This is a genomic window from Nonomuraea guangzhouensis (genome assembly GCF_019396345.1).
GTDB lineage: Bacteria > Actinomycetota > Actinomycetes > Streptosporangiales > Streptosporangiaceae > Nonomuraea > Nonomuraea guangzhouensis.
In genome coordinates this window covers 1-230,686 of record NZ_JAHKRM010000002.1, presented here as the reverse complement: position 1 = coordinate 230,686, position 230,686 = coordinate 1, and the positions used below count along the sequence as shown (strand labels likewise).

The 230,686-nt window shown below is 70.6% G+C and carries 179 protein-coding genes and 1 riboswitch (1 of these 180 cut by a window edge); of the genes, 91 read left to right on the top strand and 88 right to left on the bottom strand.

Annotated elements, in window-relative coordinates:
- The 8 genes from KME78_RS04005 to KME78_RS03970 all read right to left on the bottom strand — a co-directional run.
- On the bottom strand, positions 1–941 hold the 5' portion of the coding sequence (locus tag KME78_RS04005) for a family 2 encapsulin nanocompartment cargo protein terpene cyclase (RefSeq protein WP_219527370.1). 241 nt of this gene lie to the left of the window's left edge; only the first 941 of its 1,182 coding nucleotides appear in the window; the start codon lies at positions 939–941; its stop codon lies off the left edge, out of view.
- Between the two features lie 29 nt (positions 942–970).
- Positions 971–2,365 (bottom strand): family 2B encapsulin nanocompartment shell protein, encoded by a 1,395-nt coding sequence (locus tag KME78_RS04000; RefSeq protein ID WP_219527369.1) that lies wholly within the window; start codon positions 2,363–2,365, stop codon positions 971–973.
- 271 nt (positions 2,366–2,636) lie between these two features.
- Positions 2,637–3,683, bottom strand: a complete 1,047-nt coding sequence (locus KME78_RS03995) for an aldose 1-epimerase family protein (protein WP_219527368.1) — start codon at positions 3,681–3,683, stop codon at positions 2,637–2,639.
- Complete coding sequence (locus KME78_RS03990; protein WP_219527367.1) at positions 3,680–4,384, bottom strand: SDR family NAD(P)-dependent oxidoreductase; 705 nt, start codon at positions 4,382–4,384, stop codon at positions 3,680–3,682. The genes KME78_RS03995 and KME78_RS03990 overlap by 4 nt, the downstream gene beginning before the upstream one ends.
- The gene (locus KME78_RS03985) at positions 4,381–5,418 is read right to left on the bottom strand and encodes a type 2 periplasmic-binding domain-containing protein (protein WP_219527366.1); all 1,038 of its coding nucleotides are present in this window, start codon (positions 5,416–5,418) and stop codon (positions 4,381–4,383) included. The genes KME78_RS03990 and KME78_RS03985 overlap by 4 nt, the downstream gene beginning before the upstream one ends.
- The gene (locus tag KME78_RS03980; protein WP_219527365.1) at positions 5,406–6,584 is read right to left on the bottom strand and encodes a CaiB/BaiF CoA transferase family protein; all 1,179 of its coding nucleotides are present in this window, start codon (positions 6,582–6,584) and stop codon (positions 5,406–5,408) included. The genes KME78_RS03985 and KME78_RS03980 overlap by 13 nt, the downstream gene beginning before the upstream one ends.
- Complete coding sequence (locus tag KME78_RS03975) at positions 6,584–7,348, bottom strand: enoyl-CoA hydratase/isomerase family protein (protein ID WP_219527364.1); 765 nt, start codon at positions 7,346–7,348, stop codon at positions 6,584–6,586. Before KME78_RS03975 ends, KME78_RS03980 begins: the two co-directional genes overlap by 1 nt.
- 8 nt (positions 7,349–7,356) lie before the next feature.
- A complete protein-coding gene (locus tag KME78_RS03970) occupies positions 7,357–8,058 on the bottom strand; it encodes a FadR/GntR family transcriptional regulator (RefSeq protein ID WP_219527363.1) in 702 nt (233 codons plus the stop codon).
- A gap of 106 nt (positions 8,059–8,164) precedes the next feature.
- On the opposite strand from KME78_RS03970, the gene KME78_RS03965 reads away from it, so the two are divergent.
- The 4 genes from KME78_RS03965 (at position 8,165) to pdxR (ending at position 17,386) form a co-directional block, all read left to right on the top strand.
- The gene (locus KME78_RS03965) at positions 8,165–9,034 is read left to right on the top strand and encodes a fumarylacetoacetate hydrolase family protein (protein WP_219527362.1); all 870 of its coding nucleotides are present in this window, start codon (positions 8,165–8,167) and stop codon (positions 9,032–9,034) included.
- 206 nt (positions 9,035–9,240) lie between these two features.
- Positions 9,241–10,194: a hypothetical protein gene (locus tag KME78_RS03960; RefSeq protein WP_219527361.1), complete on the top strand. Its 954-nt coding sequence runs from the start codon at positions 9,241–9,243 to the stop codon at positions 10,192–10,194.
- Positions 10,195–10,317: 123 nt separating this feature from the next.
- A complete protein-coding gene (locus KME78_RS03955) occupies positions 10,318–15,627 on the top strand; it encodes a DNRLRE domain-containing protein (RefSeq protein WP_219527360.1) in 5,310 nt (1,769 codons plus the stop codon).
- Positions 15,628–15,916: 289 nt separating this feature from the next.
- Positions 15,917–17,386 carry a MocR-like pyridoxine biosynthesis transcription factor PdxR gene (gene pdxR, locus KME78_RS03950; RefSeq protein ID WP_219527359.1) on the top strand — a complete coding sequence of 490 codons (1,470 nt, stop codon included), beginning with the start codon at positions 15,917–15,919 and terminating at the stop codon, positions 17,384–17,386.
- On the opposite strand, the gene KME78_RS03945 is transcribed toward pdxR, so the two are convergent.
- Complete coding sequence (locus KME78_RS03945) at positions 17,376–18,398, bottom strand: zinc-dependent alcohol dehydrogenase family protein (protein ID WP_219527358.1); 1,023 nt, start codon at positions 18,396–18,398, stop codon at positions 17,376–17,378. The two genes, pdxR and KME78_RS03945, sit on opposite strands and share 11 nt — an antisense overlap.
- 188 nt (positions 18,399–18,586) lie before the next feature.
- Between KME78_RS03945 and KME78_RS03940 the strand changes: the two genes are divergently transcribed.
- Positions 18,587–19,477, top strand: coding sequence for a helix-turn-helix transcriptional regulator (locus KME78_RS03940; RefSeq protein ID WP_219527357.1), 891 nt, complete (start codon positions 18,587–18,589; stop codon positions 19,475–19,477).
- Positions 19,478–19,554: 77 nt separating this feature from the next.
- Entirely contained in the window at positions 19,555–19,677 is a 123-nt protein-coding gene (locus tag KME78_RS65905) for a hypothetical protein (RefSeq protein WP_281428599.1), read from the top strand.
- A gap of 7 nt (positions 19,678–19,684) precedes the next feature.
- Here KME78_RS65905 and KME78_RS03935 read toward each other — a convergent pair whose 3' ends face one another.
- Positions 19,685–20,926, bottom strand: coding sequence for a multidrug effflux MFS transporter (locus tag KME78_RS03935; RefSeq protein WP_308126800.1), 1,242 nt, complete (start codon positions 20,924–20,926; stop codon positions 19,685–19,687).
- 64 nt (positions 20,927–20,990) lie between these two features.
- Positions 20,991–21,506, bottom strand: a complete 516-nt coding sequence (locus KME78_RS03930) for a cyclophilin-like fold protein (RefSeq protein ID WP_219527355.1) — start codon at positions 21,504–21,506, stop codon at positions 20,991–20,993.
- Positions 21,507–21,609: 103 nt separating this feature from the next.
- Here KME78_RS03930 and KME78_RS03925 point away from each other — a divergent pair, with 103 nt between their 5' ends.
- Positions 21,610–22,476 carry a helix-turn-helix transcriptional regulator gene (locus KME78_RS03925; RefSeq protein ID WP_219527354.1) on the top strand — a complete coding sequence of 289 codons (867 nt, stop codon included), beginning with the start codon at positions 21,610–21,612 and terminating at the stop codon, positions 22,474–22,476.
- A gap of 105 nt (positions 22,477–22,581) precedes the next feature.
- On the opposite strand, the gene KME78_RS03920 is transcribed toward KME78_RS03925, so the two are convergent.
- Positions 22,582–24,156 carry an MDR family MFS transporter gene (locus tag KME78_RS03920; protein ID WP_219527353.1) on the bottom strand — a complete coding sequence of 525 codons (1,575 nt, stop codon included), beginning with the start codon at positions 24,154–24,156 and terminating at the stop codon, positions 22,582–22,584.
- Positions 24,157–24,271: 115 nt separating this feature from the next.
- Between KME78_RS03920 and KME78_RS03915 the strand changes: the two genes are divergently transcribed.
- Positions 24,272–24,889: a TetR/AcrR family transcriptional regulator gene (locus KME78_RS03915; RefSeq protein WP_219527352.1), complete on the top strand. Its 618-nt coding sequence runs from the start codon at positions 24,272–24,274 to the stop codon at positions 24,887–24,889.
- 73 nt (positions 24,890–24,962) lie between these two features.
- Here the strand turns inward: KME78_RS03915 and KME78_RS03910 are convergent, their stop codons facing one another.
- Both KME78_RS03910 and KME78_RS03905 read right to left on the bottom strand, forming a co-directional pair.
- Positions 24,963–28,229, bottom strand: coding sequence for a glucodextranase DOMON-like domain-containing protein (locus KME78_RS03910; protein WP_219527351.1), 3,267 nt, complete (start codon positions 28,227–28,229; stop codon positions 24,963–24,965).
- Between the two features lie 66 nt (positions 28,230–28,295).
- On the bottom strand, positions 28,296–29,441 hold the full coding sequence (locus KME78_RS03905; RefSeq protein ID WP_219527350.1) for a DUF418 domain-containing protein: 1,146 nt from the start codon (positions 29,439–29,441) through the stop codon (positions 28,296–28,298).
- Between the two features lie 130 nt (positions 29,442–29,571).
- On the opposite strand from KME78_RS03905, the gene KME78_RS03900 reads away from it, so the two are divergent.
- Positions 29,572–31,110: a protein kinase domain-containing protein gene (locus KME78_RS03900; RefSeq protein WP_219527349.1), complete on the top strand. Its 1,539-nt coding sequence runs from the start codon at positions 29,572–29,574 to the stop codon at positions 31,108–31,110.
- A 38-nt stretch (positions 31,111–31,148) separates the two neighbouring features.
- Here the strand turns inward: KME78_RS03900 and KME78_RS03895 are convergent, their stop codons facing one another.
- The 10 genes from KME78_RS03895 to KME78_RS03850 form a co-directional block, all read right to left on the bottom strand.
- Complete coding sequence (locus KME78_RS03895; RefSeq protein WP_219527348.1) at positions 31,149–32,162, bottom strand: NAD-dependent epimerase/dehydratase family protein; 1,014 nt, start codon at positions 32,160–32,162, stop codon at positions 31,149–31,151.
- On the bottom strand, positions 32,159–33,394 hold the full coding sequence (locus KME78_RS03890; RefSeq protein ID WP_219527347.1) for a hypothetical protein: 1,236 nt from the start codon (positions 33,392–33,394) through the stop codon (positions 32,159–32,161). The genes KME78_RS03895 and KME78_RS03890 overlap by 4 nt, the downstream gene beginning before the upstream one ends.
- On the bottom strand, positions 33,391–34,668 hold the full coding sequence (locus KME78_RS03885; RefSeq protein ID WP_219527346.1) for a phenylacetate--CoA ligase family protein: 1,278 nt from the start codon (positions 34,666–34,668) through the stop codon (positions 33,391–33,393). Before KME78_RS03885 ends, KME78_RS03890 begins: the two co-directional genes overlap by 4 nt.
- A 2-nt stretch (positions 34,669–34,670) precedes the next feature.
- The gene (locus tag KME78_RS03880; RefSeq protein WP_219527345.1) at positions 34,671–35,363 is read right to left on the bottom strand and encodes a hypothetical protein; all 693 of its coding nucleotides are present in this window, start codon (positions 35,361–35,363) and stop codon (positions 34,671–34,673) included.
- Positions 35,360–36,568, bottom strand: coding sequence for an ATP-grasp domain-containing protein (locus KME78_RS03875; RefSeq protein WP_219527344.1), 1,209 nt, complete (start codon positions 36,566–36,568; stop codon positions 35,360–35,362). Before KME78_RS03875 ends, KME78_RS03880 begins: the two co-directional genes overlap by 4 nt.
- Positions 36,565–37,596 (bottom strand): glycosyltransferase family 2 protein, encoded by a 1,032-nt coding sequence (locus tag KME78_RS03870; RefSeq protein WP_246650382.1) that lies wholly within the window; start codon positions 37,594–37,596, stop codon positions 36,565–36,567. The genes KME78_RS03875 and KME78_RS03870 overlap by 4 nt, the downstream gene beginning before the upstream one ends.
- Positions 37,589–38,743: a phenylacetate--CoA ligase family protein gene (locus KME78_RS03865; RefSeq protein WP_219527343.1), complete on the bottom strand. Its 1,155-nt coding sequence runs from the start codon at positions 38,741–38,743 to the stop codon at positions 37,589–37,591. Before KME78_RS03865 ends, KME78_RS03870 begins: the two co-directional genes overlap by 8 nt.
- A 193-nt stretch (positions 38,744–38,936) precedes the next feature.
- Positions 38,937–39,299: a YybH family protein gene (locus KME78_RS03860; protein ID WP_219527342.1), complete on the bottom strand. Its 363-nt coding sequence runs from the start codon at positions 39,297–39,299 to the stop codon at positions 38,937–38,939.
- Entirely contained in the window at positions 39,300–40,295 is a 996-nt protein-coding gene (locus tag KME78_RS03855) for a UDP-glucuronic acid decarboxylase family protein (RefSeq protein WP_219527341.1), read from the bottom strand.
- A gap of 391 nt (positions 40,296–40,686) precedes the next feature.
- Positions 40,687–41,058 (bottom strand): hypothetical protein, encoded by a 372-nt coding sequence (locus KME78_RS03850; RefSeq protein ID WP_219527340.1) that lies wholly within the window; start codon positions 41,056–41,058, stop codon positions 40,687–40,689.
- A gap of 168 nt (positions 41,059–41,226) precedes the next feature.
- Here KME78_RS03850 and KME78_RS03845 point away from each other — a divergent pair, with 168 nt between their 5' ends.
- From KME78_RS03845 to KME78_RS03835, 3 genes are read left to right on the top strand one after another with little or no spacing between them, the layout of a single operon-like run.
- Complete coding sequence (locus KME78_RS03845) at positions 41,227–41,718, top strand: SigE family RNA polymerase sigma factor (RefSeq protein WP_219527339.1); 492 nt, start codon at positions 41,227–41,229, stop codon at positions 41,716–41,718.
- On the top strand, positions 41,711–42,880 hold the full coding sequence (locus KME78_RS03840; RefSeq protein WP_219527338.1) for a hypothetical protein: 1,170 nt from the start codon (positions 41,711–41,713) through the stop codon (positions 42,878–42,880). Before KME78_RS03845 ends, KME78_RS03840 begins: the two co-directional genes overlap by 8 nt.
- Positions 42,877–43,335, top strand: coding sequence for a hypothetical protein (locus KME78_RS03835; RefSeq protein ID WP_219527337.1), 459 nt, complete (start codon positions 42,877–42,879; stop codon positions 43,333–43,335). Before KME78_RS03840 ends, KME78_RS03835 begins: the two co-directional genes overlap by 4 nt.
- Positions 43,336–43,437: 102 nt before the next feature.
- Here the strand turns inward: KME78_RS03835 and kstD are convergent, their stop codons facing one another.
- The 4 genes from kstD to KME78_RS03815 form a co-directional block, all read right to left on the bottom strand.
- On the bottom strand, positions 43,438–45,222 hold the full coding sequence (kstD, locus tag KME78_RS03830; RefSeq protein ID WP_219527336.1) for a 3-oxosteroid 1-dehydrogenase: 1,785 nt from the start codon (positions 45,220–45,222) through the stop codon (positions 43,438–43,440).
- Between the two features lie 191 nt (positions 45,223–45,413).
- Positions 45,414–46,235, bottom strand: a complete 822-nt coding sequence (locus KME78_RS03825) for a class I SAM-dependent methyltransferase (RefSeq protein ID WP_219527335.1) — start codon at positions 46,233–46,235, stop codon at positions 45,414–45,416.
- A 5-nt stretch (positions 46,236–46,240) separates the two neighbouring features.
- Entirely contained in the window at positions 46,241–47,851 is a 1,611-nt protein-coding gene (locus KME78_RS03820) for an ABC transporter permease (protein ID WP_219527334.1), read from the bottom strand.
- Entirely contained in the window at positions 47,848–48,786 is a 939-nt protein-coding gene (locus KME78_RS03815; RefSeq protein WP_219527333.1) for an ABC transporter ATP-binding protein, read from the bottom strand. Before KME78_RS03815 ends, KME78_RS03820 begins: the two co-directional genes overlap by 4 nt.
- Positions 48,787–48,924: 138 nt before the next feature.
- Here KME78_RS03815 and KME78_RS03810 point away from each other — a divergent pair, with 138 nt between their 5' ends.
- A complete protein-coding gene (locus tag KME78_RS03810) occupies positions 48,925–50,118 on the top strand; it encodes a L,D-transpeptidase (protein ID WP_246650381.1) in 1,194 nt (397 codons plus the stop codon).
- 123 nt (positions 50,119–50,241) lie between these two features.
- On the opposite strand, the gene KME78_RS03805 is transcribed toward KME78_RS03810, so the two are convergent.
- The 3 genes from KME78_RS03805 to KME78_RS03795 are packed head-to-tail and all read right to left on the bottom strand — an operon-like array spanning position 50,242 to position 52,783.
- Positions 50,242–51,387: a thiolase family protein gene (locus KME78_RS03805; protein ID WP_219527332.1), complete on the bottom strand. Its 1,146-nt coding sequence runs from the start codon at positions 51,385–51,387 to the stop codon at positions 50,242–50,244.
- Entirely contained in the window at positions 51,384–52,013 is a 630-nt protein-coding gene (locus tag KME78_RS03800; protein ID WP_219527331.1) for a CoA transferase subunit B, read from the bottom strand. Before KME78_RS03800 ends, KME78_RS03805 begins: the two co-directional genes overlap by 4 nt.
- Entirely contained in the window at positions 52,010–52,783 is a 774-nt protein-coding gene (locus KME78_RS03795; protein ID WP_219527330.1) for a CoA transferase subunit A, read from the bottom strand. Before KME78_RS03795 ends, KME78_RS03800 begins: the two co-directional genes overlap by 4 nt.
- A gap of 108 nt (positions 52,784–52,891) precedes the next feature.
- On the opposite strand from KME78_RS03795, the gene KME78_RS66990 reads away from it, so the two are divergent.
- Positions 52,892–54,364: an IclR family transcriptional regulator domain-containing protein gene (locus KME78_RS66990; RefSeq protein WP_219527329.1), complete on the top strand. Its 1,473-nt coding sequence runs from the start codon at positions 52,892–52,894 to the stop codon at positions 54,362–54,364.
- Between the two features lie 128 nt (positions 54,365–54,492).
- Positions 54,493–56,034: a serine/threonine protein kinase gene (locus KME78_RS03785; protein WP_219527328.1), complete on the top strand. Its 1,542-nt coding sequence runs from the start codon at positions 54,493–54,495 to the stop codon at positions 56,032–56,034.
- Positions 56,035–56,090: 56 nt separating this feature from the next.
- On the opposite strand, the gene KME78_RS03780 is transcribed toward KME78_RS03785, so the two are convergent.
- Positions 56,091–57,488 (bottom strand): glycoside hydrolase family 6 protein, encoded by a 1,398-nt coding sequence (locus KME78_RS03780; protein ID WP_308126799.1) that lies wholly within the window; start codon positions 57,486–57,488, stop codon positions 56,091–56,093.
- Positions 57,489–57,831: 343 nt separating this feature from the next.
- Here KME78_RS03780 and KME78_RS03775 point away from each other — a divergent pair, with 343 nt between their 5' ends.
- Positions 57,832–60,849 (top strand): GH92 family glycosyl hydrolase, encoded by a 3,018-nt coding sequence (locus KME78_RS03775; RefSeq protein ID WP_308126798.1) that lies wholly within the window; start codon positions 57,832–57,834, stop codon positions 60,847–60,849.
- 97 nt (positions 60,850–60,946) lie between these two features.
- Here the strand turns inward: KME78_RS03775 and KME78_RS03770 are convergent, their stop codons facing one another.
- A complete protein-coding gene (locus KME78_RS03770; RefSeq protein ID WP_219527327.1) occupies positions 60,947–61,612 on the bottom strand; it encodes an MOSC domain-containing protein in 666 nt (221 codons plus the stop codon).
- A gap of 117 nt (positions 61,613–61,729) precedes the next feature.
- Between KME78_RS03770 and KME78_RS03765 the strand changes: the two genes are divergently transcribed.
- The 5 genes from KME78_RS03765 (at position 61,730) to KME78_RS03745 (ending at position 66,748) form a co-directional block, all read left to right on the top strand.
- On the top strand, positions 61,730–62,350 hold the full coding sequence (locus KME78_RS03765; RefSeq protein ID WP_246650380.1) for an RNA polymerase sigma factor: 621 nt from the start codon (positions 61,730–61,732) through the stop codon (positions 62,348–62,350).
- 2 nt (positions 62,351–62,352) lie between these two features.
- The gene (locus tag KME78_RS03760) at positions 62,353–63,393 is read left to right on the top strand and encodes a CU044_5270 family protein (protein WP_219527326.1); all 1,041 of its coding nucleotides are present in this window, start codon (positions 62,353–62,355) and stop codon (positions 63,391–63,393) included.
- 32 nt (positions 63,394–63,425) lie between these two features.
- Positions 63,426–63,776 (top strand): hypothetical protein, encoded by a 351-nt coding sequence (locus KME78_RS03755; protein ID WP_219527325.1) that lies wholly within the window; start codon positions 63,426–63,428, stop codon positions 63,774–63,776.
- Positions 63,777–63,922: 146 nt separating this feature from the next.
- Entirely contained in the window at positions 63,923–64,885 is a 963-nt protein-coding gene (locus KME78_RS03750; protein ID WP_219527324.1) for an arabinan endo-1,5-alpha-L-arabinosidase, read from the top strand.
- Positions 64,886–64,948: 63 nt separating this feature from the next.
- A complete protein-coding gene (locus KME78_RS03745; RefSeq protein ID WP_246650437.1) occupies positions 64,949–66,748 on the top strand; it encodes a rhamnogalacturonan lyase in 1,800 nt (599 codons plus the stop codon).
- A 12-nt stretch (positions 66,749–66,760) separates the two neighbouring features.
- Here KME78_RS03745 and KME78_RS03740 read toward each other — a convergent pair whose 3' ends face one another.
- Both KME78_RS03740 and KME78_RS03735 read right to left on the bottom strand, forming a co-directional pair.
- The gene (locus tag KME78_RS03740) at positions 66,761–67,531 is read right to left on the bottom strand and encodes a hypothetical protein (RefSeq protein ID WP_219527322.1); all 771 of its coding nucleotides are present in this window, start codon (positions 67,529–67,531) and stop codon (positions 66,761–66,763) included.
- A 124-nt stretch (positions 67,532–67,655) separates the two neighbouring features.
- Positions 67,656–68,609: an MASE1 domain-containing protein gene (locus KME78_RS03735; protein WP_219527321.1), complete on the bottom strand. Its 954-nt coding sequence runs from the start codon at positions 68,607–68,609 to the stop codon at positions 67,656–67,658.
- A gap of 172 nt (positions 68,610–68,781) precedes the next feature.
- On the opposite strand from KME78_RS03735, the gene KME78_RS66985 reads away from it, so the two are divergent.
- From KME78_RS66985 to KME78_RS03685, 10 genes are all read left to right on the top strand, one after another.
- On the top strand, positions 68,782–70,008 hold the full coding sequence (locus tag KME78_RS66985) for a sensor histidine kinase (RefSeq protein WP_219527320.1): 1,227 nt from the start codon (positions 68,782–68,784) through the stop codon (positions 70,006–70,008).
- On the top strand, positions 70,005–70,670 hold the full coding sequence (locus tag KME78_RS03725) for a response regulator (protein WP_219527319.1): 666 nt from the start codon (positions 70,005–70,007) through the stop codon (positions 70,668–70,670). Before KME78_RS66985 ends, KME78_RS03725 begins: the two co-directional genes overlap by 4 nt.
- 68 nt (positions 70,671–70,738) lie before the next feature.
- On the top strand, positions 70,739–71,761 hold the full coding sequence (locus KME78_RS03720; protein ID WP_219527318.1) for a LacI family DNA-binding transcriptional regulator: 1,023 nt from the start codon (positions 70,739–70,741) through the stop codon (positions 71,759–71,761).
- A 66-nt stretch (positions 71,762–71,827) separates the two neighbouring features.
- Entirely contained in the window at positions 71,828–73,123 is a 1,296-nt protein-coding gene (locus tag KME78_RS03715) for an ABC transporter substrate-binding protein (RefSeq protein ID WP_219527317.1), read from the top strand.
- Positions 73,123–74,046 carry a carbohydrate ABC transporter permease gene (locus KME78_RS03710; RefSeq protein WP_219527316.1) on the top strand — a complete coding sequence of 308 codons (924 nt, stop codon included), beginning with the start codon at positions 73,123–73,125 and terminating at the stop codon, positions 74,044–74,046. The genes KME78_RS03715 and KME78_RS03710 overlap by 1 nt, the downstream gene beginning before the upstream one ends.
- Positions 74,043–74,879, top strand: coding sequence for a carbohydrate ABC transporter permease (locus tag KME78_RS03705; RefSeq protein WP_219527315.1), 837 nt, complete (start codon positions 74,043–74,045; stop codon positions 74,877–74,879). Before KME78_RS03710 ends, KME78_RS03705 begins: the two co-directional genes overlap by 4 nt.
- Before the next feature lie 22 nt (positions 74,880–74,901).
- On the top strand, positions 74,902–76,548 hold the full coding sequence (locus tag KME78_RS03700) for an FAD-dependent oxidoreductase (protein WP_219527314.1): 1,647 nt from the start codon (positions 74,902–74,904) through the stop codon (positions 76,546–76,548).
- Positions 76,538–78,013, top strand: coding sequence for a right-handed parallel beta-helix repeat-containing protein (locus KME78_RS03695; RefSeq protein WP_219527313.1), 1,476 nt, complete (start codon positions 76,538–76,540; stop codon positions 78,011–78,013). The genes KME78_RS03700 and KME78_RS03695 overlap by 11 nt, the downstream gene beginning before the upstream one ends.
- 51 nt (positions 78,014–78,064) lie before the next feature.
- Positions 78,065–78,520, top strand: a complete 456-nt coding sequence (locus KME78_RS03690) for a GNAT family N-acetyltransferase (protein ID WP_246650379.1) — start codon at positions 78,065–78,067, stop codon at positions 78,518–78,520.
- A gap of 90 nt (positions 78,521–78,610) precedes the next feature.
- Positions 78,611–79,861, top strand: coding sequence for a cytochrome P450 family protein (locus tag KME78_RS03685; RefSeq protein WP_219527311.1), 1,251 nt, complete (start codon positions 78,611–78,613; stop codon positions 79,859–79,861).
- A gap of 1 nt (position 79,862) precedes the next feature.
- Here KME78_RS03685 and KME78_RS03680 read toward each other — a convergent pair whose 3' ends face one another.
- The 7 genes from KME78_RS03680 to KME78_RS03650 form a co-directional block, all read right to left on the bottom strand.
- Complete coding sequence (locus KME78_RS03680; RefSeq protein ID WP_246650378.1) at positions 79,863–81,410, bottom strand: S1 family peptidase; 1,548 nt, start codon at positions 81,408–81,410, stop codon at positions 79,863–79,865.
- A 127-nt stretch (positions 81,411–81,537) separates the two neighbouring features.
- Positions 81,538–83,349 (bottom strand): right-handed parallel beta-helix repeat-containing protein, encoded by a 1,812-nt coding sequence (locus KME78_RS66980; RefSeq protein WP_219527310.1) that lies wholly within the window; start codon positions 83,347–83,349, stop codon positions 81,538–81,540.
- On the bottom strand, positions 83,349–84,113 hold the full coding sequence (locus KME78_RS03670; RefSeq protein WP_219527309.1) for an RraA family protein: 765 nt from the start codon (positions 84,111–84,113) through the stop codon (positions 83,349–83,351). The genes KME78_RS66980 and KME78_RS03670 overlap by 1 nt, the downstream gene beginning before the upstream one ends.
- A 67-nt stretch (positions 84,114–84,180) precedes the next feature.
- Positions 84,181–86,085 carry a DUF8034 domain-containing protein gene (locus tag KME78_RS03665; protein WP_219527308.1) on the bottom strand — a complete coding sequence of 635 codons (1,905 nt, stop codon included), beginning with the start codon at positions 86,083–86,085 and terminating at the stop codon, positions 84,181–84,183.
- A 16-nt stretch (positions 86,086–86,101) separates the two neighbouring features.
- Positions 86,102–86,908: a carbohydrate ABC transporter permease gene (locus KME78_RS63880; protein WP_219527307.1), complete on the bottom strand. Its 807-nt coding sequence runs from the start codon at positions 86,906–86,908 to the stop codon at positions 86,102–86,104.
- The gene (locus KME78_RS03655; RefSeq protein ID WP_219527306.1) at positions 86,905–87,834 is read right to left on the bottom strand and encodes a carbohydrate ABC transporter permease; all 930 of its coding nucleotides are present in this window, start codon (positions 87,832–87,834) and stop codon (positions 86,905–86,907) included. Before KME78_RS03655 ends, KME78_RS63880 begins: the two co-directional genes overlap by 4 nt.
- Positions 87,831–89,102 carry an ABC transporter substrate-binding protein gene (locus tag KME78_RS03650; protein WP_219527305.1) on the bottom strand — a complete coding sequence of 424 codons (1,272 nt, stop codon included), beginning with the start codon at positions 89,100–89,102 and terminating at the stop codon, positions 87,831–87,833. Before KME78_RS03650 ends, KME78_RS03655 begins: the two co-directional genes overlap by 4 nt.
- A 142-nt stretch (positions 89,103–89,244) precedes the next feature.
- Here KME78_RS03650 and KME78_RS03645 point away from each other — a divergent pair, with 142 nt between their 5' ends.
- Positions 89,245–90,330 (top strand): FCD domain-containing protein, encoded by a 1,086-nt coding sequence (locus KME78_RS03645; RefSeq protein ID WP_219527304.1) that lies wholly within the window; start codon positions 89,245–89,247, stop codon positions 90,328–90,330.
- On the opposite strand, the gene KME78_RS03640 is transcribed toward KME78_RS03645, so the two are convergent.
- Positions 90,306–92,726, bottom strand: a complete 2,421-nt coding sequence (locus KME78_RS03640) for a glycoside hydrolase family 95 protein (RefSeq protein WP_219527303.1) — start codon at positions 92,724–92,726, stop codon at positions 90,306–90,308. The two genes, KME78_RS03645 and KME78_RS03640, sit on opposite strands and share 25 nt — an antisense overlap.
- A gap of 163 nt (positions 92,727–92,889) precedes the next feature.
- Between KME78_RS03640 and KME78_RS03635 the strand changes: the two genes are divergently transcribed.
- From KME78_RS03635 to KME78_RS03625, 3 genes are all read left to right on the top strand, one after another.
- Positions 92,890–93,579, top strand: coding sequence for a FadR/GntR family transcriptional regulator (locus KME78_RS03635; RefSeq protein ID WP_219527302.1), 690 nt, complete (start codon positions 92,890–92,892; stop codon positions 93,577–93,579).
- On the top strand, positions 93,576–94,412 hold the full coding sequence (locus KME78_RS03630) for an amidohydrolase family protein (protein WP_219527301.1): 837 nt from the start codon (positions 93,576–93,578) through the stop codon (positions 94,410–94,412). Before KME78_RS03635 ends, KME78_RS03630 begins: the two co-directional genes overlap by 4 nt.
- Before the next feature lie 122 nt (positions 94,413–94,534).
- Complete coding sequence (locus tag KME78_RS03625) at positions 94,535–97,432, top strand: M36 family metallopeptidase (RefSeq protein WP_219527300.1); 2,898 nt, start codon at positions 94,535–94,537, stop codon at positions 97,430–97,432.
- Between the two features lie 63 nt (positions 97,433–97,495).
- Here the strand turns inward: KME78_RS03625 and KME78_RS03620 are convergent, their stop codons facing one another.
- Positions 97,496–98,485, bottom strand: a complete 990-nt coding sequence (locus KME78_RS03620) for a YVTN family beta-propeller repeat protein (protein ID WP_219527299.1) — start codon at positions 98,483–98,485, stop codon at positions 97,496–97,498.
- 116 nt (positions 98,486–98,601) lie between these two features.
- Here KME78_RS03620 and KME78_RS03615 point away from each other — a divergent pair, with 116 nt between their 5' ends.
- Positions 98,602–99,414 (top strand): alpha/beta fold hydrolase, encoded by an 813-nt coding sequence (locus KME78_RS03615; RefSeq protein WP_219527298.1) that lies wholly within the window; start codon positions 98,602–98,604, stop codon positions 99,412–99,414.
- 90 nt (positions 99,415–99,504) lie between these two features.
- Here KME78_RS03615 and KME78_RS03610 read toward each other — a convergent pair whose 3' ends face one another.
- Positions 99,505–100,857, bottom strand: a complete 1,353-nt coding sequence (locus tag KME78_RS03610; protein WP_219527297.1) for an aminotransferase class I/II-fold pyridoxal phosphate-dependent enzyme — start codon at positions 100,855–100,857, stop codon at positions 99,505–99,507.
- Between the two features lie 106 nt (positions 100,858–100,963).
- Between KME78_RS03610 and KME78_RS03605 the strand changes: the two genes are divergently transcribed.
- Genes KME78_RS03605 through KME78_RS03585 form a run of 5 tightly spaced genes read left to right on the top strand, consistent with a single transcriptional unit; the run spans position 100,964 to position 105,397 of the window.
- A complete protein-coding gene (locus tag KME78_RS03605; protein ID WP_219527296.1) occupies positions 100,964–101,905 on the top strand; it encodes a substrate-binding domain-containing protein in 942 nt (313 codons plus the stop codon).
- Positions 101,902–102,747 (top strand): nitrilase-related carbon-nitrogen hydrolase, encoded by an 846-nt coding sequence (locus tag KME78_RS03600; protein WP_219527295.1) that lies wholly within the window; start codon positions 101,902–101,904, stop codon positions 102,745–102,747. The genes KME78_RS03605 and KME78_RS03600 overlap by 4 nt, the downstream gene beginning before the upstream one ends.
- Before the next feature lie 15 nt (positions 102,748–102,762).
- Positions 102,763–103,692 (top strand): ABC transporter substrate-binding protein, encoded by a 930-nt coding sequence (locus KME78_RS03595; RefSeq protein ID WP_219527294.1) that lies wholly within the window; start codon positions 102,763–102,765, stop codon positions 103,690–103,692.
- A complete protein-coding gene (locus KME78_RS03590; protein WP_308126797.1) occupies positions 103,689–104,636 on the top strand; it encodes an amino acid ABC transporter permease in 948 nt (315 codons plus the stop codon). Before KME78_RS03595 ends, KME78_RS03590 begins: the two co-directional genes overlap by 4 nt.
- Entirely contained in the window at positions 104,633–105,397 is a 765-nt protein-coding gene (locus KME78_RS03585) for an amino acid ABC transporter ATP-binding protein (RefSeq protein WP_281428598.1), read from the top strand. Before KME78_RS03590 ends, KME78_RS03585 begins: the two co-directional genes overlap by 4 nt.
- Positions 105,398–105,400: 3 nt before the next feature.
- On the opposite strand, the gene KME78_RS03580 is transcribed toward KME78_RS03585, so the two are convergent.
- Positions 105,401–106,435, bottom strand: a complete 1,035-nt coding sequence (locus tag KME78_RS03580; protein WP_219527293.1) for a LacI family DNA-binding transcriptional regulator — start codon at positions 106,433–106,435, stop codon at positions 105,401–105,403.
- Positions 106,436–106,584: 149 nt separating this feature from the next.
- Between KME78_RS03580 and KME78_RS03575 the strand changes: the two genes are divergently transcribed.
- The 6 genes from KME78_RS03575 to KME78_RS03550 all read left to right on the top strand — a co-directional run bounded on the left by KME78_RS03575 (position 106,585) and on the right by KME78_RS03550 (position 112,223).
- Positions 106,585–107,595, top strand: a complete 1,011-nt coding sequence (locus KME78_RS03575; RefSeq protein WP_219527292.1) for an asparaginase — start codon at positions 106,585–106,587, stop codon at positions 107,593–107,595.
- A 2-nt stretch (positions 107,596–107,597) separates the two neighbouring features.
- Positions 107,598–108,473: a polysaccharide deacetylase family protein gene (locus tag KME78_RS03570; protein ID WP_219527291.1), complete on the top strand. Its 876-nt coding sequence runs from the start codon at positions 107,598–107,600 to the stop codon at positions 108,471–108,473.
- An 81-nt stretch (positions 108,474–108,554) separates the two neighbouring features.
- Complete coding sequence (locus KME78_RS03565) at positions 108,555–109,880, top strand: MFS transporter (RefSeq protein WP_219527290.1); 1,326 nt, start codon at positions 108,555–108,557, stop codon at positions 109,878–109,880.
- Positions 109,877–110,647 carry an SDR family NAD(P)-dependent oxidoreductase gene (locus KME78_RS03560; RefSeq protein ID WP_219527289.1) on the top strand — a complete coding sequence of 257 codons (771 nt, stop codon included), beginning with the start codon at positions 109,877–109,879 and terminating at the stop codon, positions 110,645–110,647. The genes KME78_RS03565 and KME78_RS03560 overlap by 4 nt, the downstream gene beginning before the upstream one ends.
- Before the next feature lie 11 nt (positions 110,648–110,658).
- A complete protein-coding gene (locus KME78_RS03555) occupies positions 110,659–111,387 on the top strand; it encodes an SDR family NAD(P)-dependent oxidoreductase (protein ID WP_219527288.1) in 729 nt (242 codons plus the stop codon).
- A 128-nt stretch (positions 111,388–111,515) separates the two neighbouring features.
- The gene (locus KME78_RS03550) at positions 111,516–112,223 is read left to right on the top strand and encodes a hypothetical protein (protein ID WP_219527287.1); all 708 of its coding nucleotides are present in this window, start codon (positions 111,516–111,518) and stop codon (positions 112,221–112,223) included.
- Positions 112,224–112,227: 4 nt separating this feature from the next.
- Here the strand turns inward: KME78_RS03550 and KME78_RS03545 are convergent, their stop codons facing one another.
- Positions 112,228–113,388: an ROK family transcriptional regulator gene (locus KME78_RS03545; protein ID WP_219527286.1), complete on the bottom strand. Its 1,161-nt coding sequence runs from the start codon at positions 113,386–113,388 to the stop codon at positions 112,228–112,230.
- 162 nt (positions 113,389–113,550) lie between these two features.
- Here KME78_RS03545 and KME78_RS03540 point away from each other — a divergent pair, with 162 nt between their 5' ends.
- Genes KME78_RS03540 through KME78_RS03530 form a run of 3 tightly spaced genes read left to right on the top strand, consistent with a single transcriptional unit; the run spans position 113,551 to position 116,662 of the window.
- Complete coding sequence (locus KME78_RS03540) at positions 113,551–114,915, top strand: extracellular solute-binding protein (protein ID WP_219527285.1); 1,365 nt, start codon at positions 113,551–113,553, stop codon at positions 114,913–114,915.
- On the top strand, positions 114,912–115,841 hold the full coding sequence (locus KME78_RS03535) for a carbohydrate ABC transporter permease (RefSeq protein WP_219527284.1): 930 nt from the start codon (positions 114,912–114,914) through the stop codon (positions 115,839–115,841). Before KME78_RS03540 ends, KME78_RS03535 begins: the two co-directional genes overlap by 4 nt.
- Complete coding sequence (locus KME78_RS03530; RefSeq protein ID WP_219527283.1) at positions 115,841–116,662, top strand: carbohydrate ABC transporter permease; 822 nt, start codon at positions 115,841–115,843, stop codon at positions 116,660–116,662. Before KME78_RS03535 ends, KME78_RS03530 begins: the two co-directional genes overlap by 1 nt.
- Here the strand turns inward: KME78_RS03530 and KME78_RS03525 are convergent.
- Both KME78_RS03525 and KME78_RS03520 read right to left on the bottom strand, forming a co-directional pair.
- Entirely contained in the window at positions 116,648–117,148 is a 501-nt protein-coding gene (locus KME78_RS03525) for an NUDIX domain-containing protein (protein ID WP_219527282.1), read from the bottom strand. The two genes, KME78_RS03530 and KME78_RS03525, sit on opposite strands and share 15 nt — an antisense overlap.
- A gap of 366 nt (positions 117,149–117,514) precedes the next feature.
- Positions 117,515–119,011 (bottom strand): serine/threonine-protein kinase, encoded by a 1,497-nt coding sequence (locus tag KME78_RS03520; RefSeq protein ID WP_308126796.1) that lies wholly within the window; start codon positions 119,009–119,011, stop codon positions 117,515–117,517.
- Positions 119,012–119,625: 614 nt separating this feature from the next.
- On the opposite strand from KME78_RS03520, the gene KME78_RS03515 reads away from it, so the two are divergent.
- Positions 119,626–120,567 (top strand): ankyrin repeat domain-containing protein, encoded by a 942-nt coding sequence (locus tag KME78_RS03515; RefSeq protein ID WP_219527281.1) that lies wholly within the window; start codon positions 119,626–119,628, stop codon positions 120,565–120,567.
- 146 nt (positions 120,568–120,713) lie between these two features.
- On the opposite strand, the gene KME78_RS03510 is transcribed toward KME78_RS03515, so the two are convergent.
- Both KME78_RS03510 and KME78_RS03505 read right to left on the bottom strand, forming a co-directional pair.
- Positions 120,714–121,148 carry a DUF5980 family protein gene (locus KME78_RS03510; RefSeq protein WP_219527280.1) on the bottom strand — a complete coding sequence of 145 codons (435 nt, stop codon included), beginning with the start codon at positions 121,146–121,148 and terminating at the stop codon, positions 120,714–120,716.
- Between the two features lie 658 nt (positions 121,149–121,806).
- Entirely contained in the window at positions 121,807–123,015 is a 1,209-nt protein-coding gene (locus KME78_RS03505) for a Vgb family protein (RefSeq protein WP_246650375.1), read from the bottom strand.
- Between KME78_RS03505 and KME78_RS03500 the strand changes: the two genes are divergently transcribed.
- Complete coding sequence (locus tag KME78_RS03500; protein ID WP_246650427.1) at positions 123,014–123,751, top strand: MerR family transcriptional regulator; 738 nt, start codon at positions 123,014–123,016, stop codon at positions 123,749–123,751. The two genes, KME78_RS03505 and KME78_RS03500, sit on opposite strands and share 2 nt — an antisense overlap.
- Positions 123,752–123,987: 236 nt before the next feature.
- On the top strand, positions 123,988–124,452 hold the full coding sequence (locus tag KME78_RS03495; RefSeq protein ID WP_219527278.1) for a recombinase family protein: 465 nt from the start codon (positions 123,988–123,990) through the stop codon (positions 124,450–124,452).
- A 357-nt stretch (positions 124,453–124,809) separates the two neighbouring features.
- Here the strand turns inward: KME78_RS03495 and KME78_RS03490 are convergent, their stop codons facing one another.
- The 3 genes from KME78_RS03490 to KME78_RS03480 form a co-directional block, all read right to left on the bottom strand.
- On the bottom strand, positions 124,810–125,682 hold the full coding sequence (locus KME78_RS03490; protein WP_219527277.1) for an NmrA/HSCARG family protein: 873 nt from the start codon (positions 125,680–125,682) through the stop codon (positions 124,810–124,812).
- A gap of 235 nt (positions 125,683–125,917) precedes the next feature.
- A complete protein-coding gene (locus KME78_RS03485; protein ID WP_219527276.1) occupies positions 125,918–126,079 on the bottom strand; it encodes a hypothetical protein in 162 nt (53 codons plus the stop codon).
- Positions 126,080–126,129: 50 nt separating this feature from the next.
- Positions 126,130–127,341 (bottom strand): cytochrome P450, encoded by a 1,212-nt coding sequence (locus KME78_RS03480; protein WP_246650374.1) that lies wholly within the window; start codon positions 127,339–127,341, stop codon positions 126,130–126,132.
- Between the two features lie 315 nt (positions 127,342–127,656).
- Between KME78_RS03480 and KME78_RS03475 the strand changes: the two genes are divergently transcribed.
- The gene (locus KME78_RS03475; RefSeq protein ID WP_219527275.1) at positions 127,657–129,675 is read left to right on the top strand and encodes a hypothetical protein; all 2,019 of its coding nucleotides are present in this window, start codon (positions 127,657–127,659) and stop codon (positions 129,673–129,675) included.
- Between the two features lie 20 nt (positions 129,676–129,695).
- Positions 129,696–130,229, top strand: a complete 534-nt coding sequence (locus tag KME78_RS03470; RefSeq protein WP_308126795.1) for an HAD domain-containing protein — start codon at positions 129,696–129,698, stop codon at positions 130,227–130,229.
- 40 nt (positions 130,230–130,269) lie between these two features.
- Here the strand turns inward: KME78_RS03470 and KME78_RS03465 are convergent, their stop codons facing one another.
- The 4 genes from KME78_RS03465 to KME78_RS03450 all read right to left on the bottom strand — a co-directional run bounded on the left by KME78_RS03465 (position 130,270) and on the right by KME78_RS03450 (position 135,649).
- Positions 130,270–131,826, bottom strand: coding sequence for an ABC transporter permease subunit (locus KME78_RS03465; RefSeq protein ID WP_219527274.1), 1,557 nt, complete (start codon positions 131,824–131,826; stop codon positions 130,270–130,272).
- On the bottom strand, positions 131,823–132,752 hold the full coding sequence (locus KME78_RS03460; protein WP_219527273.1) for an ATP-binding cassette domain-containing protein: 930 nt from the start codon (positions 132,750–132,752) through the stop codon (positions 131,823–131,825). Before KME78_RS03460 ends, KME78_RS03465 begins: the two co-directional genes overlap by 4 nt.
- Before the next feature lie 105 nt (positions 132,753–132,857).
- Positions 132,858–133,511: a response regulator transcription factor gene (locus KME78_RS03455; protein ID WP_219527272.1), complete on the bottom strand. Its 654-nt coding sequence runs from the start codon at positions 133,509–133,511 to the stop codon at positions 132,858–132,860.
- On the bottom strand, positions 133,508–135,649 hold the full coding sequence (locus KME78_RS03450; RefSeq protein ID WP_308126794.1) for a sensor histidine kinase: 2,142 nt from the start codon (positions 135,647–135,649) through the stop codon (positions 133,508–133,510). Before KME78_RS03450 ends, KME78_RS03455 begins: the two co-directional genes overlap by 4 nt.
- A 182-nt stretch (positions 135,650–135,831) precedes the next feature.
- Here KME78_RS03450 and KME78_RS03445 point away from each other — a divergent pair, with 182 nt between their 5' ends.
- On the top strand, positions 135,832–136,455 hold the full coding sequence (locus KME78_RS03445; protein WP_219527270.1) for a hypothetical protein: 624 nt from the start codon (positions 135,832–135,834) through the stop codon (positions 136,453–136,455).
- Between the two features lie 103 nt (positions 136,456–136,558).
- On the top strand, positions 136,559–138,898 hold the full coding sequence (locus KME78_RS03440) for a M28 family peptidase (protein WP_219527269.1): 2,340 nt from the start codon (positions 136,559–136,561) through the stop codon (positions 138,896–138,898).
- A gap of 88 nt (positions 138,899–138,986) precedes the next feature.
- On the opposite strand, the gene KME78_RS03435 is transcribed toward KME78_RS03440, so the two are convergent.
- Complete coding sequence (locus KME78_RS03435; RefSeq protein WP_219527268.1) at positions 138,987–139,262, bottom strand: DUF397 domain-containing protein; 276 nt, start codon at positions 139,260–139,262, stop codon at positions 138,987–138,989.
- 29 nt (positions 139,263–139,291) lie between these two features.
- Positions 139,292–140,152 (bottom strand): helix-turn-helix domain-containing protein, encoded by an 861-nt coding sequence (locus KME78_RS03430; RefSeq protein ID WP_219527267.1) that lies wholly within the window; start codon positions 140,150–140,152, stop codon positions 139,292–139,294.
- Positions 140,153–140,655: 503 nt separating this feature from the next.
- Between KME78_RS03430 and KME78_RS03425 the strand changes: the two genes are divergently transcribed.
- The 7 genes from KME78_RS03425 (at position 140,656) to KME78_RS03395 (ending at position 147,882) form a co-directional block, all read left to right on the top strand.
- Complete coding sequence (locus tag KME78_RS03425) at positions 140,656–141,105, top strand: ATP-binding protein (RefSeq protein ID WP_219527266.1); 450 nt, start codon at positions 140,656–140,658, stop codon at positions 141,103–141,105.
- 642 nt (positions 141,106–141,747) lie between these two features.
- Positions 141,748–142,929, top strand: a complete 1,182-nt coding sequence (locus KME78_RS03420; RefSeq protein ID WP_219527265.1) for an ROK family transcriptional regulator — start codon at positions 141,748–141,750, stop codon at positions 142,927–142,929.
- A complete protein-coding gene (locus KME78_RS63875) occupies positions 142,920–143,714 on the top strand; it encodes an ABC transporter permease (protein WP_219527264.1) in 795 nt (264 codons plus the stop codon). The genes KME78_RS03420 and KME78_RS63875 overlap by 10 nt, the downstream gene beginning before the upstream one ends.
- Entirely contained in the window at positions 143,711–144,496 is a 786-nt protein-coding gene (locus KME78_RS03410; RefSeq protein ID WP_219527263.1) for an ABC transporter ATP-binding protein, read from the top strand. Before KME78_RS63875 ends, KME78_RS03410 begins: the two co-directional genes overlap by 4 nt.
- Positions 144,493–145,464, top strand: coding sequence for an aliphatic sulfonate ABC transporter substrate-binding protein (locus KME78_RS03405; RefSeq protein ID WP_219527262.1), 972 nt, complete (start codon positions 144,493–144,495; stop codon positions 145,462–145,464). The genes KME78_RS03410 and KME78_RS03405 overlap by 4 nt, the downstream gene beginning before the upstream one ends.
- Positions 145,461–146,930 carry a sulfatase family protein gene (locus KME78_RS03400; RefSeq protein ID WP_308126793.1) on the top strand — a complete coding sequence of 490 codons (1,470 nt, stop codon included), beginning with the start codon at positions 145,461–145,463 and terminating at the stop codon, positions 146,928–146,930. The genes KME78_RS03405 and KME78_RS03400 overlap by 4 nt, the downstream gene beginning before the upstream one ends.
- 34 nt (positions 146,931–146,964) lie before the next feature.
- On the top strand, positions 146,965–147,882 hold the full coding sequence (locus tag KME78_RS03395) for a formylglycine-generating enzyme family protein (protein ID WP_308126792.1): 918 nt from the start codon (positions 146,965–146,967) through the stop codon (positions 147,880–147,882).
- A gap of 37 nt (positions 147,883–147,919) precedes the next feature.
- Here the strand turns inward: KME78_RS03395 and KME78_RS03390 are convergent, their stop codons facing one another.
- The 6 genes from KME78_RS03390 to KME78_RS03365 all read right to left on the bottom strand — a co-directional run bounded on the left by KME78_RS03390 (position 147,920) and on the right by KME78_RS03365 (position 154,735).
- Positions 147,920–149,290, bottom strand: coding sequence for a sulfatase family protein (locus KME78_RS03390; protein ID WP_219527260.1), 1,371 nt, complete (start codon positions 149,288–149,290; stop codon positions 147,920–147,922).
- 10 nt (positions 149,291–149,300) lie between these two features.
- Positions 149,301–150,107 (bottom strand): carbohydrate ABC transporter permease, encoded by an 807-nt coding sequence (locus tag KME78_RS03385; RefSeq protein WP_219527259.1) that lies wholly within the window; start codon positions 150,105–150,107, stop codon positions 149,301–149,303.
- Positions 150,107–151,006 carry a carbohydrate ABC transporter permease gene (locus KME78_RS03380; RefSeq protein WP_219527258.1) on the bottom strand — a complete coding sequence of 300 codons (900 nt, stop codon included), beginning with the start codon at positions 151,004–151,006 and terminating at the stop codon, positions 150,107–150,109. Before KME78_RS03380 ends, KME78_RS03385 begins: the two co-directional genes overlap by 1 nt.
- Positions 151,003–152,268 (bottom strand): ABC transporter substrate-binding protein, encoded by a 1,266-nt coding sequence (locus KME78_RS03375; protein WP_219527257.1) that lies wholly within the window; start codon positions 152,266–152,268, stop codon positions 151,003–151,005. Before KME78_RS03375 ends, KME78_RS03380 begins: the two co-directional genes overlap by 4 nt.
- 27 nt (positions 152,269–152,295) lie before the next feature.
- A complete protein-coding gene (locus tag KME78_RS03370; RefSeq protein ID WP_219527255.1) occupies positions 152,296–153,300 on the bottom strand; it encodes a LacI family DNA-binding transcriptional regulator in 1,005 nt (334 codons plus the stop codon).
- Between the two features lie 166 nt (positions 153,301–153,466).
- Positions 153,467–154,735, bottom strand: coding sequence for an alpha/beta hydrolase (locus KME78_RS03365; protein ID WP_219527253.1), 1,269 nt, complete (start codon positions 154,733–154,735; stop codon positions 153,467–153,469).
- A gap of 225 nt (positions 154,736–154,960) precedes the next feature.
- Here KME78_RS03365 and KME78_RS03360 point away from each other — a divergent pair, with 225 nt between their 5' ends.
- Positions 154,961–156,994: a M14 family zinc carboxypeptidase gene (locus tag KME78_RS03360; protein WP_219527252.1), complete on the top strand. Its 2,034-nt coding sequence runs from the start codon at positions 154,961–154,963 to the stop codon at positions 156,992–156,994.
- A 6-nt stretch (positions 156,995–157,000) separates the two neighbouring features.
- Here the strand turns inward: KME78_RS03360 and KME78_RS03355 are convergent, their stop codons facing one another.
- The 3 genes from KME78_RS03355 to KME78_RS03345 all read right to left on the bottom strand — a co-directional run bounded on the left by KME78_RS03355 (position 157,001) and on the right by KME78_RS03345 (position 159,891).
- Positions 157,001–158,434: a PepSY-associated TM helix domain-containing protein gene (locus KME78_RS03355; protein ID WP_219527251.1), complete on the bottom strand. Its 1,434-nt coding sequence runs from the start codon at positions 158,432–158,434 to the stop codon at positions 157,001–157,003.
- A 209-nt stretch (positions 158,435–158,643) separates the two neighbouring features.
- Positions 158,644–159,192 carry a hypothetical protein gene (locus KME78_RS03350; RefSeq protein ID WP_219527250.1) on the bottom strand — a complete coding sequence of 183 codons (549 nt, stop codon included), beginning with the start codon at positions 159,190–159,192 and terminating at the stop codon, positions 158,644–158,646.
- Between the two features lie 51 nt (positions 159,193–159,243).
- Complete coding sequence (locus KME78_RS03345) at positions 159,244–159,891, bottom strand: helix-turn-helix domain-containing protein (protein WP_219527249.1); 648 nt, start codon at positions 159,889–159,891, stop codon at positions 159,244–159,246.
- 164 nt (positions 159,892–160,055) lie between these two features.
- On the opposite strand from KME78_RS03345, the gene KME78_RS03340 reads away from it, so the two are divergent.
- Positions 160,056–160,712, top strand: a complete 657-nt coding sequence (locus KME78_RS03340; RefSeq protein WP_219527248.1) for a CBS domain-containing protein — start codon at positions 160,056–160,058, stop codon at positions 160,710–160,712.
- A 133-nt stretch (positions 160,713–160,845) separates the two neighbouring features.
- Here KME78_RS03340 and KME78_RS03335 read toward each other — a convergent pair whose 3' ends face one another.
- Positions 160,846–160,995: a hypothetical protein gene (locus KME78_RS03335; RefSeq protein WP_219527247.1), complete on the bottom strand. Its 150-nt coding sequence runs from the start codon at positions 160,993–160,995 to the stop codon at positions 160,846–160,848.
- A gap of 217 nt (positions 160,996–161,212) precedes the next feature.
- Between KME78_RS03335 and KME78_RS03330 the strand changes: the two genes are divergently transcribed.
- A complete protein-coding gene (locus tag KME78_RS03330) occupies positions 161,213–161,737 on the top strand; it encodes a hypothetical protein (protein WP_219527246.1) in 525 nt (174 codons plus the stop codon).
- Positions 161,738–161,894: 157 nt separating this feature from the next.
- Positions 161,895–162,743 (top strand): universal stress protein, encoded by an 849-nt coding sequence (locus tag KME78_RS66975; RefSeq protein WP_219527245.1) that lies wholly within the window; start codon positions 161,895–161,897, stop codon positions 162,741–162,743.
- Between the two features lie 24 nt (positions 162,744–162,767).
- Here the strand turns inward: KME78_RS66975 and ldt-CoaP are convergent, their stop codons facing one another.
- The gene (gene ldt-CoaP, locus KME78_RS68505) at positions 162,768–163,658 is read right to left on the bottom strand and encodes a L,D-transpeptidase, choice-of-anchor protein P-associated (protein WP_504740158.1); all 891 of its coding nucleotides are present in this window, start codon (positions 163,656–163,658) and stop codon (positions 162,768–162,770) included.
- A gap of 391 nt (positions 163,659–164,049) precedes the next feature.
- Here ldt-CoaP and KME78_RS03315 point away from each other — a divergent pair, with 391 nt between their 5' ends.
- Both KME78_RS03315 and KME78_RS67825 read left to right on the top strand, forming a co-directional pair.
- Positions 164,050–164,427, top strand: a complete 378-nt coding sequence (locus KME78_RS03315; protein WP_219527244.1) for a VOC family protein — start codon at positions 164,050–164,052, stop codon at positions 164,425–164,427.
- A 354-nt stretch (positions 164,428–164,781) separates the two neighbouring features.
- Entirely contained in the window at positions 164,782–166,368 is a 1,587-nt protein-coding gene (locus tag KME78_RS67825; protein WP_219527243.1) for an ice-binding family protein, read from the top strand.
- Positions 166,369–166,594: 226 nt separating this feature from the next.
- Here KME78_RS67825 and KME78_RS03305 read toward each other — a convergent pair whose 3' ends face one another.
- From KME78_RS03305 to KME78_RS03295, 3 genes are all read right to left on the bottom strand, one after another.
- On the bottom strand, positions 166,595–167,548 hold the full coding sequence (locus KME78_RS03305; RefSeq protein ID WP_219527242.1) for a 2-hydroxyacid dehydrogenase: 954 nt from the start codon (positions 167,546–167,548) through the stop codon (positions 166,595–166,597).
- 99 nt (positions 167,549–167,647) lie between these two features.
- On the bottom strand, positions 167,648–168,451 hold the full coding sequence (locus KME78_RS03300; protein ID WP_219527241.1) for a metallophosphoesterase family protein: 804 nt from the start codon (positions 168,449–168,451) through the stop codon (positions 167,648–167,650).
- Between the two features lie 8 nt (positions 168,452–168,459).
- Positions 168,460–169,236: a phytanoyl-CoA dioxygenase family protein gene (locus KME78_RS03295; protein WP_308126790.1), complete on the bottom strand. Its 777-nt coding sequence runs from the start codon at positions 169,234–169,236 to the stop codon at positions 168,460–168,462.
- 102 nt (positions 169,237–169,338) lie between these two features.
- Between KME78_RS03295 and KME78_RS03290 the strand changes: the two genes are divergently transcribed.
- From KME78_RS03290 to KME78_RS03280, 3 genes are all read left to right on the top strand, one after another.
- Positions 169,339–170,214: an AraC family transcriptional regulator gene (locus KME78_RS03290; RefSeq protein WP_219527239.1), complete on the top strand. Its 876-nt coding sequence runs from the start codon at positions 169,339–169,341 to the stop codon at positions 170,212–170,214.
- Between the two features lie 126 nt (positions 170,215–170,340).
- Positions 170,341–171,615: an ABC transporter substrate-binding protein gene (locus KME78_RS03285; RefSeq protein WP_219527238.1), complete on the top strand. Its 1,275-nt coding sequence runs from the start codon at positions 170,341–170,343 to the stop codon at positions 171,613–171,615.
- A 114-nt stretch (positions 171,616–171,729) separates the two neighbouring features.
- Positions 171,730–173,172 (top strand): N-acetylmuramoyl-L-alanine amidase, encoded by a 1,443-nt coding sequence (locus tag KME78_RS03280; protein ID WP_246650371.1) that lies wholly within the window; start codon positions 171,730–171,732, stop codon positions 173,170–173,172.
- Between the two features lie 59 nt (positions 173,173–173,231).
- On the opposite strand, the gene KME78_RS03275 is transcribed toward KME78_RS03280, so the two are convergent.
- The gene (locus KME78_RS03275; RefSeq protein WP_219527237.1) at positions 173,232–174,002 is read right to left on the bottom strand and encodes a FadR/GntR family transcriptional regulator; all 771 of its coding nucleotides are present in this window, start codon (positions 174,000–174,002) and stop codon (positions 173,232–173,234) included.
- A 98-nt stretch (positions 174,003–174,100) separates the two neighbouring features.
- On the opposite strand from KME78_RS03275, the gene KME78_RS03270 reads away from it, so the two are divergent.
- The 5 genes from KME78_RS03270 to KME78_RS03250 are packed head-to-tail and all read left to right on the top strand — an operon-like array spanning position 174,101 to position 179,175.
- Positions 174,101–175,060: an ABC transporter substrate-binding protein gene (locus KME78_RS03270; RefSeq protein WP_219527236.1), complete on the top strand. Its 960-nt coding sequence runs from the start codon at positions 174,101–174,103 to the stop codon at positions 175,058–175,060.
- Positions 175,057–175,452 carry a type 2 periplasmic-binding domain-containing protein gene (locus tag KME78_RS03265; RefSeq protein ID WP_219527235.1) on the top strand — a complete coding sequence of 132 codons (396 nt, stop codon included), beginning with the start codon at positions 175,057–175,059 and terminating at the stop codon, positions 175,450–175,452. The genes KME78_RS03270 and KME78_RS03265 overlap by 4 nt, the downstream gene beginning before the upstream one ends.
- Positions 175,449–176,348: a carbohydrate ABC transporter permease gene (locus KME78_RS03260; RefSeq protein ID WP_219527234.1), complete on the top strand. Its 900-nt coding sequence runs from the start codon at positions 175,449–175,451 to the stop codon at positions 176,346–176,348. The genes KME78_RS03265 and KME78_RS03260 overlap by 4 nt, the downstream gene beginning before the upstream one ends.
- Positions 176,338–177,228 (top strand): carbohydrate ABC transporter permease, encoded by an 891-nt coding sequence (locus KME78_RS03255; protein ID WP_219527233.1) that lies wholly within the window; start codon positions 176,338–176,340, stop codon positions 177,226–177,228. Before KME78_RS03260 ends, KME78_RS03255 begins: the two co-directional genes overlap by 11 nt.
- 30 nt (positions 177,229–177,258) lie before the next feature.
- Positions 177,259–179,175 carry a DUF8034 domain-containing protein gene (locus tag KME78_RS03250; protein WP_219527232.1) on the top strand — a complete coding sequence of 639 codons (1,917 nt, stop codon included), beginning with the start codon at positions 177,259–177,261 and terminating at the stop codon, positions 179,173–179,175.
- Between the two features lie 10 nt (positions 179,176–179,185).
- Here the strand turns inward: KME78_RS03250 and cobF are convergent, their stop codons facing one another.
- Positions 179,186–179,929: a precorrin-6A synthase (deacetylating) gene (gene cobF / locus KME78_RS03245; protein ID WP_219527231.1), complete on the bottom strand. Its 744-nt coding sequence runs from the start codon at positions 179,927–179,929 to the stop codon at positions 179,186–179,188.
- Between the two features lie 62 nt (positions 179,930–179,991).
- Between cobF and KME78_RS03240 the strand changes: the two genes are divergently transcribed.
- The 4 genes from KME78_RS03240 to KME78_RS03225 are packed head-to-tail and all read left to right on the top strand — an operon-like array spanning position 179,992 to position 183,107.
- The gene (locus KME78_RS03240; protein WP_219527230.1) at positions 179,992–180,387 is read left to right on the top strand and encodes a pyridoxamine 5'-phosphate oxidase family protein; all 396 of its coding nucleotides are present in this window, start codon (positions 179,992–179,994) and stop codon (positions 180,385–180,387) included.
- Positions 180,384–181,607, top strand: a complete 1,224-nt coding sequence (gene cbiE, locus KME78_RS03235) for a precorrin-6y C5,15-methyltransferase (decarboxylating) subunit CbiE (protein WP_219527229.1) — start codon at positions 180,384–180,386, stop codon at positions 181,605–181,607. Before KME78_RS03240 ends, cbiE begins: the two co-directional genes overlap by 4 nt.
- The gene (gene cobM, locus KME78_RS03230) at positions 181,604–182,347 is read left to right on the top strand and encodes a precorrin-4 C(11)-methyltransferase (RefSeq protein WP_219527228.1); all 744 of its coding nucleotides are present in this window, start codon (positions 181,604–181,606) and stop codon (positions 182,345–182,347) included. Before cbiE ends, cobM begins: the two co-directional genes overlap by 4 nt.
- Before the next feature lie 28 nt (positions 182,348–182,375).
- The gene (locus KME78_RS03225) at positions 182,376–183,107 is read left to right on the top strand and encodes a cobalt-precorrin-6A reductase (RefSeq protein WP_219527227.1); all 732 of its coding nucleotides are present in this window, start codon (positions 182,376–182,378) and stop codon (positions 183,105–183,107) included.
- Here KME78_RS03225 and KME78_RS03220 read toward each other — a convergent pair.
- From KME78_RS03220 to cobG, 3 genes are read right to left on the bottom strand one after another with little or no spacing between them, the layout of a single operon-like run.
- Entirely contained in the window at positions 183,098–184,582 is a 1,485-nt protein-coding gene (locus KME78_RS03220; RefSeq protein WP_219527226.1) for a precorrin-2 C(20)-methyltransferase, read from the bottom strand. The genes KME78_RS03225 and KME78_RS03220 overlap by 10 nt on opposite strands.
- 5 nt (positions 184,583–184,587) lie before the next feature.
- The gene (locus KME78_RS03215) at positions 184,588–185,208 is read right to left on the bottom strand and encodes a precorrin-8X methylmutase (protein ID WP_219527225.1); all 621 of its coding nucleotides are present in this window, start codon (positions 185,206–185,208) and stop codon (positions 184,588–184,590) included.
- Entirely contained in the window at positions 185,205–186,497 is a 1,293-nt protein-coding gene (cobG, locus tag KME78_RS03210) for a precorrin-3B synthase (RefSeq protein WP_219527224.1), read from the bottom strand. The genes KME78_RS03215 and cobG overlap by 4 nt, the downstream gene beginning before the upstream one ends.
- 13 nt (positions 186,498–186,510) lie before the next feature.
- Positions 186,511–186,717, top strand: a riboswitch (cobalamin riboswitch).
- 31 nt (positions 186,718–186,748) lie between these two features.
- On the opposite strand from cobG, the gene cobN reads away from it, so the two are divergent.
- A complete protein-coding gene (gene cobN, locus KME78_RS03205) occupies positions 186,749–190,480 on the top strand; it encodes a cobaltochelatase subunit CobN (RefSeq protein ID WP_219527223.1) in 3,732 nt (1,243 codons plus the stop codon).
- Here the strand turns inward: cobN and KME78_RS03200 are convergent.
- The 9 genes from KME78_RS03200 to KME78_RS03160 form a co-directional block, all read right to left on the bottom strand.
- Complete coding sequence (locus KME78_RS03200; protein ID WP_219527687.1) at positions 190,435–191,823, bottom strand: cobyrinic acid a,c-diamide synthase CobB; 1,389 nt, start codon at positions 191,821–191,823, stop codon at positions 190,435–190,437. The two genes, cobN and KME78_RS03200, sit on opposite strands and share 46 nt — an antisense overlap.
- Before the next feature lie 8 nt (positions 191,824–191,831).
- Positions 191,832–192,434 (bottom strand): cob(I)yrinic acid a,c-diamide adenosyltransferase, encoded by a 603-nt coding sequence (gene cobO / locus KME78_RS03195; protein WP_219527222.1) that lies wholly within the window; start codon positions 192,432–192,434, stop codon positions 191,832–191,834.
- A gap of 53 nt (positions 192,435–192,487) precedes the next feature.
- Positions 192,488–194,671: a magnesium chelatase subunit D family protein gene (locus tag KME78_RS03190; RefSeq protein WP_246650370.1), complete on the bottom strand. Its 2,184-nt coding sequence runs from the start codon at positions 194,669–194,671 to the stop codon at positions 192,488–192,490.
- Positions 194,668–195,246 carry a histidine phosphatase family protein gene (locus KME78_RS03185; protein WP_219527221.1) on the bottom strand — a complete coding sequence of 193 codons (579 nt, stop codon included), beginning with the start codon at positions 195,244–195,246 and terminating at the stop codon, positions 194,668–194,670. The genes KME78_RS03190 and KME78_RS03185 overlap by 4 nt, the downstream gene beginning before the upstream one ends.
- Positions 195,247–195,251: 5 nt before the next feature.
- A complete protein-coding gene (locus tag KME78_RS03180; RefSeq protein WP_219527220.1) occupies positions 195,252–196,004 on the bottom strand; it encodes a CbtA family protein in 753 nt (250 codons plus the stop codon).
- 8 nt (positions 196,005–196,012) lie between these two features.
- On the bottom strand, positions 196,013–196,204 hold the full coding sequence (locus KME78_RS03175) for a CbtB domain-containing protein (protein ID WP_219527219.1): 192 nt from the start codon (positions 196,202–196,204) through the stop codon (positions 196,013–196,015).
- A gap of 208 nt (positions 196,205–196,412) precedes the next feature.
- Entirely contained in the window at positions 196,413–198,287 is a 1,875-nt protein-coding gene (locus KME78_RS03170) for a bifunctional copper resistance protein CopD/cytochrome c oxidase assembly protein (RefSeq protein WP_219527218.1), read from the bottom strand.
- 85 nt (positions 198,288–198,372) lie between these two features.
- Positions 198,373–199,902, bottom strand: a complete 1,530-nt coding sequence (locus KME78_RS03165) for a M28 family metallopeptidase (protein WP_219527217.1) — start codon at positions 199,900–199,902, stop codon at positions 198,373–198,375.
- A gap of 142 nt (positions 199,903–200,044) precedes the next feature.
- Positions 200,045–200,986, bottom strand: a complete 942-nt coding sequence (locus tag KME78_RS03160; protein WP_219527216.1) for a methionyl-tRNA formyltransferase — start codon at positions 200,984–200,986, stop codon at positions 200,045–200,047.
- A gap of 82 nt (positions 200,987–201,068) precedes the next feature.
- Here KME78_RS03160 and KME78_RS03155 point away from each other — a divergent pair, with 82 nt between their 5' ends.
- The 8 genes from KME78_RS03155 to KME78_RS03120 all read left to right on the top strand — a co-directional run.
- Entirely contained in the window at positions 201,069–202,394 is a 1,326-nt protein-coding gene (locus tag KME78_RS03155; RefSeq protein WP_219527215.1) for a lysine N(6)-hydroxylase/L-ornithine N(5)-oxygenase family protein, read from the top strand.
- A gap of 41 nt (positions 202,395–202,435) precedes the next feature.
- Positions 202,436–203,452: a FecCD family ABC transporter permease gene (locus tag KME78_RS03150; protein ID WP_308126789.1), complete on the top strand. Its 1,017-nt coding sequence runs from the start codon at positions 202,436–202,438 to the stop codon at positions 203,450–203,452.
- On the top strand, positions 203,449–204,495 hold the full coding sequence (locus tag KME78_RS03145; RefSeq protein WP_219527214.1) for a FecCD family ABC transporter permease: 1,047 nt from the start codon (positions 203,449–203,451) through the stop codon (positions 204,493–204,495). The genes KME78_RS03150 and KME78_RS03145 overlap by 4 nt, the downstream gene beginning before the upstream one ends.
- 11 nt (positions 204,496–204,506) lie before the next feature.
- Entirely contained in the window at positions 204,507–205,361 is an 855-nt protein-coding gene (locus tag KME78_RS03140) for an ABC transporter ATP-binding protein (RefSeq protein ID WP_219527213.1), read from the top strand.
- Positions 205,310–205,555, top strand: a complete 246-nt coding sequence (locus KME78_RS03135) for an MbtH family protein (protein WP_219527212.1) — start codon at positions 205,310–205,312, stop codon at positions 205,553–205,555. The genes KME78_RS03140 and KME78_RS03135 overlap by 52 nt, the downstream gene beginning before the upstream one ends.
- A gap of 53 nt (positions 205,556–205,608) precedes the next feature.
- Entirely contained in the window at positions 205,609–207,288 is a 1,680-nt protein-coding gene (locus KME78_RS03130; RefSeq protein ID WP_308126788.1) for an ABC transporter ATP-binding protein, read from the top strand.
- Positions 207,285–209,192, top strand: coding sequence for an ABC transporter ATP-binding protein (locus KME78_RS03125; protein ID WP_219527211.1), 1,908 nt, complete (start codon positions 207,285–207,287; stop codon positions 209,190–209,192). The genes KME78_RS03130 and KME78_RS03125 overlap by 4 nt, the downstream gene beginning before the upstream one ends.
- A 5-nt stretch (positions 209,193–209,197) precedes the next feature.
- The coding region (locus KME78_RS03120) for a non-ribosomal peptide synthetase (protein ID WP_219527210.1) at positions 209,198–230,686 on the top strand (21,489 nt) is incomplete at its 3' end.

Here is a 230,686-nt window from a genome sequence, read left to right as displayed (position 1 = left end):
GCGGCCTCCTTCTCGACCGAGTACAGGTCGTTGACGAGGACGCTGGCGGTGCCCGCCTGCATGAGCGCGGTGTGGAAGCGCCGCTCGAAGAAGAGGTCGGCGGGCAGCTGGTAACCGCCCACGATGTCGATCAGCGTCATGGAGGTGTAGAAGCTGTCGTGCTGACGTGCCGCGAGGTACCGCCAGACCGGCGGCGGCGCCTCCAGATAGCGCCAGGCCGCGTAGGCGGCCCAGCTCACGTACATCTGAGAGGTGATGTTGCAGACGCGCCCGACCTGTGACGGGGTGGCGTGCCGGGAGACGTGGCTGATGCTCGACCTCAGCGAGACCAGGACGGGGTCGGCCTGGATCGTCTCCTCGAGCTGGCGGGTGTAGTCGCCCGCGTACGGGGGCGGGTCCATGGCGGAGGTCACCAGAGCCAGCCTCGGCGGCAGCTCGGTCGGCGTCGCGCCCAGCTCGGTCTCGTCGGCGTAGTAGTCGTCGGCCGCCCACCAGGCGGCGTTCATCTGCGCCGCGACCAGCAGCATGTCGGCGTCGTCGGTGTCGGGGTGGGTGAGCATGGCCAGCCGGCCGTAGCCCGTGTCGCCGAACTCCTTCATCCGGCCCTCGTGGATCCCGACCCGCTCCGCCCACGCCACCAGCCGCCGGTTGACCTCGTCGGCGAGGTCCTCGTCGATGCGTACGGTCGCGGGGCAGTACAGCGGCGGATACGACCCGTCGCCCCACTCCCGCTCCTGGTAGGTGAGGGGGGCGAGGCTGTGTTTGCGTACGGCGCCCGGAAGGGTGAGATGCGGCAGCGGGGGTTCGTGCCCGTCGTGCTCGCAGGGCCTGGGTGCGGGCCGCCGGTCCGGGAGCAGGACGCGCAGCGCCGAGGTGCCCAGGCCGGTGGGACCGGGCAGCGTGATGGCGGCGGGAGGCTCGGTGGTGTCGTCTGCGGACATGACGCCCTCTTCCAACGATGATGAGTCGGTCAGGATCGAGGGGCGGCGATGTCGGCGTTCTCCAGGATCCCGATCGCGTCGGGGACCAGGATCGCCGTCGAGTAGTAGGCGCTGACCAGGTAGGACATCACCGCCTGGTCGTTGGTCTCCATGAACCGGACGTTCAGGGAGGGCTCGTACTCCTCGGGGATGCCGACCTGGTGGAGGCCGACCACCCCCTGGTCCTCCTCGCCCGTGCGCATGGCCACGATCGAGGTGGTGTGCCCGTCGGTGATCGGGATCTTGCCGCAGGGGAAGATCGGGATGCCGCGCCAGGCCGGGATCTCGTGGCCGTTGACGTTGGCGCTGCCCACGGCCAGGCCGCGCTTGTTGCATTCGCGAAAGAACGCCGCGATCGCCTTGGGATGCGCGAGCAGCAGGCGGGTCTTGCGGCGCATGCTGATCAGGTCGTCCAGGTCGTCCGGGGTCGGGGGGCCTGACCAGGTGTTGATCCGCTGTCCGTAGTCCGCGTTGTGCAGCAGCCCGAATTCGCGGTTGTTGAGCATCTCCCATTCCTGGCGCTCGCGGATCTCGTGGATGGTCAGGCGGAGCTGCTCCTCGAACTGGTTCATCGGGTCGTTGTAGAGGTCGGCCACGCGGGTGTGGACCCGCAGGATGGTCTGCGAGACGCTCAGTTCGTACTCGCGCGGATTGAGTTCGTAGTCCACGAAGGTGCCGTCGAGATGCGGCTCGCCGACGTGCCCGGCGGCCACCTCGACCGCCGCCTCGCCGCGCTTGTTGACCGGTCTGCGGGTGCCCTCCAGGTAACGCTGGACGTGCGCCCGCAGGGCGGGCGATCCGTCGATCAGCCGCTGGAACTCCTGGCGCGGCGACACCATGACCGTCCCGGCGGTGGCGGCCCTGACCGAGTAGGGCCACCGGGGAGCGTCCTGCTCTAGGGCCTCGTCGCCGAACTGGTCGCCGTCCGCGATGACCCCGAGGGTCACCGTGCCGCCGTATTGGCCGGTGGACAGCCGGTTGAGCCGGCCGTGGGCGATGACGAAGGTCTCGGTGACCGGCGCCCCGGCCTCGACGATGACCTGCCCGGCCTGGAAGTGCCGCGCCGTGAACGTCGAGGCGATCGCGCCCAGCACGTCCAGGTCGCCGAACCCGCGCAGGACGGGCAGCTCCGCGAGCGTCTCCGGGATGATCCACACATCGTCGGCCCCGTCCTGCACCACGCCGACCCGGCCGCGGCCCACCGCGTGGGTGAGCCTGCGGTTGACCCGGTAGGTGCCTCCGGCCACGTCCACCCACGGGAGCATGCGCAGCAGCCAGCGGGAGGTGATGGCCTGCATCTGCGGGCGGGTCTTGGTGGTGGTGGCCAGGTTGCGCGCGGCCCGGGTGCCCAGGCTCAGCGGCTTTTCCCCTTGCTCGGTGGACATGTTTCCTCGCACTCTCTGAATCGTGAAATAAAACCCGAAAGCACGGGTTCCGGAGAGCATCAGATCGACGAGGATAATTCCTCAATCCTGGTGGCGCGGGATATGAGCGGCGTCGTCAGCAAATTATCGGTCGCCTCCACGCTGGTGGTCGATCGCGGCGTCTTTGATGCTAAGGGCCGTTCCGCGACCAGGCAATGGCCCTTTGGCCGCCGGTATTTCCCTATATTCAACAATCCGAGTACGTGCCGAAATATCCCAATCTAATGAGTAATCAGAGCGTCTCGACCCTGAAAGTGGTCTGGTAGGTGCGCGATTCCTGGGGGCCGAGCCAGATCATGCTGCCGTCCTCCCGGGCCGCCGCGTCACCGCCCACGTGGTGGGTGGACGGCTCCAGGCCGACCGCGTAGTTGCCGGAGCGCAGGTTCAGCCACTCGAAGAAGCACGGGAACTGCGCGGCCCGCCACTCCACGCTGACCTTCATGCCCAGCCGGTCGTTGACCACCGCGACCCGGTGCAGGCCCTGGGCGTCGGGGTTGAGCGCGTGTTCGTACACCTGCTCCACGAAGCCCGGCACCGGACCCGGGAGCGTCAGGTGGTCGGCGCCCTGCTCGGCGACGCTGTCGGTCTGCCAGAGGGTCTCGCGGATGTCCGCCTCGAACCGGGCGCCCTCATCGAGCAGGGGCCAGCCGAGGTTGATGTGGTACAGGAACATGTGCGGCGTCGGCTCGAACCCCGCGTTGGTCACGGTGTCGGTCAGCCGGATCTCGTCGCCGCCCAGGTCGGCCTCGATGCGCCGGGTCAGGCGCAGGTTCTCGGCGAAGATCGCCGCCTGCCGTACCTCTCCCTCGGCCCACAGGACGCAGCGGTCGCCGTCCCAGCGCTCGCCGTAGCCGGTCAGCCGGGCGGGCAGGCTGCCGGCCCGGCCGTGCAGGCCGTGCCGTACGGACGTGCGGGGCGGGTAGCGGTAGGTGTCGGCGGGCACCTCGCCGCCGAACAGGGTGTGGTCGAGCCCGGCCGTGACCATGAGCCCGGAGAAGGAACGCAGCCAGGACAGGCCGTCCTCGTCGGCGTTCTCGTGCAGCCCCGGATGACGGAAGCCGGTGGGGGAGCGCCAGCCGAAGGACCGCCCGGCGTGCTCGGCCGCGCCGATGTCCATGCACCGGTCGACCAGCACGTCGAAGGCCAGTCCTGAACCGGTGCGGAACTCCAGCGTCCGGATGCCGCGCTCGGCGCCGTCGCCGAGCGTCACCAGGCGGACCCCGCCGGCCGCGGCCGGGTCGCCGGTGAGTTCCGCCAGTTGCCTGCGGGTCGGCGTCATGCCATCACCCACCCTCCGTTGACTTCGATGGTCTGGCCGGTGACGAACGAGGCGTCGGGTCCGGCGAGAAAGGACACCACTGCGGCCAGCTCCTCCGGGCTGCCGCGCCGCTGGAGCGCCTGCCGTTCCAGGACGAACCGGTTGTACGCCTCGGGATCGGGATGGATCTCCTCGGCGGCCGTGGGGAAGGCGCCGGGCGAGACGCAGTTGACGCGGATCTCGCGCGGTCCGAGCTCGCGGGCCAGGGCCCTGGTCAGCGCGGTGGCGGCGCCCTTGGTGGCGACGTAGGCGGCCAGGTCGGGCCAGCCGCCGTGCATGGTGATCGACGCGATGTTGATGATCGCGCCCGCGCCCAGCGAGGTCATCTGCCTGGCCGCGTGCTGGGCCGCCAGCCAGTAGGCGCGCTGGTTGACCGCGTGCACGTCGTCGTACTCGGCCAGCGGCACCTCCAGGAACGGCCTGCTGGGATAGATGGCCGCGTTGTTGACCAGGATCCCGACCGGGCCGAGCCGGTCGGCCGTACGGGCGAAGGCGTCCTCGATGGCGGCCGGGTCGCGCAGGTCGGCCGCCAGGTTGAGCGTGCCGTCGAGCGAGCCGGCGTCGAGGTCGAGCGCCGCCACCTGGTGGCCGTCGGCGGCCAGGCGGCGGACGATGGCCCGGCCGAGCGCTCCGGCCGCGCCGGTTACCAGCGCCGTGGTCATGTCCACTCCTTGTGCAGGTCGTCGAGGATGGCGCGGGCCGGCCTGCCGGTGGTGAGGCCGTCGCGGATCAGCGCGGAGGTCCGCCGCTGCTTGGCGATGTAGCCGGGGAAGCGCGGCCGGATCCAGGCCGCCTCCACGGTGTCGCGGGTGTCGCGGTAGAAGCCCGCCTCGTCCCAGACGGAACGGGCGGCGGGCTGGCCTCCGGTGGCGGGGAACAGCCCGGTCTGCACCGGCTCCGATAGCAGCCGCCGCAGGTGGGCTTGTACAGCGTTCTCGATTCCACCGATCCGCTTCTTGGAGACCGCCAGGCCGGTGCCGCCGAGCACGCTGCCCGGTGCCCGGCCGGGCCAGGCGGGGGCGTCGGAGAAGGCCAGCGGGTAGGTCGCGTAGCCGTACACCAGTGGGCACAGGTCCGGCCCGCCCGCCGCCATCGCGTCGAGGACGCCGATCGGGTTGCGTAGCGAGACCTCGGGCTCGGCCAGCGCGAGCAGCTCGGCTATGAGCTCCAGCGCCCGCAGTCCCTCTTCGCGGTCGAGGAAGTCGCCCGAGCACAGCGCGCAGAACATCAGGAACGCGTGCGGCCCGCCCAGGCACAGCGCCAGCCGCCCGCCCTCCCGCGCGAACTCCACCGTCTCGGCCCAGGTCTCCGGGATCCGCACCCCGGGCCAGGCGGCGGCCACCTGGGTGGCCGCGTCGAGCGGCAGCGCCCACTGGCGCCCGTCCAGGTGGTAGCTGTCATACGAGCGGCCGACCGCCCCTGCACGGAAGCGCGCCAGCTCGGCCGCCGGGAACAGCTCGTCCATCGGCACCAGCGAGTCCAGCGCCGCGCCCAGCCCGGGATGGTCGATCACCAGCACGTCGTACGACTCGCAGAGCGCAGCGATCGGCTCGGACTCGAACCCTTCGAGCGGCTGACGGTCCCACTCGATCGGCTCGGGCACGTCCCCGTACGGGTTCGGCCCGGCCAGGTCGAGGCGGGTGAGCTCGTCGAGCGGGGCGTGGCCGCGGGGGTGGTCCCAGGTCAGTCCTCGCACGCCAGCACACCCTTCTCCACCAGCTCGGCCGTACGTTCCGCCGGGTAGCCGAGCTCGCCGAGTATCTCCGCGGTGTGCTCGCCCACCAGCGGGGCGCCCCTGCGTACCTGGGGCGGGGTGGCGCTGAAGCCGTACGGGAAGCCGGGCGTGGTGACCGTGCCCTCGGTGCGGTGGTCATAGGTGACGAACGAGCCGTTGTGCCGCACCTGCGGGTCGGCCACCAGCTCCGCGTAGCCGTACACCTGGCCCGCCCACAGGTCGTGGCGGGCGCAGATCTCCAGCCACTCGGCGGTGGTGCGGTCGGGCAGCCGCCGGGCGACCGTCGAGGTGATCTCGTCGCGCTGGGTGTGGCCGTCCATGCCGGCCAGTTCCGGCAGGTCGAGGGCGACGGCCAGCCCGTCGAGCCGGGGCATGCCGAGCGCGAGATAGCCGTCCTTGGTGGCGAACACCCCGTACGGCGCGCGGATGTAGGTGTGGCCGTGCGGCTCGCGCCCGCGCCGCTGCGGGACCCCGCCGACGGTGAAGACCGACAGCTCCTGCATCTGTACGGCGATGGCCGCGTCGAGCATGTTGACGCTCACCCGCTGGGCCTCGCCGGTGCGCTCGCGGTGCAGCAGCGCGGCCAGCGCGCCCTCGAAGGCGCTGTAGGCGGTGATCGCGTCGATCGCGTAGGTGCCGGCGGGCGCCGGGGGATCGCCGTCCCGGCCGGTGCTGAGCATGGCGCCGCTCATGGCCTGGAGCAGCAGGTCCTGTCCCGGCCGCGACACGTACGGGCCGGTCTCGCCGTACCCGGACATGGAGACGTAGATGACGCGCGGATTGAGCCCGCTGATGGTGGCGTGGTCCATGCCGAGCCGCTCGGCCACGCCGGGCCGGTAGTTCTGCAGGAACACGTCCGCCGTCGCGGCCAGCCGGTGGACGATGTCGCGGCCCTCGTCCGACTTGAGGTTCACGGCCAGGCTGCGCTTGTTGCGGTTGAGCGACAGGAACGAGGCGTTGACCCGATGGCCCGTGGCGCCTCCGGCGGGAGCGTGGCGCTGCCACTCGCCGGTCACCGGCTCCACCTTGATCACGTCCGCGCCCAGGTCGCCCAGGCGCATGGCGGCCAGTGGCCCCGCCATGGCGATGGACAGGTCGACCACGCGGTAACCGTCGAGGACGCCCATCAGCGCCCCTCGAAGACGGGCTCGCGGCGCGCGGCGAACGCGGCCCGGCCCTCGGCCGCGTCGGCGGTGGCGAAGCAGACGGTCTGCAGGTCGCGTTCGTACTGGATGGCCTGGTCGAGGGGCATCGCGTACGCCGCCCTGAGGTTGGCCTTGGCCGTCTGGGCCGCGATCGGCGGCCGGGCGGCGATCTTGTCGGCCAGTTCCCGTACGGCCGGCAGCAGCTCCTCCGGAGGCAGCACCTCGGTGACGAGCCCCCAGTCCCTGGCCCGCGCGGCGTCGATCGGGTCGCCGGTGAGCAGCATGACGGCCGCGTTCCCGGGGCCGACGGCGTGGGCGAGCAGGGCCGACTGGCCGCTGCCGCCGATCCAGCCGAGCTTGATCTCGGGAGCGGCGAACGTGGCGGTGCTCGCGGCCAGCCGGATGTCGCAGGCCATGGCCAGCTCCAGCCCGCCGCCGTAGGCGTAGCCGTTGACGGCGGCGATGATCGGCTTGCGCAGCGCGCGGACCGCGTCGCCGTAGTCGCCGCGGTTGCGGAACTCCCACGGCGTGGCGTACGCGTCGAGCTCGCGAATGTCGCTGCCCACGCAGAACGAGCGCTCCCCGGCGCCGGTGAGCACGGCCACCCGGATGCCGGGGTCGGCGTCCACGCGGTCGAGGCAGGCACGCAGCGCGCCGGCCATCTCGGGGGTGATGGCGTTGAGCTTGGCGGGTCTGTTCAGGGTGATGACGGCCACCGGGCCGTCCACGTCGAGAAGGACGTCCATGGATCCCCTCAGCAGTGGAGCGCGTCGGCGCGGGCGACCTCGACCACCTCGCGCATGGCCTCCTCGGCCTTGCGGTGATGGCGGCGCCTGATGGCCACGGCCACGCGCTCGTGATTGGGCAGCGTTTCCTTGTTGTGCGCGACCGATCGGGTGTGCACCTGCCGTACCGAGCGCAGGGCGATGCTGATCATGTCGTAGATGTAGAGCAGCAGGTCGTTGTCGGCGGCGCCGAATATCGCCCGGTGAAAGGCCAGGTCGGCGCCGATGAAGGGGTCGGGGTCGTCGGCCGTGGCGTGCAGCGCGGCCAGGGCCTCGTCGATGCGCTGGATGGCCGCCGCGTCCGCCCGCTCGGCCGCCACCCGGGCCGCCCCGGGCTCCAGCGCGACCCGCAGGTCGGCCAGCACCCGGATGTCCCCGGCCGTCGCGTCGGGCACGAAGCGCCAGCTCAGCACGTCGGCGTCGAGCAGGTTCCAGGACTCGCGCGGACGGACGCGGGTGCCCGCGCTCCTCCTGGTCTCCAGCAGGCCCTTGCCGGCCAGCACCTTCACGCCTTCCCGTACGGCCGAACGGCCCACGCCGAGCTCGTTGACCAGCTGCTCCTCGATCGGGATGGGCGTGCCGGGGACCAGCGAGCCGTCGACGATCCGGGCACCCAGGGCGTGCACGACGTGGGCATGCCGGGCCGTGTCCGGGTAAGGATCGGTTGCCACGGTTTCCTCCGTATTCGGATGTTTGGCACAGTATCGGGACAGTCGGGTTTTTCATAGACTTTCATCTGATGAAGTTCGGACTTCATCAGATGAAGCTGGGAGTCTCATGCACATCGTACGTTTTGTCAGCCCACTGACCAGCGCGGACGCCGTCGGCGTCGACGACGGCGACCAGGTGGCGCAGCTGGAGGGGGTCACCACCGTCGGCGAGCTGCTCCGCCTGCCCGTCGCGGAGCTGCGCGAGCGGTGCGCGGCCGCGGCCGGTCCGCGGCACCCGTCCGCGTCCGTCCGCCGGCTCGCACCCGTGGACGGGCTGATGGAGGTGTGGGCCGCGGGCGTCACCTACCGGCGTTCGCGCGAGGCGCGGGTGACCGAGAGCGAGCGGGCGGCCGACGTGTACGAGCTCGTCTACGACGCCGAGCGGCCCGAGCTGTTCTTCAAGTCCGTGGCCTGGAAGGTGTCGGGGGACGGCGGCCGGATCGCCGTACGCGCCGACTCGGAGATCGACGTGCCGGAGCCGGAGCTGGGCCTGGTGCTGAACGCCGCGGGGGAGATCGCGGGCTACACGGTGGTCGACGACGTCAGCTCGCGCACCATCGAGGGGGTCAACCCGCTGTACCTGCCGCAGGCCAAGATCTATCTGGGGGCGTGCGCGGTCGGCCCGGCGATCAGGCCCGTCTGGGAGGTGGCCGACCCGTACGCGCTGGACATCACGCTGACCATCGCCAGGGCGGGGGAGACGGTCTGGAACGGCAAGGCGTCCACCTCGGAGCTGCACCGGCGCCTGGACGACCTGGCCGGGTATCTGTTCCGGGCGGATGTCTTCCCCGACGGGGCGGTGCTCTCCACCGGCACCAGCCTGGTCCCCGATCTGCCGTTCACGCTGCACGACGGCGACACCGTGACCATCGGCATCGCCGAGATCGGCACCCTGACCAGCGCCGTGGTGAAGGGCCTGGCCGCCATGCGCCGCTGACCTGGCGCGCACAAAGGGCCGGGCATGTCTGTGGCGCCCGGCCCTTTCGCATGCCGCCTGGGGGCGTGCGATCGCGTTCCGTGACGGAACGCCGGAAGACAGCAAACGTTTACCGCTCGTCCATCCAAGATCACCTAACCGGCCAATAATGATCTTTACGTTTGCGGCGTTTGTGCGTTGCCCCCACCGATAGTGGAAGGACATTCGTGCGCATCTCCACCCGGGCCGTCGTCGCCGCCATGGCGGCGCTATTGGCTCTGAGCACCGTGAACGCCGCCGGAACCCCGGCCATCGCGGACACGGATCCCGCTCTGGCGGCACTCACCCAGGTCGTCCCCGAGATCGTCGAAGAGGCCAGGACCACGCCTCCCACCGAGATCCCCGAAGGCGATGTCCAGCGGCCGTTCGCCATCGCGACGGACCCCGACCGCACCCTGGTCGCGACCGTCAGTGAGAGCGACATCGGCATCGGCATGCCGGACGCCGCCGGCAACGGCAGCCAGCCGCTCCCCGGCCTGGTCACCTACGCCGCCAAGCAGCCCAGCGTCGCCTACGCCCACCAGCGCACCGGCCAGATCGCCCGGGCGCTGACCATCATCAAGGACTCCTCGGCGCCGACCGAGTACCGATTCCCGATCTCCGCCCCTGAGGGCAGCATGCTGGAGGTCGAGGACGACGACGGCACCGTCCTGATCTACAACAACGACATCTATCTCGGCGAGATCGACCTGCCCTGGGCCAAGGACGCCAACGGCAACGCGGTGCCGACCTCGTACCGGGTGGAGGGCATGACGCTCATCCAGACGGTCAACCACGCGGGTGCCGCTTACCCCGTGGTCGCCGACCCCGCGCTCAAGCTGCAGTGCGAGTGGTGGAAGGCCATGTGCCGGCTCATCTTCTCGAAGAAGCTCACCAAGAAGATCTACAACGCCTGGTTCGTGGCCGGCGTCGCCGGTGCCATCGAGGCGATGAAGTACGCCTGCGACAAGCTCAAGGGCAAGGCCAAGCTGATCTGCAAGATCGCCTACACGGCGGGTGGCGCGTCGGCCGTCTACAAGGTCCGGGAAGCCGCCAACAAGGGCCAGTGCTTCGCGGTCCGGTTCCAGGCGCCGGGCATCGTCTGGTACGAGGTCCGGAAGAAGAGCTGTCAGAAGAAGTAAACCCCCGCACCATTCCGACGCCCCCGCCGGTCCGGCGGGGGCGTCGCCCTACGCGCACAGCTTCCGCGTCGCCCACGCGCACGCCTTTCACGTTGCCCTACGCGCACATCTCCCGGAGCACCCATGCCTGCCATCACGCCACGGGCCCTCGCCGGTGGTCTCGCTCTGCTGCTTCTTCCGCTGGCCGCGCTCCCATCGCCCGCCGCCGCCGAATCACCCACCGCCGGGTCGCCGTCCCCGGCCGCCGCCCCCACCGCCGCTGGATCGCCGTCTCTGGTCGCCGCGTCGAAGCCGGGGGACGACCCGAGTGCGCCCGCTCGGCTCGCGGCCGAGCCGAGTGCGCCCGACGAGGCCTCGGCCCGGCTGTCCGCCCGGTTGAGCGGGCGGCGGGTGGAGGTCGCGGACGCCCGTACCGAGACCACCACCACCTACGCCAACCCGGACGGCACGCTGACGGTCGACTCGTTCGCCGGCCCGGTCAGGTTCCGCCGCGACGGCGCGTGGGCGCCGGTGGACATCTCCCTCACCGAGGCGCCGTCGGGCGAGATCGTGACCCGAGGCCACGGCCGGGCGCTCAGGCTCGGCGGCGGACGGCCAGGCGTGGCCCGGCAGACGTCCGAGGCAGCCGAGGCGTCTAAGGCGTCCGGGGCGACCGGAACGTCCGGGACCGGGGCGACCGAGACGTCCGGGGCGACCGGGGTGACCGACCTGATCACGATCGGCGAGGGCGCCACCAAGGTGACCTTGCAGTGGAAGGGCGCCCTGCCCACGCCACGCCTGTCCGGTGAGACGGCCACGTACCCCGACGTCATGCCGGGCGCCGACCTGGTCGTCACCGCCACCAGGACAGGAGCCGAGCAGTTCCTGCTGCTCAAGGCCCGCCCCGCCACCCCGCTCTCGTACACCCTGCGGCTCAGCGCGCCCGGCGTGCGGCCCCGCCAGGCTCCGGACGGCGGCGTCGAGCTGGTGGACGGCAAGGGCAGGACGGCCGCCACCATCCCGGCCCCCGTCATGTGGGACGCCACGGTGGATCCGGGCTCGGGCGACCACCTGCGCCGCTCGCCCGTCGCCATGAAGGTGTCCGGTCAGGACCTCGTTCTCACCCCCGACCCCGCCTTCCTCGGCGACCCGGCCACGAAGTACCCCGTCACGGTCGATCCTTCGCTCAACCTCGGCCAGGTCTTCGATACGTTCGTTCAGGAGGGCTACGGCACCGACCAGTCGGGCGCGACCGAGCTCAAGATCGGCAACAACGGCAGCGGCCAGGTCGCCCGGTCGTTCATCACATGGAAGACCCCCGGCATCGCGGGCAAGAAGATCACCGCGGCGTCGCTGAAGCTCTGGAACTTCCACTCGTGGTCGTGCAACACCAGGTCATGGGAGGTGTGGTCGGCCAACCGGGCCTCGACGTCCTCGCGCTGGCCCGGCCCGGCGCTGGCCGACAAGTACGCCGCCTCCAGTGAGACCAAGGGCTGGGGCAGCGGCTGCGCCGACGGCTGGGTGAGCGCCAATGTCACCTCGCTGGTGCAGTACTGGGCCAACGAGGGGTGGAAGGAGTCCGGCATGGGCCTGCGGGCCGCCAGCGAGACCGACGAGTACGCCTGGAAGCGCTTCAACTCGGGCAACGCCTCGGCCCACCTGCCGTACATCTCGGTGACGTACAACTCCTACCCGAGCACCCCGGTCTCCACCTGGCTCTCCCCGTACGTCGACTACAACGGCACGAGCTGGACCAACACGCTCACCCCGCAACTACGCAACCACGTGCGCGATCCCGACGGCGGAAACGTGCGCGGCCTGTTCGACGTGTACGCCGGCTCGACGCTGGTCATCGACAACCTCTACGGCGCGTACGTGGCCAGCAACGGCTTCTCCGGCGCGAACGTGCCCGCCGGAAAGCTCGCCAACGGCAAGACCTACACGATCCGGTCGTGGGCCAACGACGGGTCGCTCAGCTCGAAGGCGTACCAGACGGCGACGTTCTCCGTGGACACCGTCAAACCGCCCGCGCCCTCGGTCGCCTCGGCCGACTACCCGGCCGACGGCGGCCTGCACGGCGACGCCGGCAAACCGGGCACCTTCACCTTCACGCCCGCGAACACCGACACCGGCTGGATCGCCTACCGGCTCGACGACGCGGCGGTCACGAAGGTGCTCACCACCGGCGCGGCGGTCTCCGCCAAGCTGACCCCGCCGACCGTGGGCGCCCACACTGTCAGCGTGTACACCCTGGACAAGGCCGGGAACGCCTCGCCGACCACCGTGTACGCCTTCAACGTCGGCTCGGGCACGGCCGTGGCCACGCTCGACGGGCCGCAGGACGGCCTGCGGAGCACCGGCAAGGTCCCGCTCGCGGTGACCGGCATCGGGTTCACCCAGGCGAGGTTCCAGTACCGGCGGGCCGAGACCGACGAGTGGGCCGACCTCCCCGTGGCGAACGTGGTCACCGCCGACGGCAAGCCCCTGACCGCCTGGCCCGTGGCCGCGCCCAACAAGGTGTCCGGCCTGGTCTGGGATGCCGGAACCCAGCTCGGCGACGCCGCGGTGCGGGTGCGCGCGCTGGTCACCGGCACGGGGGGCACACCGGTGGAGTCGCCGTCCGCCGAAATCGTCGTCGACCGCCGCGCCACCAAGGCGGCGACCAGCGAGGTCGGCCCCGGCACGCTGAACCTGCTGACCGGCGACTACCGCCTCCAGACCACCGCGGGCGGCCCGTTCGGCCTGACACTCACCCGGACGGCCACCTCCAGGACCCCCGGCTGGTCACAGGGGGTCCCCTCACTCGTGGAGACCTCGCCGAGCTCGGTCCAGGTGACCAGGGCCGACGGCACGCCGGTCCAGTTCACCAGGACCAAGGACGGATGGAAGCCGGAGCGCGGCGCCGAGGACCTGACGCTCACCGGCACGTACACGCTCACCGACTCGCTGGGCCAGGCGACCACGTTCGCCAAGCAAGGGGACCGGTACCTGCCCACCGAGTACGCCTACGACCAGGACCGGCCGAAGTCGCTCACCCGATCCGGCCACACGCTCGACTTCGGCTACGGCGCCGACGGCCGCCTCAGCACCGTGTCCCTGCAAGGAGCCGTGATCACCCAGTACGGCTACGACAGCGCCGGACGCCTCGCCGAGACCTGGGACCCGAGGATCACCCCGGTGCTGAAGACCGTCTACGGCTACGACGGCGCGGGCCGCGTCTCGACGCTCACCCCGCCGGGAGAGCTGCCGTGGACCTTCGGCTACGACACCGACGGCCGCCTGAAGACCGTCGCCCGCCCCACGCTCAAGCCGGGCACCGCCGACCAGCTCGCGGGCGAGGCCAAGAGCACCATCGTGTACGGGGTGCCGCTCGGCAAGGCGGCCGGCGGCGCGGCCGATCTGACGGCCACGGCCATCGCGGCCTGGGGACAGGCGGACGTTCCCGTGACGGCCACGGCGGTGCACCCACCGGGGTCGATGACCCGACCAACCGTGACCTACCTGGACGAATCTGGCCGGGCGGTCAACGTGCTGACCCCCGGCGGGCACCTGTCCGCCACCGGCTACGACCGGTTCGGCCACGCGACGCGCGTGCTCACCGCCGCGAACAGGGAGTTGTCGCAGCGGCCCACGACCGACTACCGGCTCGCCGAGCTGGCCATCACCGGCTACAGCGCGGACGAGCGGGCGGAACTGCTGTCCACCCGCTCGGTCTATGACGCCTCGGGCCGTCGCGAGGTCGAGGAGCTGAGCCCGGTCCACATCGTGAACCTGGAGTCCGACGTGGACGACCTGCCCGCCGGGTACGGCATCGGCGCCAGGACCCGCACCGTGAGCACGTACGACGAGGGCCGGCCCACTGGCGCGGCGGCCCGCGACCTGCCGACCACCGTCAAGACCGGCGCCGTGATCGTCGGGCGCGAGTCCAAGCCGGACGCGGACGTCAGGACCACCGCCATCACCTACGACTGGGCCACCGGCCGGCAGCTCAAGACGGTCCGCGACCCCGGCGGCCGGGCCGTCACCGCCGACACTGCCCCGCCCATCCTCTACGCGGCGACCGGCAGCGCCCCGTGCGGCGGTCGGCCGGAGTGGGCGGGCCTGGTGTGCCAGGACGGCGGGCGGACGTACACCTACACCGCCGCCGGCCTGCCGAACACGGTGACCGAGGCAGGCACGGTCACCACGATCAAGCGTGACCCGGCCGGGCGGCCCATCACGACCCAGACCGGCGGGGAGGCCGAGATCGGCCTCGGCTACAGCCCGGCCACCGGCCGGCCCACCGAGCGGTGGCGCGGCACGGAGAAGATCGTGACGGCCTATGACCGGCTGGGCCGGGTCATCTCCCACACCGACGCGGACGGCGGCCAGACCCGCACCGAGTACGACGACCTCGACCGCCCGGCCAAGGTCGTGGACTCGGCCTCGTCCACCAGGGTCTACGCCTACGACCACACGGCCGAGCCGCGCGGCCTGCCCACCTCGGTCACCGACTCGGTCGCGGGCACCTTCACCGCCCGCTACGACGAGGAGGGCCGCCAGATCGAGGGCGACCTGCCGGGCGGGCTGCACCTGGTCTCCGCGTACGACGAGCGCGGGCAGAACTACGCCCGGATCTACACCAAGGACGGGCTGGAAGGCCCGGTGATGATCGACCAGATCGGCCGGAACGTCCACGGCCAGGAGCTGCTGCGCATGCGCAGCGACACCATGTCCGAGCGGCAGGCCGGCTACGACAAGGCGGGGCAGCTCGCCTCGGTGCTGGAAATGGCCTTCCCGCTGTGCACGCTGCGCCGCTACGGCTACGACGGCGCGGGCAACCGGGTCCGGCTGGCCGTGCAGGCGTCGGAGGAGGACTGCCCGGTGGCCGACGACTCGGCCGCGAGCATCACGACGTACGCCTACACCTCCGACGGCAGACTGACCGGAGACGGCTACGGCTACGACCCGGCGGGCCGCACCACCTCGCTGCCCGGCGGGCGGACCATCGGCTACTTCGCCGACGGCGGGCCGGCCAAACAGACCTCCGGCCGGCGGAGCCTGACCTGGACGCGCGATCCGGCGGGCCGGGTCAGGTCGGAGACCACCGAGACGGGCGCGGTCACCGTCCACCACTACGCCTCTGACGGAGACCAGCCCTCCTGGGTCACCGAGAACGGCGCGGTCGTCCGTCACGTGGCCGGTGTGGGTGGCGAGCTTGCCGCGCTCACGGGCGCGACCGGGTCGGTACGCCTCCAACTGCTCACCGTCGGCGGAGACGTGGGCACTGAGCTGGACCTCGACGGCGGCCTGGCCACCGTGGTCGGGTACGACGAGTTCGGCGTGGCCTCCGAGCCGCGCCGCTACGGGTGGCTGGGCGGCGCGTTCCACCCGACCACGCTGGACGGGACGGTCCTGGTGTCGGGGCGCCTGTACGACCCGTCGCTGGGCCGCTTCCTCCAACGGCCCTACTGAGCCGTCCTCGTGCGGTTCCGGTCACTGGGTGGCCGGAACCGCACTGGGCGGGTTACTAGTGGCGGCCTCGGGTGATCGCTCTCGCCAGAGCTCTCACCCACCCCTCCGACGATCGCCGAGGCCTGCCGGCCAGCATCCCCGTGGGCGTCCCCGGCCGTCCCGACAGGCCGGCCGCGAGCAGCCAGGGGGGAACGCCATTACCGTCTTCGCGGGTACCCATGCCTGATCTCCTCCATATCGGGTGATGTCCACGGTAGGTCGAAGCGGATTGGCTACCCTGGCCAATTAGATGCCGAAGAACCAGACCAATGCCGCATGGGACACGCTGCTGGATCTCGACGCGCAGCCGGCGGGGCCCCTGCATGACCGCCTGCGCAGGGCGCTGCGGTCCGCGATCGTCGGCGGCCGGATCGCCGCCGGCAGCGCGCTGCCGCCCAGCCGTACGCTGGCGGCCGACCTGGGCTGCTCGCGCTGGGTGGTCACCGAGGCGTACGCGCAACTGGCCGCCGAGGGCTACCTCGAAGCACGCACCGGCTCGGCCACCCGAGTCCGCCCCGGGGTGACCGGCCCGGCCACGGGGACGCGGCCCGGTTTCGGTGACCCGCCCGCTCGCCCGGTCCCGCAGCCCGCCCGTCTGGGTCCGCCGTTCGCCCATCCGCGTTTCGACTTCACGCCCGGCCTGCCCGATCTGCGGGCGTTCCCGCGCAAACGGTGGGCGGACGCCGTACGGGAGGCGGGGCGGCAGTCCCCGTTCACCGACCTCGGCTATCTGGAACACGCCGGGCACCCGCACCTGCGGGAGACCCTCGCCGGATACCTGACGCGCTCGCGCGGTGCCGCCATCGCGGCCGAGGATCTGACGATCTGCGCGGGGACCACCGACGGCCTGGCCCGGATCGCCCGCGGCCTGCGCGAACACGGCCACACCCACCTGGCCGTGGAGGACCCCGGCTGGACCTGGACCCGCGAGGCGGTCGTGGACGCCGGGCTGGTCGCCGTTCCCATCGGCGTCGACGGGGACGGGCTCCGCGTCGATCTCCTGCGCGACCAGCCGTGGATCAGGGCCGCCATCGTCGCACCGGCACACCAGTTCCCCACCGGTACGGTCCTGGCGCCCGCGCGGCGGGCCGAGCTCATCCGGTGGGCTCATGACGTCGACGGCATCCTCCTGGAAGAGGACAAGGACGCCGACTACCGCTACGACCGCCGCCCGGTCGCCGCGATCCAGGGCATGGCGCCCTCGCGGACGGCCCTGCTCGGCTCGGTCAGCAAGACGCTGTCACCGGCTCTGCGCATCGGCTGGTTCGCCACCCCGCCACGCTGGACATCGGACGTCGCCGTGGCCAACCCGCTGGGCCTGCCGCCGTCCGTACTCGATCAGCTGGCCTTCGCCTGGTTCCTGGACGACGGCGGCTACGACCGTCACCTGCGGGCCTGCCGGCGGCGCTACCGGGCCCGCCGTGACGTCCTGGTCGGCGAGCTGGCCTGCCGGCTGCCGGGAGCCCGGGTCTCCGGGGCGGCGGCCGGCCTTCACCTGCTGCTCCACCTCGACGGTGTCCGGGCCACCGAGGTCGTCGCCGCCGCGGCCCGCGACGGGGTCAGCGTCGACGCCGTCGGCAACTACGCCTCGGAGGCGGGGGCCGGAGATTCGACGCTGATCCTGGGGTACGGCAACCTCGCCGACAGCGCTGTGGCGGAGGGCGTCTCCCGCCTGGCCGACGCGATCGACAGAACCAAGATGTGGAACGTCAGGGGGTGAGCAGGGTCTTGATGGCCCGGCGCTCGTCCATGGCCCGGTAGCCCTCGGCGGCCTGCTCCAGCGGCAGGGTGAGGTCGAAGACCTTGCCGGGGTTGATCTTCCGTTCCCAGATCAGGTCGATGAGCTCGGGCAGGTACTGGCGCACCGGGGCCGGGCCGCCGAGCAGATTGACCTGGGCGAAGAAGAGTTCCTCCCCGCTGAGGGCGACGTCGTGGTTGACGCCCACGAAGCCGACGTTGCCACCGGGGCGGGTGGAGCGGATGGCCTGCTGCATCGACTCCTGGGTGCCGACCGCCTCGACGACCGAGTGGGCGCCCAGCCCGCCGGTCAGCTCCTTGACCTTGGCCACGCCCTCGTCGCCGCGCTCGGTGACGATGTCGGTGGCGCCGAACTCCCGGGCCAGCTTCTGGCGCGACTCGTGGCGGCTCATGGCGATGATCTGCTCGGCGCCCAGCTGCTTGGCGGCCAGTACGGCCAGCAGGCCGACCGCGCCGTCGCCGACGACCGCGACCCTCTTGCCGGGGCCGGCCTGCGCGGCCACCGCCCCGAACCAGCCGGTGCCCAGGACGTCGGAGGCGGCCAGGAGGCTGGGGATCAGGTCCGCGTCGGGCATGCCAGGAGTGGCGACGAGCGTGCCGTCGGCGTTCGGGATCAGGGCGCGTTCCGCCTGGGTGCCGACCTCGTTCATGAACACGCGGTGGACGCAGGAGGAGGGATAGCCCGCGCGGCAGATCTCGCAGGTGCCGTCGGAGGAGACGAACGAGCCGACGACGAACTGGCCGGGCTTGACGTTCCTGACCTCGCTGCCGACCTCCTCGACGATCCCGACGTACTCGTGTCCCATCGGTGTGGGCTGGTCGACGGCGTCCACGCCGCGGTAGGGCCACAGGTCCGAGCCGCAGACGCAGGTCGCCGACAGCCGGATGATCGCATCCGTCGGGGCGGTGATCTTGGGTCCGTCGATCTCCTCCACCCGGACATCGCCGGGGGCGTGCATGACTACACCACGCATATCGTTCACTCCTTGAGCCTGTTGTCCAGAATCTGTGGGTCTCAGCAGCGCTGGCCTGGATGGGGGGAGACCGCGGCATGCTGGCCACTACCTATGAAAAGCGCTGGTCAGGCAACTAGGAAGGTAATGGTGAAAGGTGTACTGACAGGGCACCCCTCCCAGGTGGAAGGCCGCATAACCTGAGGAGAGTGGACAACCGCAGCGAGATCCGTGAGTTCCTGACCTCTCGCCGGGCCAAGATCAGCCCGCATCAGGCCGGGCTACCCTCCTACGGAACCCGCCGGGTCCCCGGCCTGCGCCGCACCGAGGTCGCCCAGCTGGCCGGCGTGAGCGTGGAGTACTACTCCCGCCTGGAACGCGGCGACCTGTCGGGGGTCTCCGACCAGGTCCTGGACGCTCTGGCCCGCGCGCTGCGGCTGAACGACGCCGAACGTACTCACCTGGAGGACCTGGCCCGCGCCGCCGGCCCCGGCCCGCGCCGCCGACGCCGCCCCACCCCCGACCAGGTCCGGCCCTCGGTGCAGCGGCTGCTGGACTCCATGACCGGCGCACCGGCGTTCGTCATGAACGGCCGTGGCGACGTCCTGGCCGCCAACGCCCTCGGTCGCGCCTTGTACGCGCCCATGTTCGACGCCGCCCGCGGCGCCACTCCCAACCACGCCCGCTTCATCTTCCTCGACGCCCGCTCGCACCTGTTCTGGGGCGACTGGGAACGTGCCGCCGACGACACCGTCGCCCTTCTGCACGGCCAAGCCGGCCGCGACCCGTACGACAAGGACCTCACCGACCTGGTCGGCGAGCTGTCCACCCAGAGCGAGGACTTCCGTACCCGCTGGGCCCGCCACGACGTCCGCCAGCACCACCTCGGAGCCAAGCCCTTCCACCACCCCGTCGTCGGCGACCTCCACCTCACCTACGAATCCATGGACCTGCCCGCCGACGGCCTCACCCTCGTGGCCTACGGGACCGAGCCCGCGAGCGACTCCGAGGACAAACTCCGGCTCCTGGCCAGCTGGGCCGCCACCCTCGACACGGCCGGCCCTCAACAGGAACAAACCCCGCCCAGCCGGCGCGGCTGACCGTACGTACCGGCTCGATCAACCTGCACAAGGAACTGGCCGGCACCGGTGTCCAGGCCGCCCACGTCGGCATCGACGTGTCGATCGGCGTCTCCGTCATCCCCGGCCTGCCCACAGCCCAGCCCGAGCAGATCAGCCCCGTCTACTGGGAGCTGCACACCACCCACCGCGACGAAGCCGAGCGCGTCTTCACCCTCTGACACCGCGTCACCGACGGCTCAAGATGGCGTGGGAGGTCACCGCGAGGCCGGCGGACACGATCGTGACGAGCCCGAGGGGGACGGCGTTGTCGGCGCCCCCCAGGCCGACCAGGGGTGCGGACAGGCCGCCGAACGCGAAGCGGGCGACGCCCAGCACAGAGGAGGCGGTGCCGGCGATGTCGGGGTAGCCGGCCAGGGCGAGCGAGGTCGCGGGCGGGGCGGTGACGGCGACGCCGCTGACCATCGTGAACAGCGACAGGACGACGGCGATCAGGGGCAGGTGCAGTACGGCGGTGGCCAGCAGTCCGGCCGCGCCGAGCGTGCACATGGCCAGCCCCATCACCAGGGTTCGCCGCTCCGACCAGCGTTCGGCCAGCCGGCCGCCGAGATAGCCGAACACCATGAAGCCGAGGGAGTTCAGGCCGAACGCGAAGGAGTACTCCTGCGGGGAGAGCCGGTAGATGCCCTGCAGGACGTAGGTGGCGCCGCCGAGGTAGGCGAAGATCGCGGCGTTGGTGAAGCCGCTGACCAGCACCGCGCCCAGGAACACCCGGTCGGCGAGCAGGCGCCGGAAGTCGCCGGCCATGTGCGTCAGCCCGCCGACGACGCGCTGCTCGGACGGCAGCGTCTCGCGTACGACGAAGATCGAGGCGAGCAGGATGACGACGCCGACCGCGGCGAGGAACAGGAACAGTCCACGCCAGTCGGTGACGGAGGCGAGCTGCCCGCCGATGACCGGGCCGACGATGGCCGCCAGCCCGGCCAGCACGGTCAGCCGGCCGTAGTACCGCACCAGCCTGCGACCGGAGTAGAGGTCGCGGCCGGCGGCCTGGGCGATCACGATCCCGACGGCGCCGGCGAGACCCTGGACGAACCGGGCGGCGATGAGCGTCTCGACGGTGGGACTCATCGCGCACAACGCCGAGGTGAGCACGTACGCGGCGACGCCGGCCAGCAGGGGACGGCGCCGGCCGAACCGGTCGGACAGGGGCCCGGCGACGAGCTGTCCGAGGGCCAGCCCGAGCAGGCAGGCGGTGATGGTGAGCTGCGCCGTCGAGGTGGCCGCTGCCAGCTCGGCGGTGAGCGCGGGCAGGACAGGCAGGTAGAGGTCCATGGAGATCGGACCGAAGATGGTGAGCAGGCCCAGCACGACCGCGAGGGCGCGGCCGACGGCCTGTTCGCGGGTGCCGGCCGCGTGGTGGTCCGTCTGGAGTGTCGGCGGGTCGGCGTTCGTGGGCGTGCTGGTCACGCTGTTCCTCTGCGGATCTGTCCGGGGGCGGTCATGAAGGGAGCTCTTTCCTGGTAGGTGTGGGTCAGGAGTCGGTCGCGGCGGCCGACTCGATCCGGACCGTGACTCCATTGCCCGCGTCGGCGAGCCGGTCCAGGCCGGCCTCGATGAAGCCGAGGCGGACCAGGCCCGGGCCGGGCACCGCCTGGCCGAGGTCGTCGTAGTAGATGGCGATCACTCCGCTCGGGGGCCAGACGTAGATGCCGCCCGGGGTGGGATCATGGACCGGCGTGCCGCCCTCGGCCGTGAGCAGGTGGGGCAGCCGCCCCGACTTCGCCTGCCCCCACGCGTCCTTCAACCGCACGTTCACCGGCAGCATCGCGGCGAACTGCCGCGCCGGCGGCGTGTCGGTCAACGTCGCGGCGACGGCATGGTCACCGAATCGCAGCACCACCGGCATCCCCGATGCGGCCCTCGCCGTGCCCGGCCATGAGCCCGGGACATGCGGGTCCGCGCGGACCGAGCACCCGGCCGAAGCGGCGACCACCGAGGCGGCCAGCAGGGCGACGGCCAGGCGGCGGGTCCAAGCGGCTGCGGTCATGACATCCAGCAAATCGGGCGCCACCCGCGGGGAGGAAGTCACCCATGATGGGTGTACTCCCAGTACATCCCACCTGCTGGAGGGCTCGTCGTAGGGTCGTGTCATGGACAACCGGCTCCAGGTGCGCGAATTCCTCACCTCGCGGCGTGCCAAGATCACTCCCGAGCAGGCAGGCCTGCCCGTCGCCGGTCAGCGCCGCGTCCCAGGACTGCGGCGCAGCGAGGTCGCCGCCCTGGCCGGGATGAGCGTGGAGTACTACGCCAAGCTCGAACGTGGTGCCCTCGCCGGAGCCTCGTCCGGTGTTCTCGACGCGATCGCCCGTGCCCTGCGACTGGATGACGCCGAACGCGCCCATCTGCTCCGCCTCGCGCACGAGGCCGACGGCAGCAACGCGATCCTGCGGCCGCGCCGCCCCAAGCAGCCGATGGCGCGGCCCAGCCTGCGGTGGATGCTCGACGCCATCACCACCGCCCCGGCGATCATCGGCAACAACCGGATGGACCTGCTCGCCGCCAACCACCTGGGGCGGGCCATGTACTGCGACGTCTTCGGGGATCCGACCGGGGCGCCGAACTTCGCCCGGTTCACCTTCCTCGACGCCTCAGCCCGCCGTTTCTACCCCGACTGGGACCTGGCCGCCGACATGTGCGTGGCTAACCTGCGTACCTCGGCCGGCAAGGACCCGCATGACAAGGGCCTGCACGACCTGGTCGGGGAGCTGTCCACCCGCAGCGACGACTTCCGGCGCCGGTGGGGAGCCCACAACGTCCGTATTCACGGCACCGGCATCAAGCACTTCCGCCATCACGTCGTCGGCGACCTCACCCTCGCCTACGAAAGCATGGACCTGCGCGCCGAGCCCGACCTCACCATGACGCTGTACGCCGCCGAACCCGGCTCCCCGTCCGAAGACGCGCTCCGCCTGCTCGCCTCCTGGGCCGTCACGCACGAGCACACCGAGCACCCCTGACACAGAGCCGATACGTGAGACGCCCATCGGCCCCAGAGGGCGCGATGGGCGGTGACGGGTGGTGGTCGGTCGAAGGTGACCGCCTTGGGGGCGGTCACCTCCGGGTCAGCTGCTTACCGCGACCGGTTCGGCGTCGGTGCTGGCCGCCTGTGGCTTGACGGCGCTGCGCAGCGGGACCTGGCGGATGAACAGCGCGACCACGATGCCGACGGCGGCCACCGCCGCGCCCCAGGTGAACAGTGCGGTGACGCCGTTGGTGACGGCCTGCTCGAACAGCTTCTGCACCGATTCGGGCAGGCTGCGGAGCAACTGCGGGGTCATCCTGGTGGCGGAGGCCGCGACGGCGGGGGTGCCGGTGAGGGTGTCGGCCAGGTGGGTGGTGTAGACGGCGCCGAGCAGCGAGACGCCGAGCGAGCTGCCCATGTTGCGGAGGAAGGTCGACACGCCGGTGCCCGCGCCCATGTCGCGCAGATCGAGGCTGTTCTGCGCGATGAGGGTGCTGGTCTGCATCATCGCGCCCATGCCGGCGCCGAGGAGCACCATGTAGATGCCGGACACGAAGGTGGAGGTGCCGACGTCCATGGTGGCGAAGAGCGCCAGGCCGACGGTGACCAGGACGGAGCCGATGATCGGCAGCGACTTGTAGTGCCCGGTCTTGCTGATCAGCTGACCGGCGCTCAGGCTGACGACCATCGCGGCGATCATCATCGGCATCAGCAGCAGGCCGCTGTTGGTGGCGGAGGAGCCCTGGACGAACTGCTGGAACTGCGGCAGGAAGCCCATGGCGCCGAACATCGCGAACCCCGAGATGAAGGAGACCGCCCCGGACAGCGAGAAGTTGGCGCTCTTGAAGACCCGCAGCGGCATGATCGGCTCGGCCACGCGCCGCTCGACCATGATGAAGGCGACGAACCCGACCACCGCCACCGCGATCAGCCCGAGGATCTGCGCCGAACCCCACTCGTACTGGGTGCCGCCCCAGCTGGTGACGAGCACCAGCGCGGTGATCCAGATCGTCAGCAGACCGGTGCCCCACCAGTCGATCACGGCCTTGCCGGTGCCCTTGGGCAGCTTGGCCAGGGTGATCCAGCACAGGATCAGGGTGACCGCGCCGAGCGGCAGGTTGACGTAGAAGGCCCAGCGCCAGCTGAGGTTGTCGGTGATGAAGCCGCCGATGAGCGGGCCGCCGATCATGGCGACCGGCATGACGGCCATCATCACGCCCTGGTACTTGCTGCGGTCGCGCGGCGGGATCATCTCACCGATGATCGACAGCACGCCGACCATCAGCCCGCCCGCGCCCAGGCCCTGGATGGCGCGGAAGGCGACCAGTTGCGCCATGTCCTGGGACACACCGCACAGCGCCGAGCCGATCAGGAAGATCGCCACGGCGGCGGTGAAGATGATGCGACGGCCGTACAGGTCGCCGAGCTTGCCCCAGATCGGCGTGGCCACGGTGGAGGCCAGGACGTAGCCGGTGGTCACCCAGGCCAGGTGATTGAGGCCGCCCAGCTCGCCTACGATCGTGGGCAGGGCCGGGGCGACGATCATGTTGTCCAGCATCGCCAGCAGCATGGCGACGACCAGGCCGCTCATCGTCACCAGGATCTGGCGGTGGCTGAACCCCAGTCCGACCTGCTCCTCCGCCCTCGGGGGGTTATCTGCGCTGTCCTTGGCCATTACGGGCACTCCTGCCGATCCATACGAACTTACCTGTCGGTCGGCAAGCGTACTTGCTAGCCGACCGGTAAGCAACTTGGTGTAGGCTCTGAAGAGATTGAGCAGAGGAAACGCGATGACGAAGACCGATCAGGTGCCAGGCACGCGGCGTAAGGGCAGCCAGACGCGGGCCGACATCCAGGAGGCCGCGCTGTCCTTGTTCACCGAGCGCGGCTATGACGCCACCTCGATGCGCGAAATCGCCGAACAGCTGGGGATCACCAAGGCCGCGCTCTACTACCACTTCGACAGCAAAGAGGCCGTCATCCGCAGCCTCTTCACCGACCACCTGCGCGCGCTCGACGAGCTTCTCGACTGGGCCGCCGAACAGCCGCACTCCCCGCAACTCGCCTCCGAGCTCCTGGGCCGGTGGCTCACCCAGAGCGGGCAGCGGGGGTTGAAGACGATGCGGTTCGTGGCCGCCAACCACACCGCGCTGAAGTCGGCCGTGCCGCCGGGCAAGGGCGGGGCGATGGAGCGGATCGACCAGGCCACCCGGATCATCCTGGGTCCCGACGCTCCGCTGCAGGATCAGCTGCGCGTCCGGATGGCCCTGCTCAGCATGCACAGCACCGTGCTGGCCGCCCAGGGCACCAAGGCCGGCAACGCCGACATCCTCACCGCCGCGATACGAGCCGCGACGCTCCTGGTCAGCGACCTGGTCCCGGTTCCGGAAACCCCCATCGTCGATTGAAGCGAGGCGACCGGGGGTGACCTGGGCGTGAGATCGGGGGTCGCGGCCGCTCGTGGGATGACCAGACGCGAGGTCAGGGGGTCGTGACCGCTCGTAGGGTGGCCGGGCCGAGGAGGGGGTTCAGTTCGTCCGCCTGGGACTGGCCGGCCGGGGTGATCACGTCCATCGCCTTGGGGACGCCGCCCGGGTCGAAGGCGCACAGGGCGCCGGTCCCGCCGGGGGCGCACACGCCGAACTGGTACGGCTGGGGAGCGGCGGCGAAGCCCCTGGCCTGGTCGGAGCTGAACCCGTCCTGGCCGGTGAGCACCACCGCGAAGCGCCAGCCGGGCCCCGGCGTGCCGAAGACCGCCTTGGGCACGGCGATCGTGATCGTCCGCGTGGTGCCGGAGCCACGGACGGCCGCGCCGGTCAAGGCGGTGCCGGCGGCCGTCACCCAGACCGGGGCGCCGAAGCCCTGCGCCTCGATCCGCTGCGACCACGCGTCCTGCCCGGCGATGCGGTAGTTGCGCTGCGGGAACGCCGGATCGGTCGAGCGCGTGGCCACGGCGGGATCCTGTACGTACACGTCGAGGAGCTGGGCGCCGATCTGGTTGCCGAAGGTGGGGGTGAGGTCGCGGAGCTCGGCCCGCAGGTAGACGGTGCTCGCGTCCATGATGACCTGGAACCTGCGCAGGTCGAAGGCGCCCGCGTGGAAGTCGGCGGCCGTCGGATAGGCGTAGGTCCCCGGCCCGTTGTCGTCGCCGTCGGGGTCGGTGACGTCGAGCACGGTCGTGGCCCCGGTGATGTCGCCGACGACCGAGCGCCGGGCGTACCCGGTGCGGCCGTCGGAGGTGGTGGCGGTCACGGTGAGCGCGACCTCGCCGAACGAGACCGGCGCCCGGGCGGTGAAGCCGCCGTCGGCCCCGGCCCGCACCGAGACGACCTCGGTGGCGGTGCCGATGTCGATGGGCGTGGCCGCGACGTCGACACGCGCGCCGGGCGCGGTCGTCCCCTCGACCGTGACCGACGTCCCGGCGACAGTGCTGCCCTCTGCGGGGGCGGTGACGGTGAGTGGGGCCGCTGCGGGCATCCCGTGGGCGGCGTAGCGGCGGCGTACCAGCTCGGGCTGTTCGGCCGGGTGGCCGGTGGCGAGGGAGAGGATCAGCCGGACCTCCTGGGCCTGCGCCCAGGTCAGCGGGGACGCCGAGCCGGCGGGCCCGCCGTAGCGGAAGCCGATCGAGGCGGTGGCCGGGTCGGTGCCGTACGGCGCGGCGGCCAGGTCCGGGTTCTCCCACGCCTGCTCGGGGACCAGGCCGGTGCCCGAGGACATGGCCCGCATCGCCGCCAGCAGGGCGGCCGCCGTACGGGTGTCGCCGGTCTGCAACGCCTGCTCGGCGCGTTCGCCGGACAGGACCGGCCACAGGTGGCCCGAGCCGGTGTTCGCGGTGGGCCAGGGGCGGCCCGACGGCAGGCAGGAGGTGGGGTCGGGTTCGTAGCAGTCGCCGTAGCCGTCCTCGGTCCCCTCGGTGTCGGAGCCGTAGCGGTACCAGCCCTGGCCGTTCGGCGTCGTCCGCCGGATCACCCGGTCCACCACGGGCAGGCTGGCCAGGACGTCGGGGTCGGTGGCGGGCAGGATGCCCAGCCGGGTCAGCTCCAGGAACCCCGCGTCCACCACCCGGCGCTGGTCCTCCGTCGGGCCGCCGTTGCCGAGGTTGTAGGGGGATGCGGCGTCCGGGTCGCCGGTGCGTGACAGGCGCAGGAAGTAGCGGGGGGCGTACGGGCCGGTGGTGGTGACCGTCCAGCTCTTGATCGAGCGGGCGAAGTGGTCGGCGGTGGCGCGGTAGAGCCGGGCCCGGCTCTGGTCGTCCTTCCCGGCGGCGATCTCCCCGGCCGCGACCAGGCCGGCGATCTCGGCCGCGATCGTGGACGGCGAGTAGCCCTGCTGCTCCTCCCAGCGTTCGACGCCGAACGCGGGCCCGTGCGCCACCAGGAAGTCCGCGGCCTGGCGCACGTGTTCCCACAGCTCGGCGCCGACTCCGGACTGGTGGGCCATGAGGATCGGATAGGCGGTCTCGTCGAGCTGGTCGCCGCCCGAGTCGGGGGCGAGCCGGCCGTTCAGCAGGGAGTTGCGCGGCAGGCGGCCGTCGGGCAGTTGCTGGCGTTCCAGCAGGAAGCGGGCCGTGGCGCGGGCGGTCGCCAGGTCGCCGTCGGTGAGGAAGCCGGTGAACGCCTCGTACAGGTCCCGGGCGAACACCTCGCGGTAGGACCCGAAGTAGACCGTCTTGCCGCCGACCTTCTCGCCCGCGCCGACCGCCTGGCCCCACGGGCTGGCGAGCGAGGCGACGACGGCCCCGGGGAAGGTCTTGTCCTCGCTGGCCTTCAGTACGTTGGCCGAGAGCCGGTAGGCGTCGGCCAGCGCGGCGGGCGGCTTGCGCAGTCCGGCGTCGTAGGCGGCCCAGCCCGCCTCGTAGCGGGTCCTGGTGGTCTCGAACGGCCGGGCGGCGGCCTCGCCCGCGGTGCGCGACGCGGCGCCCGCCGTACGCCCGAAGCCGAGCGCGAAGGTCACTTCGCCCGAGCCGTCGAGGGGCAGCCGGGCGGTGGCCACCACGTTGCCGTCCGGGGCGCTCGCGTTGGGGGTCAGTGTGTGGTCGGTGTCCAGTTGCGCGGCGCCGTCGCCGGGTGTGCCCGCGTAGCCGACATTGGCCTGCGGCAGCCGCCGCTCCGCGCGCAGCGCCAGATGGGTGGGCACGGCGTAGTCGCGGGCGGGCGCGGAGGTCTCGGTGTTCGCGTCGGAGATGATCGGGGCGCCGGTCGGCCCGTCCACCACGCCGCTGTCGGCGCCGCCGTTCGGCGCGCCGCCGCCTCCGTTGCCGTTGACGCTCGCGTCCAGCCGTACGTACAGCCGCAGCCCGGGCGGCTGGAGCCGGGTCCTGACCACCACGGCGTCGCTGCCCGGATCGGTGAGGTACGTCGTGGTCAGGCGGTAGCGGCCGCTCTTGCTGGAGGAGGTGATCGTGCAGGTCATGCCGGAGCGGTCGGTAGTCACCTTGTAGGTGGTGTCCCGGGACTGCAGCTCGGTGAACGTCCGGCCGTCGGTGACGGCGAACTGCATCGTCTCCACGTTGGTGTTGTCGATGGTCGGCTCATAGACGTCGGACAGGACGCCGCCCGCGACCGTGTACCAGACCTTGGATGCCCGGCCCGCGGCCGTCCCGACGCAGTCCTTGCGCGCGAGCCCGAAATGGGACGGCGCGCCGGGCCCGGCGGGGCCCGGCTCCCTGGCCTGCGCGGGCATCCCAGGGAGCCCGGCCAGCGCGGCGGAGACGGCCAGAGCGAGCGCGAACCGTCGAACCGTGGCCATGCCGTGCCCCCTCGGGTCCGCCCATTTCCTCGCAGAGTTGCAGAGAAGACCAGGCCCGGTTCGCTGTCAACCCCGACCCACGGTGAGGCGGCGAAGGCCATACTCGATCGGGCCGTAACGGTGACCGCGGAGCCACCACCGGCTCAGCCCGAGCAGGATCGCGTAGATCACCGCGGCCACGCCCATGACGGCCAGAGGCGACAGCTCGCCCGCCAGGGCCAGCCCGTAGCCGGTGAAGACCAGGCAGCAGAGCGCCGACTGCCCGAGGTAGTTGGACGCCGCCATCCGCCCGGCCGGGGCCAGTGCGCGGCCGGCCGCGGGGAAGCGCTTGATGACCTGGAGCAGGGTGACCAAGTAGGCGGCGGTCAGCAGCACGGAGGTCACGTTGTTCAGGGCCAGCGCGGCCAGCTCCAGCGCGTCTTCCCCGGAGGTGGTCGCCCAGGTGAAGAACGCCGCGGCTGGCAGGCCGACGCCGAAGCCCACCCACTGGACGCGCGGCACGAAGCGGGCCCAGCGCTCCGGCTCCTCGAACAGCCGTGACTTACCCGCCGCCAGCCCGAACAGGAACAGCGCCAGCGCCATCGGCCCCTGCCCGATCCACACCATCCCGGCTATCGCCGGATACGTCCGCGCCTGGAAGGTCAGGAAGTCCAGCGGTCCTCCGGTGACCAGCGCCTCCGCCTGTGCCGCCGCGGCCGGATCCGTCGCCGCCGCCGCGCCGCCCGCCGGGCCGAGCAGGGTCAGCCCGGCCAGCAGCAGCCAGATCACCGACATGACGCCGATGATGGCGCAGCCGGTGATCACCGCCTTCCTGGGCGAGATGTTACGCATGGCCAGCAGGATCAGCCCGAGCGTGGCGTACAGCGTGAGGATGTCGCCGATCCACAGCAGGAACCCGTGCAGGACCCCGATCACGAACAGGCCGAGGCAGCGCCGCAGCATCCTGGCCTTGACGTTCACCCCGTCGCGCGTCTGGAGCGTGAAGGAGTAGCCGAACAGGAAGGAGAACAGGATGTAGAACTTCGTCAGCACCAGCGTGCTGACGAGGTACGCGACCGGCCCCTCCGTGATGGGCATCGTGCCGGTCCCGACCGCGTAGCCGGGATCGGCGAAGAACCCGATGTTCGCCACCAGGATGCCCGCCAGCGCGAACCCCCGTACGGCGTCGATCTCGTGCACGCGCCGTGTGCTCGGCGCCTCAGCCAGTGTCATGATCCTGACGCTAGGGACGCCGAACTCCCCGGCACATCGACCCTTGGCAGCCCCTGAGCCGACCAAAGTATTTCGAAATCCAGACGTACGGCGACATCGAATAGGAGGTGACCTTTCTGGGGAGGAATTGATGCGCGCTGTAGAGCCCTTGCGCTCGGGTGACCCACGCCGGCTCGGCGTCTATCAGGTGATCGGCCGGATCGGCAGGGGCGGGCAGGGGGAGGTGTATCTCGCCGAAGGGCCGGCCGGGGAACGCGTCGCCGCCAAAGTGCTGAACGCCGGCTCGTGGAACGACGAGCGCGCGCAGCGCATGTTCATGCGTGAGGTGGCGCTGGCCAAACAGGTGGCCCGATTCTGTACGGCCCAGGTGGTGGACGCCGGAATGCTGGGCGGCCAGCCGTACTTGATCAGCGAGTTCATCGACGGCCCCTCCTTGGCCGAAAGAGTGGCGAAGGACGGACCCGTCAGCGGGAGCACGCTGGAACGCCTCGCGATCGGGATGGCCACCGCGCTGACCGCCATCCATCAGGCCGGCATCGTGCACCGCGACCTCAAGCCGGGCAACGTGCTGATCGGCCCCGACGGGCCGCGCGTCATCGACTTCGGCATCGCCCGTGAGGCGGACACCACGGCCACGGCGACCAGCCAGATCATGGGCACCCCCGCGTACATCTCGCCGGAGCAGCTCGCGGGCTCGCCCGCGGGCGCCCCGTCGGACGTCTTCGCGTGGGGGGTGACGATCGCGTTCGCGGCCCTGGGCAAGGCGCCGTTCGGGCAGGACTCGATCCCTGCGGTGATCAACCGCGTGCTGAACGAGACCCCCGACCTGTCCCCGATCCAGTCGCCGCTGCGCGATCTGGTGGACAGATGCCTGGCCAAGGACCCGGCGTCGCGGCCCACGGCACAGGAACTCCTGCTGATGCTGCTCGGCGGCCGGTCGGTCGATCTCCAGGCCGCCGCCGACCTTGCCCCGCCCGCCGCCCGGCCCACCGAGCCGTCCACCGCCCTGTCCACCGAGCCGTCCGGCGGTGCCCGGCCCAGGCGCCGCCTGGCACTCACCGTGGCGGCGGCCCTGCTGGTCGGCGCCGCCGCGGGCGCGGCGGCCGTCCGGCCGTGGGCCCCGAAGACGGTGAGCGCGGACACCCGGACCAGCACGGTCGTCTCCCCCCGCCCCTCGGCGAGCGCATCCCCGACCACGACCGGCCCAGCCACCACGACCAGCACGGCGGTGACCAACCCGGCCACCACCAGCACGGCGGCGACCAACCTGACGGCGACCAGCCCGACCGCCGGTCCGACGGTGCCGGTCGTGACCGGGCTGCGGGAGAAGGACGCGACGGCCAAGCTCCAGCAGGCCGGTCTGACGATCGGAAAGCTCACCCCGGACTGCTCCACCGGCGGCACCCCCGGCCGCGTCCTGCGCACAGCCGTCCAGCCCGGCACGAGCACGGTCGACCTGGTGATGAGCGCGGCCCGCACCCGCGTGCCCGACGCCCGCGGCTGGCCGCTCGACCAGGGCAAGGCGGCCGTGGAGAAGGCGGGCTTCACGGTGAAGGTCGGCTACCGGAAGGGCCGCGACTGGATCGGCAAGGTGGCGGCCCTGAACCCGCCCGCCGGAGCGTCCGCGTGCACCGGCACAGAGGTGGAGATGTCGATCGGCGTCAAATGACCGGCATCACCCGGGCCCTGTCCCGCCAGTAGAACCGGTCAGGGGACGATGAGTGCCTGCCAGGACGGTGGCATGTTGCGGGCCACCTCGATCCCCGAGAACACCGACGGCTCCTGCGGACCGTGCTTCTTCGCCCAGGCGGCCATCTGCGCCAGCCCGTCGGCCAGCGACACCGAGCCGGTGCCGACGCCGAGCAGTTCGCGGGCCTTGTCATGGGAGGAGTAGGCGTGCACCACCTCGTGACGGGCGGGCAGATGCCGGACGCGAAGCGGCGCGTCCATGGCCGCGGCCACCGCGCCGGCCAGTTCGTTGACCGTGTACGGCCGGTCGCCGCCGATGTTGAACGTCTCCCCGTAGGCGCGCGGGTTGCCGATGGACCGGGCGATCGGCAGCGCGACGTCGTCGATGTGGCTGAAGGCCCTGGTCTGCTCGCCGTCCCCGAAGATCGTGCACTCCTCGCCGCGCAGGATCTGGTTCATGAAGATGCCGATGACGTTGCGGTAGCGGTCGCCGATATTCTGCCGCTCGCCGTACACGTTGTGCGGGCGGAAGATGACGTACGGCAGGCCGAACATCTCGTGCGTGACCTTCAACTCCTGCTCGACCGCGTACTTGGCGATGCCGTACGGGTCCACGGGCGCGGGCACCAGGTCTTCCGTCATCGGCGGCTCGGCGTGGCCGTACACGGCGATGGAGGAGGTGAAGACGAAGCACCGGACGGTCCCGGTGTTGACCGCCGCGTTGATGAGGTTGACGCTGCCGATCACGTTGTTGGTGTAGTTGTAACGCTTGATGAAATGGCTCAGTCCCTCGGCGGCGTACGCGGCCAGATGGAAGACGTAGTCGAACTTCCACTCCGCGAACAACGCGTCCACCACCTCGGGGTCGCAGACGCTGCCCTGGTGGAACAGGGCGCCGTCCGGCACGTTGGCCGGGTCGCCGCCGGACAGGTCGTCGAGCACCACCACGCGATGGCCGGCCCGGAGCAGGTCGGCCGCCACGTGCGAGCCGATGAAGCCCGCGCCGCCGGTGACCAGCGAGGTATGGGTCATGACAGAGACTCCTTCGGAACAGGGTGAGGGGAGAGCGTGCGCCGCGGCCGGAGCCAGCGCAGGAGGACCGCCGCGTGGACGAGCGCGCCGGCGGCCAGCACGCCCACCGCGCCGAGCGCCCCGGCCCAGGGCACGACGACGGCGGCCAGCGCCACCACCGCCAGCAGCGACACCACCGCACCCACCGCGGTGACGCGCAGCGCCAGGGGAGTGGCGTTCTCCATCACGTAGCTGACGCTGCCCACCGCGAAGATGACCGGCACGCAGGCCACGTACAGGATGACGACGCCCAGACCGCCGAGCGGGCGCAGCAGGAGCGGCGCCGCACAGGAGACGGCCGCCACGTAAGGGGTGCCGGCGAGCAGCAGCAGGCGCAGCCAGCGGGACAGCCGGTCGTAGGCCGCGCTCAGGTCACGCTGGTTCAGCGCCTGGGAGACGCCGGGCTGCAGGACGCGCAGCAGGTAGCCGAACGCGTTGAGCAGCGTCCCCGAGGCGATGGAGGCCATGTAGAGCCCGGTGCTCTCCGCCTGCGCGCCGGCCACCGAGAGGGTCACGAACAGCAGGCTCATCGACACCCCCGCGACCACGTCGGGGATCGCCATCAGCAGGGACGTCCCGACCGCGACGCGTACGAGGACCCGGCGCCGCAGCCCGGCGAAGCCCGGCCGCAGCCCGGCCAGCAGCACCACGTTGAGCACGGTCACGTTCGTCAGGCACAGGGCCAGGAACACCACGGGGGAGGCGTGGCCGGTCGCCGCCGCGCCGGTCCAGCAGGCCAGTCCCGTGGCCAGGGTGAGATGGTTGGCCACGTCCCGGCCCGGCTTGCCGATGGCCCGGCTCAGGCCGACCAGCACCTGGTTGCCGCCGATGCTGATCGCGTACAGGCCGGCCAGCCCGGCCAGCACCCACGGGCCGTTGTGCCCGAAGAGCAGCACGCCCGCCAGGACCACGACCGCGACCGCCAGCAGCAGCCCGGCCAGCGCCACGAAGACGCCGACCAGCAGGCCGACGGTGTGCCGTGCCCGTGGGATCAGCTTCAGCGCGCACTTCTCGATCCCGATCGAGGCCAGCGGCGTGAGGAACGCGGCGCCGCCCATCGCCTGGGCGTAGCCGGCGTAGTCTCCGGAGCTCCAGAACGCCAGCAGCACGACATTGGCCAGCAGCAGCGTCCCCCGGAAGGCGGCCCGCCCGCCGAGCAGCACCATGAGCTGCCTCGGTGCCGCGAGTCTCATGCGGGCGGCGTGCCGTAGTCGGAGGTGACGAATCTCCCCTTGCCGCCGGCGGTGATCTGAACGGACTCGGCGGGCACCACCTCCAGCGGGAACTCGCCGCCGGCCAGGCCGAAGAGCTTGTCCCGCACGGTCGCCAGCACCTGGCCCGCCTCGCCGGCGTCGGGCACGACGTGCACCCGCACCAGGCCCGCCGTGTCCTGGTGCACGAAGCATTCGCTGATGCCCGGATGGGTGGCGGCCAGGTGGAGGAAGGCGTCGGGGTAGAGCCGCTCGCCCGACGGGAGCGTGACGTAGTCGTTGCTGCGCCCCGTGGTGAGCCGCAGGGTGCGGAAGCGGCGGCCGCAACGGCAGCGGCCGGGCTCGATGAGGCCGATGTCGCCCAGGCTGTAGCGCAGCAGCGGCATGGCCCGTTCCATGAACGCGGTGACGACCACCTGCCCGGCCTCGCCGTCCGGGACCGGGTCGCCCGCCGCGTCGACGATCTCGCAGTAGACGCGGTCCTCGCCCAGGTGCGCGCGGCCGTACCGGCAGTCGTAGGAGACGTTGAGCACCTCGAAGGCCGAGTACTCGTCGAAGACCGGAGCGCCGAACCGCTCGGCGAACATCGCCCGGTGCTCCGGCAGCAGCAGCTCCGACTCGGTCAGCACGATGCGCAGCGTCCGCCGCAGCCGCGCGAGCTCGTCCGGAGTGAGCTCGCGCAGCAGGGCCCGCAGGTGTACGGGGTAGCCGATCAGCACCTTGGGCCGGTTGGCCAGCAGGTCCGCCTTGATCTCGCGCATCGGCCGGTGGGAGAGGATCACGTGCCGCCGGAACAGCCCGAACCGCTCGAACATCCTGGCCGGCGGCGCGAACGGCCGGATGTGGCTGAGCCGGTCGGTCGGCAGGTAGCGGCCCGTCGCCAGGAACCGGCGCACGCAGGCGGCCATGTGGTAGTCGTGGCTGTCGCGGTCGTGCAGGATCCGCACCCGGCGGCCGGTGCTGCCGCTCGTCCGGAAGGAATGGCACCGCTCCTGGTCGACGCCGTCGGCGAGCAGCCGCTCCAGCGGCTGCTCACGCAGCACCTGCTTGTCCAGCACCGGCAGCTCGGCCAGCTCCGCGAGGTCGCGGAGGGGGCCGCGGGCGTAGCGCGGGTCGTCGCGGTAGTACGGCACCCGCGTACGGGCCAGCTCCAGCATCCGGTTGACCCCGCGAAGCTGGCGACGGCGCAGCCCCGCGGCGCTGCCGTACTGCCGCGCGATGCTGAGCGGGACGTAGCCCGCCTCGCGGATGATCATCGCTACACGCTCTCCGAGCGCGCCTGGAGCGCCTTCGGCGTGAACTTGCGGCCCAGCGACTCCCACCAGCGCTGCGGGCTGAGGAAGATGACGAGCGCCAGCACCACGTGCACGGCGATGAAGGCGTACGCCTCGTACTTGCTCGGCGCGTGACCGATGAACACGCTCATGTGCGTGGCCCAGTCCCAGACCTCGGGGATGGTGACGAAGGCGGGGTCGACGTGGTTGTTGACCGTGAGGAACGCCAGGTCCTCCAGGCCCGACAGCATCAGCAGCAGCATGCCGTAGCCGAGCCTGCGTACCGTCCCCGCCGAGCCGCCGCCCAGCCGGAACGCCATGGCCAGGGAGACGATGATCAACGGGGTCAGGGTGAGGACGTGGTAGTAGAGGTCGTAGTACGCCTCACGGGTCCCGGCCACCTCGGAGCCGAAGAAGAAGATCTTGGGCACGAAGTAGAGGAAGTACAGCAGGAACGCCGCCGGGATCACCAGCACCGGCAGCCGGAGCCGCCTGGCCCACTCCACGTCCAGCCGGGATATCGCCTCGGTGGCGAAGACGAAGGGCAGCAGCTTCACCAGGAAGATCCACAGCGACTTCACCTGGCGGTCGTGCGGCAGCCCGAACCAGACGAACGCCGCGGCGATCACCGCCAGCGCCAGGAAGATCAGGAAGCCGACGTGCTTGCGGGGGATCATTCTGAACCTCTCGTATCAGGCTCGATCACGAACCGGAGGGTGCGCAGCGCTTCATCCAGCGCGGATTCCAGCTGCTCGCGCGTGTCGGCCACCATGACCAGGTAGCCGAGCTTGTTGCCTGCCTGCGTGTAGGCGCGTACGTGTTCGCCCACGGTCTTGAACACCTGGACGTCGACGACCTCGGGCATCCGCCGGAGCTCGTCGAGGCCCTCGATCGCGGTGAGCACGCCGTCGACGTCGGCGGCCAGGATCCGCAGCACGGCCGTCCTGCGGCGGGAGACGCTGATGCGCAGCGGCTCGCCCAGGGCCAGCCGGATGGCCGCCTCGACGGTGTTCAGCCCGAACGCGTGCTGGACCATCAGTGGCATGCCGTTGCCGCCCAGCCTGGCGCCCATCTCGATGAAGCAGATGTCGCCGCCGGGCGTGAGCACGAAGTCGAAGTTCACCGGCCCCTGCCGGTGGCCGACCGCCGCGCAGATCGCGCTGACCGCGTCGCTCAGCCGCGCGTGGACGTCGTCGTCGAGGTCGGCCGGGACGATGTGGGACAGGCTGATCATCGCCGGCGGCCCGGTGATGACGCGGTCGGTGACCGCCATGAAGGCCAGTTCGCCGTCGGCGAAGAAGGACTCCACGGCGCAGTGCCGCCCGGCCACCAGCTCTTCGACGATCACCTGCCGGGAGAAGGAGTACTTCCAGGCGTGCTCGATGGCGCCCACCAGCCCGGCGGGGCCGTCGAGCACGGTGATGCCCTTGCTGCCCGAGGAGTCGGCCGGCTTGACGATCAGCGGATAGCCCAGCCGGGCCGCCGCCTCGGTGAGCTCGTCGATGCTGTCGTGCTGGGCGTGGCGGTAGGTGGGCAGGCCGAGCCGGCCGACCACGTCACGGAAGAACCCCTTGTCCACCGAGCAGCGCAGCGCGTCCGGGGCGGGCTGGTGGGCGGTGCGGTAGAAGCGGCTCAGCTCGGCGACCGCCTCCTGGGCCGCGTCGCTGGCCGGCGAGATGACGGCCGCCACGTCGATCGGGCCGAGAGCCTGGGCGATCCCCTCCGGATCCCGGCTGGTCATGCAGAGGAAGTGATCCGCCTCCGCGGCACCGAGGGCGTCCGGTCGCTGGTCCACGCCGATCACCCGGTAGCCGAGCCGGCGGCCCTCGCGGTAGGCGGGAATCTGGTCCTCGCCGCCGCCGAGCACGATGAGGTTCCTCATGAGGCGTTCTCCCATACCTCGGTGCCGACATAGGGGGTCTCGTAGCCGTACAGGGCCTCGTCCGCCCGGATCGGGATGTTGGCCTCCCTGATCTGGTAGCGGGGCACGCCGATCGCCTGTACGCGCATCATCCGTACGAGATAGCGGGCGACCACCGCGAGCGTGACGAGCGTGATCAGGCCGGTGACCAGGCTGGCCTCCGCCAGCTCGGTCGGGCCGAACCGGCCGGCCAGGGCCAGCGCCAGGACCGTCACCCCGGCCACCACCACGACGGCGGCCAGCGCGCTCAGCCACACCAGCGGCCGGAAGGAGAACCCGACGAAGAGCTCGACGGCATGGGAGACCAGCTTGCGCAGGTTCCACTTGCCCTGGCCGTCGACGCGCGGGCGGTGCGAGGTGGGCAGCGTGGTGTAGCGGGCGCCGAGGAGAGGCGCGGTGGCGATGAAGTACGGCGTGGTCAGCCGGCTGTCCACCACCTTGCGCGCCACGCTGGTCTTGACGATACGGAACACCGACGCGCCGGGCGGCAGCTCGATGCCCAGCCAGCGGCGGGCGATCAGCTGGTGGCCGCTCGTGCCCAGCCGCCGGTACCAGGGGTCCTGCCGGTTCTCCCGGACCGCGAACACCACGTCGTAGCCTTCGAGCGCCTTGTCCACCAGGCGGTGCATCTCTTCCGGCGGGGACTGGAGATCGGCGTCGAACTGCACGGTCCACGGCTTCGAGGCGTACTTGAAGCCGGCGGAGAACGCCGCCTCCAGCCCGAAGTTGCGGGCGAAGGAGAGGTACTTCACCCGGGGATCCGCGGCGGCGAAGCCCTTGATCGCCTCAAGGGTGCCGTCCGTGCTCCCGTCGTCGACGAAGAGCAGCTCGACGTCGTCGTAGGCGGCCAGCTCGGACCGGATCTCCTGGTACGCCCGCTCGACGCAGGCGATCTCGTTGTAGCACGGGATCATGGCGGTGATACCCAGCCGTGGCCGCTCCGCCGGTTTCGTGATCGGTGGCTTCTCCCGCAGAGAGGAATCAGACATCCGCCGCGGCCCCTTTCTCCATCGGCTTGTCCGGCGGACCCCCGGCGAGATCGAGCACCTTGACGAGCTTGATCTTGCCGTTGGCCTCCGGGACGATCTCCTGGACCGGCAGGACGGTGACCTCGAGGTCGGGCACCGCCCGCAGGACCGCGTCCCGGATGTCGGCCGTCACCGCGGGACGGGCGTCGTGGGCCAGCACCACCCGCACCTCCAGGGAGCCCGGCCGGTCCTGGACCAGCTGCATCCGGCTCACCTCGGGGAAGCTCTGCACGGGGAAGGTGATGAAGTCGCCGTAGTAGCGCCTGCCGTCGGTGCCGGCGATCCGGTCCTGGCTGCGGCCGATCACCTCCCGCACGATCGGCGTCCGCGCCACCCCGCAGGGGCAGTCGTTCGGACCGATCCGGACCCGGTCGCCGAGCCGGTAGCGGATCAACGGCATCGCCTCGCTGTGCAGGCGGGTGATGAGGATGTCACCCTCGCCGTCCTCCACCGAGACGGTCCCGTCCTCGTGCTCGACCTCCACCACCAGGTCGGCCGTCCGCAGGTGCATCGCCCCTCGCGGGCAGGTACGGGCGATGGTGAAGACCTCGACGGAGGCGTACACCTCCCGGTGGGCCGCGCCGAAGTAGTCGAGGATGTGCGCCCGCGCGGTCGGCGACAGCCGTTCGCCGCCGAACAGCACGGTCCGGACGCCTCGGTGCTCGATGCCGCGCCGCCGTAGCTCGTCGACGACGCTCCGGATGACGTTGGGGAATCCGATCAGGAAGGTCGGCCGGGCCGCCAGGAACGCCGCCACCTGCTCGTCCAGCGAGCGGCCCGTCGGTATGTGGAAGTTCCGCAGGACGCCGAACCGCTCCAGCGGATGGCGCAGGAACGGGTTGACCCGGAAATAGGCGATCCGGTCGGTGGGGCGCAGCCGGTTGGACAGCATGTCCTGGAGGTAGGTCGCGCGCAGGTAGCCGAGATCCCGTTCCGAGTTGCGGATCGTGATCGGGATGCCGGAGGAGCCGCTGGTGGTGGCCGCGCGGGTGTTCTCGGCGGTGAAGCCGGTCGCGAGCAGTTCGTCGCCGGCCTCGCCGTGCAGGTCCATGCGGTCCAGTGCGGGGAAGCCGGCCAGGTCACGGGCGCTCCGTAATCGCTCGACCATGGCCGGGTCGAGGAGCCGCCGGTAGTGGGGGACGTTCTCGTAGGCGTGGCGTACCAGGGTGCGTAACAGCCCCGCCTGGAGGTCCAGTTGCTCGGCGTGGCCGAGGCGCTCCCGCCGCCGGATCCGGGCCAGATGGTAGGCGACCGGCGCGAGATTGATCGTGGATCGAAGCCTGCTCAGGGGGCCACCTCGCTCAGCTGAAGGTGTTCTGGTCGTGCACGAGCAGCCACCGTCCGTCGATTCGGGCGAAGTACAGCGTGAGGTAATAGGACTTCTCGTACGGCCGGCCTTCGGGATCCAGATCGGCGTACGCGACGGACAGCACCACGAATGCTGATTCGCCGAAGGTCTCCGTCCGGATGACCTCCGTCTTGAGCGACCAATCCGGGTCGCCGAACCAGGCGGTGTGGAACTCGCCGATCGCGTCTATTCCGGTCAGCAGTTTTCCGTTGGGCAGAATGACCGTGGCGTCCGGGTGGACGGTGGCCAGAAATCCGTCCAGGTCACGCGTTTCTATCGCGCGCAAATGCGCGGCGAGCGCTGGTGAGAATTCCATCTAGGTCCCCGCGGTGGTGAGGTCGACGTGGGCCGTGGCTTCTTCGGCGCGCCACGATGGCTGGTGCCGGCGGAACCAGGCGATGGTGCGCAGCAGCCCCTCCTCGATCGGCGTCCGCGGCTCCCAGCCCAGCCGGGTTCTGGCCAGCGTGATGTCGGGGCGGCGCACGGTCGGGTCGTCCTGGGGGCGCGGCGTGAACTCGATCTCCGACGTGGAGCCGGTGAGCTCTCTGATCCACTCGGCCAGCGCGAGCACGGACAGCTCGTGCGGGTTGCCGATGTTGACCGGGCCGTCCAGGTCCGAGTTGCACAGCCGGACGATCCCCTCGATCAGGTCGTCCACGTAGCAGATGGACCTGGTCTGGCTGCCGTCACCGGCGACCGTGATCGGCTCGCCGAGCAGTGCCTGGCGGACGAACGTGGGGATCGCCCGCCCGTCGAACGGCCGCATCCGGGGCCCGAACGTGTTGAAGATCCGCAGGATCGCCGTGTCGACGCCGTGGGCACGGCGGTAGGCCATGGTCGTGGCCTCGGCGAACCGCTTGGCCTCGTCATAGACGCCACGTGGTCCCACCGGGTTGACGTTGCCCCAGTAGGTCTCCGGCTGCGGGTGGACCAGCGGGTCGCCGTACGTCTCCGAGGTCGAGGCGAGCACGAACCGCGCGCCCTTCTCCTTGGCCAGCTCGAGCGCGTTGAACGTGCCGTTGGAGCCGACGCGCAGCGTGTCGATCGGTAATCGCAGGTAGTCCGTCGGCGAGGCGGGGGAGGCGAAGTGCAGGACGGCGTCCAGGTCGCCGGGGATGACGAGGTGGAGCGAGACGTCGGCGCGGACCAGCCGGAAGCGTTCCTCGGCCATGAGGTGCTCGACGTTGGCCAGCGATCCGGTGAGAAAGTTGTCCACGCAGACGACCTGATGACCTTCGGCCAGAAACCGTTCACAGAGATGCGACCCGAGAAATCCGGCGCCACCGGTAATGGCCACGGTCGGCCGGCTCATAAGTGCGGCTCAGGAATGTGCCCGGTCAGGGCGCCCGAACAAGACAAGGTGGATCCTCCTGCTTTACTTACGCAACGGAACGCCGATCGCCTTTGCTTTTGGCAATGCGTCGGCCGAGCCGCATAAGATGTTTAAGTCCCCCGCCTTTTCGATTTCGGGGCGATGCTATGTCCGGCTGCTCGCCAGCGTCAAGGCACCCTTTCGTATGCCTCCATTCGGTGACCGCTCGCCTGCGTTGCGAATAATCGGGCGTCCCGATCGGCCGTGGCGGGCCCATGAGGCGCCCGCCACCGCCACCAGAGCAGCCTGCCGTTGAGCAACCTGGGTTCCAGTGGATCTTCACTGGGAACGATCTACGTTGGCACCCGAGGCTGTCAACCGGCGCGGCGGGTCACCGGCTGATGCTGGGCGTCTCCCAGGTCGCTCCGGTCCGCATGTCGATCAGCTTCAGGAAGCAGCTGCCCTGGGAGCCCACCGCGAAGGTGTAGGTCCGGGTCTCGCCGGCCGAGATGTAGAACGAGCCCTCGTCGCCGAACCAGCGCCCGTTGGCGCAGACGAGATTGAAGTCGACATGCGCCGTGCTGCCGGAGGTCTTCTGGTAGGAGGCGTCATATCCGCGCGGATCCACATTGACGCACAAATAACCCGCGCCCGTCGACGTGCACTGGGACCTGGCCTCGGCGGGGGTGCCGAAGGCCAGCATGCCGCCGGCCACGACCAGCGAGGAAAGGGCGGCCGTAAAGGCTTGACGAGTGAGTGTCATTGTTCTCTCCTGTCTCTTGTTTCGATGGTCAGGAATTTATCAGCTCCAGGAAAACCAGCCGGGCGAAAGGACGTCTTTTTAATATTGAGCCGCATTTGAGCTTCATGGTGAATTGCGGCACTCGTGGGCGGACGCAACCTTCTGCCCTCCTCATGTGTCCTTGTAGGGGTGGAGGATCCGTTCGCATCATTCGTGGCCGCGCGGCTGGCGGCGCTCTACCGCTACGCCATGGTCCTGACCGGCGACCGGCATGACGCCGAGGACCTGGTGCAGGAGGCGCTGACCAGGACGGGGGTGCACTGGCGCAGGGTCGTCCGCAAGGACGATCCGGAGGGTTACGTCCGCACCGCGATGCTGCGCATCATGGCCAACCGCTGGCGGCGTCCCCGGCGGGAGGTCACGGTGGCCGACCCACCCGAGCCCGCCGTGGAGGACAGCGGGCTGGAAGGTCTGCTCGCCGACGCGAGCCTCAGGGCGCGGCTCGCCGAGTTGCCCCCGCGGATGCGCGCGGTCCTCGTGCTGCGCTACGTCGAGGAGCGCAGTGAGAAGGAGATCGCCCGGCTGCTGGGCTGCAGCACGGGCACCGTCAAGAGCCAGGCGTCACGGGCGCTCGCCAGGCTGCGTACCACTCTCGACAACCAGGAGGTCGATCATGGATGACGTGGAGTCGCGGCTCGGCGCCGTGCTGGGCGACCCCGGCCGGACGGTTCCGCCCGCGGGCCTGGCCGACCGCGTCCACCGAGGCGTCGCGGTCAGGCGGAGGCGGCGGCGGGCGCTGGCGTTCGCGGCGGCGGCCTGCGCGGTGGCGCTGGCGGTGGCCGTACCGGTGGCGTGGCGGCAGGTCGGTGGAGAGGGCCAGACGGTCGCCAACTCCGTCAACGGGCTCGGCGACCTGGTCGACCTCCCTGGTTCGGCTGCCCTGCCGGCGAAGACCACGGAGGGCACCGACTTCTTTCCCGAGTCGCTCGGCGAGGACGGGACCGTCCTGGGCAGGTCGCGGAAGAAGCTGTGGGAGTGGGGGCCGGAAGGCGGCCCACTGCGCCCGCTGGGTGCGGCCTCGGGCGCGGAACCGGCCACCGGACCGGGTTTCCGCGCATGGCCGGGGACCAACATGATCGCCCCCCTCTACTGCCGGGACCGGAACGGCACCACACCGGTCATGCAGGAGAACATGGTCGGGACTCCGCTGTGGGTCAGTGGAGAGACGATCGTCGGCAGCGACACCACGCTGCGGCCGTGGGCGGCGAAGGGCTGCACCAAGGCGGCCCCGGTGCCCGGCGCTTCCGGAGAAGCCGTCGCGTTCTCCTATCCCGACCTGTTCGTGGTCGACCCCTACAAGGCCAACGGCCTGCACCAGGTGGACGTCGAGTCGGGGGCCCCGGTCGCCGAGCGCCCGCTGCCCGAGGGGGTGAACGTCCGGACCGATGCGGACCGGTACCAGCTCTGGCTGGGCGCGGCCAACCGCGACACGTTCGCCTGGGTCGTGGACGGCGTCCTCAGGACGGCGGACCGCGCCGACTGGCGGGTCACCGAGGGCCCGCACGTACCCCCGGCAGGGGAGATCAACGTGGGCGGAGGCATGCAATTGGCGGACGGAAGAACTTTCAACGCCAGCTATCCCCGTCTGTACGCGCGTCTCACGGCGGGTGACCGGCTCATCGCGTACAGCGGGCTCGTACTCGGTGAGGGGGCCGGCTGGCGGTCCCTGGTCTACGATCCGCGCAGCGGCCAGTCGTTCGCGTTCAAGGGCCTGGCGTACGCGGCGGGCGACTGGCTCCTGTGGAACGACGGCACCTCCTACCGCCTGGCCCGGGTCCGTTGATCAGCCGCGCCTGGGTGGTGAGCGTGCTGGTGGCGCTCCCCACGGCCGTCAACCTGATGGACGACGGGCTCACCTGGATCTGGACCGGATCCGTGCCGGGACCGCTGCTGCACGCGATCGCGCGGGCCGGGCTGCTGGACGCGTGGCTGTTGCTCGACCTCCTCGCCGCCGTGGGCGTGCTGGGCGGCGCCGCGGTCATGGCGGTGGCCGCCCGGCGCCCGGCGGTCGCCGCCGCACTGCTCGGCCTGGTCGCGGCGCTCAGCCTCGCCGCCGTGCCGGCCGGGCCGGTCTCGACGCTCTGGTACGGCCTCGCGTACGCGGCGGCCCTGCCGCTGTCGGTCAGGACGTTGAAGAGTAATTCCAGCGGCAACGTAGCGGTTAAGGGGCCGAGCCATTTCAGTGGGCGGCCGATGGTGGCCAGGATGAGTGCGGGGCTCGATATCAGACGAAAATAGCTGGCATATCGCGCATTGTGCCGGTATCCCGCGCATCACATGGTCTTTCTGAGGGCTGTGAGCGTGATTACCGGCACAATGAGGTGGAGTCAATAAGCGATGTTATGAGGCGGCGATGTCGTTCGCGGCCACGTAGCCGAAGGTCATGGCCGGGCCGATGGTCGAGCCGGCGCCGGCGTAGCTGTGCCCCATGACGGCGCCGCTGGCGTTGCCGGCCGCGTACAGGCCGGGGATGACCGAGCCGTCCACCCGGAGCACCCGCGCCCGCGCGTCCGTACGCATCCCGCCCTTGGTGCCCAGATCGCCGGGGACGATCTTGAACGCGTAGAAGGGCGGCAGCCACAGCGGCGCCAGGCAGGGGTTGGGCTTGACGAAGGGGTCGGCGTAGTAGCGGTCGTAGACGCTGTCGCCACGATGGAAGTCGGTGTCCTTGCCGGTTGTCGCGAACCCGTTGAACCGGGTGACGGTGGCGCGCAGCGCCGCCGCCGGGACACCGATCTTCTGCGCCAGCGCTTCCACCGTCGCGGCCTTGAAGGCGGCGCCGCTGGTGAACCAGGAGTCGGGCAGCGGCAGCAGCGGCGCGACGTCCTTGAACAGGTAGCGGTTGCGGTAGTTCTGGTCGACGATCAGCCAGGCGGGGATGTGCGGATTCGCCGCCGTGTTGCGGTCGTACATGACGTGGACCACGTCGCTGTAGGGCGCGCCCTCGTTGACGAAGCGCACGCCGTTGCCGTTGACCAGGATGCAGCCGGGCAGCGTACGTTCGGCCAGGCAGAAGTACGGCTGGTCGGGCAGCGGGATCGCGGGCCCCCACCAGGCGTCGTCCATCAGGTCCAGCGCGGCCCCGGCCCGTTCGCCCGCCTCGATGCCGTCGCCGGTGTTCTCCTTGGCGCCGACCGTCCAGCCGGTCCCGATGGGCTGCCGCTGGAACTCCGCGCGCATCGCCGCGCTGTGCTCGAACCCGCCCGAACCCACGATGACCCCGCGGCGGGCCTTGACCAGCGTCTCCACGCCGTTGCGTGTCACGACCACGCCGGTGACGCGGCCGCCTTCGACGCGCAGGTCGAGCAGCGGCGTGTTCAGCCAGACCGGCACGCCGGCCGCGAGCAGCCCGGCACGGAGCCCGGCCGCCAGGGACTGGCCCATGGTGAGCGGCTTCTCGCCGCGGAGCGCGGCCGCGGTGCCTCTGGCCAGGCACTCGGCGCTCACCGCCAGGCCCTTCGGGTTGACCGCGCTGAGGGTCAGCCACTTGTAGTCGGCGCTGAAGACGACCAGGCCGGCCGGGGTGGGGATGTACGAGGGGTTGAGATGGGCGAGTTCGGCGCCGAGGAGGTGCCCGTCCAACTGGTCGGGCTCGATGGAGCGGCCGTTCGGCATCCCGCCGGGGAAGTCGGGATAGTAGTCGGAGTAGCCCTCCATCCACCGGAACCGCAGCGGGCTGTTCCGTATCACGAACGAGATCATGGCCGGGCCGTTCGCCAGGAACGCCTGCTGCCGCGCGAGCGGCACCGTGTCGCCGACGACGCGGGCGAGGTAGGAGGCGGCCTTGGCCGGGGTGTCCGGGACTCCGGCGGCCAGGATCACCTCGTTGTTCGGTATCCAGATCCCGGCGCCGGACCGGGCCGCCGACCCGCCGAACGTCGGCGCCTTCTCGATCACCACCGTCTGGAGGCCGCGCTTGGCCGCGGTGAGCGCGGCGGTCATCCCGGCCGCGCCCGAACCGACGATCACCACGTCATATTCGACGTCGGCGTACGCGGGTGCGCGGCCCAGTGCCGCTTCGGTCATGAGGACTCCGCCGGCGATGGCGGCGCCGCGCAGCAGGGTGCGGCGGCTGGGTCCGTCTGTGGTTGTCGCGGGGGCCGAGGCGGGCGTCGAATCTGCCATGGTGGATCGATCCCTTCAACATGCGTGCGCTGCGGGCAGCGCAGTGGTCGGAGGAACAACCGCGGTGGCACCTCGCGCCGGGTGCGACGGCTACGGACGAGCTGGGGGTGTGGCGCCCGTCACAGCATGAAGCATGCGCTTGGTTGGTAACGCCTGTCAACAGCGATCATCCATCCCGCCGGGGCCGCTGGTCAGAAGCGGTAGCGGAGCAGGAAGCCGGAGTTTCGCCAGGCCGGCACCATGCTGACCAGAGCGCACAGCATCCGGTAGTACAGAGAGGCGTGTCTGATCAGGGCCGCTTCCACCACGCTCCGCTGGTCCACGTAGTGCAGGCGGTCGTCCAGGCGCTCGGCTTCCCGGGCGCTCTCGACGGTCCACCCGAAGGTGACGCCGTGCTGTGCGAAGATCGAATTCGGCTGGCTCTCGTAGCGCTTCTTGACCGACGCCGCGCCGATGTTGAAGACGAACTGGCCGGTCGGGAAGTGGTCCATGATGTTCCGGAAGACCTGCCGTACCTCGTCCTCGTCGAGGAACTGGTAGAGCCCGTCGGCCACCACGATCACCGGCCGGTCGCCGGGGATACGGGCGAGCCAGTCCCGGTCGACGACGGAGGCACCGATGGTGGTGTGCCCGGGACGTTCGGGATAGAGCTGGTCCATGATCTCGATGACGTCCGGGAAGTCCACGTCGTACCAGTGCTGACCTGGAGCGGGATCGACCCGGAAGACGCGGCTGTCGAAGCCGCAGCCGAGGTCCAGGACGATCGCGTCCGGGTTCTTGGCCAGGAACTCCCTGGTCCACTCGTCCATCACCCGCGATCTGACGCCGACGGCGTACTGGCCGAGGGCCATGGGCTTGAACGAGGAGAAGTCGAAGTCGAGGCGCCGGACGACGCGGTCCGCCCACGGGTCGCCGAGGATCGGGTGCGGGTCCTGGCTGTCCAGCCACCGCAGGTACAGCTCGACGAGGGCGGTGACACGTACGCCGGTGAAGTCGATGGGGATTGTTTTCATCTTGGTCAGCCCACAGGTAGGTCGCGGTGGCGCAGGCCGAACAGACCTGCCAGGGTGAGCGCCGCCGCCATCGCGGTCAGCACGATCAGCGGCAGCACGGTCAGTTCGCCGCCGGGAAGCGTCGGTATATGGGCGAACACCGACAGGTCGATCACCCACTGGCTCAGCTTCAGCTCGCCGCCGACCCAGCCGAACAGCAGGCTCACCAGCAGTACGGCGAACGCGCCGGCGGCCAGCCGGGGCAGCAGACCGAACAGCGCCAAGGCGAGTCCGGCGAACACCCACACCGCGGGCACCTGTACGAGGGCGGCGCCCAGGGCACGGGGTAGCTCGCGGCCGACGTCGCCGGTGTTCAGCCCGTGGGCGAGGCCGAGAGCCGTCCCGAAGACGGCCAGCCCGGCGGCCGGGCCGAGCAGCGCGAAGGCGAAGTGCCCGCCCGCCCAGCGCAGCCGGTCGACCGGCGCGGCAAGGAGAGACTCGGCGCGCCCGCCGCTCTCCTCGGCGCGCAGGTGGAGGACGGCCTGGATCGCGTACGCGGCGGCGATCACGCCGAACATGCTCATCATGCCCTGGAGGTACTGGTCGACGACGGTGCCGTGACCGCCCAGCCAGGCCAGGACCGCCTGCGCCTCCGGAGTGCGGTTGCGCATCAGCTCGCCGATGCTCTTGGCGATGCCGCCGAGCGCGAACCCGACCACGGCGAACCCGGCGATCCGGTTCGCCAGCGATCCGCGGTGCAGCCGCCAGGCCAGAGCCAAGGGGGAGCGCAGCCCGGGGGCGGCGCCCGCTGGGCCGGGGCGGGCCTGGAAGAGGCCGTTGCCGAGGTCCCGCCGCGCCGACAGCGCGACGGCCAGCGCGATGAGCGCGGCCACCCCGCAGCCGGCGAGGGCGAGAACCCACCAGCGTTCACCGCTGAACGGCCGGAACTGGTGCGCCCAGCCGATCGGCGACAGCCAGGACAGCCAGCCCAGCCCGCCGTCGGACTTCTCGCTGACCGCGCCGATGCCGCGCAGCAGGAACGCGGTCCCGATGACGGTGACCCCGATGCCGCGTGCGCTTCCGGCGCCGGTGGTGAGCTGAGCGACCACCGCGCCTGTCGCGGCGAAGACGCAGCCCGTGGTGGCGAGCCCCGACCCGTAGGCCAGCGAACCGGCGGCGCCCAGGCCCGCGTTGACCAGCGCCAGAGCCGACACCAGGCCGAGGATCAGGCTCGCCCCGCAGGTCATGATCAGGGCGGCGGCCATTCCCGCGTGGCGCGCGACCGCGGTGGCGCCGATCAGCTCCCGGCGGCCGGCCTCCTCCTCGGTACGGGTGTGCCGGATGACGGTGAGCAGGCTGAACACCGCGATCACCACCGGGATGAATCCCGCGCGCCAGGTGACCAGCTGGCCGAGGCTCGATCCGTGCAGCGGGCCGTAGGCCACGGTGAAGGCGACGTTGTGCAGGCTGGTCTCGGCGTACTCCTGGCGGGCCGCCGCGGTGGGGAAGCCGGCGTTGAACGCGGCGATGAACGTCAGCGGGAACAGGCAGGGGATGAGGACCCACAGCGGCAGGAGCACGCGATCACGCCGCAGCGCGAGGCGGATCAGCCTGCCGGTGCCCGTGAGCCCGGTCATCGGGCCACCCGCCGGTCCGTGTCGGCCCGTTCGTAGTGGCGCAGGAACAGCTCCTCCAGCGTGGGCGGCTGGCTGACCAGGCTGCGGACGCCCGCCTGGGTGAGGTGACGCAGCGCCGCGTCGAGTGCGGCGCCGTCGACGTCGAAGCGGACGCCGCCGTCATCGGTCCGCAGGTTGTGCACGCCGGGCAGCCCGGCCAGGCCGTCCGGAGCGTGGGTGAGCTCGGCGCGGATGGTCGTGCGGGTGAGATGGCGCAGGTCGGCGAGGGTGCCGGTCTCGACCGTACGGCCGTCGCGGATGATGGTGAGCCGGTCGCACAGGGCTTCGACCTCGGCCAGGATGTGGCTCGACAGCAGCACGGTGCGGTCGCCCCGCCGCTGTTCGTCGCGGATCGCCTGGCGGAACACCTCCTCCATCAGCGGGTCCAGGCCGGAGGTCGGCTCGTCCAGGATGAGCAGCTCGACGTCGGAGGCGAGGGCCGCGACCAGGGCGACCTTCTGCCGGTTGCCCTTGGAGTAGGCGCGGCCCTTCTTGCGGGGGTCGAGGTCGAAGCGGTCCAGCAGGTCGGCACGGCGGCGCTGGTCGAGCCCGCCGCGTAGCCGGCCGAGCAGATCGATCACCTCGCCGCCGGTCAGGTTGGGCCACAGGGTGACGTCGCCGGGCACGTAGGCCAGGCGGCGGTGCAGGGCGGTGGCGTCGGACCACGGGTCGCCGCCGAGCAGCCGGGCGGTGCCCGCGTCGGCGCGCATCAGGCCGAGCAGGATGCGGATCGTCGTGCTCTTGCCGGCGCCGTTCGGGCCGAGGAAGCCGTGCACCTCGCCGGTGCGCACCACCAGGTCGAGGCCGTCCAGGGCCCGGGTCGAGCCGAACGCCTTGACCAGGCCGGCCACCGAGATGGCGCCGTCCTGCCCACGCGTATAGCTGGTTACTGTCATGTAAAGGAGACTACACCCATGTGTAGTCGCGATGGCAGTCGCATGTTCCCCCCGAATTAGGGCAAGAGCCGTACGGCTCATTGATAAAGCTGGCTAAAGTGAAATTTGACTACTTGTCAGGCACGGGAGGCATCAAGGATGCGGAACGGCCGGACCGGCCCCACGATGTTCGCCAGTACCCTCGCCCTGGCGGTGGTCCTGACCGCCGGATGCACCTCCAGCGGCGGCACGCGAACCCCGGGCGCCGCCCCCCAGTCGCAGGGCCCGGTGGCGAAGCTGGCGATCACCCCCGCTGACGGGACGAAGAAGGTCGCTCCGGACACGGGGATCAGCGTCAAGGTCACCGACGGCAAGGTCACCAAGCTGACCGTCGCCGACGCCAAGGGAAAAGCGGTGCAGGGTGCCATGGGCACCGACGGGACCTGGCGCCCCCAGTGGCCGTTGCGCCCGTCGACGGCGTACACGGTCAGCGCCGAGGCCACCGGCACGGACGGCAAGCAGGTCACCGGGCAGGCGAAGTTCACCACGCTGAAGCCGAAACGCGCGTTGGAGAGCGGCATGGCGCCGTTGGACGGCGACAAGGTCGGTGTCGGGATGCCCGTCCAGCTCCTGCTGTCGCAGTCGGTGACCGACAAGGAGGACCGGGCCGCGATCGAGCGGGCCCTGGTGGTGACGATGTCCGAGCCGGTCGAGGGCGCGTGGAGTTGGGTGAGCGACCGCGAGGTCCAGTTCCGGCCGCGCGAGTACTGGCCGACCGGGGAGAAGGTCGAGGTCGTCGCGCATCTGGCCGGGGTCAAGGCCGGTGAGGGGCTGTGGGGCACCAAGGACCGCAGCCTGCGCTTCACCGTCGGCCCCCGGCACATCACCAAGGTGAACGCCCGCACCCACGAGGCGGTGGTGACCGACGGCGACAAGGTCGTCAAGACCATCCCGGTCAGCCTCGGCAGGCCGGGCGACGACAGCTATTCGGGCACCATGATCGCCCAGGAGAAGGCCGCGGACATCATCATGGACTCCGCGACCACCGGCCACCCGGGGGAGTACCGCATCCCCACCAAGTGGAACGTCCGGATGACCTACAGCGGCACCTTCTTCCACGCCGCCCCCTGGTCGACCGGCGCGCAGGGCAACTCCAACGTCAGCCACGGATGCGTCAACGCCAGCCCGGCCAACGCCCGCTGGTTCTACGAGTTCACCCAGCGGGGTGACATCATCCAGGTCAGCGGCACGTCGAGGAAGCTGCGGTTCGGCAACGGTCCCACGCCGTGGGCCAAGTCCTGGGACGACTGGCTGGCCGGCAGCGCGCTGGGCAAGCCCGTCAACGGCGACTAGCCACTCTTCGCGAAACCGAAGACGGCCGTGGGGTTGTCGACCAGGATGCGCCGGCGCAGGGGGCCACGTCGTCGTACGGCGGCCCTGCGGCGGAGAGCCGGTCGGCGCCGCTGAGCTTTTCCGCTACCTCTCCAGTACGACGGCCAGCCCTTGGCCGACCCCGATGCAGAGGGCGGCCAGGCCGGTGCCGGAGCCGGTCGCCGCCAGTTGATGGGCGACCGTCCCGGTGATGCGGGCCCCGGAGGCGCCCAGCGGATGGCCCAGGGCGATCGCCCCGCCGTACGGGTTGACGATCCCCGGATCGAGCTCGGGCAACTCGGCGAGACAGCCGAGCGCCTGCGCGGCGAACGCCTCGTTCAGCTCGACGGTCGTCAGGTCGCCGAACCCCTTGCCCGCCCTGGCCAGCGCCTTCTTGACGGCCTCGACCGGGCCGAGGCCGAAGTAGCGGGGTTCGAGCGCGCTGACGCCGCTCGCGGTGATCCTGGCCAGCGGTTCGCGCCCGCGCAGCCCGGCCTCGTCGGTGAGCAGCAGCGCCGCGGCGCCGTCGTTGAGCGGGGAGGAGTTGCCCGCGGTGACCGTGCCGTCCGCGCGGAACGCGGGCTTCAGCCGGGCGAGCGCCTCCAGCGAGGTGTCCTCGCGGATGCCCTCGTCCCGGGTGAGGTCGCCGACGGGGACGATCTCGCGGTCGAAGGACGCCTTGGCCGCCTTCTGATGGCTGGCCAGCGCGAACACATCCTGTTCGGCCCGGGATATGCGATGTTTGTCGGCGATCAGCTCGGCGCCCTCGCCGAGGGCGACCGTGTGCTCGGCGGGCATCCTCGGGTTGACCAGCCGCCAGCCGAGCGTGGTGGAGACCAGCTCCTGACCCTTGGCGGGGAAGGCCCGATCCGGCTTGGGCAACACCCACGGCGCGCGGGTCATCGACTCCACGCCGCCCGCGATCACCGTGCCGGCGTCCCCGACGGCGATCGCCCGGTACGCCTGGATGACGGCCTCCATGCCGGAGCCGCACAGCCGGTTCACGGTCGCGCCCGGCGTGGTCAGCGGCAGGCCGGCCAGCAGCGCGGCCATGCGGGCCACGTTGCGGTTCTCCTCGCCGGCGCCGTTGGCGTTGCCGAGGATCACCTCGTCGGCGGCGACCTCACCGTTACGGTCCACCAGCGCCTTGATGACGTGCGCGGCCAGATCGTCGGGGCGGACGCCGGCCAGCGCCCCGCCGTAGCGCCCGAAGGGGGTGCGCACGGCGTCCAGGACGTAGACGGTTTTCACGCGATGACCTCCGCATCCGTACGGTCGCGCAGGTGCGCGACGCTCACGCCGGGCGCGGTCTCCACCAGCGCCAGGCCCTGGTCGGTGACGTCGAGGACACCGAGGTCGGTGATGATCCGATGCACGCACGCCTTGCCGGTGAGCGGCAGCGAGCACTCCTCGACGATCTTGGGAGAGCCGTCCTTGGCGCTGTGATCCATGATCACGAGCACCTTGCGGGCGCCGTGGACCAGGTCCATGGCCCCGCCCATACCCTTGACGAGCTTCCCGGGAACCATCCAGTTGGCCAGATCGCCGCGCGCCGAGACCTGCATAGCGCCCAGCACCGCGACGTCGATGTGCCCGCCCCGGATCATGCCGAACGACAGCGACGAGTCGAAGAACGACGCCCCCGGCCGTACCGTCACCGTCTCCTTGCCCGCGTTGATCAGGTCCGGATCGATCTCCGCCGGCGTCGGGTAGGGGCCGACGCCGAGGATGCCGTTCTCCGAGTGCAGGGTCACGTCCACGTCGGGCGGCAGGAAGGACGGGATCCGGGTGGGCAGCCCGATGCCGAGGTTGACGTAGTCGCCGTCACGCAGCTCGGCCGCCGCGCGCGCGACCATCTCGTCGCGGGTCCAGCTCATGACGCGCTCCCTTCCGGGGGAGTGGAGACGGTACGCCGTTCGACGGGCTTGACGGCGGCCTGTTCGGGGGTGAGCGCCACGACGCGGTCGACGAAGACACCGGGCAGGTGCACCTCGTCGGGATCGAGCTCGGTCAGCTCCTCGACCTCGGCGATCGCGATGCGCGCGGCCATCGCGGCCAGCGGGTTGAAGTTCCTGGCGGCCTTGTTGAAGACCAGGTTGCCGTGCCGGTCGCCTTTCGCCGCCCGGATCAGCGCGTAGTCGGTGGTGATGGCGTGCTCCAGTACGTACTGCCTACCCGCGAACTCGCGGACCTCCTTGGGCGGTGAGGCGAGCGCGACCGACCCGTCAGGAGCGTGCCGCAGCGGCAGCCCGCCGTCGGCGACCGGCGTGCCGACCCCGGCCGGGGTGTAGAAGGCGGGGATGCCGCTGCCGCCGGCGCGCAGCCGCTCGGCCAGGCTGCCCTGCGGGGTCAGCTCCACCTCCAGCTCGCCGCCCAGGTATTGCCGGGCGAACTCCTTGTTGTCACCGATGTAGGAGGCGGTCACGCGGGCGATCCGCCGATCGGCCAGCAGGGTGCCCAGGCCGCCGCCGTCGACTCCGCAGTTGTTCGACACGACGCTGATGCCGCGTACGCCGGATTCGTGCAACGCCTGGATCAGCACGTCCGGAATGCCGCAGAGACCGAAGCCGCCGACCGCGAACGACGCGCCGTCCCGAACATCGGCCAGCGCCTCAAGGGCGGTGGCCACCACTTTGTCTTTCCGCACGGCACTCCGCTTCACATGTGTTCGCTAGGTGAACTTTAATTCATTATTATCGTCGAGTATGGAGAGCCGAATCGTGCTCTGTCAAAGGGACCTGGAGAGGGAGAGCGGATGGAACCGGCGGGCACTCTGGAACGCGGGCTGGCCGTCCTGCGCGTGCTGGCCGCCGGTCCCAGGTGGCCGATGCGCGCGACCGACCTGGTGCGGGCCACCGGCCTGGCCAGATCGACGGTCGACCGGATCGTGGCCACGCTCGTCCGGCTCGGCTACGTACGGGCCGAGGAACGCGACGTGCTGCTCGCGCCGCGCCTGATGGAGCTGGGCGAGGCGTACCTGGCGTGCGGCGGTCTGGGCTCGACCCTCGACGGGTACGCTCAGCGGCTCGCCGACGAGCTGGACGAGTCGGTGTCGCTGGCCGTGCGGGACGGGGACGGGGTCCGCTTCGTCGGCCGCTTCGCCCGGCGACGCACCATGTCGGTGGCCTTCCGGGTAGGCGACCTGCTGCCCGCCGACCGCTGCGCGGCCGGCCTGATCCTGCTCGATCCCGCCGCACGATGGGCCGAGGACGACCAGCTCGTCGAGCCCGGCCTGGTGGCGGTCGCGGTGCCGGTACGGGACGCGAGCGGGACGACGATCTGCGCGCTGACCGTGGCCAGCCACACCAGCAGACACACGGCCGCCGGTCTGCGTGATCACGCACTGCCCAGCCTGCTGAAGACGGCGGGGCAGATGGAGACGGCCCTGGCCGACCCGGTCGCGTCGGTTGGGCCGGGCTCTCCTCTTCCGATCGTCGTGGGAGTGGACGCGTCGCGGGCGACGAAGGAGGAGTTGGGGGCGGGTTACCTTCAGTCGCTGGCTCGCGGTCTTGCCGTGCTGGTGTCGCTCGGTTCGGCGCGTGGCGGGCTGACGCCGGCCGCCGCGGCCAAGGTCACCGGCCTGCCTCGGGCGACCGTAGGGCGCGCGGTGCAGACTCTGGAACGGCTGGGGTACGTCGCGGCCGACGGCAGCCGGTTCGTCCTGCTGCCCAAGGTGCTGGAGCTCGGGTACGCCCATCTGTCGGGCCGGACGTTCGGCGAGATCGTCCAGCCGCACCTCGTGGACCTGGTGGCGCGGGTCCACGAGTCGGCCTCGGTCGCGATGCTGTCCGGCGACGACGTCGTCTACGTGGCGCGCGTGCCGACCGTCGCCATCATGACCGTCGACATCACCGTCGGCACCCGCTTCCCCGCGTACGCCACCTCGATGGGCCGGGTCCTCCTGGCCGACCTGCCCGGGGAACGACTGGCCGGGATGCCCTCACCTCCGCTGACCCCCCACACGCTCACCTCGCCCGCCGACCTGGCGGCAGCCGTACGGCAGGCGGCCGTGGACGGCTACGCCCTCGTCGACCAGGAGCTGGAGGAAGGCGTACGGTCCATCGCGGTGCCGATCCGCGACCGGAGCGGCCGGGTCGCCGCGGCCGTCAACGTCGCCACCCACGCCAGCCGCGCCACCCCCGCCGAACTGCTCCGCGACGTCCTGCCCGCACTCACTGAGGCGGCGGCACGCATGGAAGCGGACCTGGCCCACACCCACCCGACCTGACCACCCCTGGCCCGCCCGACCCGTCCGACCCGCCGTGAACGGGTGATCTGGTTAAGGGGGCACAAGTCCGGGCTTATCCCGCTAGGGTCCTTGGGGTTGATCTCCAAGCCGTCAGGAGTCGCTTCCTCATGCCGTACATCGAGCCACTGCGTGAAGGCGATCCCGCGGTGGTCGGGGCCTACCGGATCACGGGGCGGCTCGGGGCGGGCGGTCAAGGTGTGGTGTATCTGGGCCAGGCGGCCGATGGGAAACCCGTGGCCGTCAAGGTGCTGCGGGAGGTCGCCGCCGGGGATGATCGGCTCGCCAGGGAGATCGCGGCGGCGCGCCGGGTGGAGCCGTTCTGCATCGCTCAGGTGCTGGACGCGTCGATGGGCGGTCGGCCGTACATCGTCAGCGAGTACGTCGACGGGCCCTCCCTGCAGCAGGCGGGGCGCCATACGGGCGGCGACCTACAGCGATTGGCCGTGAGCACTGCCACGGCGCTGGCCGCCATCCACGCGGCCGGGATCGTGCACCGGGACTTCAAGCCCGCCAACGTGCTGCTCGGACGGGACGGGCCGCGGGTCATCGACTTCGGCGTCGCCCGCGCCACCGACTCCGTGGCCACCGGCACCGCCACCATCGTCGGCACGCCCGCCTACATGGCTCCGGAACAGCTGGCGGGGACGCAGGTCGGGCCCGCTGCGGATGTGTTCGCGTGGGCGTCCGTCATCGTGTTCGCCGGTACCGGTACGCCGCCGTTCGGTGAGGACACGCTGCCGGCCATCGTCAACCGGATCCTGCACCAGGAACCGCAGCTTGGGGATCTGCCGGCGCCGCTGCGGCCGGTCGTCCACGCCTGCCTGGCCAAGGACCCGCGTGACCGCCCGGCCATGCGGGACGTACTTCTGCGACTCCTCGGCGGGCAGCAGCAACACCCATCGCCGGTAGCCCAAGCGCCGATCTCCCAAGGGCCGATGCCCCATGCGCCGAAGCGCGTCGCGGGTCGGTTCCCGCTGGTCGCCGCTGTGGCAGGGGCGGTCGCCGTCTCCCTGGCCGGCGTGTCCGTGGGAGCCGTCGTCATCCGGAACGCCGCCTCGACCCAATATGGAGGCGGGCCGCTGCTCGCCGCCGAGTCCAGCGGGCCGGTGACCTCCTCGACACCCTCGGCCAAGCGCGGAGCGCACAAGCCGAAGAAGTCGAAGACACCCTCGGCGGATCGCACGACCACCCGGCCACTGCCCACCCGTACGAAGGAGCGGACGACTCCCACGCCGACCCGTACGAAGGCGTCCGTAACCCCCACACCCACCCGGACGCGACCGAGCTCCACCCCAACCACGAGCAGACCCACCACGAGCAAACCCGCGTCGAGCGCCTCGTTCACCCTCGCCAACGTGCGCGTTCAGGGGTCATCAAAGATCAACGACGAGGGCGTCACCTGCTTCAGAGGCTCCATGAACTTCGCCGCCGGAGTGGACGCCACCAAACCGGCCGCACCGTACTCCTACCAATGGATCTACGACGGCAAGGTCATCGAGAGCGGCTCAGCGCGGCTGCCCGCCGGCAGCCGCAGCGACTACGTGCATTCGAAGGACCTCGTCGAGCCGCAGGACGGCACGCATACGATCACCTATCGGATCACCTCGCCGGTCTCCCGCGCCAAGTCCCTCACCTTCACCATGTGCTGACAAGCCGTGAACCCCGGCCCGCCGGGGCAGGCCGGCCGGGGTTCACGTCCTCCGGGCTAGGAGGAGCCGTTGATCAGGGCCATGGCCAGGTCGGGGCTGAACGTCCCGGCCGGGATGCCCTCGCCCAGGTTGCAGCTGCCGTCGGAGTCGCCCGGGACCTTGACCCACAAGAGGTACTCGGCGCCGGTCGTCTGCTTGACCGGCGCGCTGCCCAGTTTGCGGCCGGGCGGGTTGCACCAGCTGTCCTGGCCGGTCCAGGGGCCGTTGCCGTTACGGCTGGTGTCGATCACGTACTTCTTGGCGCCGACGGTCCCGGACAGGTAGCCGTTGACCGCGACGGAGTAGCTCTCGGAGTTGGCCGTGGTGATGTAGTTGGACACGTTCACGGAGAAGCCGCGGGCGTTGGCGATGCCCGACTTGACCAGTCGCGTGGCCATGTCGTCGGCCGCGACCCAGGTGGCGTTGCCCGCGTCGAGGTAGACCCAGGCGTTCGGTGCCTGGGCACGCAGCACCTGGGTGGCGTCCAGCAGCATCCCGTACTGGCCTTCCGGATCGTCGGCGCAGCTGGCGGCGGCGACGCCGTCGGGCTCCAGCACGACGATCGCGTGCCTGGTGCCGATCGCCTTGGCGAACTCGGTGATCCAGGTGTGATACCCGGCCGCGTCGCCCGCGCCGCCGCCCGACTGGTCCGCGCACGCGTCGCGGTTCGGGATGTTGTACGCCACCAGCATCGGCAGCTTGTCCTGCGCCTGGGCGGCGCCGACGTAGGTGTCCACGGCCAGCGTGAGGTCGTTGAACCAGCCGCCGAACCACTCGAAGATCGGCTTGTTGCCGATGTTCGAGCCGATGGCGGTGGCGTCGCTGTCCTGGTGGGTGGCGGCCCACAGGGCGGGGTGCGACTGGTCCGAGACGTACAGCGCCGTCGGCCGGGTCGTCTGCGTCTCCATCAGCGAGACGTTGTCGAAGCGGACCGTCGGGGTGCCGCCGGACCCGCCGAGCTGGAAGGTCACCTCGGCGGCCGTGCTGGTGGCGGACGCGGCCACGAACGGGATGCTGTAGCGCTTGCTGCCCGTGGTGAGCTGGACGGGCGCGGCCAGCGACTGGTTGGAGCTGGGCGTCGCCACATACTGCACGGTAGCGGTGGCCTTGAAGGCCGTCGTGGAGTACGCGTCGAACGAGAGCGTGTAGTTCTTGCCCGCGGTCAGGGCGGCCGTGGTGGGACTGGTCACCATGGCGTCCCACGGGTTGGCGACGACGGATGTCACGTTCACCCGCATACGGCCGGACTCGGCCGTGACCGTCGTCTGGCCGATCGCCTGCCAGGGGGCGGTCGAGCTGGTGAAGACGCCGTTGCCGATCAGCTGGGCGGCGGCGGAGGCAGGTGGGGGTACGACCAGGACGGCAGCCACGACCGCGGATAAGGCTGCGGCGGCTTTTGCTGCGATAAATCGCACTAAATCACCTTTCAGTGGGGTTCGCTCGAAGAGCGTCGTCGGCGCAGGCGCTGAGCGCGCACGCCGGCCGCACTCGAAAAGACATGCCGGACCTCTCTCGGCGCGGTGCCGCAGCGTCGGCGCTGATCATTACCGACCACCCTAGATACGGTCAAGGCATTGCGTCTGAGGAAATGTCCGAAACGCTGGCCGTCATCTGTGGTGTGAGGTTCGGCTGCGTCTCACCGTTGGCCGCGTCCTCGGCGTCCACTGAACAAGGTCCCGCTCCGAGATTGTTTGTCCATACTCTTGGTCTTACGTGAGTGTTCATGGCTCAGTTAGCGGGAGAAGGTGTGATCGCGAGGTGTTCTCTCCCCCTTCGTGGCTGGCCGCCGCGGTCATCGGCGCGATGCTCAGCACGGCCGTCGCCGTCCCGGCGGCCGCGGCCCAATCCCCTGCCAAGGTCACCGGTCCCGCCAAGGTCACCGATCCCGTACGCCACGTCGATCCGCTGATCGGCTCGGCCAACGGCGGCAACACCTATCCCGGCGCCGTCATGCCGTTCGGGATGATCTCGTGGAGCCCGACCAACACCGCGGGCGACCAGACCAACGCCGCCGGAGCCAACGGCTACTCCTACAACACGCCCCGCGTGCGGGGCTTCGCGCTCACCCACGTCAACGGCGCGGGCTGCCATCCGGGGGCCGCCGGCGACATCCCGATCATGCCGTTCGCCGGCGAGGTCACGTCGTCGCCGACCGCGGACACGAAGGACGCCGTCTACGCGAGCACGTTCAGCCACGACAACGAGAGCGCGCGGCCCGGCCGGTACATGGTCACGCTGGACTCCGGCGTCAAGGCCGACCTCGCGGTCACGACCCGCGCGGGTGTGGGCGAGTTCACCTTCCCCAAGAGCTCGCCGGCCAGCCTGCTGTTCCGGGTGTCCAACTCGCTCAACGGCAGCGAGGACGCCGAGATCACGATCGACTCCGCCGCGCGTAAGGTCACCGGCTCGGTGCTGACCGGCGCGTTCTGCGGCCGCCGGGCCAACGGCGGCGTCAACAACCGCAAGAGCTACTACCGGCTGCACTTCGCCGCCTCGTTCGACCGCGCCTTCTCCGGCACCGGCACCTGGGTGAACGGCGACCTGCGCCCGGGCACGACGGCGGCGAGCGGCGGCGAGGGCTACGCCACGGGCGCCGACCGCGCGGGCCGCGGCTCCGGCGGGTACGTCACCTTCGCCGACACCGACGTCCGCATGAAGGTCGGCATCTCCTACACCAGCCTGGCGGCGGCCGAGCAGAACCTGGCCAAGGAGGTCTCCGAGCGGGACGACGTCGCGTCCGTCGCCGGCCGGTCCACCCGCGCCTGGAACGAGCGGCTGCGCTCGGTGGAGGTGGCCGGCGGCTCGGCGGACCAGCTGACCACGTTCTACACCGCGATGTACCACTCCTACCTGCAGCCCAACGTGACCAGCGACGTCGCGGGCACCTACCTCGGCAGCGATCAGAAGGTCCACCGGCTGGCCCGTGGGCAGGGCGTCCAGTACGGCAACTTCTCCGGCTGGGACCAGTACCGCGCGCACACCCAGCTCCTGGCGCTGCTCGAACCGCGGGTGGCCGGCGACTACGCCCAGTCCCTGTACAACCTGGCGCGGCAGAATGGCGGCGTCTGGGACCGCTGGGTACACGTCAACGGCCCCACCCATGTCATGACCGGCGACCCGTCGGCCCCCGTGCTCGCCGGCTTCCACGCGCTCGGCGTGCGCGACTTCGACGTACGCGGGGCCTTCGACTCCCTGGTGAAGCAGGCGACCGTGCCGCACCCGTCCGGCCTGTCCGACAAGGGGTGCCCGGGGCAGTGCGAGGGCCAGCGCCCGAACCTGGCCGAGTACCTGCGGCTCGGGTACGCGCCGCAGGACACCTGCCACTGCTGGGGCGGCGCCGCGGAGACGCTGGAGGACGCGACCGCCGACTTCGCGCTCGCGGACTGGGCAGGACGGCTCGGCCGCGACGCGGAGCGCGACCTGCTGATGCCGCGGGCGAGCTGGTGGCGCAACACGTTCAACCCGTCGGCCGGTCAGGAGGGCGGCTACCAGCAGGCGCGCAAGGCCGACGGCAGCTGGCTGTGGCCGTTCTCGGCGACCTCCGACGCCGGTTTCGCCCAGGGCACCAGCGCCACCTACACCTGGATGGTCCAGCACGACGTCTCCGGGCTGGCCGCAGCCATGGGCGGCAAGGAGCAGGCGGCCAAGCGGCTCGACACGTTCTTCCACCGGGCCGACGGCTCGTGGGCGACCGGCGGCGACGGCTTCCGCTATGACCCGACGAACGAGCCCGGCATCCACATCCCATGGCTCTACAACGCGCTCGGCCGGCCCTGGAAGACCCAGGAGACGGTACGCGCGATGGCGTCCCTCGTGTACCGGACCGGGCCCGGCGGCCTGCCCGGCAACGACGACCTCGGCACCATGTCCGCCTGGTACGTCTTCGCCGCGCTCGGCATGTACCCCCAGACGCCGAGCAGGGCCGAGATGCTGCTGTCCAGCCCCATGTTCCCGAAGGCGTGGATCAAGCGCGGCAACGATCGCACGATCACCGTGAGCGCCCCGCAGGCCGCCCCCGAAGCCGTCTACGTCCAGGACGTGACGGTCAACGGCAAGGCGTACACCCGCTCCTGGCTTCCGGAGTCCCTGCTCAACCAGGGCGGCGACGTCGTGGTGAACGTCGGCGCCACCCCCGGCACCTCGTGGGCGACCGGATCAGGCGACCTCCCCGTCGACCGTGTCCCTTCGGCCGGCGCCCCGATCCCCAACCTGCCCGCCGCATGCGAGCCGTCCGGCTCCTCGTGCGCCCAGAGACTCCAGTACGACGTGGACGGCGTGGCCACCACGGATGCCAGAGCTCAGGGCAACCTGGACGGCAAGGGCTGGAGCTTCCCCGCCGAGCAGCTGCCCGAGCCGGGCCTGCGTACCGTGTCGGGCGGCACCTACCTGATCCCGGAGACCAAGGGGACGGCGGGCAACTTCCACAGCCTGCGCGGCCAGCGCACCTACCTCACGCCGGGCCGCTACCAGGCGCTCGACCTGCTGGTCACGGCCGTGAACGGCGACCAGCAGACCGAGCTCACGATCGCCTACGCGGACGGTACGACCGCCACGGCGCCGCTGAAGGTGACCGACTGGGCGAGCGCGGCGCCTCGCTTCGGCGAGGAGGCGGCGATCACGGCCGACACCCGCTACAACATCAACAACACCGCGGACGGTCGCAAGGTGAATATCTGGCGGGTGTCCGTGCCGGTGGACGCGGTCCGCGAGACGGTCTCGTTCACCAGCCCCGCCGTGCCCAACGTCAAGATCTTCGCACTCACGACCCGCACCTGACCGACCGCCGTGCCCGGCCGACCCGGCCGGGCACGGCGTCCAGCGGCGAGGTTGCCGCGCCGCCCGGGTATGGAAGGTCCGTAACCGAGGCCCTCTCTCATCCGTACTTTTCCGTATATGTACGGGCGGTGTGCAGGAGCTCGGACTCCATCCACTCGGCGGCGGCCAGCGTGCGCGGGAGCAGGTGGCGCTCCGTGGTGGCGGCGCGGAGCAGCAGAGCCGCGGTGATGTCGTGGTCGGGGCGGTGGACGACGGTGATCGGGTCGTCCGCGCGGATCTCTCCCGGCGCGATCACCCGCAGCAGCGCGCCGGTGCGGCCCACCTCGATGAACCGCTTCACCCAGCCCCGCTCGCCGACCCACCCCGCGAAGGTGCGGCAGGGAATCCGGCCGGCGGTCACCTCGACCACCAGGTCGGAGCCCACCTGCCAGCGTTCGCCGATCAGCGCCTCGGTCACGTCCAGCCCGGACGTGGTGAGGTTCTCGCCGAAGGCGCCGTTGGCGAGCGTACGGCCGAGGGCCTGCTCCCAGGCGTCCAGGTCCTCGCGCGCGAACGCGTACACCGCCCGGTCACTGCCGCCGTGGTGGCGGCGGTCGCAGACGGCGTCCCCGGCCACGCCACCGCCCACCGTGCCCTTGGGGCCGACGGGCGACACCTGGACCGGCCCAGCCACCGGGCGCTTGTCGATGCCCGTCATCCCTCCCGGGGCATCGGTGTAGTCCACGGGCATGGGGCGGCCGACGTTCACCGACAGAAGTCTCATGGTTCCCCAGCATTACTGACGCCGGGCATGCGGAGCGAACACTTTTGGGGTGATCGGTGAAGGAGAGGGGACCGATCCCCGCTACGGAAGACAGGCGATGACGCGAAGAGCTAAGACATGGCCCCGATGACGGAACGGGCGGAGGACACCGCGATCAACGAGCGGGTGGAGGACGCCGCGATCATCGAGCGGGTGGAGGACGCCGCGATCATCGAGCGGTCCTTACGGGAGCCGGAGTGCTTCGCCGAGCTGTTCGACCGCTACCACGCGCCGATCCACGGCTATGCCGAGCGGCGGCTCACCCGGCCCCTGGCCGACGACATCGCCGCCGAGACGTTCCTGATCGCGTTCGGCCGGCGTGACACCTACGACCTGTCCCGGCCGGACGCCCGGCCCTGGCTGTACGGGATCGCCTCGAACCTGATCTCCCGCCATCACCGGGCCGAGGTCCGGCAGTACCGCGCGCTGGCCAGGGCCGGTGTCGAGGAGAGCAGCGCGGACCACGCCGACCGGATCGCCGGTGAGCTGGCGGACCGCCCTCGGCTGGCGACGGCGCTGGCCAAGCTGCCCGCCGCCGAACGCGACGTGCTGCTGCTGGTCGCCTGGGCCGACCTGACCTCCGAAGAGGCGGGCAAGGCGCTCGGCGTCGCGGCGGGCACGGTCCGGTCCCGGCTCCACCGGGCCCGTACGAAGATCCGCGCCGCGCTGGACCCGGCACTCACCAGGAAGGGCAGTTGATCATGAACGAACACCCGGACGCCGATCTGGACGCCCTGCGCCGGACCTGGCCCGAGCCCGCCCCGCCGTCCCGTGACACCTATTCCGCCGCCAGGGGCGCGCTCCTCCAGGAGGTCGCCGCGGCGGTTCCCCGGCGTGCGCGCCGCTTCCGCCTGCCTCGCGCGGGCGGGCGCGTTCTCGGGGTGGGAGCGCTGGCCGTCGCGATCACGGCGGTCGCCGTGGTCGTCGGGAACCCCGGGGGAGTCGGCGCGCAGCGCCCGATCGTCCCCGGCCTGGAGATGCCGGCCGCCAACGCGCAGGTACTGCTCCGCAAGGCGGCCGCCGTCGCCCGGGACCGGCCCTTCACCGCGCCCCGCCCGGACCAATGGATCTACATGGAGACGCGCATCCAGGGGGTCGGCAATGCCGCCCTAGGCGAGGTGCAGACTCCGGAGACGCCACTGGAGACCAGCGTGGATCGAGCCTGGACGCGGGCCGACGGCAAGGTATTGGTCACCTTAGAAGGTGGCAAGATGGTCCGCTCGCCCACCGGAGGTGGCATGCCCCCCACCAGCTTCGCCAAGGTGGCGGCGCTGCCGACGGATCCCGACGCGCTCCTGGCCTGGCTGTACGGAAACCTCGGCGATCAGGGCGAAAAGCGGGATGTCATCGCCTACAGGACGCTCGGCTCCCTGCTCAACAACAACCTCGTCCCCCCGGCCCAGGAGGCGGCCGTCTACCAGGCGATGGCCAAGATCCCCGGGGTGACGGTGAACCCGGACGCCGTAGACGTCGCCGGACGTCCGGCGCTGGCCGTCGGCGCCATCGAAGACGGCTGGGTGGGTCACGAGCTCCTGCTCGACCGGACCACCTACACGTACCTGGGCGAGCGCGCCGTCGCCATCGCCGACTACACGTCCCCTGCGGGAGGCGTCACCATGAACGGGGATCAGAAGATCGTTACGTTGGGAGGAGGCTCCCACACGATCAAGAAGGGGACGATCCTGACCCTCTCCGTCCGCCTCGCCATCGGCATCACCGACAAGCCCGGAGTACGGCCCTGAACGGCGGTCCGGCCCGTCTGCTCCGGTGGGCGGTGCCGCTGCTGCTGGTGCTCCCGTCGGTGGTCAACCTGGCCGGCGGGCTCACCTGGATCTGGACACCGTCGCTGCCGCTCCCGCTGCTCCACCTGCTGACGCGGGCCGGCCTGCTGGACGCGTGGTTGGTGCTGGATCTCCTGGCCGCCTCGGGCGTCCTGGGCGGAGCCGCCTTGGCGGCACTGGCGGCACGGGAGCGGACCGCCGCCGTCCTGCTGCTCGCCACGGTCTCGGCGATCAGCCTCGCCGCCGCCGTGGTCGGGGGTGCCTGGCTGCCCGCCTGGTACGGCGTGGCGTACGGGGGAGCGCTGGTCATATTACGGAGCTCCGGAGGACGCCGTCCCCACTGATCCACGGTGTGAACGTTTCACCGGCCGCACCCGAGATGACCCGGGAAGACCCGGAGCCCCCGGGTCCGCGCCTTGACGCTCCCCGTACGGCCGAGCAGACTCACCGGCGATCCCCTCAAGTGTTAGCGATAACAGCGAGGTGGCACATGGCGCGATCCATCATCTCCCTGGTGACCGTGCTGGTGGTGGTGGCGGTGATCTCCGTCCGTCCGGCCGATGCCGCGGCCTATCCCAATCCCGGGTACGTGACCGGCAGCATCGGCGTGCACGATCCGGCGGTCGTGAAGACGTCGAGCGGTTACCTCCTGGCGAACACCGGTAACAACATCGCCCTCAAGACGTCCACCGACCGCACGGCCTGGCGGGACGCGGGTGTGGCCTTCCCCGGTGGCGCGTCATGGACACTGCCGTACACCGGGGGCGGCGCCAGCCTGTGGGCGCCGGACATCTCCCGCCACAACGGCAAGTACTACATGTACTACGCCGCCTCCACGTTCGGCTCCCGCAACTCGGCGATCTTCCTGGCCACCAGTGCCACCGGCGCCTCGGGTACGTGGGCCAACCAGGGGCTGGTCATCTCCACCACCTCGTCGAGCAGCTACAACGCGATCGACCCCAACCTGATCACGGACGCCGCCGGCAACTGGTGGCTGTCGTTCGGATCGTTCTGGACCGGTATCAAGCTGATCCCGCTCAACTCCTCGACCGGGCTGCGTTCCGGGACCGCGCTCTACTCGATCGCGCAGCGCACCGGCGGCAGTACGGCCGTGGAGGCGCCGTTCATCTTCCGGCACGGGTCGTACTACTACCTGTGGGTCTCGTTCGACCTGTGCTGCCAGGGCGCGTCCAGCACGTACCGGATCATGGTCGGCCGGTCGGCCGGCGTCACCGGCCCGTACGTCGACCGCAACGGCACCGCCATGACCTCCGGCGGCGGCACGCAGGTCCTCGCCGGGCACGGCAGCGTCCATGGGCCGGGCCATCAGGCGGTGATCACCGACAGCGACGCCGACGTGCTCTTCTACCACTACTACGCCGACAACGGCGCCCCGCTGCTCGGCATCAACCTCATCGCCTACGACAGCGCCGGCTGGCCCTACGTCTACTAACCCTCACCCCTGGAGCCAGGCATGCTTCCCGCACGAAGGTGCTCCCTCTCTCTCGTGCTCGTCATGGTCCTCGCCCTGACCTGGACCATGGACGTCAACGTCGCCTCCGCCGCCGTGGCCAAACAGGTGGAGAACCTGGATCGCGGCCTGATCAGCGTCCATTCCAGCGGCGGCAACCTGGTGTCCTGGCGGCTGCTCGGCACCGAGAGCATGAGCACCGGGTTCAACCTCTACCGAGGTGGCACCCTCCTGAACTCCTCGCCCATCACGAACTCGACGAACTACCTCGACTCCGGCGCCGCGGCGACGTCCGCGTACACCGTCCGCGCGGTCGTCGGCGGCGTCGAGCAGGCGCCCTCCGCGGCGGCGACGCAGTTCGCCAACGGTTACCTGGACGTCCCGATCCAGCGGCCCGCCGGCGGCACCACCCCTGACGGGGTCGCCTACACCTACAGCGCGAACGACGCGAGCGTGGGTGACCTGGACGGCGACGGCCGCTACGAGTTCGTGCTCAAGTGGGATCCGTCCAACGCCAAGGACAACTCCCAGTCCGGCTACACCGGGAACGTGTTCGTGGACGCGTACCGGCTGAACGGGACCCGCCTGTGGCGGATCGACCTGGGCCGCAACATCCGGGCCGGGGCGCACTACACCCAGTTCCAGGTGTACGACTACGACGGCGACGGCAGGTCCGAGGTCGCGATGAAGACCACCGACGGGAGCGTGGACGGCACCGGCAGGGTCATCGGCTCCGCGTCCGCTGACTACCGCAACTCCTCCGGCTACATCCTGTCCGGGCCCGAATATCTGACCATGTTCAACGGCCAGACCGGGGCGGCCATGTCCACGGTCTCCTACAACCCGCCTCGCGGGACCGTGTCCAGCTGGGGCGACTCCTACGGCAACCGGGTCGACCGGTTCCTGGCCGGTACGGCGTACCTGGACGGGCAGCGGCCCAGCCTGATCATGGCGCGGGGCTACTACACGCGTACGGTGCTCGCCGCCTGGGACTTCCGCAGCGGGGCGCTGACCCAGCGGTGGACGTTCGACTCCAACGTGTCCGGCTCCCAGTACGAAGGGCAGGGCAACCACCAGCTGTCGATCGCGGACGTCGACGCCGACGGCCGGCACGAGATCGTCTACGGCTCGGAGGCGATCGACGACAACGGGAGCCCGCGGTGGAACACCCGGCTGTTCCACGGTGACGCCCTGCACGTCGGCGACCTGATCCCGGCCCGCTCCGGCCTTGAGGTGTTCAAGCCGCACGAGAACACCAACCAGCCCGCCACCTCGATGGTCGACGCCCGGACCGGCGCCGTCATCTGGACGAACCCCTCCTGCGGCTGCGACAACGGGCGCGGCGTGTCCGCCGACGTGTACGCGGGCAGCGCGGGCGCCGAGTCGTGGTCGGCGGCCGTCTCCGGGATGTACAACACCTCCGGCGCGAACATCGGCCGCAAGCCCGGCTCGACCAACTTCGTGGTGTGGTGGGACGCCGACCCGGTCCGCGAACTGCTCGACGGCACGCACATCGACAAGTACGGCACCGGCGCCGACACCCGCCTGCTCACCGGTTCGGGCGTGCACTCCAACAACGGCACCAAATCGACCCCGTCGCTGTCCGCGGACCTGTTCGGTGACTGGCGCGAGGAGGTCGTCTGGCCGACGACGTCGGAGACGGCGCTGCGGATCTACAGCACCACCACCGCCACGACGCAGCGGCTGTGGACCCTCATGCACGACCCGCAGTATCGGGTGGCGATCGCCTGGCAGAACAGCGCCTACAACCAGCCGCCGCACCCGAGCTACTTCCTCGGGAACGGCATGTCCACCCCGGCCCAGCCGAACATCTACGTGCGCTAGGCCGATCAGCCGTCAGGAGGCGGCCACGGTCCAGTCGCCGTTGGTGACGGTCGCGGCGACGCGTTCGGCCAGGCCGGAGGCCCGCCGGGTGAAGCCGGTCGGCGGCGGCCCGCCCGCGAGCCTGTTCAGGGCGCGTAGCCAGGGGCGGGCCTGGTCCAACGCCCGCTGCTGAGCCTGCTCGGCATCGACGCTGGCGAGGTGGTCGTCGGCCCAGCCCGCCACGGCCCGGGCCAGCAGCTCATGCTCGGCACAGGCCTGGCGTACCTTGGCCTCCAGCCCGGTCACCTGCGCCAGCAGCAGCTGCAGCCGGCGCGACCGGGAGGTGCGCTCCAGGCCGTCCAGCTCGGCGAGGCGCTGCGGCCAGAGCAGCAGCTCGTTCAGCTCCGCGCACGTCGCGGCGACGATCGCCGTCCGGCCGGCCTGGCCGTCCTCCTGCTCGGCGTGCAGCCGGACCGCGGTGGCGACGGCCTGTTCGGCGCTCTTCCGGAAGTCGGCCAGCCGCCCGGTGAGGGCGCCGTGCAACAGCCGTACGCGATGCTTCAGACAGGCCGCGCTCCAACCCTGCACCAGCACCCGCTCGGCGGTGGCCTCGGCGTGCCAGCCGACCCGGGCCACCTGCCGAGCCATGCGCTGGTGCACCACCCAGGACGGCCCTTTCCCGTCGGCTTCGGCGAGGTCCGCCCATACGCGCACCCCGCCCAGCGGCAGGGGTACGGCCCGCAGGCGGGCCTGATCGGGCGACAGTGGCGCACAGATCCGCTCGATCACCTCATACTGCGGCACTGATAACACGGAGCGCCGGCCCCTCGGGGCTGGCTCTTGGTGGGCCATCGCGCGGCTCCCTCCAGCAGGGCTTTACATACCCATGTGGCAAAAATCAGCTTATGTCGACTTTGGTGGCGATGGGCTATCGCGTCGTTCTTTGTTGGAGCGGCACCTGTTGGCCCGCGGCCCGGTGCCGTTCGACCCGGTCGGCGACCTCAGTAAGGCGTGCGCATATCTGCTCGAGCTTGTCATGAGCTTGATTGCGCTCCGCGATGATCGCCGCCAGCAGCAGGGCGGTCAGCGACGCGGTCCCGTTGAACGCTTGCAGGGTGACCATGTTGAGGAAGAGGTCGTGCGTGGCGAACGGGCCGGAACCCTGGGCGGCCGCGACGATCGCGACCGTCGACACGATCAGCGCGCATGCCGCGGCGCCCGCCAACTGGAAGCGCAGGGCGGCCCAGATCAGGAACGGGAAGACAAGGAAGAGCAGATTGATGGAGCTCACCGTCGCCACCAGCGTGATGAGGAACGTGCCCACGGCCAGGCTCACCGCCTCGACCCAACGGGACAGGGGAGCGTCCCACGGTGGCCGGAGCGTGCGCAGCACCAGCAGAACGGGGGTGATCACGAGAACACCCATCGCGTCGCCCGCCCACCACACCGACCACGCCGACCAGAAGCCACTGCTCCGCAGCGCACCGGCGAGCAGGAGCGCGCCACTGCCCACCGTCGCGCTGATCACCATCCCGATCAAGGCACCGAGGAACACCAGCGCCAGCGCGTCCCGCAACCGGTCCAGCTCAATGCTGAACCGCGCCCGGACGAGCATGAGGTAGGCGCACACCGGAGCGAGGGTGTTGCCCACGGAGATCGCCACGACCGCGGGCAAGGTCGGCCCGAGCGACAGGTTGACCAGGAACGCGCCGAGAGTGATCCCCGGCCAGAATCGGACGCCCATGATGAGGAGACAGGCCAGCGCGATGCCCGTCGGCGGCCAGAGCGGCGTGACCTGCCCGCCGACCAACTCCTGCTGCAATCCCACCTTGGCGGCCGCGAAATAGGCGCCCGCGACGGCGAGGACCCGCAAGCCGTTCATGACATGTGACCGGGGCCCATTGATGTTCAACACAGCCGTCTCACTCCCCGTCACCTGCGAAAACGTCCCCCCATGACATTCTGCTACGGGATGGGCCGGTCGGACGACCGCTGGACCTGCTGCAACTTCTGCGGCAGTCGGGGTATACCTCCGGTTTGATGCGCTACGGGCGGTGACGGAGTTAGCGTGGCGGATGCACATCAGCGCCGCATCGCTCGTCCGGCGGGTGTCCGCGGTCCACCCCCTGCTCCTCGACGGCGCGCTGGCCCTGACGCTGGTCGTCGGGACGTGGCTGTGGGAGATCTACGAGCCGGGCAAGGGCCGGCCCGCCGACGCCTTGTCCCTGACGCTGAGCCTGCTGGTGAACGGGCCGCTGGCCCTGCGCAGGCGGGCGCCGGCCGCCGTCCTGGTGGTCTCCACCGGGGCGGCGCTGGTCTACCACCTGCTGGGCTACCACTACGTCCTCAACAACATGGGCCCGCTGGTGGCCCTCTACACCGTCGCCGCCCACCGGTCCCCGGCGGTCTGTCTGGCCGGGGCGGCGCTGCTCGTGACGGAGTGGGTGCACGCCGGGCTCCACCAGCCCGGCGTCGCGCTGTGGTCGGCCCTCGGGCAGTCGCTCCTTGTGGCGGCCGGCGCCGTGGGCGCGGGCACGAGCATGCGGCTGCTGGGGGAGCGTACCGGGCAACTCGCGGAGCTGGCCGACCAGCTCCGCAGGGAGCACGACGCCGCCGCCCGCCGTGCCGTCACCCACGAACGGGTCCGGATCGCCCGCGAACTGCACGACGTCGTCGCCCACCACATGTCGGTGATCTCCGTACAGGCGGGCCTCGGCCGTTACGTCGCCCTGTCCGACCCGGCCACCGCGCACGCCACCCTGGGGGTCATCGCCGACACCACCCACGAGGCGCTGGCCGAGATGCGGCGGCTGCTGTCGATCCTGCGGATCGAGGCCGACGACCAGGACGAAGGGCTGTACACGACCACTCCCGGGCTCCAGAGCCTCGAACCCCTGGCGGAGCGGGTCCGCGCGGCCGGGCTGCCGCTCGAGGTGGTCGTCGAGGGAAGGTCCAGGCCGCTGCCGCCCGGCCTGGACCTGTGCGCCTACCGCATCGTCCAGGAGGCCCTGACCAACGTGCTGAAGCACGCCGGGCCGGCCAGGGTGGAGATCCGGGTGACGTACAGTCCCGCCACGCTGACGTTACGCGTCACCGACGACGGAACGGCGTCCACCGGGAGCTCCCGTTCTGGTGGTCACGGATTGATCGGCATGACCGAACGTGTCAGGCTCTATCAGGGGACGATCACCGCAGGGCCGCTGCCGCTGGGCGGATTCGAGGTGCTGGCGATCTTCCCGCTGTCCCCGCCCGACGATCAGCCCCAAGAAGCGAGCTCATGATCAGAGTGCTCGTGGTCGACGATCAGGTGCTCATCCGTGCCGGTCTGGCCGCGCTGCTGCGCGCGGCGGGCCTGGAGGTGGTGGGCGAGGCCGCCGACGGGGAGGAGGCCGTCCGGCTGGCCGCCGCCGTCAGGCCCGAGGTGATCCTGATGGACATCCGGATGCCGGGCATCAGCGGCATCACCGCCACCGAGCGGATCCTGGCCGCCGCCGAGAGCACGCCGCCCAAGGTGCTCATCCTCACCACGTTCGACCTGGACGAGTACGTCTTCAACGCGCTGCGCCTGGGCGCCAGCGGCTTCCTGCTCAAGGACACGCCGCCCGAGCGACTGATCGCCGCCATCCACACGGTCGCCTCCGGTGACATCCTGCTGGCCCCGATCGCCACCAAGCGGCTGATCGAGGCGTTCGCCGCCCCGCCGCAGGAGGCCCCCGTGTCCCCGCCGCCGGCTCTGGACCGTCTCACCAGCCGCGAGACCGAGGTGCTCGGCCTGGTCGGCCACGCCCTGTCCAACAGGGAGATCGCCGAGCGGCTGTCGGTGAGCGAGGGCACCGTCAAGACCCACCTCAACCGCCTGATGGCCAAGCTGGGCCTGACCAGCCGCGCCCAGGTGGTCGTCCTGTCCTACGACTGCGGCCTGGTCAAACCGGCCGCTCGATAACGTCCTGCCTCTTGACACTGTGCGGCGCGGGTGGTTTCGTGCCTGATACGTATTAGAAGGGTCCATCAATGAAGGGCAAGCCCAGTCAGCGGGACATCGCGCGAGCCGCCGGGATCTCCCAGGCGACGGTGTCCATCGTGCTCAACGGCAGAGCCGACGAGTACGGCATAGCCACGGCCACGCGGGAGAAGGTCCGTGAGGCCATGCGGCAGCTGGGCTATGTGCCGGACGTGGCGGGCCGATCGCTGCGTGGCGGGCGCAACGGCCTGATCGGCGTGCACACCTACGAGCGGGTCTTCCCGGTACGAGCGGACGACTACTACCACGAGTTCCTGGCGGGGATCGAGGAGAAGGCCGTCGAGATGGGCCAGGACCTCGTCCTGTTCGCCTCGACCCAGCGCGAGGACGGCACCCGCAGCATCTACGGCTCGGGCACCAACCGGCTGCGGCTCGCCGACGGGGCGATCATCCTCGGGCTGGAGCGCAGGGACGAGGAGCTGAGCCGGCTCGCGGCCGAGGGGTTCCCGTTCGTGTTCATCGGGCGGCGCGACGTGCCCGGCGCGCAGGTGCCGTACGTGGCGGCCGACTACGCCACGGCGATCGCGGGCGTGGTGGACGAGCTGTCGTCGTACGGGCATGCGCGGGTGGGCTATCTGGGGGGTGTGCTGCGTCGCGGCCCGCAGGAGGAGCGGCGCGAGGCGTTCGGCCAGTTCGCCGGGCGGGCCCGGCTGCGGGGGCCGGAGGCGCTGCTGGCGCCCGAGGCGGTGACCGGCGGGTGGCTGCGTGAGCTGCTGGACGCGGGGACGACGGCGCTGGTCGTCGAGAGCTTTGAGCTGGCGGGCGCCGTCGCCGTGGCGGCGGCGGAAGAAGGTGTCCGGATTCCCGGGGATCTGTCGGTGGCCTGCCTCGATCTGCCACCGGTGACGGGTCCGACCGCCGGGTGGAGTCACGTCGCCGTGCCCCGGCGGGAGATGGGCGCGCGGGCGGTGGAGCTGCTGCTCGGCCTGCTCGACGGCCGGATACCGGCGGACCGGCACGAGGTCGTGACCTGCGCGCCGCTCACACCGGGAACCGTCGGCCCGCCCAGCTGAGAGAAACCGAAACAGAGCCGTGAAAGTGCCGCTGAGGCGAATCTAATACGAATCAGGAGAAAGATCATGAAAAGTAGGAACGCCTGGTGGGCCGGGCTCGCGCTGCTCGCCGGCTGCGGGCTCGGCGGAGCCCCCGCGCAGGACGCCGCCGAGCCCGCCGACAACGCCATCGCCGTCTGGTTCCCCGGTACGAACCAGACCGAGATCGACCTGGTCACCAAGACCATCGTGCCCAGGTTCGAGAAGGAGACCGGCGCCAAGGTCAAGGTCACCTTCCTCGACTGGCCGGACCTGTCGACCAAGCTCAACGCCGCCTTCGCCGCCGGGACGGCCCCCGACGTGTTCGGCCACGGCCCGGCCGCGGTCGCCGACTTCGTGACCAACGACCGGCTCGAACCGCTGACGGCCGACGTGGCCACGCTGAGCCAGAAGGACCGCGACGACCTGGCGAACGCCCTGCCCGGCGGCCAGGTGGGCGGCACCCAGTACCTGATGCCGCTGTCCATGCAGGGCAACCTCATCGCCTACCGGGCCGGCGACTTCACCAAGGCGGGACTCGACCCCGGCAAGCCGCCTGCCACCTGGGAGGCCGTCAAGGAGGCCGCGAAGAAGCTGACCGAGCGCGACGGTGACAAGATCACGCATGCCGGGCTGCTGCTGCCCAGCCATCCGATCGGGCGCCAGCAGACGTTCGCCGGTCTGCTCGGCTCCGCCGGCGGCGCGCAGGTCAGCGCCGACGGCAAGAACGTCACGTTCGACTCGCCGGCCGGGATCAAGGCACTCGACTACTTCGTCTCCGTCTACCAGGGACCCGACGCCGTGGCGAACCAGCTTGGCGTCAACTACCAGGACCTGCCGATCGCGCAGCAGCCGCTCGTCACCGGAGACGCCTCGATGACCGTGCTGGCGCCGCAGATCGTCCAGCAGGTGGTCAAGGCCAAGCCCGAGCTCGACGTGCGGGTGATGCCGGTGCCCGCGTTCGAGGGCGCGTCCCAGGGTGTCGCCGTCGGCGGGGCGGGCCCCGGGTTGATGATCAACAAGGACAGCCGGCAGAAGGACCTGGCCTGGAAGTTCATCTCGTACATGATCTCCCCGGCCACGAGCCTGGAGTACACCCAGGGCATCGGGGCCATCCCGGCGCGCGTCTCGGCGGCCGGCAGCGCGTACGTCAAGGCCAGCCCGGTCATCCAGGCCTTCGTCCAGCAGGCCGGCCACTTCCGCCCCAACCCCAACGTGCCGGGCTGGACGCAGATCCGCGACACCATGGCCAAGCACCTGGAGCAGGCGCTCAACAAGAAGGTCGGCTCCGCTCAGGCGCTCCGGGAGGCCGCGGCGGACGTCAAGAAGATCCTCAACGGCTGATGGCCACGCTCACCGAGGCCCGGCCACGCGGCGCGAGCGTCCATCGCGCACCCACCCGGCGGTGGCGGTCCCGCCGCTGGGCCGGGCTGCTGTTCGTCCTGCCCGCCGCGCTGTATCTGATCGTCTTCCAGCTGGTGCCGGTCCTGTACGGGCTCGTCCTCAGCTTCACCCGCTACAGCCCGCTCAGCCGGTCCGGCCCGCGGCCCGTGGGTGTGGCCAACTACGCCAGGCTGCTGGACGACCCGGAATTCGGTCAGGCCCTGCTGGTCACCGGCAGGTACGTGCTGATCGTCCTGCCCTTCACCGTGGTGATCGCGCTCGGGCTGGCCCTGCTCGCCAAGCGGTCCTTCCGCGGTGTCGGGCTGTTCCGCTCCGCCCTTTACGTGCCGCACATCGTCTCGCTGACCGCGGTCAGCATGGTGTGGCTGTGGATGTACTCCCAGCACGGCCTGGTCAACGAGATCCTCGCCCGCTTCGGCCACCCCGGGCAGAGCTGGCTGCTGGAGGAGGGGTCGGCGCTGAACGCCGCCTCCGCCATGCGGATCTGGAAGGCGCTCGGCGCCAACATGGTCCTCCTGCTCGCCGGGCTGCAGTCGATCCCGAGCGTCCTGTACGAGGCCGCGCGGGTGGACGGAGCCGGGCGCTGGGCCGCCTTCCGCCACGTCACGGTGCCGGGGCTGCGGCCGATGCTCACGTACGTGATCGCCATGGACATCGTCTTCCTGGCCCAGGGCTTCGCCGAGATCTACGTCCTGACCAGGGGCGGGCCGCTCGGCAGCAGCACGACGGTCAACTACCTGATCTACACCGAGGCGTTCCAGTACAACCGGTTCGGCAGCGCGTCGGCGATGGCGTTCGTGCTGTTCGCCTGCATCATCGCCTTCGCGTTCCTGGCCATCCGCGGCGTCGGGCGGCGCTCATGAACAGAGCCGCCCTGGCCACCGCCTCCGTCCTGGTGCTCATGCCGTTCCTGTGGATGATCAGCCTGGCGTTCACCCCCGAGCAGGACGCGTTCGGCTCGATCGGGCTGATCCCCGCGCACCCCACCCTGGCGAACTTCGCCACCGCCGTCACCGACGCCCGGCTCGGCTCGGCGATGTTCAACTCCGCCCTGGTCACGGCGGTGGCCATGGTGACCAACTGCCTGGGCGCGGTCGCCGCGGGCTACGCCTTCGCGCTGCTGCCGTTCCGGGGCGCGACCGCCCTGTTCTACACGCTGATCTCCACCGCGGCGATCCCGGTCTCCGTGACGCTGATCCCGCTGTTCCTGATGGCCAAGAGCATGCCGCTGATCGGCGGGAACGACCTGACCGGCACCGGCGGCACCGGGCTGCTCGACACCCTGGGCGGCGTCGTGCTGCCCTACCTCGTCCTGCCGATGAACATCTTCCTGGCCAGGCAGTACTTCAGCACCGCCGACCCGCACCTGGCCGAGGCCGCCAGGATGGACGGCGCGGGGGAGTGGCGCGTCTTCTGGCGCATCTATTTCCCGCTGGCCCGCCCGCTGGTCGCGGTCATCGCGATCTTCTCCTTCACCGCGGTCTGGGACGACTTCCTCTGGCCGCTCGTGGTCACCTCCTCGCAGGAGACCCAGACCGTCCAGCTCGCCCTGGCCCGGTTCCTGTCCACCGGCAACGTCCAGTACGGCCCGCTGATGGCCGGGGCCGTGCTCGTCACGCTGCCGGTCATCGCCGTCTTCCTGGTCAACCAGCGTGCCTTCATCTCCGGACTCACCGACGGCAGCGTCAAGGGCTGACTCGTACCCGAAAGGTTGATACATGCCGGAACTCTCCACCGACCTCGTCGTCATCGGGGGCGGTCTCGGCGGCACCGCCGCCGCGCTGACCGCCGCGCGACTGGGACAGCGGGTGATCCTGGTCGAGCGGTCCGACTGGCTCGGCGGGCAGCTCACCGCCCAGGCGGTGCCGCCGGACGAGCACCAGTGGATCGAGACGCCGCTCAGCTCGCCCAGCTACCGCGAGCTGCGCGGCCGCGTCCGCGACCACTACCGGCGCGACTATCCGCTGACCGACCAGGCGCGCGCGTGGGAGACCCTCAACCCGGGGTTCGGCAACGTCTCGCGGCTGTGCCACGAGCCGCGCGTGGCGGCGCTGGTCATCCAGGAGATGCTCTCCCCGCTGATCGCCTCGGGCGCGCTGACCGTGCTGTCGCCGTTCGAGGCGGTCGCCGCCGACCGCGACGGCGACCGGATCGGCGCGGTCCGGGTGCGCAGCCTGCGCACCGGCCACGAGAGCACGCTGCGCGCGCCGCTGGTCGTGGACGCCACCGAGCTGGGCGAGCTGCTGGAGCTCGCGGGCATCCCGTACGTCATCGGCGCCGAGAGCGCCGCGGACCACGGCGAGCTGCACGCCCCGGCCGTCGCCGACCCGTTCGACCAGCAGGCCGTCAGCTGGTGCTGCGCCCTGGAATACCGGGCCGGGGAGGAGCACACCATCGACCGGCCCGCGGGATACGCGCACTGGCGCGACACCGTCGACCCGCGCTGGCCCGGCCCGCAGCTCTCGTGGGACGACGTGGTGCCCGACCTGCTGACCACCCGCACCCGCCCGCTGTTCGCCGGGGCCGCGGCGGACCTGGAGGCGGCCGGCACCGACGATCTGTGGCACTACCGGCGGATCCTCGCCCGCCGCAATCTGGCGCCCGGCTTCCCCGGCGGTGAGATCACCCTGGTCAACTGGCCGCAGATCGACTACTGGGAGCTCCCGCTGCTCGGCGTGGACGACGCGACCCGCCAGAGCGCCCTCCAGGGGGCGCGCGAGCTGACCCTGTCCCTGGTCCACTGGATGCAGACCGAGGCGCCGCGCCCGGACGGCGGCCACGGCTATCCGGGGCTGAGGCTGCGCGGCGACGTCACCGGCACGGAGGACGGCCTGGCCAAGGAGGTCTACATCCGCGAGTCGCGCCGGATCAAGGCGCTGTTCACGGTCACCGAAGGGCACATCGGCCGGGAGATGCGCGGCGCGGAGGCGGGGGCCGCGCACTTCGACGACAGCGTCGGCATCGGCTACTACCGCATCGACCTGCACCCGAGCACCTCGGGCCGGACGTACGTCGACATCGACTGCTTCCCCTTCCAGATCCCGCTCGGTGCCCTGCTGCCGCTGGGCACCGGCAACCTGCTGGCCGCCGGCAAGAACATCGGCACGACGCACATCACCAACGGCGCCTACCGCCTGCACCCGGTCGAATGGTCGATCGGTGAGGCCGCCGGGGCCCTGTCCGCCTACTGCGCGCTGTCGCGGACCACGCCGGAGGCGGTCCACGGCACCGGGCACCTGCTGACCGGCTACCAGCGGCTCCTGACCGACCGGCTCGGCATCAGCCTGGCCTGGCCCGACGACATCCGGGCCCCGCGGGCCCGGCATGACTCCATCCCCAAGGAGGTAACCGCCCATGCGGGCTGACCATCACGCCCTGGCCGCCTTAACCGTTCTCTCCCTGCTCTTCGCCCCTGCCACCTCGGCTGCCGCCGACTCCGGCGACATCCCGGCCGACCGGCTCCCACCGGCCGGCTGGACCGACACCCAGTGGCGCGATCCGGGCGGCTTCACCACCATCGACGTCACCACCAAGGGCCTGCCCGCCGACAACGCGGGCATCGACGCCTCGGCCAAGGTCAGCGAGATCATCGCCACCACGTCGGGCCGGCGGGTGCTCTACTTCCCGCCGGGCGCCTACCACTTCAGGACCAGCCTGACCATCACCACCGGCGACATCATCCTGCGCGGCGCCGGCCGTACCCGGACCCGGCTGCTCATCGACGCGCCCGGGGCGGTGAACGCCGAGCTCAAGTTCAGCGGCGCCTACGCGGGCGACGCCGCGGCCGTGTCCGGATCGCCCGCCTCGGGCAGCGCGACCATCACCGTCCCCGGCGCCTCCGGCCTGCAGGCGGGCGACTTCGTGCAGCTCTACAAGGACGCCGGGCGGTACGCGTACGGCTACCCGATCGAGACGCAGATCTTCAAGGTCCTCGCCAAGCAGGGCGACACCCTCACCCTGAACATGAAGATCGGCCTGGACTACCCGGCCTCGTCGGCCCCGAAGGTCCGCGAGATCGACATGGTGGAGAACACCGGCGTCGAGCAGCTGACCATCGAACGGGTGAACCAGCCGACCTTGGAGAACGTCAACAACCTGACCTTCTCCATGGTGAACAACGGCTTCGTCCGGGACATCGAGTCGGTGCGGTCCGGCCGCTCCCACATCAACATCTACTGGAGCAAGGACATCTCGATCGACCGCAACCGGGTGCACGGCGCCTTCGTCAATCAGAACGGCTACGCCTACGGCATAGCCGTGAACTGGGGATCCACCCGGGTCCGCGTCAGCGACAACAAGCTGTGGGACCTACGGCACCACATCATGCTGCAGCTCGGCGCCAACCACAACGTGATCAGCTACAACTCCCTGGAGAACCCCTTCAACGGCTACAACGACCTGGCCCTGCACGGGACGTTCGCCTACATGAACCTCATGGAGGGCAACCGCTTCTACGAGGGGTACGCCGACAACTCCAAGCTCGGCCAGGGCCAGCTGGAGGCGACCGGACCGGGCAACACCTGGTTCCGCAACTACGCCAACAACCAGCTCGGCAGCATCAACGGGCAGACGGCCCGGCAGAACGTCATCGGCAACAAGCTGGCGCTCATCCGGCTGTCCGGCACCGACCACTACCACGGCGCCAACCTGGAAGGCAGCACGCTGAAGTGGGGATCGCTCAGCGCGAGCTCCCGCATCCCGCCCTCCCTCTACACCGACACGAAGCCGGCCTTCCTCGGCGGCACCCCGTGGCCGGTGTACGGTCCGGGGGTCGCCGACTGGGGGGCCGCCAACCAGCTCCCGGCGGCGACCCGCGATCGCGTGAACTAGGCGGGCCGGGTATCGCCCGGCAACCCGGGCGATACCCTGACGCATATGGGCATGAAGATCATTGTCGATGACCTGTCGGGCGCGGAGATCGCCGCCTTCCTGGACGAGCACCTCCAGGAGATGCGGTCCATCACGCCGCTGGAGAGCAAGCACGCCCTCGACCTCGACGCGCTCCGCAAGCCCGAGGTCACGTTCTGGACGGTCATCGACGGGGACACCCTGGTGGGCTGTGGCGCCCTCAAGAGGCTGGACGCGGAGCACGCCGAGGTGAAGTCGATGCGCACCCGGCCGGTGCGCAAGCGGAGCGGGGTCGCGTCCCTGCTCCTGGCGCACATCATCACCGAGGCCAGGCGCATGGGCCTCACCCGGCTGAGCCTCGAGACCGGCTCGGACGAGTTCTTCCTGCCCGCCAGGAAGCTGTACGAGAAATTCGGCTTCGAATACTGCGAGCCGTTCGCGGATTATCGGCCTGACCCATATAGCGCATTCATGACAAGGACTCTGTAAACATCGGCGACTGTGGCGCGGCCGGTAGATGTTTGGGAGCTCTCCGATAGCGGAAAGTTGGGGGACATTCCGACATTTGGAGATCTCTGAATGACTACCCCTCCGCTGCAAATACCGGTCCCCGGTGAGCTGACGTCCAGCACGATTCACCGCTATCGGGACGAGAACGGGCCGGTGTTCCGCATCGAGCTTCCGGGCAAGGTCAATGCGTGGGCCGTGACCTCGTTCGACACGGTGAACTCGGTCCTCTCCAACGACGACATCCGCTTCAGCAAGAACCCCAAGAACTTCACCGCGCTGCACGACGGCACCATCCCTCCTGACTGGCCGCTGCGGCAGCTCATCGAGGGCGAACACCTGCTGGTCAAGGATGGAGCGGACCACCGCAGGCTGCGCGGCCTGGTCAACCGGGCCTTCACCCCGGGACGCGTGCAGGGCCTCGAGGCGCGCATCCAGGAGATGACGGACGAACTACTCGACCGGCTGGCGGACGAGGGCGAGGTGGTGGACCTCGTCCGGCACTTCACCGAGCCGCTGCCCGTCAATGTGATCTGCGAGCTGTTCGGTGTGCCCGAGGAGGATCGGAACCAGATCCGCCTCTGGAGCGGTGTGCTCCTGTCGCACACCGCCACCCCGGACGAGGCCGGCGCGACCGGGGCCGCCCTGCTCGGCTACCTGGCCCGGTTCATCGACAGCAAGCGCGGCGATCCGGGTGACGACCTCACCACCGGGCTCATCCGGGCGCAGGAGGACGACGGGGACCGGCTGTCCGACAGCGAGATGGTGTGGATCCTGTGGCTGGTGCTGATCGCCGGTCACGAGACCACCGTGCACCTGCTCGCCAACACGATCATCGCCTTGTGCGCGGATCGTGAGCAGCTCGACCTGGCACGTACGAAGGACGCCTGGGGGCAGGTGGTCGAGGAGTCGTTACGCAGCCGGAACTCAGTGATGAACGTCCTGTTCCGCTACCCGCTGGAGGACGTGCGTCTCGGCGAGGTGACGATCCCGGCCGGGGAGCCGATCATGATCGCGGTCGCCGGCAGCGGGACGGATCCGGCCAGGTTCGGCGAGGACGCGGCGCGCTTCGACATCGCGCGCGGCCAGGAGACGCATCTGGGGTTCGGCCGCGGGCCGCACTTCTGCCTGGGGGCGCCGCTGGCCAGGCTCGAGGCCCGCATCGCGCTGTCCTCGCTGTTCGGCAGGTTCCCCGAGCTGCGTCTGGCGGTCGACAAGGGGCAGATCGTCTACACCCCGTCGTTCATCACCGAGGGGCCGGTCGAACTACCCGTGGTGCTGGGGCCCGCCGGCCAGGCTCCCGGCGGGCCCGCGACCGCCTGACCTAGGCGGGACTGGTGGTGCCCAGGAAGTAGTACTCGCCGATCGGGGTGGTCGGCACGACGTAGGTGTCGCTCACGCTGACCACCCATCGGTAGGTGCCCGCCGCCTGGCTGGTGGTCAGGGTCTTGGCGGTGGTGCCGGTCCTGGTGGTCGCCACCTCGGCCCAGATCGGGATCCCGAAGGGCCCGCAACAGGTGTACTTCTCCAGGCTGAGCCGCATCCGCGCGGTGCCGGGCCCGTCCATGCAGGCGGTGTGGGTCCCGGCGCCGGCGGAGGTGAAGCCGTTCGGCGGGTAGAGGCCGGGGTCGGGGATGAGCATGCCGAAGCTGCCCTGGTGGGCGGTCAGGTCGTTGAAGTGGTGGTTCGGGTGGCCCGCGCACTGGGTGGTCACGGTGGACAGGGTGAGCCCGTACGCGTTGAGGATCTCGTTGACCGGCTGGAAGAAGGTGGTGCCGCCGGCGCTGCAGTTGCCGGAGCCGCCGGAGGTGACGCCCTGCGCCTGGTAGCCGGAGATGAACGGGCCGCCGGAGTCGCCGGGTTCGGCGCACACGTTCGTCCGGACGACCTCGTAGACCGTCCCCTGGGAGTAGGTCACGCTGGCGTTGCGCTCCTGGATGACGCCGCAGTGCCAGTGCGTGGTGGAGCCCGACCGGCACACGGCCGACCCGGCCGGCGCCTCGGCGGAGCCGAAGACCGGTACCTGCTCGGTGCCGTAGGCGTTGACCGCCGGACGCGCGACCCACGTCGAGTTGACCGCGACCCAGGAGTAGTCGTTGCCGGGGAACGACGAACCCTGGAACGTGCCCTGACCCTGCCCGCCCGGCCCGGTCGTGGTGAGCCCGGGAGTGCCGCAGTGGCCGGCCGTGACGAAGCCCTGCGTGCTCCCCTGGGTCACCGGGAAGCCGATCGAGCAGCGTGAGCCGCCGGCGATGTAGTAGGCGTCGCCGCCACGCAGGTTCTGGAAGGTGACCGGCCGCTCGGCGATGGTCTCGATCCGTACGGCGGCGCGGTCCACACCGCTCGCGGCCACGAACGCCGCGCCCGCGGCGGCGTCCAGCGCCTGCACCACGACGGCGTTGGCCTGCTCGTCCACGAACCAGACCGGGACCTTCTGCCCGGCGGCCTTCTGCGCGGTGGTGTCCAGCGCGTTCTTGACCGAGGTGAGCGCGGCCAGCGACCGGCCGACGACCTTCGCCTGGGCGCCCGCGGCGGTGACGGCGGTGGCCGAGGCGGCGTCGGTGGTGGCCACCACCAGCCTGCCTTCCTGGTTCACCCAGGATCCGGCGTACCGGTCCTTGAGCTGGGCGCGCAGTCTGGGCTGGAGCCGGCGGGCCTGCTCCTCGTTGCCCAGGCGGGTGATGGCCTGTTCGCGGGTGAGGCCCAGGTCGCGCCGCATCGCGTCGAGCACGTCCTGCGGCGGTGCCACCGTGGCGGCGGGGGCTGCCTCGACGGGGACCGCGAAGGGAGCGGCGGTGGCGGGAGCGGCGGTGAGCACGAGAGCGATGATCGCGAGCGCCGCGCCCGCCGCCGACGGGCGGTAAAGGACCATGGAAGCTCCTCGGATCGGGGGGTGCCGTCACGGTATGACGGGGCCGATCATCGAGGGGCATACCATCCGCGCATATCGCGGCCTTATGGCGCCGGGCCTCGCGGGGCCCGGCGCCACCGGCCGCTGCCTAGCTCGGGATCGGGTACGGGAACGCGCCCGTCACGCCGATCTTGTCGTACTCCATCTTCGAGGTGTCGAAGCCGTCCACCCAGTTGGCGTTGGTGACCTCGTTGCACTTGTACGCCTGGTACTTGTCGTCGCTGACCTTGCCGACCTCGACGTTGGAGATGGCGAAGCCGCAGCCGCCCGCGTCCATGTGCACCCCACGCGTGCCGGAGTCCGGCATCTGCCCGGCGGGGTCGTTGATGACGTCGCCGATCACCATCTGCGTGACGTAGTTGTCGATCGGATGCGGTTCGACGTTGTGCACGCCGTAGGTGTAGAAGGCGCCCATGTCGCCGCTGTCGAGGCCGGTCTCCTCCAGCCGGATGTAGGAGAACCGGTTGTTCCGGGCGTAGTTGTCCTCGTTCTTGATCTCGGGGCGGACCTCCAGGCTGATGCCGTAGCGGGCGCTGTGCTTGACGACGATGTTGCTGACGGTGTTGTTGCCCGTGCTCATCAGCTCGAGGCCGGCCGCGTCGCCGGGGACCAGCTCGCCGACGTGGTAGATGTAGTTATTAGTGATCGTGTGATGTCCTGAAATGTCGCCCTCACCGGGGTAGCCGCCCTCGACCTTGATGCCGTCGCCGCCGAGGTTGTCCAGCAAGCTGTCCGACACCTTGACCCGCTCGTTGGCGAAGAGCAGGAAGACACCCGTGAACCCGCTGTCGGACAGGTGCAGCCTGGTCAGGTCGATGTCGCGGGAGTTCGTCACGGTGATCATGCCGAACCTGTTGCGCGGCATCTCGATCTGCCGGTCGTAGATCGGGTACTTGTGCTCGTAACCGGAGTCGCCCGGGGCGTTCCAGGCGTAGCGGTACCAGTCGACGAAGTCGGAGTACTGCAGCTGCAGCCCGTCGAAGGCGAGGTTCTGCACCCGTCGATCGGGCGAGGACCCGGCCAGCGAGATGATCGTCTTGACGGTGGGCGCCATGACCTTGTCGATCGAGCTCTTCGGCCAGTAATAGACCTCGCTGTTGGCGAAGTCGAAGTAGTACTCGCCCGGCTGGTCCAGGAAGCGCAGGGTGTTCTGCAGGAAGTAGCGCGAGCCGCTGCGGCTGTTGACGAGGGTGAAGCGGGCGTCATGGTTGAGCGTGAAGAAGTTCTTGCGGAAGTCGGCTCCGCCGAGCGGCACGGTGTCGCTGAACCAGCTCCATGACCCGCCGGACCAGACGACCATCTGGGCGTTCTTGTCGAAGTCGGCGTCCCACTCCTTCGGGATGTCCTTGGCGTCGAAGAAGAGCCAGTTGTGCACGGCCTGGTATTCCGCCTCGGGCGTCACCGAGAACAGATACGGCGACCACAGGTCGTCGCTGGTCCGGTTCGGATAGCGGGCGGTGGTGGCGCGCTTGCCGTCCTCGAAGAGGGTGTAGAAGTTGCGGTCGACCTTGGTCTTGTAGATGGTGTCGTTGTACTTCTGCCAGCCGGTCAGCGGCTTGGCCCCGAGCAGCCTGGCCTTGCCCGGGCCGTCGGCGCTGCGGTAGGTGATCTTGTGGCCGTTCTCGCCGGAGTCGGCCTCGGTGAAAGTGATCGTCTTGTCGACGACGTAGTCACCGGTCTTGACGTTGACCACGATGTCGCACTTCTGGTGCTTCTTCTTAGCCCGCAGCTGGTCACGGGCCTGCTCGATGGACTTCCACGGACGCTGGGCACTGCCGTCGGCCCGGTCGCCGCCCGTGGGGGAGACGTAGTAGTCGCACGTGGCCTTCTCCGTCGCCGCCGCCGGTGCGGTCAAACTGCCCAGCAGTAACACGACCGCGCCCAATGATCTGAAGATCACTAGCTCTCCTTTGCTTCCCGCCACTGCTCGTACTCGGCACGGGTTTGGGGGGTTAGGGGGTAGTAGTCCGACAGGGCGCCGCCGTCCTCGATGCGGGCGCGGCTGTAGCGCTCCCACTGCTCGTGTTCGGCGGCGGCTTCGATCACCGACTCGGCCCGGCGGCGCGGTACCACCACGGCGCCGTCGTCGTCGGCGACGAGCAGGTCACCGGGGAGCGCGAGCGCCCCGCCGACGGCGACTGGCACGTCATAGGCCCACGGGAACAGCTCCGCCTGCGAGGCGTAGTGCGGGGTGGCGCCCGTGGACCAGATGGGCACGTCCAGCTCGGCGACCCGGGGCAGGTCCCTGATCCGGCCGTCCACGACGATGCCCGCGCCGCCCTTGCCCTTGAAGTAGCGGACCAACATGTCGCCGAAGCAGCCGGTGTAGGCGCTGCCGTACGCCTGGACGACGAGCACGTCGCCGGGCCGCACCTCCTCCAGGACCGCCCACAGCGCGGTGTGCCGCTCGACGTACTCCTGGCCGAGGCCCGAAGCGATGTCCTCGCGCTGCGGCATGAACTGCAGCGTCCGGACCCGGCCCGCGATCTTCTGCCCCCGCGCCAGCGGAAGCGGTCCCTCGACGAAGGTCCGCCGGATGCCCTGGGCGTGCAGTTTCGCGCAGGCGGTGGCCGAGCTGATCCGGGACAGCCCGGCCACGAGGGCGGGATCGGGTTCGGCGGGCAGCGGCCCGCGAACGGGAAGGTCCCAGATGGGGTCGTCCATGAAACTCCTCGGTAGAAGGGCTCGGGGTAGGGCTCATGACCCGGTAGGGCTCGATACGGGCGAGAGGTCAGTAGTGCTGGTGCGACGGGGTGCGGACGCGGGCGGTCGTGTGCAGGTCGAGCCGGATGCGGCGGCCGGGCGGTAGCTCCACGAGCAGCCGGGGCCCGCCCACCGCCACCTCCCGCTCGGCCTCGGTGATCGGGGGAGCGGTGTAGGAGCGCGGGTCGCCGGGGTAGCCGGGCTCGGCCCCGGTCACCACCGCCCGGTCGATGTCGTGCTCGCCGAACGCGCCCGCCTGCACCACGACCCTGCGGGTGCGGCTCAGCCCGAGGTTCACCAGCTCGACGCGGACGCCGTCCGGCCGTACCGAGTCGACCAGCGCGGCCACGTCGGCGGGCAGGCCGGGGCGGTGGCGGTCGGCGTCGAAGTAGGCCAGCCGGGTGGGCAGCAGCCCGCCGTTGTAGAGGACCTGCGGCGTGCCCGTGACTAGTTGCAGGAGCGCTTCGGTGAGCACCGGGTTGAGCCGCTGCCAGTGGTGCACGTGGATGGTGGACAGGTCCGCGTGGTCGGCCTCGATCAGTGCCATCCGCCGCTGCACCTGGCCGAGCGCGGTGGCCAGCATGGCCTCCGGGAAGCCGGGGTTGGCGCCGCGCAGGAACTCCAGCCAGGGCGCCTCGTGCCCGGCCTCCTCCTTGTTGCGGAACGCCCGTACCGTGGTCCAGTCGTAGCCCGAGGCGGCCTGCAGCCGGTCGATCCGGTCGGCGTCCTGCCCGGCCAGACCCGTGTGCCACAGCCAGACCGGCAGCCCGAGCTGCGGCGGCTGGAAGTCGAACCAGCCCCGGTCGTCGTGCCGGTTGGGCACCAGCATGGTGGGCCGCCCGGCCTCCTCGCCCAGTTCGGCCAGCCACCGGTCGCTGGTGCTCATCTCCGTGCCGGTCACGGGGGCCTGCCTGGCGTGGCCGTACACGGTGTCCAGGGGGTCGCGGCCGATGGCGAGCGCGGCCTGGTCGCCGGTCAGCAGGTGGGCGTTGACCGCGGCGATCGCGGCGGCGGCGCCGACGCTGTAGAGGCCGTGCGGCCACTGCCAGCCGTAGGTGCCGCCGTACCACCGGCCGCCGTGCAGCTCGCCGACCTTGCCCGACGGGCCGACGTTGTCGGGGAGCACGCCATGGTTGGCGGCGGCCCGCTCCTGCCAGGCGCCGATGTAACGCAGCGCCCAGTCCCGGTAGCGGTCGTCGCCGTCGTACAGCCAGGCGTTGACGGCCAGGCTGGTGGCGGCCAGGTTGATCGCCACGTCGCCGCGGCCGAGCCGCTCGCTCATCGCGGCGCCCATGCGGGCGGCGTTGCCGGGGTCGGCCAGGTCCGCCCAGGCCGTGATGCCCGGCAGGTCACGCAGCGGCAGCCCGTACGGCCGCATGCTGTCCAGGTCCGCGTGGTAGGAGGCCCACTCGCGCTGGAGGCCGTACCGGGGGCCGCCGGCGCCGTTGTGCGGGGCGCGGATGAGGTCGTGCTCGGCGTCGTAGTTGGCCGAGCCGGGCAGGTAGAACCCGGCGAAGCGGCGGGCCAGGTCGCGGAAGCGCTCGTCGCGCGGGTCGGCCGCGCAGATGCCGTAGAACAGCAGCAGCGACTCGCCCTGATGGAACCAGTCGTAGCCGCGCTCGAACTCCTCCACCAGGTAGCCGAGCTCCGTGAGCTGCGCGGTCACGCCCTCCCAGTGGTGCTTGGCCGCCTCGAGCAGGTCGTCGGCGCCGCCGAGCTGGTAGAGCACGGGCCAGTTGAAGAACGCCTCGTAGAAGTCGTCGGCGCCGTCCCGCTCCTCGCCCTGACCATGGAAGATGAGCCGGCCGTCCGGCCCGCAGTAGCGGGCGGCGAAGGCCCGCCACGCCTCGTCCAGCGCGTCGAAGAGCCGGCGTTCGAGCACCGCCCAGACCGGCGGCGCGCCGAGGTGGACGGTCGCCGTGATTTTCCGCAATGTCATCTCCTTAACGTCATCCCTTCGTGGCCCCGGCGGTGAGGCCGCTGATGATGTGCCGTTGCATGAAGACGAAGAAGACCAGCAGCGGGGCGATGGCCAGCAGCAGCGTCGGGAAGACCACCGTGTAGTCGGTGGCGTACTGGCTGACCGCCGCGTAGACGCCGGTGGTCACCGTGTACAGGCCGCTGCCGGGGCCCAGGATGATCTGCGGGTTCACGAAGTCGTTCCACACCGAGAAGGTGTTGAGGATGACCATCGTGGCGACCGCGGGCCGCATCAACGGGAAGACGATCTGCCAGAACGTCCGCAGCCGCCCGGCCCCGTCCACGGCCGCCGCCTGGTCGAGCACCGCCGGGACGGTCGCGATGTAGCCCGCGTACAGGAAGATCGAGAACGGCAGCGTGAGCACGGTCTCGAACAGCACGAACCCGCGGATCGTGCCCATCAACCCGAGCGTCTTGAGCACGTAGACCACCGGGATGACCAGCACCTGACCCGGGATGAACGTCCCGGCCAGGAAGAACAGCATCAGCACCCGGAAGCGGCGCTTCGGGCTGCGCGCGATCACGTAGGCCGCGGGTGCGGCCAGCGCCACGGACAGCACGTTGACCGCCACCACGAACAGCAGCGTGACCGCGTAGCCCTTGACGACGTTGAACTGCGGGTTCGTCAGCGCCCTGCCCAGGGGCTCCAGCGTGAGACTTCCCAGGCCGAACGGGTTGGCCAGGATGTCCTGCTGGCCCTTGAACGCGTTGACGGTCAGCACGTACAGGGGGATGAGCATGAAGGCGACGGTCGCCCAGAGGAAGGTCCTTCTCACTGGTGCACCGCCAGCTCGCCCCGCCTGCGCAGCCTGGTCACCACGAACGCCAGCGCGCCCGTCACCAGCATGAGCAGCACCGACTGCGCCGAGCCGAAGCCGAGGCGGGCGTCGTGGAAGGAGTTCCACAGGATGAGGTAGGCGACGGTCTGCGTCTGCCCGGCCGGGCCGCCCGCGGTCAGCGACACCACCAGGTCGTACGTCTTGAGCAGCGTCACCAGCGACAGCACGATGTTGACCGTCACGGACGGGCCCAGGGCGGGCAGCGTCACGTTCCTGAACACCTGCCATCGGGTGGCGCCGTCGATGCGCGCCGCCTCGATCAGGGAGTGCGGCACGGCCTGCAGCCCGGCCAGGTAGAGCACCACGTTGACGCCGAACCCCGCCCACACCAGCACCGCGATCATGGTGACCGTGGCCCACGTCGGATCGGACAGGAACGGCAGCACCTCGCCGCCCCAGGAGGTGACCAGGTTGTTGACCGCGCCGGTGGTGCCGAGGATCGCCGACCAGAGGAAGCCGACCACGAGGGCGCTGAGCACGTGCGGGTAGAACAGCACGATCCGGAAGAACGTGTTCGCCCGGGAGACGCCGTTGACCAGGAGGGCGAAGCCGAGGCCGAGGAGGTTGAGCCCGGCCGTGCCCGCCGCCGCGACCAGCAGGGTGACGAAGGCGGCGCGGCGCAGGTCGGGGTCGTCCAGGAGGTCGAGGTAGTTGGCGGCGCCGACGAAGGCGGGGTTGGCGCTGAAGCCGTCCCAGTCGGTCAGGCTCAGGTAGAGGGCCAGGCCGACGGGGACGATCAGCATCACGGTGTAGAGGACGGTGGCCGGGCCGACCATGATCGCGGTGGCCCATCCGTCGCGCCTCCTGGGCTTGCGCCGCACGACCGCGGGGGTGACGAGGGGTGCTGTCCGGGTGAGCGTCATGACCGGCCGGCCAGCCAGCGGTCCACGCCCTCGGCCACTTCCTTGGGCGACTTGCCCACGTACAGGCCCTGGACCTCGGTGTTCCAGGCGGCGTTGAAGCCCTTGGGCAGGGTCGCGTCGCCGTACCCCTCACCCTGCGGGACCCCGGAGGGGGCGCCGTCGAGGATCTGCTGCACCTGCTTCTCCAGCGGGGTGAACTCGCGCTCCACCCCCGCGCGGAAGTTGCCGTCCTGCTTGAGCTGGCTCTTGACCGCCGCCGGGTCGGTGACCAGCCACTGGACCAGCTTGAGCGCCGCGTCCTTCTGCGGGGTGGACTTGAGGATCATGTACGGGGCCGCCATCGTGGCACCCTGCGGGCCCGGGTACTGCTGGCCCTTGTCGACCGGCGCGGGGAAGACGCCTACCTCGAAGTCCTTCTTGGACTTGGCCTCGGAGGCGGTGAACCAGCTCCCCATGACGTACATCGCCGACTTGCCGGACAGGAAGGCGGTCTCGGCGTCGGCGTACTTCATGCCGAGCGCGTTCTTGTCGACGTACCCCTTGTCGATCCAGGTGCGGTAGCGCTCCAGGTACGGCAGCAGCGACTCGCCCGCCTTGACCTTGCCCGCCTTGACGTCCTGCTGCCAGGTGGGCAGCGTCTGGGCGCGCGACGGGCTGGACAACTGCAGCAGTTGCAGCCCGGTCACGAACTCGCCGCCGGTCTGCAGCGGCAGCCACCCGGCCGTCTTGAGCTTGCCCATGACCGTGTCGAGGTCGTCGAGCGTGGTCGGCGGCCGGTCGATCCCGGCCTTCTCGAAGGCCTTCTTGTTGTAGAAGACCAGCGACTGCGCCTGCACGCCGACGCCGACCGTGTAGATCTTGCCGCCCAGCCTGGCCTGCTCGGCCAGCGGCGTGTCCTTGGCCCACGGCTGATCGGTCAGGTCGAGCATCTGCTTGGAGAGCGTCTCGTCGGCCGTCAGCGTCTCGACCACGTCGGGGGCGTTGCCCGCGGCGAGTTGCTGCGGCAGCGTGTCGGCCACGCCCTTGCCGGTCGGCGCCTCGATCTTGACGTCGATGCCGGGGTTGGCCTGCTCGAACGGCTTGACCAGCCCGTCCCAGTACGCCTGGGTGAGGTTCGGGGTGATGTTGACCAGCATCCGGACCGTGGCCTGGCCGCCCCCGCTCGGCCGCTCCTGGCCTTCCCCGGCGAAACCGCCCCCGCCGCAGCCGGCGAGCAGGGACAGGCATCCGATGGCGGCCAGGGCGAGGAATGGACGTGGGGAGCGCATCGCACCTCCAGGGGAGACGCCTTTTAATGGGTCGTCACTCGATTAACGATTATTTAATACGTAGGTCACATAGGCTCGTCAAGTGCCACGTAAATAGGTTTCCAGCGGGTTGCCTGAGTCATAAATACGTTAGGATGAGCGGATGGCGGGACGCGAGGACGGCAAGCGGCTGGTGCTGGGCGCGGAGGAGCTCGCCGCCCTGCGGGCATGGGCGGAGGGCGGCGCCGAAAGCCTGCGCCTGCGCAGCCGCATCGTGCTCGCCTGCGCCGACGGCCTGCCCCGCAACGAGATCGCGACACGGCTGGCGGTGAGCCCCGCGACCGTGACCAAGTGGCGTGACCGGTTCGTCGAACGCGGCCTCGACGGCCTGGCCGACGCGCCGCGCCCCGGCCGCCCGCGCACCGCGGGGCGGCAGGAGGCCGAGCGGGTGATCGCGGCCGCGGTCTCCGGGTCCGCCGTGCCCTCCACCCGCACGATGGCCAAGCAGCTCGGCCTCTCGCAGTCCACGGTCGCGCGCATCTGGCAGGAGCAGCAGGTCGCGCCGCCCGCCGCCCGGCTGATGCCCAGGGAGCTGCTGTCCGACCGGGTCTACGCGCTGCTGCGCGGCTGGATCGTCGCTGGCGAGCTGATGGCCGGGCAGCGGCTGGTGGAGTCGGAGATCGCCCGCCGCGTCGGCACCAGCCAGGCCCCGGCCAGGGAGGCGATCAAGCGGCTGGCGCACGAGGGCCTGGTCATCTCCTATCCCAACCGGGGCAGCTACGTCGCGGAGATCTCCGACGAGCAGGCCCGCGAGGTCCGCGACATCCGGGTGCTGCTGGAGGAATACGCCGCGCGCGGCGCCGCCACCCGCGTCCGGCCCGAGACATTGCGGGAGCTGTCGGGCGACGTCCAGGCGATGCGGCAGGCGGCGGCCGACGGCGACATCGGCGCGTTCAGGGACGCCGACCTGGCCTTCCACCGGCGCGTCTGCGCCGCCTGCGGCAACTCCTTCCTGCTGCGGCTGTGGCGGACCATCGAGTCCAACCTGTGGAGCCTGCACGTGGTCGGCAACCCGCTCTACGGCGGCGACTGGGGCGCGATGGCGGACTACCACGACGACCTGGCGGCGACGCTGGCCGCCGGCGACCCGGACGAGGCGGCCCGCCTGTTCGCCGCCCACGCCCGGGGCGAGTCCTCCCGCACCCCGCCCCGCAACCGCCCGCCTCAGGCGGACACAGCTACGTCGTAAACCCCGCCGCGCCGGGTGTTGAAGACGATCACCCCCGGCTCCGGCCGCTCGCCCTTGACCGGCCTGCCGTGCTCGGTGACCGTGACGTCCTTCGCGGTGCGGAGCGTGAGTTTCCGCCCCAGGTCCGAGCAGATCTTCCCGCGCAGGACGGCCCCGCCGCTCCACTCCAGGTCGATCTCGAAGCCGCCCCGAGCCCGCAGCCCGCTGAACGACCCCGCCGGCCAGGCCGCGGGCAGCGCCGGCAGCAGGTGCACCTGGTCGCCGTGGCTCTGCAGCAGCATCTCGGTGATCCCCGAGGTCCCGCCGAAGTTGCCGTCGATCTGGAACGGCGGGTGCAGGTCGAACATGTTGGGCGCCGTACGGGCGGGCAGCAGCAGGTTGCTCAGCCGCTTGTACGCCTCCGGCGCGTCCAGCAGCCGGGCCCAGAAGTTGATCTTCCAGGCGAGCGACCAGCCCGCCCCCGCCTCGCCCCGCAGCTCCAGCGTCCGGCGGGCGGCCGTGGCCAGGTCGGGGGTCAGGCGCGGGTCGATCTGGTGGCTCGGGAACAGACCCCACAGGTGCGAGATGTGCCGGCTGCGCGACAACGCGGCGTCACCTCGGTAGTCCTCCTGCCACTCCTGGATCTGGCCGAGGTGACCCACCTGGGTGGGCACCAGCCGGGCCCGGGCCTGCCTGGCCCGCTCCCGCATGTCCTCCGCCAGCCGCAGGATCGTCGAAGCCTCCTCGAACGCGCCGAACAGGTCCCGCAGGATCTGCATGTCCATGGTCGGGCCCGCGCAGATGCTGACGTTCTCGCCGCCGTCCTCGTGGTGGCCCACCTCGGGGGAGTGCGAGGGGTTGGTCACCAGGTAGCCGGTCCTGGGGTCGGTCTGCAGCGTGTCCAGGAAGAACTCCACCGAGCCCTTGATCAGCGGGAAGTGCTCGCGCAGCCGCCGCTCGTCACCCGTGTAGAGGTAGTGCTCCCACAGCGTCAGGCAGAGCCACGCGCCGCCGGTCGGCCACACGCCGTAGAAGGCGAAGTCGACGGGCGCGGTCCCGCGCCAGCCGTCGGTGTTGTGGTGGGCCACCCAGCCGCCCGCGCCGTACTGCGTCCTGGCGGTCCTGGCCCCCGACTCGGCCAGGTCCTTGATCAGGTCGAACAGCGGCTCCATGCACTCGGTGAGGTTGGCCGGCGCGGCCGGCCAGTAGTTCATCTCGCAGTTGATGTTGATGGTGTACTTCGACTCCCACGCGGGGGTGAGCGAGTCGTTCCAGACGCCCTGCAGGTTGGCGGCGTAGCCGGGCGAGCGGGAACTGGAGATCAGCAGGTAGCGGCCGTACTGGAAGTACAGGGCGGCGAGCTGCGGGTCGGTGTCGAGCTGCTTGCGGGCGATGCGCTCGTCGGTCGGCAGCGCGACCGCCGCCGAAGTGCCCAGGTCGATCGCCACCCGCCCGAAAAGCCGCTGGTAGTCCCGTACGTGCTTGCGCAGCAGCACCTCGTACGGCCGCCTGCTCGCCCGCCCCAGATGCCGCTCCGCCACCTGGGCGGGGTCGCCGCCGACGTCCTTGAAGCTCCGGTAGCTCGAACCCATCGAGATCAGCAGCGTGACCTCGTCGGCACCCTCCACGATCAGCGTGCCGCCGTCGGCGCGGACCGTGCCGCCCTTCGCCTCGGCCCTGGCCAGGGCCTGGAAACGTACCTCGCCCTGCATGCCCTGGGTGTCGCCGCTGACCCCGTCGAGCGCGATCGTGGCCTTGCCGGCCGCGGCCGTGGTCGAGCTCTGCGCGCTGGAGAAGGCCGCCTGGAACGTCACCGCGCCCGGTTTGTCGGCTGTGTGGCGGACCACGATGACCTGGTCGGGGTTGCTGGCGAAGACCTCGCGCGTGTGGCGGACGCCGTCGCGGACGTAGGTCACCGTGGTGACGGCGCGGGTCAGGTCGAGCTCACGGCGGTACTCGGTGAACTCGGCGGAACCGGGGAAGGTCAGCGCCAGGTCGCCGAGCACCTGGTAGGGGGCCTGTTCGCTGGGTCGGCCGAGGAACTTCTGGTCGGCCAGGTTCTGCGCGGCCTGCCACTTGTCCTCCCAGACCAGCTGCCTGATCTGCGGGAGCGCGGCCAGTGCCTCGGGGCTGTCGTAGTTGTGCGGGCCGCCGGCCCAGATGCTGTCCTCGTTGAGCTGCAGGCGTTCTGTGGCCACGCCGCCGAAGACCATGGCGCCGAGCCGCCCGCAGCCGACGGGTAACGCCTCCAGCCAGGCCGCGGCCGGCTTGCCGTACCAGAGAGTGAGGGGGTTGTCCGTCGCGGACCGGGCGGCCCGCGCCGGGTCCGCGGCGAGGCCGCTCGTGAGCAGGGAACCGGCCGCGGCTCCCAGCCCGGTCGTGAGCACGCCCCTGCGTGTGTAGCCGTGGGTCACCATTACTCCTTTTGTTGCGCGGAGGTTAAGGCGGACGTGGGATGTATTAGTACGCTCGATGGGGATCTTCTGTCCAGTCCCCCATGTTTGGCGCAGGGGTCTGGCCAGAACATGGGATGTTTGTTAGATTCCAGCCTGCGAACGATCTCCCGCCGGAGAGGATCAGATGTCTCTGACAGACGAGGCCATCGCCCGGATCCGGCAGCTCATCCAGTCCGGAGAGCTTCCGCCGGGCTCCCGGCTGCCGCCGGAACCGCAGCTCGCCGCCCAGCTCGGCGTCTCGCGCAACCCGCTGCGTGAGGCGGTCAAGGCGCTGGTCGTGGCGCGTGTCCTCGACGTGCGCAGGGGCGACGGCACGTACGTCACCAGCCTGGAGCCGGGGCTGCTGCTCGAAGGCCTCGGGATCGCCATCGAGCTGCTGCGCGACGACACGCTCATGGAGGTCATCGAGACCCGGCGGCTGTTCGAACCGGTCGCGACGGCGCTGGCCGCCACCCGGGTGTCCGACGCCCAGCTCGCGGTCATCGGCGAGAAACTGGCGGCCATGCGGGAGGTCAGCGACGACGTGGAGAAGCTCAACCACTTCGACGCCGCCTTCCACCGCGCGGTGGTGGCCGGGACCGGCAACGAGACGCTGTGCACGCTGCTCGACGGCATCTCCGGGCGGACGATGCGGATGCGCGTGTGGCGCGGGACCGTGGTGGCGGGCAGCGCCGGCCGTACGCTGGCCGAGCACGAGGCGATCTACGACGCGCTCGCCGCGCGGGACGCCCCGCTGGCCCAGGCCGCGGCGCTGATGCACATCAGCACGACCGAGAGCTGGTTCCGTCTCGTACTGGCCGCCGAGTCGACATGACCCGCTTGGACGCGCACCATCACGTCTGGGATCTTGCCGCTCGGCCCCACGCCTGGCTGGATGCCGAGAAGCTGGCGCCCATCCGCCGCACCTTCACCCTCGACCGGCTCACCGAGCACGCGGCCGCGGCCGGGGTCAGCGGGACCGTGCTGGTGCAGGTGGTGCCCGACCTGGCGGAGACCACGGAGTTCCTGGCGCTGGCCGCGGAGTCCGACCTGGTGGCGGGGGTCGTCGGCTGGATCGACCTCACCTCGCCCGCCGCCGCCGAGACGCTGGCCGGACTGCCAGGCGGCCTGGTGGGAGTCCGCCACGGCGTGCAGGCCGAACCCGACCCCGGCTGGCTCACCCGCCCGGACATCCGCCGCGGGCTGGCCGCCGTCGCCGCCGCGGGCCTGGCCTACGACCTGCTCACGCTGCCGCGTCAGCTGCCCGCCGCCATCGCCACGGTGGCCGCCATGCCCGAGCTGACGTTCGTCCTCGATCACCTGTCCAAGCCGCCGATCGCCTCGGGGGAGCTCGAACCGTGGGCGAGCAGGATCCGGGAGCTGGCCGGACACCCCAACGTGTACTGCAAGCTGTCCGGGATGGTCACCGAGGCCGACTGGGGGTCCTGGCGGGTGGCCGACCTGCGGCCGTACGCCGAGACCGTGCTGGCGGCGTTCGGGCCTGAGCGGGTGATGTTCGGGTCGGACTGGCCGGTCTGCCTGCTCGCGGCCGATTACCAGCGGGTCGTGTCGGCGGCGGACGAGCTGTGTGCGGGCCTGTCGGCGGGGGAGCGGGCGGACGTCTTCGGCGGTACGGCCCGCCGGGCGTACCGGCTGGGGGAACACTGACGCATTTCCCCATACGCCGATATGGCGAGCTTTACAAGATCTTGTCTGCGCATAAAACCAGTGTTAACTCTTGCGGAGGCGCGGGACCTGATCGCGCAAGTCCCTGGCGTGCAGGAGGAAAGGTGTCGACCAGACCCTGGTTACGCAGCACTGTCGTCGTCCTCGCCCTCGCGGCGACCTCTCTACCCCTCACCGGAGCCGCCCGGAGTGAACCGGGCGGCACGGCTCCCCAGGTCCAAGGCGTTCAGGAGGGCGAGCCCGGCAAGCCCGACCTGGACAACCGGCAAGGCAGAGTCCCGCCGCCGGTCGGGATCAACGCACGGAGCGCGGGCGCGGCGGCCGAGATCCGCTGGAACGCGCTGGGCACCCCGGCCGCCATCACCAGCGCCGCGCCCCTGGCCGAAGGGCTGGGCGCCGACCCGGAGCAGGCCGCACGTGCTTATCTCAAGAACAACGAGCGGGTCTTCGGCCTGTCCGGCGCGTCGGTCGACGCCCTGGAGAAGGTCGCGGTCAACCCGATCGGCGCGGGCCACGCCGTACTGCTGCGTCAGCGCTTCGGTGACCTGCCGGCCGGCGTGGACGGCCTCGTCGCGATCGGCGTGGCCGACGGCAAGGTCAGGCACGTCACCTCCTCGCTGTCGCGCGACACGGGGGCGCCGCCGGCCGCCACGATCACCGCGCAGCGGGCCCTGGAGATCGCGGCCAGGGACGGCGGCATCGACCTGGCCACGGCCGTCACCAAGCAGGTCAGCGCGGTGGCCGTACCGGCACCCGACGGGGTGCACAACGCCTACCAGGTCGTCCTGATCGGCGGCCAGGGCGAGGCGGCCGGCTACACCACACACGTGGACGCGGTCAGCGGCGCGATCCTGGTCCGGGAGAACCTGGTCGAGCACTTCGACCCGGACAACCCGCACTGGTCGGCGTTCCCGTCGAACCCGCCGGACGACTACTCCACCACCGACACCCGCCAGACCTGGTGCTTCGCGGCGGCCCCCGGCTGTGACTACGTGACCGGCGGCGACCCGCCGACCGGCAAGGCCTGGGACGTCGACCACGCCACGAACACCCCGTCCAACACCAGCATCGGCAACGCGGCGAAGACCGTCGAGAACCGGGCGAGCGCCGACCCGTTCACGGTCGGCACCCGCAGCAACGTGCTCACGCCGAGCCGGAACTACACCTACCCGTGGCAGAACACCTGGTACACGGCGAAGTGCAACCCCGCGGTCTTCGACCAGAGCGGTGAGAACGACCTCGAAGCCGCGATCGCCAACCTGAACGCCATGCACAACCGCATGCACGACTGGTCCTACCGGCTCGGCTTCACCGAGACCGCGTGGAACATGCAGGTGAACAACGGCGACCGCGGCGGCCTCGGCAACGACCCCGAGCAGGGCAACGCCCAGGCGGGCGCCCGCGACCTGACCGTCCGCGACAACGCCAACCAGATCACCGGCCCCGACGGGGTCGCGCCGATCACGAACATGTACCTGTGGCAGCCGATCGCGGGCTCGTTCTACTCCCCGTGCGTGGACGGCGACTACGACATGTCGGTGATCGGCCACGAGAACACCCATGCCATCTCCGGCCGCATGATCGGCGGCCCGAATGCCGGCTGGAGCGGCGCCCAGGCCGGCGCGATGAACGAGAGCACCTCCGACCTGATGGCGATGGAGTACCTGTTCGAGTACGGCTTCCGCCCTTCGGGCCTGACCCCGTACGTCACGGGCGGCTACGTCACCGGAGACCGCGAGCGGGGCATCCGCAACTACGACATGTCGAAGTCGCCGCTCAACTACAGCGACATCGCCTACGACCTGGTGGGCCAGCAGGTCCACGCGGACGGCGAGATCTGGTCGGCCACCCAGTTCGACGTGCGTGACGCCTTCGTCAAGCGGTACGGCAAGGGCACCGCCAAGCAGCAGCGGGCCTGCGCGGACGGCAAGACGCCGATCGGCAAGTGCCCGGGCAACCGGCGCTGGGCCCAGCTCTCGCTCGACGCCCTGCTGCTGATGGCCTCGGGCGCGGTCAGCTACGTCGACTACCGCGACGCGCTGCTCGCGGCCGACGCGCTCCGCTTCGACGGCGCGGACCAGGACATCATGTGGCGCGTGTTCGCCGAGCACGGCCTGGGCGCGAACGCGGCCAGCGTCGGTCCGAACGACCCCGACCCCACGCCCAGCTTCGTCAACCCGGCAGGTAAGAACGGCTCGCTGCAGCTCAAGCCGCTGGGCGAGGCGAAGGGCGCGGCGCTGCGCCTGTACGTGGGCGACTACGAGGGACGGGTGGTCCCGGTCGCCGACACCGACCCGGCGACGCCGCTCGGCGACACCGTCGAGATGACGCCCGGCCTCTACGACTTCGTGGTGGCGGGCAACGGGTTCGGGCACACGCGCCTGAAGTTCCCGGTGGTGGGCGGCGCGAAGCTGCCGCTTCCCCTGCCGCTGTCCCGCAACCTCGCCTCGACCGCGGCCGGCGCGACAGCGTCGGGCGACGGCGTCAACCAGGCCAAGCTGATCGACGAGACCGAGGCGACGAACTGGGCCTCACTCACCGGAGCACCGGCCGGCAAGTCGGTCACGGTGGACCTGGCGGGCGACACCCCCGTCAAGATCCGCAGAGTCCAGGTCAGCGCCATGCTCAGACCCAACATCAACGACCCGGCCGACCCCGGCGCGCAGAACCGGTTCACCGCCCTGCGCTCCTTCGAGGTGCTCGCCTGCGCCAAGGACTGCGCCGACCCGGCGAACTTCAGGAAGATCTACACCAGCCGCGCGGACGCGTTCCAGACCGCGCGCCCTCGTCCCCGCGGCGTGAACCTGCTGATCAAGTCGTTCAACGTCCCTGCGACCACCGCCACCCACCTGATGCTCCGCACGCTCACCACCCAGTGCACCGGCAACCCGCTGTACGCCGGTGAGCAGGACGCCGACCCCAACTCCTCGACGGACTGCGCCACGGCCAGCCCGGTCCGCGACCAGGCCCGAGCCGCCGAGTTCCAGGCGTTCTCGTTCTGATCCCCGTAGTACGGCTCGCGCTCACACCGGGCGCGAGCCGTACCGCCGCCCGCTCCGGGCCCTTCAGAGATGCCCGATCGCCACGCTGATGGGCCTGTCGCCGACGGGGATGGTGCGGGTGACGGTGTTGGTCGCGGTGTCGATCACTGTCACGGTGTCCGACCCGAAGTCGGCGACGTAGATGTGGCCTCCGTCCGGGGTGATCGCCACGTCCTGGGAGCTGTCGCCGGCCGGGATGGTGCCGATGACGGTTTTCGTGGCGATGTCGATCACCGACACGACGCCCGGCGTCGACTCCCCCTCCTGCACGACACTGACGACGTAGGCGCGGCTGCCGTCCGGAGAGATCGCTATGCCGTCGAGGCTGTTGCCGATCGGGATGTCATCGGTGATGGTGTTGGTCGCGAGATCGATCACCAACATGGTGTCCGCGGTGTTGCTGCCGACGTAGGCCTGGCCGCCGTCTGGGGTGATTGCCACCTGCTGCGGAAAGAACGAGAAATCGATGGGGATGGTGTCGGTGACGGTCTCGGTCGCGGTGTCGATCACCGTCAGGGTGCTCGAGCCGAGATTGAGGACATAGGCCCGTGTCCCGTCCGGGGTGATCGCCACATCGCCGGGAGAGTCGCCGACGGGGATGGTGCCGGTGACGGTGTTGGTGGCGATATCGATCACCGATACGGTGTCCGAGCCCGCGTTGGTGACGTAGGCGTGGTGGCCGTCCGGGGTGATCGCCACGTCGTTGGGGAAGTCGCCGACGGGGATGGTGGCTCTGATGCTGTTGATCACCGATACGGTGTCCGAGCCCGCGTTGGTGACGTAACCGTGGTGGCCGTCCGGCGTGACCGCCGCTGCGGTCGGAGTGTCGCCGACGGGGATGGCGGCGATCACGGTGTCGGTCTCCGTGTTGATCACCGACACGGTGTTCGAGCCGACGTTGACGACGTAGGCGAACTCTCGCAACAGAGCGGCGGCCACGGCTGCCGAGGTCGGCGCCGATCCAGCCGCAATGAGCACCGCGACGACCGCGTGTCTGATCAACCGTGTAAGCATGGACACTCCATCGACTGGACAGAGTCTCCTTCTACGGCCACCCGGCATCGCGCCGGGGGAGCGGCACGCCGCTTTGACCCACTCATCGATCGTGACGGCGCTGTTAATTTTGACCGGTGTACCCTCCCATCGAGCCCTACGACCATGGGCATCTCGACGTCGGCGACGGCCATCTCATCTACTGGGAAGTCTGCGGAAACCCCCAGGGCAAGCCCGCGCTCGTCGTCCACGGCGGCCCCGGTTCGGGCTGCACGCCGCGCCAGCGTCGCGGCTTCGATCCCGAGCGTTACCGCATCATCCTGTTCGACCAGCGCAACTGCGGCCGGAGCCGGCCGCACGCCAGTGACCCGGCCACCGACCTGACCACCAACACCACCCACCACCTGATCGCCGACATGGAACGGCTGCGGGAGCATCTCGGTGTCGACCAATGGCTGCTCTACGGCGGCTCGTGGGGGTCCACCCTCATGCTCGCCTACGCCGAGACGCATCCCACGCGGGTGTCGGAGATGGTGATCTGCGGCGTCACCATGACCCGCCGCTCCGAGATCGACTGGCTCTACTTCGGCGTCGGCCGCTACTTCCCCGAGCAGCGGCAGCGCTTCCGGGAGGGCGTCCCCGAGGCCAAGAGCGACGCCGAGGTCCTGGCCGCCTACGGGCGCCGCATGGCCGACCCCGACCCCGCCGTCCGCGCCAAGGCCGCCCACGACTGGACGGCCTGGGAGGACACGGTGATCTCCATGGAGGTCAACGGCTCGCCGAACGCCTACAGCGACCGGCCGCCGCTCGCAGCGACACCATGCGCAAGGAGATCGAGGCAGCTCTGGACGGCTTCACGACCTGACCCCGGCGGACCGTCTCCTTCTGCACCCCCGAAGGGACCTAAGCCACGGCGGACCATCTCCTTCCGCGCCCCCGAAGGGACCTAAGCCACCACGGACCGTCCTCTTCCGCACCCCCGAAGGGGGTATCCCTCCAAAGGACCCAAGCCACGACGGACCGTCACAGGGAAAACCCCGCTAGTGCCGGTCGGCGCCCGGTCGTTTGGCGGCCAGGGCGATCACATCGGCCAGCTCGTCGAGTTCGGCCGGTTCCTCGGTGAGCCCGGCGATGGCCAGCCGGAGGTGCGGCCGTCCCTGGCGTACCCAATAACGGCTGCCGGGCGCGGCCGAGATGCCGTGCGCGGCCAGCGTGACCAGCGCCTCCGACTCGTCGTGGACGGGCACCCACAGCACGAGGCTGTCCCGGCCGCCGGTGTGCACGCCGCGGGTGGACAGCAGAGCGGCCAGGCTCGCGCGGCGCCGCGCGTACGCCGTGCGGGCCCCCGCCACGATCGCCTGCGAGGCGGGATCGGTGAGCAGGTGGGCCAGGGTGTCCTGGAGGATCCGGCTGGTCCAGCCGGTGCCGAAGCTCCGCAGCACGCGTACCCGTTCCACGGCGTCCGCGGCCCCGCCGATGATCGCGAGCCGGAGGTCGGGTCCGTGCGACTTGGAGTAGGAGCGCACGAGCACCGTCCGCTCGGGCAGCTTCGTCCCGAGGCTGCTCAGGGGCGCGGCGGACAGGTCGCCGATCCCGTCGTCCTCGACGATGAGGGTGGTCGTGGGCGCGAGCAGCCGGGCCAGCTCGGCGGAGCGGGCCTCGGGCACGGCGTAGCCGCACGGTGAATGGCCGCGCGGCTGGTACACGAACGCCACCGGGCTGGAGCGCAGGCTTTCGGCGAGCGCGGCCGGGATGGGCCCGTCCTCGTCACAGGCGACCGGGACCACCTCGACGCCGATCATCTCCAGGATGTCCAGCAGCCTGGCCGCCGTGGGCTCCTCGATGGCGATGCGGTCGCCGGGCAGGGCGGTCGTCTGGCAGAGGAGCTGGACCCCTTCGTACCCGCCGCCGAGCGCCAGCCAGCTTTCCGCGGGAAAGGGCCAGGTAGGCTCGACTGCGGCCCGCAGCCGTGGGGTGATCGTCTCGCGGGTGTAGTCGTTGAGCCCTTCGGCCGTGGCGGCGGCGGCGAGCGCGGCGCCGAGGGGCGGGAGCAGCGCCCGGTCCGGGGCCGCGATGGCGAGGTCGATCGCCAGCCTGCTGCCGAAGTGGCCGATCCGCTCGTAGCGCGCGGGATGCGGCACCCCCGGAGGCCCGAGCACGACCGTTCCGCGCCGGCCCTCCGTACCGATCATCCGGTGTTTCCGCAGCTCCGACCAGGCCTCGGCGATGGTGCTCGGGCTGACGCCCAGCTCGCGGGCCAGACGCCGCACGGTGGGCAGCCGCGCGCCGGGCCGCAGCGTGCCCTGCCTGATCAGGTCGATCAGACCGGTGGCGACGCCGCGCGCGCTGGGTTCGCGAACCTGCTGCCCGAGCCAGGCGGGATCCACCTCCACGGGACCTCCCATCGGACAAAGCTTTGTTCAGCAACAAAGCACAGCTTGTGTAGCGGTTTTCGCTGAACATAAGGTACAGCCCAATAAATGATGAAAGGGAGTTTTTGTGACGAAACCTCGCATTCGGCTAGGTCTCCGCGACTGGGATCACCTCGTTCCCGTGGCGACGGGGACGCTGACGTCCGAGGCGTTCGACCTGGATCTCGATTCCCGGGCGATGACGCCGGACGTGCTGAGCGAGCCTGAGCTGGACGGTGGGGAGACCTCCTTCAGCAGGTACGTCCTCGGCCGGGCCCAGGGTGACGACCGGCTGGTGGGGCTGCCCGTCTTCGTGATGCGCGGCTTCCGGCACCGGTGCGTGCTGGTGCGCCGCGACAGCGAGCTGCGCGAGTTCGCCGAGCTGAAGGGGGCCCGCGTGGGCCTCACCGGCTGGCCGGACTCGGGCAACACCTGGACGCGGGCACTCCTGCGGGCGGCCGGAGTCGACCTGACCGGCATCGAGTGGACGGTCGGCGCCGTGGACGCGCCCGAGCCGGGCAAGGACCGCGTCGGCGGGGCGAAGCTGCCGGACAACGTCAGCGTGACCGACGTCTCGCTGGCGGAGGAGCTCGCCGCCGGACGGCTCGACGCGATCATGACGCCGTTCATGCCCGCGGGCTTCTTCACGCCGGAGAGCCGGTTCCGTCACCTCCTGGCCGACCACCCGGCGGCCGAGCTCGACTACTTCCACCGCAACGGCTTCATCCCCGGCATCCACCTGGTGACGCTCAAGCGCGAGGTCGTCGAGCGCCACCCCGAGCTGCCGGGGGCCGTACAGGAGCTCTTCGAGCGGTCCAAGCGGCACTGGCTGGCGCGGCGGCGCCTGCTGACCGACACCACCCCGTGGCTGCTCGCCGACCTGAGCAGGACCCGGGAGGCGTTCGGCGAGGACTGGATGCCGTACGGCACGGCCGCCAACGCCGCGATGACCGCGGCCTTCTGCGCGGAACTGCACGCCCAGGGGATCGCCCCCGCTTCCATCGACCCACAGGAGGTCTTCCCCTCATGACCGAGCTGAGCAACCTGCGCGTCGCGATCGGCCAGTTCGCCTCGGCCGAGGACTGGGCGGCCAACCTGAAGACCTGTACGGACCTCTTCGACGAGGCCGTAGCCGGGAACGCGGACCTGCTGGTGCTCCCGGAAGGGGCGATGGCCCTGTTCGTCGACGATCCGGTGCGGATCCGGCAGGCGGCCCAGCCGCTCGACGGGCCGTTCGTCACCGGGCTGGCCGAGCGCACCCGCGGCACGACCACCACGGTGATCGTCGGCATGCACCAGCCCGCCGAGGACGGCCGGGTGATCAACACGCTGGTCGCGCTCCGCGACGGACAGATCATCGACATCTACCGCAAGCTCCACCTGTACGACGCCTTCGGCCGGCGCGAGTCGGACAACGTGCTGGCGAGCTCGGACAACCCCGTCGTCATCGACTGCGCCGGCTGGAAGGTCGGCATGATGACCTGCTACGACGTCCGCTTCCCCGAGATCGCCAGGATCCTCGCCGACCAGGGCGCGCAGGTGGTCGCCCTGCCCGCGGCCTGGGTACGCGGACCCGCCAAGGAGTGGCACTGGGAGGTCATGGTCACCGCCCGCGCCCTGGAGAACACCTATTACGTCGCCGCCTCCGGCGAGTGCGGCCGCCGCAACATCGGCGCCAGCATGTTCGTCGACCCGCTCGGCATCACCCGCGCCCGGCTCGGCGGCGACACCCCGGGTCTGCTCTGGTCCGAAGCCTCGGCCGAGGACCTCGACCGGGCCCGTCAGAGCCTGCCCGTCCTCGCCAACCGGCGTTTCAAGGTCGATCCCCGCCCCATCACCCCCTTGACCGGTCCCACGACCGTCTCTCGATAGCCCAAGGAGCGCGTAATGCGTAAGACCCATGCCGTAGGAGCCGCCATGGCCGGGGCCCTGCTGCTGGCCGGATGCGGCGCCAACCCGACGGAGAGCCAAGGCGCCGTCGGGGACAGCAGCTCGTCCGCCCCCGCCGCCGCCACCCACGCCAAGGACCAGGCCCTGTTCGACCGCCTGCCCGACAAGGTGAAGACCGCGGGCAAGCTGGTCTCGGTGAACAACGGCTCGTTCCCCCCGTACGAGATCGCCGGCACCGACGGCAAGACCATGACCGGTGCCGCGGCCGAACTGGCCGAGGAGCTGGGCGGCCTGCTCGGCGTCAAGATCGAGCACGTGACCGTGGACGGGCTGCCCAGCCAGCTCACCGGCATCGCGGCCGGCCGCTACGACCTGGCCCTCGGGCCGGTGGGCGACTTCCCCGACCGCCAGGTCTCCAACGACTTCGTCGACTGGGTGCAGGAGTTCGTCGTCTTCGCCGTGCCGAAGGGCAACCCGAAGAAGATCCAGTCGATCGCCGACACCTGCGGGCTGCGGATCTCCGTGATGGCCGGCGGGTCGGCCGAGAAGGTGGTCAAGGCGCAGTCCGACACCTGCGTCAAGGACGGCAAGAAGAAGGTCGAGGTCCAGTCCTACAAGGACCAGCCCACCTCGATCCTCGCGGTCCGCTCCAACCGGGCAGACGGCTTCTTCTCCTCGCAGGCGCCCCTGACTTACTTCGTAAAGCAGTCGGGCGGTGAGCTTGAGCTCGCGGGCACCGGCCAGGCGAACGGGTTCGACACCCTCTACCAGGGGGCCGTCGTGGCCAAGGACTCGCCGCTGCGTGACGTGCTCAAGGACGGCCTCCAGAAGCTGATCGACGACGGGACGTACGAGAAGGTCATGACGAAGTGGGGAACCAACGGAAACATGCTCAAGCAGGCCGGCGTGAACCTGGCGAAGCAGTGACGACCGCCACCGAGCGGCACTCGCCCCCCGAGGTGGACGTCGCGGGGGCGGCGCGGACGCGGCACCCGCTGCGCTGGGTGGCCTCGATCATCCTGCTGATCCTGGCCGCCCAGCTGGTGAGCCTGCTGATCACCAACCCCAACTTCAAGTGGGACGTGGTCGGGCGCTATTTCGGCGCCCAGGTCATCGGGGCGGGCATCATCACCACGCTCTACCTGACCGTGATCGCCATGGCCGTCGGCGTGGTCGGCGGGGTGCTGGTCGCGATGGGGCGGCTCTCCCAGAACCCGATCGCGCGGATCGTCTCCGGGCTCTACGTCTGGTTCTTCCGTGGTACGCCGGTGCTGGTGCAGCTCGTGCTCTGGTACAACCTGTCCGCCCTGATGCCGCGGATCTCGTTCGGTATCCCGTTCGGCCCGGAGTTCCTGACAGCCGACACCAACCAGCTCATCACGCCGCTGCTCGCCGCCATCCTCGGTCTCGGGCTCAACGAGGCCGCGTACATGGCGGAGATCATCCGCGGCGGCCTGATGTCCGTCGACCCCGGCCAGACCGAGGCCGCGTCGGCGCTCGGGATGAGCCGCGGGCGCACGTTCCGGCGGATCATCCTGCCGCAGGCGATGCGGTTCATCGTGCCGCCGACCGGCAGCCAGGTCATCAGCATGCTGAAGGCCACCTCGCTGGTCAGCGTCATCGCCCTCGCCGACCTGCTGTACACCGTGCAGGCGATCTACAACCGCACCTTCCAGACCATCCCGCTGCTGATCGTGGCCTGCGTCTGGTACCTGGTGATCACGTCGGTCCTGTACGTGGGCCAGTCCTTCATCGAGCGCCATTATGCGCGCGGCGCCACGCGGAACGCGCCCCAGAGCTTCTGGAGCTTCCTGTTGTTCCGGCGGCGGCAGGCCGCGCCGGCCCCGACCCGCGAGGAGACGCCATCATGAGCATGCCCATGGTGCACGCCCGGGCCGTCCGCAAGAGCTTCGGCCAGCTGGAGGTGCTCAAAGGCATCGACCTGACCGTGGAGCGGGGCGAGGTCGTCGTCATCCTCGGCCCGTCGGGGTCGGGCAAGTCGACGTTCCTGCGGTGCGTCAACCACCTGGAGACCATCGAGGGCGGCGCCATCCACGTCGACGGCGAGCTGATCGGCTTCCGTGACTCCGGCGGCCGGGTGCACCACCTGGGCGATCGGGACATCACCCGCCAGCGCCGGGAGATCGGCATGGTCTTCCAGCAGTTCAACCTGTTCCCGCACTTCACCGTGGTGCAGAACATCATGGAGGCGCCCGTCGGCGTGCGCCGCGAATCACGCGCGAAGGCCCGCGCCCGCGCGCTCGCCCTGCTGGAGCGGGTGGGCCTGGCGGACAAGACGAACAGCTACCCCCGCCAGCTCTCCGGCGGCCAGCAGCAGCGCGTCGCCATCGCCCGCGCGCTGGCCATGGAGCCCAAGCTGATGCTGTTCGACGAGCCGACCAGCGCGCTGGATCCCGAGCTCGTGGGGGAGGTGCTCGCCACCATGAAGGGCCTGGCCAACGACGGACTCACCATGATCGTCGTCACCCATGAGGTGGGATTCGCCCGCGAGGTGGCCGACCGGGTGGTGTTCATGGACGGCGGCGTCATCGTGGAGTCCGGGCCGCCCGCCGAGGTGCTCGACAACCCGCAGAACCCCCGGACCCGAGCCTTCCTCAGCAAGGTCCTCTGAATATCAGGTCGTGGCCATCTTCCGCATGAGCCCGGCGTACAGCTCCGGGTCGCTCGACGCGCGGACGATGAGCCGCGGACGCAGGAGCTCGGTCTCGCCGGGCTCGCCTTCGAGGACGCGTACGAGCTGGTGAAGCCCGCGGCGGCCCATCTCGTGCATGGGCGAGCGGACCGAGGTGAGCGGGACCGGCAGCTCGGCGGCGAGCGGCGTGTCGTTGAAGCCCACGACCGCGATGTCCGCGCCGACCCGCAGCCCGTGGTCGCGCAGCGCGCCGATCGTGCCGATGGCGCCGAAGTCGTTGACCACGAAGAGCGCTGACGGAAGCGGGCCCGTCGCGAGGAGACGTTCGGTCCCCTCGCGACCGCCTCGCGCGTCGAAGCGTGAATGTACGATCCGGTGCTCGGGGATCCGCAGCCCGGCCTCACGGAATCTCTCGACGAAGCCGGCGGTGCGGTCGATGCCGGTGCTCGCGTACGGCTCGCCGGCGACGATCGCCACCTCCTCGTGCCCGAGCTCCAGCAGGTGCTCCGCCGCCATCCGGCCGCCGAGATAGTCGTCGCAGACGACCGCCGGATGCTGCCCGGCCCGCCGGTTGACCAGGGTGAACGGGACGCCGCGCGCGGCCACCTCGTCCAGGAAGCCCGAGTCCGCGTGCGCGTCGCCGAAGATCATGCCGTCGACCCGCCGGCCGAGGACCATCTCCGTCCGGGCGCGCTGGACGTCGGGCTGATCGCGCGTGTTGATGACGAACGTCGACAGGCCCAGCTCGGCGGCCGCCTCCTCGATGCCCTCGTAGATGGTCGCCAGCACCACGTCGGACAGCCGGGGGACCAGCACGCCGATCAGGTTGCTCCGCTGGGTGCGCAGGCTCATCGCATGGGGATTGCGCTGGTAGCCGAGCTCGTCGGCGAGCTTGCGCACCCGCTCGACGGTGGGGCTCGACGCGGCTCTCAGCCCTTCGCCGGGCTTCGCGTGCAGCACTCGCGACACCGTGGAGACGTGCAGGCCGAGCTGGTCGGCGATCATCTGCAGCGTCACCGGTCGCGCCCTCTTCGCAGCCAATGTCCCTCGGCTTCCGCTGGCTGGGTTTTCTTGATTTTAACGTGAAGTTCTTGACATCTCGTAGGCGCAGGTCAGATGCTACCAAACGTTTGGCGCAAACGTTTGGGTAATGAGGAGGCCAGCGAGTGTCCAAGGTCATCGTCCTGTCCACGGGAGGGACCATCGCCACCCGTCGCGACGGGAAAGGAGTGGGTCTCGCCCAGGACCGGGTGCGCGAACTTCTCGGGCGCCTACCGGTCGATCCCGGGGTGGAACTGGACGGGATGGACGTGCTGTGCGCGGGCAGTTACCTGTTCACGCTCGCGGACATGCGCGAGGTCGCGGTGCGGGTCCGCGAGGCGCTCACCGATCCTGACGTGCTCGGCGTGGTCGTCACCCACGGGACCGACGGCATGGAGGAGACCGCCTACCTGGCCGATCTGTTCCATGACGACCCCCGGCCGGTCGTGTTCACGGGCGCGCAGCTGCCGGCCGACGCGGCGGACGGCGACGGCCCGCGTAACCTCGCCGACGCGATCGCGGTGGCCGCGGGCGGCCGGGCCTGCGGTCTGGGGGTGCTGATCGGCTTCGACGGCCAGATCTTCGCCGCCTCCGGCACCCGCAAGACCCACACGCTGGCCTCGTCGGCGTTCTCCGCGCCGGACAGCGGGCCGCTGGGTCGCGTACGTGACGGCCAGGCGAACATCCTCATGACGCCCGCCCGGGCCAAGCCGCTCGACCTGGACGCGTTCGACCTCGACGGAGTCCGTACCGACATCGTGGCCCTGTACCCGGGCTGCGACGACGCCGCGCTGCGCGCGGTGGTCGACGCGGGCGCCACCGGGGTCGTCCTCCAGGCGCTGGGGGCGGGCAACGCCAACCCCCGGATCAGGGACGAGGTGGCCCGGATCACCGAGGCCGACGTCGTGGTCGCCCTGTCCACCCGGGTCGACGCCGGGCCCGTCGCCGCCCTGTACGGCAACGGCGGCGGCGCCGATCTCGTCGAGGCCGGTGCCATCCCCACCGGAACCCTGCGCTCACCGCAGGCCCGCGTCCTGCTCAGCGCGCTGCTCGGCTGCCACCGGGATCCGATCCGGGTACGCGAGGAGCTGCGCTCGCGGACCTGGAACCCCTCTCCGATCGAAAGGACGAAGTGACCATGCCCAAGGAGATTCTCGTCGCGTACGGCGTGGACGTCGACGCCGTCGCGGGCTGGCTGGGCTCGTACGGCGGGGAGGACTCACCGTGCGACATCTCGCGCGGGCTGTTCGCCGGCGAGGTCGGCGTCCCGCGGCTGCTCCGCCTGTTCGAGAAGTACGACCTGCGGACCACCTGGTTCATCCCCGGCCACTCCATCGAGACCTTCCCCGACCAGACCCGCATGGTCGTGGCCGGCGGTCACGAGGTCGGCGTGCACGGCTACTCGCACGAGAACCCGATCGCGATGAGCCGCGACCAGGAGAGCGCGATCCTCGACCACTGCATCGACCTGGTCGAGAAGTACTCCGGCAGCAGGCCGACCGGATATGTCGCCCCGTGGTGGGAGTTCTCGCCCGTCACCAACGAACTCCTGCTGGAGCGGGGCATCAAGTACGACCACTCGCTCATGCACAACGACTTCACCCCGTACTACGTCCGGGTCGGTGACTCCTGGACGAAGATCGACTACTCCCGCCCGGCGGCCGAGTGGATGAAGCCGCTGGAGCGTGGTCAGGAGACCGACCTGGTGGAGATCCCCGCGAACTGGTACCTCGACGACCTCCCGCCGATGATGTTCGTCAAGGCCAGCCCGAACAGCCACGGCTTCGTCAACCCGCGCCACCTCGAAGAGATGTGGCGGGACCAGTTCGACTGGGTGTACCGCGAATCGGACTACGCGGTCTTCACCATGACCATCCACCCCGACGTCTCGGGCCGGCCGCAGAGCCTGCTCATGCACGAGCGGCTCATCGAGTACATCAACGGCCACGAGGGTGTGCGCTGGGCCACCTTCGACGAGATCGCCGACGACTTCAAGGCCCGCTCACCCCGATAACGGCCCCGCGCCGTTCATGCCGGTCCGGCGATGACGCACGCGCGAACACCCCCCGATCTCTTTCTCCGAAAGGCCATCTCCATGACAACGACCTCTTCGGGCGTCCCGGAAACCGGCACCCGGCCCTTCCCTCGCGTCGGGGTACGGCAGACGCGCAAGGCCACCGTGATCGCGCTGTTCGCCTGGATCTTCGCGGTATACGACTACATCATGTTCGGCACGCTGCTGCCGGAGATCTCCGGCCAGTTCAAGTGGACCCAGGCGGAGGCGTCCCTGATCTCCACGCTGATCTCGGTGGGGACCGCGGTCGTCGTCCTCGGGGTGGGGCCGCTGGTCGACCGGCTGGGCCGCCGCAAAGGCATGATCCTCACCGTGTCGGGCACCGCACTGGCCTCCGCGGTGTCGGCCGCCACGATGAACGCCGCCTACCTGGTCGGCGTCCGGTCCATCGGCGGGCTCGGGCTCGCCGAGCAGTCGGTCAACGCGACGTACCTCAACGAGATCTACGCCGTCACCGAGGACGAGAAGATCAAGAAGCGCCGCGGGCTGATCTACAGCCTGGTCCAGGGCGGCTGGCCGCTCGGCGTGCTGCTGGCCGCGGCGTTCATCGCCGTCTTCCTCCCGCTGGTCGGCTGGCGGGGCTGCTTCCTGCTGGCGACGTTCCCCGCCATCGTGATCGCGCTCCTGCGGCGCGGCCTGCGCGAGACGCCCCAGTTCGAGCTGCAGCAGAAGATCGACCGGCTGCGCAAGGAGTTCCGTGTGGAGGAGGCGGCCGCTCTCGCCCGCGAGTACGGCGTGTCCGAGAGCCAGGCGGCTCCGTTCAAGGAGATCTTCCGCGGGTCCGCGCTGCGCAACACGCTCGTCCTCGGGTTCGCCTGGTTCGTCAACTGGTTCGGCATCCAGGTGTTCAGCGTGCTCGGCACGACGGTGCTCACCCAGGGCAAGAACGTCGGCTTCACCAACTCGCTGCTGATGTTCATCGTGATCAACGCGGTCGGCTACCTCGGGTACGTCTTCCACGGCTGGGCCGGGGACCGGTTCGGCCGGCGCAACGTGATCGCGTTCGGCTGGATGGCGTCCGGTGTCATCTTCGCGCTCATGCTCCTCGTCGCCAGCGGCACGGTCGCCGTGGTCGCGCTCTACTCGCTGGGCATGTTCTTCCTGGTGGGGCCGTACTCGGCGATGCTGTTCTACATGGGCGAGTGCTACGACACCCGCTGCCGCGCCACGGGCACCTCGTTCATCAACGCGATCAGCCAGCCGGGCGCCATCGCGGCCGGCGCGATCATCACGGCGATGCTCGTCGCGGGCTCGGACTGGAACCAGGGCGCGCTGCTGGTCGGCGCGCTGGGCACGTTCCTGTCGGGCTTCGTGATGTTCGGTGCGCGGAAGGTGCCCGCGCTGTGACCTCCCTCGACTCCAGGGTCGCCGTCATCACCGGCGCCGCCAGCGGCATCGGCCGCGCGCTGGCCGTGTCGTACGCCTCCTGCGGCGTCCGTACGGTCATCGGCACCTACCCCGGCGACCCGCACGACCCCGCCGAGACCCTCAAGCAGGTCGAGCGAGCCGGCGGCACGGGCGTGGTGCACGAGGTCGACGTACGGGACGCGGCGCAGGTCGAGGCGTTCGCCCAGCGCGCGGTCGACGAGTGGGGCCGCCTCGACATCGCGGTGGCCAACGCGGGCGTGCTGCGCCGCGCCCCGCTGGCGGAGCTCACCGACGCGGCCTGGGACGACATGCTGCAGGTCGACCTGACCGGCGTGCTGCGCACCCTGCGCTCCGCCGCCGTCCGGATGAGCGGCGCCGGCGCGATGGTCGCGGTGTCCTCCATCGCGGGCGGCGTGTACGGCTGGGGCGAACACGCCCACTACGCCGCCGCCAAGGCCGGGGTGCTCGGGCTGTGCCGGAGCCTCGCGGTGGAACTCGCCCCCCGGCAGATCCGCGTCAACGCCGTCATCCCCGGCCTCATCGTCACCCCGCAGTCGTCCGACCCGGTGAACTCGCTCGGCCCCGACGGCCTGGCCCGCGCCGGGCGGGACATCCCGTGGGGCCGGGTCGGACGGCCGGAGGAGGTCGCCTCCGTCATCCGGTTCCTCACCTCGGCCGAGGCCGGCTACATCACCGGCCAGAACATCGTCGTCGACGGCGGGCTCACCGTCCGCATGCCCGCCTGAGGAGGAACCCCATGCCTGCCCTGGAACACCGGACCGCCCTGGTCACCGGTGGCGCGAGCGGCATCGGCCGCGCGATCGCCGAGGCGTACCTCCGTGAGGGCGCCGAGGTCGTCCTCGCGGACCTGGACGCCTCGGCTGCGGCCGCCTCTATCGGGGCGGCCGGGCATGTGGCGGTGGACGTCAGCGATCCCGGCTCCGTCGCTTCGGCCGTGTCAACTGTGATGGACCGGTTCGGCCGGATCGACGTCCTGGTCAACTCCGCCGGCATCCTCACCGAGGCGCCGCTGGTGGAGATGGACCCGCGGGTGTGGGCGGAGACGATCGCGGTCGATCTCACGGGGGTCTTCCTCTGCTGCCGGTACGTCGTGCCGCACATGGTCTCGCGGCGCTGGGGGCGGGTGGTCAACATCGCCTCCCAGCTCGGCATCAAGGGCGGCCGCTCGCTCAGCCACTACTCGGCGGCCAAGGCCGGGGTGATCGGGCTCACCAAGTCGCTCGCGCTCGAGGTCGCCGAGCACAACGTACTGGTGAACGCGATCGCGCCCGGCCCGGTCGAGACCCCGATGGTCGCCGGGATCACCGACGAGTGGAAGGCCGCCAAGCGCGCGGAACTGCCTTTGGGCCGCTTCGGCCGCCCGGAGGAGATCGCGCCCACGGCGGTCCTGCTCGCCAGCGACCCCGGCGGCAACCTCTACGTCGGCCAGACCCTCGGGCCCAACTCGGGCGACGTCATGCCGTAATTGATGGCGGGGGTTTGCGGGCGTGGGGGAGCGCGGGCCCGGGAGAGTGCGGGCCCGTGGGATTGCGGGCTGGACGAGGAGAAGGGACAGCTGATGTGCGGTGTGAGCGGGCCGGGGAGTGACGGCTGATGTGCGGCGGATGCGGTGAGCGCGGCGACGCCGACTGGGCACGTCCCTGGGTCGCCGGGCCGGCCGCCCGTGCGGCGGTGGCTCGCGCGGTGACCCGCGTGCGACCGTCCCCCGGGCTACGGGTCTCACCCACCGCCGGCGGCTGGCTCGTCGTCCGTCCCACCGGGGGCACCGTGGTCTGCGCCACGCTCGGCGAGTTGGTCGGGGCGGTACGCTCCGCGACTTCGGACGCGACCCCCGACGCGGGCAGTCCCTCGGGCGTGTCGTCCGGCGCGATCACCCCGCTCGACCCGGCGCGTCCTTCAGGACGGCTACTGGTCCCGGCGCCCGACGGCCGCACGGGGACGGTCCTGCGCGTCGACCCGTCTGCGCAGGCCGCCCTTGGTGAGAGGGCTGACGTGGTGGTGCCGGACGACGCGGCGGCGCTTGCCGTGCTCGCCGAACTCGCCACGCCGGTGTGGCTGCGACGCCTCTACCTGGCGCGGATCGAGGGCGTGAGCGCGCCGTGGGGCCGCCCCGTGGACCCGTACCCCGTACCGTCGCCCGAGTCCGCCGCCGACGCCGTGGTCCGGCTCGAATGGGAGCGACAAACGGGACGGTTCGACGACACGGCCTTCGCCCTGCGCTGCCCGCTCGACGACGCGGCGCTGCTCGACGTGGAGATCCGCGCCGGCCACGTCGTCCGCGCACGCACCGTACACCCGTAGCAGATCACCGATTCAGCAACGTGCTGAGCCGAGGGGCGTAGGTGGCGTGGAAGACCAGGGAGGCGGCCCCGATCGCGGCGGCGTCGACGGCGATGGGGGAGAGCTCGACCTGGACCGTGTGCAGGCGGCGGGCCAGCGGCCGGGTGGCCACGGCCGCGGAAACCACCTGGTGGTAGACGTGCGCGACCTCGCGCATGGCGGGCCCGCCCAGCACCACCAGATCGATGTCGAGCATGTTGACGATGCTCACGGCGGCGTCGGCGAGCCGGGCCGCGACCTGGCCGATGACCGCGCCGGCCAGGGGATCGCCGACCGCGGCCGCCGCGCAGATCGCCGCGTGGTCGAGCCCTTCGGCGTTCAGCGTGCTCTCGGCGCCCTCGGACAGGCACGCCCGTACGGTCTCCTCGATCGCGCTCGGGCAGCAGACCGCCTCGACGCAGCCACGATTGCCGCAGTAGCAGTCGGGACCCTCCGGCGCCACCGTGATGTGGCCGAACTCGCCGGCGTTGAGAGAACGCCCGCGATAGATCTGGTCGTCCAGGAACAGCCCGCCACCGATGCCGGTCCCCAGATACAGGTAGGCGAAGCTCGGCGTGGCACGGGCCACACCGGCCCAGCGTTCGCCGATCGCCGCCGCCGTGGCGTCGTTGTCGGCGGTTACCGGGAAGCCGGCGTACTCCTCCAGCAGGCCTTTGATGGGCACGTGATCCCATCCGGTCAGGCGGGGCGGGACGTTGATGATGCCGTCGGCGTCGAGCGGGCCGGGGCAGGCCAGGCCGATGCCCAGCACCTTGTGGTCGGGCACGTCCGCCTCGCGCAGCATCCTGCGGGCCGTGCGGGCCATCTGGCGGATGACCGCGTCGGGCGCCGGACCGGGGCGTACGGCGGCGTGCAGCTTGGCGACCGGCTGTCCCGCGAGGTCGGCCAGCACGTACGAGATCTCGCCCGGATCGAAGTGGATGCCGACGGCGTATCCGGCGGTGGGATCCACCCGCAGGATCGTGCGCGGCTTGCCGCCCCGGGACGGGAGCGAGCCGTCCTCGATGACGAGACCTTCCTCCAGGAGCCGGCGCACGATGACGGAGACGGTCTGCGCGGTGAGCCCGGCCCGCCCGGCGATCTGGACGCGGCTGATGCCGTCCGAAACCTGGATCGCCTCCAGCACGACCGCACGATTAAAGTGACCCACTTTAGGGAGATTTGTCCCCATTTGCATGTATGGCTCCCGGTGTCTTCGGGGCTTCCATCGTTGACTTAATAAATCAAAAAGATTTACCGTCTCGTCAACCCAGTTAACGCGTTCGGGGATCGGCGAGATAGGAGTCCGATGAGACGAGCGATGGTGGCCTCGATCCTGACAGTCGCGGTAGCAGCTACAGCGTGTGGTGCGGACACGCAAGACAAGAGCAGCAGTGGGGCCAAGGAGATCGAGGTCCTCTACAAGGTGGAACCCTCCTGGCCGCACCTGGAGAAGATGCTCAAACAAGCCAAGACGCAGTACGAGACCGCGCACAAGGGCGTGACGATCAAGCTCACCGCGGTCCAGGGCAACAACGAGGTCTACTACACCAAGCTCGCCCTGCTGAACCGCTCGGCCGAATCGGCTCCGGACGTGTACCTCCACGACACGTTCCAGGTCAACGCCGACGTCGCCGCCGGCAAGCTGGCCCCGCTCGACGACTACCTGAAGACCTGGCCCGACTGGGCCACCCAGTACCCCGACTCGGTCAAGCAGGCCGCCAAGGGCCCCGACGGCAAGATCTACGGCGTCCCGATCAGCACCGACACCCGAGGGCTCTGGTACAACAAGGACATCTTCGCCAAGGCCGGCATCCAGACCCCGTGGCAGCCCAAGACCTGGGCGGACGTGCTGACCGCGGCCCGCGCCATCAAGCAGAAAGTCCCCGGCGTCGTCCCCTTCAGCATGTACTCCACCAAGCCGCACGGCGAGGCCGCCACCATGCAGGGCTTCGAGATGCTGCTCTACGGCACCCCCGGCGGCACCCTCTATGACGACACTCAGAAGAAGTGGGTCGCCTCCGGCAAGGGTTTCACCGACTCGCTCGGCTTCATCAACACGATCTACCGCGAGAACCTCGGCCCCAAGCAGGCCGACGCGTTCAACCCCAAGCTGGGGGAGAAGATCGGGCAGGACTGGTTCCCCAACGGCAAGCTCGGCATCGACCTCGACGGAGCCTGGATGGCGGCCGCCTGGAAGCCGACCAGCACCAAACCGTGGCCGCAGTGGACCGAGAAGATGGGCTGGACCCCCATGCCGACCCAGAACGGCGAGGCACCCGGCGCGGTCAGCATGTCAGGCGGCTGGGTCATGGCGATGAGCTCGTACGCCAAGGACAAGAAGGACGCCTGGGACTTCATCTCCATAGCGACCAACAAGGAGAACACGCTGGTGTACTCCGTCGGCACGGGTGACCTCGCCCCCCGCAAGGACGTGGCCGCCGACCCGAAGTACTCCGCTGACAACCCGAGCGTGAAGTTCTGGACCGACCTCGCCTCGGTCACCCACTACCGCCCGGCGTACGAGGTCTATCCGAAGGTCTCGGCCGAGGTGCAGAAGGTCATGGAGGCGATGACGACCGGCTCCAAGGCGCCGGACGCGGCGGCCAAGGACTACGCCGCCGCGCTGCCCGGCGTCGTCGGCGGCCCCGACAAGGTGATCTCCGGCCCATGACCGTCACCTCCGTGACGCCGCCACGGCTGGCCGGCTCCCCCGGGAAGGGGGAGCCGGGCCGGCGGGCCCGCCGTACGCTGCGCTGGCTGCTGCCGCTCGGGCCGGCCCTGATCCTGTTCGTGATCTTCATGGTCGGGCCCATCCTGTGGAGCGTCTACATCGCCTTCACCAACGAGACGCTGACCGGCGCCGCGTCGGTGAACTCGCAGTTCATCGGCATGGGCAACTTCGTCAAGATGTTCGGCGACGAGGACTTCCGCAACTCGCTCCTGCTGACCTTCGTCTTCGTGATCGGCTCGGCCGTCATCGGGCAGAACACCCTCGGCCTGATCATCGCGCTGCTCCAGCGGGGACGGGGGAGGGTGGTCAGGAGCGTGGTCAACGGTGTCGTCATCGCGGCCTGGGTGGTGCCCGAGGTGGTCGCGGCGGCGTGCTGGTACTCGTTCCTGGCCGAGGAGGGCACGCTCAACGAGGCGCTCGACGCCCTCGGCCTCTCTCAGGACTGGCTGTTCACCGCGCCGATGATCGCGATCATCCTGGCCAACGTGTGGCGCGGCACCGCGTTCTCCATGCTCGTCTACTCGGCCGCGCTCTCGGACGTACCGGGGGAGCTGCTGGAGGCGGCGGCGGTGGACGGGGCGAGCACCTGGCGGCGGCTGGTGCACATCACCCTGCCGCTGATCCGCCGCTCGATCCTGTCGAACCTCATGCTGATCACGCTGCAGACCCTGGCCAGCTTCGGCCTGATCTACGCCCTCACCGGCGGTGGTCCGGGCACGGCCAGCCAGACCACCCCGCTCTACATGTACGAGCAGGCGTTCCGCTACTTCGAGATCGGCTACGGCAGTGCGATGGCCCTGGTGATGCTGGCCATCGGCGCGGCGTTCTCCCTCGTGTACCTGCGATTGATCAAGGTGGACACCTGATGACGCGCCTGGCCGCCCGTGGCGCGGCACTCGTCTCGCTCGCGGTGATCGCGCTGGCCTTCCTCGGCCCGTTCCTGTGGGTGATCCTCGCCTCGCTGCAACCCGACGCCAACCTCGCCGCGCAGCCGACCTTCAAGTTCTCGCTCAAGAACTTCAGCGCGGTGCTCACCTGGGAGACCATCTACCACCCGATCATCAACTCGATCCTCATCTCCGGCAGCACCGCGATCCTCACCGTGATCGTCGCCGGGCTCGCCGCCTACCCGCTCTCCCGTTACACCCTGCGTTTCAAACGGCATTTCATGCTGACGCTGTTGTTCACCACGGGCCTGCCGGTGACGGCGATCATGGTGCCGGTCTACTCGATGTTCTTCCGGTTCAACCTGTACGGGTCGGTGCCGGCCATGGTGTTGTTCCTGGCCGCCAGTTCGCTGCCGTTCTCCATCTGGATGATGAAGAACTTCATGGACGGCGTGCCGGTGAGCCTGGAGGAGTCGGCCTGGGTCGACGGGGCCGGTTGGGTGCAGTCGCTGCTGAGGATCGTCGGGCCGTTGATGGCACCCGGGGTGGCCGTCGTCGCCATCTTCGTCTTCGTCGGCCAGTGGGGGAACTTCTTCGCCCCGTTCGTCCTGCTCGACACGCCGGAGAAGCAGCCGGCGGCGGTGACCGTCTACACCTTCTTCTCGCAGTACGGGCAGGTCGCCTACGGTGAGCTGGCCGCCTTCTCGATCATCTACACGGCCCCGGCCGTGGTCCTCTACGTCGCCGTGAACAAGTACCTCGCCGGTTCCTTCAGTTTCGCCGGCTCAGTGAAAGGCTGAGCGCTGTTCCCAGTACGCGGAGACGACCCCGGTGTGCAGCGAGAATGCCAGCTCCCGCGGGCCGTCTATGACCAGCCACTCCATGGTCTCGGCCGTCGGCACGACCGGCGGCAGGGCGGCCGAGATGGTCCGTGGCGCCAGGCCGAAGACCAGCAGCGTGCCGTCAGGAGCGCTGTGCGCGTCGAACAGCCGGACCCGATCCGCGTCGACGACGACGGCCGTCTCCTCGTACAGCTCCCTGGCGGCGGCCTGCTGCCAGCTCTCGCCCACGTCGATGAACCCGCCGGGCAGGGCGAGCTCGCCCCGGTGCGGCTCGATGCCGCGGCGGACCACCAGCAGGCCGTCGTCCACCGGCAACAGCAGCACCGCGACCGGCAGCGGGTTGAGGTAGGCGGTGTTGCCGCAGCCGGCGCAGGCCCGCGGCCACGCCTGGCCGGGTGCGAACGCCTGGCCGCAGAAGGAGCAGTGCGAGTTCTTCGTCACCATGGGGTGAGACTAGTGCGGTTCGTCACGCGACGGTCCGTGGTGGCCGGGGTGCCGCCCTCAAAGGGCCTCCGCTTCGCTCCGGGCGTTCTTTCTCCCACCCGGTACCCGATTCGGTGGTTGGCCGTTTGACGCCCACCCGCCCACAACGGCCCTCCGCTTCGCTCCGGACGCTCTCCCAGGCGGGCTGACGCCCGCCCTCTGAAGGACCTCGCTCCGCTCGGACCGCCTTCCAAGAACGCTTCGCCCGGTCGGCTGGTTGGAGCGCGGTCGGACCTCGGCGGCAACTGATCGAACATAAGTTCGTCGACCAAGGCGGAAACGGTCTCTCCCCGGCACCGAGGCTGTAAGTCGTCGTGAGGAAGAAGGCTAGCGATGCCGATCGAGGGACTTGGCCACGAGTTTCGCCGTGCGGTCGGCGGTCGTGAAGCCCGGCTGCCGGCCCGTGTGGTAGATGATCACCCAGACGTTCGACACGCGGAACGAGATCTGGGTCCGGTAGATCGTTCCCACGATGGATTCGCCCCGGGTGTAACTGAACGCCTCGTCCCCGACGGCCGGGCCCTTGCGGACCTTGGTCCCCGGGTTGCGCTTCGGTTCCTCCTTCATGGTCTTGACCGTGTACTGCTGGGAGATGCGCGCGGTCGAGACATCCGCCAGGCGGTTCGCCGTGACGCTCACGAACGCGCCGTTGTCGGGTCTGGTCCACATGCAGGCGGCAGCGGTCTGGAATGAGCGCTTCACCGTACCGCCGAGCAACGAGCGCGCCTGGGCGTTGGTCAGCAGGCCGCACGCCTCGAAGTCGCGCGCGAACAGCGCCCGGGTGCCTCCCGTCGAGCGGGACGTCGGGGCCGGGGTGGGGGTGTCGCCGATCGTTTCGCTGAACGTGAACGTGGTGTTGAGGTTCGGCAGGACCCGCACCAAGACCACCACCCCTGCGGCCAGGGCCAGCACGACCGCCAGCCCGGCGCCCAGGAGGATGAGGGGCAGGCGGCTGCGCTTGCGCACAGGGCCGGTCTGGGTCCGCTCCCGGTGCAGGGCCGGGTCGGTGCTGGGGGCGCCCTGGGCGATGCCGTTCAGCCAGTCGGCCGCTTGGCCGGGGGCGCAGCGCCGTACCGGATCCTTCTCCAGGATCGCGGCGAGCACGGGGCCGAGCGGCCCGGCCAGCCGGGCGGGGGCGGGCTCCTGCATCAGGACGGCCGCCATCACGGCGGCCGCGTTGGCGCGGGCGAACGGCGGGCCGCCCTCCACCGCCGTGAACAGCGTGGCGCCGAGCGACCACAGGTCGGAGAGGGGGCCGTCCGGTTCGCCGCGCAGGCGTTCGGGGGCGATGTAGCCGGGCGAGCCGGTGAGCAGGCCGGTCTGGGTGAGCGCGGCGTCCCCGGCGACGGTCGCGATCCCGAAGTCGGTCAGCAGCACCCGCCCGTCATCGGTGAGCATGACGTTGGCGGGTTTGACGTCCCGGTGCAGTACGCCCATCGCGTGCGCGGCCCCGAGCGCGTCGAGCATCCGCAGGCCGATCCAGGCGACCTGCTGCGTCGGCAGCGGGCCGTCGTCGCGGACGACCCGGTCGAGGGAACGGCCGTGGACCAGCTCCATGACGATCCACGGCCGGCCGCCGTCGAGGACCACGTCGTGCACGGTGACGATCGACGGGTGGGAACGCAGCCGCGCGGCGGCTCGGGCCTCGCGCAGTGTGCGTTCGGCCAAGGCGGTCCGGGACGCGTCGTCGAGATCCGGTGGCAGCCGGACCTCCTTGATGGCCACCTCTTGCCGGAGCAGCTCGTCCATCGCCCGCCAGACGATGCCCATGCCGCCCTGGCCGAGTGGGGACAGTAACCGGTAACGGTCCGCGAGCAGCGTCACCGGACCGCCACGTCCAGACGTGTTCTCGGTCCCGGGGTCGCCCACTGCTTCCTCCGATATCGGGGCCTATACGGACAGGAGTGATATTAGGGGCCGGGGGTGCCGCGTGGGCTGCTTACTGAGGTGCCACCCTCAAAGGCCCTCCGCTTCGCTCCGGACGATCTCCCAGGCGGGCTGACGCCCGCCCCCTGAAGGACCTCGCTCCGCTCGGACCGCCTTCCAAGAACGCTTCGCCTGGTCGGCTGGTTGGAGCGCACTGATCTCGGCGGCAACTCATCGAAACCGGCTTCAACTCGGCTTGTATCCCGAGAGTTCGCCTTGTTGCCTGCAACACCGCGCACGGGGAAGCCCGAGCCCGGACGTGGCTACGCACCCGCTACCGGCGTCTATGCCTTTCCCTTGCATTTCGGGCGCGGCTGACTGGTCAACCCCGTGCCGGAGATCCGAAAGCGCATCTGAGCCGTCACGATCCATCCGGCGCACGGACCGCTCGCACTGCGCCTGCGCCGTTGGCAGACCCACCGGCCAGGACTAATGCGTTCCCTGAGGAGATTTGTCTGTCGCGCACGCCATTATGGCGGACATCCGTCTCGTACGAACCCTAAGGAGTGATCATGATGGCCACCGGCGGCGCAGACTGGTTCGGCACCGGCTGGGACGACTGGGCGGATGCCCACCTGATACGCGCGCGCCTCGACGCCGGCGCGGATCCGAACGCGGGTGTGCACTACCACGGACGGCCGTTACATGCCGCAGCCGAGCTCGGCTCACCCGAGGTGATACCGGAGTTGGCCGCTCGCGTTGACGACGTCGACGCCGAGCACCAGGGCCACACCGCACTCTGGAGAGCCGTCTTCGCCAACCGCCCCGACAACGCCCTCGCCCTGCTCGCCGCCGGTGCCGACCCGTGGCGTCCAATGATGTCCGGCTGGACGCCCGGAAGGCTCAGCCTGGCCAGTCCCACCCCCGACCTGTTCCCCCTCCCGCCAGACCGGCCCACCTTGTCCGCCACCGAGACCGCGGCTGTTGCGGAGGCCAGACGCCTGATCGACGCGCTGGGCGAACTCGAGTACGAGGGGCTGGGCCTGGTCTGCGTCGCCGGGATCGGCATGGCCGAAGCCGTACGACGGCTGGAGGCCGAACAGGCCTACGAGGATGGCGACGAGGATCTGAGCATGGACTCCCGCACCACCGTCGGCATCACCGAAGTGCCCGGCGGATGCGTCGTCAGCCAGCAATGGGGCGCCCTCCCGTGCAGCAACCGAGTCCTTGAGCGCCTGTCGGCCGGCACCGTCTGCTACGCGCTTTACGCCAACCCCAGGAGCGGCAACCAGGGGAGCATTGCCCGCGACGGCGTTGTCGAGAAACGGGACACCCACCCTGGTGGCGGCACTGTCTCCCCCGACGCCTCCGCCGAGGAGATCCTCACCACCTACCTCTACCACCGCCAGGCCGTGGCCTACTGCTGCGCCGCCGCAGGCCTGCGCATGACCAGCGGCCGGGCGATCACCGGTCTGCCCGACGACTGGATGCGAATCCCCGCACACCTGAGCTGAGGAACAGGGCTGGGGCCTCCCACGTGTTCTTGTGGCTCGCGGCCGCCGCGCGATCTTGGTTGCCTGTACAAGCTCCAAATGATCACGCGGTGGCCGTCGCCAGGTGACCCCGATCCCTCAAGACCGCGAAGCGTCACTGGAGCTAGCTAGTAGCAGTTCTGCTTCACGTTGATCGTGACGGGGGTGGTTTGGGTTTCTGTCCCGTCCGAGGCCGTCAGCAGCGGGGTGTACACGCCGGCGGGGAGCGGCGCGATCGATATCTGGACGAAGCCGTTTATCGTCGTCGCCCCGTTGTCGGGGTTGGGGTAATTGGAGCCGGGTGCGATCGCCGTGCCGCCCGCGCTGGTCGAACCGGGGGGCAGGTTCCGCAGCCCGATCTGGACGGTCGTCGACCAGCTTCCGACGACTGCGGCCACGAAGTACGTGCTGGGGTGGCCGCTGCTCGGCGTGACGCACATTCGCTGCTTTAAGTCGCGTAACTCCCAGGTCGCCGCTGTGGCCGCTGTGGTGCTGGACAGTGCGAGTGCCAGTCCAGCTGTCGCGCCGAGTGCCAGCCTGGCGGCACGGTGGATGGTTTTCACGGTTGCCTCCTTGGTGCTTGCGCTTCGGACATTTGCTAACTTCAATTATTGATCGTTTAAGGATCTACGGGAAGTCTTTCTGGGATCTACGATGGCGTTTCGCAGGTCAACGATCTACGAGTCAAGATTTCCGCAATCTCAAATTGCAGAATGAGCCAGTCCGAGCTGGACCAAATAGCCGATCCAAGGTCGCGTGACGTACAGCCGGCCGAGGTTGCGTTACTGTGCCTTCTCGCGTGTGCGGCGATGTTCAGGCCGGAAGAGGCCGGCACCGCATGGTGGCGATCATGACCGCGAGAAATAAACTCGCCCAGCTTGACGACCTCGGGGCCACGGTTCCCCCATCCACCTGGGGGTGTCGCACTTCTCCCACGCCGTCAGTTGCACCATCGCCGAGGAGAGTCCGTGATCACGACGTTCCAAGATCGAATACAGTGTGGCTGACCCTGTGAGCGCTGGATGTGCGGCTGACGTCGACTGAACCCGCCAGTGGCGCGCGATCGCCTGCCGTCGCAGCCAGGCCGTCGGCAACCTGGTGCTCTACCGCCGGGTGCACCTGCTGGGCGACACCGAACGTGTGCGACTGCTGCGCTGGCGGGGTCAGGCTCGTGCGAGCGCCTGACCGGCACGGCCGTCCACGGTAGCCGGCGTTCCGGCCTCATGGGCATCCGGTGTGGCCGTGGCGGGCGTGGTGCGGGGCGCGAAGGCGGCCGATCTTGTCACTGGCGCCTTCGGCGAACCAGACGGTCGTGCCGCCGGCCGCGGTGATGCCGAGGGGATCGCTGCCGGGGGTGGGCACTGCGAACTCGGCGATCTTCCCAGTTGGCGTGATCCGTCCGATGCAGTTGGCGGCGCGCTCGGTGAACCACAGGTCTCCGCCCGTGCCCGGGGCGATGTCGAGAGGGAGGCGGCCCTCGGTGAGCTGGAACTCGGTGATCCGGCCGCCCGGCGTGATGCGGCCGATCCGGTCGACGGCGCGCTCGGTGAACCACAGGTTTCCGTCCGGGCCGGTGACGATGCGGTGCGGGCTGCTCTTCGGTGCCGGAAGCGTGAACTCGGTGATCCGCCCGGTCAGGGTGATGCGGCCGATCCGGTTGCCGCCCGGATCGGTGAACCACATCGCGCCGTCCGGGCCTGCCGTAATGGCGTGCGGCGAGCTGCCAGAGGTGAGCATCGGAAACTCGGTGACCTCGCCGGAAGCGGTGATACGCCCGATCTTGCCGCCGGCCCCTTCGGTGAACCACAGGTTTCCGTCCGGGCCGGTGGCGATGCCCTCTGGGCGGCTGTCGGGGGCGGGGATCGGGAATTCGGTGATGTCGCCGGTGCCGGTGATCCGGCCGATCTTGTTGCCGAGGAATTCGGTGAACCACATGGCGCCGTCCGGGCCGGCGGTCACGTCGAGTGGAGCTCCGTCCGGCGTCGGGATCGGGAACTCGGTGACCTTGCCGTCGTTGCGGATGCGGCCGATCCGGTTGCCGGTCAGTTCGGTGAACCATACGGTGCAGCCCGGGCCGGCAGTGATGAATGTCGGGCCGGAGCTGGGCGTGACGGGAAACTCGGTGACGTTCGGGGTGTGCTGCGTCCCGGCGTGTGCCGGACCAGTGAAGGCGGTGGACATCGCGACGCCGACGCCGACCATGGCCCTGCGGGTTCGCCCACCGGAAGTTCTGAAACGCATGATCGCTTTCTCCGTTTCGAAGGTGATCGGGGAGGCCGTTGCGGATTGGCCGCGCACCGGCCCGCCCAGAGGATCCGCGAGGGATGCTGCTGCTTGACGTCGCGTCAGGTGCAAGCAGGAGAAATCGGCGACGTTCGGGCTTGCGTCTGACGTCGCGTCAGGTAATACCGTCGATCCGGTGATCCCCATGGATGAGCGATGCTGGAAGATCGGCGACCTTGCCGCGGCGACGGGTCTCACTGTCCGTGCCCTGCACCATTTCGACCGGATCGGGCTGTTGGTGCCGACGTTGCGTACGCCGGCCGGGCACCGGGTGTACACCGACGACGACGTCCGCCGGCTTTACCGGATCCTCGCGTTGCGCCAGCTCGGCATGCCGCTGGCCCAGATCGCCGAGTCGCTCGACGGCGACCTCGATGGCCTCGGCTCGGCGGTACGTGCCCAGCTCGCCTGGATCGAGCGAACCATCGAGGCGCAGCGCCACCTGCGTATCCGGCTCACGGCTCTGCTTCAGGCCATCCTGCGGGCCACCGAGCCGTCGATCGACCAACTCATCGAAGCCATGGAGGCAATGGTGCAGGCGAACGACTTCACGCCCGAGCAACTGGCGCAGGCGAAACAGCGACACCTGGAGCTCGGATTCCCCGACAGGTTCGCCGAATGGCAACGGCAGGGCACGGAGATCGTCGCCGAGCTCCAGACGCACATCGAGGGCGGAACGGATCCGGCCGATCCCGCAGTACAGCAGTTGGCCCGGCGATGGACCGCAGTGATGCGGGACCTGGCGGGCGGAGAACCGGCCATGATGTCGTCGATCTACGCCCGGATCGAACGGAAAGGGCCCGAGGCCGCGACCCGCGGCGTACTGACCGTGCAGGTCTGGAATTACCTCGGGCGAGCATTCGCGATCGGTTTCGGCGCCTGACGGCCCCTTCGAGGGATTGAGAACAACGGGAGTGAGAACGATGTGCCGTCAGACGTCCTCCGGGTCGGCCGCGTCTTGATGGCCACCTCGGGCTGTTGCCGGAGGGAGTTGTGCAGGGTGCAGTGCGCGGTCACCGCCTGCAGGGTGGCTCGCCGCCCCTCGGGCAGACCGGGTGGCTCGGGGCGGCGAGTTCGACCAGATGTAAGTGCATCCGTCTCTCTTCGCTGTAGGCAGCCATGAACGCCTGGTTCCCGTCTGGTGATCGGGCGTTCTACGACACGCTGAAGGTCACCCGGCTGGACCGGCTGTCGCGCTCAGTCCTGCACTTGGTCACCCTCGGGGCGGACCTGCGCGAACGCAAGGTGGGACTGCATGTGATCGAGCAGGGCATCGACACCGACACGATGGAGGGCCGCGCGATGTTCGGCATGCTGTCGGTCCTGGCCGAGCTGCAGCGCGAGCTGATCGTGGCCAACACGATGGACGGCCTGGCCTCCGCCCGCGCCCGCGGCCGGGTCGGCGGACGCCAGCCCAAGCTCACCGCCGACCAGGCCGCCCTCGCCCAGCAGCTGTATGACACGCGGGACAAGACCGTCCAGCAGATCGCGGACTTGTTCGGGGTGCCGCGCTCGACGGTGTACGGGCATCTGAAGGGCGACACCGTACCCCGCCAGCCGAAGAAGACCCTGGACAGGACGTAGTCGAGCGGGGGTGGTGTTTTGTTTGTCGTGGCCGGCCTACCGACCCGGGCTGTGGACGCCTCGTAAGCCTTGGCCTTGGCGGCCAGTTCCTCCAGCACCTTTCAGCCGGGTACAGGTGATGGACCGCATCGGCCTGGCCACCGCCCTACTCGACGAGAGCGAACTTGAACGGGCCGCCGCCGGTTGAAGCTCCTGTGTGAACCCGCCTTGATCCTTAAAAGGCTGGGTGTCGGTGTTCAGGATGAGTTGACGGATTCCGCGTTGTGGCCAGCGGAACCCGTCCTTCCCGACCTGTCAGTCCGGGGCCATGCCCCGCCCCGCCCCGTCCCGTCCCGTCCCGTCCCGGTGCAGGCTGATCTAGCCCGCTAGGATTTTGTCCCAGTCCACCGTCTTGGCCCACTCGGCGTAGCTGTGCCAGCGCACGGCGGGGTACCGGGCGTGCAGAGTCTTGATGTCAAGGAAATCGGTGTTGTTCTCGAAGTTCTCGAACATCGTGGCCACCTCCTCGCCGGCCCACTGCCGCACCATGTCCAGCGGCATCTGCTGGTAGGGGATCTCCCGGCCGAGCACCTCGCTCAGAATCCGGGCTGCCTCCTGTCCAGTAACGCGATCGGAGGCGATGTCGATCCGCTCGCCGACGAGCTCGTCGGGGTTCTCGATGGCATGTACGGCCATGCCGGCAATGTCCAGAACGCTCACCTGGTCGAGCGGCTTGCCGGGCGTCAGCGGATTGGCGAGCATGCCATCACCGAGTCGGCTGAAGCCGAGGTTGAGCACGTTCTCCATGAAGTACACCGGGCCGAGCACCGTCGCGCGCACCGCCCGCTCGCGCAGGTAGGTCTCGATGAGCTGCTTGCTGTCGGCGTGGTCGACGTTGGTGGCCACCAGCCGGTCACCGCCCCGCACAGAGGAGTACACCAGGTGGACGTCAAGGCGAGCGGCGGTATCGACGAGCAGGCGTCCCTGCGCGACCTCCTCATCCTTGCCGCCCTCGCCGAACGGCACCGACAGGCCGAAAACCGCGTCAGCGCCCGTGCAGGCCTGCTGGAGCGCGTCGGGATCGGCGAGGTCGCCAATGGCGAGTCGCGCTCCCTGGGTTAACAGCGCCTTCGCGGCTGGCGACTCCCCCGAGCGTACGTACGCCACCACCTCGTGACCGCGTTCCAGAAGCAGGTCGGCGACCGCGCCGCCCTGATTGCCGGTGGCGCCTATGACGACGGCTTTGGTCATGACAACATCTCCATGGTTGGGAGGAAATTGAATCCAGGACATGCGGGCGCGTTCCGACCGGCCCATCCGGCCGCGCCGCCCGCCGTCAGCGATTCTGGGTCCTCAACCACAGTTGAGGTCAAGCGCCGGGCAGCCTGAACGTTGTCTTGAACCCCAAGAGCGTTCGTCGCTCATAGCGGATCACCTGACTGTTGACCCTCAGCGCCCGGCCCTGGCCCGAGGTCGAACTGTTTGCTCATGTCGAGCGTACGTCCCGGTTGTCCTCGAAATCGGACGCGTATATCTTCATCGCCCGGGCCCGCCAGCCCGCCACGACCTTCTCCGATACCCCCTCGAACAACGCGGCCGGCAGACCGACCGCCTTGACCCGCTCCAGCTTGACGATGTCGGCCAGCAAGCCTGACCCCTGAGGACCGCGCGCTGGAAAGGCGTCCTGCCGCAGCGATCTCAGCCGGCTTTGACCAGCAGTCGCAGTGGCCGGTAGACGAACCCGTCGCTCCACACAACGGTCGACAGGTCCTCCTGCGCGCGCAGGCCTGGCAGGCGCGTCACCAGGGCGTGAAACGCCTCCTGCAGTTCCATCCTGGCCAGGTTCGCGCCCAGGCAGTAATGAGGGCCGTGACCGAACGCCAAGTGCGGGGTGGACTGGGCGCCGGTGAGCCTGTGCACGTCGAACCGCAGCGGGTCCTGGAACGCCGACGGGTCGTGGTCGGCGGCCCAGAGGTTGGGCAGCACGACCGTGTCGGCCGGGATGGTCCCGCCGGACAGCTCGACGTCCTCGGTGATCCGCCGGAGCATGCCGTTGCTGCCGGGTGCCTCGTGGCGCAGGATCTCCTCGACCGCCGGTTCCACAAGCTCCGGATGCTCGGCGAGCTCGGCGTACTGGTCGCGGTGGCACAGCAGGCGGAACGTGCCCCGGACGATCATCGCGGCAGTGGTCTCGTGTCCGGCCAGGATGAGCGTGAACACCATGTTGGTCAGCTCGTCCTCGGTGAGCCTGTCTCCTTCGTCGCGTGCCGCGATGAGGAGGTCGATGAGATCGTCGCCAGGCTCGGTCCGGTGGTGCTCGATCAGCTCCTGTGCGTAGGCCATGAACGCGGCGAGTCCCTCGGCCCTCGCCTCGGCGCTCGCCTGCGAGGTGGACAGGAACATCTCGGTCCAGCCGCGGACCTGGTCGAAGCGGTCCATCGGCACGCCGAGCATCTCGCAGATCACCCGCGCGGGCAGGGGCAGAGCGAAGTCCGTGACCATGTCGAACGTGTCGCCGGCCGCGTCGATCAGCTCGCCGGCGATGGTCGCGGCGCGGGGCCGCCAGCGTTCGATGTGCCTGGGTGTGAACGTGCCGTGCATGATGCGGCGGTAGCGGGTGTGCTCCGGTGGATCCTGGTTCATCAACGCCGCCGGGTCGTCGTCCAGGAACGGGCCGCGGACCATCCTGGGCAGGCCGGGCTCCCGAAGGTTGCGGCTGCAGGCCGATGAGGTGAGGATGCTGCGGACATCCGCGTACCGGACGATCATGGGGACCCGGTCGCCGCTCGGCAGCGTGGCCGACTCCATGGGCGCCTCGGCGTACCGGCGTGCCAGGTCGGGTGAGGGGGTGCCGTGTGGTCCGGGAGGAAGGTCTGGGTAGGTCGATGTGGTGCTGGACTGTTCTGTCAAAGCCGCCTCCGGGCGTTGCCGTCGTCCAACATGCTCGCCGGGAACGTACGCAATAGGCCGCCGACGGTCAAGACCGCATGCACATGTCGAGATCGACGGTGACAGGCCGGGCTGTCAGGAGCAGCGCGAGCGTCTGGAAGTGACGCCGGACAGCGGCGCAGGCGCAGTCTCGGTGCGCAAGTCGCGCAGCAGAGCGTGGAGCCGGTGTCGCTCGGCCGGGGTCTCGTCGAGGTGTTCGCTGTTCGCCCCGGACGCTCTGCCCGAGGGGATCGAGGCTGAATGATCATCTACACCCACGGCGTCCGCGTACTGAAGTTGGACGAGCGGCGCGTGCGCCTGCGCGTGTTCCTGGCCGACTACGATCCGGGGAACCTCCTTCCTGAGGGGCCGAGCTTCTTCTTCGGGGTACTGTGGCAGGCCGCCGACGGCGAGGCGGGACGGCGGCGCGGCCCGCTCAACGGTCTCGTCCCGCTTGAAGACACCCTCGACCCGGACTGGGTCGAAGCGAACGCGGGCCGTTTCATTGAGAGCGTGGAAAGGATCGCTGCCCGGAACCTCCCCGCCGGCGATGAGCTCGCAGGCTTCTACGAAACCCACTACACGGAACTCGATCGGCGTCTCCACCGATGGCATGAACGATGGGAGCACGAGGACCAACTCGTCCAAGCCGACTACGACGTCGTCGTCACCGACGCGCGCTGGCTGGAGCCGCTCCCCGAGGGCCAGGGAATGGGCACCGGCTTCGCCTCATGGGGCTGGACGGTAGCGGGCGGTCAGTTGGTGCGTCGCGGCCTGATCCTCAAGGACCGGGGCGACCGGGAAGGGGCGGCTCACGCGTTCCGGCGCGCGAGCGCCGTTGACGACCCCGAGGCCACGGTGCGGGCGCTCCTGGCCCTCGACGATCTCGACATCGATCTCGACGCCCTGAACTTCGACGACCAGGTCGCCCACGAGGCGAGGGCGGCCTTGGAGCTCTGCGTCCGGCTCTCCAGGGAGGGCCGGGCCGCGGACGCACGGGCCGCGTTCCTGATCGTGCACGCGTTCGGGATGCCCGAGTTCATGGGCGAGGCTCGCGAGCGCGCGGGCATGGTCTCTCCCGCCGAGCGCGCGCATCGGCTCATGAGCGAAGGTGACCGCTTCGGGGCGCTGAACGAGCTCAGGCGCGCGTACGACGGCGGGGACGAGGTGATCGATTTCGCTGTGGCCCTTCTCGACGGCGACTTCGAGACCGCGGACGCGACAGGCCCCGGCGGCGCCCTCGATCACACCCGGATGGCTCTGATCGCCGCCGACCTGGCGTTCGTCCATGGCCGCGAGGGCGACGACGACACTGTGGCCGCCCTGCTGAAGTTGCGTGTGACGGCCGAGCTCGGGCCGACGATGTGGCGGTACGCGCTCGAAAGCGGGAACGCCTACCCGGAGGAGGTCGCCGCCGCCATCGGTGAGCGCCTGATGCGGACGATGGTGGCGATGCACTTGCCCGAGGATGTGCGGCACATCGCGGAAACGGCCGGTGCCCGCTTCCCAGGGCTGGCGGCGGCTGCCTACGCCGAGCTCGGTGATCACTACGCGGTATTCGGCGAACCCGAGGACGAGGCCGTGGCCTGGGCCCTCGCCTCCTTCTGGACGAGCGTCGACGAGCTCGGCGGGACAGAACCGGCCGCACAGGCGCTCGTCACCCTGGCCCGGATTCTGGACGAGACCGGCGATCCGGTGGTCGCGGAGGCGGCACGGAAGGCGGCGACCGAGAAGGCCGGTCCGGAGCTTGCCGTCGGGGACTCGTACGCGGCCTTCGCCCACGCGCGTCTCCTCCACCGAGCCGGACATGGACATAGGGCACGATCCCTGCTCCTAGAGATCGCCGAAGAGGACGACCGGGGCGCGGCCGAGGCAATGATGTTTCTCGGGAATCATGCGCAGAGCGTCGACGATACGGAAACGGCCCGGGAATGGTGGCTGCGCGCGGCGGCGAGCGGCCAGCCGGCAATCGTCCATCGGGCAGCGATGCAGCTCGGTTATCTGGCCAAGATCACCCGCGATCTCTCCGATGCGCTGCGCTGGTACGGGCCGGTCATCGAATCTGATGACGAGAATGCCGCGCTTGCAGCGGCACACCTGGGCGAGCTCTGTTATTGGCTCGGAGATGAAGAAGAGTCCCTTCGGTGGTATGACCTCACCTTGAGTGAAACGGACGACCCTGAGTTGGTCGCCGAGGCCGCCTTCCGGGTGGGGGAGATGCGAGGCGACCGCGCCGCGCTTCGACGCGCGGCCGACTCCGGTCACGCCGGTTTCGCCGAGCAGGCCGGGGCGCTTCTCGGCGAGCTGGAGCAATAGAAGTCCGTTATCGTGCAGCCGTGACCGGTCCCACTCAGCGCCCCTTGCTTTTCCTCGATGTCGACGGGCCACTCATTCCCTTCGGCGCTGCTCCGGGGCGATATCCGGACGGAAACCCAGGGGTCGGCTCGAATCCACTGCTGGCCAGGATCAATCCGATGCATGGGCCCCGCCTGATGGCGTTGTCGTGCGATCTGGTCTGGGCCACGACTTGGATGGAGGATGCCAACGAGTGCATCGCACCGCTGCTCGGCCTGCCGCAGTTGCCGGTGGTGACCTGGCCGGAGCCGTCCGACATCGATGAACAGGACGAGCGGAAAGGGATGCACTGGAAAACCCGCGCTCTCGTCGGCTGGGCAGCGGGGCGCTCATTCGCCTGGGTCGACGATGAAATCACCGACATCGATCGCAAGTGGGTATGTGCGCACCACTCGGCACCTTCCCTGCTCCATTGCGTCGACCCCAGGCAGGGCCTCGGCGACCCCGACTACGCCGCTCTGCACGAGTGGTTACACAGGATCGGGGGAACTCCGTCGTCGCTTGACGCTCGGTGAAACTGCCCAGTCGCGAGGGCGCACGCGACACGCCGAAGGGTCAAGCGTCTTTCTGACGTACCCGGACGATGGCCAGGCCGAGGGCGAGTGCCGCGTACCCGCCCAGTACGGCGAGCCCGGCCCACGGCGCCAGCGGAAAATACCCCATCTGCGGCGCGTAGTAGGCGAGCACCTGCGGATACTCCTGCACACTCTGCTGAATGGCGAACCCGGCAGCCGGAGTCACCCGCAGCAGCCACTGCGACACCCCCAGCGGCAGAGAGGAGACCGTGGCCAGGAGGTACGGCAGCAGGACGGACGCGACGGCGACGGTGATCGCCGCGGCGCTGCGGCGGAACAACGCGCCCAGCCCCATGGCGAACACGGCGGCGGCGGCGAGCAGCGCCGCGGTGCCGACGATCACCCGCAGTTCGGTGAGCGGACTCACCGGCAGGGGGTAGGTGCCGTTGGCGCGCAGGATCCGCGTGCAGATCGGCACCGTCACGGCGGCGCTGACCAGCCCGGCGGTGAAGGTGACCAGGCCGATCACGGTGGCCTTGGCGGCCAGCACCCGGCCGCGCCGCGGGCTGGCGAGCAGGCTGGTGCCGATCAGGCCCCGCCGGTATTCGGCGGTGATGAACAGTACCGCCACCACCATCACCGCGATCAGCCCGGCCAGCGCGCCGATGAGGGTGCGCTCGATGGACCGGCCGTCGCTGATGGGCGCGATGTCGCCGGTCCCGCTCACGGTGAGCGTGCCGCCGGACTCGACGAGCCCGTTCGCGCGATGGTAGCGCTCCCAGTCGGTCTTTCCGTCGGCTCCCACGTCGTCTCGGCTCCACGCGCCACGGGGTACGTCGCCCTGCACGCTGACCTGGTCGAAGACGGCGGTGGTCTGGGTGAAGCGCAGTTGGGTGCTGCTCCCGCCGAGCGACCCCTGCTCCACCGTCAGGTCGCCCGGCGAGTTGGCGAACAGCCCGATGCGTACGGTGTCCGGCAGCCCGGTCAGGTCAGCCGTGCCGACCTTGGTCCACTGCTTGCCGTCGGCCGATTCGTAGCCGGTGAGGAGGTCGCCGGAGCGGGTCAATCGCAGCCAGCGCGGGAACGTCGACGAGCCCCCACCTGTGTCGTGGGTGAAGTTGTGCTGCATCCGCACCCCGTGGCTGCCAGTGACCATGACGGCCGCGTACGCCGATCCCTGCTTGGTGCTCTGCTTGATGATCAGTCCGGCCTTCGCCCACGGCACGAGTCCGGGGACGATCTGATCGTGGTTGGGCGGAGGGTAGGTGATGATGCCGGACATGGAGGTCAGGCGGGCGGTGATGCTGCCGTCGCCGGTCAGTGGCCGGTTGACGAAATAGAGCCGGTCCCGCACCGCTTCGCCGTCAGGTCCCAGCGGCGGGATGGGGCAGGCGACCTCGATCGGACCCTCGCTGCACGAGGAATGGCTGGCCGCCGAGAAGCCCAGCCCGAGCAGTACCGTGGCCAGTGCCGCGGCCGTCATCGTGAGCACCCACCCGCGGACCGTCCGGAACTTGGTCCATTCGGCGCGCAGAAGTTGCGCGAACCCGTCGCGACCGGCCCGCAGGCCGGACCGGTATATGGTGCCGGTGGTCATCGCGTGACCTCCTGCTCGGTGGCGCGGAAGTCGACCGTGTCGCGGGTCAGATCCATGTACGCCTCCTCCAGCGTGGCGCGGTGCGCGCTGACCTCGGAGAAGGGCACCGCGTCCCGGGTGAGCAGGGCCACGATGTGTTCGGCCGCCAGACCGGTCACGGTCAGGGTGTCGCGGTCGGTGGCGGCCACGGTGGCGCCGGCGTGGGCCAGCGCGCTCATCGCCTCCGAGCGGGCGGTGGTACGCAGGCTGACCCGGCCGGTGGAGGCGGTGGCGATCAGCTCGGCCACGCTGGTGTCGGCGATCACCCGGCCGCGGCCCACCACCACGAGATGGCCGGCGGTGTCCTCGAGCTCGCTCATCAGATGGCTGGAGACCAGCACGGCGCGCCCCTCGGCGGCCAGCGACCGGAGCAGCCCGCGCATCCACACGATGCCCTCGGGATCCAGGCCGTTGACCGGCTCGTCCAACATCAGCACCGGCGGGTCACCGAGCAGCGCCGCGGCGATGCCGAGCCGCTGCCGCATCCCCAAGGAGAAGCCACCCGCCCGGCGCCGGGCCGCCGAGCCGAGCCCGACCTGCTCGATCACCTCGTCGACGCGTCCGGCGCCCAGCCCCTGGGAGTGGGCCAGCCACAGCAGGTGGTTGCGGGCGGTACGGCTGGGCTGCAGGGCCGAGGCGTCCAGCAGCGCGCCGACGTGATGCAGCGGGTTGCGCAGGCCGGTGTACGGCCGCCCGCCCACCAGCGCGGTGCCCTCGTCGGCCTTGTCCAGGCCGAGGATCACGCGCATCGTGGTGGACTTGCCCGCCCCGTTGGGGCCGACGAAACCGGTGACCTGTCCCGGCTCCACGGTGAAGGACATCCCGTCCAGCGCCATGGTCTGACCGAACCGCTTACGCAGCCCGGCGACCTCAATGGTTGCTTCCATGCAAGGCACAGTAGGCAGCGGCGCGCCACCGGTCGTCACGCCGACGAGCCATCTTCACCGTCGCTGACCTGAGGGACCCACCGTCCCTCACGCGAGGGATGCCGGTCACTGGCCCAGGCCGGCCTCGCGGGCCTGGATGATGGCCTGGGAACGGTCGGCGACCTGCAACTTGGTGAAGACGTTGGACACGTTGTTGCGTACCGTCTTCGGCGACAGCGACAGGCGCTCGGCGATCGCCCGGTTGGACAGGCCGGCCGCGATGAGCTCGAGTATCTCCCGCTCCCGCGCCGTGAGCTGGGGGAACGGCTCCTCGCGGACCGGCCGGGCCGCGGCCAGCCTGGCGAAGTAGCGCGTCACCCGGCCCGCGAGCGCCGGCCCGAAGATCACTTCGCCGCTGGCCACGGCCGTGATCGCCCGCAGGATCTCGGCCTGGTCGGCGCCCTTGAGCAGGTAGCCCCGGGCGCCCGCGAGCATGGCGGCGAACACGCTCTCGTCATCCTCGTGCATCGTCAGCACCAGCACGTGCGTCTGCGGGCAGGCCGCGACGATCCGCTCGGTGGCCCGTACGCCGTCCAGCCGGGGCATCCGCAGGTCCATCACGACGACCTGCGGACTGAGCTCGATGGCCTTCGCGACCGCCTCCTCCCCGTCTGCGGCGGTATCCACCACTTCGGCCTGGCCGGTGGAGTCGAGCATCATGCGCAGGCCGTTCCGGTACACCGGATGGTCGTCGGCGAGCAGCACGTGCGGCGGCGTCATGAAGCGGTCACCGCCTCGGCGGGCAGAACGGCATGAACCCGGGTCCCGCCGCCGTGCCGGGCGCCAACCGCGCACCGGCCGCCCAGCTCCTCCGCGCGCTCGCGCATGCCGACCAGGCCCACCCCGACGAGCGCGCCCTGGCGGACGCCGCGCCCGTCGTCCGTCACCTCGACCTCCAGCGTGCTCCCGGCCACGGCGACGCGCACATGGCAGTTGGCCGCGCCGGAGTGCCGGGCGACGTTCGTCAGAGCCTCGCAGACGATCCGGTACGCCGCCACCTCGGTCGCGGCCGGCAGCCCCGCGAGGTTCCCCTCCGCGTCCACCCGCACGGCGAGCCCGCCGTCCCGGAACCGGTCGGCCGCCTGCCGCAGCGCGCCGGCCAGGCCGAACTGGTCCAGGGCCGGCGGATGCAGGTCGTGCACCAGCCGGCGTACGTCGCCGAGCATTGTGGCCAGGTCCGTCCTGACCTGGTCCAGCGCCTCCCGGGCGGCGGCGGTGTCGCGGGCCGCCAGATTGTGCGCCGCCTCCACCTTCAGCGCGGCGGCGGCCAGCGTGGGTCCCAGCCCGTCGTGCAGGTCCCTGCGCAACCTGCGGCGTTCTTCGGCCACGCCGGTGACCAGGCGTTCGCGGCTGTGCTGGAGCTCCTCGGTCAGAGCGGTCGCCCGTACGGCGGCGGCTGCCTGGCGTACCACGTCCGCCAGCAACCGCTGGTCCGACGCGGTCGGCCGCGCGCCCGCGCGCGGCACCAGAGCGAACCGGCCGATCAGCGCCTCGCGGTAGGAGAACGGCAGCACGACCACGTCCTCCCTGGGTGTACCGTGCTCCACCACGACGGTCCGGCCGTCCGCGCGGTCCAGCTCGACTCGTACGTACGGTGAACGGAACGCCGCCGCCACGGCGGTGGCGGCCTCGAGCAGCAGTTCTTCGGGCCGTACGGATTCCTCGAGCCGCCGGGCCAGGACCGAGACCACGTCGTACGGCTCGGCCCGTCCCGCCAACACCCGGTTCACCCACTGCCGGACCCGTTCCCGCAGCGGCGCGTAGACCATCCCCACCACGACCGCCGCCAGGACCGCCGCGATCGGCTCGTCGATGAGCGCCCCCATGCCCACGAAGACGGGTACGTCGATCGCGACGACGGCCACCGCCAGCCCGCCGTACAGCATGGTCCAGCCGAGCACCGGATCGATGTCGTAGAGCCGGTACCGGCTCACCGCGATCAGGACGGCCGCGGCGAGCGACAGCAGCGAGACGACGAAGGACAGGTCCTGCGGTATTCCGTCCACGACGGCGGGGACCAGGATGAGGATCATGTTCAGCGCCGCCGCCAGCAGCATCCAGCGGAGCTGCGCCCGCCGCGCGCCGGTGGAACCCCTGAACCGCCAGGCGAAGGCCGCCACCGGCACCAGAAGGCTCACCACCAGCAGAACCGGCGCCAAGGCCAGCGCGGAGCGCCAGAACTCATCCGGAACCGGCGGCAGCGGCAGATCGAGCCCCGGCCACTCGTCGTTCCCCAACTCGATCCGCCACGGGACGGTCAAGAACGTCAGGACGGCCAGCCCCGTGGCCCCGAGCGAGAGCCACGCGGCCCACCGCCAGCGCGGCGACGGCAGCCGCCCGTCGGGGAAGAACAGCAGGATGAGCAGGGGGAGCAGGTTCAGCAGCGGGCCCAGCCGCGCCCCGGCGTAGAACGCGGCCGCGGTGAGGGGCAGCGTGCCGTCGTGGCGGGTCAGCGACAGCACCGCGTACGCGCCGGCCAGGCCGTTGAGGGCGGCCACGGCGCCGCCGCCGATCAACAGCCAGGTCATGAGGTGGCGTGGCAGCCGTACCGCCAGCGCGGCTCCCGCGATCGCGAGGGCGGCGCCGGGCACGGTCGAGGACCACACGGCCCAGTCCAGCGGCCCCGGCCGGGTCACCGTCCCCGTCACCACATCGAGCCAGGTGGCGGCACCGCACGCCACAACACACAGCGCGGCCAGCGCCGTCGCCGCCGCCGCGATCCGCCGGTCCGCGGCGTTACGCGCGGCATCGTTCGCGGTGCCGTTCGCGGTGTTGGGCGCGCCACCGTTCGCGGCGGAAGCGCGCTCCTGCGTGGGTGGGGCGGGGTCGGTGGGGCCGGCGGGGGAGGGATCGGGCACGCCGCCAGCGTGCCACACGACGCGTCCCACCTTCACGGGGGCGGTGTCCCTTCCCGCCAGGGACATTTGGCCCGGTCACAAAGGGCGAAACCGGGACTGTCCCGCGTGGCCCTGCTCCCTGGACGCCCGGGACAGGCGGCCGCGATCGTGGCTCCACCGACACCCCAACGGAGGAACGAACGATGTCCAGTCACGTAGTGCCCAGCAACGTCAACCCCAACGAGCCCGTGACCGACCGGCGCACCGTGAACCCGGCTCGCATCCAGCTCTCCGGGCTGTTCCTGGCCGTCGGGGCCACGGCCTGGGCGGCCGGCACCGTCATCGTGGGAGACAAGATCCAGGAGGGCGTACAGACACTCGACACCATCACCGGGATGCTGTTCGTCACGGGAGTCTTCGCCTATGTCTGGACAGTGCTGTCCACGCGCGGTGCCGGTGACGGGTGGACCCGGGTGATCCCGGCGGGGCTGCTCGTGCTGCTGCCCGGCGCGTTCCTGTTCAACGCGCTGTCCTTCGGCTACGTCGGCAGCTACGACGACTTCCCGCTGCCGCTGATGATCCTGGACGCCTGCTGGCCGCTCAGCCAGCTCGTCCTGCTGGCCCTGGGCATCACCATCGCGGTCAAGGGCCGCTACCAGGGCGCGTTCCGCTGGCTGCCGCTGCTCGCGGGGATGTGGTTCCCGGTGGCCATGGTGGCTCAGGTCTTCGGCGGCTCCACCGCGTCGGTGTACGTCAGCGCCGCGTGGCTCCTCGGCACACACGCCCATCTGGGCGTACGGCTCGCCGCCCGCCCCACCAAGCTGTGACGAAGGCACTGAGCGGCTGAGCTTGAGCTGTGGGAAACCGCAGCCAGATCCGGGTACGCGCTTCATTCCGGCGCCCGAACCCCCGGACCTAGCGTTTCTCGTCATGAAGGGAAAGTTGATCGACGTCCCGCGCCGCACGCTGGCGGGACTGCTGGCGCTGCTCGCCCTGGCCGGAGTGATCATGCTGACGGCGATGGGGCAAAGCACGATGCAGCCCCTCCCCGCGTCGGCGCCGGGCCGGGAGTTCAGCGCCGAACGCGCCCTGCGCCACCTCGAACGGTTCGCCGCTGAGCCGCGGCCGCTCGGCAGCCCGGCGGGCGACCGGGCCAGGACTTATCTGGTCGGACAGTTGCGGGCGGCGGGGCTCGACGTGGCGGTCCAGCGGGCGATCGGTGCCAACTCCTCGTCGGGGCTGGCGTCATTCGGGCGGGTGGACAACGTGGTGGCCACCAGACGAGGCAGCGACCCGTCGGGCACGTTACTGATCGCCGCCCACTACGACTCCGCGGCGGTCGGGCCCGGCGCCTCCGATGACGGAGCGGCGGTGGCCGCCATGCTGGAGACCGTACGAGCGCTGGGCGCCGCCCCACTCCGCAACGACCTGGTGCTGCTGATGACGGACGGCGAGGAGGACGGCGTGCTCGGCGCGGAGGCGTTCGTCCGCGAACACCCTCTGGGACGCAAGGGCGGGGTGCTGCTCAACTGGGAGGCGCGGGGAGTCAGCGGGCCGTCCCTGATGTTCGAGACCTCGAGGAACAACGCGGGGCTGGTGAGTACGTTCGCCGCCGCCGCGCCGCATCCGCGAGGCGACTCCGTGATGACCGAGCTGTACCGGCTGCTACCGAACAACACCGACTTCACCCCGCTGGCCAAAGCGGGGTTCACCGGTATGAACTTCGCCTATATCGAGCGCTCCTCGCGCTATCACACCGCCGACGACTCCATCGCCAACCTCGACCGCGGCAGCCTGCAACACCACGGCTCCACCATGCTGGCGCTGGCCCGCACCCTGGGGGACGCGGACCTGCCCGCGCTGGCGGCCGACCATGACGTCACGTATTTCCGGATCCTTGGTGTCATGGTGACGTACCCCGGCTGGCTGGTCCGGCCGCTGGCGGTGCTCGCGCTGCTCGCGGTCGCGGGCCTGGCGCTGTTGGCGCGCTGGGCGCGGCTGGCGAGCATCCCCCGGATCATCGTCGCGGCGGCGTCTGCCGCGGTGCCCCTGGTCCTGGCGGTGTTCCTCGCGCAAGGGCTGTGGGAGGTGCTGGTCGCGCTGCGGCCCGCGTATGACGGGATGGGCGGGCTGCTGCATCGCCCGATGGCCTACCAGGCGGCGGTCGTGCTGCTGGCCGCGCTGGCGCTGCTGGCCTGGTACCTGCCCTTGCGAGGCCGCCTCGGGCTGGCCGCGCTGGCCATCGGCGCGCTGGTTTGGCCTGCCGGGCTGGGCGTGCTGGCCGCGTGGTTCGCGCCCGGGGCGGCCTTCGTCCTCACCCTTCCCGCCCTGCTGTGCGCGCTCGGCGGCCTGGCCGCGCTGCTGCTGCCAGGAGCGGTGTGGCGGGTCGTCGCGCTCACGCTCGGCGCATCCATGGCCGCGATGCTGCTGCCCGCGCTGGCGGGGACCGCGTTCGACGGGATGGGGCTCGCGCTCGGCGGTGTGAGCGCCCTGGTCCTCGCCTTGTTCGGACTGACGCTGCTGCCACTCGCGGAACTGACCCTCCCCGCGCTGAGCCTCAGTGCGGGCCTTGGCGGTGGAAGTGGCACACACCGTGGCAGTGGTCTTGGCATCGTGGTCGCCGCTGTGCTCGCGGTGGCGATGACCGGCGTCGGGTTGGCGACGGACACCTTCGATGCGACAAACCCGCAACGCTCGCACCTCGCGTACGTCCTCAACGCCGACACCCGGGTGGCCCACTGGGTCAGCGGGGACGCCGATCCCACCGCCTGGACCAGGCGATACGTCTCCAGCCGGGACACCGGATCGCTGCCCGCGGGCTACGCGCGGCGCACGCTGTGGACCGGCGACGCACCGGCGATCGAGACCGAAGGGCCCCGCGTGGCCATACTCTCCCGCGCCGGAGACGCGATCAGGTTGCGGGTCCGGGCGGGGAAGGGCGCACGCTCGGTGACCCTGCGCGTCGAGCGGCCGATCACCCAGGTCACGGCGGGCGCCACCGGACTCACCCCGGTGACCGTATCCGTCAGCGGCATTCGGGCCAACACCTGGCCCGGCGAGATCCGCTTCCGCGGCATCCCCGCCGGCGGCGTCGACATCACCCTGCGCGTGCCGAGCGCCGACCCCGTACGCCTCACGGCGATCGCCGAAACGGACGGCCTGTCCGCGGTGCCCGGCTTCACGCCCAGGCCGCCGGGCCTGGTGGCGTCCACACGCGAGGACGGCGACCTGATCGCGGTCACGCGCACCTACGATCTACGGCCCGCCTGACCCCCGCCACAGGCAGAGCCCCGCTAACGCACGAAGGTGCCTGGCTGCCTAGCTGGCAACCGGGCACCTTGCATGCCTCGCGCATCGATCAGGTGGCTGGAACTGGCCCAAGTTCCTTGATCATGGCTGAGGGGTCAAACTGCCCCTCTCGCACACCTTCGCAGAAGGCGTCCCATTCTGGGATCGTGAAAACCTGAGGTTCACGGTCATGGTTCTTGCTGTCCCGAACGAGTACGACGAACTCTTCCTCTGCCTTGTTGGCCACTCCTGTCTCGCGGCCACGCAGCACTGCGACCTCAACACATTGGCCACCGTTGTTGCCGCTCCGGGCGCTTTTGCGCCAAACTGCGGCGGTCAGATCCACGATCACCTCTCCCTTGCTGCCGGGCGTTGTCACGTTAACTCTGCGACGATTGAGCGAAACATGCCGATCGTTTCCCCAGGTCCTAGCGCTCGGGCACGCACGTCGTCATACAGCAGCTTATACCGCTCTACCTCATTTGTCTTCTGTGTATATATGCCGCCGATTTGCTGCTCTAGATATACTTTGTCTGGATCGTGCGCAGGCGGGAACTGCAAGATCGTGAACGAGCCATGCATGGCACTGTGCTCGCCGACTTCGTACGGCAGGACTTGGAGCGTGACATTACGAAGCTGTGCAATCTCGATGAGATGTTCGATCTGTTCGCGCATGACATCTGGCCCGCCTACCTTTCGGCGAACGACGCCCTCGTTCAGAACTATCCAGAGGTTGAGAGGGTTGGTTCCGGTAAGTCGCGCCTGGCGATTTATCCTCACTTTGACCTGGTTCTCTATCTCCTCATCCGGGCCGCGATCGGGGGCGGTCATCATGATCGTCCGCGCGTAACTCTCGGTCTGCATGATGCCGGGCACGAGCTCAGAGTCGTATCCGAACACATGCGACGCTGATGTCTCCAGCGCGACATAGACCTGGAACCACTCGGGAATGGCGCCAGAGTATTGATGCCACCAGTCGGGTTCGCCGGCCACTCGGGCCAACTCGACAATCGCGTGTGCCTGCGCCTCTTCAGGCTCATACAGAGATACCAGCCGCTTAACGTCCCGCACCAAAACTCGACTTTTGTCGTTTTCGATCCGGTATAGCTTGCTTTCGGCCCAACCCATCTGTTCGGCCACGGCTTCCTGGCTCAAGCCCGACTTCTCCCGATGGCTCCGAAGCTCGGCAGCCAGTCGTGTGCTCGCCACTGTCGGTATGTGCTTGCCACGAGCCACGATCTCTCCTTTCGCTTCAGCCATAAATGACTGGCCGTTAAATGAATGGCTTGCATTTATGGGCTGGCTGGGTGAACACTAGCACTCATACACCCCGTGGCCTACGGCGAGGGCGAAAACGGCGATCCCCCTGCGCGGAAGGAGGTTTGACATGTCCAACGGCGCTCGCGAAATGCTACGAATGGCATTTATTGTGCAGTTGGCGGATGGCCTTTCCATTTTGGTGGCAAAAGTGGTCATTGCCGACGGGTCGATCGAGAAGTGTCCTGATCTAATGCTGCTGTCCCCGTCGGAGCGACGGCGGGCACTTCGGGGCAGGGCCGAGAGACGTCGGGGCACTTACCCCTTCACATGGGTGCCATGGCGCTGGGCGCGTATCCCGGTGGCGCGGAGCGATGCAGCGCTCAACATCCTTGACCGGGTGGAGCAGTAATGGGCGTGGGTTCGGGCGGGGGACAGGACGGCACGGATGCCGGTTTCCGGCGGAACTGGGAGGCAACGCGATGAGCGAGCGTTTTCTCGCTGAGGTGGTGGTGCCAGGAGCGAGCTCTTCGGTGTCGCTGCTTCGGCAATACGCCACGCTGGTACTGACTGCAGTGGGACACCGGAATCTGGACGCTGTGCTCCTAGTCCTTAGCGAGTTGCTCAACAATGCCGTGATGCATACCCGTTCGGGCGACCCTGACGGGCTGGTCACGGTGGAGATCTCGGACATCGGTGGTCGGCTGGCGCGAATTGAAGTCACCGACGAAGGGGCGAGAACCGTTCTGCGTCCTCGCCAAGTGGGCGACGACGGGGATTTCGGGCGCGGCCTACAACTGGTGGAGGCACTGTCCGCCCGGTGGGGCGTGAGGCGAAGCTTCCCCGGCTACATGGTGTGGGCCGAAGTGCTCACCGTCGAGGACTCGCCGCCCCCCGCTGAGCCGTTGTCGATGGAAGTCGTGGCGGCGTAATGGCCTCGGGTGGGTGGGTCGGTGAACTGTGGCGGATGCCGCCTCCGTGTTTCGACGATCACGTCATGCCGCCCACGTCGCACTGTGAGCGCCTGGTTTGGATCGTTCCGGAGCGGTTGGAGCCTGGTGGGCGTGTTCTGCGGCGGACGTGTGGCTGCACAGGGACCTTCTTCGAGCTGTGGCAGGTGGGCGGTTTGGTGTTCATGCGCCGGACTTGCCATGAGAACAGCAGTGACGTCATCGAGGAGACCGAGCGATGGCATGCCGGTGTAGCGGCGGCGCTGTGGAGTGCCTTGCTGATGGGCCATCTTCGATGAGGTCGGTGGGCGCGGGCCGCTGGCGTGATCAAGGGATGCCACCGAGGCGTTTGGGTGATTGTTTCGGGAGGCTGAGTACGCCGGGAGGCTGAGTACGCCCAGCGTCCGCTCGTTCGGCACGGATCCGAAGTACTGCGCCTGCGGGTCCGGTGACGGTTGACGCCGCCCTCCAGCCTCTGCTGCGAGTGGAGGTCTCGAAGAACTCCCGCTCCAGAGACCGGCCTGTTGACGCTGGTCAGAGGTTTTCGTCGGCCCGGTGGCAGATTTCCGGATTCATTTTGCCGGAAGGTTGACGGAAAAAATGGACAAACCATAGGTTTCCAGCGTGTCAACGCCCAATGGAGCGCATGCGCTCGTCCGACGGTCCCACGAGGAGCGAGTGCTGCGCCTGCTACGCCGGCACGGCGCGCAGAGCCGCAACGAGATCGCGACGCGGGTCGGCCTGTCGCGTACCACGGTCTCCGAGATCACCAGCGACCTGCTCGGCCGGGGTGCGATCCGGGTCGTCGACACCGACGCCGTCGAGCGCATCGGCAGCGGGCGGCCGGCTGAGCGGCTCGCGCTGGATCCGGGGTCCGGGCAGTACATGGGGGTCGACTTCGGCCATCGCCGGGTGAACGTCCTGGTGGCTGACGCGTCGCACGACATCATCGCGTCCGGTACATCCCGCTACGACGAGTCGGCCGGATGGCCCGAGCGTGTGCAGGCCGGGATGGCGCTGATCGACAGGTTGAGTGCCGACACCGGTGTTCATTACGGCGCGCTCCAGGCGATCGGGATCGGTGTGCCGGGCTGGGGCGATCGGTCGCGGGCCGACGGGGTGGCGGAGGTGTTCGCCGAGCGTTTCCACGCCGCCGTGATCGTCGACAACCACGTGCGGTTCGCGGGGCTGGCCGAGGCGTTACACGCCCAGTCCGACTCCGTACGCGACCTCATCTACCTGCGCCTGTCCGACGGCGTCGGTGGTGGTCTCGTGGTGGGCGGGCAGCTCGTACGAGGCTTCAAGGGGTACGCCGGAGAGCTCGGTCACGTGACCGTCGTCCCAGGCGGCGCGCAGTGCCGGTGCGGCAAGCGCGGCTGTGTGGAGACCGTCGCGTCCGTTCCGGCGATCCTCGGGCGGTGCCGGGAGCTCGGCCTGCCGACGGAGACGCTCGACGATCTGGGGGCGGCCGTGGAGATCGCGCACCCGGTCGCCGATCAGGTGCTGCGTGCGGCCGGCGCGGCCATCGGCCGGGTGCTCGGCGCCGCCGCGATGACGCTCAACCCCAGCGAGATCGTGCTCGCCGGCGACATCGTCAAGATCGCACCCGCGCTGGTGCAGCAGGTCACGGCCACGGTCACGTACGAACTGTCGTGGCTGACCGACGCGGCGCCGGTGATCCGCCCGGCCCTGCTGTCGGACGACGGCGGAGCGCTCGGGGCCATCGCGGCCCTGTTCCATGAGTCTCCGCTGCTGGCCGGATACGAAGCGGACATCACTGCGGACGGAGGCCGAAGGTGGCCATAATCAGCACAGAAGCAGCGGGAGCCACGAGAGTCCGGCCCCGCAAGAGCCGGACCCTGTTGATCCTCAACGTCGTCTCGGTCGTGGCCGGGCTGGCGATCTGGTGGGGGTTGTCGCTGGCCGGGCTCCAGTTCCCGACCCCGGTCGAGGTGGTGTCGGCCGCCTGGCGGATGATCCTGGACGGCACGCTCGTCACCGACATCGGCGCCTCGCTCGGGCGGGTGCTGGCCGGGTTCGCGCTCGGCTCGGTCGCGGCGGTCCTGGCCGGCTTCCTCATGGGGTGGTACACGGTCGCGCGGGGTCTGTTCGAGCCGTGGATCCAGTTCTTCAGGACCATCCCGCCGCTGGCGATGCTGCCGCTGGTGCTGGTCCTGATGGGTATCGGCGAGAGTCCGAAGATCTTCGTCATCTTTCTGGCGGCGTTCCTGGCCTGCGTCATCTCGACGTACCAGGGCGTGGTGAACGTGGACAGGACCCTCATCAACGCCGCGCGGGTCCTCGGCGCGGATGATGGGACGATCTTCGCACGGGTCGTGGTCCCCGCCTCGACACCGTTCATCCTCGTCGGGATGCGGGTCGGGCTCGGCTCGGCCTGGGGGACACTCGTGGCCGCCGAGCTGCTGGCCGCGCAGGCCGGGCTCGGGCACCGGATGCAGAGCGCGCAGCTCTACTACGACCTGCCGACGATCTTCGTGGGCATCGTCACGATCGGCATCCTCGGCCTGATCATGGACCGGCTGCTCATGCTGGCCGGCAACAAGCTGACGGCCTGGCAGGAGAGCCGATGACCACCCCCAAGATCTCCGTACGCGACATCGAGAAGGTCTTCCCCGTCGGGAAGGAGGACTTCGTCGCTCTCGGCGGCGTCTCGCTCGACATCGCCGACAACGAGTTCGTGACCGTCGTCGGGCCCTCCGGCTGCGGGAAGAGCACGCTGCTCAACATCCTCGCCGGGCTGGAAGAGCCGACCGGAGGCACCGCGCTCGTCGACGGCAAGCCGGTCTCCGGCCCCGGCCCGGAACGCGGGGTGATCTTCCAGCAGTACGCGCTGTTCCCGTGGCTGACCGTCCGCGAGAACGTCGAGTTCGGCCTGCGTACCGCCAAGGTCCCCAAGGACGAGCGGCGGGCGCGGGCCGAGCACTTCATCCGGCTGGTGGGCCTGGAGCGGTTCGCGGACGCGCTGCCCAAGACCCTCTCGGGCGGCATGAAGCAGCGCTGCGCCATCGCCCGCGCGTACGCGGTCAATCCGTGGATCCTGCTCATGGACGAGCCCTTCGGCGCGCTGGACGCGCTGACCCGGGTGCGGCTCCAGGAGCAGCTCCTGGAGACGTGGAGTCAGGAGCGGCGGACGGTCATGTTCATCACCCACGACGTCGACGAGGCGGTGTTCCTCGCCAACCGGGTCATCGTCATGGCCGCGCGGCCCGGCCGCATCGCCGACGTCATCGACGTCGGCCTGCCCTATCCACGTGACGAGGACATGCGGCTGAGTCCCGAGTTCGGGGACCTGCGCAACCGCGTCTGGCATTCGGTCTACCACCAGCGGCAAGTCAAGGAGCCCGCACAATGAGGAAGACACCCCTAGCCGCTGCCGCCATCCTCCTGGCGCTCGGCACCGCCGCCTGCTCGTCGGGCGACGCCGGCACTCACGTCAACTTCGGTTACATTGGCGACTTCAACGGCGCCAGCCTGCTCGCCGTCGCCAACGACCAGGGCCTGTGGAAGAAGCACGGCATCGACGTGAAGACCAGCGTCTTCACCAATGGCCCGCTGCAGATCCAGGCGCTGGGCACCGGTGACCTCGACTTCGGCTACATCGGCCCGGGCGCCATGTGGCTGCCCGCCACCGGCAAGGCCAAGGTCGTCGCGATGAACACGCTCGGCAACGCCGACCGCGTCATCGCGCAGGCCGGCACGGCCACGATGGCCGACCTGAAGGGCAAGACGATCGGCGTGCCCGAGGGCACCTCCGGCGACATGATCCTCACGCTCGCCCTGAAGAAGGCCGGTCTGACGAAGAACGACGTCAAGATCGTGCCGATGGACGCGGCGACGATCGTGTCGGCGTTCACGTCCAAGCAGATCGACGCGGCCGGCTTCTGGTATCCGGCGATCGCCACGATCAAGAAGGCCGTTCCGGACCTGGTCGAGCTGGCCAAGAACGAGGAGTTCGCCGACACGGTGTCGTTCCCGACCGCGTTCGTGGCCGGCAACGACGTCGTCGCCAAGGACCAGGGCAAGGCCCAGAAGGTCATCGCCGTGCTCCGCGACGCGATCCAGTACCGCAGCGAGCACCTCGACGAGACCGTCGCCTCGACCGCCAAGATGCTCAACCAGCCGGCCGAGCAGGTGAAGGCCGACGCGGCCAACTCCAAGGTGCTGTCGCTGTCCGACCTGGACGGCTACACCAAGGACGGCACGATCGACAAGTGGCTGACCGGCATGAACGACTACTTCGTCGGCGCGGGCAAGCTCACCGGCCCCGTCGCCCCCAAGACCTATTACACGGGCGACCTGTTCATGGGCGCCGCCAAGTGAACATCCTGTTCCTGATGACCGACCAGCACCGGGTCGACACCCTCGGCGCGTACGGGAACCAGCTGGCCGCCACCCCGGTCCTCGACGAACTGGCCAGGACCGGGACCCGGTTCGACCGCTGGTACACCCCGTCCGCCATCTGCACGCCGGCGCGGGCCAGCCTGCTCACCGGGCAGGCCCCGTTCCGGCACAAACTGCTGGCCAACCACGAGCGGAACGTCGGCTACATCGAGGACCTGCCCGACGGGCAGTTCGCCTTCTCCCAGGCGCTGCGGGAGGCCGGCTACAACTGCGGGCTCATCGGCAAGTGGCACGTCGGGCACCACCGGCGGGCGGCCGACTTCGGGTTCGACGGGCCGGACCTGCCGGGGTGGCACAACCCCGTGGATCATCCCGACTATCTGGACTACCTTGCCGCCAACGACCTGCCGCCGTACGAGATTCACGACCACATCCGCGGGACGCTGCCCAACGGCGGGCCGGGCAACCTGCTGGCCGCGCGGCTGCGCCAGCCGGTCGAGGCGACGTTCGAGCACTACCTGGCGACCCGGACGATCGAGCTGCTGGAACGGTACGCGGCCGAGCAGCGGCCGTTCTTCCTGCAGCTCAACTTCTTCGGGCCGCATCTGCCGTACATCGTGCCGGACGAGTTCTTCGACATGTTCGACCCGGAGCTGGTCGAGCTGCCCAAGTCGATCGCCGAGACCTTCGCCGGCAAGCCGCAGGTGCAGGCCAACTACAGCGCGCACTGGACGTTCGACACCATGCCGCTGGAGGTGACGCGCAAGCTCATCGCCGTCTACTGGGGGTACGTCGCGCTCATCGACGCCCAGATCGGCCGGGTCATGGACGCCATGCGGCGGCTCGGGCTGGTCGACGACACGGCCGTGTTCTTCACCTGCGACCACGGCGAGTTCACCGGCGCGCACCGGCTGCACGACAAGGGCCCGGCGATGTACGAGGACATCTACCGCACGCCCGGCCTGCTCCGCGTCCCGGGGCAGCGGCCCGGGGTCGTCCGGTCGGAGTTCGTCAGCCTGCTGGACTGCACGGCGACCATCCTCGACCTGGCCGGGATCGACCCCGCTCCCGCCGTCGACTCCCGCAGCCTCGTGCCACTCGCCTCCACGGAAGAGGTGGCGTGGGAGCAGGACATCGTCTGCGAGTTCCACGGCCACCACTTCCCGTACCCGCAGCGGATGATCCGGACCGACCGCTACAAACTGGTCGTCAACCCGGACTCGACGAACGAGCTGTACGACCTGTTCACCGACCCGGACGAACTGCTCAACGTCTACCCGCATCCCGAGATGGAGGCGGTGCGCGGACGGCTGATGCGGCGGCTGTACCAGGTGCTGCGGGATCGGGGCGACAACTTCTACCACTGGATGACGTCCATGTACGACGTCGGCGACGTCTCCTACGACCCGACGATGAGCGGGCTCGACGAGGCGACCTACCGATGAGGCTGGTCAGACTCTCCCCGGTATCGTGACGAACGTGTCGGACAGCTGCTGCACGCCCGCGACGCCGGCGTCCCCGATGGAGCCCGTACGGTTCGCCGCGCGGGGGACGCACCCGATCGAGCAGGTGGACCTGCCCGGCGGCGAGTTCCAGATGGGAGACGCCACCGGCGACGGCAACTGGGGCGACGGCGAAGGGCCCGTCCATCCGGTCGTCCTGTCGCCGTTCTCCATCGACGCGACCAGCGTGACGACGGCCGACTTCGCCGTCTTCGCCGACGCGACCGGCTACCGGACCGAGGCCGAGGAGTACGGCTTCTCCGCCGTCTTCCACCTGGCCCTGGCGGCCGATCCGGAGGACGTGATGGGCCCCGCCGCGGGCACCCCCTGGTGGTTCGGTGTCCGCGGCGCCGACTGGCGGCGCCCGGGCGGCGCCCTGTCCGAGGCGGAGGCCGACCACCCGGTGGTCCACGTGAGCTGGAACGACGCGGTCGCCTACTGCTCGTGGGCCGGGCGGCGCCTGCCGACCGAGGCCGAATGGGAGTACGCCTCCCGGGGCGGCCTCGACGGCGCGCGCTACCCGTGGGGTGACGACCTGCCCGAGGACGCGTGGCCGGTGAACATCTGGCAGGGCGTGTTCCCCGGCGAGAACACGCTGGCCGACGGCTACCTGACCACCGCCCCGGTCCGCACGTTCGCGCCCAACGCGTACGGGCTCTGGCAGACGGTCGGCAACGTGTGGGAGTGGTGTTCGGACTGGTACGCCCCTGACTACTACGCCTACTCCCCGTCCGCCGATCCGCGCGGTCCGCTCAACGGCGCGGCACGGGTGCTGCGCGGCGGCTCGTTCCTGTGCCACGACTCCTACTGCAACCGCTACCGCAACTCGGCACGATCCTCGAACACCCCCGACTCGTCGATGGCCAACGCCGGGTTCCGCACCGTGTCGCTATGAGGCGCCGGCTGCCGGCTGGTGGCCGTGACCTGGCCGGTCACGGCCCGCCGACCGGTGGCTGGTGGCCGAACCTGGCCGGTTTCGGGCCGCGCAGCCGTACGGCGGGGTCGGGCAGTGCCTGGTCGCGCCCGTCGACCTCGGTGGCCGGCTCGATGACCGGCTCGGCCTCGCCCGCCGCCACGATCCTGCGTAGCAGCCGTGCCCGCAGCTCGGCCGCGACCTCCAGGTGGGACCGGTGCCCGGCCAGGTTGACCAGCTCGTGCGGGTCGTTGTCCAGGTCGTACAGGGCCTGCTCGCGGTAGCGGGCGGCGGCGGGCGCGGTCAACGGGTCGGCGTCCTCGGCGACGGCGTAGTACTTCCATCGCGAGGTACGGATGCCCCGGCCCACCTCCGACTCGCTCACCTGGAAGAACACCTCGTCCGGCCAGGGCGCGCGGGCGTCGCCCAGCAGCGGCAGGAACGAGCGGCCCTGCATGTTCTCCGGTACGGGCAGCCCGGCGGCCTCCAGCAGCGTGGGCGGCAGGTCGATGACGCTGACCGGCCGGGCGATCGCGCCGCCCCCGTCGAACCCGGGCCCGCGCACGGCCAGCGGCACCCGCAGCGACGCGTCGTGGCAGGACCGTTTGTACTCGCCGTTGCGGGTCTTGAAGTGGTTGCCGTGGTCGGAGGTGTAGGCGACGATCGTGTCGTCGAGCAGCTCCATGCTCTTGAGCGCGTCGAGCAGCCGGCCCAGCCCTTCGTCCAGCCGCTTGACCTGGCCCAGGTATCCGCCCAGGTGCCGGGCGGCCGTGCCGCCGAGCGCGGCCAGGTCCGGCGGCGTCCAGCGGCCCTGGTAGCGCTCCTCGTAGCCGTCGGGGGCCGGGTAGTTGTCCACCTCGTTCTGGTGGTGCGGTTCGATGAAGGACAGGAAGAGGAAGAACGGCTCCTCGTGGTGGTCGGCGACGAACCGGACGGCCGCGTCGACCAGCGCGTCGGAGCGGTAACCGGGCAGGAAGACGGGGTCGTTCGCCTCGTCGTACACGATCGTGCGGTAGGCGTCGGAGGTGTGCTCGAGCGCGTTGGCCCCCAGCCACGAGCGGTAGCCGCCGCGCAGCTCCTCGGGCACCGGTTCGGTGGCGGCCAGGTGCCACTTGCCGATGTAGCCGGTGGCGTATCCGGCCGCGTTGAAGTGGTGCGCCAGCGTGCGCTCCTCGGCGGGCAGGACGCGGCCGTTGCGGTACACCCCCGTGGTGGTCGGATAGCGGCCCGTCTGCAGGGCCGCGCGGGCGGGCGCGCACACCGGCTGCGGGGTCAGCGCGACCGTGGCCTGCGTGCCGTGCCTGGCCATCCGGTCGAGGTTCGGGGTGAAGGGGCCCACGGTGTCCCACCGCTGCTGGTCGGTGAAGACGACGATCACGTTCGGACGCAAGAAAGGGCTCCTATCGAAGGCCGGTGAGGGCGATGCCGCGCACGAAGTAGCGCTGGGTGAGGAGGAACAGGACAGCGGTGGGGACGAACAGGATCACCGAGCCGGCGGCCGTGAGGTGCCACAGCGTGAAGTACTCCTGGTTGAACAGGGTGAGCCCGACCGGGATGGTCCGCATCTCGGGCGTCGTGGTGGCGACCAGCGGCCACAGGAACTCGTTCCACTGGAAGACGAAGGTGAACAGCCCGAGCACGGCCAGCGCCGGCCTGGTCTGCGGCAGGATGATGCGCCGGTAGATGCCCAGTTCGGACGCGCCGTCGATGCGGGCCGCGCTGATCAGATCGTCCGGGATGGGCTGGATGAACTGCCGCATGAGGAAGATGCCGAACGCGTCCATGAGGAACGGCGTGACCAGCCCCTGATAGGTGTTGAGCCAGCCGAGGTTGGCCATCAGCACGTACAGCGGGATCATGCGCACGAAGAACGGCACCATCAGCGTGGCCAGCAGCGCCACGAACAGCGTGTTGCGCAGCGGGAAGCGGAACTTGGCGAACACGTAGCCGACGAGCGGGTCGAACAGCAGGTGCGCCAGCGTGATGACGCCCGCCACGACGAGGCTGTTGACGATGAAGTCGCCGAAGGGCGCGCGGGCGAACAGTTCGGGGTAGTTGCCCCATTGGGGTGCGTCCGGCCAGAGCACCGCGTGCGCCGACAGCGTCTCCGCCTCGGTCTGCAGCGACAGCGACAGCATGTAGAGCAGCGGCAGGACCGTCACCAGCGAGGCGAGCCCGAGCAGGGTGTAAAGGAGAGCGCGCCGCATCAGTACTGGACCTCCCCGCGCCGCCCGGCCCGGAGCTGGACCAGCGTGAACGCCACGATCACGGCCAGGAGCAGCACCGACTGCGCCGAGGAGTAGCCGAAGTCCCTGGTCCGGAAGGCGACGTTGAAGATGTGGAAGACCGACAGGTCGGTGGCGTCGCCCGGCCCGCCGTTGGTGATGATGTACGCCTGGCCGAACGCCTGCAGGCCGGAGATGACCGCCATCACCGAGACGAACAGCGTGGTGGGGGCGAGCAGCGGCAGCGTGATCCGCCAGAACCGGCGCCAGGCGTCGGCACCGTCGATCTTCGCCGCCTCGTGGAAGGTCTCGGGTATGCCCTGCAACCCGGCCAGGAACAGCACCATCGTGTAGCCGACGCTCTGCCAGAGCGTGACCGCGGCGATCGTGAGCAGCGGAGCGGTGTTGAGCCACTGCTGCTCGGGCAGGCCCGTGGCGGCCAGCAGCCGGTTCAGCACGCCGAGTTCGGGGTCCAGGATGTTGCGCCAGAGCAGGCCGACGATCGCCACCGAGGTGAGGTACGGCACGAGCAGCAGCACGCGGAAGGCCACCCGTCCCTTCAGCGGCTGGTCGAGCGCCATGGCCAGGATCAGCCCGAGGACGATCGAGCCGATCACCACGGCCACCGCGAAGACGATCGTGACCAGGAACGAGTGGCGCACGGCCGGGTCGGCCAGGGCCTGGCCGTAGTTGGCGAGCCCGGCGAACTGGTCGGCCTGCGGGCCGGTACGCAGGCTGGTGGCGACCACGTTGCCGATCGGCAGGTAGAAGAAGGCCGCGAAGAACAGGAGCGCCGGGGTCAGGAACAGGTAAGCGGTCCTGGCGTACCGGCCCGTGAGCGTCCTGCGGCGGGCCTTGCGGCGGGTCGTCGATCGGGTCATCGCAGGAAGCCCTCGGCCGCCTCGCTGAACGTCCGCAGCGCCGACTCGGCGGGTTGGTTCTGGATGAGCACCTGCTGGTACATGACCTTGAGCTGCTCCTCGAACTTGCCGGACTGGCCGGTGAGGCGTACCTGCTGCCCGGGATCGGCGGCGTAGCCGAGCGCGTCGGCGAAGACCTTGATGACCGGGTCCGACCGCACCTCGGGCAGGTCGGCCCAGGAGGTGCGGGGCATCAGCATGCCGACCTCCTTGGTGGCGGCCTGTTCGGTCTGGAGGGTGGTGACGCGCTTGATGAAGTCCCACGACAGGTCGGGCCTGGCCGCTTTGGCCGGGACGAACATGCTGACGCCCGCCGCCTGGGTGACCTGCCGCTTGCCCTTCAGCGGCGGAGCCACGCCCAGCTCCAGGTCGGGGTTGGTCTTCCCGATCGGGCCGAGGTCCCACGGGCCGGTGAGGATCATCGCGGCGCGCTTGGCGGAGAACAGCTTCTGCGGGCCCGAGTAGTCGGTGCTCGACACCGGTATGGGGGCCACCCTGTGCTTGTGGATCAGGTCCGCCTGGAACTGCAGGGCGGCGACCGCGTCCGCCACCGGGGTCATGACTTTTCCGGTCTTGGGGTCGTACGGGGTGACGCCTGCCTGCAGCAGCCAGGGCCAGATGTAGGTGTGGTCCTGGTTGAGTGCCACGCCGTAGACGCCGTCCTTGGTCAGCTTCTGGGCGGCGACCAGGAACTCCGGCCAGGTGGTGGGCGGCTCCAGCCCGGCGTCCCGGAGCATGGCCTTGTTGTAGAAGAGCGTGTTGCAGGTCAGATGGAGCTGAACCCCGTACACCTTGCCCTGGTAGGAGTTGCGTTCGACGGTGGCCGGGCGCCAGTCGGCGGGGAAGCCCATCGCGCCGCCGTCGCGGTCGACGTAGTCCTGGAGCGGGCGGGCGTTGCCGGAGATGGCGAACTCCTGCACCCAGCCGCCCGGTTCTTCGACCACGTCCGGGACGGTTCCGGAGGCGAAGTCGGCGAGCAGCCGGGTGCGCAGGTCGGGCCACTGGTACTTCTGCAGATTGACCTTGACCTTGTTGGCCTGCTCGAACTCGGTGATCACCTTGCGGTAGGCCTGGTAGTCGTGTCCGGCGTTCCAGTAGACGGTGAACGTTCCGGGGGCGGCGTTCGGCGCGGTCGGGGCTCCGGCGCAGGACGACAGGACCGGTACGGCGGCGGCCGCCCCGGCCAGGCGGAGCAGGTCGCGGCGGGAGAGATCGGGGGACATCTCGGGTTTCCCTTCTGTCAAGCGCCTTCAGGAAGAGCCCCGCCGCAGGAACGTCCAGGGGCGGACGATCTCGCGGGCGGGCAGGGGCCCATCGGCCTGGAGCCGGTCGAAGAGCAGGCGCACGACGTCGGTGTAGTCGTGTCGGAGCGGGCCGACGGTGCTGAGCTGCGGGTTGCTGATGAGACCCTCGTCGATGTTGCCGACGCCGATCACCGCGACGTCGCCGGGCACGCTCAGTCCGGCGTCCTTGGCGGCGTTGATCACGCTGATCGCCGCCCGGTCGGAAGCCGCGAAGATCGCGTCCGGCCGGTCGGGGGAGCGCAGGAGTTCGGTGGCGGACTGGTAGGCGGCCACGCGGTCGTCCGCGCCGGAGACGATGATCCGCTGGTCCACGCCGTGCCGGTCGAGGGCGGTCGTGTAGCCCAGCAGCCTGCCGGTGGGCTGGTCTCGGTAGAGCTCCTGGCGGTGGGCCATGAAGGCGATGCGCGTCCGGCCCTCGGCCAGCAGGTGCTCGACCGCCTCGGTGCTGACCTGCGTCTCCGGGGTCCGTACGACGTCGCAGCCGTCCGGCACGCTCTCGTTGCGGACCACCACCATCGGCAGTCCGGTGGCGACGATCTCGGCCAGCAGGTCGTGGGGGAAGTGGTCACCGGTCTGATTGACCAGCGCGCCATCGGCGATCCCGCTCCGCAGCACGTCGGCCGCCGCCCGCGCACGGCCCTCGGAGTAGACGGCGAGCGTGATCACGGAGTAGCCGTGTACGTCGGCCATCTCGTGCAGGTCCCTGGCCAGCCGCTCGTCGCTGGGGTTACCGCCGAGCGATCCCTGAACCAGGCAGACCCGCTGGGTCCGGCGCTTGCGCAGGCTCCTGGCCGCCTGGTTGGGCGTGTAGCCGAGCTGCCTGGCCGCGTCGAGCACCCGCTGTCTCGTCTCGGCGGCGACCGGACGGTCCCGGCCGCTGAGCACATAGGACACGGTCGCCACCGAGACCTGCGCCAGCTCGGCCACCTGTCGTGCTGTGGGGCGGCTCATGTTAGTCGAATAACATAATATTTCCGACAGGAAAGATCGGCTTTCTCATGGCTCCGATCTCGTACGACGATCGGTGCGTGGATGATCATCTCGATCTTCCTCCTGGCGGTGTTAAACGATTAACACCGCCAGACCCTACTCTCCTCCTCGTGATCAGATCAACCTGCTACGCGTTGGGGCAGCGAGCCGGGGCCGTGCCGTACGCGTACTGGAGGAAGTCCACCAGGTTGGCGGGCCAGGAGTTCCAGTCGTGCCCGCCGGTGCCGTAGCAGTACCGGTGGTCGACTCCCAGGCTGGTCAGCGTGGTGTCGAAGACGCTCGCGTACGCGCCGAGCATGGCCTCGCCGGCCATCGGGGCGTCGGCATCGGTGTCGGTGTCGTAGGCGCACTCGGCCGGGGCCGGCTGGTGGCCGTTGGCGTACTCGGGCCGGTCGGGCGGGCCGGGAAGGTCCACGCAGCCGCCCGCGTACAGGCCGAACTTGCCGCTGTACGGTGCGTACTTGCCCTGCGTCGCCAGTTCGGCCGGGTTGGCGGCCGGCCAGTCGTCGACCGTCGTGCCGTCCACGACGGCGGTGGTGTGCGGCCCGAACAGGGTGTCCAGCCGGTAGCGCCGCTGCTGGTCCTGGTCGAGCACCAGGATGCCGTTCTCGTACTTGTTGACGCGGTATACACCCCGATCCAACAGGTTGATCGCGGCGCCGGACAGCCACATGGAGTTGGAGATCGTCCGCTGGGCGGCCGGGGCCCGCAGGTCGGTGCCCGGGGAGATGGCGCCGATGACCGAGAACACGTCGGGGTGCGCGGCGGCGTACTTGAGCGTGCCGAAGCCGCCCATCGAGATCCCGGCCAGCCCGCGCCCGGATCGGTCGGTGATGGTGTTGAAGTTGGCGTCGATCCACGGGATGAGCTGCGAGATGTGGTACGTCTCCCACTTGGGCGAGAAATATCCGTCCGTGCGGCCGGCCCAGTCGCTGTACCAGCCGGTCATCCCGCCGGTCGGCATCACCACGATGCCGTCATAGTCCGGCACGTCGGCCATCAGGGACACCAGATCGGCCTTCGTCGTCCACTCGTCGTAGTTGTCCCCGCCACCGTTGATCAGGTAGAGCGACCGGTAGGGGGCGCTCCGGTCCGGGTCGTAGTCGTCGGGCAGGTAGATCCGTACGGTGATCGGCTGGGCCAGCGGGCTGATCGCCGGAGTGCCGCCGGACGCCTGGAAGATCGCCGTGGACGTCATCGTGACGTCCCGCAGCTCGGACCCGTCGGCCTGCGGGTGCCGGTCCACGCGTACGCAGGTGATGCCGTAGCCGTCGGGAAGGGGCAGGCTCGTCGAACACGTCTCGGCCTGCGCCGCGGCCGCCGGGACCACGACCGCTCCGGCGATCAGCAGTAATCCGGCCAGTGCGCGCGCCAACCAGCGCGGGGAATGTCGCATCACTTCTCCTCAAAAGCGCATGGGAAACCGCGCCTCAAGCTACGAAGCGACGTCGTTTTGCGCGTCAACCGCCGGTTTGAGATAGAGGTCAACTTTTATCCGCAAGACCGCTCCGGGATACAACTCCCGCGGTAGTTCGACCGATACACCTCTTTTGAGTGGGTCTTGCCTGTTTCGTCAAGTCGGCTTTCACTGATCTCCATACCGGTGATCCAGGAGGAGCCGATGCGTGGCTTACGGGCGTCCGCGGTCGTTGTGGCGATCGTTCTTCTTACGACATCCCTGACCTCGGGGACGTCCGTCCCGGCGGTCGCCGGGCCGGCCGACCCGGAGCCGGCCTCTCTGGTCACGCTCTCCGTGCCGGACCAGGCCACGATGGAGCGGCTGGTGGCCTCGGGGGCCGACCTCACCGAGCGGGTACGGCCGCAGGCGGACGGCAGCGTCCAGGTCGACGCCGTCGTCACACCGAGTCAGCTCTCGCAGCTCGGGTCGCTCGGCGCCACGTTGGCGACCGGAACACCGGCCCAGCGGACGCCGAAGAGCGGCGCCGCGCAGGACCAGCTGGTCATCGAGCGGGCGGTCTGGTTCAAGACCCGCGACGGGTACTTCCTGTCGGTCGAGGCGTCCAGCAACGCCGGGGCGGCGGCCGTGCTCAGCGCGAGCTGGACGGGCCGGCGCGGTTCCAGCGGGCAGGCGCCGATGGTGCCGTACGTCGATGCGGGCGCGTACCTGGGTCACCAGCTCAGCACTCCGGTGCCGGCGGAGAACCAGCCGCAGTGGATCACCGTCACGTCGGCGGCCGGTGGCAAGGCGGAGGCACGGGTCAAGGAGTGGCCCGACGGCGAGCGGCCCGACCGCACGGGTCCCGGCTACCAGAAGGACTTCGTCAGCCAGTACATGCCGCCGACGCAGCTCAACGAGCGGGTCAAGGCGCTGCACCAGCGCTTCCCCAAGCTCACCGACATCATCACGCTGCCGAACCCGACCAACGGCTACCGGCGGCGTGCCCAAGCCCTGATCGGTGCCGTGCCCGGCGCCGCCGTCGTGGTCACCTCGAACGCCTACGGCTCCGAGGGCGGCAACGACCTGGCCATCGAGCTCGTCAATCCCGGCGCCGCCGACCGGCCGTTACAGGTGACGGTGAACGGCAAGCAGATCACGGTCAGCCTGGCGACCGACGGCTCCGGCACGCCCACCAGCACCGCCGCCCAGGTGGTTGCGGCGATCAACGCGACGCCGGGCATCGCCGTCAAGGCCACGACCTACCGCACGGACGCGGGGCTGGGCGTCATGGCGCCCGCGCCGATCACCCAGCTCAGCGACTTCCTCAAGGCGCCGGCCGACGTCTCCCGCGCGCCGTGGCGGGTGCTGGCGCTGCGCGTCGGCGTCCATCGTGACGGCTCGCGTACCGGAGTGCTCGCCTACGCCCAGGAACACGCCCGGGAATGGGTGGGGCCGCTGGTCACCATCGAGGCGGCGGAGCGGCTGCTGCGCAACTACCCGCGCGACGCGGCGACCCGCGAGCTGCTGAACCGCACCGACATCTTCATCGTCCCCACGGTCAACCCCGACGGCGCCAACTACAGCTTCTACGACTTCAACTCCCAGCGTAAGAACATGACCAACCACTGCCCGGCGCAGCAGTCCGACCCGGCACAGCGCAATACCTGGGGCGTGGACGTCAATCGCAACTACGCCGTGGGCTCGCTGTCCGACGGGTACTTCGGCGCCTCGGCCAACTGCCAGAACGGTACGTTCGCCGGGCCCGCCGAGCATTCCGAGCCCGAGAGCCGCAACGTCATCTGGCTGGCGCAGAGGTACCGCAACATCAAGTTCGCGATGAACGTCCACAGCTACGGCGGGTACTTCATGTGGCCGCCCGGCGCCTACAAGCTCGACGGCCGGGTCACCCTGCCCCGGCCCACGACCCGGCAGGAGGCGTACTTCCTGCGCTCGGCCCGCACCATCGAGCAGGCCATCGCCGCCGAACGCGGCACGGTCACCTGGCCCCAGCAGACCGGGCCGGTGACCGACGTGCTGTATTCGGCGGCGGGCAACTCCGCGGACGAGCTCTGGTACGACCACGGCATCTTCGGGTGGGACTTCGAGGTCGGCAGCGACCTGTGGAACCCCGCCACCCAGAAGTGGGAGGGAGTGGGCTTCCAGTCGCCGTTCAGCGAGGGGCACGCGGAGGCGATGGAGTTCGCCTCCGGCCTCATTTCGCTGATCGGGGTCGCCGCCGACTATCGGGAACCCTGACCGGCGTCAGCCGATCACCCGCGCGACCGCCGGGACCCGCCGCAGCACCAGCCAGTCGAGCAGCAGCACGACCACCATGGTGGCGCCCGCGAGCGGGAACAGCAGGCCGAGCGCCGCCATGATGGCGATCACTCCGTACGTGGTCCGCCTGTTGGTGGCGCGGGCCGGCGCCCCGGCGCGCCCGCGCGGGCGGCGCTTCCACCACATCCACGCGCCGGTGACCACGAGCGTGATCAGGGCCAGGCAGGCGCCGAGCATGACGATCAGGTTGGCGGTGCCGTAGCGGCGGCCCTCGTGCAGGGCGATGCCCTGTTCGACGGCTTTGGCCATGATGCCGTACTCGGCCCAGCCGTAGGAGACCAGCACCCTGCCGCTGTACTGGTCGATGTGGAGCGTCTGGGCCGCGGCCGGGTCGCGGCGGTTGTCGGTCACGACGGTGTAGACGCCCTTCGCGTCAGCCGGGAGGAGGATCTTGATGTCGCATTCGGCCGGCCGGCAGTCACGCAGGACCGGACGGGCGGCGGCCAGGGCCCGCTCGATGGGCAGGGCACGCGGTTGCAGCACGCCGCCGGCGCTCTCGTGCGCGGCGTGGCCGTCGGACTGCGGTACGGGAAGCCGTTCGGCCGACCAGGGCACCTTGGCGTCGGGGTTGGTGGACAGGTCTCCGGAGAGCGTCGAGGTGTGGGGGAAGGCGTCCGCGCTGGGGTAGGTCGAACCGGTGCTGTCCTGGATGCGCTGCAGGCCGTCACCCCACACGCCCGACCAGGGCAGGCCGGAGAGGACGAGGAAGACGACCGCCGCCCCGGCGCCGACTCCGGTGAGAGTGTGCAGGCGGCGCAGCCGGCCGCGGCCCGACCGTTTGGCCCGCTTGTGGGTACGGCGGCCGCTCCACCACAGGTACGTGCCGGTGGCCACGAGGATCAGCGCCCAGCACGCGGCGATCTCCACGACCCGGTCGCCTATGGTGCCCGACATCAGTTCGCCGTGGATGGTGCGTACGACCCGCATGAAGGTGGTCGCGTCGTCGATCTGCCCGACCACACGGGACGTGGACGGGTCGACGTAGACCGAGATGCCCTGGGCCCACGGCCCGGCGTCGGCGCCCTGAAGGATCACCCGGGTGGTCCGGTCCGGGGCGGTGGGCGGGATGACCGACATGACGGCCGCGCCGGGCCGGGCCTGCCGGGCGGCCGCGACCTGCTCCGACAGGGGCCGGGCCGCGGTCACGGGTGCGGCGAGCGTACGGACGTCGGCGTAGTGCCACGCCTCGAACGGCTCCTTGAACAGGTAGATCGATCCGGTCACGGCGAGGACGAGCAGGACGGGCGCGACGAACAGCCCGGCGTAGAAATGCCAGCGCCAGACGACGCGGTAGCGCTGGGACGACAGGACCGGGGTGGTGGGCAGGCTGGTTTCCGGCCGTACCTCTACAGAGGTCATGAACTTCTCCGTTCCGGAGACGCGCACGCCGAAGGCGCGCGAACAGCGGGGGCGGTCATGACCGGACGCACGGGGCATACCGCGGTCGTCGTACGGTCATGACGGACCGGACGTGCGGTGCCCGGGGTACGACGGCGATCCACGCGGTCATACCCGGCGACACACGGTGCCGGTAAGGATCAGCGGAGCAGCGCGACAGCGTCGCCTGCCTACTGAGGCGGCCCCCGGCGGCACAGCGCCCAGGCCAGCACCTGGGACGCGCGGATGGCGGGCGCGACCGCCACGACCGGCGCCACGCGGCGCGTCGTCGCGGGCGGCGCGAGCGCATCGGTGAGCGGCCGCCACAGGTCGCGGAGCGAGCAGGCCAGCAGGGACAGGAGGGTGGCCAGCGCCGTCTCGCCGCGCTCCAGCCACCAGGCCGACAGCGTCGCGACCAGCACGTGCGCCGTCAGCATCCCGAGCCCCGCGGACAGCCCGCCTTCGTGGTGTCCCGTCAACGGGACGGCCGAACCGAAGAGGTGGTGCATGCCGTACTGCGCGGCGAAGGAGGCGGCCAGCAGCGTCCCCATGCTCCGCCGTCGGCGCGCGAGGACGTAGGCCCCCGCGCCGGTCATGGCGGTGGCGGCGGCGACGATCCCCAGCCCGGCGCGCGGGCCACCGGCCAGCACGTGCATGCCGAGCGCGGCGTACACGCAGGCGACCGCGAACACCGCGGCGCGCACGACGCGGCCGGCGGGTCCGATCTGATCGGCGCTCACATGGTCAGATACGGCGCGGCCGGGGTTCTGGTTCGATCCCGCGCTTCGCGATCAGAGGTTGTGGATGCGGCGGCCGGTGACCTGCTGCGGGCTGATGCGGACGTACAGGTGGCGTTCGCCGCCCGCCCAGGGGGTGACGGTGACCTCCGGCAGCTCGTCGGGAGGTATGTGGTGGGCGGGGCCCTGCACGAGCACGCTCCAGCCCTCGCGCTGGGCCTCGTCGATCTGGTCCACCTCGAAGCCGACCTTGATCTCCACGCCTTCCAGGCCGGTACGCAGGTCCTGGTCCATGGGGCCGCCCGAGGCGGTGCGGAAGATGATGGAGCCCTCGTGCAGCTCGTAGTTGACCGGCAGCACGGTCGGGCCGTGGGAGCCGTTGAAGGCCACCCGGCCGATGCCGCCGGGCTCGATCAGCTTGAGGCATTCCTCGCGGTCCAGGCTCTGCAGCGTCGGAGCCGTTCTGGCCCGGCCACGGCCCGGTGGCCGGTCGACGGCGCCGCCGAGGAGGTCTTCGACGCTGGTCTCCAAGGCTCCGGCCAGCCGGTACATGGCCTCGGCGGTGGGGGTGCCGGGATGTTCTTCCAGGTACTGGAGGTAGCCGGGTGACATGTCAGCGCGCTCGGCGACCTGTTCGAGGGTCAGACCGAGCCGCTCGCGGTGATGGGCGATGCGACGCCCGAGGTCGCCGGTGGCTGCCATGATCGTCTCCTAGTCCGGTGGTGTCTTTCCTTCCTGCCCGGATCGCGGCCTTTTAGCAGGTCAAAGGTGGCTTAGGGTCCCTTGGCCGGCGAATTAGGGACTTTCGGCGCTGCCGAGACCGGCCGCCGCGGAGGAACGTGAGAAGGGAAAGCGAGGTACGAACAATGACAATCCTGGTCAAGGACGTCATGGGCCGCGTGGCCATCGCCGTCCTCGAAGACTCGTCGTTCCTCGACATCGTCGCGGCCATGGAGCGCTACGCGGTCGGGGCGGTCACCGTGATCGACGCCGAGAGACGGCCCGTGGGCGTGGTCTCCGAGGACGACCTGCTGCTCAAGGAGACGGACCCGGTACGGCACAGCGTCTCGATGTTCGAGTCGCGTACGCGGCGGCAGGAGCATCAGAAGGCGGCCGGCGTGAAGGCGGCCGAGCTGATGACCGCGCCGGCGATCACCGTCACCCCCGACACGTCCGTCCGTGACGCGGCGCGGTTGATGCACGACAAGCGCATCAGGCAGCTGCCGGTGGTCGACCCGGCCACCGGGCACATCTGCGGCACCCTGCACCAGAGGGACGTGCTGCGGGTCTTCGTCCGCCCGGCCGCCGACGTGCTCGCCGACATAGCCGCGCTGCTGCCGGACCGCGAGGCGTTCTCGGTCGAGGTCGACAGGGCCGTCGTGACGATCGGCGGGAAGGTGCGCCGCAAGTCGCAGACCGTGGCCCTGGTGGAGAGGATCCGCGAGGTCGAGGGGGTGGTGGACGTCGTCTCCGAGCTGACCTACGACACCGAGGACCTCATCGCCACCCCGCCGCTGCTTTGAGGGCCCCGGGATGTCGAGGACGTCGTCGTGCTGCACTGAGCTTCCAGCGACCTCCCTGCTTATGGCCTCACTCCGTTCGGCGAGTCGGTCGCTTGAGAAGCTCCCGACTTCGTCGGGAGCGCGACCTCCCTGCTTATGGCCTCACTCCGTTCGGCGAGTCGGTCGCTTGAGAAGCTCCCGACTTCGTCGGGAGCGCGACCTCCCTGAACTCCTCCTTGGCCAGCAGATCCGCCTCGGACACCACGCCCGTGACGCGGTTGTCGTCGTCGAGGGTCACGGTCATGGCGATCTCCTCGGGTGTCTGAGCGGTTCCGGTGCCTTCATCACAGCTCCGGGGCCGGGTGCCCGGTAGGGCCGTAAGTCCCGTCGGCGGGGGGATGGTGATCCGTCGGCTTCAGGGCCGAAGGTCCCGGTACGGCGGGCCGTACGGCACTGCCTCCGCGACCAAGAAAGGAGTGTGCTCAAGCCATAAGAAAACCAGGGAAAGAAAGGGGAACGTCATGACCAGCGCCGCCAACCCCGTCATGAACACCGATCTCAGCGAGACGGCGCTCCGCCCGGTCGACCGTGTCTGGGCGGTCGCCCGGATCTCGATCGGCTGGATCTTCCTGTGGGCGTTCCTGGACAAGACCTTCGGCTGGGGGTTCGCCACCCCCGCCAAGAACGCCTGGCTCTCGGGCGGCAGCCCGACGACCGGGTTCCTCAAGGGCACCGGCGAGAACGCGCTCGGCGGCTTCTTCTCCGGCCTGGCCGGGCAGCCGTGGGTGGACTGGCTGTTCATGCTCGGCCTGCTGGGCATCGGCGCCGCGCTCATCCTGGGCGTCGGCCTCCGGATCGCCGCCGTCACCGGCACGCTCATGCTGGTCCTGATGTGGGCGGCCGAACTGCCTCTGGCCAACAACCCGTTCATGGACGAGCACATCATCTACTCGATCGTGCTGATCGGCCTGGCGCTCGCGAACGCCGGAACCACCCTCGGACTCGGCCGGTCGCCGATCATCCAGCGCAACCCGTACCTGCGGTAGCTCTCCCGACCGTGCCACGCCCACCCTCGCCCGCAGGGTGGGCGTCGCGCATGCTCCGCGCAAGGGGCCAAGGTCCTGACCTGGGAGGACGTTTGGCGCTTGGCCATCTCACCGGAGGGCGATGTCATGGGAAGGGGGCGTGTGAAGGGGGCGACGCGTGATCATCGTCGGGGTGGACGGCTCGCGAGCGGGGCTCGAGGCCGCCGGATGGGCCGCCATGGAGGCCGCGCTGCGAGGGGTGCCACTGACCGTGGCGCACGCCATGCCGGGCTGGGTCTGCGAGGCCCAGTCGGGCCGGTACGCGGCGGTGGCCAAGTGGATGCGCGACGGTGGCGAGATGGTGCTGGCCGCGGCCGAGGACCGGGCCCGCCGCGAACAGCCGAAGATCAGCATCACGACGGTGCTCCTGCCCGGCGATCCCCGGGTCGCGCTGATCAAGGCGGCGAAGGAGGCCGAGCTGCTGGTCATCGGCAGCCACGGGCTCGGGGGAGTGCGCGGGCTGCTGGTGGGGTCGGTGGCCTACGGGGTGGCCGGGCATGCCGCGTGCGACGTGGTCGTCGTACGGCAACTGCCGGCCCAGTCCCGTGGCGAACTGGTGGCGGCGGTGGACGGCTCGCCGGAGTCGCGCAGCCGGGTGCTCGACTTCGCCTTCGCCGAGGCGGGGCTGCGTGGCGCGAGTCTGCGGGTCGTCCATGCTTGGCGGGGGTTCGAGGCCTCGGAGCCCGCGGACCCTTCGGACAGGGCTGAGCGGGGCGGGCTGTTCGTACTGCGCGAGGTGCTGGCGGGATATCGCGAAGCGCATCCCGATGCCGACGTGATCGAGGAGGCCGTGCGCGGCCACCCCGTCGAGGTGCTGCGTCAGGCCGCCGAAGGTGCGGACCTGCTCGTGGTCGGGTCGCACGGGTATGGTGCCTTCGCCGGGCTGGTCATGGGCTCGGTCAGCCACGCCATGCTGCACCAGTCCCCGTGTCCGCTCGCCGTGGTCCGGAGTGGGATACGGCATTAATGAATTGCAAATATTTGCATCCTTTCATCGCTTGATGAGGACCGAACTGCCCAGCGGGATACGGGACAGGATGCGCAGGGCAGGGGCTGGGACGCGCACGCAACCGTGACTGATCTCTCGGCCGAACACGGATCTGTCCGGCCAGCCGTGCACGGCGATCGTGCCGGGTCCGCCGCTGAAGGTGCGGAGAACGGTCGAGTGCGTGCCCAATGGGAGCATGCGTGGGCTGTACGTCGCATGCTTGGGAATCAGCGAGGCGAGCAGGAACGTCCGTCCCAATGGCGTGGGCGTTGACGGGGCGCCTACGGCGACCTTCCACCTTCCCACCTCGCGAGCGGACTGGAACACCTTGAGCCGGTGAGCGGACAAGTCGATGCGTACGTCGTAGGCGCTGTAGGCATTCCGCAATCCGCCGCCTGCCTCATAGATCCAGCCTGTTGACCGGTTCGGCCGGCTCGGCAGCAGAACGCGTACCCACCCTGTCCGCTTCTCCACCACGGGGACCCACATCGGGCCGCCCAGCGTCCTGGTCGGCAATATCGCCACCGGCGGTCCGCCGGGGTGGGCGTAAACCACCTGCGGCTGCTTGGGGTGCGTCACGCGTCCTTTCGCCGGGGCGAAGGGCGTGGCATCTTTCGGTGCTCCGCGCAATTTCGCGTAGGTCGTGGCATGCGGCAATTGCGCTAGTTGTTCGGCCGACACAGGTGCCGGAAGGATTTGCTGGCGAGGCGCGGCGGCTGGTGGTGCTTGCTGTGGGGGTGCCGTGGTTGTTCCGCAGGCCGTGGCCAAGCTCATTGTGGCGGCCAAGGCCGCGCTCCAGGCGATCGGCTTGTTGACGCCAAATCGATCAGGCAAGGAAACCTCCAATAGGAGACAGTCTATGTATGGCACTGGCGACCTTAATTCATGCGTCATCGCGCTCCCGGCTATCAGGTATCCGCAAGACCAGGACAAGTCTGTTTATTTGGCGACCTGATGCTTAACTGATAAGTGATAGAGGCCGCCATGGTCATGCCATTGGGATGCTCCCTCGCGCGGAGGGAAGGGGCCGTATGTTCATCGATCTCACTGGGAAGACCGCGCTGGTCACGGGATCCACGCAGGGCATCGGGGCGGCCATCGCGGGTGGCCCGGGCGGGTGCGCGTGTCGCGGTCAACGGCCGTACGTCCGTCCAAGGGCGACCTGCACAAGAGACGCCGCAATGACCGTCCCCGGACTTCACGCCGCTCCACTGGTAGGCCAAAAGATCGCCATCCGACGTACAGTCCTCTGGATGGCATAGGTCCAGGAACGAGGGGGCGGCGCGTGGCGGTGTTACGGGAGATCGTGTTTCACTGTGAGCGGGCACCCGCGCTGGCACGGTTCTGGGCGGAGGTGCTCGACGGCTATCAGGTTCGCCCGTACGACGACGCCGAGATCGAGCGACTTGCCAGACTCGGGCGGACTCCCGACACCGACCCGAATGTGGCGCTGGACGGCCCTGGGCCGATCTTGTTCTTCAGTGAGGTCACCGATCGGAAGGCCACCGGCAACCGCGTCCATCTCGACGTTGTCGCCATCGACCGACGTGCCGAGATCAACCGGCTGATCACCCACGGCGCATCAGTGGTGCGCGAGTTCGATACCTGGACGATCATGCGCGATCCGGAGGGAAACGAATTCTGCGTCACCGATCCCCGCTGAGCCCGACGGGGTCGGAGACCTACGTAATTGCCAGGGATTCGCTGATCCTCGGTGGACGGTGGCAGGCTGCGTATGGCCGGCGACCTTGGCGCGCTGAGTCATTGCGCTTTTGGCGCCCTTTGAGAAAAGTCTGTTTATCGGGTGGCTTGTTCCTTGGCTGAAAACTGATAGAGGCTTTGCTTTCCTTTTGCCGGTCGGCTGTAGGTGGTCGTTGATCACCCCGGATAACATGCCGAATTGCGAGGCAGGGATCTTCGGCTGTTTGGGGACTTCCGTGGCCCGGGCGGTCTGGACTCTGCACTTGTGGCAGTCGGCTGTATCCGGCGCGCTCTCCCTAGAGGAAAGATTCGCTAAATGGAAGTAGACTATGGACGGTCGCGATGGGCCTCTCTGCTGGCGGGGGCTTTCGTATTCATCCTCGCCGGGGCTTCGCTGGTCGCATTGCAAACCAGTGCGAAGGCCGCTGAATCACACGTAGGTTTCGCGGCCGCCGGGAAATTCGCGGTCCTGACCGGAGCTACCGTCAAGAACGCCGGTTCGAGCATCATCTCCGGTGATCTGGGGGTGAGTCCGGGCAGCGCGGTGACCGGACTCGCGCCGGGCCGGCTGATCGGCGCGCGGCGCGCGGCCGACGCCGCGGCACTCAAAGCACAGGCCGACTTGGCCGCCGCCTACAAGAAAGCCCGTCGAACCCCGACCCACCGCGTCTCAGGCGACCTCGACGACAGGACGCTCGTCCCTGGCATCTACAAGTCCACATCCTCGCTCGAACTGAACGGCACGGTCACCCTTGATGCCGAGGGCGATCCCGATGCCGTCTTCATCTTCCAAATCGCCTCCACGTTCGTGACCTCCTCAGCCAGCGAGGTCATCCTTACCGGTGGTGCTCAGGCATGTAACGTGTTCTGGCAGGTGGGCAGCTCGGTGACGCTGGGCACGAACTCCACCTTCATCGGCACCGTCCTCGCTCTGTCGTCGATCTCGGTGACCAGCGGGACGACGGTCGATGGCCGGGTGCTGGCTTGTAATGAGCAGGTGAGCCCGACCGCGATCATCAAACACAATTGCGCTCCCGAACCCACGGTGACACCGATGGCGCCGTCTGAGGCGTGTCCGATGGCGGTGTCGTCGGGGTGTCCGGTGGCACCGTCTCCGGCGTGTCCCAAGGCGGAGTCGTCAGGGTGTCCGGTGGCGGCGTCTCCGGCTTGTCCGATGGTGGCGTCGTCGGGGTGTCCGGTGGTGCCGTCCGGGGCTTGTTCCAAGGCGGTTCCGGCGGGGTGTCCGATGGTGACGCCCACTGGGGGTTCGACGGCGGTGATGGGTGGCGCGCCGACGGTCGCTCCGACCGCTTCCACGGCTGCTTCCTCGAAGGCGTGTCCCTTGGTGGCGCCGCCGGTGTGTCCCGATGGGGGGCTGGCGGTCGCACCGACTGGTATGCCGACGGTGATCCGCCCGGTGACACCCAAGGCGACACCCAAGGTGACGCCGAAGGTGGCTCCGATGGCGACGCCCAAGGCGACCCCGAAGGTGGCTCCAATGGCGACGCCCCTGGCGATCCCGAAGGTGACGCCGAAGGTGACGCCCCTGGTCGTCCCGAAGCTGACACCCGTGGTCACTCCAAAGGTGACCCCGAACGTGGTCCACACGGCGCCGCCAGCGTTGGCGCCGACTACCAGGCCAACCGTGACCCGCACACCGACGCCTACCGCGTCAGTGACGCGAACACCGAGGCCTACGCCAACGGTCACCCGCACGCCGACGCCGACGCCGGCTGTGACGCAGACCCTGACACCCGCGTCGTCGGCGACCAGGATCGAGGTGGACCCTGGTCATCGCCACCACCACCATCACCATCACCACTGCGGCCACCATCACCACTGCAGGTTCGAACCGGCGCCCGTCCCGGTCCCGGTCGACACGGATCTGCCTGTGGCCGGCTGACGATTCCGTTTCAGCGCGATGCGCGGGATGACCCGGCCTGCTGAGGTCAGCCCGCTGTACGGCGCGACACGGTGGCTGGTCGCCTCCGCGAGTGCCGATCTGTCGTTAAGCCGATCTGTCGTTACGCCGGGTCGGCCGCTTGCCCGTACCGATGGCGACCGACCTCCGGTGTGCCGATCGGGCCGTACAGACGAAGCGGGCGATCAGCGCACACCGGAGCGACCGGTCAGGGAACGGGCGTGAGGGGTGGCTTGTCGTTCAGAACGGCGATGATGTTGTCCACGGCGAGGTCGATCATGCGGGCCCGGGTGGCCTCCGTGGCCGAGCCCACGTGCGGGAGCGCCACCACCCGTTCGTGTTCCAGCAGCGGGTCGCCGACGCCGTTGCGTGGTTCGCGGTCGAACACGTCCAGGCCCGCAGAATGGAGGCGGCCGGCCCGCAGCGCGGCGAGGAGGGCCGATTCGTCGAGGACGCCGCCGCGGGCGGTGTTGACGAGGGTGGCGGTGGGTTTCATCGATGCGAGTTCGGCCGCGCCGATGAGGTGGCGGGTCTGCTCGGTGAGCGGTACGTGCAGCGACACCACATCGCTGGTGCTCAGGAGCTTGTCCAGGGACACCGCCCGGGAGAGCGCGTCGTCGGGTTTGCGGGACAAGGTGTGCTGGACGGTCATGCCGAACCCGACCGCCCGGCGCGCCACGGCCTGCCCGATCTCGCCGTAGCCGATGAGGCCCAGGCTCGCCCCTGTCACGTCGAGACCCAGGTAGGCGTCCAGCCGGGTCTCGGTCCACCTGCCGGTTCTGAGCCGGTCCGCCGCGGCGAGCAGGCCCCGCCGCGCCATCAGGATGAGGGCGAAGGCGAGGTCGGCGGTGGTCTCGTGCAGGACGCCCGGGGTGTTGGTGACGATGATGCCGCGGGCCCGCGCGGCGGCGACGTCGGTGCCGTCGTAGCCGGCGCTCGGCAGGGCCAGCACGCGCAGCCGCTCGCCCGCTTCGAGCACCGCCGCGTCGACACGGTCGGAGTTCTGGCACAGCAGCGCGTCCGCGCCGGTGAGGAGGTCGCGTAGTTGGTCAGGTGTCGGATTCACGTCGTCGGGCCAGAGGCGTACCTCGGCGAACTGGCCGAGCCGTTCGAGGCCGGTGCCCGGCAGAGTCGGTCGGGTGACCGCCACGATCGGCGCCATCAGTGAACCTCCAAGTTGTGCGGCACCTTCGGTGCCATCAGTGAACCCCTGGGTCGAGTAGTGGCGCTGTGGGCACCTAGCCCAGGCTAGAGCACGTACTCATTCCGCCGTCGAGCGCCGCCGCGTCGGGCCGAGCCGCTTGATGACGGCATCGAGTTGGTGCTCGTCGAGTTCGTAGACGGTCTCGCCCACCCGCGGGTCGCGAGCGTGGAGGGTGTGGAAGAGCGGCGATTGCGGGGCGCCGAGCCGTACGAGGGTCGCCGAAGCGCCTCGTACGGCCCGTTCGGTGCGCGCCGGGCCGGTCAGGTCGATGCGGTTGACCACCCCGGGGGTCACCCAGACCGCCGCCGACCCCAGGTAACCGAAGATCTGGAGGTGGAAGTGGCCGCACAGGATGAGTTGTACGTCGGTTCCGCGTATGGCGTCGGCCAGGTCGGAGGGGTTCTGCAGGCCCAGCGCGTTCTGGAGCTCGGTGTCCAGCGTGATGGGCGGGTGGTGGAAGACGTCGAGCGTGATGAATCGGTAGCCGTCGATCAGGCTCACCGCGGCGCGTTCCGCCACGGGGGAGGTGACGACGGCTTCGGCTCGGTCGGTGCCGGTCGGGGTCAGGTGCCCGCTGCCCAGTATGTGGGTGAAGGCGCCGCGTTCGTCATGGTTTCCGGTGCTGTAGATCACCGGCGCATCCCGCTCCAGGGCGAACTCGCGCACCAGGTCGCGTACGGCGATGTACGCCTCCGGTGACCCGTCATCGGCGATGTCCCCGCTGATGACGATGGCGTCGACGTCGCGCACGTGCCGCAGGTCGGCCAGCAGGCCGCGTAACGACTGCGTGGCGTCCACGCCGAAGGCGTTCGGCGCGCCGCTGCGATCGAGGTGGGTGTCGGACAGGTGCAGGATGCGCATGTGAAACGCTAGCCGCGGCCCCCCGAGCCGGAGAAGGGCAGGTGCTCGCCTTCGATGTACGTCGGGAACGGCTGGTAGACGTTCGCGCCAGGTCGGCCGCGGAGCAGCAGCGCGGAGACGAACGGCTGCTCGTCGCTGGTGATCCGGGTCGAGGTCGGGATGTAGCGGATGGTCAGGCCGCAGCGGCGCTTGGGGGAGTGGTTGGGGTTGGAGGCATGCAGGATGTTCGGGTGGTGCACCTCCACGTCGCCGGGCGACAGCACCAGGTCCACGGCCTGGGACTCGTCCACGGTCACCGCGCTCTCCGAGCCGAGCACGTTCTCGACGTCGTCGCGCTGCCGCAGCTCGTGCAGGGCTTCCCGGTGTGAGCCGGGGATCACCCGCATGCAGCCGTTCTCCGGGGTGGACTCGTCGACGGCCAGCCAGAGCGTGATGACCCGCATCGGCTCCAGTGGCCAGTAGGCGCCGTCCTGGTGCCACAGGACCGCCTTGCCGGAGAAGGGCGGCTTGCTGATGTAGTGCGAGGCGAACAGTGCGAGATCCGGGCCGAGAAAGAGCTCGGCGATGTCCAGCAGCCGGTCGTCGCCGACCAGCCGCACCCAGAACGGGTCGCCGGCGACCAGTTCGGTGCCCAGGTCCTCGCCGTTGAGGTCGGGGTGCTTGGCCTGGAGCCAGGCGACGTGGTCGCTCGCCTCGGCGATCAGTCCGGGGTCGAGGACGTTCCGGAAGATCGTGTAGCCGTCGCGGTCGTAGTCCTGAAGGGTCTGGCCGACTTCCTTGATCACGATGTGCTCCTGTGCCAACAAAACGGACATCGCTCTGGATTCTTCGGCCTCTGTGCCACGACTTACTAGCACTCACCGCTCCATAACTATTAATTTCCTGATATGCCGACAGTGCTGCACTGGGTGGATTTCGCGTACGGACTGCCGTACCACGCGGCGCTGGTGCCCGTGAGCGGCGGCGGTCGCGACCGGCCCGAGCCGCACAGTCACGCCGATTTCCACGAGTTCGTCTTCGTGACCGCCGGGGCCGGCGTGCAGCGCGTCGGCGAGACGGAGCAGCCGCTGCGGGCGGGTGATGTGGTGCTGGTCCGGCCGCACGACCGGCACGAGTTCGCGGGAACGGCGGCCGACGGGATGCGGTTCATCAACATCGCCTTCCCCAGTGAGCGCTGGCGCGCCTTCGCCGATCTCGCCGGGCTGGCGGGTACGGCGGACTGGGATCGGCGCGAGCTTCCCCTGACGGCGGGCACCGATCCGGAGGGGTCGATCGCGGCGGAGTTCGTCCGCGTGCTGGCCGCCTACTCCGGCGTGCCCCGCGTGCTCGACCTGGTCGGGCTCTGGATGGCGGTGGTCCCGCTGCTGGAACGGGCCGATGGCACGGCGGTGGACCAGCGGCCGGGCTGGCTGGTGGCGGCCTGCGTCGCGATGAGCCGGGAGGAGAACCTGCGCGAGGGGCTGCCCCGGCTGCTCGCGATGGCCGCGGTCAGTCCGGGGCATCTGGCCCGCTCCATGCGTACGCACTACGGCTGCACCCCGATCGCGTTCGTCGCCCGGCGCAGGCTGGAGCACGCCGCCCTGCTGCTGACCACGACGACGGAGGGCATCGGCCCGATCGCCCAGCGCTGCGGTTTCTCCGGCCAGTCGTACTTCGGCCGGCTCTTCCACGACAAGTACGGCATGGCGCCCCGCGACTATCGGGAGGCCACCCGGCGTGCGGTGGTTCCCGCGGCGACCCTGGACACCCCACACATCAAGTGATTAGATGACTTCACTTGGGCGAAGGACGCATAGTGCGGCGGTTCGCTCCACCTCAGCGGACGCGATCACGCGCTCCCCACCGACGTTCAGGTAAGTCACCCCCCAAGATCGAACAGGAGGCCGGGCATGATCCGGTCGCGTCTTCTGCGTATGGCCGCCATCTGCGCCACCGTCACCCCTCTCGCCCTCACGGGATGCTCCTCCGGCGACACGCCGAAGGGGACCGCCAAGACCGAGCTGAAGCTGTACAACGACAAAGGCGCCTGGAGCAAGTACTTCGACGAGATGGGCGCCCTGTCCAAGCAGCAGATCGGCCTGTCGATGAAGCCGGTCGGCTATACCGACGAGCCGACGTACCAGGCGTTCATCAAGGCCTCCTTCCGCACCAACGTGAAGCCCGATCTGTTCACCTGGACGACGGGCGGCAGCCTGGCCGAGGTCGTCGCCCAGAAGCAGCTCGCGGAGACGACCGCGCTCTGGCAGGAGGCCATCAAGAACGGCGACCTCTCGGCGGACCTGGCGAAGTACTACACAGTGGGCGGGAAGCAGTACTGCGTGCCGCTGAACGCCGCCTACTGGGGGATGTTCTACAACAAGAAGGTCTTCGACAAGTACGGCCTCAAGCCCCCCACCACGTGGGACGAGCTGATCAAGATCGCCGACACGCTGAAGAAGAACGGCGTGCCCGCGTTCTACCACACCTCGGTGCTGTTCTCCTTCGTCTGGTTCGAGCAGCTGCTCGCCGGCACCGACCCCGACCTGTACGACCGCCTCTCCACCGGCCAGGCGAAGTACACCGATCCGGGCGTGGTCGAGGTGATGAAGCGGTGGAAGTCGATGATCGACGCCGGCTACTTCAACAACCCCGGCGACAAGACCGACCCGGGCGACGTCCTCAAGACCGGCAAGACCGCGATGGTGTCGTTCGGCACGTGGTTCAACACGAGCATGACGCAGCGTGAGATGAAGGCCGGCACCGACTACGGCTTCTTCACGATCCCGAACGTCACCCCCACGCTGCCCAAGACCTCGATGATCTTCGAGAGCGGCCCGCTGTGCTCGCTGGCCAAGGCGCCCGACCCGGCGGCCAGTACGAAGTACCTCAAGTGGTGGGTGACCCCGGCCGCGCAGGAGAAGTGGGCCACCACCCGGGGAGACGTGTCGGCCAACCCCAAGGTCACCATCAGCGACGCGGCCATCGCGGAGGTCAGCAAGGCGGCGGGCAGCGGGCAGTACCGCCTGGTCAACCGCTACTTCGAGGCCACGCCGCCGCCCGTGCTCACCGCCGCGCTGGACGGTTTCGGCGCCTTCGTCGTCAAGCCGGACGACTACCAGAAGATCCTCGAGGACATCCAGCGCGCCGCCGACGAGTACTGGAGCACGCACAAGCCGAGCAGCTGAGATCGGGGCCGGCCGGTCCTTGTACGAATTCTGTACGCCGAAGTCGCACGCTTGATCAACAGCGGATGCCGCACGCGGCCTCCACTCCTTTCGCTGCCCCCCGAGGAGATTCCGTTGGTCCGACTCCGCCGTTCAGCCGCGCTGCTCGTCGGCGCGCTCATCCCCCTCTCGATGCTCACCGGGCAACCGGCCGGAGCCGTGTCCGCCGACCCCATGACCGACGCGTTCGCCCGCGCGGCGACCACGTACGACGTGCCCCGCGACCTGCTGGTCTCGCTCGCCTACTCAGAAACCCACCTGGACGGGCACCGCGGCCAGCCCAGCGCGAGCGGCGGTTATGGGGTGATGCACCTGGTCAGCAACCCCGTCAACCACACGCTCGAGCGGGCGGCCACGCTGACGAAGCAGCCCGTCTCGGCACTGAAGGCGGACGACGCGGCCAACATCACCGGCGGCGCCGCCGTGCTGCGCGCCTACGCCGACGAGCTCGGACTGGACGCCACGGCCCGCAAGGACGCGGGCAAGTGGTACCAGGCGGTGGCCAAGTACGGGCACGCCTCCTCGGCGGACGTCGCCCGGTTGTACGCCGACACCGTCTACGACCAGCTGTCCCAAGGGATTCGCGCGACCACGCCGGCCGGCGAGACCCTCACGGCGACGCCGCGGACCGTCCAGCCCGAGCGTGGCGACTACGCCAAGGCGCAGGAGCTGGGCAAGACCAACACGCTCGCAGCGTCGGTGGACTACCCGTCGGCGGCGTGGGCGCCGGCGCACAGCAGCAACTACGCCGTCTCCAACCGTCCGACCAGCGACGCGATCGACCGCATCGTCATCCACGTGGCCCAGGGCACGTACGCGGGCACGATCGACTGGTTCCAGACCGGACCACGGCCGAAGCCGACGTCGGCGCACTACGTGGTGCGTTCGTCGGACGGCGCCATCACCCAGATGGTCAGGGAGAAGGACCGGGCCTTCCACGCAGGCGACTACAACCGGCGATCGGTCGGCATCGAGCACGAGGGCTGGGTCGAGCAGGCCTCCTGGTTCACCGACACGATGTACCGCTCCTCGGCCGCGCTGGTCCGCAACATCGCCGACCGGTACGGCATCCCCAAGGACCGTAGCCACATCATCGGTCACGTCGAGGTGCCCGGCACCGACCACACCGACCCGGGCCCGAACTGGAACTGGACCAAGTACATGCAGTACGTCACGGGCAGCGGCGGGGGCACCAACCCCAACACTCCCGAGTCGGTGTGCGGCAGCGGCTTCACGGTGATCGACTCGGCGGCTCTGGGGACGGCGGGCACGGTCTACCTGACATACAACTCGAGCACCGGCGTCAACTGCGTGGCCACGATCAAGCAGACCAACCTCGGCACGGCCACGGCCACCAGCGCCTACCTGGAGGTCGAGGACGAGGCGCGCATCACCGACAGCGGTAACTTCAGCTACTACGCGGGCCCGGTGCGGGCCAGCGCGGCCGACAAGTGCGTCAGGTGGGGCGGCAAGGCAGGTACGTCCACCTATGACAGTCCCCTCGAACACTGCGGGTAGCCGCATCTAGAAGCGATCACCTGGCCCCGGCGCGCGATGCGTGCCGGGGCCGGGTGTTTTCACTGTGCGGGGCGTCGGCGGTTCCATGAGTCGACGATGTGCTTGCGCATCGCCGCCGCCGCGGCCGCCGGATCGCCGGCCGAGATCGCGTCGCTGATCGCCTGGTGCTCGTCCAGCGTCTGGTGCATGACCGCCTCGTTGTACTCGCCGTGGTAGCGCATGCTGGTGCGGGCCTTGTCGTGGATGCTGTTGACGACGGCCCGCCCGAGCCGGTTGCGGGAGGCCGCCATGATCGCGTCGTGGAAGCGGACGTCCGCGGCGCCGAAATCGGGGGCGGAGGCCAGGTTGGTCCGCATGACGCCCAGCGCCTCGGCGATGTGCTGATCGTCGTCGGGGGTGTGGGCCAGGGCCGCGGCGGCGGCCATCTCGGCCTCCAGCGCGGTGCGGACCGTGACCAGCTCGTCGAGGAAGGTCACGTTCTCGTCGTGCGCGATCACTGAGGTGAGCACGACGTCGTCGAGGAGGTTCCACTGCCGCGGGTCGGTGACCAGCGTGCCGCGGCCGTGCTCGATCCGGACGAGGCCCTTCTCCTGGATCACCTTGACGGACTCGCGGATCACCGTACGGCTGACACCGAACTCCTCGCACAGCTCGGCCTCGGGCGGCAGCGCCGAACCCGGCCGGAGCGTGCCGCGGATGATGTCGTCGACCAGCTGCTCGACGACGGTGGTGCCCAGCTTGGGAGCCCGGACGCGGCGGGGCCGCTTCGCGGGTGGGTGTGGCCGCACCGGGTCGTCCGTCCAGGGACCTTCCGCGTGCTGAGTCAACATGCCCTCCGCTGATTGCGACAGCTTCTGAGTATAGACCATTGTGAAGACGTCATAGGTATGATGTCATATCTCGAAACGTGGCGTTAACGGAGGCCCCAATGAGACGACGAAGCCTGTCGGTGGTGACCGCAGCCGCGGTTCTTCTCGCCGTCGCGGCCTGTGGTCCCCCGAACCCAGCGGGTTCTTCGAAGCCGACCGGCAGTACTGGCTCCCCGTACGGGTTCACCACCGCCGAGCAGAAGAAGGACGGCAAGCTCGTGGTCTGGGTGGACTCCACCCGGCTCGACGCCGCGAAGGCCTACCAGACCGCGCACCCCGGCGTACCGCTGGACATCGTCACCTACGACGGCAACGCGAACGGCTCCAACACCCTCAAGACCAAGGTGCAACTGTTCAACCGGGCCGGCGAGGGCTGGCCCGATGTCGTGTTCACCACCGACAACAACACCGCCTCCTGGGCCTCGCAGGGTGACGACGCCTTCGTCGCCCCGCTCAACAAGGGCCTGCTCGACGACGCCACGCTCGGCGGCTTCGCCAAGGGCGCGCTCGACGTCTGCTCCGTCGACGGCACCGTCTACTGCCTGCGCAACGACCTGGCCCAGGTGGTGCTCTGGTACAACAAGAAGCTGCTCGACAAGTTCGGCTACACGCTGCCCGCCACCTGGGAGGACTACCAGGCGCTGGGCGAGAAGGTGGCCGCGGAGCACCCGGGATACATCGTCGGCACGGCCGGTGACGCGTGGGCGCCGGAGATCTACATGTGGGGCGGCGAGTGCCCGGCGAACCAGGTCACCGGCGCCAAGGCGATCACCGTCAAGGTGACCGACGCCAAGTGCGTACGGACCGCGCGGATGCTGGACAAGCTGGTCGCGAACAAGACGATGTCCATGCTGCCGCTGTTCGGGCCCGACTTCGCCAAGAACCAGGGCGACAAGGTGCTCATGCTGCCCGGCCCGGCCTGGTACGGCGGGGCGGTGTTCCAGGGGACGCTCAAGACCCCGAAGGGCGAGCTCGCGGTCGCCCCGCGCTGCACTGGACGGACCAGAACCCGCCGGTGACCGGCAACGTCGGCGGCGGCACCTGGTGGCTGTCACGGCACACCGCGCACCTGCAGGCGGCCAAGGACTTCATCAGCTGGGTCGCCACCTCCGACGAGTACCAGGTCGCCCTCTCGCCGGGCTACCCCGCCTTCTCGGCCGCGGCGACGAAGTGGATCAAGAAGCAGCAGGACAGCGGCTATTACGCCGGTGACATCGCCGCGCCGATCACCGCCGCGGCCGGGCAGGTCTGGTCCGGCTGGGGTTCGCCTGAGTTCAGCGCGGAGGCGGTGTGGGCCAAGACCGTCATCCCCGGCCAGACCGCGGGCAAGACGATCGAGTCCCTGCTCCCGGACTGGCAGACGGCGATCGAGCAGCAGGCTCAGGTGTCCGGATACCAGGTCACCAAGTGAGCGTCGTCGCCACCCACGCCAGGGGCCGGTCCGGTCCCTGGCGGCCGGCCGCCGGGCACGTCTTCGTCTCCGGCTATGTGGTGCTCCTGATCGCGTTCGGGGTCGCGCCCACGGTGTACGCGCTCTACCTCGCCTTCACCGATGCCGACGGGCGCTTCGCCGGCATCGCCAACTTCGTCCGTACCGCCCAGGACTACCGGTTCCTGTCCGCGGTCGGGCATGTGGCGACCTACCTCGTGTTGTGGCTGGTCACCCTGACCGTGCTGGTCCTGGTGCTCGCGCTTGTGGTGCACCGGCTCACCTCGCGCTGGTCGAAGGCCGCGCTGCGGTTCGTCTACTACGTGCCGGGCGCGCTGGCCGGCGCGTCGAGCGTGCTGCTGTGGCTGTTCATGCTGGACCCGTCCGTGAGCCCGGTGGACGGTCTCGTCCGCGCGCTGTGGGGCGACACGCTGGTGAAGGTGATCGCGCCGGGGCACCTGCCGTGGATCTTCACCGTCATCGCCTTCTGGACCGGCGCGGGCGGCTGGATCGTGGTCATGTACGGCGCGTTGAACAGCATCCCGTACACGGTGATCGAGGCGGCCAAGGTGGACGGCGCCGGGCCGGTGAAGACGGCGTGGCGGGTGCAGCTGCCGATGCTGCGCAAGTGGATCGTCTACATGCTGATCCTGTCCCTCGCCGCCGGCACCCAGCTCTTCGTCGAGCCGCAGCTCGTCTCGCAGGCCAGCTTCGGCGTGGTCGGCACCGACTACTCGCTCAATCAGCTCGCCTACCTGTACGCCTTCGACCAGAACGACTTCAACGGCTCGGCGGCGATCGCCATGGACCTGCTCATCGTGGCGCTGTGCTGCGCCGGCCTGTTCGTCGCGAAGGGAGGTCTGTTCGATGCGGACTGATCCCACCGCCGGCGTCGCCCGCGTGGTGGGCCGGGGACTCGTCACCGTGCTGCTGCTGGCCTTCGCGCTGTTCTTCGTCCTGCCCATGGTGTGGCTGCTGCTCGCCTCGACCAAGAGCCCGGCCGACCTGATCCACGGAAACCCGCTGTCACCGGGCTCGATCGGCTCGCTCGTCACGAACTGGCAGCACCTCATGTCCTTCCAGGACGGGGCGGTGCTGACCTGGATGACGAACTCCGTCGTCTACTCCGCGCTCTCGGTGGCGCTGACCCTGCTGGTCGGCATCCCGGCCGGGTACGCGATGGCGCTCATGCGGTTCAAGGGCCGGCGCCTGCTGCTCATCGTCACCCTGGTCGTGATGCTGATGCCGGCGACCGCCCTGGTGCTGCCGATCTTCCTGGAGCTCAGCTACCTCGGGCTGGTCAACAAGGCGGCCTCGGTCGTGCTGCCGATGTCGTTCTTCCCGTTCGGCGTGTACCTGACCTACATCTACTTCTCCACCAGCGTCCCCGGCGAACTGCTGGACGCGGCCCGGCTGGACGGTTGCAGCGAGTCCGCGACCTTCGTCCGGGTGGCGCTCCCGCTGGCCAAGCCGGTGGTCGCGCTGGTCGCCTTCTTCAGCTTCGTCAACAACTGGAACAACTTCTTCCTGCCGTACGTGATGCTGCCGAACAGCGGCAACTACCCCATGCAGGTCGGCCTGACGCAGATGCTGGCCGCGACCCCCACCTTCAATCCCGTCGTCGGGGCCAACGCCGAGGTGCAGCCGCCCGAACTGGTGCTGGCCACCCTGGTCTCCATCGCCCCGGTGTTGCTCGTGTTCCTGTTCTCACAGCGCTTCCTGGTCGCCGGGCTGACCGCCGGCGCGACCAAGGGATGAGCATTACGCGAAATGAGGAGTACGCAGCGTATGACCAGCCCCGCCCGGCGCCCGCCCGTTGTCACGGCGAGCGTCCCCGTCATCGAACCCCCGGCGTGGGCGCTGTCCCAGCGCGCGCTGCTGGACCTGCTGGACAGCGGGTGGCGGCTGTTCGCCGACCGGTACACCCGGCCTGACGGCTCGCTGCGCTACACCGGCCGGCTGTCCACCCGTGATGGCGCGGACGACTTCTTCGAACCGTTCTTCAACTGGCCCCAGCTCTACCTGCTGGGCGGCGCGGACGACCTGCTGCCGGCGTGCGCCCACCACTGGCACGGCGTGGTCGCCCAGATGACCGAGCTCGGTATGTTCGCCGACGAGTTCGAGATCGGCTACGACTGGTTCCATCAGGGGGAGAGCCTGCTCTTCACCTACTTCCTCACCGCCGCCGACCCGGCGGCCTGGGCGGATCGGGCGACCCGGTTCGCCGACCTCTACCTCGGCCCGGCCAACTACGACGCGGCGCGCCGCATCATCAAGGCCCCGCACAACGGCAGCGGCGGCGCCCGGGAAGGGGTGTCCGACACCCCCGCCTATCCCTGGACGGAGGCGGAGGCCGCCCAGTACGGCTATCCGCTGGACTGGCTGCTGCCGCCCGACGCGCCGGTCCCGCCGCTCGCCGACGATCCGCGCCTGGGCGCGGAGATGCGCGAGCGCCTGGGCCGGGGCGACGCGGCCGGCAACCTGAGCGTGGCCGGCCTGGTCTGCAACGCCTACCTGGTCTCCGGCGACGAGCGGTACGCCGCCTGGCTGCGCGAGTACGTCGGAGCCTGGCAGCGCCGGGCCCAGGACAACGGCGGCGTCATCCCGGACAACGTCGGCCTGGACGGTGTGGTCGGCAGCCAGTTGGACGGGCGCTGGTACGGCGGGCACTACGGCTGGACCTGGCCGCACGGCATGTACAGCGTCGGCCAGGCGACCGCCGTCGGCGCGCTCAGCGCCGCGCTGGCCACCCGGGACGACGGCTACCTGGACCTGGTCCGGTCCCTGCTGGACGCGATCATCGGCCTCGGCGTCAAGCTGCCGTTCAGCCAGAGCGACTCGGCCAACCAGGGCCGCTGGCGCGCCCATCTCGGCTCTGACGTGGACACCCCCACCCTTCTCGTGCCTTACCGGCACAGCGACAAGGGCTGGTTCGACTACAACCCGATCCAGACCTCGGTCCCGTTCGCCCTCTGGCACCACACCGGCGCGGCCGAGGACCGAGCCCGCCTGGACGCGCTGCGCGCCGCGACCGGCTATGACTGGGCGACGGTACGGCCGTTCCGCGACAAGGAGGAGGCCGGGCACGAGGAGCCCTGGTACGCCTACCTGTGCGGCGACAATCCGGACTATCCCCAGCAGATTCTCGCCGCCGCGCACGCCCAGGCCCGCCGCCGCATCGCCCTGCTGCTCGCCAACGCCGACCGGGACCTGCCGGAGGAGGCGATCCACCTGTGGCAGAACGTCAACCCGGTGGTGACCGAGGCGCTGGCCCAGCTGATGTGGGGCGGCCCGCAGGTCATCTACAACGGCGGCCTCCAGCAGGCGAGGGTCCGCTACTTCGACGCCGTCCGCCGCCGTCCCGGCGTGCCGGACCAGGTGGCCGCCCTGGTCAGCGCCATCGAGCCGGAGGCCACCGTGGTCACGCTGGTCAACCTCTCGGCCACCGACGACCGCGTGCTCGTCGTCCAGGCCGGCGCGTTCGGCGAGCATGAGATCGTCACCGCCACCGCGACCGGCGCCGAGCCCGGCTGGACCGGTCGGGACACCGAGTACATCCACCACGAGCCGGTCCCGTCGAGCACCGAGCTCGCGGTGAACGGGCCGCACCTCACGGTCGAGCTACCGGCGGGCACGACCGTCACGCTGACCCTGCGGTTGCGGCTGCGGGCCTACCAGCCGTCGTACCGGCAGCCATGGGAGTGAGCCGTTCCGCTCACGTGCGCCGCAGCAGGTAGGTGTCCATGATCCAGCCCTTGCGCTCGCGTGCCTCGGCGCGCAGGGCGCGGATGCGGTCGCCGACCTCGGCCACCGGCCCGGCCACCAGGATCTCGTCGGGCGTGCCCAAGAAGGCGCCCCAGTAGATGGTGAAGTCGTCGAGGCCGGCGAAGGAGCAGTGGGCGTCCAGCATGACCACCACGTCGTCGGCGGTGGCGCCCTCCTGGGCCAGGCGGCGGCCGGTGGTGAGATGCACGGGCCGCCCGACCTGGGTGAGGCCGATGCGGTGGCGGGCGGTCAGCGCGGCGACGCTGCTGATGCCGGGGATCACCTCGTAGTCGAAGACGACCTGCCCGCGCTCCAGGATCTGCTCGACGATGGCCAGCGTGCTGTCGTAGACGCCGGGATCCCCCCACACGAGGAACGCCCCGGTCTCGCCGTCGGCCAGCTCATCGCGGATGAGCGTCTCACACGCCAGCGCGCGGCGCGCCCGCCAGTCCTCGACGGCGGCGGCGTAGGCGGGGGTGGTCCGGTCGCGCTCGGGGTCGCGGGCCTCGGCGATCCGGTACGGCGCCCGGCCGTGCTCCTGGATCAGATCCTGCCGGAGCTGGACGAGCTCGTGCTTGACCTCACCCTTGTCCACGATGAAGAAGACGTCGGCGGCGGCGATGGCCTTGACCGCCTGAAGCGTCAGGTGGTCAGGGTCGCCGGCCCCGATGCCGATGATGAGGAGCCGCTTCACCCGTAAGAGTGTGCCAGAACAGCGGATATAGGCTGGCCATCGCCTACCACCCAAGGAGCTTCGTGAACCTGGTCGAGCAGGGCGAGCCGTTCGCCGCGTTCTGGCAGGAGCGGCACCTGTGCACGCTCACCACCGTCCGTCCCGACGGATCGCCGCACGTGGTGCCCGTCGGCGCGACGCTGGATCTCGCCACCGGCACCGCCCGGGTGATCACCTCGGCGACCTCGTACAAGGCCCGGCTCATCGCGGCGTGCGGGCCGGACGGCGCGCGGGTGGCGCTCTGCCAGGTCGACGGCCGCCACTGGTCGACGCTGGAGGGTCGGGCCGTGCTGCGTACCGAGCCGGAGCAGGTCGCCGACGCCGAGCGCCGCTACACCGCCCGCTACAAGCCGCCCCGGCCGAACCCGTCCCGCGTCGTGGTGGAGATCCGGGTGGAGCGAGTGCTGGGGAACATGTGATCACCGTCGTGGGTGTCGGCGCGGACGGCTGGGCCGGGCTGGCCCCCGATGCGCGGCGGGCGCTGGAGGCCGCCGAGGTGCTCATGGGCGGCCCCAGACAGCTCGACCTCATCCCTGCCTCAGCGGCCGAACGGGTCGCGTGGCCGTCACCGATGCTCCCCGCGCTGCCCGCGCTGATGGACAGCCACGCGGGCCGGGAGGTGTGCGTGCTGGCCAGCGGCGACCCCATGTTCTACGGCGTCGGCTCCACGCTGGTGCGCCTGCTCGGGACGGCCCGCGTGCGGGTGCTGCCGCATCTGTCGTCGCTGTCACTGGCCTGCGCCCGGCTCGGCTGGCCGGTCGAGCAGGTGACGGTGGTCAGCCTGGTGGGCCGTTCCCTGGCGACGTTGAACGCCGCCGTACTGCCCGGGCTGCGGGTCGTCGTGCTGGGCTCCGGTCTCGACGCCCCGTCGCGGGTGGCCGGGCTGCTCGTGGAGCGCGGGTACGGCCCGAGCCCGATGACCGTGCTGTCGGACCTGGGCTCGGCGGCGGAGCGCGCGCAGGCAGGAACGGCCGAGAGCTGGACGGCCGCCGCCCGGTCCGGCCTGCACGTGATCGCCGTCGAGTGCGTCGCGGGGCCGGACGCCGAACCGCTCGCGCTGGTCCCCGGGCTGCCCGACACGGCGTACGAGCACGATGGGCAGCTCACCAAGCGCGAGGTCCGCGCGGTCAGCCTGTCGCGGCTCGCGCCCCTGCCCGGGGAGCTGCTGTGGGACGTGGGAGCGGGGGCGGGCAGCATCGCCATCGAGTGGCTGCGCGGCCACCCGTCATGCGCGGCCGTGGCGGTCGAGAGCCGGGCCGACCGGGCCGCCGCGATCCGGCGCAACGCCGACGCCCTCGGGGTGCCCGCGCTGCGGGTCGTCGAAGGCCGGGCTCCGGCGGCGCTGGAGGGGCTGCCCGCGCCGGACGCGGTGTTCGTCGGTGGCGGCGCCACCGTGCCGGGACTGCTGGAGCGCTGCTGGGCGGCGCTGCGCCCCGGCGGCCGGCTCGTGGTGAACGCCGTCACCCTGGAGTCCGAGGCCGTGGTCGGGCAGTGGTACGGCCGGCTCGGCGGCGATCTGGTGCGCCTGGCCGTACAGCGGGCCTCGCCCGTCGGCGCCTTCACCGGCTGGCGGCCCGCGATGCCGGTGACCATCTGGTCGGTCACCAGGAAGTCGGTCACCAGGAAGGACGTGCCATGACCGTGTACTTCATCGGGGCCGGCCCCGGAGCCGCCGACCTGATCACGCTGCGCGGGGTGCGGCGGCTGGAGTCGTCGCCGGTGTGCCTGTACGCCGGTTCGCTGGTGCCGCGCGAGCTTCTGGAGTCCTGCCCGCCGTCGGCCAGGCTGGTCGACACCGCGAACCTGACGCTCGACGAGATCGTCACGGAACTGGTGACCGCGCACCGGGCTGGGCTGGACGTGGCGCGTTTGCACTCCGGCGACCCGTCCGTCTTCAGTGCCGTGGCCGAGCAGATGCGGCGGCTGGACGCGCTCGGTGTGCCGTACGAGGTGGTCCCGGGGGTGCCGGCGTTCGCGGCGGCGGCGGCCTCGCTCGGCAGGGAGCTGACCGTGCCCGGGGTCGGCCAGACGGTCATCCTGACGCGTGTCTCGGGGCGCGCCACGCCGATGCCCGACGGTGAGGACCTGGCGACGCTCGGGGCGAGTGGCGCGACGCTGGTGCTGCACCTGGCCGTACAGCGGATCGACGAGGTGGTGGCGGAGCTGCGGCCGTCCTACGGGCTGGGTTGTCCGGTCGCGGTGGTGGCGCGGGCCAGCAGGGCGGACGAGGTGATCCTGCGCGGGACGCTGGCCGACATCGCCGATCAGGTCAAAGCGGCCGGGATCCGGCGTACGGCGGTCATCGTCGTGGGCCGGGTGCTGTCGGCGTCGGAGTTCCCCGACAGCCACCTCTACAGCGCCGACCGGACGAGGACATGACCCTCAACAGTGCCGACCGGATGAGGACATGAGAAGGGTCCTGATCCTCGGCGGCACGGCCGAGGCCAGGGCGCTGGCCGCGGAGCTGGTCGCCGACCCGGGGGTGCGCGTCGTGTCGTCCCTGGCCGGGCGGGTCACCAACCCGCGGCTGCCGGTCGGCGAGGTGCGCGAGGGCGGGTTCGGCGGACCTGAGGGGCTGGCCGCCTGGCTGGTCGCCGAGGGAGTCGACGCGGTGGTGGACGCCACCCATCCGTTCGCGGCGCGGATGACCGCTTCGGCGGCCGTCGCGTCGGCGAGCACGGGTGTGCCGCTGCTGGTCCTGCGCCGGCCGGGCTGGCAGGAGGGGCCGGGCGACGCCTGGCAGCGGGTGGGCTCCCTGGGGGACGCCGCCGACCTCCTGACCGAGCCTGCGCGGGTGTTCCTCACCACCGGGCGCCGGAGCCTGCCGGTCTTCAGTGGGCTCGCCGGGGTGTGGCTGCTGGCCAGATCGGTCGATCCGCCCGAGTCGCCCGTCCCCGCCAACGTACACGTGCTGCTCGACCGTGGGCCGTACACGGTCGACGGCGAACTCGCGCTCATCCGCGAGCACCGCCTCGACGTGCTGGTCACCAAGGACAGCGGCGGTCAGCTGACCACCGCGAAACTCACCGCGGCCCGGCGGCTCGGGCTACCCGTGATCATGGTGAACCGGCCGCCGCTGCCCGTGGGGGTCCGGCTGGTGGACACCGTGGCGGCGGCCGTGGAGTGGGTTCACGGGTAACGGCGCGGGGTGTAGACGGCTCCGTTCTTCGCCACGCGGGTGGTCGAGGAGCCGACGATCAGCAGGCAGCGCATGTCCACGCGGGCGGGATCCAGTTCGCCGAGCGTGGTGACGGTGACGCTCTCGTGCGCGCCGCCGACGTCGCGGCCGACCACCACAGGGGTGGCCGCGTCGCGGTGCTCCAGCAGCACGTCGCGGGCGGCGGCGAGCTGCCAGGTACGGCTGCGCGAGGCCGGGTTGTACAGCGCCAGCACCAGATCGGCCCGGGCCGCGGCGGCCAGCCGGTCGGCCACCACCTCCCACGGCTTGAGCAGGTCGGACAGCGACAGAACACAGTAGTCGTGGCCCAGCGGCGCGCCCACCCGGCTCGCCACCGCCTGCGCGGCCGTCAGCCCGGGCACCACGCGTACGGGCACGTCCGGGAAGTCCACCGCCGCCTCCAGCACGGCGCTGGCCATCGCAAACACGCCGGGATCGCCGGAGGAGACCACCGCCACCCGCGCCCCATCGCGCGCCAGATCCAGCGCGTGCCTGGCCCGCTCGGCCTCGACCCGGTTGTCGGTACGGTGGCGGCGCTGACGCGGGTTCGGCGCCACCCGGTCGACGTACGGGCCGTACCCGACCAGGTCGGTGGCCGCCGCCAGCGCCTCCTGCGCCTCCGGCGTCAACCACGGCCGTCCGGCGGGGCCGAGCCCCACCACGGTGACCTCGCCGGCGACCGCGGCCGGCGCGGTCCCGGTGGTGGGGACGAAGGTTCGTTCGGCCGGACTGGTGAGCAAGGCCAGCGAGAAGTACGGCACGTCGCCCGGGTCCACGTCCTTGAGCGGCGCCACTCGTTCGGCTCCCATGGTGGCGCGCTCGACGTACCAGGCGTCGTCCAGCCGCCCGGCCTCGGCCAGCGCCTCTCGTACCTTCGCGAACGTCCTGCCCAGCTTCAGCACCGCGGCCGAGTCGGTGGCGCGCAACCGCTCGGCCAGCGCCTCGGCGGGCAGCGTGCCGGGCAGCACGGTGAGCACCTCGTCGCGTTCCACCAGCGGGCGGCCCAGCACGGCGGAGGCGGCGCTGACCGAGGTGACGCCGGGCACCACCTCGGTCGGGTAGCGGTGCGCGAGCCGCTTGTGCAGGTGCATGTAGGAGCCGTAGAACAGCGGGTCGCCCTCGGCCAGCACGACCACGGTCCGGCCAGCGTCCAGATGCGCGGCCAGCCGGTCCGCGCAGTCGGCGTAGAAGTCGTCGAGCGCGCCCTGGTACCCGCCCGGATGGTCGGTGGTCTCCGTGGTCAGCGGGTAGAGCAGCAGTTCCTCGATCTGCCCTTCCTTCATGTACGGCAGCGCGATGGAGCGGGCGATGCTGCGGCCGTGCCTGGCGGCGTGGTAGGCGATCACCTCGGCCTCGCCGATCAGCCTGGCCGTCTTCACCGTGACCAGTTCGGGGTCGCCGGGACCGAGTCCCACCCCGTACAGCCGTCCGGTCATCGTGATCACTCCGCTTCGCTCGCGATGGCGTTGACCGCCGCCGCCGTCATCGCACTGCCGCCGCGACGGCCGTGCACCACCAGGTATTCGAGGCCGCTCTCGGCCAGCGCCCGCTTGGACTCGGCCGCGCCGATGAACCCCACGGGGATGCCGAGCACCGCCGCGGGCCTGCCCGCCCCTTCCGCGACCAGTTCGAGCAGCCGGAACAGGGCCGTCGGCGCGTTGCCGACGGCCACCACGGCGCCGTCTAGCCGGTCGCGCCAGAGTTCGAGCGCCGCGGCGCTGCGGGTGGTGCCCAGCTGTTCGGCCAGATCGGCAACCCCCGGAGCGCCGAGGGTGCAGAGCACCTCGTTGCCCGCGGGCAGCCTGCGCCTGGTCACGCCGGAGGCGACCATCATGGCGTCGCAGAGCACGGGAGCGCCGTCGCGCAGTGCCGCGCGGGCCCGCGTGACGACCGAGGGTGACCAGGCCACGTCGTTCACCAGGTCGGTCATGCCGCAGGCGTGGATCATCCGCACCACCACCTGGGCCACCTCGGGCGGGATCCCGGTGAGGTCGGTCTCGGCACGGATGGTGGCGAACGACCGCCGGTAGATCTCGGCGCCGTCACGGATGTAGTCGGTCACTGCTGCCTTTCCTGGTATCGGTTGGCCGTGGCGACGTATCCGTCGGGTGTGGCGACGTATCCGTCGGGTGTGGCGACGTATCCGTCGGGTGTGGGGACGTATCCGTCGGGTGTGGCGACCATCTGGATGACCGGCCCCCGGGGCAGCCCGCAGCGCCGCTCGCAACCGGCCCAGTGCACGGGCACGGCCGTGGGGCCGTCGCGGTCCGCCACCCAGCGCCGCGCGTCCTCCCGCACGTCGGCCAGCGCCTTCGCGCAGCCGGGACGGCCGGTACAGGCGGTCACGCCCACCCAGGGCGACGCCGGATCGGTCACCAACCCGGCGGCGTCGAGCAGCCGCGCCACGCGGTCGGCGTCGGTCGGGGACAGGTCGAGGAACACCACGGTCCGCCACGGCGTCAGCCGCACGGCGACGCCGGGTTCGACGGGAACGCTCGCGTCGATGGCGCCTGGGTCGGCGGTGGCGATCGCGCGGGCCTGGGCAGCGGTCAACCTGCCGAGCGGGACCACCGCCTCCAGCGCCACGCGGCCGTCCCGCTGCTCGGCGACCCCCGCGTGCCGTACCTCCTGAGCGGATGGCGAGCCGTCGGTCGTGACGCCGCCCAGCCGGGCGGCGATTCTGGCGGCCCCGTCCACCAGCTCCCCGATCCGCCACGCGGTGCTGTCACGCTGGGCCTCGCCATCGCTGTCCCGTTCGTCAAGGAACGCCTCGGCTGCGGCGATCATGTACGACACCGCCGTCTCGACACGCAAGGAGAGCCCGGCGTCGCTCCCCGCCAACAGCAGCCGACCGGTGCCCACCGCGCACGCCGCGAACGTGACGTCCGCGCCGAGCCCCACCACGTCGCCGCTCCCGTCGTCCAGCGCGAACAGGAACCGTCCCGGCAGCCCGGCCAGCCGGGGACACGCGCACAGCGCCCGGTCCAGCGCCTCCACCAGCGGCTGCGTGTCGGCCAGGCCCGCCGGTCCGCGCCCGCTCAGGGGTGAGGCGACGATGTTGCGTATCCGCTCGTGCGCGGGCGACGGCAGCAACCCAACAAAGGCCATCCGCTCGGCGAAGGCGGTGGGGGAGCGCAGACCGCGCACCTGTACGTTCGCCCGGGAGGTCAGCTCGATCACCCCGGAGCCCAGGTCGGTGGCGCAGTCGGCCAGCTCGCGAAGCTGGGCGGCCGACACCGCGCCGCCGGGCAGGCGGACCCGGGCCAGCGGGCCGTCGGCGGCCTCGTGCACCTGTAGCGCCCCCGGACAGGCGTCGGGGCGCACACGTCCGGAAAAGTCGGCTATGGACACGAAGAGGATGGTAACGCCAGTTTCTTGCGGTGGTCGCCCCTGCCGTGGTCTGATCGGGAGGCGATGGCAAAGGGAGGAAGCCGGTGCGAAACCGGCGCGGTCCCGCCACTGTGACCGGGGAGCGAACCCCACGAAGGCCACTGTCCGGCGACGGATGGGAAGGCCGGGGCGAGCGCTGATCCGGGAGCCAGGAGACTCCTGCCGTCGTGACACCCGCGACCGGGGCGAGGACCCCGAGGGAGGATTGCGCCGTGCCCGGCGACAGCCATACCGTCCTGCTGCTCTCGACTTCCGACACCGACCTGCTGAGCGCTCGGGCCGGCGGTGCCGCCTACCGCCTGGGCAACCCCGCCAGACTGGCGGCCGAGGACCTGCCCGCGCTGCTGGAGGGCGTCGACCTGGTCGTCGTACGGCTGCTGGGCGGGCGCCGGGCCTGGGCGGAAGGGCTGGACCACCTGCTGGCCGGACCGCGCCCGGTGGTGGTGCTCGGTGGTGAGCAGGCCCCCGACGCCGAGTTGATGGAGTTGTCCACGGTCAGCGGCGGCGTCTGCGCGGAGGCGCACGCGTACCTGGCGCATGGTGGGCCCGCCAACCTCACCGAACTGCACGCCTTCCTGTCCGACACCGTCCTGCTGACCGGCCGCGGGTTCGCCCGGCCCGAGCCCACGCCGACCTGGGGGCGCCTGGAGCGCACCGCACGGGGGGAGAGCGGGCCGGTGGTCGGCGTGCTCTACTACCGGGCGCATCACGTGGCGGGCAACACCGCGTTCGTCGAGACCCTGTGCCAGGCGGTCGAGGACATGGGCGGCCGGGCGCTGCCCATTTTCTGCTCCTCACTCCGCACCGCGGAGGCCGATCTGCTCGACCTCCTGCGTACCGCCGACGCGCTGGTGGTGACCGTACTGGCCGCGGGCGGCTCCCGCCCGGCCACCGCGGGCGCCGGCGGCGACGACGGGGCGTGGGACGTGGGCGCGCTGGCCGAGCTGGACGTGCCGATCCTGCAGGGGCTCTGCCTGACGACCAGCAGGCAGGCGTGGGAGGAGAACGACGACGGTCTCTCCCCGCTCGACGCCGCGTCCCAGGTGGCGATCCCCGAGTTCGACGGGCGGATCATCACGGTGCCGTTCTCGTTCAAGGAGATCGACGAGGACGGGCTGACGGTGTACGTCGCCGACGCCGAGCGGGCCGCGCGGGTCGCCGGTCTCGCCGTACGGCACGGCCTGCTCAGGCACACCCCGCCCGCCGAGCGCCGCCTGGTCGTGATGCTGTCGGCGTACCCGACAAAGCACTCCAGGGTCGGCAACGCGGTCGGCCTGGACACCCCCGCCAGCACGGTGAGACTGCTCGCCAGGCTCGCCGAGGCGGGCTACGACCTGGGGGACGGCTTCCCCGGTGTGGCCGAGCAGGACGGCGACGCGCTGATCCACGCGCTGATCGCCGCGGGCGGCCAGGACCAGGACTGGCTGACCGAGGAGCATCTCGCGGGCAATCCTGTACGTATCTCCGCGGAGTCCTACGGGCAGTGGTACGGCACACTGCCCGACGATCTGCGCGCGGACATGGAACGTCATTGGGGCCCGCCGCCGGGCGAGCTGTTCGTGCACGAGGGCGACATCGTGCTGGCCGCGCTGCGGGCGGGCAACGTGGTGGTGATGGTGCAACCGCCACGCGGATTCGGCGAGAACCCGATCGCCATCTACCACGACCCCGACCTGCCGCCGAGCCACCACTACCTGGCCGCCTACCGCTGGCTGTCGAAGGAGTTCGGCGCGCACGCGATGGTGCACGTGGGCAAGCACGGCAACCTGGAGTGGCTGCCGGGCAAATCGGCCGGCATGTCCGCCTCGTGCGGCACGGACGCGGCGCTGGGTGATCTGCCGCTGGTCTACCCGTTCCTGGTGAACGATCCGGGCGAGGGTACGCAGGCCAAGCGGCGGGCGCACGCGGTGCTGGTGGACCACATGGTGCCGCCGATGGCCCGCGCCGAGACGTACGGGGACATCGCACGGCTGGAACAGCTCCTCGACGAACACGCCTCCATCGCGGCGATGGACCCGGCCAAGCTGCCCGCGATCAGGGCGCAGATCTGGACGCTCATCCAGGCCGCCCGGCTGGACCACGATCTGGGGTTGGCCGACCGGCCGCACGACACCGAGTTCGACGACTTCATCCTGCACGTGGACGGCTGGCTGTGCGAGGTGAAGGACGCGCAGATCCGTGATGGCCTGCACGTGCTCGGCCAGGCGCCCGAGGGACAGGTACGGGTGGACCTGGTGCTCGCGATGCTGCGGGCCAGGCAGATGTGGGCGGGCAGGGAGACCCTGCCGGGGTTGCGGGAGGCGCTCGGCCTGACCGAGGACGGCACGGCGAGCCTGACCAGCGTGGACACCGCCGAGTCGACCGCCCGCGCCTTGGTGGAGGCGATGGAGGAACGAGACTGGGCACCGGACGCGGCGCCGGAGATCGCCCGCACGATCCTCACGACGGCTGAGGCGGCGGATGGCGGGGGCGCGACCTCCGCGACGGTTGAGGCGGCGGATGGCGACGGCGCGGTCCTTACGGCGGCGGACGGCGCGATCCCCGCGACGGCCGGGGCGGCGCGGGCCGACCGTGCGATGGGGCGCCTGGAGCTCGTGACGCGCATTCTCACCTTCGCCGCCACCGAGGTCGTCCCCAGGCTGGCCCGTACCACCGACGAGCTCGACCACCTCCTGCACGCTCTGGACGGCGGATACGTCCCGGCCGGGCCGAGCGGCTCCCCGCTGCGCGGGCTCATCAACGTCCTGCCGACGGGGCGCAACTTCTACTCCGTCGACCCGCGCGCGGTGCCCAGCAGGCTCGCCTGGGAGACGGGCCAGGCCATGGCCGATTCGCTGCTGGAGCGCTACCGCGCCGACACCGGCGACTGGCCGCGCTCGGTCGGGCTGTCCGTCTGGGGCACCAGTGCCATGCGTACGGCCGGCGACGACGTGGCCGAGGTGCTGGCCCTGCTCGGCATCCGCCCCGAATGGGATGAGGCGTCCCGCCGGGTGACCACACTGGAGCCGATCCCGCTCGCCGAACTGGGCCGCCCCAGAATCGACGTGACCGTCCGCATCAGCGGCTTCTTCCGAGACGCCTTCCCGCACGTGGTGAGCATGCTCGACGACGCCGTACGGCTGGCCGCCGGCCTGGACGAACCCGCCGAGGACAATTACGTCCGCGCCCACGTGGCCGCCGACACCGAGGCGCACGGCGACGAGCGCAGGGCCACGATGCGGATCTTCGGCTCCGCGCCCGGCGCCTACGGGGCCGGTCTGCTGCCGCTGATCGACAGCGGAAACTGGCGCGACGACGCGGACCTGGCCGAGGTGTACGCGGTCTGGGGCGGCTTCGCCTACGGCCGTGACCTCGACGGCGTCGCCGCCCGGCCCGACATGGAGAGCGCCTATCGCAGGATCGCCGTGGCGGCCAAGAACGTCGACACCCGCGAGCACGACATCGCCGACTCCGACGACTACTTCCAGTACCACGGTGGCATGGTCGCCACGGTCCGCGCGCTCACCGGGAAGGCGCCCGCCGCCTACGTCGGCGACAGCACCCGCCCCGACGCCGTACGCACCCGGACGCTGTCCGAGGAGACCTCGCGGATCTTCCGCGCCAGGGTGGTCAACCCGCAGTGGCTGGCCGCGATGCGGCGGCACGGCTACAAGGGCGCGTTCGAGCTGGCCGCGACCGTGGACTACCTGTTCGGCTATGACGCCACGACGGGGGTGCTGGCCGACTGGATGTACGACAAGCTGACCGAAACCTACGTGCTCGATCCGGAGAACCAGGCGTTCATGGCGAAGTCGAACCCGTGGGCGCTGCACGGCATCGCGGAACGCCTGCTGGAGGCCGCCGAGCGGGGCATGTGGGCGCACCCCGACCCGGAGATCATGGACGGGCTGCGGGAGGTCTACCTCAAGACCGAGGGCGACCTGGAGGACGACACCAGCCGCTGAGCCGCCGCCGGGCTGCCGGCCCAGTGCAGGTGCAGGTAGGACGCGGTGAGTAGGGGATCACCGAACCCGTCGGCGCCGCCCGGCCAGCGGAAGAGCGGCTCGACCACGACCCGTTCCACCACGGTCCGGTGGAACTCGTGTCCCATGAACCGCTCGCCCGGCTCAGTGAGCAGCGATCGGCGGACGGCCACCGCGTCCCGGTAGCCCAGCGTGAGCCGGTCGCTCATCCGGGCGACTCCGGGCACGCGTCCGCACATCCGCTGCCCGTCCAGCTCCTGGCACAGGTACAGCAGCCCGGCGCACTCCGCCGCGATGGGGCCGTCGAAGGCCGCCACCTGCTCGCGCAGCGGCTCGTTGGCGGACAACTCCGCGGCGTACATCTCAGGGAACCCGCCGCCGATCACCACCGCGCCCGTCCCGGCGGGCAGGGCCTCGTCGCGGAGCGGGTCGAACACGGCCACCTCGGCTCCGGCGGCCCGCAACAGCTCCACGTGCTCGGCATAGCCGAACGTGAACGCCGCCCCACCCGCCACCGCCACCACAACCCGCTCCGGACCACGACCCGCCTGCCCGGTCGCCTCGCCGGTCATCTCGCGGGTCGCCCCACGGGTCGCCTCGCCGGTCATCCCGATCGCCACGGCCGGGTCCCAGGGAGTGCAGGTCAGCGGAGGTGCCGAGTGGGCCAGTCGTACCAGGGCATCGAGGTCGCACGAGCGGGTCACCAGGGCGCCGAGCCGGTCCACCGTGGCCACCGCCTCGGCCGTTCGCTCCGCCGCGGGCACCAGCCCGAGATGCCGGGAAGGCGTGGCGACGGCGTCGTCGCGGCGGATCGCGCCCAGTACCCGCACTCCCGCCTCGGCCAGTGCGGCCCGGCACAGCTCCTCGTGCCGGTCGGACCCGACGCGGTTGAGCACCACCCCGCCCACCCGCACCCGCGGGTCGAACGTGGCGAAACCATGCACGACGGCGGCCACCGACCTGCTCTGCCGGGCCGCGTCCACGACCAGCACAACCGGCGCGCCCAGAAGGCGGGCGACGTGCGCGGTCGAGGCGAAGTCCGTCTCTCCCTTGCCGTCGAACAGGCCCATCACCCCCTCGACCACCGCGATGTCGCACCCCGCGGCACCGTGCGCGAACAGCGGCACCACGCGGTCCTCGCCGACCAGCCAGGGGTCGAGGTTGCGCCCTGGCCGGCTGGTCGCGAGCGCGTGGTAGCCGGGGTCGATGTAGTCGGGCCCCACCTTGTGCGGCGAGACCGCCAGCCCGCGGGCCCGCAGCGCCGCCATCAGGCCGGTCGCCACCGTCGTCTTGCCGCTGCCCGACGAGGGTGCCGCGATGACCAGGCGCGGGACTACCACTCGATGCCTTTCTGCCCCTTCTGCCCGGCGTCCATGGGATGGCGGACCTTGCCCATCTCGGTCACCAGATCGGCCGTCTCCAGCAGCCGTTCGGGCGCGTCCCTGCCGGTGATCACCACATGCTGGCTGCCCGGCCTGGTGGTGAGCGTCTCCAGTACGTCGTCCAGGTCGAGCCAGCCCCACTTCAGCGGGTACGTGAACTCGTCCAGCACATAGAAGCGGTACGTCTCGGCGGCCAGATCGCGCTTGATCTGCGCCCAGCCCTCGCGCGCGTCGGCGGCGTGGTCCTCCTGCGTGCCGGGCCGCTGGATCCACGACCAGCCCTCGCCCATCTTGTGCCAGGTCACCGGGCCGCCCTCGCCGGTGGCGCCGAGTACGGTGAGAGCCCGTTCCTCGCCGATGCGCCACTTGGCCGACTTCACGAACTGGAACACGCCGATCGGCCAGCCCTGGTTCCAGGCCCGCAACGCCATCCCGAAGGCCGCCGTCGACTTCCCCTTGCCGGGGCCGGTGTGCACCATGAGCAACGGCCTGGTGCGGCGTTGCCGGGTGGTGAGTCCGTCATCCGGGACGACCTCGGGCCTGCCCTGCGGCATGTCAGACCGCCTTCCTGTGGTCGCGTACGGCCGAGCTGAGGGCGTGCGGCATGTCAGCCCGCCTTCCTGTAGTCACGTACGACCGAGCCGAGGTCGGACAGCGAGTCGAGTGAGATGGCCGGTGCCCGTAGCCGGCGCGCCAGCCTGACAGCCAGACCGAGCCGGACCGGGCCGCTCTCGCAGTCGACGACCACGCTCGCCGTACCGCCGAGCAGGGCCGCGGCCCTGTCCACGTCTCCGCCCGAGGTGGCGCGGCCGTCGGTCACCACCACCAGCAGCGGGCGCCGCGCGGGGTCGCGCAACCGCTCCACCCGCAGCACCTCCGCCGCGCGCGCCAGCCCGGCCGCCAGCGGGGTGCGGCCCCCGGTGGGCAGCGAGCGGAGCCTGGCGGCGCCCGCCTCGACCGACGAGGTCGGCGGCAGCGCCAGCTCGGCGGTAGTGCCCCTGAACGTGACCAGGCCGATCTTGTCCCGCCGCTGGTAGGCGTCGAGCAGCAGGCTCAGCACGGCGGTCTTGACCGCGGTCATCCGCTTGCGGGCGGCCATCGAGCCGCTCGCGTCCACCACGAACAGCACGAGGTTGCCCTCCCTGCCCTCGCGCACGACCTCGCGCAGGTCGCCCTCGCGGAGCAGCAGGCCGGGTCCCGTGCGCCCGCGTTCCTTCTGGTACGGCGCCGCGGCCAGCACGGTCGCCGGCAGGTGGAGGTCGCGGACCCGCCCGGCAGGCGACCGCGAGCCGGTGGCGCGGCCCTGCGACGTCCGCGCCCGCGACCGCCGCCCCGCCACGCCCTCGCCCAGCCCCGGCACCTTCAACAGCGGCACCCGGTACGGCTCCGCGACCACGGCCACCTGGCCGCTTCCCGCCGCTGAGGATGCCGGACCGTCCTGACCCGAGCCGCCGGACGTGCCCCGGCTGGGGCCTCTCGGTCGTTCCTCGGCCGGGTCCTGGAGGTGTGTGCCGGCGGGGTAGCCGGGCACGGCGTCTCTAGGCCCGCCGTCCGGCCGGTCAGGGCCGGAGGCCGCGGGATCGCCGGCACCATCAGCACATCCGGGACCTCCGGGACCTCCGGAACCTCCGGGATAGTCCGGGCCTCCGGCGCCGCCGGGATCGTCGGGGCCTCCGGGATCGCCAGGGCCGTCGGCGCCTCCGGGGCCGTCCGCGCCTCCGGCACCTCCGGGGCCTCCGGGGCCGTCGGGGCCGTCGGGACCGTCAGGGCGTTCGTCCTCTGATGTCCGGGCCAGCAGGTCCTCCAGCAGCGACTCGTCCAGCCCCGGCGCGTCGAACGGGTCACGCCGCCGCCGATGCGGCAGCGACAGACGGGCGGCCGCACGTACGTCCTCGGTCGTCACGACGTCCCGGCCCTGCCAGGCGGCGTGCGCGATGGCGGCGTTGGCCGTGACCAGGTCGGCGCGGAGCCCGTCCACCTCGAACGCGGCACACACCGTGGCGATCTGCGTGAGCCGGACATCGGGCAGCCGCACCCCGGGCACCCTGGCCCTCGCCTGCGCGATCCGTTCGGCCAGGGCCGACTCCTCCGCCGTCCACCGGCCGGCGAAGGCGCCGGGATCGGCGTCGAAGGCCAGGCGCCGCCGTACCACCTCGGCCCGTTCGGCGGGGTCGCGGGACGCCTTCACCTTCACCGTCAGGCCGAACCGGTCGAGGAGTTGCGGCCGTAGTTCGCCCTCCTCCGGGTTCATGGTGCCGACCAGGAGGAACCGGGCCGCGTGCCGTACCGACACCGACTCGCGCTCGACGTAGCAGATCCCGAGGGCGGCCGCGTCCAGCAGCAGGTCGACCAGATGGTCGTGGAGCAGGTTCACCTCGTCCACGTAGAGCACGCCGCGGTGCGCGGCGGCCAGCAGGCCGGGCTCGAACGCCTTCACGCCCTCGGTCAGCGCCCGCTCCACGTCGAGCGAGCCGGCCAGCCGGTCTTCGGAGGCGCCGACGGGCAGCTCCACCAGCGAGGCGGGGCGGCGGAGCCACTGTTCGCCCGGCTCGTGCGGCCCGTCGGGGCACTCGTCGCCCGGCGCGGCGGGATCGCAGGCGAAGCGGCAGCCCGCCACGACGTCCACGGGCGGGAGCTGGGCGGCCAGCGCGCGGACGATGGTGGACTTGGCGGTGCCCTTCTCGCCGCGTACGAGCACACCGCCCACGCGCGGCGAGACGGCGTTGAGCACCAGCGCCAGCTTCAGGTCCGCGAGTCCCACGACGGCGCTGAACGGGTAGGTGACGATCAAAGGGTGGCCTTCCGGTTGACATGCGCGACGCGCCAGCCGCCGCGCGTGCTGGACAGTTCGGTGGTGGACAGCGGCGCCAGGTCGAAGCGGGTGGTGACCAGGGGGTTCAGCCCGAGCGCGTGGCCGAGGGCGGCCCTGATCACCCCCACGTCGCAGATCACGATGGTGGGGGAGCGGCGTTCCGCGTCGAGCCAGGCCGCGACGCGGGCCGCCAGCGCGGCCAGGCTCTCACCGCCGTGGGGCGTGGCGTGCGGGTCGGCGAGCCAGCTCGCCAGGGCGTCCGGTTCGGCCTCGGCGACCTTCGCGTACGGCAGGCCGCTCCACCTGCCGTGATCGGCCTCCGCGAGCGCCCGGACCACCGACGGCCGCAGTCCCATGGCGGCGGCGGTCTGGCCGGCGGCCCTGGCCGGGGCCACCAGCGCCGGACCCGTCCAGGACCTGACCCTGGCCAGGGCCGCGGCTCTGGCCAGGCTCGACGGGTCGGCGTGGACGCCTATGGGGTCGTCCGTGGGGTCGTCCATGGGGAAGCAGGCCGACCGTGTTCCCGGCGTGCCGGCCTGCCGTACGAACAGCACCGCTCTCAGCTCGGCGTGGGCACCGCGACGGGAACCGCGGCCGGGCGGCGGGCCGCTCGATCGCAGGCCCAGCCGAAGAGCACACCGAACGCGGTCCAGAAGACCAGCTGCGTACCCAGCGACGCGAGCCTGAACTCCCACAGCAAGGTCGCGGGGAAGTTCGCGGGCACCTCGTTGACGCCGGGCAGCAGCACCCAGGCGGCGATCACCGGCACCAGGAACGTCACCACCGTGACGAGCCAGCGTGCCCACGGGCCGCCGCCCTGCATCCGCCGCGCACTCGCCACCGCGATCGCGGTCGAGGCCAGCCCCACCCCGATCATGATCACGTACAGCAGGGTGCGGCTGTTGATCGTCTCCGGATCGCCGACCGCCGGTGGATTGGCAGGATATTTCAGGAACGGAAGAAGAATGATGGCCACGAAGCCGGTGGCGGCGGCAGCCAGCGCGAGCCCGCCCTCGGAGCGAGGGCCGACCCGCCCCCGCAAACCCGCGAACACCAGGGCGAACACCCCGCCCACGGCCATCCCGTACAGCCCGGTGGCCAGGAACAGCCCGGCCTTCTGGCCGGGTCTGCTGACCACCGCCTCCTCTCCGTGATCGTGACCGGCCGCCTCGGCAGCGGGCGGCTGGGCGGCTTCTTCCAGGGCGATCGCGCTGTCCACACTCGGCTCACCGAAGGCGAACGCGAAACCACCGGCGATCAGGCCGGCCAGCAGGCCCAGAAGCAGCCCCCTGACCAGCAGGGTGCGCACCACGCTGACCCCTAGTGGCACGGCACGCCGAGCAGGTGCCGCCCGTCGTGCATGAGTTCGTGGAGGTAGTTGCCGGTCTGTGAGATCGCTCCGTTGTCCATCAGGACCAGATAGGCCACCAGCAGGAGCAGGGGTACGGCGGCCAGCAGCCATGGGCGCAGGCGGGGGAAGGGTACGGACGTGGGAGTGGTCAGGCCACTCATAGTGCCTCCTCAGGGATGACGCGTCCCAACTAACGAGGTCACGGTGGCCAAGCGACCTGGCTCCCGGGATCTACGTCCCGGATACAGTGGCGCGTCCGCACCGGCATCTCACCGGATTTCCCTTGGCCAATCGTGAAATCTACCGGAACGTATCCCTTCATCCCGTTCTCGTCAACACGCCCAACAAGAACGCGCAGCTCAAGGAGTCTCACACCCGCACGTCCACGCGGGCGACGAGCCGCAGGGCGGTCTTCCGCGACCGGATCAGCCGTACGGCCAGCGCGGCGAGCGCCGGCACGGGCAGGGCCAGGTACACCAGGCCGGCCATCCGCTGCTCGGCCGCCACGCTCGGCACGCCGCGCGGAGCCACCTGCGCGAACCACTCCTGGCCCAGCACCGGCCCGGCCAGCAGGAACAGGCCGACTACCACCTGTACCGCGACGACGGCCCCGAGCAGCCACGCGCGATCCCGCCGCGCGATCGGCCGCGGCAGGGGATCGACCCCGGCCAGCAGCCAGCAGCACAGCAGCCCGGTGCCGAAGAACAGCACCTGGGTGAGCAGGTGGACCGCCTGGTTGGCGGCCGACCAGGCCAGCCAGCCGGTGCCGTACAGGATGACGACCGGCAGCACGTACACGGCCAGGGCGGCCATCGGATGAGTGAGCCGCGCGGCCAGGCGGCCGCGCAGGAGGGCCGAGGCGAGGTCGCCGTACTGCGATCCGGGGGTGATGGCCCGCGCGGTCAGTGTCAGCGGTGCCCCGAAGGCCAGCAGCAGCGGCCCGATGACGTGGAGCACCGTGTACTGCAGGGCGTGCGCCGACGGCATCGCCCGCGCGTAGCCGCTCACGCCGCCCACCAGCACCGCCGCCAGCACCGCCAGCCCGGCGAACCAGGCGAGAGTACGGCCCACCGGCCACGGGTCGCCGGTGCGGGCCAGCCTGCGTACCCCGGCGAGATAGGCGGCGGCCGGAAGCGCCAGGGCGAGCAGGACGAGCGGGTTGAGCCGGATCTCGGTGAGCAGCGCGCCGATCGAGTAGGGCGCCAGGTCGTAGCCCAGCAGGTCGTTGTGGCCGCCGCTGGCGGGTGGCGCGGAGCGCGACAGGCCGGCGGCCAGTCCCGTGGCCGCGGCCATCACCATCAACTCGCCGGTGGCCAGCCGGGTGAAGGTGCCTCGTGTCGTACGTTCGGCGATCGCGGCGATGGTGCGGCGGCGGTGGATCATCCCGAACACGCCCAGGGCCACCAGCGCCGTCACCTTGCCCAGGACGAGCACGCCGTAGCGGGTCGTCCACAGTTGCGGCACCGTGTCCATCCGGACCCAGGCGCCGGCCACGCCGGACACCGTCACCGCGACGAAGCAGCACAGGGCGAGCGTGCTGAACCTGGCCACGACGCTCGCGAGCCGGTCCGAACGCCGGAAGTGGACCAGCACGGCCGCCAGTCCGCCGACCCAGACGGCCGCCGCGAGCAGATGCGTCGTGAGCGCGGAGACCGCGATGTCGTGATCTCCGGCCGACGCGGCGTGACCGACGTAGACCGGAGGGAGCATGCCGAACCCGGCGGTCACCAGCAGGGCGACCCCCGTCCACCGGGGAAGGCCGGCCTCCTCCTTCATCCGGGAGGAGGCGAGCACCACGACCGTGGCCGTGCACGTCACGATGAGCATGGCCTGCGTCTGGGGGAGGGTGGTGCCGAAGTTCAGCAGGGTGAAGTCGCGGAGCACCTCGTTCGCCGGCATGCTGAGGATGTTCGACAGCGTCAGCAGGTAGGTGATCAGCGCACAGGCCGCCCAGCCCAGCGCCCACCAGCCGGCCGCGCGTACGCAGGCGTTCGCTTCCGGCGTGTCGCGGGGGGCGAGGACCACGCCGGCGACCAGCGTTCCCACCGTGGCGATGGAGCACAGGTCCAAGAACAGCCGCGTCACCGACAGTCCCCAGACGGTCAACGGGCCGGGAGTCGGCAGCCCCTTGATCGGCGGCGGCGGTCCGCCTCCGCCGATCCACAGAGCGACGGCCAGCGCCAGGAGGCTGGCCGTGATGGCCAGACCGCCGTACAAGAGAGCCCGACGCCCGGGTAACAGCACCGCGTCCTCCTTTGTCGGGAGCATGCCTCAGTTAGGCAAGCGTCCTCTATGGACGGGTACGTCCGCACCCTTATCGGGGTTCGACCTATAGCGTGAATCTGCCAACAAGCTCAGCACCGTCACCGGCATCGGCGGCGACCGCAGCGGCGGATGGGCCGGGGAGGTTCGCGCTGTAGGCGTAGACCACCGTGGCGGTGGCGATGGCGCCGGTGTTCACTGCGAGGGCCTGGTTGTTGATGTTGGCCACGGTGTCGCAGGCCTTGTGGTAGCACGCGTCATAGGGCTGCCCCGCCGTGCCACCGAACAGGGCCGCCTCCTCGGCCGTCTTGATGCCCTCGCCTCCGGTGAACAGGCCGCCGGACGGAATGCCGGCCGCGATGAACGGGCCGTAGTCGGAGCGGCCGTCGAAGTCGGTGCCGCTGTGGCTCTGACCCAGCCTGTCGAAGTACTTCTCGAAGAGCTTCTCGATCTCGTCCGACCCGGGCGGCCCGGCCGGAGCGCCCGTGGCGTCCGAGTCGTCGCCGTCGTAGATCTTGAAGACGTAGTTCGGTGAGGCGATCATGTCGTAGTTGAGGTACAGCTTGATCTTGCTCCGGGCGGCGGCGCTCAGGCTCTTCACGTAGAACTCCGAGCCGAGCAGGCCCAGCTCTTCGGCGCTCCACCAGGCGAAACGGAGCTTGTTCCTGGTGGGGACCTTGCCGAGTGCCTCGGCGACGGCCAGGAGCGCGGCGCTGCCCGAGCCGTTGTCGTTGATGCCCGGCCCGGCCGGCACGGAGTCCAGATGCGCTCCGGACATGACGACCTTCTTCGACTCGCCCCACGTGGACTCGGCGAGCACGTTGTCGGTGGTGCGGACCTCGCTGATCGTGTCCGTCCTGAGGTGGACCACCGTGCCCGCGGGGGACGACAGTTCCTCGCCGACGGCGAAGCTCGCGCCGACGACCGGGATGGAGACGGGCGTACCGAGGTTGCCCCGCGGAGTCTCGGTCCGGCCCGGTTGGCCCTCGTTGAAGATGATCGCGGCCACGGCGCCGGCCGCCTGGGCGTTCTGCGCCTTGACCAGGAAGGTGCAGGTGCCGCGCTGCAACAGCGCGATGTTGCCCGGCGTGAACCCGGCGAAGTCGGCGGCCTCGCAGCCGGAGGTGGAGGTGCTCGGCACCGGGCCGGGCGGCAGGACCAGGTCGACGTTCTGCAGGGGCGCGGTGACGTCACCGGCTCCGGAGTAGGCCATCGTGGCGAAGTCGCCGAGGGAGGAGCCGTCGGGCGGGGTCGGGGCGTACAGCTCGGGGTCGGGGGAGATCTGCTCCATCAGCGCGGTGGACTTCTCCTCGTAGTAGGGGAAGTCGAACTGCTGGATGGTCACCTTGTAGCCGGCCTTCTTGAGCCTGGCGGCCACGTAGTCGCGCGAGGCGTCGTGGCCGCCGGTGCCCGCCGCGCGCGTGCTGTGGTTGGCGTCGGCGATGTCCTGCAACGCCCGCAGGTGCTGCTTGACCATCAGGAGAGGGACGGAGTCGATCAGCTCCCGTTCGGAAGGGGCGGGGTCGGCGTGGGCGGCGACCGGGGCGAGGGTGAGTGCCGTGACCACGGCGAGGGCACGGTAGACACCGGTACGCATAGGGCTCCTCCAACTGGCGTGGGTGTAGTGCGATCCGGACACCATCAGCCGGGAAGAGCCTGGCCACCGCCAGTCAGATGATCACCCCATTCTAGGAGCCGACCCCCTGAAAACCGGATATCTGCCTACTCGGGCATGTCGTTCACGACCCGAGATAGCCGCCCATGCTGCGGAAGTAGTCGGTGGCCGCGTGCTCGACGCCGTCCGGCGTCCGCAGCCGTCTCACCACCAGCCCGCGCCGCTGCCCCTTGCGGGCGTCCGAGCCGGAGACGATGGCCACGCCGTCCCCCTCCCGGATGAAGATCCGTCCTGGGGTGCCCCCGTAGCGGGCCTGCGACACCGCGGCTGACAGGATCTCGATCCGCTCACCGCGATGGTGGGTGAAGGCGCGTGGGTAAGGGTCCGACTGGGCGCGGACCAGCCGCTCCAGGTCTTCCGCCGGCCAGTTCCAGTCGATCCGGCCGTCATCGACCGACCGTTTGTGGAAGAAGCTGGCTTCGGCGCGGTCCTGGGGGACCCACCGTGCCTGGCCGGAGGCGATCAGGTCCAGCGACTCCCGCACGATCGGCTCGATCAGGTCCACCGTCCGGTGGAAGAGGTCGGTCGCGGTGTCGCCTTCCTGCACGGGCACGGCCCGTTGCAGCAGGATGTCGCCCGCGTCCAGCTCGGCGTTCATGCGGTGCGCGGTGACGCCGACCTCCTTCTCCCCATTGATCAGGGCCCAGATCAGCGGGGAGAAGCCCGCGTACGCCGGAAGCAGCGAGTCGTGGACGTTGAGCGTGCCGTGCGGCGGCAGGTCGAAGATCTCCGGCGGCAGCCAGGTCCGCCAGTTGTTGGCGACGATGATGTCCGGCGCCGCGTCCTTGAGCGTCTGGAGGAGCCCGGCGTCGTCGGGCCGGTTGCGCAGCAGCACCGGTACGTCGTGCTCGGCCGCGAGCTCGGCGACCGAGTCGTCCCAGATCTTCTCGTACGCGTGCTCGCTCTTGGGATGGGTGACGGCGAGGATCACGTCATGCCCGGAGCCGAGCAGGGCACGCAGCGTCCGATGACCCCAGGTCTGGTACCCGAACATGACCACTCGCATGATCGCACCCTCTCCTTCATGATTATTGAAAGGTTAGCCTAACCTTATCTACTATGACCACGATGAGGGAGGCGATGCCGCGGTGGACACCCTGCCGAGTGGGCCGGACAGCATCTACGACATCCTGGGAGTGGGTTTCGGGCCATCGAACCTGGCACTGGCCATAGCCGTCGACGAGCACAACGCGCGGGTTCCGGAAGCGGAGCGGCTCCGCGCCGGGTTCCTGGAGAAGCAGCCCGCCTTCGGCTGGCACCGGGGGATGCTGCTCGACGACGCCACCATGCAGGTGTCGTTCCTGAAGGACCTGGTCACCATGCGTGATCCGGCGAGCGACTTCAGCTTCCTGTGCTACCTGAAGGAGCGCGGCAGGCTGGTGGACTTTCTCAACCACAAGACGCTGTTCCCGTTAAGGATCGACTTCCACGGTTACTTCGAGTGGGCCGCGGCCCGGATGCGGGACGTGGTCGAGTACTCCGCCGAGGTCGTGTCCATCGAGCCGGTCGTCACCGACGACGGCGAGGTCCGCCTGTTCGACGTGCTCAGCCGCGACCCCGCCGACCCGGATCGCGTCATCGTCCGCCGGACCCGCAACATCTGCGTCGCCACCGGCCTCGAACCGCACCTGCCGCCGGGCGCCGCCCTGTCGGACCGGGTGTGGCACAACAGCGAGCTGATCCCGCGCGTGGCCGCCCTCACCGAGGCCGGTGTCCCGGTGCGCCGGATCCTGGTGCTCGGGGCCGGGCAGAGCGCGGCCGAGACGGCCGACTATCTCCACCGGACCTTCACCGGGGCCGAGGTGTGCGCGGTGTTCGCCAAGTACGGCTACACCCCCGCCGACGACAGCCCCTTCGCGAACCGGATCTTCGACCCCGAAGCCGTCGACACCTTCTTCCAGGCCCCGGCCCCGGTCAAGCAGGCGCTCTACGAATACCACCGCGGCACCAACTACTCGGTGGTCGACATGGACCTCATCGAGTCCCTGTACGCGACCATGTACCGCGAGAAGGTCCAGGGCAACGAACGCCTGCGCATCCTCAAGGTCTCCCGCATCAGGGACGTCAGCTTCGCCGGCGACCGCCTGGACGTCACGATTGAATACCTGCCCACCGGCGAGCGGGAGGTGCTGGCCACGGACATCCTGGTGCACGCCACCGGCTACCGGCCCCAGGACCTCGGCACCGTGCTCGGCGAGACGGCCAAACTGTGCCTGCGGGACGAAGAGGACGAGGTGCGGATCGGCCGCGACTACCGGGTCGAAGTGCCCTGGCACGTGTCCGCGGGCATCTACGTACAAGGGGCCAGCGAGCACACCCACGGCATCACCTCCACGCTGCTGTCCACCACGGCCGTCCGCGCCGGCGAGATCCGCGACTCCCTGCTCGCCAACCGCGCACGAGCCACGAGCTAGTGGTAGCCCTGCGCTTACGTCCGGGACAGGCGGAGCAGGCGGTGACCGGCGGCGTCGCCGCGACCAACGCGGGCCGGAGCGCGTGGCTGGCGGTGTGCGTGGCGCTGCTGGCCGCCGCCTGCGTCCTGAGCATCGTGATCGGCACCAAGAACATCGCGCCGGCCACGGTCTGGAACGCCTTCGCCCACTTCACCAACACCGACGACCAGGCACTCGTACGCGAGCTGCGCGTCCCCAGGACCGCGCTGGGCCTGCTCGTCGGCGCGGCGCTGGGCATCTCGGGCGCGGTCCTCCAGGCCGTGACCCGGAACCCGCTGGCCGACACCCAGATCCTCGGCATCAACGCGGGCGCGGGCCTGTTCGTGGTCTTCGCGATCGGGGTGCTGGGGCTCAGCGGCATCTGGTCGTACGTGTGGTTCGCCTTCCTCGGGAGCGCCGTCGCGATGGTCCTGGTGTACGCCCTGGGCTCGGCGGGGCGCCGGGGCGCGACGCCGGTCCAGCTGACGCTCGCCGGTGTGGCGCTCGGCGCGGTCATGGAGGGCGTCTCGGCCGGGATCCGGCTGCTCAAGCCGCGGGCGTTCGACTACCTGCGGTTCTGGGACGTCGGCACCCTGACGGGCCGGCCGCTGTCGATCGCCGGAGCCGTGGCGCCGTTCGTCGTGGCGGGGCTGGTCCTGGCGCTGGCCGTCGCTCGTTCACTCAACGCCATCGCGCTGGGGGACGATCTCGCCCGGTCACTGGGGACGAACATCGGACGGGCGCGGGCGTTGTCCATGCTCTCGGTGACCCTGCTGGCGGGAGCGGCGACCGCAGCGGTCGGGCCGATCGGGTTCGTGGGGCTGATGGTGCCGCACGCCGCCCGCTGGATCGTCGGGCCGGACCAGCGCTGGATCTTCGCCTACACGGTGGTCTGCGCGCCGATCCTGCTGCTCGCCGCCGACGTCGTCGGCCGGGTGGTGATCCGGCCGGCCGAGCTGCAGGTGGGGATCGTGACGGCGTTCGTGGGCGCGCCGGTGCTGATCTGGCTGATCCGCCGCAGAACGGTGAGCGGGCCATGACCGGGCTGGACTTTGGGAGGCGGGTCGTGGTGGTTCGCGGCGCGGCGCTGTCCCTGCGGGTCGGCGTGCGTACCGGGATCATCTGCGCGGTGCTGGGCCTGGCCACGCTCGCGGTGGGCGTGCTGGCGCTCGGCACCGGTGAGTTCGAGGTGCCCGTGGGGGAGGTGGTCCGCGTCCTGCTGGGCGGTGAGCAGGGCCCCGCCCGGCTGGTGGTCGTGGAGTGGCGGCTGCCACGGGTGCTGCTGTCCCTGATCATCGGGATGGCCCTGGGGCTGAGCGGTGCCGTGTTCCAGTCGTTGATGCGTAATCCGCTGGGCAGCCCCGACGTGATCGGGTTCAACACCGGGGCGTACACCGGGGTGCTCGTCACGATGATGTTCGTGGGCCGCGACTACTACCAGACGGTCGCGGGCGCGCTGGTAGGCGGCCTGGTCGCCGCCGCGGTGGTCTACCTGCTGGCCTACCGGAAGGGTGTGCAGGGGTTTCGGCTGATCATCGTGGGGATCGCGGTCGGCGCGGTCCTCGGGGCGGCCAACCAGTGGTTCGTCATCAAGGTGAACCTGCAGGCCGCCGTCGCGGCCGCGATCTGGGCACAGGGCAGCCTGAACACCCTGGGCTGGGACCAGGTCCTGCCCGTGGCCGTCTCGGTCGCGCTGCTGACCGCGCTCCTGGTGGCGCTTGGGCCGCGCCTGTCCCTGCTGGCGATGGGGGACGACGCCGCCGCGGCGCTCGGCGTCCGCGCGGAGGGGTCCCGCCTGGCGTACCTCGTCATCGGGGTGGCGTTGACGGCGGTGGCGACCGCGGCCGCCGGGCCGATCTCGTTCGTCGCGCTGGCCGTTCCGCAGCTCGCCCGTCTGCTGACGCGTACGGCCGGCATCGCGCTGGCGCCGTCCGCTGTCACGGGCGCGCTGCTGCTGGCCACGAGCGACTGGCTCGCGCAGCGGGCCTTCGCCCCCACCCAGCTGCCGGTCGGCATCGTCACGGTGTCGCTGGGTGGCGTCTACTTCGCGTGGCTGCTGGCCAGGCACGCGCGCAGCCGATGAGGAGCCGAGCCATGCCGCGTCTGAGTGCCCGGGACATCACCGTCGGATACGGCCGGCGGCCGATCAGCGAACACCTGAGCGTGGACGTGCCCGACGGGCGGTTCACCGTGATCGTCGGGCCGAACGCGTGCGGCAAGTCCACCCTGCTCAGAGCGCTGTCCCGGCTGCTCAAGCCGGACGCCGGGCAGGTGGTGCTGGACGGTAAGGACATCCACGCCTATCCGGCCAAGGAGGTCGCCCGGCGGCTCGGTCTGCTGCCGCAGTCGTCGATCGCGCCCGACGGCATCACCGCGGCCGACCTGGTGGCCCGCGGCCGGTACCCCTACCAGAAGCTGATCAGGCAGTGGTCCGCCGAGGACGAGGCCGCCGTGGTGGCCGCGATGACGGCGACCGGCGTCCTCGACCTGTCGGGCCGGCTGGTGGACACGCTGTCCGGCGGTCAGCGCCAGCGGGTCTGGGTCGCGATGGTGCTCGCCCAGCAGACCCCGATCGTGCTGCTCGACGAGCCCACCACGTTCCTCGACATCGGCCACCAGATCGAGCTGCTCGAACTGTGCCGCCGCCTGAACCGCGAACACCGCAACACCACCGTGGCCGTGCTGCACGACCTCAACCAGGCCTGCCGGTACGCCGACCACATCATCGCCATGAAGGCGGGCGCCGTCGTGGCGCGGGGCGACCCCAAGACGATCATCACCGCCGAGCTGATCGAGGACGTGTTCGGCCTGCCCTGCCGGATCATCGACGACCCGGAGACGCACACACCCCTGGTCATCCCGCGTTCCCAACCCATCCCCGATGCCGAGGAGGCACAGTGTCCGACAACCCCTTCGACGACGAGAACGGCACCTTCTACGTCCTGGTGAACGACGAGGAGCAGCACTCCCTGTGGCCGACCTTCAAGGAGGTGCCGGCCGGGTGGCGGATCGTCTTCGGTGAAGGCGGGCAGGGCAAGCGGCAGGAGTGCCTCGACTACGTCGACCAGAACTGGACGGACCTGCGTCCCAAGAGCCTGCGCGAAAGCATGGCCCGCGCTTCGGTCCTGGTGGAGAAGCGCTGAACGCGTCAGCGGCGGCGCGGCCTTGGACGGGGTGGCGCATCCTTCTGCGTACGGTGACCCGCAACCGGCGGCGGCTGGGCGTGGGAACCGGTCTCATCAGCCTCCACCAGGTGTGCGAGTCACTCGTGCCGATCTTCATCGGGGTCATCGTCGACCGGGCCATCGGCCCCGGCGACGGCGGCGCCCTGGTGCTCTGGGTGGCGGCGCTGGCGGTGCTGTTCGGCGTGCTGACGACGGTGTACCGGTTCGGTGCCCGGCAGCTCATGCTCGCCATCGCGGTGGAGGCCCACACGCTCCGGGTCGAGGTGGCCACGAAGATCATGCATCCGCGTGGCATCCGTACCGACCAGCGCGCCGGCGACCTGCTCACCGTCTCGACCACCGACACGGACAACACCTCGTACCTGCTGGACTACGTACCGCGCGTCGCCGGTGCGGTGACGGCGACCGTGGTGAGCGCCGTCGCGCTGCTCGTGATCGACGTCCGGCTCGGGCTGGCCGTCCTCGTCGGAACGCCCGTGGTGCTCCTCGCGCTGCAGGCGGGTACGCCGCTGATCACCAAGCGGGTGACCGAGCAGCAGGAACGCGCGGCCGAGGCCACGTCACTGGCGACCGACCTGGTCAGCGGCCTGCGCCCGCTACGCGGCATCGGCGCCGAGGAGGCGGCCGCCCAGCGTTACCGGGAGGTCAGCGGGCGTTCGCTGCGGGCCATCGTCCGGGCGGCCCGCACCCAGGGTGTGTACGTGGCCGCCTCGACGGTCTGCGGGGCGCTGCTGGCCTGCGGCATCGCGATCCTGGCCGGCTGGTTCGCGCTGAACGGGCGGATCAGCGCCGGGGAGCTCATCACCGTCATCGGGCTCGCCCAGTTCCTGATGGAGCCGATTGGGCTGCTGGCCATCGTCCCGAGCTGGGTCGCCGAGGCGCGAGCGTCGGCCGAGCGCGTGGCCGTCGTCCTGAACGCGGACCCGCTGGTGCCCGAGGGCGTCGAGGAACTCGCCCCTGACGGAGCGCCCGGGCTGGAGGTGCGCGCGCTCAAGTTCGGCACGCTCGACGGGGTGGACCTGGCCATACGTCCTGGAGAGTTCGTGGGCGTGGCGGCACACCGCGCCGCCGACGGGGAGGCGCTGGTCAAGATCCTCTCGGGGCGGGTGGCGCCGGCCGAGTACGACGGCCAGATCGTGGTCGGCGGCCGGCAACTGGCCCGCGTCCGGCTGGCGCAGCTCCGCCGGACGATGCTGGTCGAACCCCATCACACGGACCTGTTCACCGGCACGATCAGAGACAACGTCACCGCCGGCGCACCGCCGAAGGACCTGACCGAGGGGCTGGCCGGGGTTTTGGCTGCCTCGGCGGCCGACCAGGTGCTCTCCGCGCATCCCGACGGCCTGGAGCACCTCGTCACTGAGCGGGGTGCCAGTCTGTCGGGCGGGCAGCGGCAACGGGTGGCGCTCGCCCGGGCGCTGATGGCCCGGCCGCCGATCCTCGTCCTGCACGACCCGACGACGGCCGTGGACGCCGTCACCGAACACGCGATCGCCCAAGGCGTACGGGCGCTGCGGCACCCACCGGACGAGACAGGGCTGTTCACCACCGTCGTGATCACGAGCAGCCCCGCGATGCTGGCCGTCACGGACCGGGTCATCGTCATCGACGACGGCCGGGTGGTCGCCGAAGGACCCCACGCCGAACTGGCCGCGACCGACAGGAACTACAACCGGGCGGTACTGAGATGACCCGACCAGACGGCGACGACACCGCCGCCGCGCCTGACCGTGAGCTGCTGCCGATCGCCGGCGCGCGCCGGACGTGGTCGTGGCTGTGGCGCGAGCTGCGCGGCAGGTGGCCGAGTCTCACCTTCGCGCTGCTCGTGGGCCTGCTGGGAGCGGTCGCCTCCGTGGTGCCGGCGTACGCGCTGGGGGCGCTCGTGGACCGGGTGCGGGAGCACGCCGGTGGCTCCGCGATCGTGCCCATCACCATCGTGATCACTGTCGCCGCCCTGGTCGGGGGTGTGACCACCGGCCTGGCCACGTACCTGATCGGCCGGTTGTGCGGGCAGATCCTCGCGGTGCTGCGGGAGGCGACCGTGGCCCGGGCACTGACCCTGCCGGCCACGACGCTCGAACGTACCGGCAAGGGCGACCTGCTCTCGCGGGTGGGCACGGACGCGGCGTCGATCGGCAAGGCCGCCTCCGACGTGATCCCCACGATGATCTCGGCGTTCCTGCTGGGCGTCCTGAGCGTCGCCGCGATGGCCGGGATCGACTGGCGGCTGGGGCTGGCCGGCGCGGTCGCGGTTCCGTTGTACGCGCTGGCTTTACGGTGGTACCTGCCGCGGGCGGCGCCCCAGTACGCCAGGGAGCGGCGGGCGGTGGCGGACTCCTCGCAGCTCCTGGTCGAGAACATGCAGGGCGTCCGTACGGTGCACGCCTACCGCCTGGAACAGGCCCGCCTGCACGACATCGGGATCGCCTCCGGGCGGGCCCGTGACATCTCGGTGTCGGTCTTCACGTTGTTCACCCGTTTTGTCGGGCGGGTCAACCGGGCGGAGTTCTTCGGCCTGGCCGCGATCCTGGTGGCCGGGTTCCTGCTGGTGCGCGGCGGGTCGGTCACGGTCGGCGAGAGCGCGGCGGCGGCGGTCCTCTTCCACCGCCTGTTCAACCCGATCGGGATGCTGCTGTTCACCTTCGACGAGGTACAGGCGGCGGGCGCGAGCCTGGCCCGCCTCGTCGGAGTGGTCGAGCTCACCCCGACCCCGCGCCCGGCCACCGGCTACAGCCCGGACCGGGAGCCGCTCGAACCGGCGGACGGCTCGCCGGAATTGTCCGGTGAGCAGCGCCTGCCGGGGCTGTCCAGTGGGTCGCGGGTGCCGACGGACGGTTCGTTGGAGCTGTCCGGTGTGCGCTTCAGCTATGACGGCCAGGTCGAGGTGCTCGATGGCGTGAGTGTCCGGGTCGCGGCGGGCGCGCGGGTGGCGCTGGTCGGATCGACGGGGGCGGGCAAGTCCACCCTCGCGGCGATCGCGGCCGGGATCCTGCGCCCCGGTCACGGCGAGGCGCGCGTCGGCGGCGTGCCGCTGGCGGAGCTCGCTCCGGCCGACCTGCGTGCGCGCGTGGCGATCGTCACCCAGGAGACGCACGTCTTCGCCGGGCCGCTGATCGAGGACCTGCGCCTGGCCCGGCCGGGAGCCTCCCCGGACGAGGCCACCGAGGCGCTTGCCACCGTCGGCGCCCTCGACTGGGCCCAGGGCCTGCCCGACGGCCTCGACACCGTGGTCGGCGAAGGCGGTCACGAGCTCACCGCGGCCCAGGCCCAGCAGCTCGCCCTCGCCCGGCTGGTCCTCGCGGATCCGGCGATCGCCGTCCTGGACGAGGCCACGGCGGAGGCGGGCAGCCTGGGCGCCCGTGACATCGAGGCATCCGCCGCCGCGGCGACCCGGGGACGGACCACCCTGATCGTCGCCCACCGCCTCACCCAGGCGGCCTCGGCCGACCGGGTGATCGTCCTCGAACATGGCCGGGTCATCGAGGAAGGGCCGCACCACGAGCTGGTCGCCGCCGGCGGCCGGTACGCCGAACTGTGGCGGGCCTGGGAGACGCGTACACCCACTTCCCCATCAAGTAAGGCTAGGCTAACCTAAGTTACGTGGCGAATACCGTGAAACCAGGACATCCGGACGGCATCGCGGAGCGACTTGCGGCATTGCGCAGGTGGAACAACGCGACCACACCCGAGACGATCACCACGGTCGCCGACCTGTTCACCGCGCAGGTACGCCGGACCCCGCAGGCCCTCGCGGTCGTGGCACCCGGCGCCCGCCTGACGTACGCCGAGCTGGGCACACACGTCTTCCAGCTCGCGCGCCACCTACGCGGGCGCGGCCTGCGGGCGGAAGACGTCGTCGCCGTCTCCACCCCCCGCTCCGCCGAACTGGTCGTCGCCGTGCTCGCGGTCATGGTCGCGGGCGGCGCCTTCGTGCCGGTCGAGCCGTCCTGGCCGGCGGACCGCCGCGCCAAGGTACGGGCCGAGGCGGGCGCTGGCCTGGTCATCGCCGCCCCCGGCACGGAGACCGGTGACTCCGTCGTCGAGGTGGACCTCGGCACCTGGCGTTACGGCGACGAGCCGGCCGAGCCGCCGTCGCTGCCGCCCATCAGCGGGGGACGGCTGGCGTACGTGATGTTCACCTCCGGCTCCACGGGCAAGCCCAAGGGCGCGATGATCCGGCACGAGGCGATCAGCACCCGGCTGCTGTGGCAGGTCGAAGAGATCCTCGGGTTCGGGCCGGGCGACGCGTCGTTGTTCAAGGCGCCGCTGTCGTTCGACATCTCGGTCAACGAGATCCTGCTTCCGCTCGTCTCCGGCGGCTACGTGGTGGTCGCCGAGCCCGGCGGCGAACGCGATCCCCAGTACCTGCTCGACCTGATCGCGCGGGAACGCGTGACGTTCGTCTACCTGGTGTCGTCGATGCTCGACACTCTCCTTGAGATGGCCCACGGGACCTCGCTGCTGTCCGGGCTGAAGCACGTCTGGTGCGGGGGCGAGGTGCTCACCCCCGAGCTGTTCGACCGGTTCCGGAGCCGGCTGTCCACGACCCTCTACCACGGGTACGGCCCGGCCGAGGCGACCATCGGCGTCTCACACGTCATCTACCGCGACACCGCCGAACGCATCGCGACCTCGATCGGCCGCCCGAACCCGCACACCCAGCTCTACGTGCTCGACGACCGGCTGGAGCCGCTGCCGGTGGGCGAGGTCGGCGAGTTGTACGCGGCGGGGTTCCTGCTCGGGCGCGGGTACATCAACGCCCCCGCGCTGACCGGCTCCCGTTTCGTGGCCAACCCGTTCGGTGACGGCGGGTCCCGGATGTACCGCACCGGCGACCTCGCGCGCTGGAACGCCGACGGCTCGCTGGAGTTCGTGGGGCGGGCGGACAACCAGGTGAAGATCCGCGGCATGCGGCTGGAGCCGGAGGAGGTGGAAGCGGCGCTCGCCACGCACCCTCGGGTCCGCCAGGCGACCGTCACTGTGGGCACGAACGCGGCGGGCGCGCGACACCTCATCGGGTACGTGACCTCCCACGACGATCTCCCCGCCACGGAACTACGGAGCTGGTGCGCCGACCGGCTGCCCGAGTACATGGTGCCGAGCGCCTTCGTCGTCCTGGACCGCTTCCCGCTCACCGCCAACGGCAAGGTGGACCGCCGCGCACTCCCGGAACCCCAAGCACGCCGCCGCCCTCTGCCGGCCTCGAAGGGGGACGGCCACGTCCTGCCGGAGCCGCAGGTGGGTGGTGGTGCTCTGCTGGAGCCGCAGGTGGACCGCCGGGCTCTGTCGGCGGACCGCGGATTGCCGGAACCGGCCGGACAGGCGCGCACGCTCGAGTCGGGGACCGCTCGGGAACGCGCCCTGTGCGAGATCTTCGCGCGGGTCCTCGGCGTCGAGGAGGTGGGGGCGGAGGAGGACTTCTTCGCTTTGGGCGGTGACAGCATCGTCGCGATCGGCGTGGTCCGGCAGGCGCGGCACGCGGGACTCGTGGTGCGGGCGCGCGACCTGTTCGCCCATCCCACCCCGGCGGCGCTGGCGGCCACGGTGACCGAGGTCACCACGACCGCCGGCCCCGCCACCGGCGCGGTCGGCGAGGTGCCCCCGACCCCGATCACCGAATGGCTCCAGGCAACCGGCCCGTCGATGGATGGGTTCATCCAGTCGATGACGGTACACACGCCTGCCGGTATGACCGCCGACCAGCTCGAACGCGTCGTCGACGCCGTACTCGCCACCCACGACCTGCTGCGGGCACGGATCGACGGCACGGCCCCCTGGACCCTGTCGATCCAGCCGGTGGGCTCGCCACGACCGGCCCAGGTGATCACCCGCGTAGACATGACCACCGGCGACGGCGCGACGGAGGTAGTCGTCGGGCGGGAAGTCTCGGAGGTGGCGGAGACCGTCACCGGGCGGGAGATCGCTGCGGCGATGGAGGCAGTCGCCGCCAGGGAGATCACGGCGGCGGCGCGACGGCTTGACCCGGCCGGTGGCCGGATGATCGAGCTGGTGTGGCTGGACGCCGGGACGCACGCGCAGGGCCGGCTCGTGGTGGTGATCCACCACGTGATCGTGGACGGGGTGTCGCTCCGGGTGCTCCTGGAGGACCTCGGCCAGGCGTGGGCGGCGGTTCGTGACGGGCGGGCGGTGTCGCTGCCCGGCGTACCCACGTCGTTCAGGCAGTGGGCGACGTTGCTGCGCGACCGTACCCGCGCGGGCGCGTTCGCCGCCGACGAGGCGTACTGGCTGCGGGCGGCGGCCACCCCTGACCCGATGCTGGGGGAGCGGCCGCTGGACTCGCGCCGCGACGTGGTGGCGGCCGAGGAGTCGCTGACGGTCGCGCTCCCGTCGCCCGTTGCCGCCCGCTTGCTCGGCGCGGTGCCCGCGGCCATTCACGGTGGCGTGAACGACGTCCTGGTCGCGGCGGCGGCGATCGCCCTGGGCCGGTGGCGGGCCGGCCACTGCCCCGACGCGGGGTCCGAGGTACTGCTGGAGCTGGAGGGACACGGCCGGGAGGAAGACGCCGTCGGCGCGGGGGACGTCGACCTCTCCCGTACCTTCGGCTGGTTCACCACGCTCTTCCCCGCCGTACTCGATCCGGGACCGGGCGATGCCGCGCTCGGAGACGCGGTGAAGGCGGTCAAGGAGCAACTCCGGGCTGTGCCCCGGCGGGGGCTCAGCTACGGTGCCTCGCGTTATCTCGGCGGCGAGCCACGCCCTGACCTGGCTGTCGCGCCGCAGGTGCTGTTCCACTACCTCGGGCGGTTCGCGGCCGGGTCCACCGAGGAGTGGACGGCCGTCGGCGACGGCGGTGGTAGTGGTCGTGGTGGGGGTGAGATCGTCGTCGAGCGGCGTGACCCGCGCATGCCGCTGCCGCGCGTGCTGGAGATCAACTCGGTCGCCGTGGACATGGCCGACGGGCCGGTGCTGGAGACGAGGTTCAGCTGGCCCGGTGGTGTGCTCGACGGCGGCCGGGTGCGGGCGCTGGCCGAGCTGTGGACCCAGGTGCTCACCGGCATCGCCACGAGCGAGACGGTCGCCGGGCACACCCCGTCGGACTTCCCCCTTGTCGCCCTGGAGCCGGGCGACGTGGCCGCCATCGAGGCCGCGGCACCGGAACTCCGCGAGGTGCTTCCCCTGTCACCGCTGCAGACCGGCCTCTACTTCCATGCCACCTTCGCCCGCGACACCGACCCGTACGTCGTCCAGCAGATCATCGAGCTGACCGGCCCGCTGGACGGCGACCGGTTACGGCTGGCCGCGGACCGGCTGATCGACAGGTACCCCAACCTGGGCGCGGCGTTCCGTACCGTCGGCGACGGGCAGGTCGTGTCCGTGATCGCGGACCGTCCGCCGGTGCCGTGGCGGGTGGAGGATCTCAGCGGGTTCGGCGCCGATGGCACGGTCCCGCAGGTGGAGGAGCTCAGCGCGCTTGGCTCTGAGGGTGCGGCTCTGCGGGTGGGCGATTTCAGCGGGTTCGGCGCGGAGGGTGTCGCCTCGCGGGTGGCCGCCGTCGCGGAGACGGAGCGGTCCTTGCCGTTCGACCTGGGGCGGCCCCCATCCATGAGGTACGCGCTGCTCAGGCTCGGTGAGCGGCGGCATGTGCTGATCCACACCGTGCACCACATCCTCGCCGACGGCTGGTCGGTGCCGCTGCTCCTACGCGACCTGCTGGCGCTCTACGAGGCCGGGGGACGGGCCGAGGCGCTGCCCGCACCGCCGCATTATCGGGAGTTCCTGCGGATGCTGGCGGCACAGGACCCCGACGTGGCGACCGAGGCGTGGGCGGACGCCCTGGCGGACGTACACGAGCCGACCAGGCTCGCCGATGCGCTTGGCGTTCCCAAGGAGGTCGGCGGGCAGGTCGGCGGTGGGTTCGGGCGGGTCGATCGGGAGCTGTCCGAGGAGGTCAGCGACCGGGTGAGCGCGTGGGCTCGGGAACATGGGCTGACGGTCGGGGCGGTCATCGGCGCCGCTTGGGGCATTCTCGTCGGACGGCTGGCAGGTCGTTTCGACGTGACGTTCGGTTCGACCGTCTCCGGGCGTGGGGCCGCCGACGTCGCGGGTATCGACTCCATGGTCGGTCTGCTGATCAACACGGTTCCGGCGCGGGTACGGTGGAGTCCCGCCGAGTCGCTCGCCACCGTGGTACGCCGCTTCGCCCGCGACCGGCGCGAGGTGGTGGAGCACGAGCACGTCTCGCTGGCCCGGTTGCAGCGGCGGCTGGGTGTGCCTGAGCTGTTCGACACCCTCGTGGTCATCGAGAACTACCCGGCGCCCCCCACCCCGGCAGGCGAGATCCAGATCGCCGCTGTGCACACGGTCGAGGCGCCGCACTACCCGGTGACGCTGATGGCCAAGCCGGGCGCGCGGATCGCCGTCACGCTGACCCACGATCGGCGGGTGGTCGGTACGAGTGCCGCGACCCGGCTGGCCCGCCAGTACGAGATGGTGCTGGCCGCCATCGCCGAGAACGCCGAGCAGTCCTGCGAACTGGTCCAGTTGGTGACCGGGGAGGAGCGCGAGTGGCTGATGGCCGCCGGTTCCGGTGCCCCGATGCGGCGGTCCGGTACCACGGTGGTGGACCTGTTCGCGGGTCAGGTGGCCCGGCACCCGGCGCGTACGGCCGTCGTCTGCGGCGACCTCGCGCTCACCTACGCCGAGCTGGACGATCGCGCCGGACGGGTGAGCCGGGCGCTGACCCGGGCGGGGGTGCGCCGTGGCGACATCGTCGCGGTGGCGACGAGCCGCTCGGCGGACATGGCCGTGGCCCTGCTCGCCGTCATGCGTTCCGGGGCCGCCTACCTGCCGGTCGATCCCGGTTATCCGGCGGCCCGGATCGAGTTCATGCTCGGGGACGCGCGGCCGGTGTGCGTGCTCACCGACGACGCGAGCGCCAGGTCGCTGCCGCCACACGACCTGCCGACGCTCACCGTACGAGCGGCGGCCGACACGGACGCTACCGGCGACGGAACAAGAACAGGCCCGCTGGATGCGGTGCCGTTCGAGACGGTGACGGGTCCGCAGGACGCGGTGTCGGTTGTTTACACCTCCGGCTCGACGGGGCGGCCGAAGGCGGTCGTCGGGACGCAGGAGGCGCTTGCCAATCGGCTGGGCTGGGCCGCGCGGGAGTGGGCGGCCGATGTCCGGGTGGCGAAGAGCTCGCTGAGCTTCATCGACGGCACCACGGAACTGCTCGGCGGCCTGGTCGCGGGGGCGACGACGGTCATCGCCGACGCCACGCAGGCCACCGACGGCGCCGCGCTGGCCGGGCTCGTCGAGCGGTCCGGGGCCACCCAGTTGCTCGCCGTGCCCAGTCTGGCCGGCGCGCTGGCGGACACGGAACCGGAACGGCTCGCGACGCTCAGCCGCTGGATCTGCAGCGGGGAACCGCTGGACCAGGCCTGCGTGAACGCGCTCCGGCAGGCGTCCCCCGGTGCCCGGATCGTCAACTCCTACGGGTCGTCGGAGGTGACGGGTGACGTGTTGCAGGGTGAGGTGGTGGACGCGGAGGGGCCGGTGACGTTGGGCACGCCGGTGCCCGGGGCGCGGATCCATCTGCTGGATGCCGCCCTTGACCTCGTCCCGCCCGGCGCGGTCGGGGAGATCTACGTCGGTGGCGCCCAGCTCGCCCTCGGCTACCTCGGCCAGGGCGGTGCGACGGCCACCCGATTCGTGGCCGACCCGTACACCGACGGCGCCCGGCTCTACCGCACCGGCGACCTCGGCCGGTGGACGGCCGACGGGCGGGTCGAGTTCCTCGGCCGGGCCGACGACCAGGTGAAGATCAACGGCCACCGCGTGGAGCCGGGCGAACTGGAGGCCGCTCTGCTGCGCCGCGCCGGTGTGGCCGACGCCGTGGTCGCCGTACGCGTCACGGGCGGAGACACCGGTGGCACGCGCTCCCTGCACGCCTACGTGGTGGCCGCCCCCGGAGACGAGATCGACCCCAACGTCCTCCGCGCGACACTACGCGCCGAACTACCCCCCTACCTGATCCCCGCCACGATAACCATCCTGGACCACCTGCCGACGCTCCCCAACGGCAAACGAGACCGCCGGGCACTCCCCGCCCCCGAGCCGATCACCGGCAGCGGACGCCCGCGCACTCCAAGAGAGGCGCTGATCTGCGCCCACTTCGCCACAGTGCTCGGCCGCGACAAAAGCGACAGCAGCGACGGAAGCCACGGCATCGGCGTCCACGACGACTTCTTCACGGCCGGAGGCGACAGCATCCAGGCCATCCGCGTCGTCAGCCTGCTCGCCAAGGACGGGATCGAACTGACCACCGAGGACATCTTCCGCATGCATACCCCCTCCGCCATCGAAGCCCACCTGGCAGACGGCGAACCGGCGCCCCCCACCGAGCCGGCGCCGCGGCTGCGACCCGCCGAGCTGACGACCGTGGAGCTGACCCAGGTGGAGATCGACCACGTCGTTGCGGTCAGCCCGGTTCCGGTGGCCGACATCTGGGCGGTCTCGCCCCTCCAGGAGGGCGTCTACTACCAGGCGGCCTTCTCCGAAGGCGCCGGCACCTACATCGCGCAGAACGTGTTCGACTTCGACCGCCGTCTCGACGTCGAGGCCATGACCACGGCGTTCGCGGCGCTGCTGCGACGCCATCCCACCCTGCGCGCCGGGTTCACCGGCGACGGCGTCCCCGGCGTCGTGCAGTACATCGGCGCCGAGGTCCCGGCCGAGGTCGCGGTCGTGGACCTGTCCACCGGCTCCGGCGACGCTCTCGCGGAGCTGATGCGCTCCGACCGGGAGGAACCGTTCGACCTCACCCGGCCGCCCCTGGCCCGGCTGACCGTCGTACACCTTCCAGGCGGCCGGGACCGGCTGCTGCTGACCGCGCACTTCCTGCTCTGGGACGGCTGGTCGCGCGAGCTGGTGCTGCGCGAGCTGTTCGCGCTCTACGACTCCCGGGGGCAACGCGGCGCGCTGCCGCCAGAGAGGGCGGGGGCGGCGTTCACCGACCATCTCGCCTGGATCGCCGCCCGCGACCGCGACGCCTCCACCGCCGCCTGGGCCGCCGCGCTCGCCGACGTCTCCGAGCCGACCATCCTGGTACCGGAAGCGGCCGGCCGGGAGCCGATCCCGTCCGAACGCGTCCTCGCGGCGCTCCCGGCCGAGGTGACGACCCGGCTGGGGGAGCAGGCCAGGCGCGGCGGGGTCACGCTCAACTCGCTGCTGACCGCCGCGCTCGGGTTGCTCCTCGGGTACGAGACCGGGCGCACCGACGTCGTGTTCGGCACGACGGTCGCGGGGCGGCCCACCCAGTTGCCCGGGATCGAGGACGTGATCGGCCTGTTCCTCAACACCGTCCCGGCCCGGGTGGCCGCCGCGCCCGAGCTGACGGTGATCGAGCTGGCGCGCCGGGCACAGGAGGACCGCATCCGGCTCGCGCCGCACGAGTACCTCGGGCTCGGCGACATCCAGCGGGCCGCAGGTCAGGAGCAGCTCTTCGACACCCTGTACGTCCTGCAGAACTTCCTGTCCGACACGACCTTCACCGAGCTGGAACGCGAGCAGGGCATCGTCGGAGTGGAGTACGTCGACACCACCCACTACCCGTTCACCTGGGTGCTGACCCCCGGCGCCAACCTGCGGATCAAGCTCGAATACCGGCCGGACGTGGTGGCCGAGCAGGACGCGCGGCGGCTGGTCCGGCGCTTCAAGCGGCTGCTGGAGTCGCTCGCCGGCGGCCTGGAGGTCCAGGCGGGTGCGCTCGACCCGCTGCTCGACGAGGAGCACGCCGAACTGGCCGGGCAGTGGGCGGCCACGGAGCATCCGATCGGCTCGGCCACCATCGCCGACCTGCTGGCCGAGCGGGCCAAGGGCTGCCCGGACGAGGTCGCCGTGGTGTTCGGGGAGCTGTCGCTGACCTACGCCGAGCTGGACGGCCGGATCAACAGGCGCGCCCGGCAGCTGCTGTCCAAGGGCGCGGGACCGGGCCGGATCGTGGCGCTCGGCCTGCCCCGCGGCGTCGAGATGGTGGTCGCGCTCTTCGCCGTCCTGCGTACCGGCGCCGCCTACCTGCCGCTCGACCTCGACCACCCCGTGAACCGGCTCGCCGACATGCTCGACGACGCGCGACCGGTGCTGCTGGTCTGCGCCGACGCGGCCACGCCGCTGGCCGAGGCGCAGCGGCGCCTGGGCGGAGAATGCCTGGTCCCCGACGACGTCCCCGCCGATGTCCCCGACGACACGCTGCCCGCGCATCCGCTGAGTGACGCGGAGCTGGGGGCGTTCGCCGCCACGGTGCCGGGCAGGCTGGAGCATCCGGCGTACGTCATCTACACCTCCGGCTCCACCGGCCGCCCCAAGGGCGTGATCACGCCGTACCGCGGCCTGACCAACATGCAGCTCAACCACCGGGCCGAGATCTTCGACCCGGTCGTCGCCCGCGCCCGGAGCACCGGGCGGGACCGGCTGCGCATCGCGCACACGGTGTCGTTCTCCTTCGACATGTCGTGGGAGGAACTGCTGTGGCTCGTCGAGGGCCACGAGGTGCACATCTGCGACGAGGAGCTGCGCCGGGACGCCGCCGCGCTGGCCGCCTACTGCCGCGCGAACCGCATCGACGTGATCAACGTGACCCCGACGTACGCCCATCACCTGTTCGAGGAGGGGCTGCTCGACTGGGACGGCCATCCGCCCCGCCTGGTGCTGCTCGGTGGAGAGGCGGTGAGCGAAGCCGTCTGGAACCGGCTGAGCGAGCCCGGCGGCGCCGAGGGCTACAACCTCTACGGCCCGACCGAGTACACGATCAACACGCTGGGCGCGGGCACGGCCGACAGCGCCACGCCCACCGTGGGCCGCCCGATCTGGAACACCCGCGCGTACGTGCTCGACGCCTGGCTGCGCCCTGTCCACCCGGGGGTGCTCGGCGAGCTCTACGTGGCGGGCGCGGGGCTCGCGCACGGCTACCTGCACGCGCCGGACCTGACCGCGTCGCGGTTCGTGGCGGACCCGTTCGTGCCCGGCGGGCGCATGTACCGGACCGGGGACCTCGTACGGCAGCGCCAGGACGGCAACCTCGACTTCCTCGGCCGCGTCGACGACCAGGTGAAGATCCGCGGCTACCGGGTGGAGCTCGGTGAGGTGGAGTCGGCCCTGACCGCGCTGCCGCAGGTCAGGCAGGCCGCGGTCATCGCCCGTACCGACTCGGCGGTGACCGGGCTGAAGAAGCTGGTCGCGTACGTGGTGCCGGCGGAGGGGGCCGCCCAGGCCGCACTCGTCGCTGACCAGGCCGCACTTGTCGCGGAGCTGCGGGCCGCGCTGGCCGAGCGGCTGCCCGGCTACATGGTCCCCGCGCTGTACGGTGTCGTCGGCGAGCTGCCGCTGACCGTCAACGGCAAGCTCGACATCGCCGCACTGCCCGAGCCCGTGGCACCCGTCAGCGGCGGCAACGGCCCGCGCGACGACCGCGAGCGAACCCTGTGCGCCATCTACGCGGAGGTGCTCGGCCTCCCCGAGGCCGGCATCGACGACGACTTCTTCGCCCTCGGCGGCGACAGCATCTCCTCGATCGCCGTGACCGGCCGCGCGCGCAAGGCGGGCCTGCACCTCACCCCGCGCGACGTCTTCCGCCGCCGCACCGTGCGGGCGCTGGCCGCCGCCGCGCCCCAGGCCCGCCCGAGCGGACCGCGGGACAGCGGCGAGGGTACGGTCGCGCTCACCCCGATGCTGGCCGAGACGATGCGGGCGGGTACGCCCCTGGAGCGCTTCTACCAGTCGATGATCCTCCGCACCCCGGCCGGCATGACCCACGCGCAACTGGAGCGGGTGCTCCAGGCCGTCGGCGAGCGCCACGATCTGCTGCGGGCCCGGCTCGATCGCGACGGCGCCGCATGGGTGCTGTCGGTGCCGCCGCCGGAGGCGTTCCGCGCGGCGGACGCGCTCACCAGGGTGGCCGGGTCGGCCGACGTGGAGGAGGTCACCGGGCCGGCCGCCGACGGCCTCGACCCCGAGCGCGGGGTCATGCTGCGGGCGGTGTGGTTCGCCAACGAGGCCGAGTCCGAGCCCGGCCGGCTGCTGCTGGTCATCCACCACCTGGTGATCGACGGCGTCTCCTGGCGGGTGCTCGCCGACGACCTCGCGCGGGCCTGGGCGGAGGTACGGGCGGGCCGCGAGCCGGTGCCCGACGAGGTGCCGACCTCCTTCCGTACCTGGTCGAAGCTGGTCGAGGAGGCGACCGAGCGGGGTACGTTCCGCGATGAGCTCGACCACTGGCGGGCCGTCCTCGCCACCGAGGACCCCCGGTTGGGCACGCGCCCGCTCGACCCGGCGATCGACACGGCCGCCACCGTGGAGTCGCTGACGGTCTCGCTGCCCGCCGAGGTGAGCACGGCTCTGCTGTCGGCCGTGCCTGCCGCGATGCACGGCGGCGTCAACGACGTGCTGCTGACCGGCTTCGCCGCCGCGCTCGCCGAGTGGCGGCGCGGCGGGAAGAGCGCCGTGGTCCTCAGCTTGGAGAGCCACGGCCGCGACGCTCTCGACAACGTGGACCTGTCCCGCACGGTCGGCTGGTTCACCGCCATCTACCCCGTACGCCTCGACCCGGGACCGCTGCCCTGGGCGCAGGTCACCGAGGCGGGCCCCGCCCTCGCGGCGGCGGCCAAGCGGGTCAAGGAGCAGCTCCGCGCCGTGCCCCGGCAGGGACTGGGGTACGGGATCCTGCGCTACCTGGACGGCGAGGCGGACCTGCGGGGCGAGCCGCCGCAGATCCTGTTCAACTACCTGGGACGGTTCGCCGCCGACGAGGGCGGGGACTGGGCGGCGGCTGGCGCGCTGCGCGAAGGCGTCCACCCGAGCAACCCCGCGATGGGGCTGGAGATCAACGCGCTGGCCCAGGACGGGCGGGCGGGCACGGTGTTCTCGGCCACGCTGTCCTGGCCGTCCGGTGTCATGACGGCCGACGAGGTGGGCAGGCTGGCCGAGCTGTGGATGGCCGCGCTGACCGCGCTGACCCGCTGTGCCGAGCTCGCCGGGCGTACCCCTTCCGACTTCCCGCTGGTCGAGCTGACCCAGGGCGACGTGGACCGGCTCGCGCCGTCCGGTGTGCGGGACGTGCTCCCGCTGCTGCCGTTGCAGCAGGGCATGTACTTCCACGCGTCCTTCGCCGAGGACCACACCGACACGTACGTGGTGCAGCAGGTGGCCGAGCTGTCCGGCCCGGTCGATCCGGCGGCGCTGCGCCGCGCCGTGGAGGCGGTGGTCCACCGCCACGACGCCCTGCGCGCCTGCTTCCGTGAGCTGGCCGATGGCCGGGTGGTCCAGGTGATCGCCGACGCGGTGGACGTACCGTGGCGCGAGGTGGACCTGACCGGTGGGGACCTCGATGATCGGCTGGCCGAGGTCACCGCCGCCGAGCTGGCCGAGCCCTTCGACCTGGCCGCCGCGCCCCTGCTGCGGTACGCGCTGGTCTCGCTCAGCCGGACCGACCACCGGCTGGTGGAGACCATGCACCACATCCTCGCCGACGGGTGGTCGTACCCGCTGATGTTCGGGGACGTGATCGAGTCCTATGAGCGGGGCCGGGCCGGAGCCGGGTACGAGCTGCCCGCTCCGGCGGTGACGTTCCGCGACCACGTCGAGGCGGTGGCCGCCCTGGACCGGGCCCATGCCCGTGGCGTGTGGGCCCGCGCGCTGTCCGGCATCGACTCGGCCACCCGCCTGTTCGGGGCAGTGGAGAAGGTCTCCCGGCATGACAGCGTCCACGTCGCGCTGCCCGCCGAGCGCACGGCCGCCCTGGTCGAGGCCGCTCGCGAGCAGGGAGTGACCCTCAGTACGTTCGTGCACGGCGCCTGGGGTCTGCTGCTCGGCAGGCTGCTCGGGCAGGAGCGGGTCGTCTTCGGCTCCACGGTGTCGGGGCGGGGCGGGGAGCTGCCCGGCGTCGAGTCGATCGTCGGCCTGCTGATCAACACCATCCCGGTGCCCATGTCCTGGCAGCCCGGCGACACGCTGCGCGAGGTGCTCGCCCGGCTGCAGGAGCAGCAGACGGACCTGCTCGACGTGCAGCAGGTGGGGCTCGGCGAGCTCGCCGCCGTCGCCGGTGTCCGGGAGTTCTTCGACACGATGGTGGTGGTGGAGAACTTCCCCACCGTACGGGACGGTGGCCGGGCCGGGCTGAGCGTGCGGGGCTTCACCGGTACGGACTCGCCGCACTATCCGGTGTCGCTGGTGGCCTATCCCGGCGAGCGGCTGACGCTGGAGATCAAGTACGACGTCGAGCTGGTCGGGGAGCGGGCGGCCCGGCGGCTGCTGGACCAGGTGGAGCGGGTGCTCGACCAACTGGTCACGGCCCCTGACCTGCCCGTTTCAGCGCTGTCGTCCGGGACGGCGGTGGCACGGGTGGAGGACGGCGCGACGCTCGCGGGCGCGTACGCCGCCGCCCCGGTCCAGCCGGACTCCATCGCCGTCACCTCGGGCTCCGCTTCGCTCACGCACGCCGAACTGGACGCGGCCGCCAACCGCCTGGCCCGTGCGCTGATCGCCGGAGGAGTACGGCCCGAGTCGCGGGTCGCCGTCGCGCTGCCGCGCTCGGCCGACCTCGTCGTGGCGCTGCTCGCGATCGTGAAGGCGGGCGGTTGCTACGTACCGCTGGACATCGGTGCACCGGCCGGACGCCTCGACTACATCCTCGCCGACTCGAACCCCGTATGCCTGCTGACCGACAGCGCGACGCTGGGCTCGCTGCCCCCTGCCACGGTGCCGGTCATGCTGCTGGACGACCCGGACGTCGTCGCGGGCCACTCCACCGCCCCGCCGGTCTCATTGAGCGCGGACAACGCGGCGTACGTCATCTACACCTCGGGCTCGACGGGGCGGCCCAAGGGTGTGACGGTGACCCATCGCAACGTGCTGTCGCTGTTCGCCGCGGCTGAGGAGCTGTTCGAGTTCGGGCCGGACGATGTGTGGACCATGTTCCACTCGTACGCGTTCGACTTCTCGGTGTGGGAGCTGTGGGGCGCGCTGCTGTACGGCGGGCGGCTGGTCGTCGTCGCCCACGACGTGGCGCGCGACCCGCGACGCTTCCTGGACCTGCTGGAACGCGAGCGCGTGACCGTGCTGAACCAGACCCCGTCCGCGTTCTACCCGCTGATCGAGGCCGAACGCGGGCGGCCGGGCGAGCTCGCGCTCCGGTACGTGATCTTCGGGGGAGAGGCGCTGGACCTCGCCCGCCTGGCCCCGTGGTACCACCGCCGAGCACCGCTGCTGGTGAACATGTACGGCATCACCGAGACCTGCGTGCACGTGTCGTTCCGGGCTCTGACCTCGGACGACGCGAACGGCGACAGCGTCATCGGCGGTCCGCTGCCCGGCCTCGGCGTACACGTGCTCGACCACGGTCTCCAGCCGGTCCCGCCGGGCGTCACCGGCGAGATCTACGTCGCGGGCGACCAGCTGGCCCGCGGGTACCTCGACCGCCCCGGCCTGACCGCCTCGCGGTTCGTGGCGGATCCGTTCGTGTCCGGTGGGCGGCTCTACCGCACCGGCGACCTCGCGCGGTGGACTCCCGACGGTGACCTGGTCTACCTGGGCCGGTCGGACCAGCAGGTGAAGGTACGGGGGTACCGCATCGAACTCGGCGAGATCGAGTCCGCGCTGCTGACCCTGGACGGAGTCGTGAACGCCGCCGTCACCGTCCGCGAGGACGAGCCCGGACGGCGGCGGCTGGTGGCGTACCTGGTCGCGCGGGCCGGGGTGCGCGTCGGTGCCGCCGAGGCGCATGCGCGGCTGGCTGAGAGGCTGCCTGGGTACATGATCCCGGCGGCGTTCGTGTCGCTCGACGCGCTGCCGCTCACGGTCAACGGCAAACTCGACCGCGAGGCCCTACCCGTCCCGCCGACCGCTCGGGCGGCGGTTGTCGGCGAGCTTGATCGCGAGGCCACCCTGCCCGTCCCGGCGGGCGCTCAGGTCGAGGTTTCTTCTGGGGGAGCGTCGCCGGTGGTCGTTCTGCGGGCGCTGTACGCGGAGGTGCTGCGTCTGGACGACGTCGGCCCCGAGGACGACTTCTTCGTGCTCGGCGGCGACAGCATCATCGCGATCCAGCTCGTCAACCTGGCCCGGCGCCGGTCATTGCGGCTGTCCCCGAGAGACGTGTTCGTCCACCGCACTCCGGCCGCGCTCGCCGACGCGATCGGTCACTCCGGCGCGGACACCGGACCCGGCCGGGAGCCGGAGGAGGCCGCGTCCGATGGGGTCGGCGAGGTCATGCTGATGCCGATCGTGCACCGGCTGGCCGAGCTGGGTGGGCGGATCTCCCGGCTGAACCAGTCCGAGCTGCTGCTCACCCCGCCCGAAGCCACCCACGAGCAGGTCGTCACGCTGATCCGCGCGCTGGTCCGGCGGCACGACGCGCTCCGGCTGCGACTGAACCGGCCGTCTCCGCTGCTGTGGTCCCTGGAGGCCCGTCCGGCCGCCGACGTACCCGAGCCCGCCGTGACCTCGGTCAACGCGGTGGGTCTCGACGACGACGCCCTGCGCGCCCTGGTCGCCGCCGAGTCCGACGCCGCCGCCGACCGGCTGGACCCCGACAACGGCGACGTGTTGCGGACGGTGTGGTTCGATCGGGGGCCCGAGCAGCAGGGCAGGTTGCTGCTCGTCGCGCACCACCTGGTGGTCGACGGGGTCTCGTGGCGGATCCTGGTCGACGACCTGCGACAGGCCTGGGACGCCGTGAGCACCGGGCAACACGTGCGGCTCGAACCGGTCGGCACATCACTGCGCGCCTTCGCCCGTTCCATCACCGAGAACGCCACCCAGGCGGCCAGACTCGCCGAGTTCGACCATTGGACGACCACCCTGGCACCGGGCGGCGAACTCGACCCGGCGACCCCGACCATCGGCCTGACCGCCGGCCGAACCCGCGACCACGTCGTACGCCTGCCCCCCGAGGTGACCGCCCCGCTGCTGACAACCGTGTCGGCAGACGTGACCGATGTGCTCGTTGCCGCGCTGCATGTCGCGGTCTCGCGCTGGCGGGTGGCGCGCGGCGGTGACCCGGCGGCGCCGCTGGTGATCGACCTGGAACGGCACGGGCGCGAGGAGGTCGCCGACGGCGATGATCTGTCCAGGACCGTGGGGTGGTTCACCGCCATCGCCCCCGTACGGCTGCCCGCGGTCTCCGGTGCGGCCACCGCCGTGCTTGGCGACGTGTGCCAGGTGCTGCGGGCCGTTCCGGACGGTGGGCTCGGGTACGGGCAGTTGCGTTACTGCAACGCACGCACCGCCCCCGCGCTCGCCCGGCTGGGAACACCCCAAGTGCTGTTCAACTACCTCGGCCGATTCCCGGCCGGGCGATCCGGCGACTGGGACACGGCGCCCGAGACGGAGGCGCTGCGGGTGCACCCGGACCCGGATCTGGGCACGCCGTACCTGCTGGAGATCAACGTCGCCTGCCACGACACGGCGGCGGGGCCCGAGCTGCACGCCGTGTTCACCTATGCGGACGGCGGTCTCGGCGCGGACGACGTGGACGCGCTCGGCGACGCCTGGGCCGCGGCCGCGCGCGAACTGGCCGCCGCGCCGCCCGACCATGGCCACGAACGTGGAGCGGACCACCCGGCCCGGCCCGGCTCACTGAGCGACTCCACAGTGCTGACCCACCCCACCCTCACCCCCGATGAGGTCGGCCGGGTGCTCGCCGCGGCCCCGGTCGCCGTACAGGACATCTGGCCCCTGTCGCCGCTCCAGGAAGGCCTGTACTTCCAGGCGGGCTACGCGGGCGACGCCGACGTGTACGTGGCGCAGAACGCGTTCGACTTCGCCGGGCGGCTCGATGTCGAAGCCCTCCGCCACGCGTACGCCACCGTGCTCGATCGGCACGCGGCCATGCGGCTCGGTTTCACCGCCGAGGGCACGACCCGGCCCGTAGCCCTGGTCGGCACCGGCCTGGACAGCTCGGTCGACGTCGTGGACCTGTCGGACCAGGACGACGACCATCGGCTCCGGGCGCTGATGGAGGCGGACCGTCGCCGGCCGTTCGAGCTGGCCCGGCCGCCGCTGTGCCGCCTGACCGTGGTCCGCCTGCCCGGCGGGCGCGACCGGCTGCTGCTCACGTACCACCTGCTGCTGTGGGACGGGTGGTCGCGGGAGCTGGTCCTGCGCGAGCTGTTCGGCGAGTACGCCCTCGCCCGCGACGGCCACCCCGCCCAGCGGCCAGACGCGGAGACAGCGGCAGGCCGCGCGGCGGCGACGTTCACCGACTACCTTGCCTGGCTGGCTCGCCAGGACGTGGACGCGTCGGCGCGGGCCTGGGGGCGGGCGCTCGCCGGGCTGGAGGAGCCGACCATCCTGTTCCCCGAGGCCGCGGGGACCGCGCCGGTGCTGGCGACCAGCCTGTCGTTCCGGTTGAGCCGGGAGCAGACCGGCCGGGTCGCCGAGCGGGCGCGTCGCGGTGGGGTGACACTGAACGCGATGCTCAGCACGGCGCTGGCGATGGTGCTGAGCCATGCCTCGGGACGACAGGAGGCCGTGTTCGGTACGACCGTCGCCGGACGGCCCACCGAGCTGGACGGCATCGACTCGGTGATCGGGGTCTTCCTCAACACCGTTCCCGTCCACGTACGCCTGACCCCGGGCGAACCCATGCTGGAGGTCATGCGGCGCGTCCAGTCCGACCGCGTGGAGATGATGCCGCACGAGTACCTCGGCCTGGGCGACATCCAGCGCGCGGCGGGCCGCGACCAGCTGTTCGACAGCCTGTACGTCCTGCAGAACTTCCTCGACGACGACACCTTCACCGACCTGGAGGAGGAGCACGGCATCGTCGGCGTGGAGAGCGTGGACGCCACGCACTACCCGCTCACCTGGGTGGCCACGCCGGGGGCGCGGCTGGCGGTGCGGCTGGAGTTCCGGGCCGACGTGGTCGCGCCGGAGCGGGCGCGGGCGCTGCTGTCCCGGCTGGAGCAGGTGCTGCTCCACCTCTCGGAGCAGCCCGCCGCGACGGTCGCCGATGTTCCCGTCCTGCTCCCGTACGAGCTCGCGGAGCTGGCGGCCGGATGGGACGCGGTCAGCCATCCCATCGGCGCCGAGACGATCGCGGAGCTCATGGCCGCCCAGGCCCGGCGGACACCGGACGCCACGGCCCTCACCTCCGGCCCGCGCACACTGACCTACGCCGAGCTCGACGCGCGCGTGAACCAGCTCGCGCGCCTGCTGCTCGACCGGGGAGCGGGCCCCGAGCGGATCATCGCGCTGGCCGTGCCCCGATCCGTCGACATGGTGGCCGCGCTGTTCGCGGTCCTGCGTACCGGAGCCGCCTACCTCCCCCTCGAACTGGACCATCCCGACGACCACCTGCTGGCGATGCTGGCCGACGCGGGGCCGGTCCTGCTGGTCACCACCGAGGCGGTGGCGCCCCGGCTCGCCTCCCACCCGGTGCCGGTGCTGCGCCTGGACGGCGAGGCCGCGCGTATCGGATCGTCGGAGCCGATCGAGGACCGCGAACTGGGCGAATTCGCCCCCGGCAGTCCGGGACGGCTCGACCACCCGGCGTACGTCATCTACACCTCCGGCTCCACGGGACGGCCCAAGGGCGTGGTCACGCCGTACCGAGGGCTGACCAACATGCAGCTCAACCACCGCGAGGCCATCTTCGCCCCCACGATCGCCGCCGCCGGGAACCGGATCCTCACGATCGCCCACACGGTCTCGTTCTCCTTCGACATGTCGTGGGAGGAGCTGCTGTGGCTGGTCGAAGGCCATCACGTACACATCTGCGACGAGGAACTGCGCCGCGACGCCCGCGCGCTCGTCGCCTACTGCGACCGGCACCGCGTCGACGTCGTGAACGTCACCCCGACCTACGCCCAGCACCTGCTCGACCAGGGGCTGCTCGACGGCGCGCGGTATGGGGGTCCGCCCGGTTCGTACCGTCCGGCTCTGGTGCTCCTCGGCGGCGAGGCGGTGCCGCAGACGCTGTGGACCGCGCTGCGCGAGGCCGAGGGGGTGGATGGCTACAACCTGTATGGCCCGACCGAGTACACGATCAACACCCTCGGCGCGGGCACCGAGGACAGCGCGGGCACCACGGTCGGGCGGCCCATCTGGAACACCCGCGGCTACGTACTGGACGCCGCCCTCCGGCCGGTGCCCGCGGGCGTGCCCGGTGAGCTCTACATCAGCGGGGCGGGGCTGGCGCGTGGATATCTCGACCGGTTCGGGTTGACCGCCTCGCGGTTCGTGGCGGATCCGTTCGTGTCCGGTGGGCGGATGTACCGTACCGGCGACCTGGTGCGAGCCCGTGCCGACGGGAACCTCGACTTCCTGGGCCGTACCGACGATCAGGTCAAGATCCGCGGTTATCGGGTGGAACCGGCGGAGGTCGAGGCTGTCGTGACGGCGCTGCCGGGCGTGCACCAGAGCGCGGTGCTGGCCGTTCCCGGTCCGTCGGGGGGCAAATGGTTGGTGGCCTATGTCGTTCCTGAGGAGCCCGGTGATGGGGACTCGCTGCTGGTGGCCGTTCATCGCGAGCTGAAGTCGGTGCTGCCCGGGTACATGGTGCCGTCCGCCTTCGCGGTCGTGGAGGCGCTGCCGCTGACGATCAACGGCAAGCTGGACACCGCCGCACTGCCTGTGGCGCGGTCGCTGCCGTCGAGTTCGAGGGCGCCGGTGGGGGAGGTGGAACGGCGGCTGTGCGAGCTGTTCGGCGAGGTCCTCGGTGGCGGAGAACCGGGTGACTTCGCCGGTTTTGGCGCCGAGGACGACTTCTTCGATCGGGGTGGGCACTCGCTGCTCGCCATCCAGCTGTTCGGGCTGGTGCGGGCGGCTTTGGGGGTCGATCTGTCGTTGCGCGACCTGTTCGACACGCGCACGCCCGCGCGCCTGGCCACCCGTCTCGCCGACCGGGCCGGGACCACACCCCCCGAGCTCGTCTCCCGCCCGCGGCACGAGCGCCCGCCCCTGTCGGCGGCGCAGGAACGGCTCTGGCTGCTCCAGCAACTGGACCCCACCTCGACGGCGTACAACTACCCGCTGCTCGTCCGCCTCCGCGGATCCGTCGACCACGACGCACTCCGGGCCGCGCTCGGCGACGTGGTGGCGCGGCACGAGGTGCTGCGGACGCTCGTCATGGTCATCGGTGACCAGCCGGTTCAGGACGTACTCGACCCGTGCCCAATCGAAGTCGCGGTCGTGGACTGCCCGGCCGCCGAGACCGGGAACGCGGTGTCGGCGGCGGTGGCCCGCCCCTTCGACCTGGCCGCGGACCCGCCGTTGCGGGTCACCCTGATCCAGGAGCGGGACACCGGGGACAGCGTGCTGGCCCTGATCCTGCACCACATCGCGATGGACGAGTGGTCCGACCGGCCGCTGCTGCGCGACCTCGACACCGCCTACGCCGCACGGCAGGCCGGTCACGCCCCACGCTGGGAGCCGCTGCCGGTGCAGTACGCGGACTACACCCTGTGGCAGCGCGAACTGCTCGGCGACCCCGGCAACCCGGCCGGCAGGCACGCCACCGAGCGGACCTACTGGCAGGAGCGCCTGCGCGGCCTACCGGACGAGATCCCCCTCCCCGCCGACCGGCCCCGCCAGGCACGCGACGGCCGGGGCAGTCAGGCTCGTGACGTCCGCCGGGCCGGTCAAGTGTCCGCGCCGCTCTCTCCTGAGCTGATCGACCCGCTGCGGGAGCTGGGCAGGGGCGAGTCGGCGAGCCTGTTCATGGTGCTGCACGCCGCACTCGCCACCTTGCTGCACCGCCTCGGCGCGGGCACCGACGTCCCGATCGGCAGCCCGACCTCGGGCCGCGCCGACGCGGTGCTGAACGACCTGGTCGGCTTCTTCGTCAACACCGTCGTCCTGCGCGCCGACCTTTCCGGCTCGCCGTCCTTCACCGAGCTGTTGCGCCGGGTGCGCGAGACCGACCTGGCCGCGTTCGAGCACGCCAACGTGCCCTTCCAGCAGGTCGTCGAGGTGGTCAATCCGGTACGCGAACCGGGCCGCAACCCGCTGTTCCAGGTGATGATCGGCTTCCTGCACCGGCAGACCGGCCACGACACCGCCCTGGGCCTGCCCACGGGCGACCCGCCCTCGTACCTCTCCGACCCGAAAGTCGACCTGAACTTCACCTTCGTCGACGCCGGCCCGCGCCGGCCGGTCGACATCACCCTGGAGTACGACGCCGCACGCTTCCACGACGGCACCGCGCAACGCCTGCTCGACCGCCTCATCGTGCTGCTCGGCGAGCTCGCGGTCCGGCCGGAACAGCCGGTCGGCAGGGTACCGGTACTCGCCGCGGCCGACCTCGACGACCTCTCGCGGTGGCGGTCCGGCGGGCCGGTGGAGCCCGATGACCTGCCCTGGGACGTACGGTTCTCCGCGCGGGCGAAGGCGGCACCCGACGCGGACGCCTGCGTGTCCGGCGGCCGGACGATGAGCTATGCCGAGCTCGACGCGGCCTCCAGCGCGTTCGCCGCCAAGCTCGCCGACCTCGGCGCCGGTCCGGAGAGCCTGGTCGGGCTCGCCCTGCCGCGCTCGGCCGACCTGCTGGTGGCGGTGCTGGGCGTCGCCAAGGCGGGGGCCGCGTACCTGCCGCTCGATCCCGCGTTCCCGGCCGAGCGACTGCGATTCATGATCGACGACGCCCGGCCCGCCGTGGTGGTCGCCGACGGGCGATCGCGGGAACTGTTCTCCGCGATGCCGGACGGCACGGCACTCATCGCCTTCGACGACACACGTGGGCGCCTCCGGCATGCGGCCCCGAGAGACCCGGACCGCCGAGCCTTGCGTGATCCGGACTCCGCCGCGTACGTCATCTACACCTCTGGATCCACCGGCAGGCCCAAGGGCGTGGTGGTCACCCATCGCGACCTGGAGACCTTCCTCGCCGCCGTCGCCGACGCCGTCCCGATCGGCGACTCCGACCGGCTGCTCGCCGTCACCACCCTTTCCTTCGACATCTCCGTACTCGAACTGATGGCCCCACTACGCGCCGGCGGCTGCGTGGTGATGGCCACGGAGGAGCAGGTACGCGACCCGCGGCTGCTCGCGGCGCTGGCGGCGGCCGAACGCGTCACGGTCATGCAGGCGACCCCGTCGCTGTGGTCGGCGCTGGCACAGTCGCCGGGCCCCCGCCTC

Coding starts and splice junctions, on each gene's coding strand:
- KME78_RS03990 (WP_219527367.1), bottom strand. CDS start 4,384: ATGACCACGGCGCTGGTAACCGGCGCGGCCGGAGCGCTCGGCCGGGCC.
- pdxR (WP_219527359.1), top strand. CDS start 15,917: ATGCCGAAGAACCAGACCAATGCCGCATGGGACACGCTGCTGGATCTC.
- KME78_RS03285 (WP_219527238.1), top strand. CDS start 170,341: ATGATCCGGTCGCGTCTTCTGCGTATGGCCGCCATCTGCGCCACCGTC.
- KME78_RS03955 (WP_219527360.1), top strand. CDS start 10,318: ATGCCTGCCATCACGCCACGGGCCCTCGCCGGTGGTCTCGCTCTGCTG.
- KME78_RS03270 (WP_219527236.1), top strand. CDS start 174,101: ATGAGACGACGAAGCCTGTCGGTGGTGACCGCAGCCGCGGTTCTTCTC.
- KME78_RS03750 (WP_219527324.1), top strand. CDS start 63,923: ATGGCGCGATCCATCATCTCCCTGGTGACCGTGCTGGTGGTGGTGGCG.
- KME78_RS03770 (WP_219527327.1), bottom strand. CDS start 61,612: ATGAGACTTCTGTCGGTGAACGTCGGCCGCCCCATGCCCGTGGACTAC.
- KME78_RS03680 (WP_246650378.1), bottom strand. CDS start 81,410: ATGGTCCTTTACCGCCCGTCGGCGGCGGGCGCGGCGCTCGCGATCATC.
- KME78_RS03655 (WP_219527306.1), bottom strand. CDS start 87,834: ATGACGCTCACCCGGACAGCACCCCTCGTCACCCCCGCGGTCGTGCGG.
- KME78_RS03490 (WP_219527277.1), bottom strand. CDS start 125,682: ATGACCAAAGCCGTCGTCATAGGCGCCACCGGCAATCAGGGCGGCGCG.
- KME78_RS03405 (WP_219527262.1), top strand. CDS start 144,493: ATGAGGAAGACACCCCTAGCCGCTGCCGCCATCCTCCTGGCGCTCGGC.
- KME78_RS03645 (WP_219527304.1), top strand. CDS start 89,245: ATGGCGGGACGCGAGGACGGCAAGCGGCTGGTGCTGGGCGCGGAGGAG.
- KME78_RS03850 (WP_219527340.1), bottom strand. CDS start 41,058: ATGACACTCACTCGTCAAGCCTTTACGGCCGCCCTTTCCTCGCTGGTC.
- KME78_RS03275 (WP_219527237.1), bottom strand. CDS start 174,002: ATGTTGACTCAGCACGCGGAAGGTCCCTGGACGGACGACCCGGTGCGG.
- ldt-CoaP (WP_504740158.1), bottom strand. CDS start 163,658: ATGACGCATGAATTAAGGTCGCCAGTGCCATACATAGACTGTCTCCTA.
- KME78_RS03440 (WP_219527269.1), top strand. CDS start 136,559: ATGAAGGGAAAGTTGATCGACGTCCCGCGCCGCACGCTGGCGGGACTG.
- KME78_RS03900 (WP_219527349.1), top strand. CDS start 29,572: ATGCGCGCTGTAGAGCCCTTGCGCTCGGGTGACCCACGCCGGCTCGGC.
- KME78_RS03550 (WP_219527287.1), top strand. CDS start 111,516: ATGTGCGGCGGATGCGGTGAGCGCGGCGACGCCGACTGGGCACGTCCC.
- KME78_RS03445 (WP_219527270.1), top strand. CDS start 135,832: ATGTCCAGTCACGTAGTGCCCAGCAACGTCAACCCCAACGAGCCCGTG.
- KME78_RS03695 (WP_219527313.1), top strand. CDS start 76,538: ATGCGGGCTGACCATCACGCCCTGGCCGCCTTAACCGTTCTCTCCCTG.
- KME78_RS03355 (WP_219527251.1), bottom strand. CDS start 158,434: ATGACCTCTGTAGAGGTACGGCCGGAAACCAGCCTGCCCACCACCCCG.
- KME78_RS03220 (WP_219527226.1), bottom strand. CDS start 184,582: ATGACCGGACGGCTGTACGGGGTGGGACTCGGTCCCGGCGACCCCGAA.
- KME78_RS03720 (WP_219527318.1), top strand. CDS start 70,739: ATGAAGGGCAAGCCCAGTCAGCGGGACATCGCGCGAGCCGCCGGGATC.
- KME78_RS03710 (WP_219527316.1), top strand. CDS start 73,123: ATGGCCACGCTCACCGAGGCCCGGCCACGCGGCGCGAGCGTCCATCGC.
- KME78_RS03125 (WP_219527211.1), top strand. CDS start 207,285: ATGACCCGACCAGACGGCGACGACACCGCCGCCGCGCCTGACCGTGAG.
- KME78_RS03300 (WP_219527241.1), bottom strand. CDS start 168,451: ATGCGCATCCTGCACCTGTCCGACACCCACCTCGATCGCAGCGGCGCG.
- KME78_RS03980 (WP_219527365.1), bottom strand. CDS start 6,584: ATGGGCGTCCTCGACGGTTACCGCGTGGTCGACCTGTCCATCGCCATG.
- KME78_RS03745 (WP_246650437.1), top strand. CDS start 64,949: ATGGTCCTCGCCCTGACCTGGACCATGGACGTCAACGTCGCCTCCGCC.
- KME78_RS03250 (WP_219527232.1), top strand. CDS start 177,259: ATGACCAGCCCCGCCCGGCGCCCGCCCGTTGTCACGGCGAGCGTCCCC.
- KME78_RS03925 (WP_219527354.1), top strand. CDS start 21,610: ATGGACAACCGGCTCCAGGTGCGCGAATTCCTCACCTCGCGGCGTGCC.
- KME78_RS03920 (WP_219527353.1), bottom strand. CDS start 24,156: ATGGCCAAGGACAGCGCAGATAACCCCCCGAGGGCGGAGGAGCAGGTC.
- KME78_RS03760 (WP_219527326.1), top strand. CDS start 62,353: ATGAACGAACACCCGGACGCCGATCTGGACGCCCTGCGCCGGACCTGG.
- KME78_RS03630 (WP_219527301.1), top strand. CDS start 93,576: ATGACCCGCTTGGACGCGCACCATCACGTCTGGGATCTTGCCGCTCGG.
- KME78_RS03565 (WP_219527290.1), top strand. CDS start 108,555: ATGACAACGACCTCTTCGGGCGTCCCGGAAACCGGCACCCGGCCCTTC.
- KME78_RS03340 (WP_219527248.1), top strand. CDS start 160,056: ATGACAATCCTGGTCAAGGACGTCATGGGCCGCGTGGCCATCGCCGTC.
- KME78_RS03225 (WP_219527227.1), top strand. CDS start 182,376: ATGAGAAGGGTCCTGATCCTCGGCGGCACGGCCGAGGCCAGGGCGCTG.
- KME78_RS03870 (WP_246650382.1), bottom strand. CDS start 37,596: ATGTCTGATTCCTCTCTGCGGGAGAAGCCACCGATCACGAAACCGGCG.
- KME78_RS03915 (WP_219527352.1), top strand. CDS start 24,272: ATGACGAAGACCGATCAGGTGCCAGGCACGCGGCGTAAGGGCAGCCAG.
- KME78_RS04000 (WP_219527369.1), bottom strand. CDS start 2,365: ATGTCCACCGAGCAAGGGGAAAAGCCGCTGAGCCTGGGCACCCGGGCC.
- KME78_RS03725 (WP_219527319.1), top strand. CDS start 70,005: ATGATCAGAGTGCTCGTGGTCGACGATCAGGTGCTCATCCGTGCCGGT.
- KME78_RS03360 (WP_219527252.1), top strand. CDS start 154,961: ATGCGTGGCTTACGGGCGTCCGCGGTCGTTGTGGCGATCGTTCTTCTT.
- KME78_RS03865 (WP_219527343.1), bottom strand. CDS start 38,743: ATGGTCGAGCGATTACGGAGCGCCCGTGACCTGGCCGGCTTCCCCGCA.
- KME78_RS03800 (WP_219527331.1), bottom strand. CDS start 52,013: ATGAGCTGGACCCGCGACGAGATGGTCGCGCGCGCGGCGGCCGAGCTG.
- KME78_RS03690 (WP_246650379.1), top strand. CDS start 78,065: ATGAAGATCATTGTCGATGACCTGTCGGGCGCGGAGATCGCCGCCTTC.
- KME78_RS03370 (WP_219527255.1), bottom strand. CDS start 153,300: ATGAGCCGCCCCACAGCACGACAGGTGGCCGAGCTGGCGCAGGTCTCG.
- KME78_RS03825 (WP_219527335.1), bottom strand. CDS start 46,235: ATGAAAACAATCCCCATCGACTTCACCGGCGTACGTGTCACCGCCCTC.
- KME78_RS03945 (WP_219527358.1), bottom strand. CDS start 18,398: ATGCGTGGTGTAGTCATGCACGCCCCCGGCGATGTCCGGGTGGAGGAG.
- KME78_RS03735 (WP_219527321.1), bottom strand. CDS start 68,609: ATGAACGGCTTGCGGGTCCTCGCCGTCGCGGGCGCCTATTTCGCGGCC.
- KME78_RS03255 (WP_219527233.1), top strand. CDS start 176,338: ATGCGGACTGATCCCACCGCCGGCGTCGCCCGCGTGGTGGGCCGGGGA.
- KME78_RS03530 (WP_219527283.1), top strand. CDS start 115,841: ATGACGCGCCTGGCCGCCCGTGGCGCGGCACTCGTCTCGCTCGCGGTG.
- KME78_RS03145 (WP_219527214.1), top strand. CDS start 203,449: ATGACCGGGCTGGACTTTGGGAGGCGGGTCGTGGTGGTTCGCGGCGCG.
- KME78_RS03540 (WP_219527285.1), top strand. CDS start 113,551: ATGAGACGAGCGATGGTGGCCTCGATCCTGACAGTCGCGGTAGCAGCT.
- KME78_RS03700 (WP_219527314.1), top strand. CDS start 74,902: ATGCCGGAACTCTCCACCGACCTCGTCGTCATCGGGGGCGGTCTCGGC.
- KME78_RS03765 (WP_246650380.1), top strand. CDS start 61,730: ATGGCCCCGATGACGGAACGGGCGGAGGACACCGCGATCAACGAGCGG.
- KME78_RS03555 (WP_219527288.1), top strand. CDS start 110,659: ATGCCTGCCCTGGAACACCGGACCGCCCTGGTCACCGGTGGCGCGAGC.
- cobO (WP_219527222.1), bottom strand. CDS start 192,434: ATGCCGCAGGGCAGGCCCGAGGTCGTCCCGGATGACGGACTCACCACC.
- KME78_RS03140 (WP_219527213.1), top strand. CDS start 204,507: ATGCCGCGTCTGAGTGCCCGGGACATCACCGTCGGATACGGCCGGCGG.
- KME78_RS03705 (WP_219527315.1), top strand. CDS start 74,043: ATGAACAGAGCCGCCCTGGCCACCGCCTCCGTCCTGGTGCTCATGCCG.
- KME78_RS03815 (WP_219527333.1), bottom strand. CDS start 48,786: ATGACAGTAACCAGCTATACGCGTGGGCAGGACGGCGCCATCTCGGTG.
- KME78_RS03820 (WP_219527334.1), bottom strand. CDS start 47,851: ATGACCGGGCTCACGGGCACCGGCAGGCTGATCCGCCTCGCGCTGCGG.
- KME78_RS03965 (WP_219527362.1), top strand. CDS start 8,165: ATGCACATCGTACGTTTTGTCAGCCCACTGACCAGCGCGGACGCCGTC.
- KME78_RS03290 (WP_219527239.1), top strand. CDS start 169,339: ATGCCGACAGTGCTGCACTGGGTGGATTTCGCGTACGGACTGCCGTAC.
- KME78_RS03905 (WP_219527350.1), bottom strand. CDS start 29,441: ATGACACTGGCTGAGGCGCCGAGCACACGGCGCGTGCACGAGATCGAC.
- KME78_RS03930 (WP_219527355.1), bottom strand. CDS start 21,506: ATGACCGCAGCCGCTTGGACCCGCCGCCTGGCCGTCGCCCTGCTGGCC.
- KME78_RS66990 (WP_219527329.1), top strand. CDS start 52,892: ATGGAACCGGCGGGCACTCTGGAACGCGGGCTGGCCGTCCTGCGCGTG.
- KME78_RS03975 (WP_219527364.1), bottom strand. CDS start 7,348: ATGGACGTCCTTCTCGACGTGGACGGCCCGGTGGCCGTCATCACCCTG.
- KME78_RS03855 (WP_219527341.1), bottom strand. CDS start 40,295: ATGAGCCGGCCGACCGTGGCCATTACCGGTGGCGCCGGATTTCTCGGG.
- KME78_RS03685 (WP_219527311.1), top strand. CDS start 78,611: ATGACTACCCCTCCGCTGCAAATACCGGTCCCCGGTGAGCTGACGTCC.
- KME78_RS03345 (WP_219527249.1), bottom strand. CDS start 159,891: ATGGCAGCCACCGGCGACCTCGGGCGTCGCATCGCCCATCACCGCGAG.
- KME78_RS03650 (WP_219527305.1), bottom strand. CDS start 89,102: ATGCGCTCCCCACGTCCATTCCTCGCCCTGGCCGCCATCGGATGCCTG.
- KME78_RS67825 (WP_219527243.1), top strand. CDS start 164,782: ATGGAAGTAGACTATGGACGGTCGCGATGGGCCTCTCTGCTGGCGGGG.
- KME78_RS03500 (WP_246650427.1), top strand. CDS start 123,014: ATGGATGAGCGATGCTGGAAGATCGGCGACCTTGCCGCGGCGACGGGT.
- KME78_RS03880 (WP_219527345.1), bottom strand. CDS start 35,363: ATGATCCCCCGCAAGCACGTCGGCTTCCTGATCTTCCTGGCGCTGGCG.
- KME78_RS03890 (WP_219527347.1), bottom strand. CDS start 33,394: ATGAGACTCGCGGCACCGAGGCAGCTCATGGTGCTGCTCGGCGGGCGG.
- KME78_RS03875 (WP_219527344.1), bottom strand. CDS start 36,568: ATGAGGAACCTCATCGTGCTCGGCGGCGGCGAGGACCAGATTCCCGCC.
- KME78_RS03375 (WP_219527257.1), bottom strand. CDS start 152,268: ATGTCCCCCGATCTCTCCCGCCGCGACCTGCTCCGCCTGGCCGGGGCG.
- KME78_RS03640 (WP_219527303.1), bottom strand. CDS start 92,726: ATGGTGACCCACGGCTACACACGCAGGGGCGTGCTCACGACCGGGCTG.
- KME78_RS03175 (WP_219527219.1), bottom strand. CDS start 196,204: ATGAGTGGCCTGACCACTCCCACGTCCGTACCCTTCCCCCGCCTGCGC.
- KME78_RS03620 (WP_219527299.1), bottom strand. CDS start 98,485: ATGCTTACACGGTTGATCAGACACGCGGTCGTCGCGGTGCTCATTGCG.
- KME78_RS03385 (WP_219527259.1), bottom strand. CDS start 150,107: ATGCGGCGCGCTCTCCTTTACACCCTGCTCGGGCTCGCCTCGCTGGTG.
- KME78_RS03810 (WP_246650381.1), top strand. CDS start 48,925: ATGCGGAACGGCCGGACCGGCCCCACGATGTTCGCCAGTACCCTCGCC.
- KME78_RS03860 (WP_219527342.1), bottom strand. CDS start 39,299: ATGGAATTCTCACCAGCGCTCGCCGCGCATTTGCGCGCGATAGAAACG.
- KME78_RS03585 (WP_281428598.1), top strand. CDS start 104,633: ATGAGCATGCCCATGGTGCACGCCCGGGCCGTCCGCAAGAGCTTCGGC.
- KME78_RS03335 (WP_219527247.1), bottom strand. CDS start 160,995: ATGACCGTGACCCTCGACGACGACAACCGCGTCACGGGCGTGGTGTCC.
- KME78_RS03895 (WP_219527348.1), bottom strand. CDS start 32,162: ATGACCCATACCTCGCTGGTCACCGGCGGCGCGGGCTTCATCGGCTCG.
- KME78_RS03460 (WP_219527273.1), bottom strand. CDS start 132,752: ATGGAAGCAACCATTGAGGTCGCCGGGCTGCGTAAGCGGTTCGGTCAG.
- KME78_RS03535 (WP_219527284.1), top strand. CDS start 114,912: ATGACCGTCACCTCCGTGACGCCGCCACGGCTGGCCGGCTCCCCCGGG.
- kstD (WP_219527336.1), bottom strand. CDS start 45,222: ATGGCAGATTCGACGCCCGCCTCGGCCCCCGCGACAACCACAGACGGA.
- cobM (WP_219527228.1), top strand. CDS start 181,604: ATGACCGTGTACTTCATCGGGGCCGGCCCCGGAGCCGCCGACCTGATC.
- KME78_RS03165 (WP_219527217.1), bottom strand. CDS start 199,902: ATGCGTACCGGTGTCTACCGTGCCCTCGCCGTGGTCACGGCACTCACC.
- KME78_RS03595 (WP_219527294.1), top strand. CDS start 102,763: ATGCGTAAGACCCATGCCGTAGGAGCCGCCATGGCCGGGGCCCTGCTG.
- KME78_RS03885 (WP_219527346.1), bottom strand. CDS start 34,668: ATGATCATCCGCGAGGCGGGCTACGTCCCGCTCAGCATCGCGCGGCAG.
- KME78_RS03785 (WP_219527328.1), top strand. CDS start 54,493: ATGCCGTACATCGAGCCACTGCGTGAAGGCGATCCCGCGGTGGTCGGG.
- KME78_RS03465 (WP_219527274.1), bottom strand. CDS start 131,826: ATGACCACCGGCACCATATACCGGTCCGGCCTGCGGGCCGGTCGCGAC.
- KME78_RS03515 (WP_219527281.1), top strand. CDS start 119,626: ATGATGGCCACCGGCGGCGCAGACTGGTTCGGCACCGGCTGGGACGAC.
- KME78_RS03505 (WP_246650375.1), bottom strand. CDS start 123,015: ATGGGGATCACCGGATCGACGGTATTACCTGACGCGACGTCAGACGCA.
- KME78_RS03670 (WP_219527309.1), bottom strand. CDS start 84,113: ATGGACGACCCCATCTGGGACCTTCCCGTTCGCGGGCCGCTGCCCGCC.
- KME78_RS03525 (WP_219527282.1), bottom strand. CDS start 117,148: ATGGTGACGAAGAACTCGCACTGCTCCTTCTGCGGCCAGGCGTTCGCA.
- KME78_RS03570 (WP_219527291.1), top strand. CDS start 107,598: ATGCCCAAGGAGATTCTCGTCGCGTACGGCGTGGACGTCGACGCCGTC.
- KME78_RS03410 (WP_219527263.1), top strand. CDS start 143,711: ATGACCACCCCCAAGATCTCCGTACGCGACATCGAGAAGGTCTTCCCC.
- KME78_RS03600 (WP_219527295.1), top strand. CDS start 101,902: ATGACCGAGCTGAGCAACCTGCGCGTCGCGATCGGCCAGTTCGCCTCG.
- KME78_RS03425 (WP_219527266.1), top strand. CDS start 140,656: ATGAGCGAGCGTTTTCTCGCTGAGGTGGTGGTGCCAGGAGCGAGCTCT.
- KME78_RS03305 (WP_219527242.1), bottom strand. CDS start 167,548: ATGGCGCCGATCGTGGCGGTCACCCGACCGACTCTGCCGGGCACCGGC.
- KME78_RS03365 (WP_219527253.1), bottom strand. CDS start 154,735: ATGCGACATTCCCCGCGCTGGTTGGCGCGCGCACTGGCCGGATTACTG.
- KME78_RS03910 (WP_219527351.1), bottom strand. CDS start 28,229: ATGGCCACGGTTCGACGGTTCGCGCTCGCTCTGGCCGTCTCCGCCGCG.
- KME78_RS03455 (WP_219527272.1), bottom strand. CDS start 133,511: ATGACGCCGCCGCACGTGCTGCTCGCCGACGACCATCCGGTGTACCGG.
- KME78_RS03160 (WP_219527216.1), bottom strand. CDS start 200,986: ATGCGAGTGGTCATGTTCGGGTACCAGACCTGGGGTCATCGGACGCTG.
- KME78_RS03380 (WP_219527258.1), bottom strand. CDS start 151,006: ATGACCCGATCGACGACCCGCCGCAAGGCCCGCCGCAGGACGCTCACG.
- KME78_RS03715 (WP_219527317.1), top strand. CDS start 71,828: ATGAAAAGTAGGAACGCCTGGTGGGCCGGGCTCGCGCTGCTCGCCGGC.
- KME78_RS03840 (WP_219527338.1), top strand. CDS start 41,711: ATGGATGACGTGGAGTCGCGGCTCGGCGCCGTGCTGGGCGACCCCGGC.
- KME78_RS03995 (WP_219527368.1), bottom strand. CDS start 3,683: ATGACGCCGACCCGCAGGCAACTGGCGGAACTCACCGGCGACCCGGCC.
- KME78_RS03495 (WP_219527278.1), top strand. CDS start 123,988: ATGAACGCCTGGTTCCCGTCTGGTGATCGGGCGTTCTACGACACGCTG.
- KME78_RS03330 (WP_219527246.1), top strand. CDS start 161,213: ATGACCAGCGCCGCCAACCCCGTCATGAACACCGATCTCAGCGAGACG.
- KME78_RS03635 (WP_219527302.1), top strand. CDS start 92,890: ATGTCTCTGACAGACGAGGCCATCGCCCGGATCCGGCAGCTCATCCAG.